247 protein-coding genes, 1 tRNA gene, 1 pseudogene, 4 riboswitches and 1 other annotated feature (1 of these 254 cut by a window edge) are annotated in these 230686 nt (G+C 38.2%); of the genes and pseudogenes, 208 read left to right on the top strand and 41 right to left on the bottom strand.

What is annotated here, in order from left to right:
• Both HCJ55_RS03905 and lieB read left to right on the top strand, forming a co-directional pair.
• Positions 1 to 57: the final stretch of an ABC transporter ATP-binding protein gene (locus HCJ55_RS03905; RefSeq protein WP_008947361.1), read on the top strand. It extends 708 nt beyond the left edge of the window; only the last 57 of its 765 coding nucleotides appear in the window; its start codon lies off the left edge, out of view; its stop codon occupies positions 55 to 57.
• Complete coding sequence (lieB, locus tag HCJ55_RS03900; RefSeq protein WP_185506273.1) at positions 54 to 806, top strand: multidrug efflux ABC transporter permease LieB; 753 nt, start codon at positions 54 to 56, stop codon at positions 804 to 806. Before HCJ55_RS03905 ends, lieB begins: the two co-directional genes overlap by 4 nt.
• A 33-nt stretch (positions 807 to 839) precedes the next feature.
• Here lieB and HCJ55_RS03895 read toward each other — a convergent pair whose 3' ends face one another.
• The gene (locus HCJ55_RS03895; RefSeq protein WP_185517112.1) at positions 840 to 2315 is read right to left on the bottom strand and encodes an LM6179_1298 family efflux MFS transporter; all 1476 of its coding nucleotides are present in this window, start codon (positions 2313 to 2315) and stop codon (positions 840 to 842) included.
• Positions 2316 to 2454: 139 nt separating this feature from the next.
• On the opposite strand from HCJ55_RS03895, the gene HCJ55_RS03890 reads away from it, so the two are divergent.
• The 12 genes from HCJ55_RS03890 (at position 2455) to HCJ55_RS03835 (ending at position 13663) form a co-directional block, all read left to right on the top strand.
• Complete coding sequence (locus tag HCJ55_RS03890; protein ID WP_185503757.1) at positions 2455 to 3507, top strand: M42 family metallopeptidase; 1053 nt, start codon at positions 2455 to 2457, stop codon at positions 3505 to 3507.
• Between the two features lie 12 nt (positions 3508 to 3519).
• Complete coding sequence (locus tag HCJ55_RS03885) at positions 3520 to 3996, top strand: glutathione peroxidase (RefSeq protein WP_185506275.1); 477 nt, start codon at positions 3520 to 3522, stop codon at positions 3994 to 3996.
• Positions 3997 to 4134: 138 nt separating this feature from the next.
• Positions 4135 to 4590 carry a LytTR family DNA-binding domain-containing protein gene (locus HCJ55_RS03880; protein WP_185517111.1) on the top strand — a complete coding sequence of 152 codons (456 nt, stop codon included), beginning with the start codon at positions 4135 to 4137 and terminating at the stop codon, positions 4588 to 4590.
• Positions 4587 to 5015: a DUF3021 family protein gene (locus HCJ55_RS03875; RefSeq protein ID WP_185517109.1), complete on the top strand. Its 429-nt coding sequence runs from the start codon at positions 4587 to 4589 to the stop codon at positions 5013 to 5015. Before HCJ55_RS03880 ends, HCJ55_RS03875 begins: the two co-directional genes overlap by 4 nt.
• Positions 5012 to 5923, top strand: a complete 912-nt coding sequence (locus HCJ55_RS03870) for an ABC transporter ATP-binding protein (protein ID WP_008947368.1) — start codon at positions 5012 to 5014, stop codon at positions 5921 to 5923. The genes HCJ55_RS03875 and HCJ55_RS03870 overlap by 4 nt, the downstream gene beginning before the upstream one ends.
• Positions 5916 to 6770: an ABC transporter permease gene (locus tag HCJ55_RS03865; RefSeq protein ID WP_185502529.1), complete on the top strand. Its 855-nt coding sequence runs from the start codon at positions 5916 to 5918 to the stop codon at positions 6768 to 6770. The genes HCJ55_RS03870 and HCJ55_RS03865 overlap by 8 nt, the downstream gene beginning before the upstream one ends.
• Before the next feature lie 81 nt (positions 6771 to 6851).
• A complete protein-coding gene (locus tag HCJ55_RS03860; RefSeq protein WP_185503751.1) occupies positions 6852 to 8420 on the top strand; it encodes a peptide chain release factor 3 in 1569 nt (522 codons plus the stop codon).
• Between the two features lie 106 nt (positions 8421 to 8526).
• Entirely contained in the window at positions 8527 to 8952 is a 426-nt protein-coding gene (locus tag HCJ55_RS03855; RefSeq protein ID WP_003732440.1) for a MarR family winged helix-turn-helix transcriptional regulator, read from the top strand.
• 52 nt (positions 8953 to 9004) lie between these two features.
• Entirely contained in the window at positions 9005 to 10366 is a 1362-nt protein-coding gene (locus HCJ55_RS03850; RefSeq protein ID WP_185503750.1) for an MATE family efflux transporter, read from the top strand.
• 79 nt (positions 10367 to 10445) lie between these two features.
• Positions 10446 to 10550, top strand: a riboswitch (yybP-ykoY riboswitch).
• A gap of 97 nt (positions 10551 to 10647) precedes the next feature.
• Positions 10648 to 11415 (top strand): MeeY/MeeF family manganese export membrane protein, encoded by a 768-nt coding sequence (locus tag HCJ55_RS03845; RefSeq protein WP_008947373.1) that lies wholly within the window; start codon positions 10648 to 10650, stop codon positions 11413 to 11415.
• A gap of 102 nt (positions 11416 to 11517) precedes the next feature.
• Positions 11518 to 12285 (top strand): MeeY/MeeF family manganese export membrane protein, encoded by a 768-nt coding sequence (locus HCJ55_RS03840; RefSeq protein ID WP_185403236.1) that lies wholly within the window; start codon positions 11518 to 11520, stop codon positions 12283 to 12285.
• Between the two features lie 43 nt (positions 12286 to 12328).
• Positions 12329 to 13663 carry a TrkH family potassium uptake protein gene (locus tag HCJ55_RS03835; RefSeq protein ID WP_185502663.1) on the top strand — a complete coding sequence of 445 codons (1335 nt, stop codon included), beginning with the start codon at positions 12329 to 12331 and terminating at the stop codon, positions 13661 to 13663.
• Positions 13664 to 13748: 85 nt separating this feature from the next.
• Here HCJ55_RS03835 and HCJ55_RS03830 read toward each other — a convergent pair whose 3' ends face one another.
• Both HCJ55_RS03830 and HCJ55_RS03825 read right to left on the bottom strand, forming a co-directional pair.
• Positions 13749 to 14117 carry a DUF4064 domain-containing protein gene (locus tag HCJ55_RS03830; RefSeq protein ID WP_008947376.1) on the bottom strand — a complete coding sequence of 123 codons (369 nt, stop codon included), beginning with the start codon at positions 14115 to 14117 and terminating at the stop codon, positions 13749 to 13751.
• Between the two features lie 29 nt (positions 14118 to 14146).
• Positions 14147 to 15178 carry an acyltransferase family protein gene (locus HCJ55_RS03825; RefSeq protein WP_185503749.1) on the bottom strand — a complete coding sequence of 344 codons (1032 nt, stop codon included), beginning with the start codon at positions 15176 to 15178 and terminating at the stop codon, positions 14147 to 14149.
• A 186-nt stretch (positions 15179 to 15364) separates the two neighbouring features.
• Here HCJ55_RS03825 and HCJ55_RS03820 point away from each other — a divergent pair, with 186 nt between their 5' ends.
• Complete coding sequence (locus tag HCJ55_RS03820; RefSeq protein ID WP_008947378.1) at positions 15365 to 15844, top strand: methylated-DNA--[protein]-cysteine S-methyltransferase; 480 nt, start codon at positions 15365 to 15367, stop codon at positions 15842 to 15844.
• Positions 15845 to 15860: 16 nt separating this feature from the next.
• Here HCJ55_RS03820 and HCJ55_RS03815 read toward each other — a convergent pair whose 3' ends face one another.
• Both HCJ55_RS03815 and HCJ55_RS03810 read right to left on the bottom strand, forming a co-directional pair.
• On the bottom strand, positions 15861 to 18038 hold the full coding sequence (locus HCJ55_RS03815) for an ATP-dependent Clp protease ATP-binding subunit (protein ID WP_185517362.1): 2178 nt from the start codon (positions 18036 to 18038) through the stop codon (positions 15861 to 15863).
• A gap of 164 nt (positions 18039 to 18202) precedes the next feature.
• Positions 18203 to 18814, bottom strand: coding sequence for a CPBP family intramembrane glutamic endopeptidase (locus HCJ55_RS03810; RefSeq protein WP_185502535.1), 612 nt, complete (start codon positions 18812 to 18814; stop codon positions 18203 to 18205).
• Positions 18815 to 18959: 145 nt separating this feature from the next.
• Here HCJ55_RS03810 and HCJ55_RS03805 point away from each other — a divergent pair, with 145 nt between their 5' ends.
• Entirely contained in the window at positions 18960 to 19739 is a 780-nt protein-coding gene (locus HCJ55_RS03805) for a DUF422 domain-containing protein (RefSeq protein ID WP_185480169.1), read from the top strand.
• On the opposite strand, the gene HCJ55_RS03800 is transcribed toward HCJ55_RS03805, so the two are convergent.
• Complete coding sequence (locus HCJ55_RS03800; RefSeq protein ID WP_185502536.1) at positions 19740 to 21257, bottom strand: phytoene desaturase family protein; 1518 nt, start codon at positions 21255 to 21257, stop codon at positions 19740 to 19742.
• Between the two features lie 58 nt (positions 21258 to 21315).
• The gene (locus HCJ55_RS03795; RefSeq protein ID WP_185391054.1) at positions 21316 to 21585 is read right to left on the bottom strand and encodes a YkvS family protein; all 270 of its coding nucleotides are present in this window, start codon (positions 21583 to 21585) and stop codon (positions 21316 to 21318) included.
• 308 nt (positions 21586 to 21893) lie between these two features.
• Between HCJ55_RS03795 and HCJ55_RS03790 the strand changes: the two genes are divergently transcribed.
• From HCJ55_RS03790 to HCJ55_RS03775, 4 genes are all read left to right on the top strand, one after another.
• Positions 21894 to 22160: a phosphocarrier protein HPr gene (locus HCJ55_RS03790; protein WP_003719221.1), complete on the top strand. Its 267-nt coding sequence runs from the start codon at positions 21894 to 21896 to the stop codon at positions 22158 to 22160.
• Positions 22160 to 23878, top strand: coding sequence for a phosphoenolpyruvate--protein phosphotransferase (gene ptsP, locus HCJ55_RS03785; RefSeq protein ID WP_185502537.1), 1719 nt, complete (start codon positions 22160 to 22162; stop codon positions 23876 to 23878). Before HCJ55_RS03790 ends, ptsP begins: the two co-directional genes overlap by 1 nt.
• Positions 23879 to 23989: 111 nt before the next feature.
• Positions 23990 to 25024, top strand: a complete 1035-nt coding sequence (locus HCJ55_RS03780) for a YdcF family protein (protein WP_185502538.1) — start codon at positions 23990 to 23992, stop codon at positions 25022 to 25024.
• A 12-nt stretch (positions 25025 to 25036) separates the two neighbouring features.
• Positions 25037 to 25897, top strand: coding sequence for an NAD(P)-dependent oxidoreductase (locus tag HCJ55_RS03775; protein WP_185517360.1), 861 nt, complete (start codon positions 25037 to 25039; stop codon positions 25895 to 25897).
• 32 nt (positions 25898 to 25929) lie between these two features.
• Here the strand turns inward: HCJ55_RS03775 and HCJ55_RS03770 are convergent, their stop codons facing one another.
• Positions 25930 to 27075 carry an aminotransferase class I/II-fold pyridoxal phosphate-dependent enzyme gene (locus tag HCJ55_RS03770; RefSeq protein WP_008947387.1) on the bottom strand — a complete coding sequence of 382 codons (1146 nt, stop codon included), beginning with the start codon at positions 27073 to 27075 and terminating at the stop codon, positions 25930 to 25932.
• A gap of 218 nt (positions 27076 to 27293) precedes the next feature.
• Here HCJ55_RS03770 and HCJ55_RS03765 point away from each other — a divergent pair, with 218 nt between their 5' ends.
• The 6 genes from HCJ55_RS03765 to HCJ55_RS03740 all read left to right on the top strand — a co-directional run bounded on the left by HCJ55_RS03765 (position 27294) and on the right by HCJ55_RS03740 (position 31519).
• Positions 27294 to 27515, top strand: coding sequence for a hypothetical protein (locus tag HCJ55_RS03765; RefSeq protein WP_008947388.1), 222 nt, complete (start codon positions 27294 to 27296; stop codon positions 27513 to 27515).
• Between the two features lie 304 nt (positions 27516 to 27819).
• Positions 27820 to 28053 carry a YkuJ family protein gene (locus HCJ55_RS03760; RefSeq protein ID WP_003719227.1) on the top strand — a complete coding sequence of 78 codons (234 nt, stop codon included), beginning with the start codon at positions 27820 to 27822 and terminating at the stop codon, positions 28051 to 28053.
• A gap of 200 nt (positions 28054 to 28253) precedes the next feature.
• Positions 28254 to 28706 (top strand): cyclic-di-AMP-binding protein CbpB, encoded by a 453-nt coding sequence (cbpB, locus tag HCJ55_RS03755; RefSeq protein ID WP_008947391.1) that lies wholly within the window; start codon positions 28254 to 28256, stop codon positions 28704 to 28706.
• Positions 28703 to 29581, top strand: a complete 879-nt coding sequence (ccpC, locus tag HCJ55_RS03750; protein WP_061387923.1) for a transcriptional regulator CcpC — start codon at positions 28703 to 28705, stop codon at positions 29579 to 29581. The genes cbpB and ccpC overlap by 4 nt, the downstream gene beginning before the upstream one ends.
• A gap of 47 nt (positions 29582 to 29628) precedes the next feature.
• Entirely contained in the window at positions 29629 to 30339 is a 711-nt protein-coding gene (dapD, locus tag HCJ55_RS03745; protein WP_008947393.1) for a 2,3,4,5-tetrahydropyridine-2,6-dicarboxylate N-acetyltransferase, read from the top strand.
• 64 nt (positions 30340 to 30403) lie between these two features.
• Positions 30404 to 31519: an N-acetyldiaminopimelate deacetylase gene (locus HCJ55_RS03740; protein ID WP_185502540.1), complete on the top strand. Its 1116-nt coding sequence runs from the start codon at positions 30404 to 30406 to the stop codon at positions 31517 to 31519.
• Positions 31520 to 31563: 44 nt separating this feature from the next.
• On the opposite strand, the gene HCJ55_RS03735 is transcribed toward HCJ55_RS03740, so the two are convergent.
• Positions 31564 to 32409 (bottom strand): mechanosensitive ion channel family protein, encoded by an 846-nt coding sequence (locus HCJ55_RS03735; protein ID WP_185502666.1) that lies wholly within the window; start codon positions 32407 to 32409, stop codon positions 31564 to 31566.
• 371 nt (positions 32410 to 32780) lie between these two features.
• On the opposite strand from HCJ55_RS03735, the gene HCJ55_RS03730 reads away from it, so the two are divergent.
• The 12 genes from HCJ55_RS03730 (at position 32781) to HCJ55_RS03675 (ending at position 43238) form a co-directional block, all read left to right on the top strand.
• The gene (locus HCJ55_RS03730) at positions 32781 to 33974 is read left to right on the top strand and encodes a quaternary amine ABC transporter ATP-binding protein (RefSeq protein WP_003722878.1); all 1194 of its coding nucleotides are present in this window, start codon (positions 32781 to 32783) and stop codon (positions 33972 to 33974) included.
• Positions 33967 to 34815: an ABC transporter permease gene (locus HCJ55_RS03725; RefSeq protein ID WP_008947397.1), complete on the top strand. Its 849-nt coding sequence runs from the start codon at positions 33967 to 33969 to the stop codon at positions 34813 to 34815. Before HCJ55_RS03730 ends, HCJ55_RS03725 begins: the two co-directional genes overlap by 8 nt.
• Positions 34816 to 34828: 13 nt before the next feature.
• Positions 34829 to 35731: a glycine betaine ABC transporter substrate-binding protein gene (locus HCJ55_RS03720; protein ID WP_185502541.1), complete on the top strand. Its 903-nt coding sequence runs from the start codon at positions 34829 to 34831 to the stop codon at positions 35729 to 35731.
• A gap of 114 nt (positions 35732 to 35845) precedes the next feature.
• The gene (locus HCJ55_RS03715; RefSeq protein WP_185502542.1) at positions 35846 to 36337 is read left to right on the top strand and encodes a PTS sugar transporter subunit IIA; all 492 of its coding nucleotides are present in this window, start codon (positions 35846 to 35848) and stop codon (positions 36335 to 36337) included.
• A 114-nt stretch (positions 36338 to 36451) separates the two neighbouring features.
• Complete coding sequence (locus HCJ55_RS03710) at positions 36452 to 37147, top strand: copper homeostasis protein CutC (RefSeq protein WP_185517107.1); 696 nt, start codon at positions 36452 to 36454, stop codon at positions 37145 to 37147.
• Positions 37148 to 37227: 80 nt separating this feature from the next.
• Entirely contained in the window at positions 37228 to 38100 is an 873-nt protein-coding gene (locus HCJ55_RS03705; protein ID WP_185517105.1) for a CvfB family protein, read from the top strand.
• 135 nt (positions 38101 to 38235) lie between these two features.
• Positions 38236 to 38949: a cell wall-active antibiotics response protein LiaF gene (liaF, locus tag HCJ55_RS03700; RefSeq protein WP_003734006.1), complete on the top strand. Its 714-nt coding sequence runs from the start codon at positions 38236 to 38238 to the stop codon at positions 38947 to 38949.
• Positions 38946 to 40004 carry a sensor histidine kinase gene (locus tag HCJ55_RS03695; protein WP_185391063.1) on the top strand — a complete coding sequence of 353 codons (1059 nt, stop codon included), beginning with the start codon at positions 38946 to 38948 and terminating at the stop codon, positions 40002 to 40004. The genes liaF and HCJ55_RS03695 overlap by 4 nt, the downstream gene beginning before the upstream one ends.
• Positions 40001 to 40639: a response regulator gene (locus tag HCJ55_RS03690; RefSeq protein ID WP_003722886.1), complete on the top strand. Its 639-nt coding sequence runs from the start codon at positions 40001 to 40003 to the stop codon at positions 40637 to 40639. The genes HCJ55_RS03695 and HCJ55_RS03690 overlap by 4 nt, the downstream gene beginning before the upstream one ends.
• Before the next feature lie 18 nt (positions 40640 to 40657).
• Positions 40658 to 41317, top strand: coding sequence for a potassium channel family protein (locus HCJ55_RS03685; RefSeq protein ID WP_003719245.1), 660 nt, complete (start codon positions 40658 to 40660; stop codon positions 41315 to 41317).
• 152 nt (positions 41318 to 41469) lie between these two features.
• Positions 41470 to 42390 (top strand): hypothetical protein, encoded by a 921-nt coding sequence (locus HCJ55_RS03680; protein WP_185517103.1) that lies wholly within the window; start codon positions 41470 to 41472, stop codon positions 42388 to 42390.
• On the top strand, positions 42387 to 43238 hold the full coding sequence (locus HCJ55_RS03675) for an FUSC family protein (RefSeq protein ID WP_185502546.1): 852 nt from the start codon (positions 42387 to 42389) through the stop codon (positions 43236 to 43238). The genes HCJ55_RS03680 and HCJ55_RS03675 overlap by 4 nt, the downstream gene beginning before the upstream one ends.
• Before the next feature lie 42 nt (positions 43239 to 43280).
• Here the strand turns inward: HCJ55_RS03675 and HCJ55_RS03670 are convergent, their stop codons facing one another.
• The 3 genes from HCJ55_RS03670 to HCJ55_RS03660 form a co-directional block, all read right to left on the bottom strand.
• Complete coding sequence (locus HCJ55_RS03670; protein WP_185502547.1) at positions 43281 to 44246, bottom strand: LCP family glycopolymer transferase; 966 nt, start codon at positions 44244 to 44246, stop codon at positions 43281 to 43283.
• A gap of 107 nt (positions 44247 to 44353) precedes the next feature.
• Complete coding sequence (gene rnjA / locus HCJ55_RS03665; RefSeq protein ID WP_003722651.1) at positions 44354 to 46021, bottom strand: ribonuclease J1; 1668 nt, start codon at positions 46019 to 46021, stop codon at positions 44354 to 44356.
• A gap of 6 nt (positions 46022 to 46027) precedes the next feature.
• Positions 46028 to 46237, bottom strand: coding sequence for a DNA-dependent RNA polymerase subunit epsilon (locus HCJ55_RS03660; protein WP_008947407.1), 210 nt, complete (start codon positions 46235 to 46237; stop codon positions 46028 to 46030).
• A 483-nt stretch (positions 46238 to 46720) separates the two neighbouring features.
• On the opposite strand from HCJ55_RS03660, the gene HCJ55_RS03655 reads away from it, so the two are divergent.
• Positions 46721 to 47491 carry a Cof-type HAD-IIB family hydrolase gene (locus HCJ55_RS03655; protein WP_008947408.1) on the top strand — a complete coding sequence of 257 codons (771 nt, stop codon included), beginning with the start codon at positions 46721 to 46723 and terminating at the stop codon, positions 47489 to 47491.
• Positions 47492 to 47508: 17 nt separating this feature from the next.
• Here the strand turns inward: HCJ55_RS03655 and HCJ55_RS03650 are convergent, their stop codons facing one another.
• From HCJ55_RS03650 to HCJ55_RS03635, 4 genes are all read right to left on the bottom strand, one after another.
• Positions 47509 to 48312, bottom strand: coding sequence for a DUF817 domain-containing protein (locus HCJ55_RS03650; RefSeq protein WP_185506384.1), 804 nt, complete (start codon positions 48310 to 48312; stop codon positions 47509 to 47511).
• A gap of 67 nt (positions 48313 to 48379) precedes the next feature.
• Positions 48380 to 48961 carry a molybdenum cofactor guanylyltransferase gene (locus HCJ55_RS03645; protein ID WP_185517101.1) on the bottom strand — a complete coding sequence of 194 codons (582 nt, stop codon included), beginning with the start codon at positions 48959 to 48961 and terminating at the stop codon, positions 48380 to 48382.
• Positions 48942 to 49604 carry an ATP-binding cassette domain-containing protein gene (locus HCJ55_RS03640; RefSeq protein WP_008947411.1) on the bottom strand — a complete coding sequence of 221 codons (663 nt, stop codon included), beginning with the start codon at positions 49602 to 49604 and terminating at the stop codon, positions 48942 to 48944. Before HCJ55_RS03640 ends, HCJ55_RS03645 begins: the two co-directional genes overlap by 20 nt.
• A 2-nt stretch (positions 49605 to 49606) precedes the next feature.
• Entirely contained in the window at positions 49607 to 50278 is a 672-nt protein-coding gene (locus HCJ55_RS03635; RefSeq protein ID WP_008947412.1) for a molybdate ABC transporter permease subunit, read from the bottom strand.
• Between the two features lie 107 nt (positions 50279 to 50385).
• On the opposite strand from HCJ55_RS03635, the gene modA reads away from it, so the two are divergent.
• From modA to moaA, 7 genes are all read left to right on the top strand, one after another.
• Entirely contained in the window at positions 50386 to 51156 is a 771-nt protein-coding gene (modA, locus tag HCJ55_RS03630; protein WP_185502551.1) for a molybdate ABC transporter substrate-binding protein, read from the top strand.
• 94 nt (positions 51157 to 51250) lie between these two features.
• Entirely contained in the window at positions 51251 to 52474 is a 1224-nt protein-coding gene (locus HCJ55_RS03625; protein ID WP_185502552.1) for a molybdopterin molybdotransferase MoeA, read from the top strand.
• Complete coding sequence (mobB, locus tag HCJ55_RS03620) at positions 52453 to 52938, top strand: molybdopterin-guanine dinucleotide biosynthesis protein B (protein ID WP_185502553.1); 486 nt, start codon at positions 52453 to 52455, stop codon at positions 52936 to 52938. The genes HCJ55_RS03625 and mobB overlap by 22 nt, the downstream gene beginning before the upstream one ends.
• The gene (locus HCJ55_RS03615; protein ID WP_185502554.1) at positions 52935 to 53357 is read left to right on the top strand and encodes a molybdenum cofactor biosynthesis protein MoaE; all 423 of its coding nucleotides are present in this window, start codon (positions 52935 to 52937) and stop codon (positions 53355 to 53357) included. Before mobB ends, HCJ55_RS03615 begins: the two co-directional genes overlap by 4 nt.
• The gene (moaD, locus tag HCJ55_RS03610; RefSeq protein WP_185502555.1) at positions 53341 to 53589 is read left to right on the top strand and encodes a molybdopterin converting factor subunit 1; all 249 of its coding nucleotides are present in this window, start codon (positions 53341 to 53343) and stop codon (positions 53587 to 53589) included. Before HCJ55_RS03615 ends, moaD begins: the two co-directional genes overlap by 17 nt.
• A gap of 12 nt (positions 53590 to 53601) precedes the next feature.
• A complete protein-coding gene (gene moaC, locus HCJ55_RS03605) occupies positions 53602 to 54084 on the top strand; it encodes a cyclic pyranopterin monophosphate synthase MoaC (RefSeq protein WP_008947419.1) in 483 nt (160 codons plus the stop codon).
• Positions 54085 to 54112: 28 nt separating this feature from the next.
• On the top strand, positions 54113 to 55114 hold the full coding sequence (gene moaA, locus HCJ55_RS03600) for a GTP 3',8-cyclase MoaA (RefSeq protein WP_185503733.1): 1002 nt from the start codon (positions 54113 to 54115) through the stop codon (positions 55112 to 55114).
• A 35-nt stretch (positions 55115 to 55149) separates the two neighbouring features.
• On the opposite strand, the gene HCJ55_RS03595 is transcribed toward moaA, so the two are convergent.
• A complete protein-coding gene (locus tag HCJ55_RS03595; RefSeq protein ID WP_008947421.1) occupies positions 55150 to 55638 on the bottom strand; it encodes a MogA/MoaB family molybdenum cofactor biosynthesis protein in 489 nt (162 codons plus the stop codon).
• Positions 55639 to 55648: 10 nt separating this feature from the next.
• Positions 55649 to 56647, bottom strand: coding sequence for a ThiF family adenylyltransferase (locus tag HCJ55_RS03590; protein WP_185517098.1), 999 nt, complete (start codon positions 56645 to 56647; stop codon positions 55649 to 55651).
• A 130-nt stretch (positions 56648 to 56777) separates the two neighbouring features.
• Between HCJ55_RS03590 and HCJ55_RS03585 the strand changes: the two genes are divergently transcribed.
• Positions 56778 to 57332: a flavin reductase family protein gene (locus HCJ55_RS03585; RefSeq protein WP_185502558.1), complete on the top strand. Its 555-nt coding sequence runs from the start codon at positions 56778 to 56780 to the stop codon at positions 57330 to 57332.
• Positions 57333 to 57380: 48 nt separating this feature from the next.
• Here HCJ55_RS03585 and def read toward each other — a convergent pair whose 3' ends face one another.
• Positions 57381 to 57932, bottom strand: coding sequence for a peptide deformylase (gene def, locus HCJ55_RS03580; protein ID WP_008947424.1), 552 nt, complete (start codon positions 57930 to 57932; stop codon positions 57381 to 57383).
• Positions 57933 to 58766: 834 nt separating this feature from the next.
• Here def and pdhA point away from each other — a divergent pair.
• The 8 genes from pdhA to HCJ55_RS03540 all read left to right on the top strand — a co-directional run bounded on the left by pdhA (position 58767) and on the right by HCJ55_RS03540 (position 66422).
• Positions 58767 to 59882 (top strand): pyruvate dehydrogenase (acetyl-transferring) E1 component subunit alpha, encoded by a 1116-nt coding sequence (gene pdhA, locus HCJ55_RS03575; protein WP_185502559.1) that lies wholly within the window; start codon positions 58767 to 58769, stop codon positions 59880 to 59882.
• A 2-nt stretch (positions 59883 to 59884) separates the two neighbouring features.
• Positions 59885 to 60862, top strand: a complete 978-nt coding sequence (locus tag HCJ55_RS03570; protein ID WP_185517096.1) for an alpha-ketoacid dehydrogenase subunit beta — start codon at positions 59885 to 59887, stop codon at positions 60860 to 60862.
• A gap of 110 nt (positions 60863 to 60972) precedes the next feature.
• Positions 60973 to 62607 carry a dihydrolipoyllysine-residue acetyltransferase gene (locus tag HCJ55_RS03565; protein ID WP_185517094.1) on the top strand — a complete coding sequence of 545 codons (1635 nt, stop codon included), beginning with the start codon at positions 60973 to 60975 and terminating at the stop codon, positions 62605 to 62607.
• Positions 62608 to 62611: 4 nt separating this feature from the next.
• A complete protein-coding gene (gene lpdA / locus HCJ55_RS03560; protein WP_003722682.1) occupies positions 62612 to 64015 on the top strand; it encodes a dihydrolipoyl dehydrogenase in 1404 nt (467 codons plus the stop codon).
• A 187-nt stretch (positions 64016 to 64202) separates the two neighbouring features.
• Positions 64203 to 64514 carry a hypothetical protein gene (locus HCJ55_RS03555; RefSeq protein ID WP_185502560.1) on the top strand — a complete coding sequence of 104 codons (312 nt, stop codon included), beginning with the start codon at positions 64203 to 64205 and terminating at the stop codon, positions 64512 to 64514.
• A gap of 129 nt (positions 64515 to 64643) precedes the next feature.
• The gene (locus HCJ55_RS03550; protein ID WP_185502561.1) at positions 64644 to 65597 is read left to right on the top strand and encodes a Rossmann-fold NAD(P)-binding domain-containing protein; all 954 of its coding nucleotides are present in this window, start codon (positions 64644 to 64646) and stop codon (positions 65595 to 65597) included.
• Positions 65597 to 65869, top strand: coding sequence for a UPF0223 family protein (locus HCJ55_RS03545; protein ID WP_008947435.1), 273 nt, complete (start codon positions 65597 to 65599; stop codon positions 65867 to 65869). The genes HCJ55_RS03550 and HCJ55_RS03545 overlap by 1 nt, the downstream gene beginning before the upstream one ends.
• A 22-nt stretch (positions 65870 to 65891) precedes the next feature.
• The gene (locus tag HCJ55_RS03540; RefSeq protein ID WP_185517092.1) at positions 65892 to 66422 is read left to right on the top strand and encodes a DsbA family protein; all 531 of its coding nucleotides are present in this window, start codon (positions 65892 to 65894) and stop codon (positions 66420 to 66422) included.
• 57 nt (positions 66423 to 66479) lie between these two features.
• Here HCJ55_RS03540 and HCJ55_RS03535 read toward each other — a convergent pair whose 3' ends face one another.
• Both HCJ55_RS03535 and HCJ55_RS03530 read right to left on the bottom strand, forming a co-directional pair.
• Positions 66480 to 67424 carry a magnesium transporter CorA family protein gene (locus HCJ55_RS03535; protein ID WP_185391087.1) on the bottom strand — a complete coding sequence of 315 codons (945 nt, stop codon included), beginning with the start codon at positions 67422 to 67424 and terminating at the stop codon, positions 66480 to 66482.
• A 200-nt stretch (positions 67425 to 67624) separates the two neighbouring features.
• Positions 67625 to 68239 carry a YktB family protein gene (locus tag HCJ55_RS03530; protein ID WP_185517091.1) on the bottom strand — a complete coding sequence of 205 codons (615 nt, stop codon included), beginning with the start codon at positions 68237 to 68239 and terminating at the stop codon, positions 67625 to 67627.
• Positions 68240 to 68369: 130 nt separating this feature from the next.
• Between HCJ55_RS03530 and HCJ55_RS03525 the strand changes: the two genes are divergently transcribed.
• The 3 genes from HCJ55_RS03525 to HCJ55_RS03515 all read left to right on the top strand — a co-directional run bounded on the left by HCJ55_RS03525 (position 68370) and on the right by HCJ55_RS03515 (position 72194).
• A complete protein-coding gene (locus HCJ55_RS03525; RefSeq protein ID WP_185517089.1) occupies positions 68370 to 69143 on the top strand; it encodes an inositol monophosphatase family protein in 774 nt (257 codons plus the stop codon).
• 191 nt (positions 69144 to 69334) lie between these two features.
• Positions 69335 to 71173 carry a translational GTPase TypA gene (gene typA, locus HCJ55_RS03520; protein ID WP_185502565.1) on the top strand — a complete coding sequence of 613 codons (1839 nt, stop codon included), beginning with the start codon at positions 69335 to 69337 and terminating at the stop codon, positions 71171 to 71173.
• A gap of 178 nt (positions 71174 to 71351) precedes the next feature.
• The gene (locus tag HCJ55_RS03515; RefSeq protein WP_228463553.1) at positions 71352 to 72194 is read left to right on the top strand and encodes a DUF5068 domain-containing protein; all 843 of its coding nucleotides are present in this window, start codon (positions 71352 to 71354) and stop codon (positions 72192 to 72194) included.
• A gap of 31 nt (positions 72195 to 72225) precedes the next feature.
• Here HCJ55_RS03515 and HCJ55_RS03510 read toward each other — a convergent pair whose 3' ends face one another.
• Positions 72226 to 72456 (bottom strand): YlaI family protein, encoded by a 231-nt coding sequence (locus HCJ55_RS03510; RefSeq protein ID WP_185391092.1) that lies wholly within the window; start codon positions 72454 to 72456, stop codon positions 72226 to 72228.
• A 204-nt stretch (positions 72457 to 72660) separates the two neighbouring features.
• On the opposite strand from HCJ55_RS03510, the gene HCJ55_RS03505 reads away from it, so the two are divergent.
• From HCJ55_RS03505 to HCJ55_RS03475, 7 genes are all read left to right on the top strand, one after another.
• Positions 72661 to 72942: an Fpa/YlaN family protein gene (locus HCJ55_RS03505; RefSeq protein WP_008947443.1), complete on the top strand. Its 282-nt coding sequence runs from the start codon at positions 72661 to 72663 to the stop codon at positions 72940 to 72942.
• Positions 72943 to 73123: 181 nt separating this feature from the next.
• On the top strand, positions 73124 to 74326 hold the full coding sequence (locus HCJ55_RS03500) for an FtsW/RodA/SpoVE family cell cycle protein (protein WP_185503726.1): 1203 nt from the start codon (positions 73124 to 73126) through the stop codon (positions 74324 to 74326).
• Between the two features lie 277 nt (positions 74327 to 74603).
• Complete coding sequence (locus HCJ55_RS03495) at positions 74604 to 78044, top strand: pyruvate carboxylase (RefSeq protein WP_185503725.1); 3441 nt, start codon at positions 74604 to 74606, stop codon at positions 78042 to 78044.
• 154 nt (positions 78045 to 78198) lie between these two features.
• Positions 78199 to 79092 carry an ABC transporter substrate-binding protein gene (locus tag HCJ55_RS03490; protein WP_185517087.1) on the top strand — a complete coding sequence of 298 codons (894 nt, stop codon included), beginning with the start codon at positions 78199 to 78201 and terminating at the stop codon, positions 79090 to 79092.
• 282 nt (positions 79093 to 79374) lie between these two features.
• Positions 79375 to 80178 carry an ABC transporter permease gene (locus tag HCJ55_RS03485; RefSeq protein WP_008947448.1) on the top strand — a complete coding sequence of 268 codons (804 nt, stop codon included), beginning with the start codon at positions 79375 to 79377 and terminating at the stop codon, positions 80176 to 80178.
• Between the two features lie 12 nt (positions 80179 to 80190).
• Positions 80191 to 81198, top strand: coding sequence for an ABC transporter ATP-binding protein (locus tag HCJ55_RS03480; RefSeq protein WP_185480138.1), 1008 nt, complete (start codon positions 80191 to 80193; stop codon positions 81196 to 81198).
• A gap of 229 nt (positions 81199 to 81427) precedes the next feature.
• Positions 81428 to 83509, top strand: coding sequence for a GW domain-containing glycosaminoglycan-binding protein (locus tag HCJ55_RS03475; protein ID WP_185517085.1), 2082 nt, complete (start codon positions 81428 to 81430; stop codon positions 83507 to 83509).
• 77 nt (positions 83510 to 83586) lie between these two features.
• Here HCJ55_RS03475 and HCJ55_RS03470 read toward each other — a convergent pair whose 3' ends face one another.
• Positions 83587 to 85593, bottom strand: coding sequence for a DUF6270 domain-containing protein (locus HCJ55_RS03470; protein WP_185517083.1), 2007 nt, complete (start codon positions 85591 to 85593; stop codon positions 83587 to 83589).
• A gap of 364 nt (positions 85594 to 85957) precedes the next feature.
• Between HCJ55_RS03470 and HCJ55_RS03465 the strand changes: the two genes are divergently transcribed.
• The 4 genes from HCJ55_RS03465 to HCJ55_RS03450 are packed head-to-tail and all read left to right on the top strand — an operon-like array spanning position 85958 to position 92417.
• Positions 85958 to 86941, top strand: coding sequence for a glycosyltransferase family 2 protein (locus tag HCJ55_RS03465; RefSeq protein WP_185502572.1), 984 nt, complete (start codon positions 85958 to 85960; stop codon positions 86939 to 86941).
• An 11-nt stretch (positions 86942 to 86952) separates the two neighbouring features.
• Positions 86953 to 89055, top strand: a complete 2103-nt coding sequence (locus tag HCJ55_RS03460; protein WP_185517081.1) for a glycosyltransferase-like membrane protein — start codon at positions 86953 to 86955, stop codon at positions 89053 to 89055.
• Between the two features lie 30 nt (positions 89056 to 89085).
• Positions 89086 to 91410 (top strand): bifunctional glycosyltransferase/CDP-glycerol:glycerophosphate glycerophosphotransferase, encoded by a 2325-nt coding sequence (locus tag HCJ55_RS03455; protein ID WP_185517079.1) that lies wholly within the window; start codon positions 89086 to 89088, stop codon positions 91408 to 91410.
• A complete protein-coding gene (locus HCJ55_RS03450) occupies positions 91407 to 92417 on the top strand; it encodes a hypothetical protein (protein WP_185517077.1) in 1011 nt (336 codons plus the stop codon). The genes HCJ55_RS03455 and HCJ55_RS03450 overlap by 4 nt, the downstream gene beginning before the upstream one ends.
• A gap of 44 nt (positions 92418 to 92461) precedes the next feature.
• Here HCJ55_RS03450 and galU read toward each other — a convergent pair whose 3' ends face one another.
• Positions 92462 to 93346 carry a UTP--glucose-1-phosphate uridylyltransferase GalU gene (galU, locus tag HCJ55_RS03445; RefSeq protein ID WP_008947457.1) on the bottom strand — a complete coding sequence of 295 codons (885 nt, stop codon included), beginning with the start codon at positions 93344 to 93346 and terminating at the stop codon, positions 92462 to 92464.
• Positions 93347 to 93571: 225 nt separating this feature from the next.
• Here galU and HCJ55_RS03440 point away from each other — a divergent pair, with 225 nt between their 5' ends.
• The 29 genes and pseudogenes from HCJ55_RS03440 to HCJ55_RS03305 all read left to right on the top strand — a co-directional run bounded on the left by HCJ55_RS03440 (position 93572) and on the right by HCJ55_RS03305 (position 116348).
• Complete coding sequence (locus HCJ55_RS03440) at positions 93572 to 94285, top strand: IspD/TarI family cytidylyltransferase (RefSeq protein WP_185502576.1); 714 nt, start codon at positions 93572 to 93574, stop codon at positions 94283 to 94285.
• Positions 94278 to 95303 carry a ribitol-5-phosphate dehydrogenase gene (locus tag HCJ55_RS03435; RefSeq protein WP_008947459.1) on the top strand — a complete coding sequence of 342 codons (1026 nt, stop codon included), beginning with the start codon at positions 94278 to 94280 and terminating at the stop codon, positions 95301 to 95303. Before HCJ55_RS03440 ends, HCJ55_RS03435 begins: the two co-directional genes overlap by 8 nt.
• Positions 95304 to 95446: 143 nt before the next feature.
• Positions 95447 to 96826, top strand: coding sequence for a glycosyltransferase family 2 protein (locus HCJ55_RS03430; protein WP_185517075.1), 1380 nt, complete (start codon positions 95447 to 95449; stop codon positions 96824 to 96826).
• Positions 96826 to 97980: a CDP-glycerol glycerophosphotransferase family protein gene (locus HCJ55_RS03425; RefSeq protein ID WP_185517073.1), complete on the top strand. Its 1155-nt coding sequence runs from the start codon at positions 96826 to 96828 to the stop codon at positions 97978 to 97980. The genes HCJ55_RS03430 and HCJ55_RS03425 overlap by 1 nt, the downstream gene beginning before the upstream one ends.
• Positions 97981 to 97992: 12 nt before the next feature.
• On the top strand, positions 97993 to 99144 hold the full coding sequence (locus HCJ55_RS03420; protein ID WP_185517071.1) for a CDP-glycerol glycerophosphotransferase family protein: 1152 nt from the start codon (positions 97993 to 97995) through the stop codon (positions 99142 to 99144).
• A gap of 65 nt (positions 99145 to 99209) precedes the next feature.
• On the top strand, positions 99210 to 99593 hold the full coding sequence (gene tagD / locus HCJ55_RS03415) for a glycerol-3-phosphate cytidylyltransferase (protein ID WP_008947464.1): 384 nt from the start codon (positions 99210 to 99212) through the stop codon (positions 99591 to 99593).
• Positions 99594 to 99710: 117 nt separating this feature from the next.
• Positions 99711 to 101201, top strand: coding sequence for a nicotinate phosphoribosyltransferase (locus tag HCJ55_RS03410; protein WP_185506303.1), 1491 nt, complete (start codon positions 99711 to 99713; stop codon positions 101199 to 101201).
• A gap of 11 nt (positions 101202 to 101212) precedes the next feature.
• Complete coding sequence (gene nadE, locus HCJ55_RS03405) at positions 101213 to 102037, top strand: NAD(+) synthase (RefSeq protein ID WP_185502581.1); 825 nt, start codon at positions 101213 to 101215, stop codon at positions 102035 to 102037.
• Between the two features lie 12 nt (positions 102038 to 102049).
• Complete coding sequence (locus HCJ55_RS03400; protein WP_185502582.1) at positions 102050 to 102358, top strand: putative quinol monooxygenase; 309 nt, start codon at positions 102050 to 102052, stop codon at positions 102356 to 102358.
• Between the two features lie 59 nt (positions 102359 to 102417).
• Complete coding sequence (locus HCJ55_RS03395; protein ID WP_185517069.1) at positions 102418 to 102822, top strand: PTS sugar transporter subunit IIB; 405 nt, start codon at positions 102418 to 102420, stop codon at positions 102820 to 102822.
• A 128-nt stretch (positions 102823 to 102950) separates the two neighbouring features.
• Positions 102951 to 104507 carry a glutamine-hydrolyzing GMP synthase gene (gene guaA / locus HCJ55_RS03390; RefSeq protein WP_185517067.1) on the top strand — a complete coding sequence of 519 codons (1557 nt, stop codon included), beginning with the start codon at positions 102951 to 102953 and terminating at the stop codon, positions 104505 to 104507.
• A 135-nt stretch (positions 104508 to 104642) separates the two neighbouring features.
• Positions 104643 to 105806, top strand: coding sequence for a hypothetical protein (locus HCJ55_RS03385; protein WP_185517065.1), 1164 nt, complete (start codon positions 104643 to 104645; stop codon positions 105804 to 105806).
• Positions 105807 to 106528: 722 nt separating this feature from the next.
• The gene (locus HCJ55_RS14015; protein ID WP_215491547.1) at positions 106529 to 106630 is read left to right on the top strand and encodes a hypothetical protein; all 102 of its coding nucleotides are present in this window, start codon (positions 106529 to 106531) and stop codon (positions 106628 to 106630) included.
• Positions 106627 to 107094 carry a hypothetical protein gene (locus HCJ55_RS13875; RefSeq protein ID WP_221644108.1) on the top strand — a complete coding sequence of 156 codons (468 nt, stop codon included), beginning with the start codon at positions 106627 to 106629 and terminating at the stop codon, positions 107092 to 107094. The genes HCJ55_RS14015 and HCJ55_RS13875 overlap by 4 nt, the downstream gene beginning before the upstream one ends.
• A 219-nt stretch (positions 107095 to 107313) precedes the next feature.
• Positions 107314 to 108228, top strand: coding sequence for a hypothetical protein (locus HCJ55_RS03375; RefSeq protein WP_185517063.1), 915 nt, complete (start codon positions 107314 to 107316; stop codon positions 108226 to 108228).
• The gene (locus tag HCJ55_RS03370) at positions 108221 to 108967 is read left to right on the top strand and encodes a hypothetical protein (RefSeq protein ID WP_185517061.1); all 747 of its coding nucleotides are present in this window, start codon (positions 108221 to 108223) and stop codon (positions 108965 to 108967) included. Before HCJ55_RS03375 ends, HCJ55_RS03370 begins: the two co-directional genes overlap by 8 nt.
• Positions 108968 to 109462: 495 nt before the next feature.
• Entirely contained in the window at positions 109463 to 110128 is a 666-nt protein-coding gene (locus HCJ55_RS03365; protein ID WP_185517059.1) for a helix-turn-helix domain-containing protein, read from the top strand.
• Complete coding sequence (locus HCJ55_RS03360) at positions 110113 to 110826, top strand: helix-turn-helix domain-containing protein (RefSeq protein WP_185517057.1); 714 nt, start codon at positions 110113 to 110115, stop codon at positions 110824 to 110826. Before HCJ55_RS03365 ends, HCJ55_RS03360 begins: the two co-directional genes overlap by 16 nt.
• Positions 110827 to 110878: 52 nt before the next feature.
• Complete coding sequence (locus tag HCJ55_RS03355; RefSeq protein WP_185517055.1) at positions 110879 to 111298, top strand: hypothetical protein; 420 nt, start codon at positions 110879 to 110881, stop codon at positions 111296 to 111298.
• Between the two features lie 87 nt (positions 111299 to 111385).
• On the top strand, positions 111386 to 111859 hold the full coding sequence (locus HCJ55_RS03350; protein ID WP_185517053.1) for a hypothetical protein: 474 nt from the start codon (positions 111386 to 111388) through the stop codon (positions 111857 to 111859).
• Positions 111849 to 112286 (top strand): hypothetical protein, encoded by a 438-nt coding sequence (locus HCJ55_RS03345; protein ID WP_185517051.1) that lies wholly within the window; start codon positions 111849 to 111851, stop codon positions 112284 to 112286. The genes HCJ55_RS03350 and HCJ55_RS03345 overlap by 11 nt, the downstream gene beginning before the upstream one ends.
• A gap of 42 nt (positions 112287 to 112328) precedes the next feature.
• Positions 112329 to 112697, top strand: a complete 369-nt coding sequence (locus HCJ55_RS03340; protein WP_185503709.1) for a hypothetical protein — start codon at positions 112329 to 112331, stop codon at positions 112695 to 112697.
• 36 nt (positions 112698 to 112733) lie between these two features.
• The gene (locus HCJ55_RS03335; RefSeq protein WP_185503708.1) at positions 112734 to 113153 is read left to right on the top strand and encodes a hypothetical protein; all 420 of its coding nucleotides are present in this window, start codon (positions 112734 to 112736) and stop codon (positions 113151 to 113153) included.
• Between the two features lie 84 nt (positions 113154 to 113237).
• Entirely contained in the window at positions 113238 to 113741 is a 504-nt protein-coding gene (locus HCJ55_RS03330) for a DUF4274 domain-containing protein (protein WP_185517050.1), read from the top strand.
• A gap of 114 nt (positions 113742 to 113855) precedes the next feature.
• On the top strand, positions 113856 to 114161 hold the full coding sequence (locus HCJ55_RS03325; RefSeq protein WP_185506317.1) for a hypothetical protein: 306 nt from the start codon (positions 113856 to 113858) through the stop codon (positions 114159 to 114161).
• Positions 114162 to 114220: 59 nt separating this feature from the next.
• Positions 114221 to 114694, top strand: a complete 474-nt coding sequence (locus HCJ55_RS03320) for an NTF2 fold immunity protein (protein WP_185517048.1) — start codon at positions 114221 to 114223, stop codon at positions 114692 to 114694.
• Positions 114695 to 114722: 28 nt separating this feature from the next.
• On the top strand, positions 114723 to 115235 hold the full coding sequence (locus HCJ55_RS03315) for a DUF4274 domain-containing protein (protein ID WP_185517046.1): 513 nt from the start codon (positions 114723 to 114725) through the stop codon (positions 115233 to 115235).
• 123 nt (positions 115236 to 115358) lie between these two features.
• Positions 115359 to 115891 (top strand): annotated as a pseudogene (locus tag HCJ55_RS03310) (hypothetical protein).
• 22 nt (positions 115892 to 115913) lie between these two features.
• Positions 115914 to 116348, top strand: a complete 435-nt coding sequence (locus tag HCJ55_RS03305) for a GNAT family N-acetyltransferase (RefSeq protein ID WP_185517044.1) — start codon at positions 115914 to 115916, stop codon at positions 116346 to 116348.
• Positions 116349 to 116390: 42 nt separating this feature from the next.
• Here HCJ55_RS03305 and HCJ55_RS03300 read toward each other — a convergent pair whose 3' ends face one another.
• Genes HCJ55_RS03300 through HCJ55_RS03290 form a run of 3 tightly spaced genes read right to left on the bottom strand, consistent with a single transcriptional unit; the run spans position 116391 to position 118698 of the window.
• On the bottom strand, positions 116391 to 117389 hold the full coding sequence (locus tag HCJ55_RS03300) for an alpha/beta hydrolase family protein (RefSeq protein ID WP_185517042.1): 999 nt from the start codon (positions 117387 to 117389) through the stop codon (positions 116391 to 116393).
• Positions 117386 to 117982: a GNAT family N-acetyltransferase gene (locus HCJ55_RS03295; RefSeq protein WP_185517040.1), complete on the bottom strand. Its 597-nt coding sequence runs from the start codon at positions 117980 to 117982 to the stop codon at positions 117386 to 117388. Before HCJ55_RS03295 ends, HCJ55_RS03300 begins: the two co-directional genes overlap by 4 nt.
• On the bottom strand, positions 117979 to 118698 hold the full coding sequence (locus tag HCJ55_RS03290) for a MerR family transcriptional regulator (RefSeq protein WP_185517038.1): 720 nt from the start codon (positions 118696 to 118698) through the stop codon (positions 117979 to 117981). The genes HCJ55_RS03295 and HCJ55_RS03290 overlap by 4 nt, the downstream gene beginning before the upstream one ends.
• Before the next feature lie 742 nt (positions 118699 to 119440).
• Between HCJ55_RS03290 and HCJ55_RS03285 the strand changes: the two genes are divergently transcribed.
• Both HCJ55_RS03285 and HCJ55_RS03280 read left to right on the top strand, forming a co-directional pair.
• The gene (locus HCJ55_RS03285) at positions 119441 to 121156 is read left to right on the top strand and encodes an ABC transporter ATP-binding protein/permease (RefSeq protein WP_185517036.1); all 1716 of its coding nucleotides are present in this window, start codon (positions 119441 to 119443) and stop codon (positions 121154 to 121156) included.
• Position 121157: 1 nt separating this feature from the next.
• Entirely contained in the window at positions 121158 to 122804 is a 1647-nt protein-coding gene (locus tag HCJ55_RS03280) for an amino acid ABC transporter ATP-binding/permease protein (RefSeq protein ID WP_185517034.1), read from the top strand.
• Between the two features lie 37 nt (positions 122805 to 122841).
• Here the strand turns inward: HCJ55_RS03280 and HCJ55_RS03275 are convergent, their stop codons facing one another.
• On the bottom strand, positions 122842 to 123150 hold the full coding sequence (locus tag HCJ55_RS03275) for a putative quinol monooxygenase (protein WP_008947497.1): 309 nt from the start codon (positions 123148 to 123150) through the stop codon (positions 122842 to 122844).
• 67 nt (positions 123151 to 123217) lie between these two features.
• Between HCJ55_RS03275 and HCJ55_RS03270 the strand changes: the two genes are divergently transcribed.
• Both HCJ55_RS03270 and HCJ55_RS03265 read left to right on the top strand, forming a co-directional pair.
• Positions 123218 to 123565, top strand: coding sequence for a MerR family transcriptional regulator (locus HCJ55_RS03270; RefSeq protein ID WP_008947498.1), 348 nt, complete (start codon positions 123218 to 123220; stop codon positions 123563 to 123565).
• 29 nt (positions 123566 to 123594) lie between these two features.
• Complete coding sequence (locus tag HCJ55_RS03265; protein WP_185517032.1) at positions 123595 to 124734, top strand: immunity 26/phosphotriesterase HocA family protein; 1140 nt, start codon at positions 123595 to 123597, stop codon at positions 124732 to 124734.
• 56 nt (positions 124735 to 124790) lie between these two features.
• On the opposite strand, the gene HCJ55_RS03260 is transcribed toward HCJ55_RS03265, so the two are convergent.
• Positions 124791 to 125147, bottom strand: a complete 357-nt coding sequence (locus HCJ55_RS03260) for a hypothetical protein (protein WP_008947500.1) — start codon at positions 125145 to 125147, stop codon at positions 124791 to 124793.
• A gap of 51 nt (positions 125148 to 125198) precedes the next feature.
• A complete protein-coding gene (locus HCJ55_RS03255; RefSeq protein WP_185502668.1) occupies positions 125199 to 125783 on the bottom strand; it encodes a hypothetical protein in 585 nt (194 codons plus the stop codon).
• A 112-nt stretch (positions 125784 to 125895) separates the two neighbouring features.
• Between HCJ55_RS03255 and HCJ55_RS03250 the strand changes: the two genes are divergently transcribed.
• From HCJ55_RS03250 to HCJ55_RS03240, 3 genes are all read left to right on the top strand, one after another.
• The gene (locus HCJ55_RS03250) at positions 125896 to 126372 is read left to right on the top strand and encodes a GNAT family N-acetyltransferase (protein WP_185502599.1); all 477 of its coding nucleotides are present in this window, start codon (positions 125896 to 125898) and stop codon (positions 126370 to 126372) included.
• Positions 126365 to 126655: a CPCC family cysteine-rich protein gene (locus HCJ55_RS03245; protein ID WP_185506327.1), complete on the top strand. Its 291-nt coding sequence runs from the start codon at positions 126365 to 126367 to the stop codon at positions 126653 to 126655. Before HCJ55_RS03250 ends, HCJ55_RS03245 begins: the two co-directional genes overlap by 8 nt.
• Before the next feature lie 279 nt (positions 126656 to 126934).
• The gene (locus HCJ55_RS03240) at positions 126935 to 128368 is read left to right on the top strand and encodes a leucine-rich repeat domain-containing protein (protein WP_185517030.1); all 1434 of its coding nucleotides are present in this window, start codon (positions 126935 to 126937) and stop codon (positions 128366 to 128368) included.
• A gap of 40 nt (positions 128369 to 128408) precedes the next feature.
• Here the strand turns inward: HCJ55_RS03240 and HCJ55_RS03235 are convergent, their stop codons facing one another.
• The 3 genes from HCJ55_RS03235 to HCJ55_RS03225 all read right to left on the bottom strand — a co-directional run bounded on the left by HCJ55_RS03235 (position 128409) and on the right by HCJ55_RS03225 (position 129931).
• Positions 128409 to 128756, bottom strand: coding sequence for a nuclear transport factor 2 family protein (locus HCJ55_RS03235; protein ID WP_185502602.1), 348 nt, complete (start codon positions 128754 to 128756; stop codon positions 128409 to 128411).
• 66 nt (positions 128757 to 128822) lie between these two features.
• Complete coding sequence (locus HCJ55_RS03230; protein WP_185517027.1) at positions 128823 to 129395, bottom strand: ATP-dependent Clp protease proteolytic subunit; 573 nt, start codon at positions 129393 to 129395, stop codon at positions 128823 to 128825.
• Between the two features lie 128 nt (positions 129396 to 129523).
• Entirely contained in the window at positions 129524 to 129931 is a 408-nt protein-coding gene (locus HCJ55_RS03225; RefSeq protein WP_185502603.1) for a VOC family protein, read from the bottom strand.
• A 91-nt stretch (positions 129932 to 130022) separates the two neighbouring features.
• Between HCJ55_RS03225 and HCJ55_RS03220 the strand changes: the two genes are divergently transcribed.
• The 9 genes from HCJ55_RS03220 to cobC all read left to right on the top strand — a co-directional run bounded on the left by HCJ55_RS03220 (position 130023) and on the right by cobC (position 136123).
• Positions 130023 to 130502 (top strand): precorrin-2 dehydrogenase/sirohydrochlorin ferrochelatase family protein, encoded by a 480-nt coding sequence (locus HCJ55_RS03220; RefSeq protein ID WP_185517025.1) that lies wholly within the window; start codon positions 130023 to 130025, stop codon positions 130500 to 130502.
• 118 nt (positions 130503 to 130620) lie between these two features.
• Entirely contained in the window at positions 130621 to 131985 is a 1365-nt protein-coding gene (locus tag HCJ55_RS03215; protein WP_185502605.1) for a 4Fe-4S dicluster domain-containing protein, read from the top strand.
• The gene (locus HCJ55_RS03210) at positions 131982 to 132536 is read left to right on the top strand and encodes a BMC domain-containing protein (protein WP_003736310.1); all 555 of its coding nucleotides are present in this window, start codon (positions 131982 to 131984) and stop codon (positions 132534 to 132536) included. The genes HCJ55_RS03215 and HCJ55_RS03210 overlap by 4 nt, the downstream gene beginning before the upstream one ends.
• A 147-nt stretch (positions 132537 to 132683) precedes the next feature.
• A complete protein-coding gene (gene eutS, locus HCJ55_RS03205; protein ID WP_185517023.1) occupies positions 132684 to 133034 on the top strand; it encodes an ethanolamine utilization microcompartment protein EutS in 351 nt (116 codons plus the stop codon).
• A 5-nt stretch (positions 133035 to 133039) separates the two neighbouring features.
• Positions 133040 to 133471 (top strand): EutP/PduV family microcompartment system protein, encoded by a 432-nt coding sequence (locus HCJ55_RS03200; RefSeq protein ID WP_008947512.1) that lies wholly within the window; start codon positions 133040 to 133042, stop codon positions 133469 to 133471.
• Positions 133472 to 133495: 24 nt separating this feature from the next.
• On the top strand, positions 133496 to 134245 hold the full coding sequence (gene cblS / locus HCJ55_RS03195; RefSeq protein ID WP_185517021.1) for an alpha-ribazole kinase: 750 nt from the start codon (positions 133496 to 133498) through the stop codon (positions 134243 to 134245).
• Positions 134242 to 134799 (top strand): bifunctional adenosylcobinamide kinase/adenosylcobinamide-phosphate guanylyltransferase, encoded by a 558-nt coding sequence (cobU, locus tag HCJ55_RS03190; RefSeq protein ID WP_185517019.1) that lies wholly within the window; start codon positions 134242 to 134244, stop codon positions 134797 to 134799. The genes cblS and cobU overlap by 4 nt, the downstream gene beginning before the upstream one ends.
• A 1-nt stretch (position 134800) precedes the next feature.
• The gene (gene cobS / locus HCJ55_RS03185; protein ID WP_185517017.1) at positions 134801 to 135547 is read left to right on the top strand and encodes an adenosylcobinamide-GDP ribazoletransferase; all 747 of its coding nucleotides are present in this window, start codon (positions 134801 to 134803) and stop codon (positions 135545 to 135547) included.
• On the top strand, positions 135548 to 136123 hold the full coding sequence (gene cobC, locus HCJ55_RS03180) for an alpha-ribazole phosphatase (protein WP_185517015.1): 576 nt from the start codon (positions 135548 to 135550) through the stop codon (positions 136121 to 136123).
• A 64-nt stretch (positions 136124 to 136187) separates the two neighbouring features.
• Positions 136188 to 136378: riboswitch (cobalamin riboswitch) on the top strand.
• A 153-nt stretch (positions 136379 to 136531) separates the two neighbouring features.
• On the opposite strand, the gene HCJ55_RS03175 is transcribed toward cobC, so the two are convergent.
• Positions 136532 to 137416: a PocR ligand-binding domain-containing protein gene (locus HCJ55_RS03175; RefSeq protein ID WP_008947517.1), complete on the bottom strand. Its 885-nt coding sequence runs from the start codon at positions 137414 to 137416 to the stop codon at positions 136532 to 136534.
• A 302-nt stretch (positions 137417 to 137718) separates the two neighbouring features.
• Here HCJ55_RS03175 and pduA (HCJ55_RS03170) point away from each other — a divergent pair, with 302 nt between their 5' ends.
• The 37 genes from pduA (HCJ55_RS03170) to HCJ55_RS02990 all read left to right on the top strand — a co-directional run bounded on the left by pduA (HCJ55_RS03170) (position 137719) and on the right by HCJ55_RS02990 (position 169825).
• Positions 137719 to 138006: a propanediol utilization microcompartment protein PduA gene (gene pduA / locus HCJ55_RS03170; protein WP_003719356.1), complete on the top strand. Its 288-nt coding sequence runs from the start codon at positions 137719 to 137721 to the stop codon at positions 138004 to 138006.
• A complete protein-coding gene (pduB, locus tag HCJ55_RS03165; protein WP_185391144.1) occupies positions 137999 to 138802 on the top strand; it encodes a propanediol utilization microcompartment protein PduB in 804 nt (267 codons plus the stop codon). Before pduA (HCJ55_RS03170) ends, pduB begins: the two co-directional genes overlap by 8 nt.
• Positions 138803 to 138820: 18 nt before the next feature.
• Positions 138821 to 140485, top strand: a complete 1665-nt coding sequence (locus HCJ55_RS03160) for a propanediol/glycerol family dehydratase large subunit (protein ID WP_185517013.1) — start codon at positions 138821 to 138823, stop codon at positions 140483 to 140485.
• 37 nt (positions 140486 to 140522) lie between these two features.
• A complete protein-coding gene (locus HCJ55_RS03155) occupies positions 140523 to 141182 on the top strand; it encodes a propanediol/glycerol family dehydratase medium subunit (protein WP_003721553.1) in 660 nt (219 codons plus the stop codon).
• Between the two features lie 16 nt (positions 141183 to 141198).
• Positions 141199 to 141711: a diol dehydratase small subunit gene (locus HCJ55_RS03150; RefSeq protein WP_185517358.1), complete on the top strand. Its 513-nt coding sequence runs from the start codon at positions 141199 to 141201 to the stop codon at positions 141709 to 141711.
• 44 nt (positions 141712 to 141755) lie between these two features.
• A complete protein-coding gene (locus HCJ55_RS03145) occupies positions 141756 to 143576 on the top strand; it encodes a diol dehydratase reactivase subunit alpha (RefSeq protein WP_185517012.1) in 1821 nt (606 codons plus the stop codon).
• Complete coding sequence (locus HCJ55_RS03140) at positions 143573 to 143920, top strand: glycerol dehydratase reactivase beta/small subunit family protein (protein WP_008947524.1); 348 nt, start codon at positions 143573 to 143575, stop codon at positions 143918 to 143920. Before HCJ55_RS03145 ends, HCJ55_RS03140 begins: the two co-directional genes overlap by 4 nt.
• 12 nt (positions 143921 to 143932) lie before the next feature.
• Complete coding sequence (locus HCJ55_RS03135; RefSeq protein WP_185517010.1) at positions 143933 to 144379, top strand: BMC domain-containing protein; 447 nt, start codon at positions 143933 to 143935, stop codon at positions 144377 to 144379.
• Positions 144380 to 144404: 25 nt separating this feature from the next.
• A complete protein-coding gene (gene pduA / locus HCJ55_RS03130) occupies positions 144405 to 144680 on the top strand; it encodes a propanediol utilization microcompartment protein PduA (protein ID WP_003719364.1) in 276 nt (91 codons plus the stop codon).
• Between the two features lie 3 nt (positions 144681 to 144683).
• The gene (locus HCJ55_RS03125; protein ID WP_185517008.1) at positions 144684 to 145319 is read left to right on the top strand and encodes a phosphate propanoyltransferase; all 636 of its coding nucleotides are present in this window, start codon (positions 144684 to 144686) and stop codon (positions 145317 to 145319) included.
• A gap of 20 nt (positions 145320 to 145339) precedes the next feature.
• Entirely contained in the window at positions 145340 to 146179 is an 840-nt protein-coding gene (eutJ, locus tag HCJ55_RS03120; RefSeq protein WP_185517006.1) for an ethanolamine utilization protein EutJ, read from the top strand.
• Positions 146176 to 146655, top strand: a complete 480-nt coding sequence (gene pduM, locus HCJ55_RS03115) for a PduM family microcompartment protein (protein WP_185517004.1) — start codon at positions 146176 to 146178, stop codon at positions 146653 to 146655. The genes eutJ and pduM overlap by 4 nt, the downstream gene beginning before the upstream one ends.
• 4 nt (positions 146656 to 146659) lie before the next feature.
• The gene (locus tag HCJ55_RS03110) at positions 146660 to 146923 is read left to right on the top strand and encodes a EutN/CcmL family microcompartment protein (protein ID WP_003736331.1); all 264 of its coding nucleotides are present in this window, start codon (positions 146660 to 146662) and stop codon (positions 146921 to 146923) included.
• A 14-nt stretch (positions 146924 to 146937) separates the two neighbouring features.
• Positions 146938 to 147933 carry a cob(I)yrinic acid a,c-diamide adenosyltransferase gene (locus HCJ55_RS03105; RefSeq protein WP_185517002.1) on the top strand — a complete coding sequence of 332 codons (996 nt, stop codon included), beginning with the start codon at positions 146938 to 146940 and terminating at the stop codon, positions 147931 to 147933.
• A gap of 6 nt (positions 147934 to 147939) precedes the next feature.
• Positions 147940 to 149349, top strand: a complete 1410-nt coding sequence (locus HCJ55_RS03100; protein ID WP_185517001.1) for an aldehyde dehydrogenase family protein — start codon at positions 147940 to 147942, stop codon at positions 149347 to 149349.
• A gap of 15 nt (positions 149350 to 149364) precedes the next feature.
• Positions 149365 to 150483 carry a 1-propanol dehydrogenase PduQ gene (locus tag HCJ55_RS03095; protein ID WP_008947534.1) on the top strand — a complete coding sequence of 373 codons (1119 nt, stop codon included), beginning with the start codon at positions 149365 to 149367 and terminating at the stop codon, positions 150481 to 150483.
• Positions 150484 to 150510: 27 nt separating this feature from the next.
• The gene (locus HCJ55_RS03090; protein ID WP_008947535.1) at positions 150511 to 151215 is read left to right on the top strand and encodes an MIP/aquaporin family protein; all 705 of its coding nucleotides are present in this window, start codon (positions 150511 to 150513) and stop codon (positions 151213 to 151215) included.
• 67 nt (positions 151216 to 151282) lie between these two features.
• On the top strand, positions 151283 to 152476 hold the full coding sequence (locus HCJ55_RS03085) for an acetate/propionate family kinase (protein WP_185516999.1): 1194 nt from the start codon (positions 151283 to 151285) through the stop codon (positions 152474 to 152476).
• 13 nt (positions 152477 to 152489) lie between these two features.
• Complete coding sequence (gene cobD, locus HCJ55_RS03080; protein ID WP_185516997.1) at positions 152490 to 153575, top strand: threonine-phosphate decarboxylase CobD; 1086 nt, start codon at positions 152490 to 152492, stop codon at positions 153573 to 153575.
• A complete protein-coding gene (locus tag HCJ55_RS03075; RefSeq protein ID WP_185516995.1) occupies positions 153565 to 154440 on the top strand; it encodes a GHMP family kinase ATP-binding protein in 876 nt (291 codons plus the stop codon). The genes cobD and HCJ55_RS03075 overlap by 11 nt, the downstream gene beginning before the upstream one ends.
• A 55-nt stretch (positions 154441 to 154495) precedes the next feature.
• Positions 154496 to 154645: riboswitch (adenosylcobalamin (AdoCbl) riboswitch) on the top strand.
• 386 nt (positions 154646 to 155031) lie between these two features.
• Positions 155032 to 156171, top strand: coding sequence for a 1-propanol dehydrogenase PduQ (locus HCJ55_RS03070; RefSeq protein ID WP_008947539.1), 1140 nt, complete (start codon positions 155032 to 155034; stop codon positions 156169 to 156171).
• A gap of 274 nt (positions 156172 to 156445) precedes the next feature.
• A complete protein-coding gene (locus HCJ55_RS03065; RefSeq protein WP_185391590.1) occupies positions 156446 to 157027 on the top strand; it encodes an ANTAR domain-containing response regulator in 582 nt (193 codons plus the stop codon).
• The gene (locus tag HCJ55_RS03060) at positions 157020 to 158477 is read left to right on the top strand and encodes a GAF domain-containing sensor histidine kinase (protein WP_185503679.1); all 1458 of its coding nucleotides are present in this window, start codon (positions 157020 to 157022) and stop codon (positions 158475 to 158477) included. Before HCJ55_RS03065 ends, HCJ55_RS03060 begins: the two co-directional genes overlap by 8 nt.
• An 89-nt stretch (positions 158478 to 158566) precedes the next feature.
• Complete coding sequence (gene eutA / locus HCJ55_RS03055; RefSeq protein ID WP_185503678.1) at positions 158567 to 159988, top strand: ethanolamine ammonia-lyase reactivating factor EutA; 1422 nt, start codon at positions 158567 to 158569, stop codon at positions 159986 to 159988.
• 41 nt (positions 159989 to 160029) lie between these two features.
• Complete coding sequence (locus HCJ55_RS03050) at positions 160030 to 161394, top strand: ethanolamine ammonia-lyase subunit EutB (RefSeq protein ID WP_185516993.1); 1365 nt, start codon at positions 160030 to 160032, stop codon at positions 161392 to 161394.
• Between the two features lie 19 nt (positions 161395 to 161413).
• Entirely contained in the window at positions 161414 to 162295 is an 882-nt protein-coding gene (gene eutC, locus HCJ55_RS03045) for an ethanolamine ammonia-lyase subunit EutC (RefSeq protein WP_185516991.1), read from the top strand.
• 22 nt (positions 162296 to 162317) lie between these two features.
• Positions 162318 to 162971 (top strand): ethanolamine utilization microcompartment protein EutL, encoded by a 654-nt coding sequence (gene eutL, locus HCJ55_RS03040; RefSeq protein WP_003721576.1) that lies wholly within the window; start codon positions 162318 to 162320, stop codon positions 162969 to 162971.
• 14 nt (positions 162972 to 162985) lie between these two features.
• Complete coding sequence (locus tag HCJ55_RS03035; RefSeq protein ID WP_185516989.1) at positions 162986 to 163507, top strand: BMC domain-containing protein; 522 nt, start codon at positions 162986 to 162988, stop codon at positions 163505 to 163507.
• The gene (locus HCJ55_RS03030) at positions 163507 to 164967 is read left to right on the top strand and encodes an acetaldehyde dehydrogenase (acetylating) (RefSeq protein WP_008947545.1); all 1461 of its coding nucleotides are present in this window, start codon (positions 163507 to 163509) and stop codon (positions 164965 to 164967) included. The genes HCJ55_RS03035 and HCJ55_RS03030 overlap by 1 nt, the downstream gene beginning before the upstream one ends.
• 31 nt (positions 164968 to 164998) lie before the next feature.
• Complete coding sequence (locus HCJ55_RS03025) at positions 164999 to 165283, top strand: BMC domain-containing protein (protein WP_003719393.1); 285 nt, start codon at positions 164999 to 165001, stop codon at positions 165281 to 165283.
• 165 nt (positions 165284 to 165448) lie between these two features.
• Positions 165449 to 166204: a cobalamin adenosyltransferase family protein gene (locus HCJ55_RS03020; RefSeq protein WP_008947547.1), complete on the top strand. Its 756-nt coding sequence runs from the start codon at positions 165449 to 165451 to the stop codon at positions 166202 to 166204.
• Positions 166205 to 166216: 12 nt separating this feature from the next.
• A complete protein-coding gene (gene eutD, locus HCJ55_RS03015; protein WP_008947548.1) occupies positions 166217 to 166858 on the top strand; it encodes an ethanolamine utilization phosphate acetyltransferase EutD in 642 nt (213 codons plus the stop codon).
• Positions 166855 to 167427: a TIGR02536 family ethanolamine utilization protein gene (locus tag HCJ55_RS03010; RefSeq protein WP_185502625.1), complete on the top strand. Its 573-nt coding sequence runs from the start codon at positions 166855 to 166857 to the stop codon at positions 167425 to 167427. The genes eutD and HCJ55_RS03010 overlap by 4 nt, the downstream gene beginning before the upstream one ends.
• A 14-nt stretch (positions 167428 to 167441) precedes the next feature.
• Positions 167442 to 167711: a EutN/CcmL family microcompartment protein gene (locus HCJ55_RS03005; protein ID WP_003721582.1), complete on the top strand. Its 270-nt coding sequence runs from the start codon at positions 167442 to 167444 to the stop codon at positions 167709 to 167711.
• Positions 167704 to 168249 carry an ethanolamine utilization microcompartment shell protein gene (locus HCJ55_RS03000; protein ID WP_003721583.1) on the top strand — a complete coding sequence of 182 codons (546 nt, stop codon included), beginning with the start codon at positions 167704 to 167706 and terminating at the stop codon, positions 168247 to 168249. Before HCJ55_RS03005 ends, HCJ55_RS03000 begins: the two co-directional genes overlap by 8 nt.
• A 15-nt stretch (positions 168250 to 168264) precedes the next feature.
• Positions 168265 to 169386 carry an ethanolamine utilization protein EutH gene (gene eutH / locus HCJ55_RS02995; protein WP_003736358.1) on the top strand — a complete coding sequence of 374 codons (1122 nt, stop codon included), beginning with the start codon at positions 168265 to 168267 and terminating at the stop codon, positions 169384 to 169386.
• Entirely contained in the window at positions 169379 to 169825 is a 447-nt protein-coding gene (locus tag HCJ55_RS02990) for a EutQ-related cupin domain-containing protein (RefSeq protein ID WP_008947550.1), read from the top strand. The genes eutH and HCJ55_RS02990 overlap by 8 nt, the downstream gene beginning before the upstream one ends.
• 41 nt (positions 169826 to 169866) lie before the next feature.
• Here HCJ55_RS02990 and HCJ55_RS02985 read toward each other — a convergent pair whose 3' ends face one another.
• Positions 169867 to 170418 carry a helix-turn-helix transcriptional regulator gene (locus HCJ55_RS02985; protein WP_008947551.1) on the bottom strand — a complete coding sequence of 184 codons (552 nt, stop codon included), beginning with the start codon at positions 170416 to 170418 and terminating at the stop codon, positions 169867 to 169869.
• 314 nt (positions 170419 to 170732) lie between these two features.
• Here HCJ55_RS02985 and cblT point away from each other — a divergent pair, with 314 nt between their 5' ends.
• From cblT to HCJ55_RS02885, 20 genes are all read left to right on the top strand, one after another.
• Positions 170733 to 171227 carry an alpha-ribazole transporter gene (gene cblT / locus HCJ55_RS02980; protein ID WP_008947552.1) on the top strand — a complete coding sequence of 165 codons (495 nt, stop codon included), beginning with the start codon at positions 170733 to 170735 and terminating at the stop codon, positions 171225 to 171227.
• A riboswitch (cobalamin riboswitch) is annotated at positions 171209 to 171398 on the top strand. It overlaps the preceding gene by 19 nt.
• Positions 171399 to 171559: 161 nt before the next feature.
• Entirely contained in the window at positions 171560 to 172918 is a 1359-nt protein-coding gene (locus tag HCJ55_RS02975) for a cobyrinic acid a,c-diamide synthase CobB (protein ID WP_185516987.1), read from the top strand.
• A complete protein-coding gene (gene cbiB / locus HCJ55_RS02970; RefSeq protein ID WP_185516985.1) occupies positions 172915 to 173862 on the top strand; it encodes an adenosylcobinamide-phosphate synthase CbiB in 948 nt (315 codons plus the stop codon). The genes HCJ55_RS02975 and cbiB overlap by 4 nt, the downstream gene beginning before the upstream one ends.
• A 12-nt stretch (positions 173863 to 173874) precedes the next feature.
• Positions 173875 to 174507 carry a cobalt-precorrin-8 methylmutase gene (locus tag HCJ55_RS02965; RefSeq protein WP_185516983.1) on the top strand — a complete coding sequence of 211 codons (633 nt, stop codon included), beginning with the start codon at positions 173875 to 173877 and terminating at the stop codon, positions 174505 to 174507.
• 15 nt (positions 174508 to 174522) lie between these two features.
• On the top strand, positions 174523 to 175644 hold the full coding sequence (gene cbiD / locus HCJ55_RS02960; protein WP_185502628.1) for a cobalt-precorrin-5B (C(1))-methyltransferase CbiD: 1122 nt from the start codon (positions 174523 to 174525) through the stop codon (positions 175642 to 175644).
• Complete coding sequence (locus HCJ55_RS02955; protein ID WP_185502629.1) at positions 175641 to 176237, top strand: cobalt-precorrin-7 (C(5))-methyltransferase; 597 nt, start codon at positions 175641 to 175643, stop codon at positions 176235 to 176237. Before cbiD ends, HCJ55_RS02955 begins: the two co-directional genes overlap by 4 nt.
• Positions 176227 to 176796 carry a decarboxylating cobalt-precorrin-6B (C(15))-methyltransferase gene (locus HCJ55_RS02950; protein WP_185502630.1) on the top strand — a complete coding sequence of 190 codons (570 nt, stop codon included), beginning with the start codon at positions 176227 to 176229 and terminating at the stop codon, positions 176794 to 176796. Before HCJ55_RS02955 ends, HCJ55_RS02950 begins: the two co-directional genes overlap by 11 nt.
• Positions 176797 to 176801: 5 nt before the next feature.
• Positions 176802 to 177551, top strand: a complete 750-nt coding sequence (locus tag HCJ55_RS02945) for a cobalt-precorrin-4 methyltransferase (RefSeq protein ID WP_008947559.1) — start codon at positions 176802 to 176804, stop codon at positions 177549 to 177551.
• Positions 177538 to 178569: a cobalt-precorrin 5A hydrolase gene (gene cbiG / locus HCJ55_RS02940; protein WP_185516981.1), complete on the top strand. Its 1032-nt coding sequence runs from the start codon at positions 177538 to 177540 to the stop codon at positions 178567 to 178569. The genes HCJ55_RS02945 and cbiG overlap by 14 nt, the downstream gene beginning before the upstream one ends.
• Positions 178566 to 179291: a precorrin-3B C(17)-methyltransferase gene (gene cobJ, locus HCJ55_RS02935; protein WP_185516979.1), complete on the top strand. Its 726-nt coding sequence runs from the start codon at positions 178566 to 178568 to the stop codon at positions 179289 to 179291. Before cbiG ends, cobJ begins: the two co-directional genes overlap by 4 nt.
• Positions 179288 to 180040, top strand: a complete 753-nt coding sequence (gene cobK / locus HCJ55_RS02930) for a precorrin-6A reductase (RefSeq protein ID WP_185516977.1) — start codon at positions 179288 to 179290, stop codon at positions 180038 to 180040. The genes cobJ and cobK overlap by 4 nt, the downstream gene beginning before the upstream one ends.
• Positions 180040 to 181521 carry a uroporphyrinogen-III C-methyltransferase gene (cobA, locus tag HCJ55_RS02925; protein ID WP_185516975.1) on the top strand — a complete coding sequence of 494 codons (1482 nt, stop codon included), beginning with the start codon at positions 180040 to 180042 and terminating at the stop codon, positions 181519 to 181521. The genes cobK and cobA overlap by 1 nt, the downstream gene beginning before the upstream one ends.
• Positions 181518 to 182303, top strand: a complete 786-nt coding sequence (locus HCJ55_RS02920; protein WP_185516973.1) for a sirohydrochlorin cobaltochelatase — start codon at positions 181518 to 181520, stop codon at positions 182301 to 182303. The genes cobA and HCJ55_RS02920 overlap by 4 nt, the downstream gene beginning before the upstream one ends.
• Complete coding sequence (locus HCJ55_RS02915; protein WP_185516971.1) at positions 182296 to 183006, top strand: cobalt-factor II C(20)-methyltransferase; 711 nt, start codon at positions 182296 to 182298, stop codon at positions 183004 to 183006. Before HCJ55_RS02920 ends, HCJ55_RS02915 begins: the two co-directional genes overlap by 8 nt.
• 80 nt (positions 183007 to 183086) lie before the next feature.
• The gene (locus HCJ55_RS02910) at positions 183087 to 183737 is read left to right on the top strand and encodes an energy-coupling factor ABC transporter permease (RefSeq protein WP_185517356.1); all 651 of its coding nucleotides are present in this window, start codon (positions 183087 to 183089) and stop codon (positions 183735 to 183737) included.
• Positions 183734 to 184030, top strand: a complete 297-nt coding sequence (locus HCJ55_RS02905; RefSeq protein WP_008947568.1) for an energy-coupling factor ABC transporter substrate-binding protein — start codon at positions 183734 to 183736, stop codon at positions 184028 to 184030. The genes HCJ55_RS02910 and HCJ55_RS02905 overlap by 4 nt, the downstream gene beginning before the upstream one ends.
• The gene (locus HCJ55_RS02900; protein WP_185506354.1) at positions 184017 to 184694 is read left to right on the top strand and encodes an energy-coupling factor ABC transporter transmembrane protein; all 678 of its coding nucleotides are present in this window, start codon (positions 184017 to 184019) and stop codon (positions 184692 to 184694) included. Before HCJ55_RS02905 ends, HCJ55_RS02900 begins: the two co-directional genes overlap by 14 nt.
• Before the next feature lie 12 nt (positions 184695 to 184706).
• Positions 184707 to 185513, top strand: coding sequence for an energy-coupling factor ABC transporter ATP-binding protein, CbiO family (locus tag HCJ55_RS02895; RefSeq protein WP_185502637.1), 807 nt, complete (start codon positions 184707 to 184709; stop codon positions 185511 to 185513).
• Entirely contained in the window at positions 185513 to 187048 is a 1536-nt protein-coding gene (locus tag HCJ55_RS02890) for a cobyric acid synthase (protein WP_185516968.1), read from the top strand. Before HCJ55_RS02895 ends, HCJ55_RS02890 begins: the two co-directional genes overlap by 1 nt.
• Positions 187012 to 187578: a cob(I)yrinic acid a,c-diamide adenosyltransferase gene (locus HCJ55_RS02885; RefSeq protein ID WP_185516967.1), complete on the top strand. Its 567-nt coding sequence runs from the start codon at positions 187012 to 187014 to the stop codon at positions 187576 to 187578. The genes HCJ55_RS02890 and HCJ55_RS02885 overlap by 37 nt, the downstream gene beginning before the upstream one ends.
• 42 nt (positions 187579 to 187620) lie before the next feature.
• Here the strand turns inward: HCJ55_RS02885 and HCJ55_RS02880 are convergent, their stop codons facing one another.
• Entirely contained in the window at positions 187621 to 188088 is a 468-nt protein-coding gene (locus HCJ55_RS02880) for a DMT family transporter (protein WP_003721608.1), read from the bottom strand.
• A 14-nt stretch (positions 188089 to 188102) separates the two neighbouring features.
• Entirely contained in the window at positions 188103 to 188552 is a 450-nt protein-coding gene (locus HCJ55_RS02875) for a DMT family transporter (protein WP_003761842.1), read from the bottom strand.
• Between the two features lie 88 nt (positions 188553 to 188640).
• Here HCJ55_RS02875 and HCJ55_RS02870 point away from each other — a divergent pair, with 88 nt between their 5' ends.
• The 5 genes from HCJ55_RS02870 (at position 188641) to HCJ55_RS02850 (ending at position 193591) form a co-directional block, all read left to right on the top strand.
• Positions 188641 to 189174 (top strand): AAA family ATPase, encoded by a 534-nt coding sequence (locus HCJ55_RS02870; protein ID WP_185506357.1) that lies wholly within the window; start codon positions 188641 to 188643, stop codon positions 189172 to 189174.
• 293 nt (positions 189175 to 189467) lie between these two features.
• Positions 189468 to 190334 (top strand): glucosaminidase domain-containing protein, encoded by an 867-nt coding sequence (locus HCJ55_RS02865; protein WP_185503883.1) that lies wholly within the window; start codon positions 189468 to 189470, stop codon positions 190332 to 190334.
• Positions 190335 to 190603: 269 nt separating this feature from the next.
• Positions 190604 to 191617: a glucosaminidase domain-containing protein gene (locus HCJ55_RS02860; protein WP_221644107.1), complete on the top strand. Its 1014-nt coding sequence runs from the start codon at positions 190604 to 190606 to the stop codon at positions 191615 to 191617.
• A gap of 110 nt (positions 191618 to 191727) precedes the next feature.
• The gene (locus HCJ55_RS02855) at positions 191728 to 192807 is read left to right on the top strand and encodes a M42 family metallopeptidase (protein WP_185502640.1); all 1080 of its coding nucleotides are present in this window, start codon (positions 191728 to 191730) and stop codon (positions 192805 to 192807) included.
• Positions 192808 to 192832: 25 nt separating this feature from the next.
• Complete coding sequence (locus tag HCJ55_RS02850) at positions 192833 to 193591, top strand: TrmH family RNA methyltransferase (RefSeq protein ID WP_008947577.1); 759 nt, start codon at positions 192833 to 192835, stop codon at positions 193589 to 193591.
• 44 nt (positions 193592 to 193635) lie between these two features.
• On the opposite strand, the gene HCJ55_RS02845 is transcribed toward HCJ55_RS02850, so the two are convergent.
• Positions 193636 to 193995 (bottom strand): DUF6054 family protein, encoded by a 360-nt coding sequence (locus HCJ55_RS02845; RefSeq protein WP_185502641.1) that lies wholly within the window; start codon positions 193993 to 193995, stop codon positions 193636 to 193638.
• A 157-nt stretch (positions 193996 to 194152) separates the two neighbouring features.
• Here HCJ55_RS02845 and HCJ55_RS02840 point away from each other — a divergent pair, with 157 nt between their 5' ends.
• From HCJ55_RS02840 to HCJ55_RS02805, 8 genes are all read left to right on the top strand, one after another.
• The gene (locus tag HCJ55_RS02840) at positions 194153 to 194476 is read left to right on the top strand and encodes a winged helix-turn-helix transcriptional regulator (protein WP_003721618.1); all 324 of its coding nucleotides are present in this window, start codon (positions 194153 to 194155) and stop codon (positions 194474 to 194476) included.
• 92 nt (positions 194477 to 194568) lie between these two features.
• Positions 194569 to 194798: a binding site (T-box leader), on the top strand.
• Between the two features lie 45 nt (positions 194799 to 194843).
• Positions 194844 to 195896, top strand: coding sequence for a phenylalanine--tRNA ligase subunit alpha (gene pheS, locus HCJ55_RS02835; RefSeq protein ID WP_185516964.1), 1053 nt, complete (start codon positions 194844 to 194846; stop codon positions 195894 to 195896).
• Complete coding sequence (gene pheT, locus HCJ55_RS02830) at positions 195896 to 198304, top strand: phenylalanine--tRNA ligase subunit beta (RefSeq protein ID WP_185516963.1); 2409 nt, start codon at positions 195896 to 195898, stop codon at positions 198302 to 198304. The genes pheS and pheT overlap by 1 nt, the downstream gene beginning before the upstream one ends.
• Positions 198305 to 198430: 126 nt before the next feature.
• The gene (locus HCJ55_RS02825; protein WP_008947580.1) at positions 198431 to 199132 is read left to right on the top strand and encodes an ABC transporter ATP-binding protein; all 702 of its coding nucleotides are present in this window, start codon (positions 198431 to 198433) and stop codon (positions 199130 to 199132) included.
• Positions 199133 to 199145: 13 nt separating this feature from the next.
• A complete protein-coding gene (locus HCJ55_RS02820) occupies positions 199146 to 202556 on the top strand; it encodes an FtsX-like permease family protein (protein WP_185516961.1) in 3411 nt (1136 codons plus the stop codon).
• Between the two features lie 96 nt (positions 202557 to 202652).
• Complete coding sequence (locus HCJ55_RS02815; RefSeq protein WP_008947582.1) at positions 202653 to 203105, top strand: MarR family winged helix-turn-helix transcriptional regulator; 453 nt, start codon at positions 202653 to 202655, stop codon at positions 203103 to 203105.
• Between the two features lie 15 nt (positions 203106 to 203120).
• Complete coding sequence (locus HCJ55_RS02810) at positions 203121 to 206321, top strand: MMPL family transporter (protein WP_185516959.1); 3201 nt, start codon at positions 203121 to 203123, stop codon at positions 206319 to 206321.
• A gap of 92 nt (positions 206322 to 206413) precedes the next feature.
• Positions 206414 to 207088: a uracil-DNA glycosylase gene (locus HCJ55_RS02805; RefSeq protein WP_185516957.1), complete on the top strand. Its 675-nt coding sequence runs from the start codon at positions 206414 to 206416 to the stop codon at positions 207086 to 207088.
• 37 nt (positions 207089 to 207125) lie between these two features.
• Here HCJ55_RS02805 and rnhC read toward each other — a convergent pair whose 3' ends face one another.
• Positions 207126 to 208052, bottom strand: a complete 927-nt coding sequence (gene rnhC / locus HCJ55_RS02800) for a ribonuclease HIII (protein WP_185517352.1) — start codon at positions 208050 to 208052, stop codon at positions 207126 to 207128.
• Positions 208053 to 208205: 153 nt separating this feature from the next.
• On the opposite strand from rnhC, the gene zapA reads away from it, so the two are divergent.
• The 7 genes from zapA (at position 208206) to HCJ55_RS02765 (ending at position 216879) form a co-directional block, all read left to right on the top strand.
• Positions 208206 to 208472 (top strand): cell division protein ZapA, encoded by a 267-nt coding sequence (gene zapA / locus HCJ55_RS02795; protein WP_008947586.1) that lies wholly within the window; start codon positions 208206 to 208208, stop codon positions 208470 to 208472.
• Entirely contained in the window at positions 208469 to 209011 is a 543-nt protein-coding gene (locus tag HCJ55_RS02790; RefSeq protein ID WP_008947587.1) for a CvpA family protein, read from the top strand. Before zapA ends, HCJ55_RS02790 begins: the two co-directional genes overlap by 4 nt.
• 91 nt (positions 209012 to 209102) lie before the next feature.
• Positions 209103 to 210815, top strand: a complete 1713-nt coding sequence (gene polX, locus HCJ55_RS02785) for a DNA polymerase/3'-5' exonuclease PolX (protein ID WP_185516955.1) — start codon at positions 209103 to 209105, stop codon at positions 210813 to 210815.
• A 22-nt stretch (positions 210816 to 210837) separates the two neighbouring features.
• Complete coding sequence (locus tag HCJ55_RS02780) at positions 210838 to 213195, top strand: endonuclease MutS2 (protein WP_185516953.1); 2358 nt, start codon at positions 210838 to 210840, stop codon at positions 213193 to 213195.
• A gap of 80 nt (positions 213196 to 213275) precedes the next feature.
• A complete protein-coding gene (gene trxA, locus HCJ55_RS02775; protein ID WP_008947590.1) occupies positions 213276 to 213587 on the top strand; it encodes a thioredoxin in 312 nt (103 codons plus the stop codon).
• Positions 213588 to 213662: 75 nt separating this feature from the next.
• Positions 213663 to 215474, top strand: a complete 1812-nt coding sequence (uvrC, locus tag HCJ55_RS02770; RefSeq protein ID WP_185480045.1) for an excinuclease ABC subunit UvrC — start codon at positions 213663 to 213665, stop codon at positions 215472 to 215474.
• A 190-nt stretch (positions 215475 to 215664) separates the two neighbouring features.
• A complete protein-coding gene (locus HCJ55_RS02765) occupies positions 215665 to 216879 on the top strand; it encodes an aspartate kinase (protein WP_185516951.1) in 1215 nt (404 codons plus the stop codon).
• A gap of 57 nt (positions 216880 to 216936) precedes the next feature.
• On the opposite strand, the gene HCJ55_RS02760 is transcribed toward HCJ55_RS02765, so the two are convergent.
• The gene (locus tag HCJ55_RS02760) at positions 216937 to 217431 is read right to left on the bottom strand and encodes a YslB family protein (RefSeq protein ID WP_185502650.1); all 495 of its coding nucleotides are present in this window, start codon (positions 217429 to 217431) and stop codon (positions 216937 to 216939) included.
• Positions 217432 to 217579: 148 nt separating this feature from the next.
• Between HCJ55_RS02760 and racE the strand changes: the two genes are divergently transcribed.
• From racE to HCJ55_RS02735, 5 genes are all read left to right on the top strand, one after another.
• Positions 217580 to 218380 (top strand): glutamate racemase, encoded by an 801-nt coding sequence (racE, locus tag HCJ55_RS02755; protein WP_008947595.1) that lies wholly within the window; start codon positions 217580 to 217582, stop codon positions 218378 to 218380.
• A gap of 12 nt (positions 218381 to 218392) precedes the next feature.
• A complete protein-coding gene (gene rph, locus HCJ55_RS02750) occupies positions 218393 to 219139 on the top strand; it encodes a ribonuclease PH (protein ID WP_008947596.1) in 747 nt (248 codons plus the stop codon).
• A gap of 3 nt (positions 219140 to 219142) precedes the next feature.
• Entirely contained in the window at positions 219143 to 219754 is a 612-nt protein-coding gene (locus HCJ55_RS02745; protein WP_185391201.1) for an XTP/dITP diphosphatase, read from the top strand.
• A 36-nt stretch (positions 219755 to 219790) separates the two neighbouring features.
• Positions 219791 to 220315, top strand: a complete 525-nt coding sequence (locus HCJ55_RS02740) for a metallophosphoesterase (RefSeq protein WP_008947599.1) — start codon at positions 219791 to 219793, stop codon at positions 220313 to 220315.
• A gap of 110 nt (positions 220316 to 220425) precedes the next feature.
• Positions 220426 to 220499 (top strand) — tRNA-Arg (locus tag HCJ55_RS02735).
• A gap of 396 nt (positions 220500 to 220895) precedes the next feature.
• On the opposite strand, the gene HCJ55_RS02730 is transcribed toward HCJ55_RS02735, so the two are convergent.
• Complete coding sequence (locus HCJ55_RS02730; RefSeq protein WP_185503648.1) at positions 220896 to 221336, bottom strand: ankyrin repeat domain-containing protein; 441 nt, start codon at positions 221334 to 221336, stop codon at positions 220896 to 220898.
• A 444-nt stretch (positions 221337 to 221780) separates the two neighbouring features.
• On the opposite strand from HCJ55_RS02730, the gene HCJ55_RS02725 reads away from it, so the two are divergent.
• The 12 genes from HCJ55_RS02725 to HCJ55_RS02670 all read left to right on the top strand — a co-directional run.
• A complete protein-coding gene (locus tag HCJ55_RS02725; RefSeq protein ID WP_185516949.1) occupies positions 221781 to 223928 on the top strand; it encodes an MSCRAMM family protein in 2148 nt (715 codons plus the stop codon).
• 365 nt (positions 223929 to 224293) lie between these two features.
• Positions 224294 to 224713 carry an RNA polymerase sigma factor gene (locus HCJ55_RS02720; RefSeq protein WP_185503646.1) on the top strand — a complete coding sequence of 140 codons (420 nt, stop codon included), beginning with the start codon at positions 224294 to 224296 and terminating at the stop codon, positions 224711 to 224713.
• Between the two features lie 2 nt (positions 224714 to 224715).
• A complete protein-coding gene (locus HCJ55_RS02715) occupies positions 224716 to 224958 on the top strand; it encodes a helix-turn-helix domain-containing protein (protein WP_185516947.1) in 243 nt (80 codons plus the stop codon).
• A 323-nt stretch (positions 224959 to 225281) separates the two neighbouring features.
• Complete coding sequence (locus HCJ55_RS02710) at positions 225282 to 225650, top strand: hypothetical protein (RefSeq protein WP_185503645.1); 369 nt, start codon at positions 225282 to 225284, stop codon at positions 225648 to 225650.
• A gap of 206 nt (positions 225651 to 225856) precedes the next feature.
• A complete protein-coding gene (locus HCJ55_RS02705; RefSeq protein WP_185516945.1) occupies positions 225857 to 226312 on the top strand; it encodes an SUKH-3 domain-containing protein in 456 nt (151 codons plus the stop codon).
• A 431-nt stretch (positions 226313 to 226743) separates the two neighbouring features.
• Positions 226744 to 227115, top strand: a complete 372-nt coding sequence (locus HCJ55_RS02700; RefSeq protein WP_185516942.1) for a DUF4176 domain-containing protein — start codon at positions 226744 to 226746, stop codon at positions 227113 to 227115.
• Complete coding sequence (locus HCJ55_RS02695; RefSeq protein WP_185398710.1) at positions 227105 to 227536, top strand: hypothetical protein; 432 nt, start codon at positions 227105 to 227107, stop codon at positions 227534 to 227536. The genes HCJ55_RS02700 and HCJ55_RS02695 overlap by 11 nt, the downstream gene beginning before the upstream one ends.
• 29 nt (positions 227537 to 227565) lie before the next feature.
• Complete coding sequence (locus tag HCJ55_RS02690) at positions 227566 to 227868, top strand: hypothetical protein (RefSeq protein WP_185516940.1); 303 nt, start codon at positions 227566 to 227568, stop codon at positions 227866 to 227868.
• A complete protein-coding gene (locus HCJ55_RS02685; protein ID WP_185516938.1) occupies positions 227869 to 228288 on the top strand; it encodes a hypothetical protein in 420 nt (139 codons plus the stop codon). It abuts the gene before it with no gap.
• Between the two features lie 5 nt (positions 228289 to 228293).
• Positions 228294 to 229280 (top strand): hypothetical protein, encoded by a 987-nt coding sequence (locus HCJ55_RS02680; RefSeq protein WP_185516936.1) that lies wholly within the window; start codon positions 228294 to 228296, stop codon positions 229278 to 229280.
• Positions 229281 to 229331: 51 nt separating this feature from the next.
• The gene (locus tag HCJ55_RS02675; RefSeq protein WP_185516934.1) at positions 229332 to 229694 is read left to right on the top strand and encodes an Imm51 family immunity protein; all 363 of its coding nucleotides are present in this window, start codon (positions 229332 to 229334) and stop codon (positions 229692 to 229694) included.
• 360 nt (positions 229695 to 230054) lie between these two features.
• Positions 230055 to 230686 (top strand): leucine-rich repeat domain-containing protein (locus HCJ55_RS02670; protein WP_323680852.1); only part of this gene is annotated, 632 nt, incomplete at its 3' end.

Below are 230686 nucleotides of genomic sequence, written 5' to 3'. Positions count from 1 at the left end.
CCATCTTTGGAAGAAATTTTCCTAGCAATTATTAATGGGAAGGAGGAAGTAAAATGAAGGCAATTCGTGATACAAGTATATTATTTGGCCGGTCCATGCGTCATATTTTGCGGAGTCCTGATACAATTATTACCGTGGCAATTATTCCAATTATGATTATGTTAATGTTTGTGTATGTGCTAGGTGGTGCAATCCAAACGGGGACGGATAATTATGTGGATTATTTGTTACCGGGTATTATTTTAATGGCGATAGCAAGTGGGATAGCTTATACGGCAGTACGATTATTTACGGATGTGCAAAAAGGGTTATTCCAACGGTTTCATTCGATGCCGATTAGCCGCTCTTCCGTTTTATGGGGACATGTGTTGACATCGCTCGTTTCTAATGCGATTTCGATTGTACTCATTATTCTTGTTGCGCTTCTTATTGGTTTTCGTTCATCAGCAGGGATATTGGAATGGCTTGCTGTAGCGGGAATATTGTTGCTATTTACTTTAGCGCTAACATGGATCGCTGTTATTCCTGGTCTAACTGCCAAATCGGTTGACGGAGCGAGTGCCTTTTCTTACCCGCTAATATTTTTACCTTTTATTAGTTCGGCTTTTGTCCCAACGGATACAATGCCAACTGCAGTGCGCGTTTTTGCCGAAAATCAGCCGGTGACGTCAATTGTTAATACGATTCGCGCATTACTTTACTCTGAACCGATTGGAAATGAGATTTGGATTGCTCTTGCTTGGTGTGTGGGAATTACGGTTGTTGCGTATGTTTTTGCGGTAACAATTTATAAAAAAATGGTATAAACAAAAAAAGTTGGCTCTAAGGAGCCAACTTTTTTAATTTTCACCGGAAATATGTTTTTTCGGTAAGATAAAATGGATTAAATAACTAACGATACAGCAAGCGAACATTACCCAGAAAACCATATGAAGTCCGCTATATAAAATATCTCGAAGCGGTTCAACAAGGTCTGCGCTCACATTGCCAGAAGTTTGCGGGCTAATTAGCTGGTTTAAGTTACTACGATTTACTTCGCTGCCAGCAGCTGCACGGAACTCACTAGTAAGAATTGAGTTGAAAATAGTTCCAAATACAGCGACACCAATTGTTTGACCAACTGTTCTGAAAAGCGTGTTAGATGCAGTAGCAATACCAGTTTGGAATCGCGGCACAGCATCTTGAACGGTTACAGTAGTAGTAGTAAAAATAATTCCGAAGCCAAATCCCATAAATGCACTATTTAAATAGAAGAAGATGTCATTTGTGGAAGCGGGGAATAAAGCTAAAATTAGTCCACTTGCGGCTGTAATCAACACACCGATACCAACTGTATGGCGATTTCCAAGTGTCATTAATAATTTTCCGCCGATAAATGAACCAACAATCCACGTAACGGAAAGCGGTGCAAGCATAAAGCCAGCAATTGTAGCCCCGTGGCCAAGCATACCTTGCGCCCACATTGGAATATAAACGTTGATGCCAATTAAAAAGGCACTAATCAAGAAGCCAATTAAGTTCCCAATTAAAACAACGGGATTTTTAAATAATACAAATGGCATAATCGGATCTTTTGCACGTTTTTCGACAAAATAAAAAGCAACAAATAATACAATCGAAACGGCAAAAAGAATAACGACGAGCGGTTCTGTCCAATTGAGCGATTCACCAGCTCGCTGTAATGCGAATAATAAACCAAGCAGTGCCACCGTGAAGAGTGAGGCACCTAAATAGTCAATCGGTAATTTCACATGTTCCACTTTTTCGCGTAAATAAAGCAAAATAAGTAAGATTGTCAAAATGCCAATCGGTACATTGATAAAGAAAATCCAATGCCATGAAAGTTGGTCTACTAGGAATCCACCAACAAGTGGTCCAAATACACCGGCGATACCCCATGCAGAACCCATAAAGCCAAGTACTTTAGCACGTTTTTCAAATGGGTACACGTCTGCGATAATTGTCATAGTAGATGGTAAAATCCCACCTGCTCCAATACCTTGAATCGCGCGAAAAATAATTAATTGTTCCATATTTTGTGCGAATCCACAAAGCGATGAACCAATGATAAAAATAATTGTCGCAATTACAAAGATATTTTTTCGTCCATACAAATCAGACAGTTTCCCGTAAATCGGAACTGTTACTGCTGATGTTAGTAAATAAACAGAAAAAATCCAGTTCATTAACTCTATACCGTCCAACTGACTTACAATCGTTGGCATCGCAGTACTCACGATGGTACCCTCAATAGCTGCCATAAATGTTGCGACAAATACGGCGATGGTAACGGCCTTTACTTTTGTTTGTTCCAAAAAATTCCCTCCCTTTTCGTCTACCGAATTATAGCATATAAAATGACTAATTTGGGAAAAAATTAATCCTAAGAAATGCGCTCCTTCAAGATAAGCGCTATAATATAATAGAAGAAAGCGAACTAAAGGAGGAATTTTTTTGTCATACGAACCAAATACAAAGCAAACGATGCAAAAAATTAAAGAATTAACATCTATCCCAAGCCCAACAGGCAATACAGGGAAAATTATTGAAAAACTGGCAAAAGATTTGGATGCTTCAAAAATCCCTTATACTTTAAATAATAAAGGCGGATTGATTGTAACGCTTCCTGGGAAAGATGACTCAAAACACCGCATGTTGACTGCTCACGTGGATACGCTTGGTGCAATGGTCAAAGAAATTAAAGCAGATGGCCGCTTACTTTTAACATTAATTGGTGGATATCGTTTTAACGCAATTGAAGGCGAATATTGCACGATCGAAACAAGTGATGGAGATTTATATAGCGGAACTATTTTGATGCACCAAACTTCCGTCCATGTGTATAAAGATGCTGGAACTGCTGAACGTAATGATAAAAATATGGAAGTTCGTTTAGATGTAAAAGCTTTAGATGCAGACAAAGTTCGCGCACTTGGAATTGAAGTAGGCGATTTCGTTTCATTTGATCCGCGCGTGCAAATTATTAATGATGAATATATCAAATCACGCCATTTGGATGATAAAGCAAGTGTCGCGATTTTATTAGAATTAATCAATTATATTCATGAAAATAAACTCGAGTTACCGCATACTACTCATTTCTTAATTTCTAATAATGAAGAAATTGGCTATGGTGGGAATTCGAATATTCCAGCTGAAACAGTCGAGTATTTAGCCGTAGACATGGGTGCACTTGGTGATGGTCAAACATCGGATGAATATACTGTTTCTATTTGCGCGAAAGACGGTAGTGGCCCTTATCATCTTGGTTTACGTAAACATTTAGTGGAGCTTGCTAAGAAGAATAATATCGATTATAAAGTGGATATTTATCCGTTTTATGCTTCCGATGCGAGTGCTGCGATTAATGCTGGTAACGACATTATCCATGGCTTAATTGGCCCAGGGATTGATGCGAGCCATGCATACGAGCGCACACATCGCGACTCACTTTACCATACAGAAAAATTAGTTTATGCATATTTATTTTCGAATATATTGAAATAGGAGGAATTCCGTATGAATGTCCATGATTTTTCTGAAAAAGCAATGAATGGCAAAGAAATAGCGCTAAGTGATTATAAAGGTAAAGTTTTACTCATCGTGAATACTGCGAGCAAATGTGGCTTAACACCTCAATTAGAAGGTCTTGAAGCGATGTATAAAAAATTGGGTGGCGATAACTTCGAAATTCTCGGGTTCCCGTGCAACCAGTTTTTACGCCAAGATCCCGGTAGTGATGAAGAAATCCTAGAATTTTGCCAAATGAATTACGGCGTGACGTTCCAAATGTTTTCTAAAATCAAAGTAAAAGGCAAAGACGCAAGCCCGCTATACAAATACCTGACCGAACAAACTGGCGGCAAAAAAGTAGAGTGGAACTTTGCGAAATTCCTAATTGATGAAAATGGAGAAGTTGTCGAACGTTTCCCATCAAAAATGAAACCAGAAGATTTTGAGGATAAAGTAGAAGCTCTTGTTGCAAAAGTAAACTAAGTAAGACAGACTCGGTAGTGCATGAATCGCGCTACCGAGTTTTTTTGCATCTTAGTTAGCTTAAAAAGCAGGTTACTAAAATCGGCTTGTAGTTTTTAATGGAGTGTTTATAATAAAAAGAAAAAGGGAGGCAACTAGATGAAATTCCATGTAAAGCAAGATGAAAATTTAGTGGTTGGTGAAGTGGATATATATTGTCACCCCGATAATCTAGCAGAAGTATCCAGCATGGTCGCGGGACTAGAAGAGCCAACTGAAAAAATCTCCGTTAAAAAAGATGGCGCCACCTATTTGCTAGAGCCAAATACGATTTTATATTTTGAAGCAGTGGAGAGTAAAATCTTTGTCTATACGGAAGAAGACGTCTATGAAATTCATTGGAAACTATATGAGTTAGAAGAAAAATTCAAAGATAGTTCATTTTTCAGATGCTCGAAATCGATGATATTAAATATCGAAGCGATTGAAAAAATTGCCCCTAGTTTTAATGGGAAATTTGAAGCGAACCTTTTTAATAATGAAAAAGTGATTATTTCCAGACAATACGCTAAAGTCTTAAAGCAGAAGTTAAACATGGGAGGGAAGCGCAAATGACTAAAAAACTAATTCAATTTATTCAATCTATGTGTATTATTTTCACGGCCTCGATGATAACGATGATTTGTTCTTATGTCGCGACAGGGCAAACGGAATCAATGGCCATTCGAGACGTTTTTATCATGTTAGGATTTAGTATTGTAACGACTTTTATTCAGCAATTACTTTTTAATCATTCGATAAAGACGAAACGAACTTTTTACATCCGATTGATTGTGTTTTTCCTTTTTATAGGCGCGACGATTTTAGGGCTAGGGTGGTTGTTTGATTGGTATGATACAATTGCTGGATTTATGATTATCTTTGGGTTAATTTGTGTGACTTTTCTTGTGATGCATGCTTTTTTCAGTTACCGCGATGCGAAATTTAGTAATGAAATTAATCAAAAACTAGCAGAAATGCGAGAAAGGGAGACAAAATGATAAAACTGACGAATGTAGTTAAAACATTTGGTAAAGTCGAAGCAGTCAAGGGCATTAATTTAGAAGTGGAGAAAGGATCATTGTTTGCTTTTCTCGGTGAAAATGGCGCGGGAAAATCGACCACGCTGAGTATGATTTGCACAGAAAGCGAACCAACTTCGGGAGAAATTTTTATTGATGATGAAAAGTTGACCTTTAAAAATCGTAAAGCTTTTAGGCAGAAATTAGGGGTTGTTTTTCAGGATAATGTGTTGGATGATTTGCTGACGGTGCGTGAGAATTTATATAACCGCGCGAGTTTATATGGGAAAACAAAAGCAGAGATTGCGGAACGGCTGGAGCTTGTTTCTTCGATTATGGGGATTGAGGACATTTTAAATCGGCGTTTTGAAAAATTATCTGGCGGGCAAAAGCGCCGGGCGGAAATTGCTAGAGCGATTATGCATGATCCGGAAATTTTACTACTAGATGAGCCGACAACGGGGCTGGATCCGAAAACAAGGGTAAGTGTCTGGAAAATTATTGATTATTTGCGAGAAGAATTGGGCATGACGGTGTTTTTGACAACGCATTATTTGGAAGAAGCGAAAGATGCGGACCAATTAGCGGTTATTCATAAAGGGAAAATCATTGCAGAAGGCACACCAGCTAGCATTAGAAGTCGCTTTTCTGTGGATAAAATTTTCTTTTATGAACCGAAGCTAGCGGAACTTCAGGTGATTATCGAGGAACTGAATTTACCATATAAAGTGACCAAGGGAACGATGCGTGTGGATGTAATAAAAGAAGATGTCGGAATTTTGGCTATTTTAAACCAGGCAGCGGGACTTTATCGTTCGTTCGAAGTAATTAAAGGAAATCTTGATGATGCATTTATCTCGTTGATTAAGGAGGACGCTAATGATTAGTCGTAATTTAAAAATCTATTTTCGCGATAGAACCGCTGTATTTATGTCGTTGCTAACAGTTTTAATTATTATTGGCTTGTATGCGATTTTTCTAGGAAGCAATATGGAAGAGATGTTCAAACAGGCTTCTGGGAAAGTGACGGGGATACAAGAATTAGTGAATACTTGGGTGATTGCCGGGATTTTGGCGATAACGCCGGTCACTGTTTCATTAGCGGTTTTTTCTTTAAAAGTGCATGATGAAGAGGAGAGCATTGCCAGAAGTTTTGCGATAACACCGGCTTCCAGATGGCGGATTGTTACCAGTTATATCGTTAGTGGGCTGGTAGCTTCATTTCTGCTTTCTGTGATAACTCTTTTTGTTGGTGAAATGTATATTTGGTTGACTGGTGGAGAATTTTTACCGCTAGAAAGTTGGGCTCGTTTAATCGGAATCATTTTAATTAATGTTCTATGTTGTAGTAGTATTATGTTTTTTATCGCAAGTTTGGTGAAAAAAGCTAGTGCCTTTAGTTCGGTTTCGACGATTGTTGGGACAGTGATTGGCTTTATTGCTGGAATTTATTTGCCAATGGGTTCTCTTCCAACGGCAGTGCAAACAGTGATGAAATGTTTTCCTTTTACTTACGGCGCATCGGTTATTCGAGAAATTATGACAAAAGAACCGTTGCAACAAGTTTTTGCTGGGAATACGCAAGCAATGGATGCGACGAAAGAAATGATTGGAATTACGATTTATTGGGGCGATAAAACTGTGACAACAGGACTAAGTTTACTTATTTTAATCGCCTTTGCAGTCGTATTTGGTGCGTTATCTGTCGTCCTAATGAAACGGCAAACAAAATAATTTTTGAATAAAAAAACAGCCGAAATTCTCCTAGTTATGCTATACTAATGGAATGTGAATGAATCTAGGAGGAAAATAACAATGAGTCAAAATTTGCAAAAAGAAGTTGCTTCACGCAAAACGTTTGCGATTATTTCTCACCCCGATGCTGGGAAAACGACGATTACTGAGCAATTATTATTATTCGGTGGCGTTATCCGTTCAGCTGGGACTGTAAAGGGAAAGAAATCTGGCAAGTTTGCGACAAGTGACTGGATGGAAATTGAAAAACAACGTGGTATCTCGGTAACGAGTTCTGTGATGCAGTTTGATTATAATGGTTCAAGAATTAATATTTTGGATACACCGGGTCACTCGGATTTCAGTGAAGATACGTACCGGACGCTAATGGCGGTCGATAGTGCAGTCATGGTTATCGATGCTGCGAAAGGGATTGAAGCCCAAACGTTAAAACTATTCAAAGTTTGTCGAATGCGCGGAATTCCTATTTTTACTTTTATTAATAAAATGGACCGTCAAGGGAAAATGCCACTTGAGCTACTTGCTGAATTAGAAGAAGTGCTTGGTATTGAATCGTATCCAATGAACTGGCCGATTGGAATGGGGAAAGAGCTTGCCGGGCTTTATGACCGTTATCATCGTGTAATTGAGCAATATCGTTCAGAAGAAGATGAGCGTTTCTTACCACTTGGTGAAGATGGTGATTTGAAGGAAGCACATGCTATTCAAAAATCACTTTATTACGATCAAGCTTTGGAAGAAATTATGCTACTTGATGAGGCTGGTAATGACTTTAGCCGTGAACGTATTATTGCGGGTGAGCAAACACCGGTATTTTTCGGGAGTGCTTTAACGAACTTCGGCGTAGAAACTTTCTTACGCACATTTGTTGATTTTGCGCCTGCTCCTTCAAGCCATGAATCAAATGAAGGCGTTATTGAAGCGGATAATCCGAAGTTTTCTGGCTTTATCTTCAAAATTCAAGCAAATATGAACCCTGCCCACCGTGATCGGATCGCCTTTATTCGAATTTGTTCAGGTGAATTCGAACGTGGCATGAACGTTACGTTAACGCGAACAGGAAAAAGTATGAAGCTTGCGAACTCGACGCAGTTTATGGCGGATGACCGGGAAACTGTTAATCGTGCGGTAGCTGGTGATATTATCGGTTTGTATGACACAGGTAATTACCAAATTGGCGATACGATTACTAATGGAAGCAAAAAACTCGAATTTGAAAAACTTCCGCAGTTTACGCCAGAATTGTTTATGCGTGTTTATGCGAAAAATGTTATGAAACAAAAGCATTTCCATAAAGGTGTAGAGCAACTCGTGCAAGAAGGTGCAATTCAATTATTTAAAACGTGGCGCACGGAAGAATACATCATTGGAGCTGTTGGTCAGTTGCAATTTGAAGTATTCGAACACAGAATGCGCGGCGAATACAATTCCGAAATCCGTATGGAACCAATCGGTAAAAAAATCGCTCGTTGGGTCAAAGAAGAAGACGCGGACGAAAAACTTTCTACAGCGAGAAGCATGCTAGTGAAAGACCGTTTCGATCAACCGTTATTCTTATTCGAAAATGAATTCGCGATTAATTGGTTTAACGATAAAAACCCGGATATCGAATTAACTTCATTATTATAAAAGACGCAACCTATTTGTATTTTCGCAAATAGGTTGTTTTTTTCTTGACAATTTTTCGAAACGCGCTATAATTAGTTAGAATTCTAATTAATAAGGAGGAATACTCGTGAGAAGAGAGAAGACGATGGATACGCTAATTCGTTCGATTATGATTAAATCCAAACGGAAAATGGACGCCAAAGTAGCTCAATTTGGGTTGACAACACAACAAGCTAGAGTTCTTGGGTTTTTAAATGATAATGCGGCAAATGAAATTATCCAGAAAGATCTTCAGCGAATTTTCCAAACACGCGGTGCCAGTATTACTAGCTTGATTCAAGGACTCGAGAAAAAGAACTTAATTTCGCGCAAGCCAAGCCTTCGAGACGGCAGAGAAAAAGTGGTTACTTTAACTGAGGAAGGCAAGCAGATTGTGGACGAATTTAATGCTTCTTTTCCGCGTGAAGACGATAAAGCGAAGAAAATTCTTTCCGCTGATGAGTATAAAACCTTTATTGATTTACTTAGCAAGATTGATGATAATACCGAATAAAAAAATTTAACTATATAGTTAGAATTCTAACTAATTTCGAGGGGGAAATAAAATGAAACACTCAGATAATTATTATTTAACTAAAGCGAGCATTCCTAAGGCGATAGCGCACTTATCGATTCCAATGATGCTCGGAATGTCGGTTGGGGTGATTTATAATATCGTCAATGCGTTCTTTATTGGTTTACTGCATGATACGTCGATGTTGACTGCTGTAACACTCGGTTTACCAATGTTTACGATTTTAATGGCGATTGGGAATATGTTTGGTGTTGGCGGTGGGACGTATATTTCTCGCTTGCTTGGGAAAGAGGAGGGAACAAAGGCAAAGCAAGTATCGGCCTTTGTGTTATACGGAAGTTTAGTGTTAGGAATTATCTGCGCGATTTTGCTTGGCTTTTTGATCAATCCAGTTACTCATTTTCTAGGGGCCGATGCAACGAGCTTTTTACACACGAAAAATTATACGCTGGCGCTTTTGATTTGTAGTCCGTTTATTATTGCGAATTTTGCTTTAGAGCAAGTGGTTCGGGCTGAGGGAGCTTCGCGGGTTTCTATGAATGGGATGCTGATTGGTACGCTTGTCAATTTAGTATTTGATCCATTGCTTATTTTGTATTTTGATTTTAATGTAGTAGGGGCAGCAGTTTCGGTCGGTTTGGCAAGTTTGTTTTCGCTGATTTACTACGCTTGGTATTTAGAGAAGAAAAGTGATTATTTATCGATTCGTTTTAAATGGTTTAAAGCGACAAAAGAAATCGTTCAAAATGTGTTTAAAATTGGTGTTTCAGAGTTGCTCTTATCGTTATTCCTCATTGTGACAACACTCGTTTTAAATCATTATTCAATGATTTACGGGGAAGGAGTAGTTGCGGGTTTTGGCGTGGCGCTTCGGGTGGTGCAGCTCCCTGAATTTATTTGTATGGGACTTTACATGGGGATTATTCCGCTGTTAGCTTATAATTACGGTTCGGGTAATATTGCGCGGTTTGAAAAAGCAATACGGGCTACTGCCATTAGTATCGGGCTTATTGTGCTCTTACTTTCGAGTCTGGTATTCATCTTCCGTTTCCAAGTGATGCATTTATTTAGTGACAATCAAAGTGTGATAACGCTTGGTGTGCATATTATGGTCGCTATGCTGATATCTTCCCTTTTCAGCGGATTTACTGGGCTGTTTACGAGTACGTTTCAAGCGATTGGGAAAGCTATTCCAGCGACGATTATGTCTGTTTCACAAGGGATTATTTTTATCCCGGTGATTATTTTAGGACAACATTATTTCGGCTTGATGGGCGTGATTTGGTCGTTAACAACAACGGAAGTGCTTACATGTATAATCGGTGTGACACTATTCACAATCCACAATATTAAAATAGCTAGTAGCGCAAAAACGAAAGACTTAGCCGTTTAAAAAGTTTGTGAGAAAAATTAGTTGACGAGAAGTTCTATATTATGGTATTATTCTCTAGGTAATCATATATCGTTCTTTGACAAATGTCAGAGGGGAGTAGCGCTGGTTAGTTTTTTAATCAGGATAAAGTCGTCATTACATGATAGAGATATCATCGGTTTTATCACATTTAACTTTAAATGTTAGCGAGACCTTTGCCTTTACGGGCAGGTCTCGCTTTTTTGTTTCTTCAAAATAGGAGATCTTTGACATTTTAATAGAACAAAGGAGGAAAAGAATTAGTGGATACAGCAATGATTTTAGAGTACGGTTGGGTGTTACTTGTCCTAATCGGTCTTGAAGGGATTTTGGCAGCAGATAATGCAGTCGTTATGGCCGTTATGGTCAAGCATCTCCCTGATAAACAACAGAAAAAAGCGTTATTTTACGGATTAATGGGTGCCTTTGTTTTCCGTTTTGGCGCATTATTCTTAATTTCCTTTTTGGCAAACGTTTGGCAAGTTCAAGCGCTTGGTGCCGCATATTTACTTTATATTGCTATTAGTCATATTTGGAAACATGCAAAAGGAAAAGACGGAGAAAAAGAGAAAAAGGAAAAAGCTGGCTCTGGTTTTTGGATGACCGTTCTAAAAGTAGAGATTGCAGATATAGCATTTGCGATTGATTCCATGCTTGCGGCCGTTGCACTTGCGATCACACTTCCAGAAACTGGTTGGGGTCACATTGGCGGTATTGATACAGGGCAATTCACGATTATGTTCTTAGGTGGACTTGTTGGCCTAATTATTATCCGTTTTGCAGCAACTCAATTTGTTAAATTACTAAAAAGCTATCCAAGTCTCGAAACAGCCGCATTTTTAATTGTTGGTTGGGTAGGCGTGAAGCTCGTAATTTATACATTAGCACATCCAAGTCTTGGGGTAATTCCACATAGCTTCCCTGAGTCAACGCTTTGGAAATTAATTTTCTGGGGTGTGATGATTCTTATTATTCTATGGGGATGGTTCGTTTCCTATCGTAGTAAGAAAAAAGCTGAAATAACTAAATAAGTTTTAACTAGCCAGAAGTGCATTATTGTACTTCTGGTTTTACATACAACCAGATGCTGAAATCACAATTTTATGATAGAGTAGAAGGATGGTGAATGAGGAATGGATGTTTCTATTTGGGGCGAATATGCGTTAGTTTTTCTTGTTTTAGTAGTATTAGAAGGAATTCTTTCCGCAGACAACGCCGTAGTTATGGCAGTAATTGTTAAAGGTTTACCGCACGATAAACAACGAAAAGCCTTATTTTATGGCTTAGTTGGCGCGTTTGTTTTCCGTTTTGTTGCACTATTTTTAATTTCATTTTTAGTAAAAATATGGGAAATACAAGCCATTGGCGCGGTTTACTTATTGTATTTAGCCATCAAGCACATGTGGCGCCTTAAAAAAGGTAAGCAAGAAGAAGTCAAAGAAACATCCGAAACGAAAGCTACGTCCTTTTGGGGTGTAGTTGCGCGTGTTGAATTGACGGATATCGCTTTTGCGCTGGATTCGATGTTAGCAGCAGCAGCACTTGTGGTTACTTTGCCAGATTTAGGGAATTTTGATATTGGGGGAATGAACGGTGGGCAATTTATCGTTATGTTCCTTGGTGGAATCGCAGGACTTGTCGTTATTCGTTTTGCGGCCACACAAGTAGTTAAATTATTAGAGCGTTACCCTACACTTGAAACAGCAGCGTTTTTAATTGTTGGTTGGGTAGGTGTGAAAATGGCGGTTCTAACGCTAGCACATCCATCTGTAGCAATTATTCCAGAAGATTTTCCGGATTCAGCCGTTTGGAAGCTGACTTTCTGGTCAGTTATGATAATAATAGGTTTGGGTGGTTATATCATTGCGAGAAAAAAAGAGAAGAAAACCAAAAGAGTTTGAATATGATCAGGAAGTAAAATTACGCAGAAGATTAAAGCTTGTTTTGGCACGTATGACGCCAGTTCAAGTCATTATTGCGTATTATTTTCTGGCGGTTACGATTTCGACCATCGTTCTAAGTTTGCCGTTTACTTTACAAAAAGGGGTAAAGGTATCGTTTATTGATACACTTTTTACGGCAGCGAGTTCGGTGAGTGTGACAGGATTAACCACAGTTGATGTTAGTCAGACCTATAGTACGGCCGGAATTTGGGTATTAATGGCGATTTTCCAAATTGGCGGACTTGGTGTCATGATGATTAGTACCTTTTTCTACTTAATTTTGAAAAGACGGATTGGCTTAAAGCAGCGCCAATTAATTATGACGGATACGAATCAGTTTACTATGAGTGGTATGGTGCGGATGCTCCGTGAGATTCTCGTTTTAATTTTCGGTATTGAGTTAATTGGGGCGTTGATTTTAGGGATTTACTTTATTCCGCTATATCCAAATTTTTGGGACGCGATGTTCCAAGGGCTATATAACTCAGTGTCGCTGGTTACGAATGCGGGTGTTGATATTACCGGCAAGTCATTAATGCCATTTGCGAATGATTATTTCGTTCAATTTATTTCAATTTTGTTAATCATTGCTGGGGCGATTGGCTTCCCGGTACTGCTTGAGACACGTCGATTTTTATTTGAGAAAAATACATTGATTCCGTTTCGTTTTTCTTTGTTTGTCAAAGTGACGACGCTGACCTACTTTGTTCTTTTAATTGGCGGTGGGCTGCTGATTTGGTTGTTTGAATATCAGCATTTCTTTAGTGGACAAAGTTGGGACTTCGGTTTCTTTAATTCGATGTTCTTATCGGCAACATCACGAAGCGCGGGACTGCAAACGATTGATAGTGGCGCATTATCGGTATCGACGTTGTTACTTGTTTCTTTCCTCATGTTTATCGGGGCTTCACCAAGTTCTGTTGGGGGCGGGATACGAACGACGACATTTGCGATTACGATTTTGTTTATCTATTCGGTTGTTCGTGGTCGAAAACATGTCTATATTTTTGGGCGGGAACTGCATCAGGAAGATGTGCGGAAATCGCTTGCTGTCACATTAGTAGCAGGATTCGTAAGTATTTCTTCCATTGTTATTTTAATGCAAACGGAGACCGCCTCGCTCATTGCTGTTATTTTTGAAGTGTTCTCGGCATTTGGTACGACGGGGCTTTCGGTAGGTTTGACACCAGACTTATCCACACCAGGTAAATTAATTATTATTATATTAATGTTTATCGGTCGGGTAGGAATTATGTATTCCATGCTTAGCCTGCGAAATAAAAACCAACCTAAAAACGCGATTCGTTTACCAAAAGAGAAAATTATTACCGGTTAAATACAAAAAGTCATTCTGCTAACGGCGGAATGGCTTTTTTAGTGCATTAAAAACCCCTTGATCAAAGCGACCAAGAGGTTACTAATTAATAATTTGATTTTGGAACTGGTCTTCTGAAAATCCCCATTAAACCAGTTAAAGTGATTAAGATACCTGATACAATCCAAGCAGTTCCGATAACGAAGAAAAGTACGATACCGATAATAACTAAGATAACACCCCAACCACGTGGCGCTGATTTGATTAAAAGGGAAGCAATTAAAGCAACAACGGATGCTATTAATGTAATCCATCCAAGGTTTTCTAATTCATTTCCCAGTTCACCTGGTAAATAAGTAAACGTCTGTATATAATCTGTGACGGAATCTCCATAGTTAATAATCCAAAAGCCAACTAAAATCCCAATGATAGAGCCAATTAATCCGATGATAATTTCTGGTTTTCTTGAACCCATAGTAAAACCTCCTTTTTCTAGCTATACGTTTAATAACTTTCCCGTTTTACTAAGCGGCTAAACACATCCCGCAGCATCGATACCCTAAGTTCAATGACCGGCTGCACGACCGTTTTCACCAGTCGACTGGATAACAACGCCGTTAAAGCAAAGGTAATGAGAAATAGTAGTAAAAATGTAGACGGATTATATTGAAAGTCAGTCTGGCCACCTTCACGAAAGAATTTAATAAAGAAGCCATGTAACAAATAAACATATAACGTATTTTTACCCCATTTAGTGAAAAATAACCTCTTTCTAGGAATAAAACTGAAAAAAGCAGCAATCGAACCAAAACTGATCAAATATACAAGTGCGCGAATAAATAGACCGAGCGACTTCACTTCAACAAAGTTTGCATAAGGTTTGGACCCTAAAAACCATTTATCATTTAAATTAGGGTGTAATGTGATGAATGTCAGAAGTAAAACAATGAAAATCCCTCCAAGAATAGAGGCGAAATGTGTTTTTAGGAAATAAAAATGTTCTTTCTTTAAAAAATAGCCCACTAAGAAAAATGGGAAAAAGACGAGCGTCCGCGATAAACTCAAATAACCACCAATAATATCAAAATACCCAGCGACTAATCCAATAAAAAGCGCAAGACTCACAGATTTCCACGGCTTGATTTTTGAAAACACAAATAACATCACATTCCAGAAAAATAAGCTCAGTAAAAACCAAAGCGACCATTCTGGATCTAAAAGTTTGATGGAAAGATTATCCTTACTTAAAAGAAAATAATAAAAAACACTATAAATTAGTTGGAAAAATACATAAGGTAAAATGAGTTTTTTCATCATCTTTTTTAAATAATCACGTTTACCAAAACTTTTGGCGAAAAAGCCAGATATGAGTACGAAAGCGGGCATATGAAATGTGTAAATATAGATATAAAGAACACGGATACCGGCATAATCCGCGATAAATGTTTGGAGAAAATGGCCAAATACGACTAAGAAAATCAAAATGAATTTGGCGTTATCGAAATAGCTTTCCCGCTTTACGGCGGTTTGTTCCATAAAAAAACAGTCCTTTCTATTCTATGTTGAAATAGCTTCTATATAGTTTACCCTAGATTCTGTAACGGTTACCCAACAGTTGCGTAACAAAAAGTATCAAATATTAATAGGCGATGACACAGGTTTGCGAATTTTCAGGGGACGTGCTATCTTTAGAACAATAAATAAACGGGGGGCAACGAAGGTATGCTAAAACAAATAAATGCATCACCAGTTGGGGAACTATTTATAACGATTGAAGATAAATGGATTACGAGTATTTCGTATGATAAGCCGGATAATTGGGAAGAGCTGATTGGAACGGCGACTGAACAAGAACTTTTTCAGCAATTAATCATGCAACTGGCCACTTATTTTGAGGGAACAAGAGAAGTTTTTGAATTACCGGTGTTACTAAAAGGGACCGATTTTCAAAAACGAGTCTGGCAAGCTTTGAGTGAGATTCCGTATGGCGTGGTCGTCAGTTACAAGGATATTGCGATTGCGGCGGGAAGCCCTAAAGCAGTTCAAGCAGTGGGGCAAGCCAATCGCGCTAATCCAATTCCACTACTTATTCCTTGTCACAGGTGCGTGAAAAGTAACGGGGAACTGGGCGGATATAACGGAGCAGATGTAGATAAAAAGCAATATTTACTTGCATTAGAAAAAGGCTTGAGTTTAAATTAACTCAAGCCTTTTTTATTTACGCTGTTACTTGTTCTGTGATGATGATTTCTTTGTCATCATTTAGTGTTGCTGTTAGGTTTTTCGCTTCTGGTTGATCAATTAAACTGTCGGCAATAGCATCTTCTAAATGCTCTTGGATAGTCCGGCGCAGTGGTCTTGCTCCGAATTTAGGATCATAACCAAGTTCAATCAACTGTTCTTTTACTTCTTTGGAAACATCGATTGTTACGCCTTCTTGGGCAAGCATAGCATTTAAGTCAACGAGCATTAAATCGATAATTTGTACTAAGTCGTCTTTTTCAAGTGATTTAAATTCAATCACGCTATCAAGACGGTTCAAGAATTCAGGTTTGAAGTATGCCCCTAATTTGGCAAGGATATCTGAACCTTTTTCCAGTTTTGTGTCAGTAGCTGTGTTAAAGCCAACGGAAGCTTCTGTTTCTGTTGCGCCAGCATTACTTGTCATAATAATAACTGTGTCTTTAAAGCTTACTGTGCGTCCTTGTGAGTCCGTTAAACGACCATCTTCTAAAATTTGTAGGAACATATGCTGAACATCTGGGTGTGCTTTTTCGATTTCGTCTAAAAGGATGATGCTATACGGGTTGCGACGTACTTTTTCTGTTAATTGCCCTGCTTCCTCGTGACCAACATAGCCTGGAGGAGAACCGATTAATTTAGAGACGCTGTGTTTTTCCATGAATTCACTCATATCTAAACGAATCATCGCATCACTAGTACCGAACAATTCACGTGCAAGTGTGCGCCCAAGTTCTGTTTTACCGACACCAGTTGGTCCAACAAATAGGAAGGAACCAATTGGCCGATTTTTGGATTTGAGGCCGACACGGCTACGACGAATCGCTTTCGCTACTTTTTTCACGGCGTCTTCTTGACCAATAACTTTACCTGTTAAATTGCTTTCTAGGTTTTTCATTTTGGATTGTTCGTCTTCTTGTAAACGTCCTACTGGAATACCTGTTTTTTCTTCAATAATCGCTTGGATGTCTGATGCTTGAATGACAGGGCGTTCTGAGAAGGAATTGCTTGTTTTATTTTCTTCTAGGCGTGTAATTTCGTCACGAACTTTCGCTGCTTTTTCGTAGTCTTCCATTTGAAGAGCTTGATTTTTTTCGTCTTCTAAACGAGCAACACGTTCACTTACAGTATTTTCATCCAATTTTTCAATAGCTAGATTGTATTTGGAACCAACTTCATCCATTAAATCAATTGCTTTATCTGGCAAATGACGGTCTTGGATATAGCGGGAGCTTAATTCAACTGCTGCTGTCAAAGCTTCAGGTGAGTAAACAACTTCATGGAAATCCTCATATTTTGGTTTTAAGCCATTTAAAATAGTTAGCGTTTCTTTCGTAGATGGTTCATTCACTGTTACTGGTTGGAAACGACGCTCAAGTGCAGCATCTTTTTCGATCGTGCGGTATTCTTTTAGCGTTGTTGCACCAATCATTTGTAAGTCGCCACGAGCTAGCGCTGGTTTTAAAATGTTGCCGGCATCCATTGAACCTTCTGCGGAACCAGCACCAACGATAGTATGCACTTCATCAATAAAGAGAATGGTATTTTTACGTTCTTGAAGCTCTTTAATTAGTTGTTTCATGCGTTCTTCAAATTGACCACGGATACCTGTGCCAGAAACGAGGGAAGCGACATCAAGTAAAATAACTTCTTTGTTCATAAGTTTGCTTGGAACATTTCCTGCGACAATTGCATTTGCGAGTCCTTCGACAACGGCTGTTTTACCAACACCTGGCTCACCGATAAGAACAGGGTTATTTTTGCTCCGGCGATTCAAAATTTCAATTACGCGTTTAATTTCTTTGTCCCGACCAATGACAGGATCTAATTGATCATTTTTCGCCATATCGGTTAAGTTTGTCCCAAATTCGTCGAGTAAACCATTTCCGCCACCATTCGTTTGTGTTTGTACTTGTGGGTTTGCTTGGCTTCTTTGTTCACGGTTTGATTGGTTTGCAGCAGCGCCACTTAGTTGACGGAAAATATCGTCGAACGGGGAACCGCCAGCACCTGGAAACTCATTTGCTCCAAAATTTGCTTGGTTTCTAACTTCTGCATAACAAGAGGCACAAAGCGGCATTTCTACACGCTTGCCATTAATATTCATATATAGTTGGATTGTTGCTTGATTTTGATTACATTTTTCACAGTTCATCATTAATTTCCTCCTTTTAAAAATGAGAAATGAAAGGTCTTGACTTTGACTATATTTGACCTTATGAATATATTATATACTGACCTATTTTGACTTTCAAGTATTTTGCTTTAAATTTTTTGCGAAAAAAACACCCCTATAAAAGGAGTGTTTCTGTGTTGTTTTTAGTAAATTGGTAGTGCCGCGAGTAGTAAAAAGGCAAAGGTTAAATGCGACATATACAACATAAGGAGGCTTGGACGATACGAATACATAATGTTCCACGCGAGCGAAGCGACAAAAATACCTATAATAGCCGCGAAATTACCACTTGGAAGCATCATCACCATACAAAGTAACGCACCAAATATGTTCGAAAACCACGGATTAAAATAATGGTTTAATCGTTTTAATACAAAGCCACGCCAGAAAATTTCTTCACCAGGGATAATAGCGACAACTAGCAGCAACCAAATTACCCAAGAATGCGTCGAATACTTATTAAAAGCAGCTTCTACAGAATTATCTAGACCGCCCGGCATTACTTTAAGAATAAAGGCGCCTATGTAAAAAATAATATAAAGGACAATTCCGGAAAATATCCCTGGTAAAATGCCTTTAACGAACGAAAATTCCTTTTTTAAATCATCATTAAAAATCACAAAACTAAGTAAAAATAACATTCCAGCCCCATATAGATACCAAAAAACACGAGGGAACTGATAGGTTAATATAACAAGTAGGGCGCATAAAATGAGTCCCAGTACAAGTTTATAATCGATCTTGATGCTCTTCAAAATACTTTACACCTCTTCTTAACAATTACTTCTCATACTACTTTAAAACAAATGAAATCGTTTGGCAACAATTAAACAAAAGATAAGATAAAAGTTGTGCAATTTAATAAATCCTATATAATTAAAAAATAGGAGTGGTTCATAGATGTTAGAAAAAAACTACAAATTTTTACTTTGGATTTATATATTCTGGTTTTTAGGCAGTGTATTGCTTGTTTCCTTGCATGTTATTCCACCAGAGCTGACGGCAGTTCAATCGTTATTTTTAGTATTTACTGGTGTTTTTGCGGCTGTTTTCTTTATTATGCAATATGGTAAATGGCTTGGATCGGCAATTACTTTGCTCATTTTTGTTGTGAGTACTTGTATCGAATGGATGCAATTAAGTTATACGGATGAATATATTGGATCTGCGCTGGGCGGAAGCGTCTACGGGATTCCGGTAACAATGGGCTTTATCTGGGTCGGAATGGTTGCTGGTACGCATATTATCGCTCGTGAAATTACGCTGAAAATAAATATTGACTGGATTCGTGGTGGGATTTATTCCTTTATCGCTGCAACGATGGTGATGATATTTGAAGTGTTAATCGAGCCAATCACGATGCAATCCAAACAACTTTACATTACCCAAAATGGATTCACGATATTACAGCTATCTGATTTTGTTAATTGGTGGTTATTAGGTCTTATTTTACATTTAATGATTTACTTTATTTTGAGTTTGACGGACAGTTGGGGACGCCTCAAATATCCAGATTTAAAATCAGAAATTGTTATTGTTTATTGGATTATCATCGCCTTTTTCGTATTTTTGTCGTTTTATCTTGATTTATGGACATCGATTGCGATTATCATTGTTTCCAATATTATTTTCACGGCTTGTTATTTTTTCAGCCTGGAAAAAGAAAAGAAATCCGAATGATTACTCGGATTTCTTTTCTTTTTGTAAAAATTTCTGTGTAGCGATTTGGGCATTCTCGATAATAAAAGGAAGGGAGCTACCCGACATTGCGCCAGCACCAATCACAAATAAGTTTTTGAAATTAGGCGATTTTTTGGAAGGATGCAAGAAGCCATGTTGGCGCCATAGATGTTGCAAACCAAAGATAGCACCGTATTTAACATGGTATTTCTTTTCCCAGTCTGTAGGTGTAATAATATATTCTTCTTCAATATAGTCTTCTAAATCTGGCACATCTAAACGCTCTTTTACAGTATCTAAAATTAATTTTCGAAAAGCAGGTGTTTCTTTTTGCCAATCGATATTACTCGTATTATTCGGTACAGGTACCATAAGTCGAATGCTAGAATGGTTGATTGGTGCCATCGTATTGTCCGTCGCAGAGGGATTTGTCAAATGAATCGATAAATCTTGCGACAAAATTTTCTTATGCATCGTATTATTCGCAAATTCACGATAATTGGTTGGGAAAATAATCGATTGATGTGAAAAAGGCAAGATTGTCTTTAAACCAAGATAAATAATAAAAGCCGAAGAGGAATATTCTTTCGTTTCCAATTTGCTTGGCTGTTCATTTGTTAAGGAATATATAAAATCTAAATTGGTGAAATAATAGTCTGCTTCAATTGTTTTACCATTGGCAAGCGCTGCACTGGTAATATCTTTGCCGTTTGATTCGAACTCAGTTACTTCGGAATTAAAGAAGAACTTTCCTTTGTTTTCCGTCACTACTTGCTGCATCGCTTCGACAATTTTATTTTGCCCGCCGATTGGATGGAAGGTGCCGTAGTAGTATTCTGAAAAAGGGATAATGCTATAAGCAGCTGGGATATCCCACGGTGACATGCCTAAGTAGCGCATTTGTAATGAAAAAGCGAGACGAAGGTTTCTACTATTAAAATATCGCGCTAAATCATCCATTAAAGACCTGCCAAGCGTCAAACTAGGAATAGCACGCAAAGTCGTTGGGCGGAAAAAATCAAACAACGAACTATAATTAAATTGGTTAAGCGGGGAAACATAGAGCATTTTTTTCGTATTTTCTTTCATAAAACGTTCAAAACCATCTTCTTCTCCAGGGAAATAGGTTTTAATCACGGCTTTTGTTTCAGCATGATCACTATAAAGCGGAAAAGTAATATCTTTAAAATAAAGCGTATGTATTGGATTAATTGGTAAAAGGGAAACATAGTCCAAAATATTTCGATTACAGTCCATAAATAGAGAAGTCAGAATATGCGTCATCGTGAGCGCGGAAGGACCGACATCAAATGAGTATTTGCCCATTTTGTGTAGCGCAGTTCTGCCACCAATGCGATCATTTTTTTCATAGATGTTTACTTGATACCCGAGCTGACTTAGTAGCATCCCAGCAGCCAAGCCACCTGGCCCAGCTCCAATAATGGCGATTTTCTTTTTACTCTCCAAATTAAAACGCTCCTTTTCCCGTTTTTCTACATATAAAAAACGCAAAAACATAAAGCATTATCACTCGGAAATGCTTTATTTTTGCGCACTTAAAAAACTATTTTGTTTGTTATTCTTCGGTTTCTTCTTCGTCTTCTTCCACAGAATGAATAATTTGGTAATTTTTGTGGTTTACAACGGTTTTTTCTTCAATACCTAAATCTTTAAAATTTTCCATATAAGTTAAGTCGACGATAACGGAATTTTCATTGAGCTTCTCAACGATTCCTGTTAAGCCATCCTTAAATTCAATAATGTCTCCAACATGTGCTTTTGCCATTGTTATCACTCCTTCAATTTTCGGTGTTGCCACTATCTTGCTGAAAAAGAATGTATGCATTTTTGAACCTTCCTTAAATTTTGCACTAAAAACCCATTAAAATCAACTATAAGCCATTAAAAAGTGTATTTTAAATAAAAAAGGAATCATTTTAGTAATAAATTTATAGAAAACGCTCCCTTTTCTCTAGCTTACAAAGTAGGAAACAGGGCAGACTGCAAAAAAATATTCTAAAAAATTTTTAATCAAATAGTTGTAACAATAGGTAAAACATGGTACTCTTTTTAATTGAGGGATAGTCTTTTTTGTCGAAATTTTTTCGGCTTAAAAGGTTACAACAAATTTCTTTACAAAGGAGAATGTAAATTATGGAACAAGCAAGTTTTGTAGTAATCGATGAAACAGGAATTCACGCACGCCCAGCAACTCTATTGGTGCAGGCTGCAAGTAAATACAGCTCTGACGTTCAAATTGAATACACTGGTAAAAAAGTAAACCTTAAATCAATCATGGGCGTTATGTCTTTAGGTATTGGTAAAGGCGCTGACATCACTATCTACACTGAAGGTAGCGATGAAAAAGAAGCAATCGAAGGACTTACTGAAGTTCTTAAGAAAGAAGGATTGGCTGAATAATGGCTAAAGAGTTGAAAGGTATCGCAGCATCTGATGGGATTGCCATTGCGAAAGCTTATCTGCTCGTTGAACCTGATCTTTCCTATGAAAAAACAGAAGTTACGGATGTTGAAAGTGAAGTAAAACGTTTTGAAAGCGCGTTAGAAGTTTCTAGAAAAGAACTTTCAATGATCCGTGAGAAAGCTGCTAAAGACTTAGGCGAAGATAAGGCTCAAATTTTTGATGCGCATCTTCTAGTTTTAAATGATCCTGAATTAACAGGACCAATCGAAGAAAGCATTAAAAACGCTAAAACGAATGCAGAAACAGCTTTACAAGAAACGACAGACATGTTTATTGGTATGTTTGAATCTATGGACAACGAATACATGCGTGAACGTGCAGCGGATATTAAAGATGTACGTAAACGTGTTCTTTCTCACTTACTAGGTGTGACTATTCCTAATCCAGCTTTAATTGATGAGGAAGTAGTTGTTGTTGCAGCTGATTTAACGCCTTCTGATACCGCACAACTTAACCGTAACTTTGTTAAAGGTTTCGTAACGGATATTGGTGGACGTACTTCTCACTCCGCTATTATGGCGCGCTCTCTTGAAATTCCAGCAGTAGTTGGAACAAAAGAAGTTACTGCTAGCGTAGCGAAAAATGATATTGTTATTATTGATGGTTTGGAAGGTAATGTTATCATCCACCCAACAGAAGAACAAATCGCTCACTATGAAAAAATTAAATCTGATTTTGCTTTACAACAAGCAGAATGGGATAAACTTAAAAACGAAAAAACCGTTTCTAAAGACGGCGTTCACGTGGAGCTTGCAGCAAACATCGGAACTCCGAATGATTTAGAAGGTGTTATTTCTAACGGCGGGGAAGCAGTTGGACTTTATCGTACAGAATTCTTGTACATGGGTCGCGACAATTTCCCAACAGAAGAAGAGCAATTTGAAGCGTATAAAGCAGTAGTATCCGGAATGGACGGAAAATCTGTGGTTGTTCGTACATTAGATATCGGTGGCGATAAAACGTTACCATACCTAGAACTTCCTGAAGAAATGAACCCATTCTTAGGATTCCGTGCAATTCGTCTTTGCTTTGCGAATGAAGAATTATTCCGTACACAACTTCGCGCGTTACTTCGTGCAAGTGTATATGGTAACTTAAAAATTATGTTCCCGATGATTGCAACAGTAAATGAATTCCGTCAAGCACGTGATATTTTACTAGACGAAAAAGCGAAACTAAAAGCTGCTGGAACAGAAGTATCTGATTCCATCGAACTTGGAATTATGATCGAAATTCCTGCTGCTGCAGTTTTAGCTGATCAATTTGCAAAAGAAGTTGATTTCTTCTCTATCGGAACAAATGACTTAATTCAGTATACAATGGCTGCTGACCGTATGAACGAACGCGTTTCTTACCTTTACCAACCATACAATCCATCCATTTTACGTTTAGTTAAAATGGTAATTGACGCTTCTCATAAAGAGGGCAAATGGACTGGTATGTGCGGGGAAATGGCTGGAGATCAAACGGCTGTACCACTTCTTTTAGGCTTAGGCTTAGATGAATTTTCAATGAGTGCTTCAAGCATTCTTAAATCTCGTTCGCTAATCAAACGTTTAGATAAATCTGAAATGGTGAAATTAGCGGAAGAAGCTTTAAACAAATCTACAGCAGAAGAAGTTGTAGAATTAGTTGAAAAATATACTGCAGAGTAATCTCTGATTGAAGACCTAGACATTTTTCGTGTCTAGGTCTTTTTATGTTGTGAAATAGTAAGAGCCCAAGTATAATTGGGAGGACAGTTAGTTTTAAAGGGGGCAACAAGGTTGGTTATCTACATATTAGCAGGCTTTTTTCTGCTACTTTTCATTGTTTTGTCGATTATAGATAGACGGCGAATTAGCAATGGGATTGTTTTGACAATGGCGCTATTTTTTTCAGTGCTTTCGGTCGTTTACGCTACTTTTTCAAAAGGGAATGAACTACTTGTTTCGATTATGGGGACGGTATTACTTTTATTAGTATTGCTTATTCCGTTTTTTGTTATTGGGATAGCAACGATGCTCATTGTCAATGGGCGATTAATGTTAAAACGAGAAGGGCGCAAGTTAGCAAATATGCTGCCTTTAATTATTGGTTTAGGAATTTTAGCGTTTATTATTACGTGGTTTGTTAGTATTTTAAAAACAGGTAGTCCGATTCTTGGGATTGCGGTTGTCTTTATCGTGGCATTAGTTGGTTACTTTTCGTTCTTATTTTTATCATTTCTTTTGTCTACGTTTCTCTACCAATTTAACTTTCCGAGGTATAATCAAGATTTCTTAATTGTGCTTGGAAGTGGCTTGATAGGAGGCGACAGAGTACCACCGCTGCTTGCTAGTCGACTGAATCGCGCAATCAAATTCTACAACAAGCAATATGCTAAAAAAGGCAAACGGGCGACTTTTATCGTTTCTGGTGGCCAAGGTGCTAATGAGACTATTTCTGAAGCTGAAGCGATGCGAGGGTATTTGATTGAACAAGGTATCGATGAAAATTTTATTATTATGGAAGATAAATCGGTGAATACGCTGCAAAATATGAAATTTTCAAAAGCGAAAATGGATGCGATTATGCCCAGTTATAATAGCTTATTTTCAACGAATAATTTTCATTTGTTTCGGGCGGGTATTTATGCAAGAAAAGCCGGTTTGAAGAGCCAGGGTATTGGTGCAAAAACGGCTTTATACTATATGCCTAATGCGTTAATTCGAGAATTTATTGCGATTACTGTGATGTATAAGAAAGTGCATTTGATTTTACTTGGTTTATTACTATTGTTTTTTGCATTGTTAGCGATTATTGGTGTTACTTTTAGTTAGGAGGCTGAAATGATGGAGAAAATTGGATTTGTTGGTACAGGTGTGATGGGTGCAAGCATGGCGGGGCATTTGTTAGATGCTGGTTATGACGTATTTGTTTATACGCGCACGAAAGCGAAAGCGGAAGGCTTATTAAGTAAAGGAGCACATTGGGAAGAAACGCCGGGTGCGCTTGCAAGTAAAGTGGACGTGTTAATTTCGATGGTCGGTTATCCACAAGATGTAGAAGCTTTATATTTAGGCGAAAATGGCTTTTTAGACAATCTAGCTGCTGGATCTGTCGCGGTGGATATGACGACTTCTTCCCCAGCACTAGCGAAAAAAATGGCAGAAGTTGCTCTCGAAAAAGAAATCGGTATGCTTGATGCTCCGGTTTCTGGAGGAGATATTGGCGCGAAAAATGGCACATTAGCTATTATGGTTGGTGGAGCAGAAGAGACATTTCTTAAAGTGAAACCAATCTTTGAAATCCTTGGAAGCAGTGTAGTATTACAAGGAGCAGCTGGAGCAGGGCAGCACACTAAAATGGTCAACCAAATTGCTATTGCCTCCAATATGATTGGCGTAACTGAAGCCATCATTTATGCGGAAACGGCAGGACTTAATCCGTCGCGCGTCCTTGAGTCAATTTCTGGAGGAGCAGCGGGAAGTTGGTCGCTTTCTAATTTGATTCCACGTGTTTTAAAAGATGATTTTTCACCAGGATTTTTTATTAAACACTTTATTAAAGATATGGGCATCGCGATTACCGAAGCGAAACAAATGGGACTTGATTTGCCAGGACTTCTTTTAGCAGAAAAAATGTACCAAACTTTAGCAGAACGAGGTTTAAGCGGAGAAGGAACCCAAGCTTTAATTAAATATTACCGTTAAAAAAATAGCCCAACCAAGTGGTTGGGCTATTTTTATTTTTCTAGAAAAGCAGCCATTCGGTCTAATGCCTCTGCTAAATTATTAAAAGAAGTAGCATAAGAGAGGCGGAAATAACGGTCGCCTTTTTCTGAAAAAGCATTGCCGGGAACGACAGCTACTTTGGCTTCTTCTGCTAGTTTAATGGCCCAGTCAAAGGAATTTTCTTGGATTGTATCTGGCAACTTAACAAAGAAGTAAAACGCACCGTCCGGCGGAATAACAGTAAATCCCATTTTTTCTAAACGGTCTTGTGTGAAATTGGCTCTTGTTTTATATTCAGTACGCATTTGGAACGCATCATCTTTTCCATTTGTAAGTGCTTCTAATGCAGCTTTTTGGGAAATCGAGCTAGCGCAGGTAACGGAATATTGATGGATTTTTAACATTTCAGTTGTGAGACTTTCTGGAGCAAGCAAGAAGCCTATCCGCCAGCCGATCATCGCATGAGACTTAGATAAGCCATTGATAACAATTGTTTGTTCTTTCAACATTGGCGCGATGCTCACGTGCTCTTCGTGATAGGTTAGTTCACTATAAATTTCATCAGCAATCACGAAAATTCCCGTATCTTTTAAAACTTCTGCCAAGGCTGCGAGTTCGTCTTTAGTTAAAGTTACACCTGTTGGATTGGAAGGATACGGTATAATCAAAGCTTTCGTTTTAGGCGTAATATGCGCACGTAATTGTTCCGGCGTTAATTTGAAATTTGTTTCGGTCGTATCGACTTTGATTGGCTGTGCTTTATTCAAAGTGATAAGTGGTTCATAGCCAGGATAGATTGGGTCAGGTAAAATAACTTCGTCGCCTGGTTCTAAAATTGTTTGTAGGGCAACTGAAATAGCTTCCGTAGCGCCTACTGTGACGATTATTTCTTTATTTGTGTAACTTAGGTCATATTTTTCATGAAAGTAGGTAGAGGCGGCTTCTAGCAATTCTGGCATACCTGCGTTTGGTGTGTAGTTGGTAAAATTTTCTTCAATCGCTTTAATGGCTGCTTGTTTGACATGTTCAGGTGTTGGAAAGTCAGGTTCGCCAAGTGTTAAGCGAATCATATCGGGAATGCCCGTTACCCGTGTATTAAAAGTTCTGATACCACTTACTTGAATGTCGCGTAATTCCGGTCGAATTGATTTTGTCATTTTCGTCACCTTTCTTTATAAGAAAATCCCGTGAAAATCAGGTGGGAGTAAGCTTCGTAATTTCATTCCATTATAGCTCAAAAAGGAAGAAAAGCAAAATGTCTGAAAATATTACTAAAAACCCTTGCACTTTTATTTGGAATGCTATAAGATAGTTTTAATAATGATAATCATTTTCATTTAGAAATGATTTGTAAATGTGGAAGGGGCCGCCGGATATGACTAAACCAGGTAAATATGAAGCTCTCTTTTTTCCAACAAAAGATGGCTTGCTAAAAATACATGCTTATGGCTTTAATCCTTGTGGTTCATGGGGAGAAGTGTTTGCAACAATTGGTGATCAAACGATTTGTGTCAAAGGATTCAACCGCCATAAAACCATTGTGCGAGCTACGAAAATGATTATAAGCTCTACTGCTAATCGAAAAAATGAATTTTAATTATCAAAAGACTGTAAAAAAGATTATTTCCTTTTTACAGTCTTTTTTTGGATAAAACACACGTAAAATCCGCTAAATCGTGTCTTTCTGGTTAATTTAAAATAATTTCTTTTTCTGAATATTTCCAGAACCCTTGCGTTATACGTGCGGTTTGCGATAAAATTTGGTAGTATAGTGAAAGAAATAAGATATGGCGAAGAAACCAACTATGAGGAAATATGTAAAAAAGCATTGCCACGCGTGTACCACAGCAAGGTATGCCAATATTTGCACGTCAGATGGTGGATTTGAGAGGAGAGGTAAGATGTCTCAGTTATTGGGAATTATTCAACGTTTACATGCAATGCAAGAAGATGAGTCTGCTGAAACACAAGCAAGACGTTTTGAAAAAAATGGTACGCCTGTGTGCGAAGTGAAGTTTTTCCAAGCTTCTAACTCATTTGAAGTAGAAATCTATGGCGACAATAGTAAATATCAGTTTGATGATATTGACATGACGGCTATCGAAATTTTTGAAACATTACAAGAAAACGAATAAGAAGGTAAAAATCGGATAACCCGGTTATTTACTTAGAGGCTGTGAATATTTATTCACAGCTTTTTTTATTTTCAAGCACTAAATGAAAGAAATCAGACTAAATAGTATGGTAGAATAGGAGATGGAAAAGTTTCGCTTTATTTTAAAAGTTGAAAGAAACTTCGTAGAGCTTGAAAATACAAGGAAGAGGAAGATTCTAAATGATCTCAAATAGATTTGGACAATTTATCGATAATGAACTAGCTGATTCTATGATTTCCGCTGAAAAGGTTGCCCACGTGCAGCTTGGTAATAACTTAGAACATGCACTACTTGTTTTAACTAAATGCGGTTATTCAGTTATTCCTGTACTAGACTTTGAATTTAAACTCCATGGATTAATAAGTGCAGCAATGATTACAGATGCAATTCTTGGACTCGAACGTATCGAGTTTGAACGATTGGAAGATTTAAAAGTAGAAGATGTCATGCAAACGGATTTCCCGGTAATTAAAGATTTTAGTAATAACGAACGAATTGTTCACTTACTCGTGGATCATCCTTTTGTTTGTGTTGTAGATGCTGACCACCATTTTGAAGGAATCGTAACTAGACGCGTTGTGTTAAAACAAGTCAATCGTTATATTCATTTGCAGGTGGAGGAAAATAGATGATTGTCACAGAATATGAATTACTTGTTTGTTTAGCGGAAGAACTCAATATGCGGAAAAGTGCGGAAAAGCTCTTTTTAAGTCAGCCAGCTTTGTCACAACGCTTACAAACAATTGAAAGCAGATGGAACACCAAAATCTTTATTCGTACACAAAAAGGACTATTGCTAACCCCGGAAGGAGAAGCGATTGTTCGCCATGCATCTAGCGTGATTGAGCGTGAGCATACTATCCAAGAGAAACTCGAAGCGATGGAAGGTGTCGTGCGGGGAACACTGCGAATTGCCTGTGCGAGTGTAGTTGCACAAATGTGGCTACCGCGCGTCCTAAAAGCTTTCTCAAGAGCCTATCCAAACGTGCAAATTTCGCTTGTAACGGGTTGGAGCAGCGAAGTGACGCAACAATTAGCTGCCGGCAATGTTCATATCGGGATTGTTCGTGGAAATTCCACTTGGAAAAGCGTTCAAAAACCATTATTTAATGACAAATTAATTTTAGTCGATACAGAAATTACAAAAATAGAAGAAGTTTTCCAAACGAATCGACCATTTATTCAGTTTCGTAGCGATTCTAATTATTACCAAGTTATTCAAGACTACTGGCAACGAAATTTCGGAAAAATGCCACGTCAAGCAATGCTTATGGATCAAATGGAAACTTCAAGACAAATGGCCTTAAATGGTATTGGTTTTGCGATTTTACCGGAAGTAACGATGTTAGGCTATACGGACAAAATCAACAAAATCCCACTAACAGAAAAAGACGGCTCGATTCTAAGCCGAGAAACGAATTTACTCACTTATGAACAGTCACTCAGTTTACCACAAGTGAAGGCGTTTTTAGAAATAACAGATAAATTCCTTGAACAAGTTAAATAGCTATGGCAAAATAGAAAGCAGAACGTATCGGAAGGGGACAAAAATTCATGGAACAAATGGATGCACACCAAATTATTTCTTTTATTCAAAATAGCAAGAAAGCAACACCAGTCAAAGTTTACCTTAAAGGGAACTTAGAAAAAATCGATTTCCCAAGTGATGTAAAAACTTTCATTACTGGAAATGCGGGAACAATTTTTGGAGAATGGGCAGTTGTTGAGCCATTATTAGAAGCAAATAAAGCGAATATTGAAGATTATGTGATTGAAAATGATCGTCGTAACTCCGCTATTCCTTTGTTAGATATGAAAAATATTAACGCACGTATTGAGCCTGGCGCAGTCATTCGCGACCAAGTAACAATCGGCGACAATGCGGTAATTATGATGGGAGCAAGCATCAATATCGGTTCTGTTATCGGTGACGGTACAATGATTGATATGAATGTTGTTCTTGGCGGCCGCGCAACTGTTGGTAAAAATTGCCATATCGGTGCGGGTTCTGTCCTAGCCGGCGTAGTGGAACCACCGTCCGCACAACCAGTTATCGTCGAAGATAATGTAGTTGTTGGCGCGAACGTTGTTGTTTTAGAAGGCGTACGTATTGGAGAAGGCGCAGTTGTAGCAGCGGGCGCAATCGTTACAAAAGATGTAGCTCCTGGAACAGTAGTGGCTGGAATTCCTGCACGTGAACTTAAAAAATTAGATGCAAAAACAGCTTCTAAAACAGAAATCATGCAAGAACTTCGCCAACTTTAAAAAATCAAAGGGAACTGTTTCGTCTGTTGGCGGAGCAGTCCTTTTTTAGAAGGAGAGAGTCGCCATGTTAAATGAATTTATTGCCATTCGACGTGATTTACACCAAATTCCTGAAACAGGTTACAAAGAGCTAAAAACACAAGCTTATTTATTAGATTATATTAGCAAATTACCGAACGAACATTTAGAAGTAAAAAAATGGCGTACCGGGATTTTAGTGTTAGTAAAAGGGACTAATCCCGAGAAAACTATTGGTTACCGTACCGATATTGATGCATTGCCAATTACAGAAGAGACTGGTCTAGCATTCGCATCAAAACATCCCGGTAATATGCACGCTTGTGGACATGATTTACATATGAGTATCGCGCTTGGTGTGTTGACTCATTTTGCAAGTAAACCTGCCAAAGATAATCTACTATTCGTGTTCCAACCAGCAGAAGAAGGACCGGGCGGCGCCAAACCAATTATGGAAAGCGCGGAATTTGCCGAGTGGCGTCCAGATAGTATTTACGGACTTCATATCGCACCAGAATACAAAGTCGGCGAAATTGCGATTAAGCCAGGCTTACTGTTCGCCAACACATCAGAACTCTTTATTTCATTTAAAGGTAAGGGTGGCCACGCAGCGTATCCACATTTGGCGAATGATATGGTTGTTGCTGCAAGTGCGTTTGTTGGGCAAATGCAGACGATTATAAGCCGGAATATTGATCCAATGGATAGCGCAGTTATTACGATTGGTCGGATTCACGGCGGCGAAATTCAAAATGTCATTGCGGAAACGGCCTATTTAGATGGGACAATTCGGACGCTTTCACCAGAAACCATGGAAATTGTTTGGACTCGTTTGAAACAACTGGCAAAAGGTTGGGAAGAGGCTTACCAATGTGAAGTAGAATTCCATCCGGGTTCGGATTATTATCAAGTAGACAATGATCCAGCTGAAACCGAAGAATTTATCCAGTTTTTAGAAGAACGTTACCCTGAAAGTTATGTGCCAGCTCGTTCGGCAATGACCGGCGAAGACTTTGGTTACTTTTTATCCGAAATTAAAGGATTTATGTTTTGGCTAGGTGTAGATTCGGAGTACAGTTTGCATCACGCGAAACTTAATCCAAAAGAAGAAGCGATTCCATTTGCGATTGATGTATTAGTTCAATTTTTGGAAAGTAAATAAAAAAGACGTAAATTCGTTCTCAAAATGAGCGAATTTACGTCTTTTTAATTATTATTTGGTCCGAAAGTGCTAACAAAATTCAGTGGTAATTCGATTTCATTTTCTGCGAGTGCTTCGCGGATATCTTTGAGTAAATCACGTTGAACAGAGTATTGTTCACCATTCACGGCTTTACCTACCACTCGAATCATCATATTAGTCGCATCGATGTTTTGCACACCTAATACAACAGGGGGCTCTACGATATTTTTGTTTTCTTTTGCAGCAACTTCACAAACTTCACTAATAATTTTAATTGCTTTTTCCGGATCTTCATGCGGACTAATTTGAATGTCCACCATCACACGCATATTGCCGCGCGAATGATTACTAACGACCATAATTTGTCGGTTAGGAATGAAATGAAGCGTGCCATCAAAATCACGTACCTGCGTTGTTCTAAGTCCCAGTGCCTCAACAGTTCCATTGACGAGCCCAATTGTAATCGTATCACCAACATCAAGTTGTCGTTCAAGCAGAATAAAAAATCCAGTTACCACGTCACTGACAAGCCCTTGCGCACCAAACGCGATTGCCAAACTCGCAACCCCAGCGCTCGCAATAATCGCCGTAACATCCATAAAGTTCTGTAATAATAAAATCGCAAAAGTGAAGAATAAAACATAACCGTAAAAATTAGAAATTAAACTCTCTAATGTATCCGCCCGACCAACAGAAACGGCTTGTTGTTGCCGATACTTGCGGAAGAAACTACGAATAATCTTATTACCAACCACGCGAAAAATAAAATAAAGAACAATTAATATAGCAATTTTTATCCCGACAGAAATAATATGATTCCAAAATTGTTCCCAATCAATTGAATTGAACCACTTTTTGAGTAAATTCATCTTTTGGTCCACATCCTTTGAAAGATCTCCATCCATTTCATCTCCCCCTTTCTAATGAAATGTCCTTTTCTATTCTAACAAATATTTTACAAAAATGCTGTTATAAAAAATAAATTTTCACTAGAAAACGCTCATTTTTCTGGAAAAATCGCACTTTTTTTCAAAAAAAATTAAAAAACTGTTAGCCACTCTTGTAGTAAGATGGAGGCGCTTTCTAAAATGTGCAAAATGGCGCAAACCAAACTGTATGATGTGAAACTAAGCCGAAACTTGTGTACAATGATAAATGTTATTGCTTTTTTTAAAAGTGATATGGGCCGAATTTTTGCCTAGTAAATAATTCAATCTAAAAAAAGAAAGGGGATTTTATTTTGAGTAAGATTAAAGTAGAAGAGCTAACGAAGATTTTCGGAAAAAAGGCTTCCAAAGCATCTTCTTTACTTTCTCAGGGAAAATCGAAAACAGATATTTTGAAAGAAACAGGCGCGACAATTGGTGTTAATAAAGCATCTTTTAGCGTAGAAGAAGGCGAAATTTTCGTTATAATGGGGCTTTCTGGTAGTGGGAAGTCGACTTTGGTACGACTTTTGAACCGTCTAATTGAGCCTACGAGCGGAAAAATTTGGCTTGACGGAAAAGAACTATCTAGTCTAAATAAAAAAGAACTTTTGGAAGTTAGAAGAAAAAGCATGAGTATGGTCTTCCAAAACTTTGGTTTATTTCCGAATAGAACAATTAACCGCAATGTGGAATACGGCCTTGAAATTCAAGGAATGGACAAAGAAGAACGCGAGAAAAATGCAGCAGAATCATTGGCATTAGTTGGTTTAGCTGGTTACGGTGATCAATATCCTTCGCAACTTTCTGGTGGGATGCAGCAACGTGTAGGTCTTGCGAGAGCACTTGCGAACAATCCGGACATTTTACTGATGGATGAAGCTTTCTCCGCACTTGACCCGCTGAACCGAAAAGATATGCAAGATCAATTGCTCGATTTACAAGATAAAATGAAAAAAACGATTATCTTTATTACCCATGATTTGGATGAGGCGCTTCGTATTGGCGACCACATTATGATTATGCGTGATGGTTCCGTTGTTCAAACTGGTTCTCCGGAAGAAATTCTGGCACATCCGGCAAATGAATATGTTGAAAAATTCATTGAAGATGTAGACCGTTCCAAAGTCTATACAGCGAGCAACGTAATGATTCGTCCAGAAATCGTTAATTTTGAAAAAGATGGTCCTCGTGTTGCGCTTAAACGGATGCGTGAAGCTGGAACTTCCAGTGTATTTGTCGTAAAACGTAATCGTGAGTTAGTCGGAATCGTCCATGCAGCTGAAGTATCTAAACTTGTAAAAGAAAATATTACTTCACTAGAAACTGCTTTGCATCGTGATGTGCCAACAACTGGCCTAGATACTCCACTGGCAGAAATCATGGATACTATCTCGACAACAACGATTCCAATAGCTGTAACAGAAGATGGAAAATTAAAAGGAATTATCATTCGCGGATCCGTTCTGGCCGCACTTTCTGGAAACGAGGTGAACGTTAATGCCTAATATTCCAACGATTCCATTAGCTAGTTGGATTGACAAATTAGTGGATGGCTTAACGCAATTTGAAGGATTTTTTAATGTAATTACCAATATCATTGGCGGGATTGTTGACGCATTCCAATGGGTGTTTGACTTAGTTCCACCGTGGTTATTTATTATTTTACTCGTACTTGGAACATTCTGGGTAAACCGTAAAGGCAAAAAATGGGGTTTAATTACTTTTGAAGTTGTCGGTTTACTTTTAATTTGGAACTTAGACTTCTGGCGCGATATGACGCAAACATTGACGCTCGTACTGACAAGTAGTTTAATCGCTCTTGTTATTGGGGTTCCCCTTGGTATTTGGATGGCGAAAAGCAATATCGTCGAAAGTATCTTTAAACCGGTACTCGACTTTATGCAAACTATGCCAGCTTTTGTTTACTTAATTCCAGCTGTAGCATTTTTCGGGATTGGGATGGTTCCGGGGGTTGTTGCTTCTGTAATTTTCGCAATGCCTCCAACTGTTCGGATGACTAACCTAGGTATTCGCCAAGTTTCGACAGAGCTAGTTGAAGCAGCAGATTCGTTTGGTTCAACACCTTGGCAAAAACTTTGGAAAGTACAGCTGCCGATGGCGAAATCGACTATGATGGCTGGGATTAACCAAAGTATCATGTTAGCACTTTCCATGGTCGTAATTGCTTCGATGATCGGTGCGATGGGACTTGGAACACGCGTTTACTTTGCAGTAGGACGTAATGACGCTGGTGGCGGATTTGTGGCTGGGATTGCGATTGTTATCGTAGCAATCATCCTAGACCGTCTAACACAAGCATTCAACAAAAAAGCGAAATCGGAATAAGGAGGAGAGTAGATTGCTAAAAAAATTAATCACCACCGCAGTTTTGGCTATGCTTATTTTCACTTTAGCAGCCTGCGGGACAACACTTGCTCCTTATGATGCGAAAAAAGATTTAGGCGAACAAATCAATTATACAATCACTGGAATTGATGCAGGGGCAGGAATCATGCTTGCAACACAAAATGCGATTAAAGATTACCATTTAGATGACGATAATTGGCAGTTACAAACAAGTTCCACTGCTGCAATGACTAGTACACTTCAAAAAGCGATGAAAGATAAGCGCCCGATTGTTGTTACTGGTTGGACACCGCACTGGATGTTTACAAAATTTGATTTGAAATTTTTAGATGATCCGAAAAATGTCTTTGGTAACGCAGAAAATATCCACACAATTGTACGTAAAGGCTTAAAAGAAGATAAACCTTCCGCGTACCAAGTGTTAGATAATTTCTTCTGGACTGCTGAGGATATGTCGGAAGTAATGCTCGAAGTTAATGACGGCGTTGACCCAGAAGAAGCAGCCAAAAAATGGATTAAAAACAATCCTGAAAAAGTTGCCAAATGGACAGATGGCGTTGAAAAAGTAGATGGCGATGAAATCAAGTTAACTTATGTAGCTTGGGATTCTGAAATTGCCTCCACAAACGTTGTCGCAGAAGCATTAAAACAAGTTGGCTACAAACCAACGATTCAAGCAATGGAAATTCAACCAATGTGGGCTTCTGTAGCAACGGACGCAGCAGATGGAATGGTCGCAGCATGGCTTCCAAACACTTCCGGAATTTACTACAAAGATTACAAAGGGAAGTTTGAAGATTTAGGACCGAACTTAAAAGGTGCAAAAATTGGCCTCGCGGTACCAAAATACATGACAAACATTAATTCCATTGAAGATTTGAAAACAAGCAAATAAACTTTTGAAAAGACACGAAGAAGTTCAAGTCTTACTTGATACTTTCTCCGTGCCTTTTTTTCTCTATAAGGGTAAAATAATAGTTGATCTATGAAATTGCTAGGAGGAAGATGAATGTTTAAAAAATTTCTAAAAAAGACAAAACAAGAAGTAGTATTCGCGCATGTAACTGGACAAGTTATTGCGTTAGAGGATGTTCCAGATCCAGTTTTTAATCAAAAAATGATGGGGGAAGGCATTGCAATTAAGCCGGAAACAGGCACAATTGTTGCTCCCGTAGATGGAAAAATTATTCAACTCGCAGAAACAAAACATGCTTTTGGAATTCGTACTGATATGGGGCAAGAAATTCTTGTACATATTGGCTTAGAAACTGTATCTCTAAACGGTGAAGGCTTCAACGTTTTAGTAAGTGTCGGTGATAAAGTAAAAGTAGGCGACCCGATTGTGGAAGCAGACTTTGATTTCATCGAAAAAAATGCCGCAAGTACGGTCGTACCAATGGTTATAACAAATAGTTCAGAAGGTAAATACGATTTTGATTTCCATGACGTAACAAAAGCAGAAGCCGGGAAAACCGAAGTATTGACAACTAATTTAAAATAATCGAACGAAAAAATCCGTGAAAGGGTAATTTCCTTTTCATGGATTTTTTAGTATTCATTTACGTGTTAAAAGGGTAGAATGAAGGTAATTAGTAATTAAAAGGAGCGGAATAATATGTTAGAAGTGATAGTTCAAAATCCAAGAGATGCTTACTTAGCTGAAAAATATGGTGCAAATAGAATGGAAGTAGTTTCGGCAATAAGTGAAGGTGGCCTAACTCCGAGTTATGGAGCGATTAAGGAAATCGTTGGAGCTTCCAATTTACCAGCAATGATGATGATTCGCCCGCATAGTTTTTCTTTTGTCTATGATGAGCCAGCGAGAATAGTAATGGAACGCGATATTGAGCTTGCAAAAGAAGTTGGCGTAAAGGGAATTGTTTACGGCGGCATCACAGCAGACGGCGATATCGATCAAGCCCTTCTTGAAAAAGTAATTGAATGGAAAGGCGATTTAGACCTTACTTTTCACCGGGCACTGGAAGCAACCAAAGATATCGAAGCTAGTTACCAAGTTTTGCGTACATATGGAAAAGACATTAACCAATTACTCACTTCTGGCGGCACAGCTAGCGCACTGGATTCGCTGCCGCGCCTAAAACGCTGGATCGAGGATAGCCAAAAAAAACCAGATTCCTTCCAAATTCTAGTTGGAAGTGGCGTCAAACCAGAAAACATCGCGACCTTCCAATCAACACTGAACCATACTGACTACCACGTTGGAAGTGCTGCAAGAGAAGCCAGTGATTTTTCGAAAGAGATTTTAAAAGAAAAAATCGCTACATTACAACAACAAATAAACAAGCAATGATTCTACGTAGCAGGTAGCCTTACAAGCTTAGATACGCTATAATGAAACAAGACTATTCTTAATGAAAAGGTGGAAAAAAAGTGAATAACTATATTGGCAAAAGCCAAGTAATGACAGTAAAAGAAATCCGAGAAACAGGTTGGCTTCTTGAAAAAGACGAAGTAACTGTTTTTTTATCTAAATCAAATACACATGAAACGGAACTTGCTGTTGGTGCGGAAGTAACCGTATTTATTTTTGTGGACTATGACCGCGAAATCGCAGCAACAACGATTATTCCAAAAATTCAAGTAGGACATTATGGCTGGGGAACAGTAACAGAAGTCCGTAAACATCTAGGCGTTTTTGTCGATATCGGCATTGAAAAAGACGTCGTTGTATCATTAGACGACCTACCAGCACTACTGCATTTATGGCCTAAAAAAGAAGACCGTGTGATGATTGCACTGCGCGTGGATGAAGAAAATCGCGTTTGGGGAGTTCTCGCAGAAGAAGAACAATTCCGCGCAATTGCCGTTCGAGCAGAACAAGATTTATTTAACCAAAATGTCGAAGGTACCATCTATCGTTTATTAAAAATAGGTTCATTTGTATTTACAGATGATTTCCATATTGGTTTTATTCATGAAAGCGAACGAACTTCTGAACCGCGAATGGGTGAGCGCGTGAAGGCACGTGTTATCGCTGTAAAACCAGACGGCTCATTAAACTTATCTCTTCGTGGCAGATCGCATGAAGTATTGAATGATGACGCGGAAATGATTTTAACGTATTTACGAAGCGTTGGCGGAGAAATGCCATTTGGTGATAAATCCGATCCAGATGCTATTCGTGCAAAATTTGGTATAAGTAAAGCACAATTCAAGCGTGCAATTGGCACACTTTTAAAAGCAAGACGCATCACACAAGAAGATGGCGTGACGACGAAAATCACCGAAGAAACATCCGACTAAAGTAGTAGGGCATGTTCCAACTAGCGCGGTTTGTTTCCATAAGCAAATCATCGCTATAATAAACACAGCATGTACAAAGTAGCAAAAATCGAGAAATAACTTTGTCAAAAGATGAACGCAAGGAGGTGTGTCAGCTTGAAAAAAATGGAAAGCTCGGTTGTTTTTGTATTTTTAATTGCGATTATTGTTGGTGTAGGACTAGAAATGTTATTCCAGTGGGAGCTACTTATTTTGTTTGCACTCGGGATATTTTTCATCTTTACATCAAGAAAGGCAAGCGCAACGAAGAAAAGTGCGAGAAACTCATTGTTTATTGGTATCGTATTTATCATTATCGCCGTGTTACTTACAACCACTTTTAAAGTAGGACTTGTTGTTGCGGGGATTTATGCGATCATTCACTATATTAGTCGAAAGCGGGCACCTCAATTATTAATGCTTAAAACTAGAGAACCAGACAGCAAGATTGACCGCACAGATAAATTTATTCGCAATCAATGGTTCGGTAACCAGCGTATACTTGATGTAGTGTACGAATGGGATGATATCAATATCCAAACAGGAATTGGTGACACGATTCTCGATTTAGGAAATACAGTTCTTCCAACCGGCGAAAGTGTCATTATGATTCGTAGTGTGTCAGGGAAAATTCGGATTCTCGTTCCATTTGATATTGGCATTTGCATCGAACATTCCGCAATTTTTGGAAACATTCAATATGATAAAGAAAGCACTTCTATTCAAAATAATAGCATCAAGGTTTACTCGGATAATTACGAAAGTTCGGCACGAAAAGTGAAAATCATGACTTCTGTAATCTTCGGAGATTTAGAGGTGATTAGGCTATGAGCTTTTCGAAACTAATGATGGTTGTTTGCTCCGGTTTATTACTTGTTGCAACAGCTATCGGCACAGTCGGTTACTATTTTTTTAGTGAAGGCTCTTGGTATAAAATTTTAATTGAACAAAAAATCTTTTACATTCCGTTTGTCGTCTTTGTTCCGCTGACAGCCATTTCGGTTGGTTTAATCATCGGTGGCTTACTTGGCTATTTCGTGAAGCAAAAGTTTGAATCAATTGACTTCTCGATTCGGTTGCTCGGACAAGGCGATTTGGAGAAAAAGATTACGAGTGAAGAAGATGAAAACTTTTTAGAAGTACAGCAAGTATACAAGCAAATCGACCGCTTACGTGATAAAATGAAAGCACAAACGATTTTGACACAAAAACTTGCAAGCGACCGCGCGGAATCAACGGGCCAAACAAAAGAAGCCATTTTGTCAGAAGAGCGGCACCGGATTGCTCGGGAATTACATGATTCGGTGAGCCAGCAACTTTTTGCAGCGATGATGCTTTTATCAGCTTTGAATGAACAAAGTGAAAAAAGCGCCACACCAGCCATGCAAAAACAATTGAAAATGGTAGAATCAATCGTCAATGAATCCCAATCTGAGATGCGCGCGTTATTACTACATCTACGTCCAACACAACTTGAAGGTAAGTCGCTTAAAACTGGTATTGAACAATTATTAAAAGAATTAACAACCAAATTGCCTATCGAAGTCGAATGGCAAATTGAAGATATTAATTTGCAAAAAGGCATTGAAGATCATTTATTCCGTATCGTTCAAGAGCTACTATCCAATACTTTGCGCCATTCCAAAGCAAAATTATTAGAAGTACGCTTAGTAACAATGGACAATTTAGCTGTCATGAAAGTAGTTGATGATGGCGTTGGCTTTGATATGGATAATGTTCGTCAAGGTTCATATGGCTTACAAAATATGCGTGAAAGAGTTGCCGAATTTGGCGGCACCATCAAAATAATTAGTTTCCCAGGAAGAGGAACTAGCGTAGAAATAAAAATCCCACTTGTTGCGAAAAAGGACGTGGAAAGCGAATGATAAAAGTATTACTTGTAGATGATCATGAAATGGTACGTATAGGTGTTTCAGCTTATCTTTCTGTGCAAGATGACATGGAAGTTGTTGGCGAGGCAGAAAACGGACGTGAAGGCGCTGATATGGCTTTAGAATTACGCCCAGATATCATTTTAATGGATTTAGTTATGGATGAAATGGACGGCATCGAAGCCACAAAAGAAATTATGCAAAACTGGAAAGAAGCAAAAATCATTATCGTCACAAGCTTTATTGATGATGAAAAAGTATATCCAGCGCTAGAAGCCGGGGCAAGCAGCTATATGCTAAAAACATCCACAGCAAGCGAAATTGCTGATGCGATTCGTGCTACATACGGCGGTGACTCTGTACTTGAGCCAGAAGTAACTGGTAAAATGATGCAAAGATTAACTGCTAAACCAGAAAAAAACTTACACGATGATTTAACGAATCGTGAAAATGAAATCTTGCTTTTAATCGCGGAAGGTAAATCTAACCAAGAAATTGCCGATGAACTTTTCATTACATTAAAAACGGTTAAAACACATGTAAGTAACATTTTATCAAAATTAGATGTACAAGATCGCACGCAAGCAGCCATCTATGCATTTAAACACGACTTAGTAGAAAAAAAGTAGCCAGGAGGTAACGTACACATGAAAGAAGGATTTGCAGTCATCGGTCTTGGGCGATTTGGTGGAAGTATTTGTCGTTCATTAGTCGAGCAAGGAATGGAAGTACTTGCGATTGATTCAGATGAAGAACGAGTAAATGAATATATGTCGATTGCGACCCATGCAGTTATCGCCAATTCCACAGATGAAAATGCGCTTCGTCAATTAGGTATTCGGAACTTTGAACACGTTATCGTTGCCATTGGTGAAGATATTCAGTCGAGTATTTTAACAACGCTAATTTTAAAAGAAATGGGCGTAAAATACGTAACGGCAAAAGCAACGAACGATAAGCATGCCAAATTACTCGATAAAATTGGAGCTGACCGCGTTGTCCATCCTGAGCGGGATATGGGACGTCGGATTGCCCATTATATCGTATCGAAAAATATGCTTGATTATCTGGAACTTTCTGATGAATATAGTCTTGTCGAGATTTCAGTATCTGATCCGCGCTTCCTAGGAAAAAGTTTGGTTGATCTAGATTTCCGTAATTCTTTCGGCGTGAATATTGTCGGCATTAAAAAAGATAAGCAAATGATTATTACTCCTGAAGCAAATGATGTTCTCCACGAAGGAGATATCCTCATTGTTATCGGTTCAGATGATGATATTGAACGACTACAAGAAAAAATTCAATAAAAATAAAGCCTACGCAATATAAAAAGATATGTAGCCATGTCGATTATATGCTTAGGTTTTTTACTTGTTTACGCATTACTGCTTGCTATCTAGCCAGTTATTTTCTATGATAGTTACATAGCTTCACTTAAAGGGACAGGGGGAGAGAATAGATGAAGAAATTTTTGCTTGATAAAATCGGCGCTCGCGGACTTATTCAAATGTTACAAGCATTTATTTATGCGAGTATTTGTGTGGTTGTCCATACAGTTATTTTCCCCGATTTGGCCGGAGTATTGCCTATAGTCGTACTAATAGGGATTATTTCCATGCAACCTACATACGGAATTACAAGAAAAGTCATTCCCCAAATTGCACTAGCATTCACATTAGCGTGTTTGTTTGTAATTATAAGTACTTATTTTTTCCCAATTAATGTGTATATTTATTATATTGTGATGATCGTTGTTATTTTAGCAGTGAATTTTATGATGCCGCAAAAATACATGGTGATGACACTTGCAATTGGGACCGCGCTTTATTTCCTTGGAACGGACGATTTGCCAATGCCACTTTATGTAATGGTAATTGTGGCGTTAATTGATGTGTTCGTGTTCTTTTTACTCGTTCAACTTGTCGTCAAATATGTCCATTTGCCACTAGAAAAGACCGTTCAAACCATCATGAAACAATTGGTAGGCCTTTTTGATAAGGAAATTGAAAGTGTATTTAAAAACAATGGTAAATTTATAACAAAACCGTTGTATAGCATTTTTGTTCAATCGCAAATGTTTATTAAAGAATATAGCGCCAGTAAAAAAGCGAATCCGCGTCATGTGGAACTGTATCAATCGTTACTACCAAATTATTTGCAACTCTTCTTCCATATGCAAACGATGGAAGACATTGGCAGAGCAGGTTTATCAGAAGAAGCAAAACAGGCGCTTGCCAAGATTAATGTAGAAGTTTCTGCTGAAATAAGTGCAAAAGAAGTCGATCCAGTAGCCTCATTTCATGTGAAAAAATTTGTCGAGAACTTTTTAGCTGTTAAAGTTGGAATGGCAGAATTAGCTGAAGGGGGCGAGAAGAAATGAAGAAGATTTCTATGAGAGAACGTTTCGCTCTTGATCCTCGGGTTGCTAAAGTATTAATTAGTATTACGATTGCGGTGATACTTTTCCCGATTATGGGTGATTGGATTGTCTACCCAACATACGTATTTAATGCTATTTATATTACGGCTCAAATGAGTAAGGGCGAGACGTATAAATCAAGTATCGAGCGGATTATCGGAACTATTGTAGGGGGATTACTTGCGGCATTTGTCTATTTACTCGTGCCGAATCACCACTATATTATGATTCCGATTGGCGCAGCACTCGCGGTCATGTTAAGTTACCTATTTACGAAGAAATTCACGATGGTTATTGTCGTTATTACGGTGATGGTTCTTGTCGGAAAAGGGGACGGGGAACCTATTGTGTTTTTACGAGATAGACTTTTTGATACGATGATTGGTTTAGCTATCGGGTTCCTTGTTTACGCGTTGTATCCACGCAAGAAAAACAAAAAATTGAATCAAGTATTTATTTCTCAAGAAAAAGAAGTGCTTGAGCGAATAAAAGCAATCGATATCAATACAGAAGATGCCAAAGAGCTAGCTCCGAAAATAAAAGCGCTATGGAAACAATTGATAGATTTAAGAAAAACACGCGAACAAATTGTAACAGATAGCAGTTTTGTCCCGAGTTTAACAACCGACGAGCCGATGCTCCATTTTACAAGATTAGTTGAGCAGGCGATTAATAATATTGAAATTTTATATCATGTAACGCTAGAAAAAGAGACGGAACCTGATTATGAAGTAGTGTTTTCCTACCATCAACAGGCTTGTGCAAAAGTAATTACCGAGATGGATGCACTAATTACCAAACATAAATAAAAAGATGACTGAGGCTTTCATTAGCTTCAGTCATCTTTATTTTTATTCAGTAATATCTAAGCTCTTTTTAAACATGGAAATCACGCGTTCTAAATCAGTTTGTTCAGGTGCAAAGTAATACAAGTTAAACCCGTAAGACTCGCTATAAATCATTTCCCCTTCACCTTTAAGCTCTTGGGAATCTACATTTTTTAGTACGGAAGAATAATTTGTTGCCATTGTTGTAATGTCGGTTAGTGTCATATTCGTTTGGAAATTATCACCAACAGCTTTCATAATGCTTTCAAAATTAGAAACACCAGAGGAGCTTACGACTTTATTCGCAATACCGATAATAACATCACGTTGTCTATCTTGGCGACCAAAATCACCGCGCGGATCTTCATGACGAATACGAACATATTGCAAAGCATCCGTGCCATTTAAGGTAATATCACCTTTGACAAATTTGCTGTTTACGACCGTTAAATCGATATCATTAGTAACAGTAATACCGCCAACTGCGTCTACAAGGTCCTTAAAGCCCTCCATATTGATTGAAATGAAATAATCTACAGGAACTCCTGGCATAAGTTTTTCAACGGCTGAGACGGTTCCTGAGGGGCCACCTTTGGAATAGGAAGCATTAATTTTACCAATATCGCCATTTCCATAGTCTACTTTTGTATCACGGGGGATACTGACCATCTCTACGGAATTTTGTTGTTTATTTGCAGTGGCAAGAATAATTGTATCGGCACGACCATTTGTTTCACCAGGCCGAGCATCTGAGCCCATTAACAATACAGAAAATGGTTTTTTCTTTTCTAAGTCACTTGCTGTTTTATTACTTGATTCTAATGGTACATTTATTTTTGAAAAGGTATTTTGAACGGTGATGTAGTACTTCGCTGCTAATCCTGTTATTGAGAAAAAGATAATTCCTAAAAGGGTTACACTAGCAATTTTCATAACTTTAGTAAAAGTGGACGTTGTTTTTTGCTTCTTTTCAGTCCTAGTTTCTGTCATAAAATTTTCCTCGTCTTTCTATTTTGTTTGTTTAAACATACCATCGTCTTTGCAAGAAATCAACAAAAAACGATAAATGATGTTGAAACCATTTACCGCTTTTGAAACTATACTTCCATGATTATTGGTAAAATCATTGGGCGTCGTTTTGTTTTTTCATACAAGAAAGGTTGCAACGTATCTGTAATTTCGTTCTTAATTTCAGACCATTGCGTTGTTTTTTGTTCCATTACTTTGTTTAGGTGGCGTGTTAGGAGGCCTTGAGCTTCTCCGATTAGATTACCGGATTCACGCATATAGATGAACCCACGTGAAATAATATCAGGTCCCGCCATCACACGAGAGTTTTTCATATCAATAGATACAACGACGATTACGAGGCCTTCTTCGGAAAGAATGCGACGATCGCGAAGGACAATATTACCGATATCACCAATGCCGCTACCGTCAATATAGACGCTTGCCGCATGGATTTTACCTGCAACATGGGCTGTTTCACTCGTTAAAGCAAGCACATCACCATTCGCCATAATGAAGCTATTTTCTTCTGGAACACCACATTCTTCAGCAGATTCAGCATGGATTTTCTGCATTCTGAATTCACCGTGAATTGGCATAAAGAATTTAGGTTTCATCAAACGTAGCATTAGTTTTTGCTCTTGTTGACCACCGTGACCAGAAGTATGGATGTTGTTCACTTTACCGTGAATAACTTCTGCGCCAGCTTGATAAAGTAAATTGATTGTGCGGTTAACACTCGTTGTATTACCAGGAATTGGAGAAGACGAGAAGACTACCGTATCGCCTGGTTGAATTTGGATTTGACGGTGAGTACCGTTAGCAATTCTAGAAAGAGCCGCCATTGGTTCACCTTGACTCCCTGTACAAAGGATAGTCACATTTCCAGCGGGTGTTTTGTTAAGCTGATGCACATCAATAAAGGTATCTTTTGGTGCTTGAATATAACCTAATTGTTTACCAATTTCCATAGCAGATTCCATACTACGACCGAAAACAGCGATTTTACGGCCAGTTTCGATAGAGGATTCAACTACTTGTTGTAAACGATAGATGTTGGATGCAAAAGTGGCGAAGATGATTCGGCCTTCTACATCACGGAAAATATTTTTAATACTTTCGCCAACAACGCGCTCACTCATAGTGAAATTCGGTACTTCAGCGTTTGTACTATCAGATAGTAAACAAAGAACGCCTTCTTTACCAATCTCAGCCATTTTTGTAAGGTTTGCTGGTTCGCCAACTGGTGTGAAATCAAACTTGAAGTCACCTGTATGAACGATGTTACCAGATGGAGTTTTGACAACAATACCATACGTATCAGGAATACTATGTGTTGTACGGAAGAAAGAGATACTTGTTTTTCTGAATTTAAAAACGTCATCTTCTTCATATTCATAAATTTTGGTTTGACGAAGCAAGCCATGTTCTTCTAATTTGTTGCGGATAAGTGCACTTGCAAGTTTCCCAGCGTAAATCGGGATATTAAGATCGCGAAGTAGGTAAGGAACGCCACCGATGTGATCTTCATGACCATGGGTGATAAAAAGTCCTTTAATCTTATCTTTGTTTTTAACTAGGTAACTGTAGTCAGGAATAACATAATCAATTCCTAGAAGTTCGTCTTCTGGGAACTTGATTCCTGCATCAATTAGAATAATTTCGTCTTGAAATTGTACGCCATATGTGTTTTTACCGATTTCGCCTAGTCCACCAAGGGCGAAAACAGCTGTCTCATTATTTTTAACAAATTTCATATAGGCTTATTTTTCCCAGAGCGCGAAGTCTGGGTTTTCCTTTTCATAAGCTAAGTGAGCGTCACTAATTTCTTCAACAAATTCGATGTGGAAAGGCTCATCTTTTAAAAGTTGGCGTACTTTTACTTGGCTTTCCGCTTCTACGTATAGAGATTGTGTTTTTTCGCGTACTGGTGTTTCTGTCAGTGTTTCTTGATAAAATACTTTAAAAATCATGTTTTTCTCTCCTTAAAATTTAAGTTTAGTTTTTAAAAATAGATTTTCTGGTCGAAAATCTTATAATTATTCAATAATCATTGGCCTGCTTTCAGTTGTGGACTTAGTAGCAAGCGGATATGGGTGCACGAGATACTAACAATTAGGCATAAAAAAGACAAAGAAAAATTACCACAGACTAATGTATAAAAATAGCTGTGCACGTATGTTAAATTTCTTATCCGTTATAATTGCATACCTTTATTTTGGGAATTTGAAACAAATTTCCGAGTAAAAGATGTAATTATAAACTTTTTTTCACGTTCCATTGTCGTTCTACAAATGTTCATCCGATCTATATCCTTCATTCTAATATACCATAAATCGAGATAATTGCTACTAGAAAGTATAATTAATTTTGTCAACCCTTTTATCATCTGGATTTTCTGCTATAATTTAAAGTAAGTGATTTAAAAATGGATAGAGGATTGAGGCGTTTAATCGATGAGTAAAATTGTGTTTTTTGATGTAGATGGCACGCTTGTAGGTGAAACAAAAGAAATTCCCGCATCAGCAAAACAAGCGATTGCTAAATTGAAAGAAAATGGCGTTTATGTAGCGATTGCAACAGGTCGTGGCCCATTTATGCTTGATGAAATTAGAAAAGAGCTAGATATTAATTCTTACATTTGCTATAACGGCCAATATGTTATTTTTGAAGGCAAAGAAATTTATGCCAAACCATTACCAACTGAATCTTTAGAGCGACTAATTACGGTTGCTTCAGAACATGAACATCCGATTGTTTTTTCTGGAAAAGATTCGATGCGTGCAAACTTGCCTGACCATGACCGCGTTACAATAGGAATGAACTCTATTAAAAGAGACTATCCTAAAGTCGATGCGAATTATTATAAAGGTCGCGATATTTTCCAATGTTTACTTTTCTGCGAGGAGTCCTATGATGCTTATTACCGCGAAGAATTTAAACAATATGGTTTCCTGCGCTGGCATGATGTTTCGGTAGACGTTTGTCCAGCAGATGGTTCAAAAGCAGAGGGCATTAAACAAATGATTAAAAAACTTGGCTTTTCGATGGGAGATACGTATGCATTCGGTGATGGGCTGAACGATATCGCGATGCTTCAAGCTGTTGGAACAGGTGTTGCAATGGGAAATGGTCGTGATGAAGTGAAAGCAGTTGCTGATTACGTGACGGACCATGTCGATGAAGATGGAGTGTATAAAGCGTTAGAACATCTAAAATTAATTTAAAACAAAAACGAGGCCACTTATTTTAAAGGGGCCTCGTTTTTTGCTGTTACAACGGTCTGTTCCAATTTTTGCTTAATGAATTTGAGTTGCGCGACGATAATAATACTAATAATTACAAGCAAGTACCAACTCGTGATTTTCGAAACATGTACTGGGCGCCAAGCAACAAGCTGGTCAGGATAAGCCCAAGCACCGTAAAAACTAGCGATATTCTCAGCAAGATAAATAAAGAATGCGATACATAAAAAGGAAAACGATAATGGCATTTTGAGCTGAGTCGCGTTAACTTTAAAATAAACATAGGTTTTTCGGAACAAAATGAGAACTAAAATAATTAAAATCCAGCGAAAATCGGGAATAAAATGATGCGTGAAAAAATTAGCATAAATGGCGATACAAAGGCTGCTTACCAACCAAATGTTTGGCCAGTTTGTCATACGAAGATCAAACCTTTTCCAGGCCTGACAAATATAACTCGCCACGCTTGAATACATGAATCCACTATAAAGTGGTACGCCGAAAATTTTCATTAAACCAGGCTCCGGATAACTCCACGAACCCATATGTACTTTATAAATTTCAAGCCCCAGCCCAATAACATGAAACACCATAATTACTTTTAACTCATCCCACGTTTCCAGTCCAAACTTTATCAGCAAAATCTGTGCTACAAGACAAATGATTAACAGCAAGTCATAGCGTGCAATAAAGGGAATATCAATCAGTTTTGTCAGTGCAAGTGAAATAAAAATAATACCAGGGAAAATACAACAAAGTGCCTGCTTCCAAGTAAATACCCAAAGTAAGCGGAAAAAGTGCATAAAAAAACCTCTTCTCATGATTTTCTCTAGTTTACCAAATAATACTAAAGAAAAGGGTAAGAAAAGGTTAAAAAAGTTCATTTTGATGATTTATATTTTTAAATACGGCTTCATTTTCAAATTCTAATGGTTTGGCATGCAACTTTTCAAGTAAAGCCCGCACCCGATGTTGCTCGTTTTGTAGTAATTCATGTAAAATTTCGCGTGAAAAAGGGATGTTCGCAACCAAATAGTGATCTGCTTGCGGAGTTTTGGCAAAGTGGTTGAGATGAACTGCGAGCCGTCCAATTTCTTTTGAAGTCAAAAATGGCATATCAACAGGAAGTATCAAAAAATTAGCTTCCTGATAAACCTGTGCGCGATCCATCACCGCATAAATACCACCAAGCGGCCCAAACTCACGGAACGCTGCTAGGTCGGGAACGATTTGAATAGCCGATTGTTTCGTGAAAATTTCAACCAGCTTTGGATAATTTGCTTGATTCGCTGATACAAATACCGTATCACAGAGTGGCGCCAATTTGTTCACCGTAAGTTCTACCCACGTTTTCCCAGTTGCCTCATCCCGGAAAAAGGCTTTTGGCTCTCCAAATCGGCTAGAACGACCACCAGCTAGGACGATGCCAACATTAACTTTTTCGTTTTTCAAGCCGTCCATCTCGCATCACTAAAATTTCTTCAGTCATCATTTCTGCTTCCGAGGCATAATGTGTCACAAAAATGACTGGAATATGGAAATCTTTGGCCATTTGACCAACTAATTTCATACAAATTAAACGCGTTTCTTCATCTAAACCGTTGAATGGTTCATCTAGTAGAAGTAATTTTGGCTCAGTAATCATTGCTCGCGCCATTGCAACACGTTGTTTTTCGCCACCGGATAGTTTTTGAACAGAAGAATAGAGTAGGTGAGAAATTTGCAGATAGTCACTCATTTTCCGGACTTGTTGCTGGATTTCTGCTTGTTCTTTTTTCTTCCGCTTCTTCACTTTTAAGCCGAAAGCGATATTTTCATAAACGTTCATATTTGGAAACAAAGCGAGGTTTTGGAATAAATAGCCTACTTTTCGCTCGGTTACTGGAAGATGTAGTGAGATACTGGAATCATCCCACGGTGTTCCGTCAAATTCAATAATTCCGCCGTCAATGCTCTTCAAACCACTGACACATTGGAATAACGTGGATTTTCCGGAACCGCTCGCGCCCATCATCGCGGTCACGGGCTTTTCAAAAGTATAATCGATATTTAAATCATGAAAAGGAAGTTTTTTATGGAATTGTAATTTAAGCATCGTTACATCCCCCTCGTTAAATTGCTTTGGCGTACGGTCAATACATGAATCACAAGTAAGGCAAATACGCCAATAATGACGTTAATTAGCCCGAGATAAATTGCTGTGCGCATGTCTCCTTGTTGCACCATAAAGTAAATACTGGAAGCAATCGTATCGGTTTTTCCTTCAATATAACCCGCTACCATCAAACTAGCTCCAAATTCACCCATCGCCCGGCAAAAACTAAGCAAAACGCCAGCTAAAATTGGTTGCCAACAATTCGGTAAAATAATTTGAGTAAAAATCTGTTTTTTATTCGCTGAAAGAGTCTCTGCTGCCCATACAAGTTCGTGATCAATGGATAAAAATGCGGATTTTAGTCCTTGATACATAATCGGTAAAATAATAATCGTTGTCGCAACAATAGCGCCACTAAGGGAAAAAATAAAACTGAAATCAAAAGTATCCCAAAGTACACCACCAATAAAGTCATTGCGGCCGAGGACGTTCAGTAAGACCAAACCAACCACAGTTGGCGGTAAAACAAGCGGAAGTAAAATTAAAATCTCCACTAATAACTGAAAACGTGATTTTCGGCCTGTAAAATAATAACTAAGTGGCAACATCGTCATAAATGCGAGAAACGTAGAAATAGTGGCAACAAGTAATGTATGCCAAACAGATGTAAACATAAATCTCCTCCTGAACAACCCTTTAGTACTTCTATTATTATCGTTCTCTCTGGTATAAAATGTCAAACTTAAGTACAATGTAACTAAATAAAAAAGGGGGATGAACAATGAAAAAAATAGCTTTAGTCATAACTTGTGGATTATTACTACTTTTAACGGCCTGCGGGGATACATCCGAGAAAGAAAAAACCACAACAATACATATTTCAGCAGCGGCAAGTTTGAAAGATACGATGGATGACATAAAACCACTTTTTGAAAAAGCGAACCCGACCATTAAATTATCTTTTGATTTTGGTGGCTCTGGGCAAATTCGCGAACGTGTCGAAAGTGGCGCACCAATTGATGGTGTTCTTTTAGCCAGTAAAAAAGATGCGGATACATTAAGTAAACAAAATTTAGCAGAAGATACGAAAGAATTTGCGGGGAATGAACTGGTTTTAATTGAACCAAAAAACGCTGAGCAGACGAAAGATGCGAATTTAGAACAAATACTAAATGACGCGAGCAAAATTGCTATCGGAGATCCAGAATCAGTTCCAGCCGGCGCTTATGCCAAACAAACACTCGAAAACTTAAATCTTTATAATACCGAAAAAGCCAAACTCGTTCTTGCAACGGATGTTCGCCAAGTTTTATCCTATGTGGAAGCGGGGAATGCAGACGCTGGTTTTGTGTACCAAACAGACGCTTTATTAAGTAAAAAAGTCCAAGTGAAAGCGAAAATTGACGAGAAGCTTCATGAGCCAATTGCTTATTACAGCGCGCAAGTAAGCGATTCAGAGAAAAAAGAAGCTACAGCAACTTTCCTTGAATTTATGAATAAAGCAGAAGCGCAAAAAACACTTGAAAAATACGGATTCAAAGCCGCTAATTAAGGGGAAGTCGCTTTACTTTTTAAAACGAGAAAACTCCTGTATATTGGTACTAAAGAAAACGCATACATGATTTATAGAAGGGAAGTGCGCCCAGATGATTGAAAAACGAAACACCATTAGAATGGAGCAGGCGAGAGAAGTATTATGTAACCAAATAACGCATCTTCCAGTTGAACGAAAAAACGTGACAAAGGCTCTGAATCAGGTTTTACAAGAACCAATTTTTGCGCCATTTCCTGCTCCGTATTTTCGCCGTTCTGGTTATGATGGCTTTGCAATTACAGAGGCGGATGACGGGAATTATCCAATTACTTTACGCGTTGTGGCTGAGGTTCCTTGCGGTGAAACATATGACAAACCGCTGCAGTCGGGCGAAACGGTCCGAATCATGACTGGAGCCAAAGTGCCGGACAATGCTTCGAAAATTATTATGTTGGAACAATCAAGAGAAGCGGATAACGAGCATGAAATCGTACTTATAAATACGCAAAAATCGAGCAATATTACAGAAATCGGCGCCGAATTTGCGGAAGGGGATTTGTTGCTAGATCGGGGGCACACTTTAAATGCGGGTTCCATCAGTTTGTTATCATCATTTGGCATTCACGAAGTACAAGTAATTCGAAAGCCAAAAGTAGCGATTTTATCTACAGGTAGTGAACTTGTTCCAGCTGGAAATCCACTCCCAGATGGTAAAATCTATAATAGCAATCAGCCGTTACTCGAAAATCTACTAACCGTGCATCATGCGGAAATTTGTGCCGCCGAGCAACTGCCGGACAATTACGAAGACACAAAAAAACGATTGCTTGAACTGACCGAAATAGCGGATTTAATCGTTACCACTGGCGGCGTTTCCGTGGGCGATTTTGACTTTATGGCGGATATCGCTACACAAGAAGCAGAGTTACTTTTTAATAAAATTCAAATGAGGCCAGGTAGTCCGACAACTGGAATGTGGCTGAATAAGACGCTTATCGTCGCGCTTTCCGGCAACCCCGGCGCATGTTTTACCGGTTTCTATTTGTTAGTAGAGCCAGTTTTAGCAACGTTAATGGGAAAAGATACGACCGCGACGACCCAAGTACGCGCAAAAATGGCGAGCCACTACACTAAAAATAATGGCTATGATCGTTTCTTACGAGGAACTTATCGTTTATCTGATGAAGGAGAATATTTAGTCGAACTGGTCGGAAGCGATATGTCTAGTGCACTCGGAAATCTCCATTTAACCACCTGCTTATTTAAAATCCCACGCGGGCAAGTCGGAAAATTAAAAGGAGAAGAGGTTGAAGCATGGCTACTATCCTCCAAATAATCGGTTTTAAAAATAGCGGAAAAACAACCTTGCTTAATGCATTAATTCGCGCCTGCCGCAAAGAAAACTACACAGTTTCAGCGATTAAACACGATGCGCATGACTTTTCCATCGATCATGCAGGAACGGATTCCTACTCGTTTCAAGAAAGTGGTGCGGAAGCGGTTGTAATTGCGAATTCCAGACAATATGCCATCATGGAACAAGCGGGCATCGATTTAAAAATGGCCATCCAAAAACTACCCAATTCAGATATTATTTTAGTGGAAGGCTACAAAGAAGGGCCGTTTCCAAAAATTATTTTAATTCGTGAAAAAGCAGAAATAGAGCTTTTGAAGAATAGCAAAGCCGTCCATAAAATCGCCACCCATAACCCGGCGTTAAAAGAGGATGCCATTTTTATTGGAGAGGAAAATGCTTTAAACACATTTGCAGAAAAGCTAATCAAGGAGTTTTTACAATGAAATATGTAGCGTTACAACACGAAAAAATCGAAATCGGCCTACTTTCTGAGAAGTTAATCAATAAAAATCATGGTGGTATTAACCTGTTTGTTGGTACGATTCGCGAATGGACTGGCGACATTCAAACCGAAGAAATCCGCTATACGTCCTACGAAAAAATGGCGCTCAAAGAATTAAACAAGTTAGCCACAGAAGTAGAAGCGAAATGGGACGCAGATGTCGTTATCGTCCATCGTTTAGGGCTGTTGCAAATCACCGATATCGCGGTGTTCATCGGCGTTTCCACACCACACCGGGCGGCTTGCTACGAGGGTTCGAGATATATTATTGAACGCTTAAAAGAACGGGTACCTATATGGAAAGAAGAGAAAGATGTCGATAAAACAAGATGGGGTGGCGTAAATGTTGACAACGGTTAAATTTTTCGCTTTTTTAGCCGAGAAAACACATCAAACAGAAGTAAAATTGAATTTACAGCAATGCCAAACAGTTGGTGAAGTTCGCGAAGTTATTAGTAGTGAATTTCCCGAAATAGCCGTGGATTTGGCGACATGCATGCTGGCAGTCAATATGGAATTTCAGCATGACACGGACCTTTTGCCAGAAGAAATAACCGAAATCGCAGTCATTCCGCCAGTTAGCGGTGGATGAGGAGGGGAACAAATGGAAAAAGACGATTTAACCCATTTCAATGATGAAAAACGTGCGAAAATGGTCGATGTCACAAGTAAATCAGAAACGAAACGCCGCGCAATTGCTAGAGCTACTATACATATGAACGAAGAAACCTTAGCGCGCATCCATGCTGGTAAAATGGCTAAAGGAGATGTTCTGGCTGTTGCACAAGTGGCTGGCATCATGGCAGCGAAAAAAACAAGTGAACTCATCCCGATGTGTCACCCGATTATGACAACCAAAGCAGATATTTCTTTTGAAGATGACGGGGAAACGGCGCTAACTATCACATCGGAAGTCGTAACTGTTGGAAAAACGGGTGTAGAAATGGAAGCTCTTACCGCAGTCACGATAGCGGCATTAACGATTTACGATATGTGCAAAGCAATGGATAAAGGCATGCGAATAGAAAAGACTTATTTAGTCGAAAAAACTGGCGGAAAAAGCGGGACATTTAAAGCAGAAGCGTAACTATTTTGTAGGATAGGAGTTTTGTTTTATGCAATTATTAAAGGATAAATTTGGGCGGGTACACGATTATATTCGCATTTCAGTAACAGATCGGTGCAATTTAAGGTGTGTGTATTGTATGCCCGAAGAAGGCCTGACATTTTTGCCCCATGAAAAAGTACTATCCAAAGATGAAATTGTCAGCTTTATGGAATTAATGGTGAAATTCGGCATCAAAAAAGTGCGTATTACTGGCGGAGAGCCATTACTTAGGACCGATATCGTGGAAATTGTTCGCGGACTTGGAGCGATTCCTGAAATAGAAGATATTTCGATTACAACGAATGCAATGTATTTAGCGAAAAAAGCCGAAGCGTTGAAAGAAGCTGGGCTGACACGGGTTAACATTAGTTTGGATTCCTTACATGCAGATCGTTTTCAAGCGATTACCCGAGGCGGCCGTTTGCAAAAAGTGCTCGATGGCATTCAAAAAGCGGAAGAAGTGGGACTATTTCCAATCAAATTAAATGTTGTCCTGATTAAAGGACAAAATGATGACGAAATAACCGATTTTCTCCGATTTACAAAAGATAAGGATATTAATATTCGTTTTATTGAGTACATGCCAATTGGTCACGCTGGCACGAGTTGGAAAGAAAAGTATTTGCCGCTTGATACGATTTTTGAAGCCTGTGATGAAGCTGGCTATGAATATGAACCAGTTGATTCTATCCGCGGCAATGGTCCTTCCGAAAATTTCCGCATAAAAGGGGCGAAAGGGACATTCGGTGTCATTCACCCAGTTAGTGCTCATTTTTGCGATAGCTGCAACCGACTCAGACTTACCGCTGACGGCTATATTAAAGCGTGTTTATACTGGGATGAAGAAATGAATATCCGCCCATTTATCCAAAATCCCGTGAAATTAATGCAACTTGTGCAAAAGGCGATTGATAATAAGCCTGAAAATCATGAAATGGCATTAAAATTACAAGATGAAGTACAGTCTAATAAACCAACTTGGCGTCGTATGAGCCAAATTGGGGGATAAATAAAAGATCCGGCCGCGAATTGTGGCCGGATCTTTTATTTTTGTCGTTCAGCAATTAAATGAGGTAATTCTGGGATAATCAATTTTTGAACCGCGAGTTGACAGGCATTACTTGATCCAGGCAACGCAAAAAGCAGTAAGCCGCTTTCTGAAAAGCCAGCGAATGCACGAGACACCATGGCACGGCTACCAACTTCTTCGTAACTGAGCATCCGGAAAATTTCACCAAACCCAGGAATTTCTTGCTGAATCGTTGCGAATAATGCTTCATAAGTAACGTCGCGTTTAGCAATGCCGGTACCACCATTTGTGATAAGACAAAAAGCCCCATTAGCTGCTAACTCGTTTATTTTTTGCTTAATGAGTGTAACATCATCAGGAACGACGACCCGCGAAACCACCTCATGCCCAGCAGTTTCTAAAGCAGATTGAATCAGTTGACCACTAGTATCCGTATCCAAATTTCTTGTATCACTAATCGTTAAAATACTACAAGTTACCTTGATAAACGTTTTTTGTTCCATAACGGCCTCCTTAGTTAAAAAATAAGTGGTATATTTTCTTTGCTTCTGTTATATTTTCTGTCCCATGAAGCAATACACGCCCATTTTTAAAAATAACAAATTGAAACTTTTCATAATGGAAACTGAGTAAAGCGGGATTTTCATTGTACATAATTTTCCGTTCTGTTAGCAGTTGTTTGATTTCGCGGTAATTGCTTTTATTTGGCAATCGAAATTGTACCGTATCTCGTCCACAAAGGGCAATCGTTTGCTCGGAAAAAGGGACTTCTGAAATTGCTTTTCCAGTTGTGCAACTAGGACAGTCGGGGTGTTTTTTGATTTCAAGCGACCGGAAAGTAAATTGCCAATTATCTAGTTGGTAGTACGTATTTGCGTGGAAATCAGGACTTATAATCATTTGCGTAAGTAAGGAAACTTGCATGCCAGCAACGATTGGAATCAGTGCGCCATCGACACCAATAACATCGCAACTTGCTGCATTCGTTTGGGGAATATCACCAAGTAAACAGTGCAAACAAGCAGAATCCGGCGGAATAATCGGCATAAGATTAGCATAATTACCGGCACAAGAAGTGAAAATCCACGGAATTTGATGAATAAAACAAAACTGGTTCAAAAATTCGCGTGTCATAAAATTATCGGTACAATCTAGTATGTAATCGATGTTCCCGACATAAGGAGTTAAACTTGTCACGTTCGCATCATCAACGATATATTCGATTTCAATATCGCTATTAATCATTCGTAATGCTTTAGATGCCGCATACGCTTTTGCTTGCTTGTTTAACGCATCTTGTTCCGTGAAAAGTGATTGGCGTTGCAAGTTACTTAGTTCCACATAGTCACGATCAATTAAAATTAACTTTCCAAAACCCATTCGCGCACAAATTTCTGCGGCATATGACCCAATCGCCCCAACACCAACAATCAAAATCGTTTTTGCGAGCAATTTTTCTTGACCAGCTTTTCCGATATTTTTAACGCGCATCTGTCTATCATAACGTTCCAAGTTTTTCACCTTCTTTCCAGTTTATTTTACCAGAAAAACACATAAAGCGCTTACTTGTAGGGTTTTAATTTATTCTTGAAATCTTGGTACAGCATCTTTATAATGAAAGAAAAAACTAGAGGTGCTAACTATGAAACAGCGCGTAGAAACAGAAAAATTTTATCCTGCTTATCCAGTTTTTGTATTGACGTATTTGAATGAGGTTGGAGAACCGCAAATGTCAACGGGGTCATCATCGTACACATTAGGAGATACTATCGTTATCGGGGTATCTGCAGAAAGTAATGCTAGCAAACATATATACGCTGGTCAAAAACTTGCAGTGAATTTTCCAAACACAGAGCAGTTAGGATTAATTGAACAAGGCGGATTCTCGTCAGGAAAACGCAACGATAAAATAAAAGTTCATCAAATCGAATTAACCAAAAGTGATAATGGGGGAGTAGCTTACATTGATGCGTGTCCGATTGTTCTTGAGTGCACCGTAACTCAAACAGTTTCAGACGCGGACTACCATACAATTTTTGCAAAAATCGATACGCGACTATTTGAAAAAAATTTGCTAGATTCAGATGGTCATTTTATTCACGAAGAACTTGATTTAGTGCTATTCTCAGGCGATGCAAATGAACGTAAATTTAGACAGTTGGCTACAAAAATAGAAACAGTTGGTGGTCACTCATAAAGACAAAAATCCCCGCAGGATATTGCTTCCTGCGGGGATTTATTCATTTTAACCAAATACGTCCACATCTGGTGGCAAGTAAGATGGATTTTCTTTATTAATATGATCATAAAACATAATTCCGTTCAAATGATCGATTTCGTGTTGAATAACAATCGCTGGATAATCTTTAAAACGTAATTTAAGTGGTGTACCATTTTCGTCAAAAGCATCGATTGTCACACGTTCACTACGCACGACGTAACCCGGAACTTCGCGGTCAACGGAAAGGCAACCTTCACCACCAGAAAGACAAGCTTGTTGCACAGAGTGGCTACGAATTTTTGGATTATAAAGCACATAACTATAAAGACGATCTTTTTCATCATGTACATGAATAGCTAGGAAACGTTTAGTTACAGCGAGTTGTGGAGCTGCAATTCCAACGCCACCACGTAAACCATATTTTTCCGCCAACTCTTCATCTTGACTGTTAATTAGGAATTCAAGCATATCTCGACCTAATTTTTTTTCTTCATCTGAAAGCGGGAAAGTCACTTCTGTCGCAACTTCTCGAAGCGCTGGATGACCTTCTCGTACAATATCGTCCATTGTAAGCATGATTTGATTCTCTCCTGTTCTTTTAATAACTTACCTTTATTTTAACAAAAGAACGAAAAAAATGGAATGAAAGATTACTGTTCAAGAAAAAATGGTAGTTTCGTAGGCCTAAAGACATATTTGTTAAAAAAGAGAAAGTTTTAAAAGCGAACGATAATTCCGTTTTCATTAATAATGTTCGTTTAAAACAAATGATGAAAAATTTTATATGTTTGTGAATTCACAAACTAGATAGAATTGCTAGATAAAAACTTGAAATAGGTGTGATAATGCGAGAGTTGGAATATTATATAACAGTTTGTATCTGTTTCATCTTTTTTTAATACAGAAGTGGAAAGCGAATGATTTAAGTAATAATGCCATTGTAAGCGATAAAATAAATAGAGATTAACTTATTGACTTCATAATCTGGGTAGTGTAAATTAAGAGAGAAGATTAGTGTATTAATAAAATTCTTGTTTTCGAGTAAAACAGAAATCACATTATAAAAAAAGGAAAGTTCCTGTTTTTTTATGAAACATTGTGAAAGAATGAATGTTTTTTCACAAGCCCTTCTAAATCACATGTTTTCAATGAGGATTTTGTGGTAATAACTGGAGAGGCTGCGTAATTAGTTAATAGGAATTTAGAAAAAAGCTTCCGGAATCTGCTTCTTTCTATAGAATAAACTTTTCTTTTTACTACGCTATTACAATTAATACACAATCAGGATGGCAGTTTTAAAAGAAACCATTTAGTCAGGTAGATGACCGGACGAGCGTTACATGAAACGCATACCTAACTAATGATGAATTTGAAACTGTACAATGTGAATGACGAAAGGGTGGATACGAAATGGCTTCTAAAACAAAGAAGGCTATTATCGACGTAAAGAAACAATTTGAGGCTGTTCATAAACAATTTGAATTAGTTCAAATTTTGAATGAAAAAGGAGAAATCGTTAATCCAGATTTAATGCCGGATTTAACAGATGATCAATTAGTAGAATTAATGACTCGTATGGTTTGGACTCGCGTACTTGACCAACGTTCTATCTCACTTAACCGTCAAGGACGTCTAGGTTTCTACGCTCCAACTGCTGGACAAGAAGCTTCTCAACTTGCAAGTCACTATGCACTTGAAAAACATGACTATATTCTTCCAGGATACCGTGATGTGCCTCAACTTATCTGGCACGGACTTCCACTTACAAAAGCGTTCTTGTTCTCTCGTGGACACTTTGTAGGTAACCAATTCCCTGAGGATTTAAATGTATTATCACCACAAATCATCATCGGTGCACAAATCGTGCAAGCTGCCGGTGTTGCTCTTGGTCTAAAAAAACGTAAAAAAGATGCTGTTGTAATCACTTATACAGGTGATGGCGGTTCTTCCCAAGGTGACTTCTATGAAGGAATGAACTTTGCAGGTGCTTACCATGCTCCAGCGATTTTCGTAGTACAAAACAACAAATTCGCGATTTCTACACCTCGTGAAAAACAATCAGCTGCTGAAACATTAGCTCAAAAAGCAGTTGCAGCCGGAATCCCAGGCGTACAAGTAGACGGAATGGATCCACTTGCAGTATATGCTGTAACTAAATTCGCTCGTGAACGTGCAGTTGCTGGTGAAGGCCCAACTTTAATCGAAACAATGACTTACCGTTATGGTCCACATACACTTTCTGGTGATGATCCAACTCGTTACCGTACAAAAGAACTTGATGGTGAATGGGAACTTAAAGATCCAATCGTTCGCTTCCGTACTTTCTTAGAAGCTAAAGGACTTTGGAACGAAGAAAAAGAAAATGCTGTTATCGATCAAGCAAAAGAAGAAATCAAAGTAGCAATTAAAGAAGCAGACGCTACACCAAAACAAACAGTGACTGATCTTCTTAAAAATATGTACGAAACACCAACTGCTCCTATCAAAGAGCAACTGGCAATCTATGAAGCGAAGGAGTCGAAATAATCATGGCGCAAAAAACAATGATTCAAGCGATTACAGATGCGCTTGCAGTAGAACTTGAAAAAGACGAAAACGTATTAGTTTTTGGGGAAGATGTTGGTAAAAACGGCGGCGTATTCCGTGCAACAGAAGGATTACAAGAAAAATTTGGCGAAGATCGTGTATTCGATACTCCTTTAGCAGAATCCGGTATTGGCGGTCTTGCTATCGGTCTTGCACTTGAAGGTTTCCGTCCAGTTCCTGAAATTCAATTCTTCGGTTTCGTATTTGAAGTAATGGATTCCGTTGCTGGTCAAATGGCTCGTATGCGTTACCGTACAGGCGGAACTCGTAATGCTCCAATCACAATTCGCGCACCATTTGGTGGTGGCGTTCATACACCAGAAATGCACGCGGATAACTTAGAAGGCTTAATGGCTCAATCTCCTGGTTTAAAAGTGGTAATTCCTTCCACTCCATACGATGCAAAAGGTCTTTTAATCTCAGCTATTCGTGATAACGACCCAGTTATCTTCCTAGAACATATGAAATTATACCGTTCTTTCCGTGAAGAAGTTCCAGAAGGCGAATACACAGTAGAAATTGGTAAAGCAGCTGTTCGTCGTGAAGGTACAGATGTTTCTATCATCACTTACGGTGCAATGGTACAAGAATCAATGAAAGCAGCAGAAGCTCTTGAAAAAGAAGGCATATCTGTTGAAGTTATCGATTTACGTACAATTAGCCCAATTGATGTAGATACAATCATTGCTTCCGTTAAGAAAACAAACCGTGCTGTAGTTGTTCAAGAAGCACAAAAACAAGCAGGTATTGCAGCTAATATCGTTGCAGAAATTAACGATCATGCAATCCTTTCTCTAGAAGCTCCAGTTATGCGTGTTGCTGCTCCAGATAGCGTATTCCCGTTCTCTCAAGCAGAAACAGTTTGGTTACCAAATCACAACGATATCATCGAACGTGTAAAAGAAGTTATTGCATTTTAATTTATAATAACCGTTTTAAAACTTATGGGGAGTTTTAGAAGGTGAACGAAATATTTTTATACTAAGGTTCAGTTTATCTGGACCTTAGAAATTACAGGAGGCTTAATAAAATGGCATATTCATTTAAATTACCGGATATCGGTGAAGGTATCCATGAAGGTGAAATCGTTAAATGGTTTGTACAACCAGGCGATAAGATTGAAGAAGATGAGTCCCTATTTGAAGTGCAAAACGACAAATCAGTGGAAGAAATCACTTCTCCAGTTTCAGGAACAATTAAAGAAATCAAAGTTGCAGAAGGTACAGTTGCTACAGTTGGGCAAGTACTAGTAACATTTGATGGCGTAGAAGGTCACGAAGACGACGCTGAAGAAGAAAGCGCAGCACCAAAAGCAGAATCCACAGAATCAACTCCGGCACCGGCTCAAGCTAGCGGAAAAGGAATCTTTGAATTCAAATTACCAGATATCGGTGAAGGAATTCATGAAGGTGAAATTGTTAAATGGTTTATTCAACCGGGCGATAAAGTAGAAGAAGATCAGTCCATTTTTGAAGTGCAAAACGACAAATCTGTCGAAGAAATCACTTCACCAGTAGATGGAACTGTTAAAGATATTTTAGTTAGCGAAGGAACAGTAGCAACTGTTGGTCAAGTATTAGTAACATTCGAAGGTGATTTTGAAGGAGAAGCAAGCCATGAATCTACTCCAGAATCTCCAGCAGAAGACGCTGCACTTGCTAACAACGATGCAACTTCCGCACCAGCAACAGGTGGAAACGGAACTCCATCATCTAAAAAAGATCCAAATGGCCTTGTAATTGCAATGCCTTCTGTACGTAAATATGCTCGTGAAAAAGGCGTTAATATCGCTGAAGTAGCAGGCTCTGGTAAAAACAACCGTGTAATTAAAGCAGACATTGATGCTTTCCTAAACGGCGAACAACCAGCTGCAGCAACAACTTCTGCTCAAACAGAAGAAAAAGCATCTGCACCAAAAGCAGAAAAAGCTGCTGCAAAACAACCAGTTGCAAGCTCCGATGCTTACCCAGAAACACGCGAAAAATTAACACCAACTCGTCGTGCGATTGCAAAAGCAATGGTAAACTCGAAACATACAGCTCCACACGTTACTTTAATGGACGAAATCGAAGTAACTGCACTTATGGCTCACCGCAAACGTTTCAAAGAAGTGGCTGCCGAAAAAGGTATCAAACTTACTTTCTTACCTTATATGGTAAAAGCTCTTGTTGCAACGCTTCGTGACTTCCCAGTGCTTAACACAACTTTAGATGATAAAGCGGAAGAACTTGTTTACAAACATTACTTCAACGTTGGTATCGCAGCAGATACAGACCACGGTTTATACGTGCCAGTAATTAAAAATGCTGACAAAAAATCCGTATTCCAAATTTCTGATGAAATCAACGAACTAGCTGGAAAAGCACGTGATGGTAAATTAACAGCTGACGAAATGCGCCACGGTTCCGCAACTATTTCTAATATCGGTTCTGCCGGCGGACAATGGTTCACTCCAGTAATTAATTACCCAGAAGTTGCTATCCTAGGTGTTGGTCGTATTGCACAAAAACCTATCGTAAAAGATGGCGAAATTGTTGCAGCACCAGTACTAGCTCTTTCCTTAAGCTTTGACCACCGTGTAATTGACGGCGCAACAGCTCAAAAAGCAATGAACAATATTAAACGTTTATTAAACGATCCAGAATTATTACTAATGGAGGTGTAACAAAATGGTAGTAGGCGATTTTCCAGAAGAAAGAGACACCATAGTCATCGGTGCAGGCCCAGGTGGGTATGTAGCCGCAATCCGAGCTGCACAACTCGGACAAAAAGTTACCATTATTGAAAAAGAATATTACGGCGGCGTGTGCTTAAACGTTGGATGTATTCCTTCTAAAGCACTTATCACAATTGGTCACCGTTTTAAAGAAGCTGGACACTCTGATAACATGGGTATTACAGCGGATAACGTGAACCTAGATTTCACAAAAGCACAAGAATGGAAAGGCGGCGTAGTTAACAAGCTTACATCAGGTGTTAAAGGCCTTCTTAAGAAAAATAAAGTAGAAATGTTAGAAGGAGAAGCGTTCTTCGTGGATGATCATTCCTTGCGTGTGATTCACCCTGATTCCGCTCAAACTTATACATTCAACAACGTTATCATTGCAACAGGATCTCGTCCAATCGAAATCCCAGGTTTCAAATATGGTAAACGTGTATTAAGCTCAACTGGTGCACTTGCACTAACAGAAGTTCCGAAAAAATTAGTCGTAATTGGCGGCGGATATATCGGAACAGAACTAGGTGGAGCATTCGCTAACCTTGGTACAGAACTAACTATCCTTGAAGGTGGTCCAGAAATCTTACCAACTTACGAAAAAGATATGGTTTCCCTTGTTAAACGTAATCTGAAAAGCAAAAACGTTGAAATGGTTACTAAAGCACTTGCAAAATCTGCTGAAGAAACTGAAAACGGCGTTAAAGTAACGTATGAAGCTAACGGTGAAACAAAAACTATCGAAGCTGATTATGTTTTAGTAACAGTAGGTCGTCGTCCAAATACAGACGAAATCGGTTTAGAACAAGCTGGCGTTAAAGTAACAGAACGCGGTTTAGTAGAAGTTGACAAACAAGGTCGCTCAAACGTTTCTAACATTTTCGCAATTGGTGACATCGTTCCTGGTGTTCCTCTAGCTCACAAAGCTAGCTATGAAGCAAAAATTGCTGCTGAAGCAATTGCTGGCGAAAAATCCGAAAACGATTATACAGCACTTCCAGCTGTCGTTTTCAGTGATCCAGAACTTGCTACAGTTGGTTTAACAGAAAAAGAAGCAAAAGAAAAAGGCTTTGATGTAAAAGCTGCTAAATTCCCATTCGGCGGTAACGGTCGTGCGCTTTCCTTAGATGCACCTGAAGGATTTGTTCGTCTAGTTACTCGTAAAGAAGATGGCCTAGTTATCGGCGCACAAGTTGCCGGAATGAACGCTTCTGATATTATTTCAGAAATCGGCTTAGCAATCGAATCAGGCATTACAGCAGAAGACATCGCGCTTACTATCCACGCTCATCCATCTCTTGGAGAGCTTACAATGGAAGCAGCTGAACTTGCTTTAGGTCGCCCAATTCACATGTAATCAACAATAAGCGAAAATATCCATTACGGGTATTTTCGCTTTTTATTTCTCGTTAAAAGTGTACATTTTCACAAAAATAATTTTTAGTTCATTTTTTGAAATATTTAAAGTACCCGTTTTAGAAAAAAAGGAGTATAATGTAACAAGTGAACGTAACAAGTCAAATCTAATTGAATCAGGTGAAAAAATGGAGAAACAAACAGCAACTTGGAAGAAAGCTCTATTTTGGTTTGCGTATGTAGTAGCAGGAATTTGTTTTTTATTGACGATTATAGCCTTTGGAGTAGGGTTCTTTCATCATATGCATGATACAGGTGGATGGCGCTCGGTTATTCAAATTCTCGAAACTCCAATCACAGGCTTTATAAAAATGACTGGTGGCTATATCGGTAAAGGAATTTTAGAAGTAATTATTCTTATTATCGTCAGTTATGTACTACCGATCTTCTTCTGTTTTGCAACGCATTATTTAAAAGTGAAACGACGTGAAATGGCTTAAAATAACATTATTTTGTAAAAAGCAAAGCGAATGAGCGATGCTTTTTATTTATGTGGTCAAGTTATTTTATTTTTGCCTCCGAAGCATGCTAAAATAACAGTAGAAGACTTGATGAGGAGGAGATGTACAATGCCATCTAAGAAGAAAAAAGTTGTCGTTATCGGCAGAAGCAATTTACAAAATCTCTATATTCATACAGTCCTTTTAAAAAAGCTACCAGCCGAGATATACTTAATAGATGATCAAGCGAAAACGAGTGTGCAAGATTTTGACTATGCGAGCTATTATCACGCAACAGCCACAATCCATACAGGAACTTTCAATGATTGTCGCAACGCTGATATTGTTGTCTTTTTCCAAGAAGAAATGTCAAATACTTCATTTTCAAGTGAAGATAATGTCGCGCTAATCAAAGAAAAAGTGAAGAAAATGATGGCGACAGGTTTCCAAGGAATTGTTTTAGTCGCAACGGCGGAAAGTAATGTAGTGGCCTCATTAATTAAACGTTTTTCCGGTTTGCCAGCAAATCAAATTATCACACTTGGCACCATGCTTGCCACTTCTTATTTTCAAGTAGAAATTGCTAAATTATTTAAAATTAGCCCGAAAAATGTTCACGGGTATATCATTGGCGACAATGCGCACGATGTCATTCCTGTTTGGAGCAGAGCCTTTCTTGGGGGCAAGCCGATTTTAAGCTATTTAGCCGAAGAACAAAAACGAATCACATCCGAGGATTTACAAAATTTAACGAAAATGATGACAAAAATTCCTGATTTCCCATTTGAAAATAAAGATGGCTGTACTTTCCGTTTCAGTACCGTAACTGTTCTTGCCGAATTAACCGAAGTCATTTTGCGAGATGAAGCGAGGGTTCTAACAGTTGGCGTTGAAGTGAAAGAAGCATACGGCCTGGAACAACCAGTCTTTATTAGCGTTCCGGCTGTGATTGGGGCAGAAGGGGTCAGGGAATTACTTGAGTTAAATTTATCTGATGATGAACAAAAAGAATTAAAGCAAATCGCCACAAAAACCACCGAGAAATTGGACGTATTGCAACTTAACAAAGGAGGGATTAGTTAATGGAATACAGTTATCCACTAAATCCAGACTGGACAACCGAAGAAATGACGATTGTTGTACAATTTTTAGAAGCTATCGAACGAGCATATGAAAAAGGCATTGATACGCAAGAACTCAAAGAAAAATACCGCGCGTTTAAACAAGTAGTACCTGCCAAAGGGGAAGAAAAACGTCTCGGAATGGACTTTGAAAAAGCAAGCGGATATTCAGCTTACAGAGTCATGCAACTCGTAAAAAACGCGACAACAAGCAAAATAAAAATGCAGCCATAATTTAAGAGGAGGAATTTTTTTCATGGATATTAGTCAAATTAAAGCAGAAGTAGTAACACCAGAAGTAGGAATACACGTAGGGGAAGCGTCCGCGCCAGTGAAAGTGATGTCATTCGTTAACTTACGTTGCCCATTCTGTAGAGAGTGGAACGAAAAATCCCAAGACGTGCTAACAGAATATATTCAAGCTGGAAAAATCGAATTAATCATTAAACCATTTGATAAAGAAAAAGAATCATTACAACGCGGCAACGTGACGCACCGTTACTTAGATTATTCAAGACCTGTAGAAACGCGCGAAACAATCAATAAAATCTATAGCACGCAAGATGAATGGGGTAGCCTGTCACTTTCAGAAGTAGCTACTTATATGGAAACAAAATTAGGATTAACAGAACAAGACAACAAAGCAGCATCGGAAAAAATTGTCGCTGAAGCAAACGCGGCAAATGTTGTATTTGTACCAACTGTTATTGTTGGTGAACATATTTTTGATGAGCATATCAGCTCAGAAGAATTACGTGCGTTACTTGACGGCGAATTAGCGAAATAAAAAAAGCGAATGTATTGTCCTAAAATATTAGGCAATACATTCGCTTTTTGATTAGATCTAAAAGAATTTCCGACGCCAGAAGACAATCGCAAGTGCTCCGGCAATTCCGAAAGCAAAACCGAGCGTAAGCATCCAAGCCATCGGTGTATCCATGAATGGTAATTTTACGTTCATGCCGTAAAAACTAAACACCATTGTCGGGATGGTTAAGATGATGGTGAAAGAAGTAAGGAATTTCATCACGATATTCATATTGTTCGAGATAATTGAAGCATAAGCATCCATCATCCCACTCAAAATATTCGAGTGAACTTCCGCCATTTCTATACCTTGGCGATTTTCAATAATAACATCTTCTAATAAATCTTGATCTTCCTCGTACATTTTAACGATATTTTGACGCATCATTTTATCTAGTACGACTTTGTTTGATTTAAGGGCTGTAACAAAGTAAACCAAACTTTTTTCAATCCCCATCAAATCGTATAGTTGTTTATTTTTCATAGATTCATGTAATTCTTTTTCGATTTCATCTGTTTGGCGATTCAAGCGTTTTAAGTGACGCAAGAACGTAGTCGAAATCATGTATAAAATTTGTAAAGCGAACCGTGTTTTCATATGTGTATAAAAACCTTTAATTCGGTTCCGAATAAATGACTGTACAATAGAAGAATCAATCGTACAAATCGTAATAAAATAGTCTTTTGTAATAATTATCCCCATCGGAATGGTTTCAAATGAAGCGTAATGAATGTCGTCTTCATCAACTACCGGAAAGTCACAGACAATTAAAACGGAATCAGAATCGTCATCGCGTTCAATCCGGGCGCTTTCATCTTTATCGAGTGGATCTTCTAAGAACTCCAAAGGGATTTCGTAGTTATCGGCAATTTTGTTAATTTCTTCAGAAGTTGGCGCAACGATGTTAATCCAGCAATTGCGTGTTACTTCTTCTAATTCAATTAGTTTGCCGTTTTCATCTGATTTGAAAATTTGATGCATGCTTTTTACCTCCTTTTTTAACAGGTAAATTTCACGCGGTTAGAGTTTCGTTCCCGTGAAAAATCACCTGTATGAATACTTCGATGTGGACCAGGGTCACTTGCTGTTTGCTGCTCCTTTTTCACGTTCCTCAACTCCTTCAAACCATAGTAATTCACAACTCTACCATTATACCTAGATTATAGTCATTTGTACATCTTTTATTGAAGGGCAGCTTTATAGAGCGGAATGAGCTCATCTAGCACCATTTCTGCCTCATTAATAAAGTCTTTACCAGGGGACAAATGATTATCGTCAGGTAGATAAATTTTCCCAACTAAAAATTCGCCTTTTTTCACATCACGGAACCGATTGAGTGTTGCCTCTAGTTGTCCGTCGTGCACAGGATACGTTTTTTCTTCCGTATGGTCTGGTGAAATGGCAAAGTTGTCCGGTAAATCAGCCAGTAATTTCTTTTCTTTCAAAAAGCGATTGGCAATTTTGGCACTTTCTTCATTTTCGTAAATAAAAGCGAGCCAAATGAATAAATAATTATCAAATAGTCCAACTTGAAAATGAGGGTGTTTTTTATAACCACGTTTATCATGGCAGATCACTAGCCACGTACTTTCTGGCGGATTCACTGAACGTCTTTGGTGACGAGCAATATGTAAAAACATTTCATCACCAAGTTTGGCACTTAAATAAGTAGTCAATTCTTCCCCAACAGCTCTAAATTTTGGTTGAATATCATTTTGAATTCCGGCCATACGCGCATCAAGCCCAGGAATTTGCATTGTTTTAAAATCTTTCTTACTAAACCCTGTAAAAGTCATCTGTTTTCCTCCTAATTTTGCATATAGTTTCATTATACGGAAGTTAAGTTCTAAGTGAAAGAATCTTGTTCTATTCAGATAATTCATTTTTGTGATAAAATAAACAAAAAGAGTGCGAAGAGGTGTGTGTATGGACAGCGAAAAAATAGATTATTTAGCAAGGTTATGGATTATGGAAGCCGCAGCAAAAATTAAACAATCTTTTAAAGAAACATTAGATATTGATGTAAAATCCGGCCGAAACGATTTAGTAACCAATATGGACAAAGAAACAGAAGCTTTTTTTGTCAAACAAATTAAAGAACATTTTCCGAGTCATCGTTTATTTGGTGAAGAAGGTATGGCGGCAGATGTAACGGATTTAAATGGCGTTGTTTGGATTCTTGATCCGATTGACGGAACGCTTAATTTTGTCGAACAGCAGCGAGATTTTGCGATTTCTCTTGCCGTTTATGAAGACGGAGTAGGACGACTTGCTTATATTTATGATGTATCGCGTGACGAACTATACTTCGGGGAAAAAGGAAAGGGAGCCACAGTAAATGGCAGAACAATTCCTAAACTAGATCCAACTGTTGATCTCGAAGATGCACTTTTAATCGCTAATATGAGTGTAACCCGAAAATTTCCAACGATGTGGGAGGCGGTAAAAGCTTCTCGGGGCTTGCGTCTACACGGGGCGGCGTCGCTAGAATATATGGATGTTGCGACAGGACGAGCGGGCGCATATCTTTCGGCTAATTTAGCTCCGTGGGACATTGCGGCTGGAAAAATTATCGTCGAAGAATTAGGCGGAACAGTGACGAGACTTAATGGCGAAAAAATCAATATGTTAGAAAAAGGAAGTTCGATTGTAGCTGCACCAAAAATTCACCAAACCTTATTAAATAACTACCTGCCTTAAAGAAAGCGCTCAACATAAAAAAAGTTATTTTCAGAAAATAAAAATCGTGCCAAATCCGCCTAGCTATGCTATAATAGGTAAGTTGATTTAAACGAGACGATAGCGACGGAGGAAAATAAATCTATTTTCCTCTTTCTTTTGGCTAATCTTCACGATAAATGTTTGGATTTTTAATTTAGGAGGAAACAAGATTGAATTTAAGAAATGATATTCGTAATGTAGCAATTATTGCCCACGTTGACCATGGTAAAACAACACTAGTAGACCAATTATTACGCCAGTCAGGCACATTCCGCGACAATGAAACAGTTGCAGAACGCGCAATGGACAACAATGATTTAGAAAGAGAACGCGGTATTACAATTTTAGCGAAAAATACAGCGATTAAGTATGAAGATACACGTGTAAACATCATGGATACACCTGGACACGCCGATTTCGGTGGAGAAGTAGAACGTATCATGAAAATGGTTGATGGTGTTCTTTTAGTAGTGGACGCGTATGAAGGTACTATGCCTCAAACACGTTTTGTACTAAAAAAAGCACTAGAACAAAACCTAACACCAATCGTTGTAGTAAACAAAATTGACCGTGACTTTGCTCGCCCAGAAGAAGTTGTTGATGAAGTATTAGAATTATTCATCGAACTAGGTGCGAATGACGATCAATTAGAATTCCCCGTTGTTTATGCTTCTGCAATCAACGGAACTTCTAGCTATGATTCCGATCCAGCAGAACAAAAAGAAACAATGAAACCACTTTTAGATACTATTATCGAACATATTCCAGCTCCAGTTGATAATAGCGACGAACCATTACAATTCCAAGTTTCATTACTTGATTATAATGACTATGTAGGTCGTATCGGTATTGGCCGTGTATTCCGCGGAACAATGCACGTAGGACAAACAGTTGCCTTAATTAAACTAGACGGTACAGTAAAACAATTCCGTGTAACAAAAATGTTCGGTTTCTTCGGACTAAAACGTGAAGAAATCAAAGAAGCAAAAGCTGGTGATTTAGTTGCACTAGCAGGTATGGAAGACATCTTCGTTGGTGAAACAGTAACACCATTTGACCACCAAGAAGCGCTTCCACTTTTACGTATCGATGAGCCAACACTACAAATGACTTTTGTAACAAATAACAGTCCTTTTGCTGGTCGTGAAGGTAAACACGTAACAAGCCGTAAAATTGAAGAACGCTTACTAGCAGAACTTCAAACAGACGTATCCTTACGCGTAGAACCAACAGCTTCCCCAGATGCATGGGTAGTTTCAGGTCGTGGTGAGCTTCATTTATCTATCCTGATTGAAACAATGCGTCGCGAAGGTTATGAATTACAAGTTTCTAAACCAGAAGTAATCATCCGTGAAATTGATGGCGTGAAATGTGAACCAGTAGAAGACGTTCAAATTGATACTCCAGAAGAATTCATGGGTTCAGTTATTGAATCTATCAGCCAACGTAAAGGCGAAATGAAAAACATGATTAACGACGGCAACGGCCAAGTTCGTTTACAATTCATGGTTCCAGCTCGTGGCTTAATCGGTTATACAACTGATTTCCTTTCAATGACTCGTGGTTATGGTATTATCAACCATACATTCGATAGCTACCAACCAATCCAAAAAGGACGCGTTGGTGGACGTAGCCGTGGTGTTCTTGTATCCATGGAAACTGGTAAATCTACTACTTACGGAACAATGCAAGTAGAAGACCGTGGTACTATTTTCATCGAACCTGGTACTGATATTTACGAAGGTATGATCGTTGGGGAAAACAATCGTGAAGGCGATATCGCTGTAAACATTGTTAAAGCAAAACAAATGACTAACATTCGTTCTGCTAACAAAGACCAAACAAACGTAATCAAAAAACCTCGTCACTTATCACTAGAAGAATCATTAGAATTCCTAAACGAAGATGAGTACTGTGAAGTAACTCCAGAATCCATCCGTTTACGTAAAAAAATTCTAAACAAAAACGAACGTGAAAAAGCAGCAAAACGTTCAAAAACTGCTGAATAAGTAATTTACAAATAAGGCCAAATAGTTTTTAAGCGATTTAAGTATCCTTTAAAAACTATTTGGCCTTTTTATGCTTTGTTTTGCTAGAAAAGGGAATAAAATAATGTGTTTGTAACACTATTGTAATATGAACAGCTATTTGGTATATTAGAAGTAAGTAGAAAAGGTGGTTAGTATGATGAAAAAACGTATAATTATTCTCGCAGTATTAGTGGTACTTCTTATCGGAGGCGTTGTAGTCGGTGTTTATGCAAATGGAAACTCTGCAAAAGACAACGAACCGAAAACAACAGCTAAAAAAACCACATCTACACCAAAGAAAACAACTGACACGAAGAAAACCGAACCAACAAAAGATTCCGTAACAGATGATAAAGGCGTAGTCACAAAAGGAAGCTCAGATGTAGAAAAAAATGCACCAGCAAAAAGTAATGGTAGTTCGACAGATACATCGACACCAGCCTTTTCGTTATCTGCCACAGGATTCAAAACATCCAATGTATCTTCTGTTCTAGGTGGTACAGTCACAACGACTTATTTATCAAGTTCTCCTTCATTTGAAAAAATCTTTGAGTATTTAACCATTGAAGTCAATCAATACAAAGTAGAACATGTTGTTGGAGCTAATAAATCAGTTAGTGCCAGTAATCCAGAAAGTTATTTAGCAAACAAAAATGGCTATGTTATCACATTAGACCTCTCCATTAAAAATACGTCTTCTAAAGATAAAATGTACAAAGCGGACCAAATTACACTAGTTGGCGCCAATGAATTCGTTGGAGGAAGCCTAGATAATTTTGTTCCTTCTAATTTCCATCTTATTGGAAGTAAAGCTGATCCAAACATTTTCACCGCTGGAAAAACAGCTCGTGGATTACTTACTTTCACGATGACAGAAGATGTATACAACGATTTAGCAGCTGACTCAAAAATCGGCGTTCCAAACCCTGATAAATTTGATGCAAGCGTTTCTGCAGCTAATGCAGGCGATGACGTTGTTGTTAGCTTCCCAGTAAAATAGAAAAAATCCGCCCATTCAACGGGCGGATTTTTTATTTTGCATTACCTTCTATTAAATTCTTTAACTCGCTATTCGACATTACTACTGGTTTATGAAAATTGAAATGGCCAGAATTAACGCGACTGATAGTATTAATAGCTACTCGATGTTCACATTCAGGACATAAATACATTCTAATAGGTTTATTGCGTAATTGCTTCGTTTTAAATTCGCGATTGTCTAGTTCATCTACACTTTCGCATAAGATACATTTTGCATTCAATTTATCTTCACCTCACACAAGTATTATAGCATGATTATCAAAAAAGGCGAGTAAAAGTGAATTTTTCAAAAATTTTAGTCCAATCGTGCTTGCGTGGCTTACAAATTATGCTATACTATTATTATCTAGTATTAACTTTTACTTGAGGTTTTTCTCAAGATGAAAATAAAGCGCTATTCTTGGCGTATGATAGGGGGTTCTGTGATGGCAAACAAAAAGATAGATCACAGAGAAGAGGCAGTGGAGCTTTTAAAACAAGACGCAAAACGCATCTTACAGTTGATTAAAGTCCAAATGGATAATCTAACATTACCGCAATGTCCAGCATATGAGGAAGTTCTTGATACACAAATGTATGGTTTATCACGTGAAATCAACTTTGCAACCCGCCTAGGATTAATCGAACCAGAAGAAGGCAAGAAATTAATGTCTACACTGGAAAAAGAATTATCCGCTTTACATGAACTGTCCATGAGTAAAAAATAATGAATCAATTGAAAAGATGTCTGATTTTTTCTGACATCTTTTTTTGTTTGGTAGGAAAAAGGCTAAAAATGAGTCAAAAGAAGGAGGCGATTCTTCTTTTCATTTGAAGGTCTTTTCCTTTATAATAGAAAGAATAGAAAACAAGATGGGATAATAACTTCTCAGGGATTGGAAGATGCCGATGTTTAAACGAATTTTAAAATCTTATGATTATGCATTTATTGCGTTATTTATCGTGCTATGTTTATTTGGCTTGATTATGATTTATAGTGCCAGCTGGTCTTTAGCAATTGGTAAAGGTTTACCAGCAGATTATTTTTATGCACGTCAAGTGAAGAACTTTATAATTAGTTTTATTTTCTTTATTCTTTTCGCCCTTTTACCTTTTAAAGTTTATCAAAATAATAAAGTGTTAATGTTAATTGTATTTGGTTCGATTGGCGTGTTATTACTTATTTTCTTAGTAGGTAAAACCGTAAATAATGCAAATAGTTGGCTTGTTTTAGGGCCTCGTTCGTTGCAACCAGGGGAATTTGCCAAATTAGCAGTCATTATTTATATGTCGGCTATTTATGCGAAAAAACAAAGTTATATAGATGATTTTAACCGTGGTGTTTTGCCGCCGATATTCTTTTTAGCTTTTGTATGTTTCTTAATTGCGATTCAACCGGATACAGGGACGGCGTTTATTATTTTCTTAGTTGGTTGTTGTATTATTATTGCTTCTGGAATGCGACTCCGAACGATTATGAAATTGATTGGGATAGGGCTAGGCATTATTGTCGGTCTCAGCCTCATTTTGTTTGCATTACCTGACAACATCAGAAATGAAATTGTTTCTCCAACAAAAGTAGCGCGGATTACGACATTTATGAATCCGTTTGAATACGCCGATAAAGAAGGACATCAATTGATTAATTCGTTTTACGCGATTGGTTCGGGTGGCGTTTCTGGACAAGGCCTTGGGGAAAGTGTGCAAAAACTAGGTTACTTACCTGAAGCGCATACCGATTTTATCATCGCTGTAGTGGCAGAAGAATTAGGCGTGTTCGGTGTGATGTTTATTATTTTAGCGCTGTTCTTCATTATCTTTAAAACAATCACGACCGGGCTCAGGGCGAAGGATCCATTTGCCTCCTTAATGTGTTACGGTATTGCGAGTTTAATTGCGATTCAAGCGTTTATTAATTTAGGTGGTGCGAGTGGACTTATCCCGCTGACTGGGGTAACGCTTCCGTTTATTAGTTACGGTGGTTCGTCCTTGATGGTACTATCGATGATGCTTGGTATTGTGGCAAATATTTCGATGTTTACTAAATATCAACGTGTCTATAAATCAGATGGCTCCAAACAAGAGCAACCTAAACGACAAAGAAGACGATAAATTACGAAAGAAAAAGCTATTTAAGTAGCTTTTTCTTTTTTTGCTTAACCGCATGTTTTTGGCGTGTTACCGCCAGTTTATTCGTGTTTTCGATATTGTTTTAAATATTTAGAAAGAAAATAATTTACATCTGATGGTATTTAATACTATAATTGAATTTATATACCGTTTTACAGCCTAAAAAAAGGGGATTGCTTTTAAAGTCTACATAATCGTTTCATCCGTTTAGGCAACGTATCAAGTATAGAACAGATCAGTGTTGGTTAGGAGGAAAAAAATGAATCGAATTAAAAAAGTATTAGTAGCAAACCGCGGCGAGATTGCTATCCGTGTTATGCGTGCGTGTACTGAACTCAAAATCAAAACAGTGGCTATTTATTCACAAGAAGATACTGGAAGTTTTCACCGGTATAAATCAGATGAAGCTTATCTGGTTGGAGCAGGGAAAAAGCCTATTGATGCGTATCTAGATATCGAAAACATAATTGAAATTGCTAAAGAATCTGGTGCAGACGCGATTCATCCGGGATATGGTTTCTTGTCCGAAAACATTGAATTTGCTCGTCGTTGTGAGCAAGAAGGCATTATTTTCGTTGGTCCTAAATCAAAACACCTAGATATGTTTGGTGACAAAATCAAAGCAAAAGAACAAGCTCTATTAGCTGATATTCCAGTAATTCCGGGAAGTAATGGACCGGTTGCTGGCATTAAAGAAGTAGAAGAGTTCGGCGAGAAAAACGGTTACCCATTAATGATTAAAGCTTCCCTTGGAGGCGGCGGTCGTGGTATGCGTGTCGTCGAATCAAAAGAACATGTTAAAGAAAGCTTTGAACGTGCATCCTCAGAAGCAAAAGCTGCATTCGGAAACGATGAAGTATACGTAGAAAAATGTGTCATGAACCCGAAACATATCGAAGTACAAATTCTTGGTGACACGCATGGTAACATCGTTCATTTATTCGAACGTGATTGTTCCATTCAACGTCGTCATCAAAAAGTAGTAGAAGTAGCTCCGTGTAATGCGATTACTTCTGAACTACGTAACCGTATTTGCGATGCTGCAGTAAAACTAATGAAAAACGTTGATTACATTAATGCTGGAACAGTAGAATTTTTAGTTGAAGGCGATGACTTTTACTTTATCGAAGTAAATCCTCGCGTTCAGGTTGAGCATACAATTACTGAAATGATTACAGGGATTGATATCGTTCAATCACAATTATTCATTGCAGATGGCTATGCGCTTCATGATCAACTAGTTGCTATTCCTAAGCAAGAAGATATCCATATTCACGGTTCTGCTATTCAAAGCCGTATTACAACCGAAGATCCGCTTAATAACTTTATGCCAGATACTGGTCGAGTAGATACGTATCGTTCCACAGGTGGATTTGGTGTTCGTTTGGATGCTGGTAACGGTTTCCAAGGAACAGTAGTTACACCATTCTATGATTCTTTGCTTGTAAAATTATGTACTTGGGGAATGACCTTTGAGCAAGCAACGCGCAAAATGCGTCGAAACCTAATTGAATTCCGTATCCGTGGCGTTAAAACGAATATTCCTTTCTTATTGAATGTAGTTCGTCACCCGGATTTCGCAAGTGGTAATTATAATACAAGCTTTATCGATACAACGCCAGAACTATTCAAATTCCCACATATCCGTGACCGTGGTACGAAAACGCTACGTTATATTGGGAATGTAACAGTCAATGGCTTCCCGGGAATTAAGCACCGTGATAAACCTGTTTATGCAGAACCACGTTTGCCGAAAATTCCGTACGGTTCGCAAATCGCTCCGGGAACAAAACAAATTTTGGATGCGAAAGGTCCAGAAGGCGTTGTTGACTGGGTGAAAAAACAAGAAGAAGTGCTCTTGACAGATACAACGCTTCGGGATGCACATCAATCGCTACTTGCGACTCGTGTTCGTTCGAAAGATATTTTCCAAGTGGCAGATTCGATGGCTCATTTATTACCAAATATGTTCTCCTTTGAAATGTGGGGCGGCGCGACTTTTGACGTGGCTTATCGTTTCCTAAATGAAGATCCTTGGGTGCGCCTAGAAACACTTAGAAAACAAATTCCAAACGTTATGTTCCAAATGTTACTTCGTGGCGCTAATGCAGTCGGATATAAAAACTATCCAGACAACGTTATCCGCGAATTCGTTAAGCAATCAGCACAATCCGGTGTCGATGTATTCCGCGTGTTTGACAGCTTAAACTGGATCAAAGGTATGGAAGTGTCCATTGATGCTGTTCGTGAAGCAGGCAAGGTCGTAGAGGCTGCTATCTGCTATACCGGAGATATCGATGATGACACAAGAATGAAATACACGATTGATTACTATAAAGATATGGCGAAAGAGCTCGTTGCTCAAGGTACGCATATCCTTGGAATTAAAGATATGGCTGGGCTTTTAAAACCACAAGCGGCATACCGTTTAATTGGTGAATTAAAAGATACAGTAGATGTGCCAATCCACCTTCATACACATGATACAAGCGGTAACGGTATTTATACTTATGCTGCAGCAGTCAGTGCGGGCGTTGACATTGTTGACGTTGCATCAAGTGCGATGAGTGGCGCAACAAGCCAACCAAGCATGACTGGTCTTTATTACGGATTAGTTAATGGTAACCGTCAAACGAATTTAGACGCGCAAAATTCTCAAATCATCAATCATTACTGGGAAGATGTTCGTCACTATTATAAAGACTTTGACAATGCACTTAACTCTCCACAAACCGAAGTATACATTCATGAAATGCCAGGCGGTCAATATACGAACCTTCAACAACAAGCAATTGCGGTTGGACTTGGTGATCGTTGGGACGAAGTGAAAGAAATGTATACTGTTGTAAACAAAATGTTTGGTGATATCGTAAAAGTAACACCTTCTTCTAAAGTTGTTGGGGACCTTGCACTATTTATGGTTCAAAATGAATTATCCGAAGAAGATGTATATGAAAAAGGCGATACCATCGATTTCCCAGATTCCGTTATCGAATTCTTTATGGGGGAAATTGGTCAACCATACGGCGGCTTCCCAGAAAAACTTCAAAAACTAGTACTCAAAGGACGCACACCACTTACAGATCGTCCAGGCGCTTTAATGGAGCCAGTTGATTTTGCTGATGTCAAAGCAGAATTAAAAGAAAAAATGGGTTATGAACCAACAGAAAAAGATGTCATTTCCTATATTTTATATCCAAAAGTGTTCCTAGATTATCAAGATATGATTAACAAATATGGTGATGTAACAGTCCTTGATACACCGACATTTTATAAAGGTATGCGCTTAGGTGAAACGATTGAAGTAGAACTTGAAAAAGGAAAAATTCTTTTAATCAAGCTAAACTCAATCGGCGAACCAATTGCGGATGGAACACGTGTTATCTATTTTGAATTAAATGGCCAACCACGTGAAATTAACATCCAAGATATGAACGTTCAATCTACTGTAATTGCACGCCGTAAAATCGACACAACGAACCCTGAACACGTTGGAGCAACAATGACAGGTTCAGTCATTCAAGTAGTCGTGAAAAAAGGCGACTCTGTGAAAAAAGGTGATCCACTATTAATCACAGAAGCAATGAAAATGGAAACAACGATTCAAGCGCCGTTCGATGGTGAAGTCAGCAGCATTTACGTGTCTGATGGCGATACAATCGAATCAGGTGATCTATTAATTGAAGTAAACAGAATTTAAAAAAACATAAATAATTAACGGGTGGGAATATGACGCTAATTTAAAGTAGCAAACTTTAAAAATCGAAAGTTTAAACGTAGCAAAATGACGTTTCTTTTCGAATTACTTAGCACTATATTGACACCCGTTTTTTCTAAAAAAGGAGAACTTACATATGAAATGGTTTAAAGGAATTGCCGTAGTTTTATTACTTGCTATCTTAACTGCTTGCGGGAATACTGAAACAAAGGCACCAGAAGAGAAAACAGAGAAAATTGAAGTAAAAGATGCAACTGGAGCTACAATCACATTAAAGGAAGCACCAATAAAAATCGTTTCATTAATGCCAAGTAATACAGAGATTTTATTTGCTCTAGGTTTAGGTGATAAAGTAAAAGGCGTTACTGCTTACGATGATTATCCAAAAGAAGCACAAAAAGTAGAAAAAGTAACTTCTACAGGCGTTGATACAGAAAAAATCATTGCGATTAAACCGGACTTAGTTCTAGGTCACGAATCTATGCTTGCAACAGAAAAAGACGCATATCAATTATTAAAAGATGCTGGAATCAACGTATTTATCGTTCCAGATGCAACTGATTTAAAAGCTGCAGAAAAATCGATTGCAACAGTTGGTGAGTTGACTGGGAAAGAAAAAGAAGCGAAAGAAGTAACAGATTCAATGGAAGAGCAAAAAGCAGCCATTGAAAAGAAAGCAAAAGAACTAAAAACATCTCCAAAAGTTTGGATTGAAATTAGTCCTGATTTATACACAGCAGGTAAAGGCACATTTATGAACGAAATGTTAGAACTTGCTGGCGGTACGAATATCGTTACAGAAACAGGTTTTATTCCTTACAATGAAGAAAAAGTAGTAGAGCTAAAACCAGATATTATTTTATCTGTATATCCTGACGCAAAAGCAACTATCCAAAAACGTGCGGCATGGAAAGATATCCCAGCTGTTAAAAACGATAAAATCTACGAAATGGATGCGAATAAATTAAGCCGTCCAGGACCAAGATTGCTTGAAGGTGCAGCCGATATTCAAGCCGTTCTTGGAAACTAATTCCTCAAAAATTGTAGATGAAGCTTTACAAAAAATGACTTTTAAGGTAATTTAACATAGGGTAGATTTTTTTACTAAATGGTATTAGTAAAGCAATTTACCAAATAAGCAGAGCTATTTACACTTAGAAGATCATACACAAACAGCAAGAATACGGCAACTTAGACGACAAATAATACAAACAAGGTGTACGTGGTTTTAAGTGGAGGAGTTGCCTATAAAAGAATAGTGAGCTGAATCTGGTTTTTAAAACCATATTATTTTTCGGGAAGAAGTGTTTTTGTGAAACAGGTTATGGAAGTTATTAAAGAGCAAATTAAAAATTTACCAATGATATTTCGCATTGCGCGCTATGAAGATAAGGCTACATATCAAAGCCATTATTTAGGGCTAGCATGGCAGATTTTAAATCCATTAATTCAAATCGCTATTTACTATTTTGTATTTGGATTTGGGATGAATGCAAAATCTGGCTCGGATGCAAGTTATATTGAATGGATGCTAGCTGGGATTATTCCTTGGTTCTTTATTAGTGCTGTTATTTTACAAGGTGCGAATAGTATTTATAATAAAATAGGCATGGTTTCAAAAATGAATTTTCCAATGAGTATCTTACCTAATATCACGATTGTTTCTAATTTAACAAGTTATTTTACGATGATGGTAATTTTACTCGGTTTGCTTGCGATTAATGGAACTCCGGTTACTATTTATTGGGGCCAATACTTGTATTATTTTGTAGCGATGATTGCGTTTCTATTTAGTGTTACCTTGTTTAACGCAACGATCAGTGTGTTAGTAAGAGACTATTATATTATGTTGCAGTCTGTGATGCGCGTGCTTTTCTACGTAACAGGTATTGTTTGGAATTTAGAAACGATGTTACCACAGTGGCTAGTAGATTTACTTAAATTAAACCCAATTTACTATGTTGTTAATGGTTTTAGAGAAACATTCTTAATGAACAGAGGCTTCTGGGAATCGCCATCATACACGATGTATTTCTGGTTAATCACACTGACATTACTATTTGTTGGTGCGACACTACACATGAAGTTCCGCGAACGTTTCGTGGATTATTTATAGGAGGTTAGACAGATGGGTAAAAATATCAAAGTATCATTTAAACATGTGTCGAAGGAATATGACCTCTATCAAAATAAATCCGATAAGATTAAAGGCTTGTTTATGCCAAAAAGTCAAAAAATGCAATCCTTTTGGGCTTTACGAGACGTATCTTTTGATATTCATGATGGTGAAACAGTAGGACTTATTGGAATCAATGGTTCAGGTAAGTCAACGATATCGAGTATTATGTCAGGCGTTATTCCTCCCACACAAGGGGAAGTCATTATTAATGGGGAAACTTCTTTAATCGCCATTGCAGTAGGTCTAAAAGGGCCGCTTACAGGATATGAAAATATTCGTTTGAAATTACTTATGCATGGAATGAAAAGTTCTCAAATTAACAAATTGATGCCAAGCATTATCGAATTTGCTGATATTGGTGATTTTATTAATCAACCAATTAAAAACTATTCAAGCGGGATGCGTTCTCGTTTAGGTTTTGCGATTTCGGTACACACAAATCCAGACATTTTAGTCATTGATGAGGCATTATCTGTAGGTGACCAGACTTTTTATGAAAAATGTGTAGCTAAAATTAATGAATTTAAAGCTCGCGGGAAAACCATTGTCTTCGTCAGTCACTCGCTTGGCCAAGTAAAAAGCTTGTGTGACCGAATTATTTGGATGCACCACGGTGAAATAAGAGAAATGGGTACAGCTCAAGAAGTTGCCCAAAAATACGACGAGTTTGTCAAATGGTTTAATAAACAACCAAATGATTACAAGAAAAAATATCAAAAAGAACATAAAGAATATCAAAAAGCGCCACAGAAAAAGGTTTATCCAAATCCAAATGCCAACAAATACCGACTAACAATGTTTGATAAAATATTTTTAACGGTACTAATTGCATTGACTGTGCTGTTTGGGACGTTGGTAGCAACAGGGAAATCCTTTAAAGGCTTAATCAGCGAAGGATCCACGAACCAAATCGAACAAGTAGCTCACGTGGCTCATAAAGATTTAAAACTGAAGTAACGCAACAAAAACTTTCAAAGGCTAGCTAGCTTTTGAAAGTTTTTTTGTGAGAAATTTTAAGAAGTAAAGCATTTTTGCGTAAAATGATGTAGAAAATTTGTCTAAATAATTAACAAATGCTTGATTAAAACCTTTTTCCTTTGTTTTGTAATGAATCTGTAACTTACGATGGCATAAAGTTTGGTAAAATATAGGACAGTAAAGCAATTTAAGGAGTGGTTGGAGAAAAATGATAAATAAAAAGTGGATGAAAATTGTAATGATACCAATGTTAGTTGTCCCAATGTACGGTTTGACAACGGCTGGCGGACAATTACAAGATTCATTAACTGGAAAAAATTCCTTCGTAAAAGACGCTGAAGCTGCTACGACAGCATCACAACAAGCGTTCATCGACAAAATAGCCCCTGCTGCACAGGCATCTCAAGAAAAATATCATCTTTTGTCTAGTATAACTTTAGCTCAAGCAATTTTAGAATCTGGTTGGGGGAAAAGTGGACTTGCTACAAAAGGATACAATTTATTTGGTATCAAAGGGAAATACAACGGACAATCGGTTATCATGACAACATCTGAATATGTGAACGGTGAGTGGATTAGAATTGATGCTGAATTCCGTAAATATCCTAGTTGGAATGAATCTGTAACAGACCATACACTTTTATTAGTGAATGGAACTTCTTGGAACAAAAACTTATATAAAAAAGTAGTCGATGCAACGGACTATAAAGTAGCTGCAATGGAACTTCAAAAAGCAGGATATGCAACTTCTCCAACATATGGTGCTAGTTTAATTCAAGTAATTGAAAATTATGATCTAGCCAAATATGATGTTTTATACGATAAAATTCTTACTCAAAAATCCACTTCTGGAAAAGCGACTGTCACAAGTCCAACAGGAAATGGCGTTTGGACGTTACCATATAAAGTTAAAGGGGTAGAATCTGTAAGCCCAGCTAGCACATACGCTGATAAGGATATCGATTTAGTGTCTGTTGCGACAACAAAAAGAGGTACGTACTATCAATTTAAATACAATGGTAGAGTAATTGGTTGGGTAGATGCAAAAGCACTAACTATTTACGATAGCGTTAATTATGATAATGTAAACGTTGGCCGTGCTAAAATTACATCGCCTGTAAGCAATGGTATTTGGTCTAAACCATACAATGTTTATGGAAGAGAATTTGTTACAAATGCGACAACGTATGCACAACAAGAAATTAAACTTTTACGTGAAGCACAAACTGCAAAAGGAACATATTACCAATTTAGCATTAACAATAAAACAATCGGTTGGATTGATAAGAGAGCACTTACTATCTATCCATATGATTCAATCGTTTCAAGTAAAAATGTAAATCTTGACGGACAAATTACTGATCCAGTAGGAAATGGTATTTGGACAAAAGCATATAAATTGGAAGGTACAACTTCTGTAGCACAAGCAACTAAATATGCAAATAAAGATGTGAAAATTAGCCAACAAGTAGAAACACAACATGGCACATACTACAATATCAGCATTGATGGAACAGCAATCGGTTGGTTAGATAAAAATGCGATTACTCTTTATGACCAAGCTGAGTATAATAAAGCAGTTTCATTAGATGCAGCAGTAAGAAATGTGAGTGGTAATGCCGTATGGACAGAACCTTATCGCACAGCTGGAACAAAATTAATCGGACCAGCAGAAACTTACTTGAATAAAGAAGTAGAAATTGTACGCGAAGCAAAAACGCCAAAAGGTACGTACTACCAATTTAAATCTGGTGGTAAAGTAATCGGTTGGTTAGATCAAAAAGCTTTCGAAGTATATGACAATGTAATCTACAATAAAGCAGTTAATATAGATGCTGTCGTTGAAAATGTTACTGGTAATGCAGTTTGGACGACTCCTTATAAGAGTAAAGGTGTTAAGCTAGTTACTGCAGCAGCGACATACGAAGGCGAAACAGCTAAAATAACTCGTGAAGCGCAAACAAGTAGAGGAACATACTATGAGTTTAGCGTTGATGGTAAAGTCATTGGCTGGCTAGATAAAAAAGCTTTTGACGTTTATGATTCAGTTGAATATAACAAGGCTATTAATATGACTGGACTACTAAGCAATGCGCCAGGTAATGGTATCTGGACAGAGCCGTATAGAGTTATTGGTACAAAAAACATTGGACAGGCAACTGCTTATGCGAATAAGACTGTACAGTTAGTGCGTGAAGCTAAAACTCCCCGTTCTACTTACTATCAAGTGAGTCTAAATGGAAAAGTTATTGGCTGGATTGATAAACGTGCTTTTACTAATGTTAAATAATTAAAATAAACCGCCTCCATAATTGGAGACGGTTTTTTGATAGAAAAAATAGAGCGGAAAATCCGCTCTATTAAAATTTATGATTTTGTAATGTATATAAGTTCTTTCAAGAAATCTTTGTAGTATGGAGATTCAAAATGAGAGAATGAATGACCAAATGGATAGTTGAAATCGCCGATATATGGTTTCTTAGAAAAATCAATAACTTGAGCTTCAGGGAGTTTCGTTAAGAAATAGTTATTTAATCGATCCCAAAAGTAATTATTTCTTTCAATTGCCATTTTATTTTTGTACTCAACAACTGCTCGGTTTTTTGCATAGTAGGAAGTTGTAAAGCCACCTTTGTTTAAGATGATACGATCTGCTGGAATAATTTCTGTCAGCTTTTCGATAAATAAATCAGCATAGCCTTTCCATTCTTCAAAGAAAGCTTCGTTATCAATATGATCTGAAATTTTTTCGCAAGGTAGATCGTTTAGTAACTGACTTTGTTCTACTACATAAGACATTGTGACTGCAGTTTCATTATCGATCCACATAACCGGTCGGATTACATCAGGATATAAATCGATTAAGAAATAGTCGGAATTAGATTTTCTTAAGTTAGTGAAAAAATCTTTTTTCCAATCTTCTGCTACTGTAGTTCGTTCATTTTCCGACATATCATCGTATTTCTTTAAATTAATTCCAGCATATGGTTTCGTCATCACACTAATGATAGAAGAGTGGAATTGTGTAAAGCTACATTCGAAAAATGCTTTATAATCTGGATTGAAGAAAGGGGATGAATTAAAAGCATTACGACTGAAACAAGTTCCCATAACAGCAATTCTAGTCACATCTGGTTTAATTTTAGGAGCAACAATTGTATAACAAGATAAATTGTTTAAACCATTACGAGTCATTTTAGCTTTAAATTGTTTGTTTGCAATATCAAAGTAATCGCATGAACTAAAATCAATGGTATCATTTGCTAAAACAGGTAAATCAGGCGTATTAGGGCCGCGAAGATAGAAATCCCAAGTAGTATCCGCATTATTTACAGGACCAGCTAAGAAATCTTTTTTATCAATACGAACGGAGTACTTCGATAAACCTTTTTTTAGTGGCCAAACTTGTTCAATATTATATTCAAACGTATTCGCTTTTTTGTCGCGGCGTTTAGCAACAAGTTGACTCTCGGCAAAATGTCTTTCTAATTTAAATTGTAGTGTTATGGAATTATTACTTTCGCTAAGTTGGTGTAAGCTAACTAACCCTTGCAAGTTCTTTTTAAAATAAAATGACAATCTATTAGATCCTGTTACATACGATCTTAAAGAAGCAAAAAGAGGCGCAGCTATTTCTATTTCTTTTGGAATAGCGGATTTCATGTCAGGGTTAATGGATAAGAATGTAGGGATACTTTTTTTCATGTCAGTGGACGAGATGTCAATTAGAACATCAAGTACATTATTAGCATCCACTAGAAAACTTGGTGACAACTCTTTAACAGGGATAGAGAAATCCACTGTATTATCATTTATTATACCTAAATCGAATTCTTGTTTTTGTTCATGAAATAAATAAAAACTAGCATTAGGTCGGCGTTTAAAAACTAATTTTGCTTGAAAAAGACCATTTGTAAGGGAAGGATCAATTTTTAGACTTCCGGCCATTGTATCTTCACTCAATGAAAAATTCTCTAATGAAGAGGAAAGATCCATTGGTTTACTAATTAGCGTTAGCACACCTTCTGGGAATTCAAACTGATATTGATAAAGAGAATTAGTTGGCTGGAACGGTTTATTTACAATTGGACCATCTGTAGTCAAGTGAGTGTAAGGGTAATTACCATTAACTTTGAACTTCCAGGCAGTTTCTCGGTCTGCAAGAGATAGCTTAGCAAGTTCAGTAATAGAAATAACGGCAGTAAATGAATTTCCGTTTTGCTCAAAAGGAATGCTTAACTTTTGCTCAGGATGTTTATATTCGCGTAGTTCATTGTAATAAGCTTGGATACTATTTATTTTTCCTTCAGCGTAACCAGATATTTCCCATGTTTCAGATTCAGTTAACTGAATTTCCTTTATAAAATATTTCATCTTTATCTCCTTAAAGTTTAATTATCATCATCATGTTTATTTTAGCATATAATAATAAATTTCCCTACAAAAATTAACAAAAGATTAATGTCTCTTCTATACTTATAAAAATTAGTTAGTGGCTTTATTTCTAGCTATAAAACAAATGGCTATTTTAGTATCAAAAAATAGATTTTGCTTGGATTAGAAATAGCTGTATTAATCATTTTTGTCTCAAAAAGTAGTACAAGGATTTTTATTGTTCATTTTTTCATATTTATAAGGCTAATTTTTTGCATAGATAGTTGATAAACTGTTGTAAATAAGATATGCTGTAGATACTGAATTTTATAGAATAGCATATCAGTAAGGGGTTGTAGTGAGAGTGGAAAAACCATTTTTAACAGTTGTGGTGCCTTGTTATAATGAAGAGGAAGTTCTAAGTGAGAGCGTGACACAACTAACAAATATTATACAAAAATTAGTGATGAGTGAATCAATCAGCGACAAAAGTCAGATTATGTTCGTAGATGATGGCAGTAAAGATAAAACTTGGGAACTTATACAACAATACTCAGAATCAAATGAACATGTTTCTGGATTAAAATTAAGTCGCAATTACGGACATCAAGGAGCTTTGCTTGCAGGACTAACGGAAGCACACGCATATTCCGATTGTGTGGTATCTATTGATGCGGATTTACAAGATGATGTGAATGCAATTATTGAGTTCATAGAAAAATACCATGAAGGCTTTGATGTCGTTTATGGTGTACGCGACAAACGTGACACAGACACTTACTTTAAACGAAATTCAGCGTTAGCTTTCTATAGAATTATGAGTAAACTAGGGGTTAATATGGTTCCGAATCATGCGGACTATCGATTACTTAGTAAACGAGCATTGACCGAATTTTTACGTTATAAAGAAGAAAATATGTTTATCCGTGGTATTGTGCCGTTGTTAGGATTTAAATCAACGAAAGTCTTCTATAATAGAAATGAACGATTTGCTGGTGAATCCAAATATCCATTAAAGAAAATGGTGTTATTTGCTGTGGATGGGATTACTTCTTTCAGTGTTGCACCTATTCGATTATTGCTAGTTCTTGGATCTGTTATTTTTATGATAGGTGTAGTTATGGGGATTTATGCAATCGTCCAAAAAATTGTTGGTGCAGTCGTGCCTGGTTGGACTTCTTTAATTGTTTCGCTATGGTTAATTGGCGGTATTCAATTAATTGGTATTGGTGTACTAGGTGAGTACATTGGAAAAATCTTCAAACAAGTCAAAGAACGTCCTCGCTTTACGATTGAGGAGAATGTTTTTGAAATGAAATGCAAGGAAAATAAAATCAACGAGAGATAGGTGTAAAGAAAGTGAAGAATAGGTTAGCTTATATTTTTAATGCGTTTTTTATACTTATTTTTGGTTACTTACTTTGCATAAGCATTTTTAAACCGCAAGATATTAGTTTTAATCATCCGAGTATATTTATCATTTTTAGTGCTGCGGCGCTATTAATTCTTATTGGGCTTTATCAGTTATCTACGAGATTGAATACAAAAGGAGATGGTGTAATAACCATCTTTTTGGTGATTATGATTATATTAACCCAAATATATTTGCTATTCTCCTTACAAATGGATTCTTTTGCGGATGCATTTGTCATCAAAGGTGAGGCCCTGAATATGCTTGCTAATGGTGGGCATGCAACGGAGCAAAATTATTTTTTGATGTATCCTAATAATGTATTTATAACGATTATTCGCTACTGGTTATACTCGTTCGGAGGAACACTTGGTATTACTAATACGTATTTAATAGAAAGTGTTTTCTTATTTATTTGTATGAACATAACGATATTCGTATTGTTTTGGATTGTTCGTAAAGAGAATGGTAACAAGTTTGGAAATATTTATTTATTGATTGTACTATTTTGCGTACCGTTACTTGGTTACATTTGGTATTTTTATACGGATACACTTGTATTACCTTTTACTGCACTTATTGCGCTATTTTATTACTTATATACGAAAAATAATAAGTGGTGGTACTTTATTATTATCGGGTTGTTGTTTGCGATAGGGTATCAGATTAAGCCTAATATAATTATTCTGCTTCCGGCAATGCTTATTCATCTTTGTTTTATACGAAATTGGCGAAAAATTATTTTGAATACTGTCGTTTTATTTATTTGCTTTTTCAGCTTGAGCACAGCTTTCACGCCAATTGCAGAGAGTTATGGCTTTGAGAAAGATTCAACGATAGAATTTCCGCAAACGCATTGGCTTATGATGGGGCTTGGCGATCCAGCTGGGCGTTATAATCGAGAAGATGTCATTTATACTACTGAGTTTAAAACAATAGAAGAAAAGAAAGAAGCTAATATTGAAAAGATTAAAGAGCGAATTGAGGAGCACGGACCACTTGGTTTAGTGAAACTTTTTGATAATAAAATGCTAAATACATGGACGGATGGAACACGTGCTTATAAAATTTATATTAATTCAGCGTTAAACTATTCGACGCCATACGATTATTTCTTTGGAGATAAGCAAATTGTGACAGAATTGCCTGCTCAAATGTTCCATATCATCAATTTATTATTAATTTGTTTAGGTGCATTACGCTTTTATAAGAAAAAGGAATTTGATATGTCCTTTTTCGTCAATATTGCACTCGTTGGTGTTTGGCTGTTCCATTTATTCTGGGAAGCAAATCAACGCTATATCATGTTTATCACGCCGCTGATGATTTTATCCTCTATCTATGGATTTAAATTTATAGTAGAATCGTTATATACGAAGAAGTTCGATTTGAAAAAAGGTTTGAGAAAAGGCTTTTTAATTGTTACTTTCTGTGTATTTTTACTGAGTACGGTCATTTTTGCCTATATCGGAAATACTGTCGCAGGGCAAACGCAGGATGTAAGTAAATATCTTGTTAAACAGAGCTATGCCCATGTAGAGCTTGCAGTCAATAGTAAGCAAATTGTTAAGCAAACTTTTGAAGCAAATGAATCATTTAATACGGTTCAATTAGCTATTCTAAAAGCACCTTACGTGGATAGTAAATATCGAATAAAGATAATTAATAAAAAGAATAAAAAAGAAGTTTACAATGAAGTAATAGATGGCTCGGAATTTGTAGAGGCTGAAAATTATACTGTCAATGTAAACGAAAAGCCAAAAGGTAAAACAGAATATGTTATTGAAGTTTATCAAGTAGAAAATAAAAATCCTAAAGAACCATTAATTTTAGGTACTTATCTATCGAAAACAGTGGATCTTTATCCATATGGATCACTTTATATTAAAGGTAAGGCAAGAGAGAAACAAGATATTGGATTTAGTGTTTCGAACGTTACTTCTGAGCCGATAATACCGAAATATGTATCTATTATTTTTGATATAGGTGTTATAATTATTTTTGCAGGAACATATTATGTATTTAGAAGAAAAGCAGAAGACAATGGATGACATATATTTTGAATTGGGGAGAGTCTATAAATGAACATTGATTCAAATAATAACATCGATAAGAATCGAGAAGCCGGAATTAGTATTATTATTCCACTCTATAATGTGGAAGAAGTAATTCTGGAAACACTCGAAAGCATTCATGAGCAAACATTTGACATGTACGAAGTTTTATTAATTGACGATGGTTCAACTGATAAAACAATAGAGATGGTAACGGAATATATTTCGGATAAGCCAAAATTTAAGTTGTATACACAACCGAATGGTGGACCAGCTTCGGCTAGAAATCATGGCTTACGTCTAGCAAATAGAATGTATATTTGTTTTGTAGATAGCGACGATATTATTCCAAACTACGCATTGCAACTTATGTATGATGGGGCAATTTCCACTGGTTCAAAATTAATTACTGGTGCAACGAAGCGATTTAATTCCGAGGATGAATGGTTTATTCCGATGCATATTCAATACAATATTGCGAAACCGGGACTAAAAACATTGCTGAAAAATCCGGAATTGTTTTATTCGATTGGTCCTTGTGCCAAGTTATACCATCATTCCTTAATAGATGGTGTGTTTTTCCCTGAGAATATTCGTTATGGTGAAGATCAACCATTTGTTTTACATGCTTTATTGCAAGCTGAAGAAATTTATACTGTGGAGAAAGTGGTTTATTACTACCGTTTACGTGACGGCGAATCGCAATCTTTAACGCAGTCTGTCAATAAAGACCCAATTCGCATTTTAAAATCTGTTTTTCAAATTTTTGACTACGGGGAAGCAGAGTTACTGAAAAATAATACCGAATATGAAGTAGCGTTAAAATACTATCAACGTGTATCCAGTATTGAACTATGGGGCGCTTTGAGAGCAGCGATTGAAAGCAAGAAAAGTGAAAACCAACAAATTGCGTTTACGATGACGTTAGATTGGTTGAAAACAAAATCAGATGATTTCCTAAACATTATCCCTTCGTTTAGATATTTCTTATTGTTTAGTAGTATTGAGCGCGTTCGCTACATTACGAAAGATAATAAAGAAAACTATCGCCAACTGATTTCCTATTTGTGGGGAAGACAAGGCGAAGAGGCTAAAATCGCATTTAGAAAAACGTATCCTGTCCATATGAAAGCTGCTTTACAAATTATCGAAAATAATAACTGGAGTGATGCACGTAAAATCTCTTTTAAATTTATTATTCGTCGTCAATTTAAAGCACCTATTTTGATTCGTAAAATAAGCAGAGGGATTATCTTTAGAATTGCTACGTGGCTGCCGCGTAAAAAGGATCAAGTGATTTTGGCTACAGAACGTAGTACAAGTTTAGAAGGTAATTTGTTAGCTATTTATGATTACATGTTTTATCACAACATGCCGCAAAAAGTATATGTGTTTTTAAAGAAAAATCGTAATTGGTTTGAAATGTTCCAATTGTATTATGCGCTTGGGCGAACTAAAACGATTGTGCTTGATGATTATTACAATAAAATTTATGGTTTGAAGTTTAATAAAAAAACACATGTTATCCAATCATGGCATGCGACCGGTGCTTTCAAGAAGTTTGGCTTTAGTGCGATGGAAGGTACCGACGCCAATACCGAAGAATTTGAAACACGTGCGCATTCGCCGTATACAGATGTACTTGTTAGTTCAGAAGGCATTATTCCAGAGTATATGGAAGCCTTTAGAAAACAAGCTAATCAAATTAAACCAATTGGTGTACCAAGAACAGATGTATTTTTCGATCAAGAATATGTAGAGTATACGAAAGAAAAATATATGAAAATGTATCCGCAACTACGTGATAAAAAAGTGTTGCTTTACGCGCCAACTTTCCGCGGTGGTCCGAATGAACGTTTTAATTATAGCGTTGTGCTCGATATTGCTGCTTTGAAAAAAGAGCTTGGTGATACGCATATTCTTATTTTGAAATTCCATCCTGTTATTAAAAACGTATCATTCAATGTGGATGAAGATGATCCATTTATTTTAGATTTAACTTTGAATAATGATATTAATGATCTGATGTTATTCAGTGATGCGCTTATTACGGACTATTCTTCGGTAATTTTCGAGTTTAGTTTGATGAATAAACCAATTTATTTCTTTGCTTATGATATTGATGATTATTTGGATGAACGTGGCTTTTATTTCGATTATAAAGCAACTATTCCGGGTGAAGTATTTAAAGATACGCCATCGCTAATTAGTTCCATTAAAACTGGAAAATATAATTATGATGAGCTGGAAGTCTTTAAGAAGAAATTTGTTGGAAGCTTAGACGGCAATTCAACGAAACGTTTTGTAGAGACGTATATTGGAAAAGCGGATGAGGAAGTGAAAGATTTATGAGCATAGTAGTAGAACAACTCGTTATAAAAGATACTGGTGAAAGATGGGGAAGTCCTTATCTTTTGGAGCAAATAAAAAGTAATGTTGCTACTACAAAAGCTGATTTTGTGATGGTCTGTTCAGAAAGCGAACAAAATATTCTTTCGCAAATCCAAGACTATATTGCTCGTTTTTCCGACAATATGACCGGAGCAGATATTCACTTATTTAACCAAAATCCTGTTTTTGTCCAACATCTACGCAAATTACCGAATGAAGATAGTTATGAAATGACAGACACGCTTCAATTTTTAGACGAGTCTATTCCGACTCCAACGAGCACTTATTTGGAACGTGATCCTCATGTGTTGTTAGAAGAAGTAGGGCAATACATTTTGTATAATGTTTCTTTTTTGAAAGCCTACTTTGAAAAAGCTGAATCAAATCAGTACTTAATCGATGTCTTTCATCAAGCTAATATGGTTTGGAAACATAGCGTTTTGGAAGAAACGCCGAAAAATGAAGCAAAGATAAAAATTCCGGATGATTATTTAATAAGCGATATGGTCGATTGTTGGTCATATTACAGAAACTTAGAAAATAATTACACAACGTTAAGTTTAGAATTGCTTGATTTTGATAAGAACTTATTTAATTATTTGATTCGCACAAAATTAGGGCCGATTTTCCAAAAGAAATTATTGGCGGGAGATTTAGCGAAAGCGACAGATGCACTAGAGGCATTGACTGCTTTTCTAGAAGCAAACAATAAACGACTTGTGAGTGAACTGGTTTCGCTAGGCTACTTTTATATACAAGTTCCGGTAAAAGAATATCCGATTTGGGGCAGCAACAAACCATTCGGAACAGCTTATTTAAAATTCTTAAAAGTTCTTTTTGAGAAAATGCATTATCAAACGAAACAATATAATTTAGCTTTTTATAGACGAACTACCAATGCGGTGTATAAGGCAGTTGGTTTGAATTCGTTAAATCCAATTGCTAAATGTCATAAACTGTATTTTTAAATGAGTTCAAAAAAAGAAACGACAACATGTTGTCGTTTCTTTTTTTATTTATCGTTTTCGTGAATTTGTTTGTGCAAATCATCAATTAGCGTTTTTACATCATCTTTGATTTCAGGATGTTTTAAAGCGAATTGCATGGTTGTTTGAATGAAGCCGAATTTATCACCAACATCAAAGCGTTGGCCTTCGAAGTCATAGGCAAAAACGCGTTGTACTTCATTTAAACTATTGATAGCATCCGTTAATTGAATTTCGCCACCAGCGCCTGGTTCTTGCGTTTCTAAGAAGTCGAAAATTTGTGGAGTTAATAAGTAACGCCCAAGAATAGCTAGGTCGGATGGAGCTTTGTCTGGATCTGGTTTTTCAACAAATCCTTTTACATTGTACAAGTTTTTGTCGTACTCGTTAATTGGATCAATGATGCCGTAGCGATATGTTTCCGCATGAGGGACTGTTTGTACGCCGATTACAGAGCTATGTGTTTTTTCGTATTGATTCATTAATTGTTTCGAACAAGGTGTTTTGGATTCTACAATGTCATCACCTAACATAACAATAAATGGCTCATTTCCGACGAAACCTTTTGCTTGAAGGATGGCATCACCAAGTCCTTTTGGTTTTGCTTGACGAATAAAGTGCAAATTAATGTTCGTTGTTTGTTCTACTAAATGTAACAATTCAAGTTTATTTTTTTCCCGTAGATTGTTTTCAAGCTCAGGCACGGAATCAAAGTGGTCTTCGATAGCGCGTTTTCCTTTACCTGTTACGATTAAGATGTCTTCTATACCTGATGCCACTGCTTCTTCCACTATGTATTGAATAGTTGGCTTATCCACGATTGGTAAGATTTCTTTAGGCATTGCTTTTGTAGCTGGTAAAAAACGTGTTCCTAAACCAGCTGCTGGAATTACAGCTTTTTTTACTCTCATTTTTAATAATCTCCTTCTAATCTAAAATATATATAGACCCATTTAATTATACGCTATCTGGCTTTGGGTTTACAAGTTTTTAACGGTAATGTGCATAAAATAGCAAGTTTTTACAAAGGAGCTAATTAAAATACATAAAGGCGCAGATCGAAGCTAGTTTGTTATGCAAGTTTTATGTTATAATGTAACAGGTCAATATAAAAAACAGTTAAAGGAGATTAGAGGATGATATACGCTCAAATTTTAGCTGGAGGAAAAGGTACGCGAATGGGTAACGTTAGCATGCCAAAACAATTTCTACCTCTAAATGGTAAACCAATTATTGTTCATACCGTTGAAAAATTTATTCTAAATACTCGATTTGATAAAATTCTTATTTCCTCACCGAAAGAATGGATGAACCACGCTGAGGATAATATTAAAAAGTATATTTCTGATGATCGTATTGTTGTTATCGAAGGCGGAGAAGACCGCAATGAAACAATTATGAATGGTATTCGTTTCGTGGAAAAAACATATGGCTTAACAGATGAAGATATTATCGTAACGCATGATGCTGTTCGCCCATTTTTAACACATCGAATTATTGAAGAAAATATAGATGCTGCACTTGAAACTGGAGCTGTAGATACTGTTATTGAAGCGCTTGATACAATCGTTGAATCAAGCAATCATCAAGTTATTACAGATATTCCTGTGAGAGACCACATGTACCAAGGTCAAACACCACAAAGCTTCAACATGAAGAAAGTATACAATCATTACCAAAATCTAACAACCGAGAAAAAACAAATTCTAACAGATGCATGTAAAATTTGTTTGCTTGCTGGCGACGATGTGAAATTGGTTAAAGGTGAAATTTTCAACATTAAAATTACGACACCTTACGATTTAAAAGTAGCCAATGCGATTATTCAGGAGCGGATAGCCAATGATTAATCAAGTATATAGACTTGTGTCAGAGAGACAGTTTGAAGTTGCCAATGTGGACGAATCACTAACTAGTGATGTGGTTGTTGTTAGACCCACTCATTTATCTATTTGTGCGGCAGATCAACGTTACTATACAGGTTCTAGAGGGAAAGAAATGCTATCTAAAAAACTTCCAATGGCACTTATTCATGAAGGTGTTGGCGAAGTTGTTTATGATGCAACGAAAGAATTCAAACCGGGAACAAAAGTAGTGATGATTCCGAATACGCCTTTTGAAGAAGATCCGGTCGTAGCGGAAAACTATTTACGTTCAAGTAAATTCCGTTCGAGTGGTTATGACGGTTTAATGCAAGATTATGTTTTCATGCGTAGAGACCGTGTTGTTGCATTGCCGGATGATATCAACATGAAAGTAGCGGCATTCTCAGAACTAATTTCTGTTGCTGTCCACGCTATTTTACGTTTTGAAGGAAAAAGTAATGCTAATCGGGAATCGTTTGGTGTATGGGGCGATGGGAACTTAGGTTTTATCACATCCTTACTATTAAAAAATTGGTACCCAGATAGCAAAGTTTATATTTTTGGGAAAACACCTTATAAATTAGACTTCTTTTCTTTTGTTGACGGTGCGTATGCGATTGATGATGTTCCGGCTGATTTAGTTATTGATCAAGCTTTTGAATGTGCTGGAGGAATGGGTAGTCAGTATGCGGTAAGTCAAATTATCGATGTCATTAAGCCAGAAGGAACGATTTCCTTACTAGGTGTTTCTGAGTATCCAATTGAATTTAATTCACGTATGGTACTAGAAAAAGGACTTACTGTTTACGGAAGTAGCCGTAGCGGTCGCGTTGATTTTGAGAAAACGGTCGAGTTTTTATCAACGAATAAACGTGGTGTCGAATATTTACAAAATCTTGTTGGGGAAGTTCATACAGTTCATTCCATTCAAGATGTAATCGAAGCATTTGAAGCTGATTTACGCAGTCCATGGGGCAAAAGCGTTATGGAGTGGAAGATATAATAAAACATTGGGGAGTTTAGGCTATAAGCTAATGAATTTGTTTGCTAAAGTAGATTTAGGAAGCAAGGAATCGAAGTACAGTATTCGGTTGTCATTTGCAGATATCCTTAACTTCCCAGCTTTTATATGGAGAGGGAAAAAGAATGAAATTTGCGATTATAATGCCTTTTTACAATGCGGAGAAAAGGTTAGCATTATCCATAGATAGTATAATTAAGCAGTCTTACAGCTTTTTGAAGCATGTTGAAGTTCTGCTTATTAATGATGGAAGTACGGATGGAAGTGGCGCTATCGCAAATCGTTACGCTGCAAAATATCCTGCTAATATTCGCGTTTTGAGTGTTCCAAATGGTGGGCCAGCAAAAGCGCGCAATATCGGAATACATAATGTAAGCGAGGATACGGATTTTGTTGGCTTTTTAGATGCAGATGATATCATGTCTGGCAATACGCTAGCAAGTATTGTTGCATTTCTAAATGAGTCTGATGTTCCTATGCTTGTGCCAGCTTTTTATTACTTAGATGACTTTGGGAAAAAACAAAAAATTTCACCACATAAATTAAATTACCGTTTTGCAAATGGGAATCGAGTTGCTGATATCGAAAAAGAACCACAAGCAATTCATTTTTATATTGGCGGTACTTTTTTGCGTTATGATTGTTTGAAAGAATTTGCTTTTGATGAGTCGCTTTATTTTGCGGAGGATCAGCTGTTAATTACTCAGTTTTTACTGAAAAATCGGCGTTATGGCTTAATTGCGGATGCGGGTTATTATTACCATCGAGATTTGCAGCAAAAAGGCTCGTTAGTAAGTTCGTCGTGGAAAAAGCCAGAACGATACACGCCATTTTTGCAAAGAGTGTACCAAACCTATTTAACTGACTCGAAAGAAACATTTGGTAGTGTGATTCCGTATGTGCAGTATTTGATTGCCTATCATGCGAAATTATTTTTCTATAAAGAGAATCATTTTTTTCGGGAAGTGTTGAGTGAAGCAGAGCAAGAGACTTTTGTGCGGGAATTGCAAAAGGTATTGCAAGAAGTTGGGGCTAGTACGATTATGGAACTAGACACGCCGCTTGTAGTCAAAGAAATGATGTGCTCGATTTTACGAAATGGTTGGCCGCTTCGTTTTGAAACGATAGATCAGCAGAGAATTCCACTTGTTACCGTAAAAGAAAATTATCGTATCGGAAAAGCCGCCGCGATAGAATTATTGGTGGAGGAAGCTTCCCCACACGATGGCAAATGGATTGCGCGCACTGCGTTCAACGATGTCCCAGCTCGAATAGTAAAACGGAAAGCAGACCAAACGATTTGGGATATCGTGGTTAGGGAACAGGGTACGATAGAAAAAGTGGTATTTAAATTAAAACCTTACCAAACGAAAGCGCGCCTTTTTTATCAAGCTGCTGAAAAGGAAACGCTGCTTGCTGAGGTCAATGTCGTAAGTAGTATCTTAGGAAAATTAAAACGCAATCGAGCGTTAAAGCGAAAGTTTAAACAGGGGGGAGTATCCTGATGAAGTTAGTGCAAAAAGTGTATTATTTGTTATTTAGAATAGTAGGATGGTTACCTCGGAAAAAGGCTTTAGTTATGTTTGAAAGTTTTTCAGGTAAGCAATATAGTTGTAATCCGCGGGCTATTTTTGAATATATGGAGGAGCATAATCCGGAGTATGAACTCTTGTGGAGTGTTAATCCTAAGTATGTCGATTTATTTGAGGCACACGGGGTTCCTTATGTGAAGCGTTTTTCCGTTAGTTGGTTGTTTAAAATGGGGTTGGCGAAGTACTGGATTTCTAATAGTCGACTTCCGCTAGAGTTACCGAAGCCGAAAAACACGATTTATGTTCAAACGTGGCACGGTACGCCGCTCAAAAAATTAGGTGTGGATATTGATGAAGTGCATATGCCGGGGCAAACGACAGAACAATACAAAGCTGATTTTGTGAAAGAGGCGCAGAAATGGGATTATTTAGTTTCGCCTAATGCTTATTCCAGCGCTATTTTCAGACGGGCGTTTGGCTTTACGGGTGAGATGATTGAGTCGGGCTATCCGCGGAATGATATTTTGTTTAGTGAAGATAAGGAATTGAAAATCGCAAACATCAAAAAAGAATTAGCGCTTCCTGAAGAAAAGAAAGTTATTTTATATGCGCCAACATGGAGGGATAATGACTTTTATGAAGCTGGAAAATACAAATTTGACTTAAAAATCGATATCGCTAAAATGCAAGAAAAGTTTGGTGATGAGATTGTGTTACTTGTGCGGATGCATTATTTAGTTGCGGAACATTTTGATTTCACGCAATACGGTGACTTTGTGCGTGATGCTTCGAACCATGAAGATATACGAGATTTGTATTTAGTTAGCGATTTGTTAATTACTGATTATTCTTCTGTGTTTTTTGATTATGCGAATTTACAGCGTCCAATGTTGTTTTACACATATGACTTGGCGGAATATCGTGATACGTTACGAGGCTTTTACTTTGATTTTGAAAAGAATGCTCCTGGTCCGCTTGTGGAAACGAATGAAGAATTAATGAGCGAACTTGAGAAAATGCTTGAAAATCCGCCTAAAATAGAAGACAGCTTTTTGGAGCAGTTTTGTACTTGGGAAGATGGCCATGCAGCAGAGAAAACAGTGAAAATCGTTTTTGCTGAAAAATAGGTGGTGGGAATATTGAAAAAGATAGCGATTTATATTTATATGCTTGCTGTTAAGGTAACCGGCTGTTTAGCGAGGATTTTTCCAGTTAAGCCAAAAGTTGTTTTTTTAGTAAGTTTTTCGGAAAATCCCACTGCTATTTTGAAACAAATGAACGCGATGCAAGTGACGCCAAAAACAGTTGTTTTCTATGATCCACGGGTAGATGTGACGGATTGGTCTTTTGATTTTATACAGTTGAAATCGAAAAATATCGGGCATTTTATCTCGTTGATGTTTCATATTAACACGGCGAAAGTAGTCATTACGGATAACTATTTTGTGGAATTAGCTGGGCTAAAAGAGCGGGAAAATGTGACTTGTGTCCAAATTTGGCATGCGAATGGGGCGTTGAAAAAATTTGGCTGGGAAGATAAAGCCGCGCAAAAAAGAAGCGCTGCTGATAAAAAAAGATTCCAAGCTGTCTACCAACGTTTTTCGAAAGTGCTTGTTGGATCTGATGAAATGGCCACGATTTTCCAAAAGTCCTTTTTGCTTGATGATTCGCACATGTTGAAATTAGGCGTTCCAAGGACGGATAATTTTTTCAATCAACAACAATTGAAGGTGAATTCGGACTGGACACATGAAAAATTAAAGCTTTCTGATAAAAAGAAATTATTATATGCGCCGACTTTTCGAGACGGGGAGCTACATAGCACGCGCTTGCATTTAGATACTGCCAAAATGAAGCAAGCACTCGGAAAGGACTATCAGCTAATCTTAAAATTACATCCATCTATGAGCAATGATTTAGATAAAGTGGACGATGATTTTGTCGTCTATGCGGATAAAGAGACGCCGATTGAGACGATTTTGCCGGTGGTAGATATTTTAATTACCGATTATTCGTCGATACCGTTTGAATTCGCGCTACTGGAAAAACCGATTATCTTTTTCACGTATGATTTGGAAGAATATGATCAAGCTAGAGGGCTGTCAGATGGCTTTTTAAAGGCGATTCCAGGCCCTTGTGTTGCTACGACAGATGAACTAATCCAACTAATTCAGCAAGACGCTTTTGATTTAGAAACCGTTCGGACTTTCGCAGCAAAATGGAATAAATATTCAGACGGACATTCCAGTGAGCGCTTCGTTTCCTTTTTAAAAGAACAGCTGGAAAAGTAGGACTCTAAACAAGTAGAGAAATTTTTGTTTTCTTGATATACTACTAAAGAAAGTAGGTGGGCTTGATGAAGAAAGTAATTACATATGGCACATTTGATTTAATTCACTGGGGGCATATTCGTTTATTAGAACGAGCAAAAGCTTTGGGTGATTACCTTATTGTAGCCATTTCAACAGATGAATTTAATCGAATTAAACACAAAGAAGCATACCATAACTTTGAACATCGTAAATTAATTTTAGAGGCGATTAAATATGTCGACGAAGTGATTCCAGAAAGTAACTGGGAACAAAAACTAGAAGATGTGAAAAATCGTGATATTGATATTTTTGTGATGGGTGATGATTGGGAAGGTGAGTTTGACTTCTTAAAACCGTATTGTGAAGTTGTTTATTTACCACGCACGGATGGTATTTCTACTTCCAAGATTAAAGACGATTTAAAATAGTAGTAGCACAAAACAGGCGCGCCGATAATGTTCAATCATTAGGTGGTAGACTTGTTTTGTGCTATTATTATGTATAAATGATAACGAAAAGAACTAGTTATGTTAGGAGCAGAAGAAATGACAAATTTATTTCAAGATGATAGTCTAACGCTGCACACAGACTTATACCAACTAAATATGATGAAAGCGTATTTTGACGATGGACTTCATGAGCGTAGATCGGTATTTGAAGTATTTTTCCGAGATATGCCATTTGATTCAGGTTTTGTTGTGTTTGCTGGGCTGGAACGAATTATTAATTATATGCAAAATTTGCGTTTTACAGAAACAGACATTACTTATTTACATGACGAACTTGGCTTTGATGGGCCTTTTCTAGAATATTTACGTAACTTTAAATTTAAAGGAAATATTCTTGCGGCAAAAGAGGGGGAATTCGTTTTTAAAACGGAGCCAATCCTTCAAGTGGAAGCGAGTCTGGCCGAAGCTCAATTAATCGAAACAGCTCTACTTAATATTGTGAATTTCCAAACGCTAATCGCGACAAAAGCGGCGCGAATTCGTTCGGTGATTGACGACGAAACGTTTGCGGAATTTGGTACAAGACGTGCACAAGAAATGGACGCGGCTATTTGGGGCACACGAGCGGCTTACATTGGCGGGTGTGATTCCACAAGTAACGTTCGCGCTGGGAAAATTTTCGGTATTCCGGTGTCTGGTACGATGGCACATGCGATGGTTCAAGCTTACCGCGACGAACTCGAAGCATTCAGAAGCTACGCAAAAACACATTTTGATTCCATTTTCTTAGTAGATACATATGATACGCTAAAATCTGGTGTGCCAAATGCGATTAAAGTTGCCAAAGAAATGGGCGATAAGATTAACTTTATCGGCATCCGTTTAGATAGCGGGGATATGGCTTTCTTGTCCAAAAAAGCGCGCCAAATGTTAGATGAGGCTGGCTTTCCAGAAGCGAAAATCTTTGCTTCAAGCGACCTAGATGAACATACCATTTTATCGTTAAAAGCCCAAAAAGCCAAAATCGATTCATGGGGCGTTGGCACAAAACTAATCACCGCTTACGACCAACCAGCACTTGGGGCCGTTTATAAAATGGCTGCCATAGCTGATGAAAATGATATTTTACAAGATTCGATTAAACTTTCAAGTAATACCGAAAAAGTTTCGACTCCGGGTAAAAAGAAAGTTTACCGAATTATTACGAATGAAGATGGCTTGAAAGCAGAAGGCGATTATATTGCTTTAGCGGACGAATCACTCGAAAATGTAGATAAATTAACGATGTTCCACCCAGTTCATACGTATATTATGAAAACAGTTGAGAATTTCACTGCGCGTGAGCTACTTGTGCCAATTTTCCAAGATGGGGAACTTGTGTATGACATGCCGACTTTAGATGAAATTAAGGCTTATAAAGAAGAAAACTTGGCGCTGCTTTGGGATGAGTACAAACGAACTGTTCGCCCAGAGCAATACCCAGTTGATTTAAGTGTAAAATGTTGGAAAAACAAGATGCGCAATATCGAAAAAGTACGTAAAAGTGTCCAACTTCATTCACCAGTTGAACTAGATATGCCGTTTTAGGAGGAATTATAATGGAAATCAGAGAAAGAATTTTAGCAGATATGCAAGTGGCAGAAACGATTGATGCACACGAAGAAATCCGAAAAAGTGTCGAGTTTTTAAAAGCATATTTAAAAAAGAATACGTTCTTAAAAAGCTTTGTTCTTGGAATTTCTGGTGGGCAAGATTCGACTTTAACAGGGAAACTAGCGCAGATGGCGATAAGTGAAATGCGCGCGGAAACGGGCGACGATGAGTATCAGTTTTTCGCTGTGAGCTTGCCATACGGAACACAACTAGATGAATCGGACCGTCAAGATGCACTGAACTTTATGGAACCAGATAATCGTTTAACCGTGAACATTAAAGCTTCGGTTGACGCGAGTGTTGCGGCGCTTGCGGAAGCGGGAATCGAACTATCTGATTTTGCCAAAGGAAATGAAAAAGCGCGCGAACGGATGAAAGTCCAATACGCGATTGCGGCAATGCGTAAAGGTGTCGTTGTTGGGACAGACCACTCGGCAGAAGCTATTACCGGCTTTTATACGAAATACGGTGACGGTGGAACGGACATTAACCCACTGTTCCGTTTGAATAAAAGACAAGGTAAGGCGCTTCTCAAAGAACTTGGCTGCCCAGAGCATCTCTATTTGAAAAAACCGACTGCAGATTTAGAAGATAATAAGCCAGCTTTACCGGACGAGGTCGCGCTTGGTGTGACGTATGACCAAATTGACGATTATTTGGAAGGAAAAGAAGTTCCAGCAGATGCAGCGGCAAAAATCGAGAACTGGTTTATGAAAACCGAGCATAAACGCCATATGGCAATTACTATATTTGATGATTTCTGGAAATAGGAGGTTGTTTAAATGAAAGTTGGTTACGGGTTATTAACTGCATTTCATACACATCCAGGAGAGCGAGATCATTTAGTGAAGATTTTGCTTGAAGCAGCAGAAAGTTTAGACGAATATAATACGTGCATCCAGTATATCGTCAGCGAATCCGAAAACGAAGCTGACACAGTATTTGTTTCTGAAATTTGGGTCGACAAAGGGCACCACGAAGCCTCTCTTGATAACCCTGCAGTAAAAGAGACGATTGAACGTGCCAAACCATTAATAAAAGAAGTAAAACGAATACAAGAATTAGACATACTCGGCGGAAAAGGCGTATAAGCTTAACAACAAGAATGATTCTGGGACTTTCCTGGAATCATTTTTTGGAGGGATGACAAATGCAAACATTGATGATTGTTTGTGCTGGCGGCGCGACTTCCAGCTTAATGGCACAAAACGTAGTGAAAAGTGCTACGTCAGAAGGGCTGGACGCGGTTTTACTATTTCCTGATGATGTGAAATATAAAGATAGTTTTCGTGAAAAATATAGCGCGCGGGATTTAGTTGTCGTCATGGGACCGGTCGGCGCGATTACGGCCGGAAAGTTTCGCGATTATAAAGAACAAGTCGATGCAGTTTTAGTAGCGCCTCAAGTGAAATATATGTATAAAACAGTAGAAGAAGTGCTAGGCGAACTGAATATTCCTTGCGCCAATATTAATTCACTCGATTTCGGTCGGATGCGCGGCGACAAGATTCTCACGCAAGGTCTAGCCTTGATGAACGCGAAAAATTCCAAATAAGGTGTTGCAACTTTAGAGGGGAAACGTTAAAATGAAAGAAGATGAAAAGGACAAGTGTTTTGTCCTTTTCTTATATTATTGTGAAGTAACCGCAGTTTTGCGGTTTCATTTTATAGATAAGGGTGGTTTTGTTTAAAATTATGAAAGACTTTACCGAGCAAGAGAAAATTATCGTTCTAGATTTTGGTAGTCAGTACAATCAACTAATTACGCGCCGCATTCGTGAATTCGGTGTGTATAGTGAATTACATCCGCATACTATTACAGTTGAAGAAATGAAAGCACTAAATCCAACGGGGATTATTTTTTCAGGAGGACCTAACAGTGTGTATGACGAAGATGCCTTCCGCGCTGACGAAAGAATCTTTGACATGGGAATTCCAATTTTAGGAATTTGTTACGGCATGCAATTAATGACAACGCACTTTGGTGGCAAAGTGGAACGTGCGAAAGACCGCGAATACGGGAAAGCGGACATTCACGTCGAAAAACCAAGTCGTTTATTTGCTGGACTACCAACCAATCAAGTTGTTTGGATGAGTCATGGCGATTTAGTCGTTGAGGAGCCTGCTGGTTTTGAAGTAACAGCTACTAGTAAGTCTTGCCCAATTGCAGGTATTGCGGACGAAGAGCGTTCCCTTTACGGCGTGCAATTCCACCCAGAAGTACGTCACTCCGTTTACGGCAACGAATTACTAAAGAATTTTGCATTAAATGTTTGTGGCTGTAAAGGCGACTGGACAATGGAAAACTTTAGTGAAGTAGAAATCGCGAAAATCCAAGAAATCGTAGGCGACAAAAAAGTATTGCTTGCCCTTTCTGGCGGCGTAGATTCCTCTGTCGTTGGTGTGTTAATTCATAAAGCAATTGGCGACCAGTTAACATGTATCTTCGTAGACCACGGCCTTCTTCGTAAAGGGGAAGCTGACCAAGTAATGGAGACATTACAAGGCGAGTTCAACATGAACATCATCAAAGTAGATGCGAAAAAACGCTTCATGGACAAACTTGCTGGTGTTTCTGACCCAGAACAAAAACGTAAAATCATCGGTAACGAATTTATTTATGTATTCGACGATGAAGCCAACAAATTAGACGGTGTAGAATTCCTTGCACAAGGAACACTCTACACAGACATCATCGAAAGTGGTACAGCAACTGCCCAAACAATCAAGTCCCACCACAACGTCGGCGGCTTACCAGAAGGTATGCAATTTAAACTAATCGAACCATTAAATACACTTTTCAAAGATGAAGTTCGCGCACTAGGAACTGAACTTGGCATGCCTGACGCAATCGTTTGGCGCCAACCATTCCCAGGCCCAGGCTTAGGAATCCGCGTTCTTGGCGAAATTACGGAAGAAAAATTAGAGATTGTTCGCGATTCTGATTACATTTTGCGCGAAGAAATTAAAAACGCAGGATTAGAACGCGAAATTTGGCAATATTTCACAGCACTTCCAAATATCCGTAGCGTTGGTGTTATGGGTGATGGTAGAACGTATGACCATACTGTGGTTGTTCGTGCGGTGACGAGTATTGATGGTATGACAGCGGATTGGGCACGTATTCCGTGGGATGTACTGGAGAAAATTTCGGTACGGATTGTGAATGAAGTGGATCATGTGAATCGTGTTGTTTATGATATTACGAGTAAACCACCAGCTACGGTTGAGTGGGAATAAATAACAAAACCGTGAAACTTTTTATATCAGCGGGTTTCACGGTTATTTTTTGTTTTATGCAACCAATAGTTCAAAAATTGACCAGTTGTTTAAGCCTATTGAATGATTATAATAATTAAGTAGGAGGTAATCTATGTGAAAAAAAAATTAATTGAACAGATTTTAATATCACCTTCACCATTTTCTATTTTCGAAGAAAACTATAGTGAATTGAGAGATACTAGATTTTTATTATTTGATAACAACTCAAATAATTTTGGAAAAAATTTTAAAAAAATGGACTTTAATAACTTTACAATTTCTCCATTAGCAGAGTATCACAATACAATGGTTCTTGATCAATATACTGTAAAAGAATCAAGGGAATTAGAAGTAGTTCATTGTGTGGATTTTGATTCAAACATTATCAGTAACTTAAGAAAACTTTTTTTCCATACCAATTACAGTAACGAATACTTAATAAAATTACTTTTATATGTGAAAAAAGAACGTATACAGCCTAATTGTTCGCCCTATTTAATAGAATGTGCCGCAAATAATTTTAATTTGGATAAAAAAGATATTTATGAAAGTTTATTATCCTTCTCACTATTGGAAAATACGAATATTGAACAATTGATAACTAACCATCTAAATAAAGAACCTTCATCAACAGATTATTTAGACACAGATGAAAGATGGCGATCTTTAATTGGACTAAAAAAATATGCAACTAAAGAATATATCCCAAGATACTATTATATCTATTGTTTATTATTGAAGATGTATTTTCTTAAGTTCTCTTCTAAAAAATCTGCCAAAAACAAACTCATTCAATTATTAGATAGTATTAATACAGAACTATTTAGTTATTGGGAAAATGAACTTGTAATTTGCTACTTATCATTAAAAGAAGACTCTAAAACTGATTCATTTTTTGGTTCTGTAAAGCCCAATACAAAAGATATGTTAATAAAAATTCAAGGAATGGCTTGGGATTTATTTCATTTGCGATGTGCTCATGAACATATGGCAGAGCGTAATAGTTATTCAAAACGTATTTTTTTACATTCATTTAGCTCAGAGGATAAAGGCTTAAACTCAATTATTAGATTAAATCCAATAAAAAGAATTGCATTCGATGGTAAGGATGTTTATACTCACCATAGATATACCATATTTAATATGTGTCCTGAAGTAGATGTATATACCATTCTAAATGAATACACACATCATAGAAACAAAATGTGCAAAGAAACAAATTACCAAGCACTATCCAAAAAATTAGAGTTTGAACTCCTACATCTATCATCACTATAGTTCGCATAGAAGGTAAATCTATCTTCTATGAAATTTAATTTTCTATTAATTAATCTACTTTGAAATCGATACTTTCTCCTCATTTTAAGCTTTTCAATTTTTTCTCTAACATACTTACATCTCTAAAATAACTTTCATAAAAGGTATTAAAAATTTTTGAATGAGCGTAAAACTCTTTTATTATTTTTTTCTTATCTTTTAAGAGAGTTATCAAATCATCATCTAAGTTAATAGTCCGAATACTTGCTCTTGTTTTAGGTTCAGTGCAGTAAAATTCTTGTGCATTTTTATAGAACATTGATTTCCGTATAAGTTGTTTTTCCTACTTGAATTATTTTTTGTTGAAATTTCACATTACATAAGTCCACCGCAAACTTTCGCCAGCGATGAAATGTAGATAGGCTGTTTATACCATCAACTTTAGTAATTAGTTCTTATGAATTCATCGTAGTTCACCTCCTTTCTCACAATCTCCCATCGCGATTAAAGATGATAAAAATACATTTAACTTTTAAAAATCATTTTTAATGGTGATTTCGTTATACGATGAAACTTGATTATCATAAGTGAAAATTATATAATAATAAAAAATGCTTTCAGGAGTTTTTTTGATCGAGAATTTCGGAGCAAATATTGCTCGCTTAAGAAAAGAAAAAATATGACGTAAAAAGATCTAGCAGATAAATTAGGGATAAACAAACAAATAAACAAATAAACAAACTATATCTAACATAGAGAAAGGTGAAGGATATCCTACTTTTAGAAATTTGGAAAAACTTAGCCAGATTTTAAATGCTAATGCTATTCAATTATTTGAACAATGAAAGAAATTGATGTGTCAGATACACCCCAAATTTTAGATCGCATTGATGAATATGACAGAAAAATTCAAAACATTCTCAAAGTAGAACAATTTTTAAATAATGTTTCTCCAGAAGAAATTGATGGAACATTTTATAAATTGAATTACATAAAAGAAAATCTAAGCCCTCAAATTTTAACTTATGATGACGGAGAACCAATTCTTGATGAGAACGGAGGTTACAAAACAAGACCAAGTTTCTTCTACACTATACCTTTCGAATCTCTCGAAAAAGTTAATACGGAAATTCAAAATATACAAACTTTTACTTCTCCAAAAATCATTTTTGATAGCTCTGGCGACCCTATTTTCGAACCAGATGGGCAGGTTTTGTATGGTTTAAGTACTTTTGACAAATTACCATTTGATAAAATTGAAAAAACTGCAAAAGACTTGTCATTTATTGATAAACATAGAAGTTTTTAAAAGAGAAAAATAATCCATATATACGTGTATTTAACTATTTTATTTTAGTATACACCAACCTAAAAGTGAATTTGCATACAAATATCAATTAGCATTACATTTAAAAGACAAATCTACTAAACTAATATATGAAGCAGGATGCAATTAATCTAAAACTATATATCTGAGGCTAACTATCATGATGAAGGGAGAAATATTACATTTATGGATATTTTTAAGATGAAAGTAATTATTGATAATACACAAATAGAATTAGAAGGAGACAGCTCTACTGTTTACAAAATTTTCCAAGAACTGAAGGAATGCGGTCTAGGTGAATTGTCGCCACTCGTAAAAAAAGATATGAATGATATAACTACAGAAGATGTACAAACCACAAGCATCGTTCAGGATGTAGACTTAGTAAAAGAAAAAACAATTTACGAAGAAAAAAGTATAAATGAATCACTTGAACTTCCTACACTTCAAACTGTTGTCTTACAAGGGAAACCTAGTACCGAACAAGAATGGATACTTGTCTATGCTGTATATTGTTCTCAGTTAGGTACGACTCTGTTTACAGCAGAAGATTTGAGATTGAAATATCAAGAAACAAATAGATTCAGTTTATCTAAAAACAAGAATCTCCAAACAAATATAAAAAAGTTAGTTAGTAGTGGTTTTATTTCAGCAATTGATAATACTAAATTTAAACTTGAAAACTTAGGTTTAGAAAAGGCCAAAACGATTATTTTAAATGAGAAAATAAAGAAAAATAACTCTTCTTTGAAAAATAAAAAAAATACTACAAGTTATCAAATACTAGAATTAAACTTATCTGAAAAAAACAGAAATGATCTAAGAGATTTTTGGAATTCTCATAAACATTCAACAAGCATGGATAAAGCAGTATTGGTCGCTTATTGGCTAAAAAAAGAGAAAGCTATTGAAAAATATACAGCGGATCATCTTTTCACTATATTACGTACTATTAGCGAAAACGCTAGCTTTGATATTCTTAGTGCGCTAAAAAATTCTCAACACAAAAAAAATCATTTTATTTATGATAGAGATAGTAATTCATTCAAATTACACCATATTGGCGAAGATTATGTGAAAAATTTAGAAAACAAGGACATAAATAATAATGAGTAATCTAAATAGCTTCACTTTAAATATTCCTAAATTTAACGATCGAACTTCTAGTGAACTCATTCCTATTTTTGCCTACTATTTACAAGAAATCAAACAAACTAAGCCTTTTTCAGCTATTGATATCAATTATTGTTTTAATGAGTTGTCCCTAAAACCATATTCTAATATCTCTGCATTTCTCACTAAAAAAAGTAAAGGTAAGGACATAATATTTCTCAAACAAAAAACAGGCTATACTTTAACTAGGCATTCAGCAGAAAAACTTGCTAAAGAACTTTCTATGCCCATAGATATGCCAGTATCCACTGCTTTAATTGATTTAACCATATTCAAAATAACACCTTACTATTTACAAAAAAATGCTAAACAAATGGCTCAATGTTACGAATGTGGTTTTTATGATGCTACACTAGTTTTAATGCGCAAATTATTAGAAACATTAATAATAGAAAGTTTTGAAAGACATGGTATCGACCATGAAATCAAAGATAATGAAGGAATGTTTTTTTATTTAAGTGGACTTATTCCCTTATACTTAAAATCTAAAAAATGGAATTGTAGCAGGAATTTACAAAATAATATAATTAAAATAAAGAAGTATGGTGACTTGAGTGCTCATAATCGACGATTTCTGGCAAAAAAAACAGATATAGACGATTTTAAATTTGAATTAAGACAAGTTTTAGAAGAGATTATTCTATCCATTGATTACTATAATTGGGATAGAACCTCCAATTAGGCAAAATTTAAGAACTTTATCTTATTTGATCATTAATTCTTGGAACCAACCTGACAATAATAAGGCAAACTCAAAAAGTCGAAAGGTCACTAAATCCGTTCATAACAGTCTTTCTCTATCCAACCAATCTCTATCATTACAGAGTAGGAATAGAAAACAAAACCCTAAAGCCTCAGTAATGTTGAGGTTTTAGGGCTTTTTCTATGTTGAGTGATAGCAGTTTTTGTCATATTAAATTTTGTGAAGAATGAAACCTTTCAGATGGAATACAGATGATTTTAGCAATGTATAAAGTAACTTGTGAAAACAAGAGCTAAAGATTTTTATGATTTTTCTAAAAATAAATTCAAAAATTTTTTATGGGAATTTGTACTTGTTTTATTATTTATTGACTTTAAATGAGAACTTAAAAAGAAGAAAAAAACTGTATATAGTTACTTTAACAATTAGAAATATTTTGATAAGATTCAAGTATATAAAGAAGGAGGTTATTTTGTGGAATTTCATAAACAACTTGAAGTTGAGCGTAAGAAAGCGGGATTAACTTTGAAAAAACTTGCTCAAATAATAACAGAAAATACTGGTAATATTATAACTAGTGATAGATTACGAAATTGGGAACTTGGCATATCAGATATAGATATTTCTTCTCTAAGTTATTTATGCAAACTTTATAATATTAGTGCTGATAATTTCTTGGATTGTGAGGTTGAGCCGGACTTAGATTTGAAACAACAGTATTATCAATTTGGAAAACAAATCAATGATTGTTGTCAGGTGGACAATATTTTTGAGTTTTTGAAAGTATATGATATAGCAGAGTTTAAAGATTGGTTCTTTGTTCCCAAATATGATATTATTGCGCGAACATATGAGGATAATTTGAAAGAAGATATAGAATTATATCGATGTAAAGCAGCGCTAGATAATCTGACATTTTGGATGATTGATAATTTATTAGATAAAGAAGGTACACCAGAAGATGTTAATGAAATTCTATATATAGATAGATCAGGAAAATTGAGTGTTACGGATACTAGAGATCCAGTAAATATACAACAAGTAATGGTGGAAATAGAAAGCCTAAATACTGATCTTATGTCTATGTTACAGGATTCAGTTTTTGAGGAGAAGGGGGTAGACTCTTGGCAATACATATGAAGCTGAAAGAAGAACGTAAAAGAAAGCAATGGACACAAAATGTATTAGCTGAAAAGATAGGTGTCTCAAGAGAAGTAGTTGGTAGGTGGGAACGTTTAGAATCAATACCAACATTAAAAAATTGTAAGAGTATATGTAGAGTTTTCGACATAACAATGGACTACTTAATAAAAGATGAGATAGATACAAAAGATAACCAATTAAAATATATGAAACTTGGTAAAGATATTTTAGACTTAGCTAATGAGAGATATCCAATAGATTTTATTAGAAAGTATCATATTATATCCAAAGAAGAGATATTTGCAATACCTCGTAAAAAAGGCTTGGATTTTTTGAGTAAAGTTAGGACAAATCTTGAAAAAGGGGATATAGGTGAAGATAGAAGAGAGTTAAGAAATTATATGAGGAAATTTATCTTTAGCTGGTATAAGTTTGACAAAGCAAGATTTCAATTGGCCAAAAGTCAGAAACTGAAAAGCTTGGAAATGAATGCTGTTTTATTTTCACAAGATGAGATAGAAAGTAAGATAATGGAAGACTATCCGGGAAGGCCAGTTATGTTATTAAGAGACCTAATGGTTAAACGTTTAGAGAAATATTTATGTGAAGAATATAGCATTGATGTTAATTCCATATCAAAAGATTATGAGTTTGAAAATGAGGTTAGTGAGCAAACCTATAAATTAGTAAAATGAAAAATTTCAAATGATTAAGATTTGAATGATTAAAAAATAGGAGTGTGATCAATTGGATTTTTATAAAGAAGTTGAAAAAATATTCAAAGGATATGAGCAAAATTATCAATTGAAGCTTGCTAAAATAGATAATAATGAAGTTGCTTTCATCGGAGAAAATTATGCTTTAGGTATAGGATGGAGCACGGACGGGATTGATTTGCATTATTTCAAACTAGATAATTCGACGCTCTGTAAATCTAGTTTGGATAATTTATTAAACGCAAAACTAACTCACAGAGAACGAGACGGATTAATTCCTAGTACGACAATTTACGAGAAAATAATAAATGAATTAATAATCTGCGAAAGAGGATTCAAAAATCATTTTCAAGAATTGCTAACGGGTGAAACATTAAGTGGTTATGGTAATAAAGAATTTGTTTCGAATTTGGAGAAGAGTATTATTGAACGTGAACTTTTGTCTCATTAATACTGATTAATTGGAGAACCACATTATTTCTATGAGTTCGATTGCATAATATCTTAAATACAAAAATTAACAAAGTTGGTGGATTTAATGGAGTTTAAGCACGAAGTAGAAAATAACTTTGCGGATATAATTCAAGAATATCAATTTAACTTAATTAAAGTAAATGAAGACGAAATAATGTTGTTACACCCTAATTATGCTCTAACTATTTGGAAAAGCAGAGAAGGTATTGATATTTATTATCTTTTTCTTCACAGCTTAGAAAAAGTGAAAATAACCAATTTCTTATTTTCAAATTATGAAAAAGAATTGTTAGCCAATATAACTCCTGCAAATAATTTGACCGACCAAATTTCTAACAGCTTACTTATTCATGCGAGAGGTTTAAGTAAATATTTCCCTGAATTGTTATCTGGTCAAAATGACTGGGTAAAGGAGTTTAAAGAGAATAAGTTTTATAATGAGCCGAGAGCTATTAACAAAGACGAGTATTCAGCCTATCAAACTATTATAAAAAATATCAATGGCAAAAAAATTGAAGGATTTCAAAATGAGATATGAAGCAGATTTTATAAATAGATTCCAACCATTAATAGAAGAATATAAGTTGAATTATAAAGTTATATCTGAAGAGGAGCTAGCACTTTTTGGTTCTAATTTTGCGCTTGTTTTTTTGATTCATTTTGATGAAGTTTCTTTGAATTATGTATCTCGTGATAAAGATAATTCGCTTGTTAGTTATGATGTATGGTCTTATTTTTTACATGTCTTTGATGATAAAGATAGGGAGAATTTGCCAAAATATGATTCTGTGCGTGAACGAGTTGATGTTTCATTTTTAATACTTGCAAGAGGTCTTCCGCGTCATTGGAGGAGTGTACTTAATGGAGGTGACAAGTGGTTGGAAGATTATAAGCAGTATGAATTAGCCGGTGTTCCTAGAAAAGTAATTGGGGGCTTGAAGGATAGTTTGAGTTTATATATTTAACCAAGAAGTGTTGAGGATGTATCCGCAAAGAGGAGTTTAAACATGAAAATAGACGGCAACTCAAAAGAAATAATTCTTAAAAAGAGTGAATTTTTACTCCATAATGATTTTAAATTAATAGAAATAACGGATGCTACAATTACATTTTCAAACAAGAAAATTGCTTTTGTTATCGGTTATGAAAGACATGATAACGTAAGTAATGTTTATATAAAATTTTTGCAAGAAAATGAAATGTTTAACCTTGGCTGGATTGCTTTTGTAAGAAGAAATCAGACGCCGCTTCTTCAGAATAAATCAGATAATATATTGGAGTTACTTGATTACGCTGAAAAAAACTATGCTAAAATTACCAACTTACAATTTTGCCAAGAAAGTAGAGAAATGGTAGAAGACTTCTTGAAAGAATAATGACTGGGATTATAGAAAAAAAAGGGCTGTGATCAATTGGATTTTTATAAAGAAGTTGAAAAAATATTCAAAGGGTATGAGCGAAATTATCAATGGAAGCTTGCTAAAATAGATAATAATGAAGTTGCTTTCATCGGGGAAAATTATGCTTTAGGTATAGGTTGGAGCATGGACGGGATTGAATTGCATTATTTCAAACTAGATAATTCGATGCTCTGTAAATTTAGTTTGGATAATTTATTGAACGCAAAGCTAACTCAAATCGAACGAGAAGGGCTACCTCCCAGTGAAACAATTTACGAGAAAATAATTAATGAATTAATAATCTGTGAAAGAGGATTCAAAAATCATTTTCAAGAATTGCTAACGGGCGAAACATTAAGTGGCTATGGTAATAAAGAATTTGTTTCGAACTTGGAGAAGAGTATTATTGAAAGTGAACTGTTGACTCATTAATATTGCTTAATAAAAGAACGGTATTATTTCCATGAATTTTATTGTATAATATCTTAAATGACAGCACTAAAAGGAAATCATCAAATGAGTATTACAGAAGAAGAATTTGAAGAACAAGTTTCGGAGCTATTTATTCATTATCTAGAAAAATGTACACCGGAAGAAATTCATCAAGTGGTGGTAGAATGGAATTTTGATAATCCTAAGAAACCGATTTATTGGATTGCGAATTCGCCAAAAACGGATAAAGGAACGGCGTTAATGTTATTTTGGTTAATGGAGCCGGACTTTGCTTATCAGTTTGAAACAAGAGAAGAGATGGTTGAAAAAAGCAGTTGGTATGAGGAAGATTTTGATATTGTAACTGTTCTGGAGAAAAATTACTTAGATGGGTTCTATCAAAATCAAGCATATGGGTATACACCACCAGCCGAGTTTCAAGATGAAGAAATGAAAAGACCGATTGCGCGTGAAATGTTTGTTGCTTTGAACGGGATGGGAATTTCTGAGTCGGCGGATTGGGCAGATGGTTTTCCTCCTGAATTGCAGGAACGGTATAATGAACTAGCTGAGTCAGTGGAAGAGTAATCTTGATTCGATATTATTAAAAAAGGAATTCAAAGTCGAAAATCTTTTAGATAGGTTTTCGACTTTTTTATTATTGGTGCTTTGAAGATATTAAAGAAGAGCAGGAGGGATTGAATGAAATCACAGCAGACATTTATGGTGGAGATTACCTTTTATTCTCGGGCAAGAAAAACAGTTCCGGAAGCGGGGTATCGGCCGCATTTTGTGATGGAGTTGGATGAGGAAAAGGAATATTTAGGCGTTGAAATTTACGATATAGAAGTGGATGCGCTGGATTCGGCGGGATACGCCATGTGTACTTTTTTATATGAGCAAGAGGGCGTTGGTTATAGTAAGATTCAACCAAATAAGTCTTTTATGGTTGTGGAGGGTGCGAATGTTGTTGGGAGAGGGAAAGTAATTAATTTTCCGATTGTTTAATAATTCTCAACTCAGTTATAATGGATAGGCAAACAAAAATTACTTTCAGGAGTGTTGATATGACGGAGCAAGAACAGAAAGATTATTTACTCGAAAAAGTAGTAGCTTATTGTCAGAAGTGGAATACTTTTGAAGCGGATATTTTTGATCAGCACAGTATGGAAGAGGCGGAATTGAGAAAAGAATTTCCTGGTGTGGATTTTCATTATGCGAAAAGAACGGATTGGTTTAAGAAGTTTGCAAGCTTAATAAGGCCACTTTTTGATGAATATTGTACGGATAAACATCGCGCGTATGTGGATGTGAAGCAACATAGTTTTGGTTTTCCGGTGAAATTTAATGGAGTCGAGGATTCGGTCGAAGCGAACGTGGAGTTGAAAAACAAAAATCGGGCGGAGGTTTATATTAAAAGTCAAACCAATTTTGATGATGAATACTTGTTTGTGCTTTTGCGTAAAGCCGATGAGTGGAAAATAGATAGTTATAAAAATAGAAGATATCGCAGTGAAAAATGGCAAAATAAATTGCTTTAAATATAGTTATTATTTTGGAGGTATTGTAATGGACAACGAGAAGATAGCGACACAAGAAAAAGCGATTTGGGAAGAGTTTCTTTCTGGGGCAAGTGCAGAAGATTTATTTCGGTCAGTGGTAACGGCGAGTTATGGTGATATTCGTTTGGATTCTCCGCTTACAAAGAAAATAGTGAATGATGCAAGTGTGGATAAAGCGGTGGCGCTGGCTTTTTACTGGAGATTAGCTCCGCGTTATAAAAAGCAGTATGCGACTATTCAGGATGTTCCAGAGTGGTTAGAAGAAGAATTTCAGTTGATTACGATTTTGGAAGAGAAATTTGTGAATGGTTTTTATCAAAAGGAAGAAATTTATTATGATCCTAAATCGGATTTTGAAACGGATTGGACGATGGATTATTTAGAATGCGATCCAGAAAAAACGTTGCCGAGTGTGATGGAGCAGGCGATTAATGGAGATGCTTTCGTTGATGAGCCTTATGATGTTTTTGAAGATGGGCTGCCTTTTGCGTTAGCAGAGCGGGTTTCTGAGTTGTATTAATCACGTATTCTAATAAGTATAGGTGGTAGTTGAATCGGTGGAAAGTAGTAAATGTATACTTGATAAAGCCATTAAACGAAAAATTAGCTTATAACCAGCATACACAATGACTGAGGAGGAAAAATTTTGATTCCATCTTATTTGAAAAACACTGCTAAAGAGGTAAGTATCAATGATTTTCTTAATGTAGAAATTGGAACAACAAGTAACGAGGAAACTTTTGACATTTTATATTGTGGAACGCTTAAAGAAATAGAAGGTGATCAGTTAATTACTGGGGAAGCATACGAAATCCCATTAAAAATTATAGCGAAAAGCACTTTATCTGGGAAAAAATTTTGCTTTATGATGGCGCATATTATGGGTATGACAGTATGTTTTGTGATGAGTTTGAAGCAGAGGCTACGCAAAATAGAGAATTACAAAAATATCCTATAAATAATTTGTCTAACATTCGTTTATCTATAGGAATTGGCATTGATTATGAATCAGAGAAAGAAATTTATGAATTTGACGAAAATGGCAATGTAGTCCTAATTGATGATAGACGTATCCCATGGGAACAAGTGAAAACGGACGGTTTTGATTTTCTTGAAATAACAGCAACAGATGAAAATGGGGAGTCTTTATTAATTTTGACAGAAGAACTTGCTTAAATAAAAAATAGGAAGTTGAAAAATGATACTTATAAATAAACGAGCGAAAAAACAAGATTACCAAACGATTTTAACGATTTGGGAAAAGTCAGTTATTGCAACACATGATTTTTTAACTACGGAAGATAGGCAGTTTTATAAAGAGCAGATTCCGGGGTTTTTAGATCATGTGGAGTTGCTTTTGTGGTTTTCTGGTGAGGAAGTCATTGGTTTTAGTGGGACGAGCGAGCGGGAACTAGATATGCTTTTTATTGATCCGGCGTTTACGGGTCAAGGTTTTGGAAGTCAGATTCTTGCTTGGTTAACCGAAGAGAAGCAGATAAACCAAGTGGATGTGAATGAACAGAACGAAAATGCCAAGCGGTTTTATTTGAAGCATGGGTTTGTGGTTGCTTCTAGGAGTGAAGTTGATGGATTTGGAAAGGCGTATCCTATACTTCATTTGGAAAAAGCGTAAGTGGATATATCCAATAAAAAAGAGCAGATGAATGCTCTTTTTTCATTGCTCTGAAACAACCTTCTCACAGTAATCAAGATAAGCATCATCCACTAAAAAATATTTCGGAACCATTAATCCAACCACATTAATGAGTAGCTCTGAATTAGCAATTACTGGATTAATCATTTGATGCTTAACATTAGAAATCATTTGGACTTCTAAGCTTGCTTGTTTTACAACCTGCGTGTAAACATCTTTCGTTTCCGATGAATCAACATTTTCATCCTTTTCAGCTAAAACGAGATAGAGTTTTGCTTGTACTTTTGCCAGGTCTTCGGTGGCATCTGCGGTCATATTTTTACGTACAAAATCGTAGCGTTCTGAGGACATTTCTTCTTTACCACCGTTTTGTTTGTAGCGTTCATAGGTTTCATTTTTAGAGATAAGTTTGCTGTCTGTGAGGAAATTTTGTTTTGCTTGGATGATTTCTTTATTTGTGGCACCAGCGTTTTTGGCTTGTGCGCCGGTATTGTATTCTCCTTGACGCATCCAGTTGATAGCAGGGGCTGCGAGTATGGAAAAATCAATATCTTTATTTGCATTGATTACTTTTGGAATTACCCAACCGGCTTGGCTAGCTCCCCATAAACCAATCTTAGTGGTGCTATCTGGATATTTCACTTTCATCCATTCGATAACTTGATTGACTTCATTTGCACGGTCATCCATGGATTGATCTAGCCAATTACCGGATGACTTGCCAACGCCTAGTTTATCCCAAGAAACAGAGATATAGCCTTGTTTAGCGAATCGTTCCATCAGCGGTTTATAGCCACCATTTTGCGTTGCTTCTTGTGCTCCGTCGCCATGCACGAATACGATGATGCCTTTTGGTTTGTCGTGTTTTGGGGTAGTGACGACAGCGGATAGATCTCCACCAGTTGTTGGAATGGTAACTCTTTTTTTGGTCATTTCGTAATCATTTCCGATGAAAAGTAGCACTACTAAAATAACGACAATTCCACTTATCATGATAGTTATTTTCTTCCAAAGTTTCATTGTATCCACTCCATTTTATGCCATTCTTTGATACCAGTTAACACACCCATGAATGTGCTATCTTCTTTTTCAATCACTTGGAAGCCTAAATGTTGGTAAAGCTGATAGGCGCCAGTATTGGTTTTTGCAACGTATAACGTAATATGTTCGTCTTGAAAAGTTTCTATACAATGAGTTAGGAGTTTTTTTCCGATACCTTGGCCACGAAAATCTGGTGAAACGGTTATAAAATCAATGTATCGTTCTCTGGAAGTTGGTTTGTGTGATAGTAGGCTGAGTAAGAGCATTAATTTAAGACGTTGTGAAAATGACAGAAATTTACTTATTGAATGATAAAATTGGCGGTGAGAATCGCCCTTACTTGTTAAAAATACGCAACCGCAAACTTTCTCATCATGTGTTGCAATTAGCAAATTTTCGCCTTTTTCGGTATAAATGTAGTGGCAAAGGGCATAAATAATGACCTGTACTTCAGCTTCCGAAAATAGTGCTTTTGTGAACTTTGATTTAAACCCTGCGCAAACTAAAAATACAACTTCCTCCAATATACTTTCTTTCTCAAATGTGGTGATGTTTTTTATCGAAATAGTCATATTTGCACTTCCATCGTATAAACCATTGCATTGGGATAGGCGAGTGAAGGGTAGATATTTTCATAGATGAGCATGTTTTTGACAGGATATTTTAGTTCTTCTGAAAACTGTTCAATTTGTGTTTCAATCATTGCTTCATTTTCTGCAATAAAATGTTTGCAGGCATATTTACCGGCGGGGAACGTATAATCACTCGTTTCTTTGGTGCTTTTAAGGCAGACGATGCTAGTGTTTTGCCAAGTAAAAATGTAAAAGGGCTCTTCTAAATTAGGTAGATTTTGCTTTGCGGCTTGGGAATAGTCAATAGAGTTATTAGCGATTATTTGGTCGGGAACTTTTTTGAAATAACGAGCTTCTCTATCTATAAACGCCATTTCATCTAAAGTGATTTCTTTTTGCAAATGGATGATTTTTTGCACTGTTTTCTGGATTTCTAATAATTCATCGATTTTTTGTTGCAAATCTTGTTCGGCTTGTTCTAACATTGGAGTCACCTTTTCGCCAAGCAAACTTTCTTTGATTTCTTGAATGGAAAAACCAATTTTTCTAAAAAGAATAATTTGATATAAACGGTAGATATCGGCTTCTTCGAAAAAATAGTAGCCGTTTTCTGGATTTCTGTTAGGTTGTAAAATCCCTTCATCAACATAATGCCGTATTTTATATTTAGATATTTGGAAAAGTGCAGCGATTTCGCTAGTGGAAAGAGCTCTCATGTGATACCTCCTTATGATTTAGGTTTATTATAAACTATGTGGTTACCACGCGGTCAATAAAGATATAAAAATAACGCTGAAAACAAGTTTTAACATGTTTTCAGCGTTGAATTTAAAATAAACTTATTGATAATAAAAATCGTATAAAAAACCATAAAGATAATACGAAAAATACTAGGTTTATCACTTTTACTTCTTTGGAATGTATTTTTGCGTGTTCGAAAATCTTGATGAGATTAAGCAAAACAATCCATACTGCAATGATAACGATTAAAATATTGAGTAAAGAATTACCAAAAAAATTTTCTAAGCTATATAAAATAGTCATTTAGCCACCTCTAACTGTTATTTACATAATCTAACCATACTTCTTTAACCAAAAGAAGGTTAGTATTATAGATAAGACCGAAGATATTTCTAGTACATGTAAAATTTTTATTTGCTTGCAATTTCTTTTAATTATTTTATAGTCCAAAAAGATTATAACATTTTCCATTTTTGTTTAAAAGTTATAAAAATGATGAAAGTAACTAGGTAATGAGTTTTAATAAAACGACTTTTGATAATGAGAATCATTATCAAAAGTCGTTTTTTGTGATATAATAAACAAAGATTTATTAACGGAGGTTAGCAATCAAATGGGAAAAGTAATGAACAACACGGCTCATACAGCCAAAAAAATCAAAGAAACTACTAAAGGATTCCGAACTAGTGGATCTTTATGTAACTCGGGGGAAGTACAATGATTGATAAGCGTTTGTTTCAACTGGTTGAGAAGAAATCTTTAAGACTATTAATTCTGTTTCGGGTACTTAGTTTGGGGCTGATGATTGGTCTGTGGCTCGTTTTTGCTCAACAATTAACTAGTTATTTAAACGGTGAAAGCATTGATTGGCTTATGTTAGTTGGAACGGTTTTAGTCGTTTTGATTGGCAAGGCGATACTTACCAAATTAGCTGAGAAACAAATTTATCATGCCTCGGCGGAACTACGATTGTCGATGCGCCGCGCTGTAATGGAAAAAGCTTTTCGGCTAGGCAACAACGAAGGCCAGCTACCAGCATCGACATTAACGCAACTGGCGGTAGATGGAATTGAACAGTTAGAAATTTATTACTCACGTTTTTTACCGCAATTATTTTATTGTTTAATCGCGTCTTTGATGATTTTTGGCAGTTTGGTTGGTTTTGCTTGGCAGCCGGCAATTGTGCTATTAATTTGTATGCCGCTGATTCCAGTTGTGATTATGATGGTGATGAAAATTGCCAAGCGGATTTTGAGTGGTTATTGGTCGGATTATACGAATTTAGGAAGCAAATTTCATGAGAATTTAAGTGGTTTAAGTATTTTAAAAGCGTATGATCAAGATAAATATAAACAAGAAGAAATTGTTTCTGATGCGGAACGTTTTCGTAAAGCGACGATGAGTTTGCTGTCGATGCAGCTAAATTCGATCACGATTATGGATATTATTTCATATAGCGGGGCGGCGCTTGGGATTGGAATGTCTTTAATTATGTTCACTAATGGAACTATTAGTATGACAGGTATGCTAATGTTCCTACTACTAAGCGCAGAGTTTTTTATTCCGATGCGTCAACTGGGGTCTTTATTCCATGTGGCGATGAATGGGATTAGTGCTTGTAGTAAATTGTTCGCTTATTTAGAGCTACCTGAGCAAGTGTATGGCGCGAAAAAACTAGAAAAACCTTTAGAAAAAATTGAAGTTCGAGACTTAACTTTTACATATGAAAAGGGCGAAAGCGAAGCGCTTCATGAAGTGTCTGCAAGTTTTAATAAAGGTAGTTTTTCGGCGATTGTTGGTAAGTCGGGTTCTGGAAAAAGTACTTTTGTGCGCGTGTTACTCAATCAATTACCTGGCTATCAGGGGGGAATTATTTGGAATGATGTATCGCTTTCTGATTTAAGTGGCGAGGCGATTCGTAAGCAAGCCGTATTAGTGGATAATCATGGTTATTTATATGCGGAAAGTATTCAGGGAAATTTATTAATTGGTAATCCGCAAGCAAGTGAAACTGAGTTATGGAACGTTTTAGAACAAGTGAGTTTGGCTGATTTTGTGCGGAAGTTGCCGGGGCAATTAAACGAACTTTTAGATGAGAATGGGAGTAATTTATCTGGTGGGCAAAGGCAGCGCTTATTGCTTGCGAGAGCGCTACTTCGAGAAGCGGAACTATATGTTTTTGATGAAATTACTTCTGGGGTAGATTTGGAAAGTGAGAAAATTATTCTTGCGGTTTTACAAAAATTAGCTCAGGAAAAAATCGTGCTCTTTATTTCGCATCGCTTATATAATGTGTTAGCCGCGGATCAGGTTCTAGTTTTTGAAGCGGGGAAATTGGTTGAGGTGGCGAATCCTGAACAGTTACAACAGGAATCTAGTTACTTTAAAAACTACTTTTCAGAAGAAGAAGCGTTGTTGAAAGGGGGAGCATAATATGTCAGAATGGACGATTATTCGTTGGTTGTTGAAATTTGTTAAACCGTTAAGAGGAAAGATGATTCTTGCAATTATACTTGGAATTATAAGTAATTTATCGGTTATTATGATTTCTTTGATTGGAGCATATGGAATTATCGCGGTTATTTTGCAGCAGCCGCTAAATCCGTATAAATGGCTTCTTGTGATGGTTGGGTGCGGTGTTGTACGGGGGCTGGCGCGCTATGCGGAACAGTATTTAAATCATGATATCGCCTTTCGTTTACTTGCGATTATTCGCGAACGTATTTTTGCGACTTTGCGAAAATTGGGTCCGGCTCGTTTATCTGGGAAAAAAAGTGGCGATTTAATTACGGCGATTACAACGGATGTTGAAGCATTGGAAGTGTTTTTCGCGCATACGATTTCACCAGTTTTTATTGCAGTGGGCACGACAATTGCAACGGTTGGGTTTTTAGCAACATATGATGTTGGCTTGGCGTTAATCCTTTTATTAGGCCAAATTTTAGTTGGTGTGGTTTTGCCAATGATCAGCTACAACCGAAATAAAAAAATCGGCACAGCGTATCAAACAGAATTTGTTGGACTCAATCAAGCGGTAATGGAAAATATTGCCAGTTTACAAGATATTTTCCAGTTTAAATTGGGGGAAGCGCGTTTGGCGAAATTAACTGATCGTGGGGAAAAACTAAATAAACAGTATCAAAAACGGTTACGCCAAGGAAGCGAGCTGCAAATTTTGGGGGAATGGGTGCTAATTGGCACAACGGCAATCATTTTAGTGTTAGGTAGTTTTTGGCAATTACCGCTTGAAACGGTATTGATTGGAACCGTACTTAGTCTGAGTTCGTTTGGTTCTGTATTGGCATTAAATGCTTTAGGAACGGCTTTGTTGACTACTTTTGCGAGCGGTAAACGGCTGTATGCTTTAACAGAAGAAAAACCAGTTGTCACTTTTAATGGTCAACTAGAATTGACTGATTTTGAAAGCGCAGAGCTGGAGCAAGTTCATTTTAGTCATGATGGGAAACTGCCAATTTTGAACGGACTTTCTTTTGAATTGCCAAAGGGAAAATGGCTAGGCATCGGCGGGGAAAGTGGCAGCGGGAAAAGTACGTTGGTGAAACTGCTGATGCGTTACTGGGATCCGGATGGTGAAGTGAAATTAAATCATCATGCGCTTCCTGAAATTACGGAGTCGTCGCTTCACCAGTTGGAAGGCGTGATGGAGCAAAGTACCTTTTTATTCGAGGATACACTCGGAAATAATATTCGCTTAGGGAAAAAAGAGGCGACTTTGGAAGAAGTGAAAGAAGCGGCGCGAAAAGCTGCACTGGATAAATGGATTGAAACTTTGCCAGAAGGATATGATACAATCATTGGCGGACAATCGAGAAATTTATCGGATGGTGAACGTCAACGAATTGGCTTAGCAAGACTATTTCTTCACGATGCGCCGTTATTATTATTAGACGAACCAACTAGTAATTTGGATTATATTAACGAACAAGCGATTCTCAACACGCTACGTTCAGAGATTCAGGATAAAACGATGCTCGTAATTTCCCACCGAAGAACGACGCTAGCTTTGGCAGAAGAGCAGTGGTTTTTGGAAAATGGTGTATTGCAACGGATAGTAGAATAAACAAAAACAGCTTGTATTTGCTACAAGCTGTTTTTGTTTATAAATCTACTTTCTCCGAGCTTTCGAAAAATTCAATGGTATCTAATTCTGCGGCAAAGAAATTTTTCGTGTAGTCCTGTTCATGATGGTAATAAAAAGCTGCTTGATTTTGCCAAATTTCCCATAAAGCGAATCTGCCGAGTGCTCTTTCTAAAGGGACAATTTCGAATAGAACACAGCCTTCCTCTGTCACTGTTTTAGCGCGTAACCTTTCCAAATGTTCAACCAGCTGTTCATAAGAAACTTTTCCAGTAGTTTGAATAACTGCCGTACAATATAAATAATTGGCGTTTTCTTTTAAATACATTTCTTCTCCTCCTTTGAATATGTTAAGCTTAAGGTATGGAGTACACCCGATAGCAAGGAGGAACTAGATGTATATTAAAGATTTTGCCACTAAAACGGGACTTTCGATTGATACGCTTCGATATTATGAGGAAGAACAGTTATTAATTCCTGCTAGAAATGAAAAAAATTATCGTGTTTATACGGAAGAAGATTATTGTTGGGTGCAGCTGTTGCTTAAAATAAAGCAAACCGGCATGTCGATAACGAACATTAAAACTTTTGCGGGGTTACAAAAGCAAGGGGATGACTCACTTCCAGAACGAATTGCAATTTTAAATAATCATATGGAAAATTTGTATGAACAACAGAAAAATTTAGCGGAAACGATTTCTTTTGTTGGTAAAAAAGTGGCTGGATACCGGGAGAAACTTTAAAAATAAAACAGCAAGAAAGGTGAGCATCAATGATTAATAATGAAATAAGAGAAGTTGTAGGGTTACATCAAATCCTTGAAAATGACCAAAAATTGACTGTGGACAATGCAATAGTAATCATCAGAGAAAATGTACTGATAAAATTGATACTAGATCAAGCAGATTTTTATAAAGAAATTGATTTTGATATCAAACTTACTGATAGCAATGAACTAATTGGACGAAAAAATGCAAAACCGAAAGCATTGACACTTAAAGCAATATTAAAAGCGAAAACAAAAGAATTGAGGCTAAAAATAAATAAAGTCAGTCACCGAATAGAGCTTAAACTAGGTGTTCGGCATTTTGAAAATCTCTACTTTGAGAAAGATATGCTTTTCACTAAAGAAAATGTTCAAGAAAAAATTACTGCAGTTCTTGGAAGCGATTGGTTGAGCACATTAGCCAAAGCAAAGCTCGCAGTGAAAACAAGACAAACGATTAAGCAAGGCTGCGTTTTTTCTTATCCGATAGGAAATGAATACGGTTTTGCACTTGTGATTGGCTGTTTTCAGACGTTTAGGAAACAAAAGATAATGCCTCAAGATAGCTCACATTACCTCAATTTAATGATGGGGGTTCCGCTTGTGATTCGTACCTTTAATTATACAAGCAAACAAAATAAAGTGGACGTCCAACTTTTGAAACAGCAGGAGCTTTTAAATCCGGAATTTATCATGGATGACTTAGTGTTGCGTGGTGATTTTCCAATTATTGGGGAGTCTGTTCTGGAGGAATCCGATATTCTTTTTCCAATGAGTTTTTCTTTTAATGGAGTGTCTACAACTTATGCAGGTTACCAAGTTACAGATGCATCCGATAGAGAGATTATTAAAAGCCACATCAAAGAAATTACTGTGAGATTTGATTGGGGATTTGGAAGTAAAACGATGCCGGCGAAGCAATACTTGAAGAGAAGCACTGGAAAAGAGCTATTTCTCCCTTATTCTGGATTAGGAATGACGCCCGTTGCCGGATACTCGAAAAAGCTAGTTTCCCCTAAATCCATATTTTCAGAAGAGGAACTAAAGCAAATATATGCAGTTTTAGATATAAACGGGGAAATGTCGTTTGATGATTTTAATGAAAAATATAATGGGATTACCGCTCAACATATTTTGTCAATTTGATGGGAAATAATGAAAACAGCCTGAAGTTAGAATAAGCTAACCTCAGGCTGTTTTCATTATTTTTCAAGGTAAGATAACTGTACGGGCGAATAAACAACGGTATCGCCATCTTCATCACGTTTTAAAATGATACAAAAAGTTGCTTCACTTGTGCTGTCTCCTTTTGGAATAGGGAAAATCATTGGCGGACAACGTAATCGGTCATAACCAGAAAACATTTCCTTGAAGTCATTTTTTGCATATAGTAGCATTTCATCAATGAGTGAAAAAATAGTTTCTAATTCGTTGGATACATATCGTTTAGGATTATATTTTTGTTCAAGTTTTTCTTTGTATTCATCAATGGTAAGAAAGCAAAATTCCCAATCTAAGGGGAAAAGTCCATGACCAAGATGATAAACATATAAGTTCATAATAATACTCCTTTAAATTGGCTGACTTTGGCGAACCATACATTGCGATTGCTATTCAAAAATTTTCCCAATTTGCTCAAATAAAAATTCTCGCCCAAACAAAAGAAGGGGAAGAAAGCAGAGAATGACAACACCGAAAATAAACACCCCATATACTAGATCAAGGGGATAGCGATGATCATGTTCAATGATGTCTTCGCTTAATGAGGCTAATTTGGCATCAAATTGGTTAATTAACTCAACGAAATTACTTCGGCCGATAAAGGCACAGTCGAGTTTTTCCATTTTGTTTTCTGTTTGAAAGAATAGTTCCATCGTTTCTGGAATCTGATACCTTATGCCCCTACGAATAGGCTGGAAGTAATAGCTTATTCTTTTTACATTTGCAAGATGGATCGTTTTTGTTTCGCTGCGTGTGTGAAGAATAAAAGCTGTCTTTGTGACTTGGACCCATTCTTTTGGAGGGAGTAGAAGTTTAATAAGTAAACGTCCTATAAAAAATATCGTAATAAGGCCACAATAAAATGATTCTGGTTTTCCCATGGACAATAGAGTTAATAAGCCAAACATAAAAATAAAAGATAAAGAAGTTAAAGCCGTTCCGATTGTTTTGAGTTTGTCTTTGTAATATATCATGATGAGCACCTGCTTGGTTGAATTTATGTTGAATTTAATGATATCATTATAAAATACAATCATCAAGTTCATTAGTGAACTTTTAACTACCTAATAATCAAGGAGGAATTTCATGAATATCACACTACAAAAACCTACTACAGCTGATTTTCCTTTCATTGAATGGTTGTGGGGAGATTTGGCAACAACGGAAGTACTTGGTGGACCATTTTCTTTTCCAGAAGAAACCCGAATGGACTGGCTAAAGTCAAAATCACAGGCAAGCAATGCTTATTTTATTATTAAAAAAGATGCGGAATCAGTTGGAGAAGTGAGCTTTCGTGATTTTGAAAAAGGAACTGCTCATTTAAATATTAAAGTGGCTGCATGTTTTCGAGGTCAGCGGATCGCTCAAAAAGCTTTGCAATTATTCTTGGATTTTTTTCAAAATGATTGCGGCGGAATAGTTATGTTAGATGAGGTAAGACGGAAAAATGAAGCGGGAATTGCTTTTCTTGTAAAAACTGGGTTCGAAATAATAGAAGAAAAAGAATTGACGGTGGTGCTCAAGTGGGGTACTTCGGCGCGAAAAGAGGACTTGGATGAGTAAACATAGATGTGCTTGTTGTAACTGTTTAACGATTGATGTTAGAGGTGAGTTTGAGATTTGTCCTATATGCTTTTGGGAGGATGATGGTTATTTTGTCTTTACTGAGGGGGAGATTTACTCACACCATCAAAAAATTTCCTCGGTAGAAGATTTACTAAATATCCCTTCTGGCGCTAACCATGGTTTAACTTTATTAGAAGCTCGGCAAAATTTTAAAGAGTTTGGTGCTTGTGAACTTGCGATGAAGGAGTATGTAAGGGACGCAACTGCAGATGAATTATAAAAAATTAACAGGTAAGTTAGGTTTTTAAATCTAACTTACCTTTTTTAGTAGTTAAAAAAGCGGATTTCTTCCATCAGTTCATTTTTTAGACACAATTCAAGGGAGGATAAATGGCTAGGATAAGTCTAGTGAAGGCAATAGTGGTAAGAACGTGAGGGAAAAGGTTGGGGAATAAAAGGAAGAAAATCATTTTCTAAAACCGGAAAAATCGCCTCCTTGTTCCGTTGATTTGAGTGAATAAGCGGAGTATTATGTTGGTTGACAATCAAGGAGGATATTATGAAAAAAACTATCAAGATTACAACCAGTTTACTTTTAAGCTTTGCCTGTGTATTTAGTATGGGGGATTTTGCTAAGCCACATATAGTCAAAGCTGAAACAGTCTACTCGCTGACAAATCCAACGCCAATTAATGAGATTTTTGCTGATCCAAATCTTGCGCAAGTAGTTGCAGATTGGTTAAAGCTACCATCAGCAACTAGCACGGTTACGCAAAGCCAATTGAATACAGTTAAATCGTTGCACTTCAGCTCAAAAGGTGTTCAAAGTCTTGAAGGGGTAGAGTATTTAAAAAATCTCACGCAAGTATTTGGCAATGGCAACCAAGTGAGTGATTTAGGACCATTAAGTAATTTAACGCAGCTAGAAGTCATACAGATGCCCAAAAATCAAATAAGTGATTTAACACCAATTGCGAATTTGACGACATTAATGGCGCTCGACTTTGAGTTTAATAACTTGCAAACGATTGAACCGTTAAAAAATTTAACGAATATGCTAGAACTTAATGTTAGTGCCAATCCAGTTTCGGATATTAGTGCTGTTAAAAATATGACACAGCTGGAATTTTTGACTATAAGGGATTGTGAGATAAGTGATTTGTCACCAGTTGAAAATCTGTCTAATATGCTGATGTTTTGGGCGGGGGGAAATAATATTAGTGATATTACGCCGCTTAAAAATATGTCGGATTTGCTTGGTTTAAGTTTGTTTGGGAATCAAATCAAGGATGTGAGTGTGGTTAAACATCTTACAAGTCTTGAAGATTTCGATGTCAAAGCGAATCAGGTGAGCGATATTAGTGGTTTGGCTACAGTCACTACTTTAGAGACAGTAACACTCAGTTTCAACCGAATAATTGATATTTCTCCACTGAAAAATTTAACCAATTTAACAAGGTTGGAGTTGGAGAATCAAACACGTGTATTAGATGCTGTCGAGGTAGATGATCCAATGATTTTACCTGCACCAGTAATAGATGAAAATGGTAGTAGAGTAGCGCCGACAAAAGTGAATCATGCGGGTGTTTATGCGGATGGGGAGATTACGTGGGAAGGGTTGCAAAGTAATTATATTCTTAATTACGAATATGATTTGCCGGTAACAATTGGTTCGTTAACAACGACCTATTCTGGTAAAATTACGCAGTCTTTGCTAGAGAAGCTGATTGAGCCGGTTAACCCAGTAGACCCAGTAGACCCAGCAAATCCAGTAGACCCTACGAAACCAGTCGAGCCAAACGTTCCAGATTCTCCTGGAAATCAAACACCCCCGTTAAATCAGGCTATTTCTGTTAATGAAGAAGTAGCAATTCAACCAATTAAAGGTACTGTGAAGTTGCCGAAAACAGGGGACAGTGGAATGACATCTAGTCTATTTGGCGGTTTAACGCTGGCTGCTATTGGTGTGATTTTATTAAGAAAAATAAAATAATAAAAAAGGAATTTGGTCATTAGCCAAATTCCTTTTTTAGTTAAACAATTTTTGTTCCTTGATGAAAAGTAAGTTTCCATAAACCATTTTCGATAATCCAAATATTACTTCGCATCGTATAGCTATTTTCGCTTAAATTTTTAAGTTTGTAATACGATAGAACTTTCGTTTCGTCTAAAATTTTTATGTCATATTCCATGATTTTTAAACTGCTATCGCCAAGTGTTGTTAGCGATTTGTAATAAGCATAATCTTTAACAACACCGCTTTGCGTAATTTCCATGTAAGATTCACTTAAAATATCGATAATTTCAGACATGGAGTGACGGTTTTCGAGTGATAAATGAATTTGATCAAGTTTTTGGAAATTTTCTTTCGTTAATTCCATTGTAAGTCCTCCATCTTATAGGGAATAAAAAAGGTTCACTTCATTTTGTAAGTGAACCTTTTCGTATTATTTTAAGCCATCGCGGTTTTCGATGATTTCATTAACAATGCCGTAATCTTTCGCTTCATTAACTGAAAGCCAGAAGTTACGATCTGTATCTTTAGAAATTTGCTCGTATGATTGACCGGTTGCTTTGGCGATGAGGCGGTTAATTCTTTCGCGCATCCGGATGATTTCCTTTGCTTCGATTTCGATTTCAGTACTTTGACCTTGTACGCCGCCAGCTGGTTGGTGAATCATGTAGCGCGTATTTGGAAGGCTAAAGCGATTTTCTTTTTCAGTAGCTAAGTAAATGGTAATACCGGCGCTTGCAACCCAGCCAGTACCAACGACTTTAACAGTTGGTTTAATAAATTTAATCATATCATGAATCGTATCGCCAGCTTCGACGTGTCCGCCTTGGCTATTAATAAAAATCGTAATTGGATCATTGCTAATAGATTCCAAAAGCAAAAGCTGCTTAGAAACGTCTTCGGCTAGCTCTTGATTGATTTCCCCGTAAATTAAAACCGTGCGTGTATCAATCAATTTTTGGGTAAGGATATTTGCGATGTTTTCATTATTTTTATTCTCTGTCATGAAAAAATTCCTCCTTAAAAAGCCTTAGTTTGTTCGTATTACAGGTATCTTATCACAATGGTCGAAAATGGTCAAACAATTTGAATGCAAAAAAGAAAACGCTTTAGGACGGCGTTTTCTTCTCGATTTTATACAAAGGCTAATTGCCAAGTGATGCCATATTTATCCGTGACCCAAGCCACTTTTCGAAGGGCTTCTACTGCTTCTGGGCCCATCATAACCGTACCTTCTTTAGCCAGTTTTTCAAAAAGGGTGTCGAATTCGCTTTCAGTATCTGCAAAATAAAGGGTCGTTGTTGCCCAACTAAATTCAGGGGAGGCGTTATTTGTCATGTCCATAATCATGAATGAGGCCCCCTTCATTTCAAAAGTAGCGTTAAGGACTTTGCCAATGTCGCCACCTTGTTCTGGTTTTGTGAAGTAGGTTAGGCCAATTTTTTTCGCATCAGGAAAAGTATCTAAATAAAAATTAAAAGCTTCCTCGCCATTCCCATTAAAAGTGAAAAATGTGGAGATTCGTTTCGCTTGATTAAACATTTATTTTACCTCCTTTTGAATTATTTTAACTATACCCGAAAAATGTTTCAATTATGTGTTAAAATGAAGAAAAATGAGCGGAGGTTGGCTGATGAAATATCCGATAATGCTTGAGATTACCGGGAAGAAGGTTGTCATAATTGGTGGCGGAAAAGTGGCGCTTCGGAAAATTGCGGGTTTGCTGGATGCGGGTGCGGATATTTTAGTTGTTGGGCTAAATGTTTTGCCAGAGATTAAGTCGCTTGATGTGCAGGTAGTGGAAGAAGCATATCGCTCGGAACATCTGGAATCGGCTTTTATGATATTTATTTGCACAGATAACCCGGAAGTAAATCAGCTCGTTTTGCGCGACCGGGCGCCTTGGCAACTCGTGAATGATACAACCGACCAAGCAAATTCTGATTTTTTCAATATGGCGACGGTGACGAAAAATGAGCTGACGATTGGAATTTCAACGGGCGGAGGCAATCCAGGTTACGCGAAGAAAGTGAAGCGTGAAGTAAGCCAGTTAGTAGCCAATTTAGAAACAGAAGAAATCGCGAATCGTAATAAAAAAGATAAAACCTGCTAATTTTAGTAGGTTTTTTATTCTATTATATTGCTCTCTTTTAGGTTGCAAAATTTTACTATAGATTTTGGAATGTAAACGCTCTATCATTGAAGTATAATGAAAAACTATTAAGAGGGTGTTGAGCCAAATGTCCATTTTAGAAAAGATTAAAGATGCTGGCGTTGTTGGTTGTGGTGGAGCGGGCTTTCCGACCCATGCCAAATTTAGCGGCGAAGTGGAATATTTAATTATTAACGCAGCGGAATGTGAACCGCTACTAAAAACCGATCATTTTGTTATGAGAAACCATGCAGTAGAAACGATTAAAGCAATTGAAATGGTTAAAAGCCAAGTAGGTGCAGAATTTGCCGTTATTGCAACAAAACGGTATTACACAGCGGAAATTGCGGCATTACGCGCGGCAATTTCGGAACTAGATGCAAGCGTAACAATTCATGAGATGGATAATGTATATCCGACCGGTGACGAGCAAGTTATGGTATTTGAAGTAACTGGGCGCGTTGTACCACCAAGCGGAATTCCTCTAATGGTTGGCTGTATTGTATCGAATGTTTCAACAATGTGGAATGTCTTTCACGCGATTCAAGATGATGCGCCAGTTGTACGTAAACAGCTGACGGTTACTGGTGCAGTTGGCGAACCAAAACTATTAGATGTACCTGTTGGAACGCCATTCGAAGTCTGTTTAGCAGCAGCGGGTGGAACCAATTTAGCGGAGTATTTATTTTTAGATGGTGGACCGATGATGGGGAAATTAAATGATCAATCCACTATTTCGGAAAAAGTTGTAACGAAAACAACGTCTGGTTTGATTGTCGCAGAAGATACGGGCTACTTGCACAAACTGCATTACCAAACAGTCGAACAAATTTTTAATGAAACAAAATCAGCTTGTATTCAGTGTTCGCTTTGTTCGGATTTATGCCCGAGACAGCAATTAGGGCATGACATTCATCCGCATAAAGTTATGCGTCATTTTGCGGTTGCGGAAGATATTTCGGATATCAAACCGGACCCAATTTGGGAAGAAGCGATGATTTGTTGTGAATGTGGGATTTGTGAAGTAATCGCTTGTCCGATGGGGCTTTCTCCGCGCCAAGTAAACATTCACGTGAAAAAAGAACTTTTAAAACAAGGCGTACGTTATCAAACGGATAAAAAAGAATTCACACCAGATCCGATGCGCGAATATAAATCAATTGCACCTAAAAACATTTTAATTAAAATGGGCTTGCAGCAATATGCGGACGTTCATTTAGAAAAAATGCATTATTTAGAAGTGGATGAAGTATTTATTCCGACAAAAATGCATATCGGCGCACCGTCCATTCCAGTTGTAAGTGAAGGGGATATCGTGAAAAAAGGGGACTTAATTGCGAAGATTCCTGATACGGCTCTTGGGGCAAATATCCATGCGAGCATTGACGGTCAAATTATCCGTATAACCGAAGAACAAGTTCATATTAAGAAGGTGATGTCATGAAAATGGATACATTAGGATTTCTCGAATTAAATAGTATTTCGAAAGGCATCGAAGCGGTCGACACAATGCTAAAAGCGGCCAATTCAGAATTGATTTATGCAAAAGCAAGCTGTCCAGGAAAGTATTATATTTTAATTGCTGGAACAGTGGATTCAGTGGCGCAATCAATTGAAGCAGGTACGAAGATTGGTGCGGCCAATATCGTTGGTAACTTAGTGATTCCACGTGTGTCTGACCAAGTGATTAAAGCGATTAATAAAACCGAAGTACCGGATGAAATGAACGCGGTTGGAGTTATGGAATATTATTCTTGCTCTGGCTCAATTATTGCTGCAGATGCCGCAGTAAAAGCAGCCGATGTGCAGTTACTGGATATTCGTTTGGCGACTGGGATTGCTGGTAAATCGTTCGTTGTGTTAACGGGTGATACAGCAGCATGTGAGGCGGCAGTAGAAGCTGGACTTGCGGCGGCTAAAGAAGAAGCACTTTTAATTAATAAAGTAGTTATTCCAAGACCGCGAAAAGAAGTTTTTGAGAGTTTAATCTACTAAAAAGATAACAATATATTGTCATAGAGTTTTTGAAGAAGGCGCGCACTAACTGGAGTTGCGTGCCTTTTATACAATCTGACAAAATAGTGGCGCCTAAATATGATAGGATTATTTTGAGATAGTTTGTCTAGATGAGGAGTGAATAAAATGGGTTTTGATGATAATAAAGAACGTGTAATACAAGAATATGTACCAGGTAAACAGGTGACGCTTGCGCATTTAATCGCCAATCCGAACCGTGATATTTATACAAAATTAGGATTAGAAGATGGCGCGACTGCGATTGGGATTTTAACCATCACACCAAGTGAAGCTTCGATTATTGCAAGTGATATTGCGACAAAATCAGGCGATGTCCAAATTGGTTTTATTGATCGTTTCAGTGGTTCAGTTGTACTTACTGGCGATGTTTCTTCGGTTGAATCCGCTTTACAACAAGTAGTTTTTTCATTAAACGAAATTTTGGACTTCTCGATTCCAAAAATTACTAGGAGCTGAGTCGTTTGAAGAAAATGATGGTAATGGGCTCGGTCGGTTGTGGTAAAACAACGCTGTGCCAAAAATTGCATGGTTACGATATTCTATATAAGAAAACACAAGCTGTGGAGTACTTTCAAGAGATGATTGATACTCCCGGCGAATTTGTACAACATAGACAACTTTACAGTGCGCTCACAGTGACGGCAGCAGATGCGTCGGTGATTGCGATTTTACAAAGTGTTTCGGAGAAGAAGCAGACATTTTCACCAATGTTTGCCAGTATTTTTGCTAAACCGGTTATTGGGATTGTCACAAAAGTGGATTTAGCGGAATCGGATAAAGACATTGAGCGAGCTGAGCGGGAACTACGCATGGCTGGCGCGAAGCATATTTTTTATATTTCTTCGGTGGATGAAACAGGAATTGAAGAACTTCGGGCATATTTGGAAGATTAAATTTTATTAAGTGGAGGTTTTTTTATGCCTCAAGTGAGGGATTTATCTGTAATTGATGTGCCAAGTGGTTGTATTTTGACGAGCTGTGATATTAGTGCTGGATTCGGCGAGAAAGCGCATGATGGCTTGATGGTCGCGCCTGAAGTGACAGCTCGTTTGACTTTGCGGGTTGCTCTAATTGAAATGCTTGCTTCCGGTGCGGAGGTAGTATCGGTCAGTGATGTTGTCGGAGCCGAAATGGAACCTACTGGTAGACGTGTCATCGCAGGGCTGAAGGACGAACTAGCTAAAGCGAATTTAAGTCATATCGAATTAAATGGTAGTACAGAAGAAAATATGAAAGTAACTCAAACCAGCGTAGGGGTTCTCGTAACTGGTTTTGCGACTAAAGCTGCACTAAAGCTAGTAAATGTGCATGAAGCTGCGGTCTTATTTGCGTTTGGCACACCGATTGTCGGCGCGGAAGTTTTGCAAAAAATGGCGGAATTACCAGATTATCAATTGGTGAAAAAGTTAATTGCAGATAGCGCGGTGCTTGAAGTAGTACCTGTTGGTTCAAAAGGAATGGCTTACGAGGCAAATCTTTTAGCGCGATTAAATGATGGTGTTTTTGTTCCGAGTGATACTTTTAGTGAAGCGGTCATGAATAAAACTGCGGGGCCAGCGTCTGTTATTTTAGCAGCGGTTAAAGTGGATGATGTAACCGCATTTGAGCGGGAATTTTTAGGGGCTAAACGTATCGGATTGTTACGTGGAAATGAGGAATGGACATGAGTGAAATGATGCTTGTAACTGGTGGAGCGAGAAGTGGCAAGAGTAGCTTTGCTGAGCGAGAAGCGGCCAAATATGATCGTGTTTTATATGTGGCAACTGGTATTGCATTCGAAAACGATACAGAGTTCCAAGCCAGAATCAAAAAACATCAAGCAACTCGTCCAGCAAATTGGGATACATTCGAAGCTTTTCAAGGGATTGCTAGTTATTTGGAGCAACATTCGAACAACTATGATGTGATAATGCTTGATTGTGTGACGATGCTAGTAACTAATTTGTTTTTTACTTTGCTTGGTGAGCGTGAGTTGACCAATGAGATTGCGGATGAAGTCGAGGCGGAAATTCAGTCAGAAGTTCGGGCGATTTTAACAGCTGGTAAGAATTCTTCTGCTAAACTTATTTTTGTGACAAATGAGATAGGGCTTGGTGTCGTTCCTGAAAATAAGCTTACTCGTGTTTTTAGGGATATTATCGGCCGGATAAATCAGCAAATCGCGACGCAAGTAGAAGAAGTTTATTTTGTCGTAAGCGGCATTCCGAAAAGGTGGAAGTAATATGAAAACATTGATTTTACTAATTCAATTCTTTACGCGAATTCCGCTACCTATCCAAATTAATATGGATGAAATCAACTTAAAAAAAGGGAGCGCTTTGCTTCCGTTTGTCGGAGTGATTATTGGCGCTTGGAATTGGCTCGTTTTTACTTTGGTGGCGTTTGTTATGCCTTTACCAGTGGCGATTATTGCGGGGCTTTTTGCAGAAATCATCATTACTGGTGGATTCCATGTCGATGCACTGGCGGATACGGCGGATGGGCTGTTTTCTTCACGAAAAAGAGAGCGGATGTTGGAAATTATGAAAGATAGTCGCGTTGGTGCGAATGGCGTGATTGCGATTTGTTTTTATTTTCTTTTTTATGGTGCCTTATTCCTGTCTGTTCCTGATGTACAGCAAATTGGTTGGTTATTTTTCGTATTGCCGATTGTTGCTAAAGGTGTGACGATGCTGCTTTTTGCAAGAATGACATATGCGGGATCAAAAGAAGGTCTAGGTTCGATTTTTCTAGGAGTTCCATGGTGGCCGATTGTGATTGCGCAAGTGATTGTGTTAGCTACATTGGGACTGTTTTTCTCCTATATTGGTGTCATTGCTTATGTTGGCGTAGTTTTGTTTACGATTATTTACCGGACGTTTGTATATAAGCGAATTGGTGGAATGAACGGGGATACGCTTGGTGCGGGTGGACAAATGGGGCAACTTGTCTGTTTATTTTGCCTAGTACTGCTTTGGGGGTTGATTTAAGTGCAACTTATTTTTGTGCGACACGGGGAAACGGACTGGAATGTGGCGAAAAAATATTGTGGTCAGCTAGATGTTGCTTTGAATGAACATGGAGTTCAGCAAATGGAGCAACTCCGCGAAAAGCTCGAGGATTACTCAGTTGATTTAGTTGTTACGAGTGATCTTACGCGAGTGAAGCAGTCGGCAAATATTTTAAGCAATGCTAAGGCGCTTCGTTTTTCGGCGTTGAATGAAATGGACTTCGGTGATTTTGAAGGTTATACATACCAGGAAATTAGCGCTAAGTTCCCCGAGGCTTGGGATGAATACTGTAATAATTGGCAAACCGCATTATTTCCAAACGGGGAGAGTTTTCCGATTTTTTATGAGAGAGTGATTGCTACCTTTGAAGCAGAAATGGAAAAATGGCAGCAATTTGATACGGTATTGCTCGTAGGTCATCTTGGTGTTTTACGAGTTATTGCGCTTTTTTTACAAAAACAAACTATAGCACAATATTGGGATGCCGATTTTAAGCAAGGGTGTTATTCGCTCTGGGACAGTGAGTCTCAATGCTTTCTTATTTCTAATCAATAGTAGAATTTTGTCGTTTCAGCTGAAAGTGGCTTTTTTGTAAGCGCTTTGTGGTAAGATGTAAGTAGTTAAATAGGTCTTATGTTGGTGGAATGTGTTTGCATTTCTGAAAGAGGAATTCGGTGCGATGCCGAAACTGCCCCCGCAACTGTAAGGTGGACAAGAATTGAGGTAGCCACTGTACGTTTTTAGCGTATGGGAAGGTTCAATTATTGGAGGAAGCCAAGTCAGGATACTCGCCAAATAAGCCGGAAGCAACTCTTTTTCGGGGTCCTAAAAAGCGTATGCGGGTAGTGTAGCTTTTTTGCTATGCATAAACTCTCATTCGATAATGGATGAAAGTTTTTTTGTTTTTCAGGCAGCAAAAAAGTCATATTCTATAGTTACTAGAACATGACTTTTGGAAAATACTTATTTTAAGGTTTCTCGGTAGCCTTTTGGAGTTACATCAAATTCTTTACGAAAGACTTTACAGAAATAGCTCGTCTGCGTGAAGCCAAGGTTACGAGCGATATTATCAATCGACCAACGTGGATTTTTCAGCATCTCTTTCGCAAGGGACATTTTCTTTTGATTCACATAATTGATAAAGTTGACATTCATTTCTTTTTTGAAAAGCTTGCTGAAATAGTAGGAACTAAGGTAAACATGACTTGCTACTTCATCGAGGGTGATTGGACGGTTGAGGTTTTTCTCGATATACTTGAGGGCCTTCCGGATTTCTTTGTTATCTTCATGGTGCGTTACTTTTGTATGGTGGAAAGCGATTTTTTGCTTTTGTTCTTCCCGGCTTTTTTCCATTTCGGATTTCAAGTAATACTGGGAAATAATCGTAAGCATTTCGGCAGAAGAGTTGATTTTTTTGGAGCTGAAAACAGGGACAGAGCGAAACGCGGAAATAAGTTCTTTGTCGTTTTTCCAATCGGTTTCTTCTGTTTGGATATTGCCAACTTCGCTACTTTCTTCACAAATAACCTGGCCACTAAGCAAAAATCCACTAAGTTGATTCTCGACGACGATGGGTACTGAAAAATCAGTTAATCCGGCGTGGCATCGATAAATTAACGGCTTCCCGGTTTTGGAGGCTTCAAGACCACCAAACATATCACATTTTTGGCAAAGGGAGCGATATTTGGGGTTGGAGCGAATGAGTTGGCAAAAAGGAGTAAAGTTACATAATCTAGAAACTTCGGTACCGTGTATATCTACAACAACTGAGGCTAAACTGGTTGCGGCTGAGAACTCATCCATCACTTTTTCAATGAGCATTTCGTTGCTTTTGGACTGTAGTAACATAGCTATTCCCCTTTCGGCGATACTTGGCGTGTTTCTGTCGTTCTTAGTATAGCATATTTATAATGCGCTTACATTTTCTTGCCATGAAGATAACAATATATTGCTAAGACTAATTTCATAAAGGAAAGCCCAAACCATGCATTACTGGATGGCTTTTTATCGTTATTTTTTTTGAAGGCGCAAAATTGTGTTAAAACACGATTGGCGTCTTCTTTTTTTCTGCTTGGAAGCGGCAACTATTTATACGGCAGATTGCCTATACTGAGAGAGTAAAATACTTATTTTGAGAAGGAGGTACACCCATGCAAGAAGCACTAGGCTTAGTTGAAACTAAAGGGCTAGTCGGCGCCATTGAAGCCGCTGACGCCATGGTTAAATCAGCTAACGTAACATTAACAGGGTATGAAAAAATCGGATCTGGACTTGTTACTGTGATGGTTCGAGGGGATGTTGGTGCGGTTAAAGCAGCAACAGAAGCTGGGGCTGCAGCAGCAAGAAATGTAGGTACCGTGATGAGTACGCATGTTATTCCTCGTCCGCATACTGATGTGGAAGAAATTTTACCAGTGAGGGTGAAGTCAGATGAGTGAGCAAAATAAACTGATTGACGAAATTCTAAAACAGGTAATGGAAACGGTCAATGATGCCCCGGAAAAACTAGTAGAGGATGGAGGATCACGTCAAATGAGTGAAAAAGCAATTCAATTAACAGAGTTTGTAGGAACAGCAATTGGAGATACTATCGGCCTAGTGATTGCGAATGTAGACGGACAACTTTTAGAAGCAATGAAGCTTGAGAAGTCTTACCGTTCTATAGGTATTTTAGGAGCCCGTACTGGTGCAGGCCCACATATTATGGCTGCAGATGAAGCGGTAAAAGCAACTAATACAGAAGTAGTAAAAATCGAATTACCACGTGATACAAAAGGCGGTGCAGGTCACGGTTCTTTAATTATCTTTGGTGGTGACGATGTTTCAGACGTTAAACGCGCAGTAGAAGTGGCGCTAAATGAATTAGATAAAACTTTTGGAGATGTGTATGGCAATGAAGCCGGGCACATTGAACTTCAATATACTGCTCGCGCAAGTCACGCACTTAATACAGCATTTGGCGCACCAGTAGGGAAAGCATTCGGACTTATGGTTGGTGCTCCAGCTGGGATTGGTGTTGTAATGGCTGATACTGCAGTGAAATCAGCTAACGTAGATGTTGTTGCATATTCTTCACCAGCAGATGGAACAAGTTTCTCCAATGAAGTAATCCTTTGTATTTCCGGAGATTCTGGAGCAGTCCGTCAAGCAGTTATTTCTGCACGTGAAATTGGTAAAAAATTACTTGGAGCTTTAGGGGATGAACCGAAAAATGATCGTCCATCCTACATTTAGAACGGAGGGTAACGACTGATGAAATCAAAACGCTTTGAAGAGTTAGCAAAACGCCCGGTCAATCAAGATGGTTTTGTAAAGGAATGGATTGAAGAAGGCTTAATCGCAATGGAAAGCCCAAATGATCCAAAGCCAAGCATTAAAATAGAAAATGGCAAAGTAGTCGAAATGGATAGTAAAAAACTAGCTGATTTTGACTTAATTGATCATTTTATCGCTAAATATGGCGTCGATTTATCTCGTGCGGAAGAAGTTATGCAAATGGATTCTGTGAAGCTAGCGAATATGCTTTGCGACCCAAATGTACCACGTGAAAAAATCGTTTTACTTACAACCGCTATGACACCGGCAAAAATAGTAGAAGTAGTTTCGCAAATGAACGTTGTCGAAATGATGATGTCGATGCAAAAAATGCGCTCACGTAGAACGCCAACAACCCAAGCTCACGTAACAAACTTGCGTGATAATCCGGTTCAAATTGCAGCCGATGCAGCAGAAGCAGCGATTCGTGGCTTTGATGAACAAGAAACAACCGTTGCGGTAGTTCGTTATGCACCTTTTAACGCGCTGAGCTTATTGGTAGGTTCGCAAACTGGCCGCGGAGGCGTATTAACGCAATGTTCATTAGAAGAAGCAACGGAATTAGAACTCGGTATGCGTGGCTTAACTTGTTACGCTGAAACGATTTCTGTTTATGGAACGGAGCCTGTATTTACAGACGGAGATGATACGCCTTGGTCGAAAGGTATTTTGGCAAGTGCTTATGCGTCTCGCGGGCTGAAAATGCGTTTCACATCTGGAACTGGTTCCGAAGTTCAAATGGGTTATGCAGAAGGAAAATCAATGCTTTATCTTGAATCACGCTGTATTTTCATTACGAAAGCAGCTGGCGTTCAAGGGTTACAGAATGGTTCGATTAGTTGTATCGGAATTCCGGGAGCCGTGCCAAGTGGTATTAGAGCCGTGCTTGCAGAGAATTTAATTGCCGTTATGCTTGATCTAGAAGTAGCGTCTGGTAATGACCAAACATTCTCTCACTCGGATATTCGCCGTACAGCTCGTTTGCTGATGCAATTTTTACCAGGAACAGATTATATTTCCTCTGGTTATAGCGCAACACCGAACTATGACAATATGTTTGCTGGTTCGAACTTTGATGCAGATGATTTTGATGATTACAATATTTTGCAACGCGATTTAAAAGTAGATGGTGGTTTAACGCCGGTTACCGAAGAAGAAGTTGTTGCAGTTAGAAATAAAGCGGCACGAGTAATTCAAGCTGTCTTTGATAAATTAGGTCTTCCAGAAGTAACCGATGCGGAAGTAGAAGCAGCAACGTATGCCCGTGGAAGTAAAGATATGCCAGAACGTAACATGGTAGAAGATATTAAAGTAGCAGCTGAAATGATGGACCGCGGTGTGACAGGTCTGGATGTTGTTAAAGCGTTATCTGCTGGTGGATTCGACGATGTTGCCGAAAGCGTACTTAATATGCTGAAACAACGTGTATCTGGAGACTTCCTTCATACCTCTGCCATCATTGACAAAGACTGGAATGTTATTAGTTCCGTCAACGATTTAAATGATTACGCAGGTCCTGGAACTGGTTATCGCTTAGAGGGCGAACGCTGGGAAAAATTAAAAGATATCGCTGTTGCAGTCGATGCAAACGAATTAGACTAAGCTACTTCCCATTTTTTATAAAGGAGGATTACGAGACATGGTTGAAATTAACGAAAAAGTGCTTCGCGGAATTATCTCCGAAGTGCTAGATGAATTACAGCTAAAAGAAGATAAAGTTTCTTTCCAAAAAGAACAGCCCAGTGTTGCCGTTTCAGACGAAAGCTTTTTAACAGAAGTTGGTGACGCAAAGCCGGGTAGACAAAAAGATGAAGTTGTTATTGCGGTCGCACCAGCTTTTGGTAAATATCAAACAAAAAACATTGTCGGCGTTCCGCATAAACAAATTTTACGAGAAGTGATTGCAGGTATTGAAGAAGAAGGGTTAAAAGCGCGCGTTGTCCGTGTATTCCGTTCTTCTGACGTAGCTTTCGTCGCGGTAGAAGGCGATAAATTAAGTGGTTCTGGTATTTGTATCGGCATTCAGTCGCGTGGTACAGCATTAATCCACCAGAAAGATTTACAACCACTTTCTAACTTAGAGTTATTCCCGCAAGCACCACTAATTACCTTAGAAACATACCGAGCAATTGGTAAAAATGCGGCGAAATATGCTAAAGGTGAATCACCAAATCCAGTGCCAATGGTAAACGATCAAATGGCACGTCCGAAATTCCAAGCCAAAGCAGCTTTACTTCATATCAAAGAAACAAAACATGTTGTTCAAGGGAAAAATGCAGTCGAATTACAAGTAAACTAATAGTGAGGTGAAAATGATGAATCAAGAAGCACTAGAAAATATGGTTAGAAATATTTTACAAGAAGTAAATAGTGGCGCCGTTTCAACAACGACTTCTCCAAAAGCAAGCGGAGATACACTGACGGTGCGCGATTATCCACTTGGTACGAAACGTCCAGAACTTGTAAAAACATCGACATCAAAATCATTAGACGATATTACGTTGAAAAGTGTTCTAGATGGCACGATTAAACCAGAAGATGTTCGTGTAACAGCGGAAACACTGAAAATGCAAGCGCAAGTCGCAAGAGACGCAGGACGCGCAACCTTAGCAAATAACTTTGAACGTGCGGCGGAATTAACAATTGTTCCAGATGAACGCATTTTAGAAATTTATAATGCAATGCGTCCTTATCGTTCCTCGAAAGAAGAGTTACTTGCGATTGCGGATGAATTGGAAAATGTGTATCATGCAACGATTTGTTCTAATTATGTTCGTGAAGCGGCACAGCTTTATCAAGAGCGTAAGAAATTAAAAGGCGATAATTAAAATTCACCTTTGCTCGCGATTATGTAGGAAAAGCGGTGAAATGAATGCAGTATATTGCAGGTATTGATATCGGAAACTCGACAACCGAAGTGGCGCTTGCAATGATAAACACACAAGGTAAAGCCGAGTTTGTCGCAAGTGCCATTACAGATACAACTGGTATCAAAGGAACGAAACAAAATCTTCACGGGATTTTTAAAGCGTTGCGGCTTGCTTTAGAAAAAGTAAATGCAACAACCGCGGACTTGAGTGAAATCCGAATTAATGAAGCGACTCCCGTGATTGGTGATGTGGCAATGGAAACAATTACGGAAACGATTATTACGGAGTCCACCATGATTGGACATAATCCTAAAACGCCTGGCGGACTTGGAATGGGATCAGGTATGACGGTGCTTTTGGATGAGGTGGCAACTAAATCAAAAGACACTGATTACATTGTGATCATTCCCAAAACAGTCGACTTTGAAGATGCAGCAAAGCAGATTAATGAGTATACCGAACAAGGCTACCAAATAACTGCGGCAATTCTTCAAGCTGATGACGGCGTTCTCGTACATAATCGATTAAATCACAAAATACCGATTGTTGATGAAGTTGGTTTTATTGATAAAGTTCCGGTTGATATGTTAGCAGCTGTTGAAGTTGCGGCTCCCGGAAAAGTCATTGAAACCATTTCGAATCCATATGGTATTGCGACGGTCTTTCATTTGAGCTCGGATGAAACGAAAAATATTATTCCTGTTGCACGTGCTTTAATTGGGAACCGTTCGGCAGTTGTGATTAAAACGCCAGAGGGTGACGTGAAAGCGAGAACCATCCCAGCGGGGCATATCGAACTTGAGTCGGGCTCGCGAACCTTGCGTGTCAATGTAGCAGAAGGATCCGAGAAGATTATGCAGGCAATTACGTCACTGCCAAAACTCGACAATGCAAGCGGAGAACCGGGAACGAATATCGGTGGCATGCTGGAAAAAGTGCGGCAAACCATGGCTGGGCTAACAGATAAATTACCGGCAGATATTTTTATTCAAGATTTGCTGGCTGTTGATACTTTTGTTCCAGTCGACGTTCAAGGTGGTCTTGCTGGCGAGTTTTCAATGGAACAAGCAGTTGGAATTGCCTCGATGGTAAAAAGTGATCATTTACAAATGGCGGCAATCGCCTCAGAAATCGAACAAGAGCTAAATGTATCGGTCAAAATTGGCGGGGCGGAAGCAGAGGCAGCAATACTTGGCGCACTTACTACGCCCGGAACCAATACGCCGCTTGCAATTTTAGACTTAGGTGCGGGTTCCACAGATGCCTCGATTATTAACGGAAAAGGAGAAATTATTGCGACTCATTTAGCCGGAGCAGGCGACATGGTTACGATGATTATCCAGTCAGAAATTGGTCTTGAGGATCGTTATTTAGCAGAAGATATTAAAAAATATCCGCTTGCTAAAGTCGAAAGCATTTTCCATATCCGACATGAAGATGGCACGGTCCAATTTTTCGATACACCGCTTTCTCCAAGCGTTTTTGCGAAAGTGGTGATTGTAAAACCAGATGGATTTGTACCAATTCCTGGTGATGTATCGATTGAAAAAATTAAGTTAATTCGTCGTTCAGCAAAAGAGCGTGTTTTTGTAACGAATACCGTCCGCGCATTAAAATATGTTAGCCCAACTGGGAATATTCGAGATATTCCATTTGTCGTTATTGTTGGAGGATCAGCCCTTGATTTTGAGATTCCACAATTAATTACTGATGCACTTTCTCATTATTCACTCGTTGCTGGCCGTGGGAATATTCGTGGCAAAGAAGGTCCGAGAAATGCCGTTGCGACAGGTTTAATCCTTTCTGGAGGTGCAGAGGCATGATTCCGGTTGTAAGTAAGCCAGCTATTTATTTTCATGCAGATAAAGATGCCGACCCTGAATGTATTAAACAAGTTTTATTTGGAATAGAAGAGGAAGGCATTCCGTGCGAGTTAGAAATTATCTCTTTAAAAGAAGAAGTGCAAGCCGCATTTCGAGCATCTGCGAGTTCTCCACTTCTAGTTGGCATTACGCTGAAAAATGATCATTTAGTAATTCATTATCGTAATTTGCCACCAGATAAGCCGCTATTTTCGGAATACCGTTTTGGAGCAGCAACACTCGAAAAACAGCGCAATATGGGAATGAATGCGGCGCGACTCGTTAAGGGTGTACCTTTTAAATAAGGAGGTGAAGGAATGCATCAAGCAATTGGAGTAATTGAAATTAAAGGACTTGCCTCAGCGATTACAGTAGCAGATACAATGGCTAAAGTAGCAAATATTCAACTAGTTGACACAGAAAAAGCAAAAGGTTTTGGCTGGATTACCGTGAAAGTAGAAGGAGATGTTGCAGCAGTAAATGCCGCGCTCGAAGCTGGAGAACAAACCGCAATAGCCTCAGACAGCTTTATTGCGAAAAAAGTCATTCCTCGACCAGGGGAAGAGATTTTTACAGTGTTTTGGCCACAAGAAGACGAAGCGCCAGAACAACCGGTGGAAGCAGAATTAATCGTAGAGCCGGAAGTAGTCGCTGAACCCGAAGTAGCGGCAGAACCAACATGTAATCTATGTCACGATCCACTATGCCCACGGGTAAAAGGCGATCCAAGACAAGATTGTATCCATTTTGAAGAAGAGAAGTAAACCTAATTTTGAGGAGGAAATAATAATGAATAATGCACTTGGAATGATTGAAACTAAAGGACTTGTCGGCGCAATTGAAGCAGCTGACGCAATGGTAAAAGCAGCAAATGTATCACTTGTAGGTTATGAAAAAATTGGTTCAGGACTTGTAACGGTAATGGTTCGCGGCGATGTTGGCGCAGTAAAAGCAGCAACAGATGCAGGCGCAGCAGCAGCACGTAATGTTGGAGAAGTACAATCTATCCACGTAATTCCACGTCCACACAATGATGTAGAAACGTTGCTACCAAAAGGTCTATAAGCCGTGGAAAGAGAAGAATTAAAAGCAATAATTAAACAAATAGTTACAGATAAATTTGGTGGTGTGGCAACAGAGATTCCAATCGGAGTCTCTAACCGCCACATTCATCTAACAGAAAATGACTACAACCAACTTTTCCCGAATGAACCTATTCAAGTGAAAAAATGGCTTAAACAACCAGGCGAATTCGCCGCCGAGCAAACACTTACTGTAGTCTCAGAAAAAGGGGAGCTACAACGTGTCCGCATTTTAGGGCCACTTCGGAAATTTTCGCAAGTAGAGCTTTCTAAAACAGATGCAAGAATGCTTGGAATGAACATCCCGATTCGTGTTTCCGGAGATATCGAAGGAACACCCGGAATCAAACTCGTTTCCAAACATAGCGAAATCTATTTACCAAAAGGAGCAATCATTGCCAAGCGACACATCCATTTACCAGAAAGTGTGGCGAATGAATATGGCGTGAAACAAGGTGATGAAGTTTCTGTATTAGTAGGTTCGGAAATGCGCAGTCTCGTTTTAAACCATTGTACGATTCGGGTAAATAATCAATTTATTCCAGAAATGCATATTGATACAGATGAAGCAAATGCGGCAGATATTGCTGGCACGAGCTTTGCAAAAATAATCAAGTCGTGATCTGGTAAGGAGGTGGAAAAATGGATATTTTACAAACAGCCAATGAACGAATGGAACAGCTTGCTGCGCTAATGAATAAAGATATCGAACAAAAAATTCCAGCTGGGGAAAAAGTGAAAGTTGGCATCGATTTAGGTACTTCCTCGATTGTGTTTGTTGTGTTAGATGAGAATAATGTACCACTTTTTGGTGCATTTGAATTTGCAGATGCTGTTCGCGACGGCCTCGTTGTCAATTACCGCGAGTCTGTCGAGGTTGTGACACGACTGAAAAACCGAGCAGAAAAATGCTTAGGAATAAGTTTGACACATGCTTCGGGAGCCATCCCACCAGGTACAGTTGGAAACAATAAAAAAGTCGTCGCGAACGTAATCGAAAGTGCTGGAATGGAAGCACTTTACACAATTGATGAGCCTACAGCCGCAGCCGCAGTACTTGATTTGCAAAATGGTGCAGTTGTCGATGTCGGCGGTGGAACAACTGGAATTAGTGTGTTTGAGAATGGTGAAGTAATTTATACCGCAGATGAACCAACAGGAGGAACGCATATGACGCTTGTTCTCGCTGGATATTACGGTGTCCCAGTAGAAGAAGCTGAAAAGAATAAACGCGCGCAAAAAGATTCGAGCGAGCATTTTTCAGTCATGCGGCCTGTGGTAGAAAAAATGGCAGAAATTACCCGTGTTCATCTCGAGAAATCTCCCTCAGAACCACTTTATATTGTTGGTGGTGCTTCTGCTTATAGTCAGTTCAAAGATACGTTTGAAAGCTATTTGAAGATGCCTGTTTTTCAGCCTAATTATCCGCAGTATGTCACGCCTCTTGGTATTGCCATGAGTTCAGGGAGCGGAAATTTATGATAGAAAAATTAGTGGAAATCATTGTCCAGCGCTTGAAACTTCGGGCTGCAACTAAAACTTCGATAGCAGTTAGCAAAATCCCACGCGATCCAGTTACCATTTTTATGGAAAGTGGGACGGTTCGGTTAACGCAAGTAAATAAGCATTTTCTTGAGCGGATACTTGGTGGTAACCGGGCAGAATCACTCAATACTTGGCTGGAAACAGCAGTAGATTATGGGGTTAGCATTGAGCTGGAACTGTATGATAACGGCGAACCTTGGCTGGATTATGCAATGCTTGCTCAGCTAAACTATCCCGTTTTTACAAGGTCAGGTGAGCAACTTTTTCATTTAAGTGGTCAAGTGATTTGCTACGGTGATAGCGCAATAATCCCAAGCGGAAGTACACTTTGCAAATATAAAAAGCAGCTTATTACACCGCTTGCAAATGAATATTTAACGAAAAATAATATTGCAGTGCGGGAAAGGCAGTGACGTTATGTTTATGGCAAAAATTACTGGTAGCGTAGTCTCAACGAAAAAAGAAGACTCGCTTACTGGTAAAAAATTAATGATTGTACAACCAGTTGATGCAAACGGGGAACATGTTCGCTCAGAAGAAGTGGCTTGTGACTCTGTCGGCGCGGGAATTGGCGAATATGTGCTTGTTGCTCGTGGAAATGCCGCTAGAAGTGTTTTTGCGGAACCAAATAGTGCGATTGACTCGGCAATTATTGCAATTGTCGATAGTTTTGATAAGTAAGGAGTGAATAACTCATGAGTATTTATACAAAAACCGGCGATAAGGGTACGACTGCACTATTTGATGGGAATCGTGTGAAAAAATATGATGACCGTGTCGAAACATATGGCTCGTTCGATGAGCTTAATGCGGAAATTAGTGTGGCAGAAAAATTCGTTACTTCTGCGGAGAATAAGGCTCTGCTGAGAGACGTCGAGCGCCAATTGTTTTACGTTTGCGCAGAACTTGCAACAGAACACGAATCAGCCCTCGCCAGCAAAATTATCATTACAGAAGACGACATTCAAGCGCTTGAAAAAGTGATTGATGCCTATACAGCTAAATTGCCAAAAGTCGATAGTTTTGTGCTGCCAGGATCAAGTACGGCTGGAGCATTTCTTCATAGCGCACGGACGGTTGCTAGACGTGGCGAGCGATTATTAGTTCGTTTGTCAGAGCAAACGGCTGTCCGAAAAGAGCTATTAAAATTCGTCAATCGTTTATCTGATTTCCTGTACATCCTTGCTAGAGAAGAGGACTTTAGACAAATGCTCGACAAAGCAACCAAGCTCATTGTTGCTAAATACTTAGAGCAAACGGGGCAAGAAAAGCCAATTTCAAGCGACTTGTCATTTTCCTTTTGCGAAAAATTAATGCATCAGGTTTGTATCGTTTCTGAAGAAATAGGCGTTCCAGTCACACTTGCAATTGTTGATGCGCACGGCAACCCAAGATTTAATTATCGGATGGAGCATGCCCTTTTAGTCAGTGCAGAACTGGCGACGAAAAAAGCATACTCTGCTGTGGCGATGAAAACAAGTACAGAAAAATTAGCAGAAGCAGTTCAGCCGGGAGCACCACTTTACCAATTAGAAACGCTCACAAATGGTGACATTGTTACTTTTGGCGGAGGCGTTCCGATTTACGGAAAAGATGGAGCAATTGTTGGTGGAATGGGAATTAGTGGCGGCTCAGTGGAAGAAGATATCCACATTGCAAAAAAAGCATTATCAATGATAGAGAAGGGGTAATTCTGTATGGAATCATTAGAACTCGAACAACTGGTGAAAAAAGTTCTTTTAGAAAAATTAGCAGAACAAAAAGAAGCACCAGCAAAACCAATAACACAAGGTGCGAAAAGTGGTATTTTTGATACCGTCGATGAAGCCGTTCAAGCAGCAGTGATAGCGCAAAATTGTTATAAAGAAAAATCACTAGAAGACCGCCGCACCGTCGTGAAAGCAATTCGCGAAACACTTTATCCAGAGATTGAAACGATTGCTACAAAAGCGGTTGCAGAAACCGGAATGGGTAATGTAGCAGATAAAATTTTGAAAAACACTTTAGCGATTGAAAAAACTCCAGGGGTAGAAGATTTATATACAGAAGTAGCTACTGGCGATAATGGTATGACACTTTATGAACTATCTCCGTATGGCGTTATTGGTGCAGTGGCGCCGAGCACGAATCCGACTGAAACATTGATTTGTAATACGATCGGCATGCTCGCTGCGGGAAATGCAGTATTTTACAGTCCGCATCCAGGGGCAAAAAATATTTCTCTATGGTTGATTGAAAAACTAAATACGATTGTTCGCGAAAGTTGCGGGATTGATAATTTGGTCGTTACAGTCGAAAAACCATCTATTCAAGCTGCACAAGAAATGATGAATCATCCAAAAGTACCTTTACTTGTGATTACAGGTGGCCCAGGCGTAGTTCTGCAAGCGATGCAATCCGGTAAGAAAGTGATTGGTGCTGGAGCCGGAAATCCACCGTCAATCGTAGACGAAACAGCTAATATTGAAAAAGCTGCTGCTGATATCGTGGACGGCGCATCTTTTGACCATAATATTTTATGTATCGCGGAAAAAAGTATTGTGGCAGTAGAGAGCATTGCTGATTTCTTATTATTCCAAATGGAAAAAAATGGTGCACTGTATGTGACCAATCCAAGTGATATTCAAAAATTAGAAAAAGTGGCAGTAACAGATAAAGGCGTAACAAATAAAAAATTAGTCGGAAAAAGTGCCGCAGAAATTTTAAAAGAAGCTGGCATAACTTGTGACTTTACCCCGCGTTTAATCATTGTAGAAACGACAAAAACGCATCCATTTGCAACAGTGGAACTATTAATGCCAATCGTTCCGCTTGTAAGAGTGCCTGATTTTGACGAAGCACTTGAAGTAGCAATTGAGTTAGAGCAAGGATTACATCATACTGCAACGATGCATTCACAAAATATTTCCAGATTAAACAAAGCGGCAAGAGACATGCAAACATCCATCTTTGTAAAAAATGGGCCTTCATTTGCAGGATTAGGTTTCAGAGGTGAAGGTAGCACTACGTTTACCATTGCAACGCCTACCGGAGAAGGAACCACTACAGCACGTCATTTTGCTAGACGCCGCCGTTGTGTTTTAACTGATGGTTTTTCGATTCGTTAAGAGGAGGCAAAGTGAATGAATAGCTTTCAAATTAAGACAAAAGTAGCTTTTGGTACGAATAGTTTACAAGTGTTAAAAGAAATCAAAAATAAAAATGTCTGGGTTATTTGTGATCGTTTTTTAGCTGATGGAGAAGGACTTCAAGGCTTGATTGGGCAGTTAGATGCGTCCAATAATGTGCATATTTTCACCGATGTTGTCCCGGATCCACCAATTTCTAAAGTAGCTAGTGGCGTTAGTGAAGCTGGGAAAATTCAGCCACAAGTGATGATTGCTTTTGGTGGAGGATCAGCAATTGACACAGCGAAAGGGATTTACTACTTCGCTAAACGTTTAGAAAAGATCAATATTAGTACGTTTATTGCGATTCCGACAACAAGTGGAACTGGATCCGAAGTAACAGCGGCAACCGTTATCACTGATCCAACGACAAAAATTAAGTATCCACTTTTTCTAGACGAACTTATACCAGATATGGCTATTTTAGATGCGCAACTGGTTGTCACTGTGCCGCCCGCGATTACAGCAAACACCGGGATGGACGTATTAACACACGCCATTGAAGCGTATGTTTCTAAAGCCGCGAGCGATTATACCGATGCCCTAGGTGAAAAAAGTGTCCAGTTAACGCTGCGTTTCTTAACGAGTTGTTACGACGATGGCCGCAATTTAGCCAACCGTGAAAAAATGCATAATGCTTCTACAATGGCGGGAATGGCATTTAACTGCGCCAACCTTGGCTTAAATCATAGCATTGCGCATCAACTTGGTGCTCAGTTCCACGTGCCACATGGCCTAGCAAACGCGATTTTATTAGATGCAGTTATTCGTTTTAACGCCTTTAAAAACCGCGAAACAGAGCAAAAATATGCAGAAATGGCGCGAATTTGTGGAATTGCATCCAGATCTGATTCGAACGAAACCGCTGTCCGCTTACTGCGCGAACGTATCGTAGCGATGATGGAACATATGCAAATGCCGCGCACGTTAACAGACGCTGGCGTAGCAAAAGAAAAAGTCTATGCAAAAATGGACGAAATTGCAACAAATGCACTGAAAGACGCTTGCTTGCCAACAAGTCCAACGACACCGTCACATCAAGAACTAAAAGAAATTTTAGAACAAATTATTTAGATTTTACGTTAAAAAGGAGGATAAAATATGTCAGCATATTTGGCGGAATTTATTGGTACGATGGTTTTGATTATGTTTGGGAACGGCCTTTTAGCAGGATTAACTTTAAACAAATCATTATCACAGGGTGCAAACTGGGTAGTTGTCACTTTTGGTTGGGGTTTTGCTGTAATGATTGGGATTTATGTGGCCGGAGCATATAGTGGGGCGCATTTAAACCCAGCTGTAACAATCGCTCTCGCTGTTGGAGGATCATTCCCTTGGGCAGATGTAGTTCCATACATTATCGCCCAAATCGCCGGAGCATTTGTCGGAGCATCAATCGTTATTTTACATTACTATCCACATTTTAAAGCGACACCACAAGAAATTGATACACATGGTATTTTTTCCACAGGACCAGCAATTCGAAATACACCTTTCAACTTAATCAGTGAAATTATCGCAACATTTGCCTTTATTTTTGGCTTACTGATGATTGGAGCGAACAGTTTTACAGATGGTTTAAACCCATTAATTCTAGGTTTCCTCGTAGTCGCAATCGGAATGAGTTTTGGGCCAACGACTGGTTATGCAATTAACCCAGCACGTGACTTAGGACCAAGACTTGCTTACTTTTTACTACCTGTTCCAAATAAAAGTGGATCAGACTGGCGCTACGCTTGGATTCCAATCGTCGGGCCAATCATCGGCGGTCTACTAGCCATTGGACTTTTTAACATTCTTTTATAAAAAACAACATGGAGTAAACAAGCGATTTGTTGTTTACTCCTTTAAAAATGAGAAAGGACGGAGCTATATGCAAAAAATTATGGCGATAAACGCAGGGAGTTCTTCACTGAAATTCCAAATCTTTACGATGCCAGGAGAAGAAGTCTTAGTTAAGGGCTTAATTGAAAGAATTGGATTACCAGATGCCATATTCAACATGTCCTTTCAAAATGAAAAAATCAAAGAGACTCGCGCAATTAATAATCACGGGGAAGCTGTCGAGATTTTATTGGAGCAACTAAAAGCACATCAAGTAATTAATGATCTAAATGAAATTACGGGAGTGGGCCATCGTGTAGCTCACGGCGGGGAAGCTTTTGTTGCGTCGTGTATTGTAACGGATGAGGTTGTGAAAGGAATTGAAGACGTGACAAGCCTTGCGCCGCTACATAATCCAGCGAATATCATTGGCATTAAAATATTCCGCGAATTGCTGCCAAATGCAGTTTCGGTAGCTGTGTTTGATACAGCTTTCCACCAAACGATTCCAGAAGAAAACTTTTTATATGCGCTTCCTTACGAACTTTACGAAAAACATCATATTCGAAAATACGGTTTTCATGGGACAAGTCACAAATATGTTGCGCAAAAAGCGGCAGAAGTTCTGGAAAAACCTTTAGAAAAATTAAAAATTATTTCTTGTCATTTAGGTAATGGAGCGAGTGTTTGTGCGATTGAAGCTGGGAAATCAGTGAATACTTCGATGGGCTTTACGCCAAATGCTGGCTTGATGATGGGAACACGTTCTGGTACAATTGACGCGACAATCATCCCGTATTTAGTTGATGAATTAGGCTATAGCTTGGATGAGGTGATGCATATGATGTCTAGTGAGTCTGGTGTTCTTGGCGTTTCAGGAATTTCAAGTGACTTTAGAGACATTGAAATCGCGGCAGAACAAGGTGATTCGCGCGCATTATTAACTCTTCGCATGTTTACCGGCCAAATCTGTAATTATATCGGTGCATACGCTTCAGCAATGAACGGTTGCGATGCTTTATTATTCACAGCAGGAGTGGGCGAAAATTCCCCGCTGATTCGCAAAATGGTTACAGAACAGCTTAGTTACCTTGGCGTAACGTGCAATGTGACAAAAAATAATGCGGGTGATATGATAATTAGCGATGATAACGAAGCAGTCAAAGTGTGCATCATTCCAACCAACGAAGAACTAATGATTGCTCGGGATGTAGAAAAGTACGCAAAACAAACGATAAGTTAAGGAGCGATTTGATGTGAAAATAACGACGGCTTCTCACGGTGGCAACTACAACGAACTAGCAAAAAAACATGGTCTTACAAAAGAAATGGTGCTCGATTTTAGTGCGAATATTAATCCACTTGGAGTCCCAGCTAGTTTAAAACAAACGATAACAGCAAATTTGGATCAACTGGTAGAATACCCAGAACCAGATTACTTAGCGCTCCGTGCGCGAATTGCCTCGTTTCATCAACTCGACCTAGCGAATGTTATCCCTGGAAACGGGGCGACAGAGCTGATTTTCGGAATAGCAAAAGTAACTAAGGCGCAAAAAGTTCTCTTACTTGCGCCTACTTTTGCGGAATATGAACGTGCTTTTTTTGATGCAGAAATTGTTTATGCAGAATTAACGAACGAAAACCATTTTTCAGCAGCAGAAATCGTACTAGCAACACTCGAACGAGAAACGGATATTGATGCCGTTTGTTTGTGCAATCCGAACAATCCAACCGGACAACTAATTTCGCAACAAGAAATGGTGCAAATTGCTGCTTTATGTGAAAAACGAAACATTTATTTAATTATCGATGAAGCCTTTATGGACTTTTTAGAAGACAATGAAACGATTTCGATGATTCCTTATTTGCAACAGTTCCCACATTTAGCAATTATTCGCGCTTTTACCAAGTTTTTCGCGATACCAGGACTACGACTGGGTTACTTATTAACGAAAAATGATTTACTAGCTGAAGCGCTACTTCAAATGCGCGAACCTTGGTCTATCAATACATTTGCTGATTTAGCTGGGCAGATTTTATTTGATGATACCGACTATATTAACGAAACATACAGCTGGCTTTCCGAAGAACGCGAATTTCTATACGAAGGCTTAACCGGGTTTCCAGAACTTACAGTGTATCGACCAAGCGTAAACTATATATTTTTCCACCTTGAAAAACCGCTCGACTTACGAAAAAAATTACTGTTAAAAGGGATTTTCATTCGCAGTTGCGCAAATTACCGTGGGCTATCCGAAAATTATTACCGAGTTGCGGTGAAAAGTAGGGATGATAATCGCCAACTTTTGTCTGCGCTTGAGGTGATTTTCAGTGGAAATTAAAGCAACTTGCCCGGCTTCATGTGGTGAACTTTTGCAAGGCTGGATTGCGGGCGGCGAAAAACTGATTTCGTACCCAATCAACTGGTATTCCGAAGTAACTTTGTCCGATAAACTGGGAATAAATAGCTCTGGACACACAAAAGCATGGCTTGCATTCGATTTAACGTGCGAGTATTTTGGTGTGACAAAAAGAGAGCGCCCACCAGTATCGTTACAAGTAAAATCAACTATCCCGGTCGCAAAAGGGATGGCAAGCTCTACCGCGGATATCGCCGCAACAATCGGTGCGACCGCAAAATGGCTCGAGCAATCAATCACAGAATCCGAAATCGCCAAGCTTTGTCTACAACTAGAACCAACCGATAGCACCATTTTCAAATCACTGACCTTATTCGATCACTTAAAAGGGGACGTAATCCAAAGCTCCAACTGGATGCCAAAACTCGGTGTCGTCGTATTAGAACCACTTACCATCTTAGAAACAGCGACATACCGCCAAAAAGACCACCAAGAACAATTACTCAAAAACGAACTACAACTAGCAAAAGGACTACAACTTTTCAATCAAGCTATCGCAAAAAAGTCCATCCACTTACTTGGTGAAGCGGCATCCATCAGCGCAGCATGCAACCAAGCTATTCTACCCAAACCATTTTGGAATGAGTTAGTGGAAGTAACGGAGAAACTCGATCTGGTGGGGCTGAATGTCTCGCATAGCGGAACAGTTGTCGGTTTGCTTTATAATCTTGAAAAAACTGATCCACTAGAAATTTTATTTGAATTAGAACGGCGCTACGTCACCACTTTTTATAGCAGATATTATTTCCGAGAGTTAGTAAATGGTGGGGTGCGTATTATTTCGTAGAGCAAATTCTTCTTGCAAGCGGTCTATTTTATGCTATAATAACTTTGATAAACGAATTCGTTCATACAAACAGTTAGATACTGGAAGTCTGGTGAAAATCCAGCACGGTCCCGCCACTGTAAGGAGTTAGACACTCTAAGTCAGGTCTTTTATCTAATTGTTTTAACTGGTTATACTGCTTCGAGGCAAAGCACGTATAATTCTTGGTTCCAGTGTAGTTGTCTCACTGGGGCTTTTTTATTTGTTTTTAAAAGCAAATAAGCCCACTGTAAATGGTTTGGTGCCGAGAAGCTGGACGAAGCTACGTTTTATCAAGCACCATACGCACAAAGATGTGCACCGCTTAGTTTTATGGTGGGCAATGATCTTTTCAACGAAGAAAAGAGTGATACAAGGAACGTATCTTCATTGCCTATTTACAAAAAAAGATTTGACATTTCCACGTGTTTGGTTTTTAATAAAGTGGACAAATAAAATATTTTACGGTACAAAGGCGTACTGTTTACTTAGCAAAGAAGCTTTGAGTTGGAAGAGGAAATTTCTCTACTCAAAGCTTCTTTTTTTAGTTTTAAAAAATTAGGAGGTAATCTCATGCAAAAAGTTAGTTTTAAAACAGACCTTTACATTGGCCAAGGAGCAACAGATCGTTTACTCGATTTTAAAGACAAACAAATCTTTATCGTAACAGATCCATTTATGGTTAGTTCCGGAATGATTAATGCGATTACAGAAAAAATTGATCCATCGAATACATATACGATTTTCAGCGAAATTATTCCAGATCCGCCGATTGAAAACGTCGTAGCAGGAATCGAAGTTCTAAATGAATGTGATGCAAACTTGATGATTGCTATCGGTGGTGGTTCTGCGATTGATGCGGCGAAAGCAATGAAATTCTTCGGTCAAAAACTTGGTACGGTTCGCGCGATGCCTTTCATCGTTATCCCGACAACAAGTGGAACTGGCTCTGAAGTAACTAGTTTCTCCGTTATTACAAATAAAGAAAAAGCGATTAAATATCCACTTATTACAGATGCCATTTTGCCTGATGAAGCGATTTTAGATGCGGACTTAGTAAAATCTGTACCACCAGCAATTACAGCGGACACTGGTATGGACGTGTTAACGCATGCGCTTGAAGCATATGTATCCACAAAAGCCAACGATTACTCAGATGCAATGGCGGAAAAAGTTATCCAATTAGTATTCACTTACTTAGAACGCGCTTATAAAGACGGTAATGACCTGGAAGCTCGTGAAAAAATGCATAATGCGTCTTGTCTAGCAGGAATGGCGTTTAACATTACATCACTTGGCTTAAATCATGGTATCGCTCATACAGCTGGAGCTAAATTTAAAATTCCGCACGGCCGTATGAATACATTACTTTTACCACACGTAATTAGCTATAACGCTGGAATTACAAGTGATTTCGGTAACAATCCAGATAACCGTGCAGCAGAACGTTACACAGCAATTGCGAAATTACTAAAAATGCCAGCATCCAACACAAGACTTGGTGTTCGCAGCTTAATCAATGCCATTAAACAACTTCAAAAGAAACTCAATATGCCAACAACACTATCAGAATGTGGTGTTAGCCGCACAGATTTAAATGAAAATATCGCTCAAATCGCTGAAGGCGCACTAAACGACGGATGTACTGCAACAAATCCTAGAACACCGACAGAAACGGATGTTAGTGCTATTCTCGAAAAAATGCTGGCATAAAAGTTATTTATTTCACAACTGGAATCAAATAACCTATTGACATCGTTTTCATGCTACTTTATAATAGAACCGAGCACAAAGACGTGTGGAATTATAAATATAGCAGAGCAACGGGGCTCCCTCAAAAATATTGCACAATATTTTTAAGGGGCTCTTTCTATTTTCTTGGAGGATTTTTTCTCTAGCTCTTTAACTCTTTCGCTCAAGTAAATGCTTCTATAGAATGATTTTGTCCTTTATTGTGACGAATCAATCAATAGCAGAAGAAGAGGACGTGACAGAAATGAATGGAAGAATTGTAATAGCCGATGATGAACCTATTACAAGAATGGATATCCGAGACATCTTGGAAGAAGCGAACTACAATGTTGTAGGGGAAGCGACAGATGGTTTTGAAGCAATTGAGCTTTGTAAAACACATCAACCAGATCTTGTTATTATGGACATTCAAATGCCACTCTTAGACGGCTTAAAAGCAGGGAAACGAATTATTTCAGATGGCCTTGCTGGCGGAATTATTTTACTTACTGCATTTAGTGATCAAAAAAACACCGAGAAAGCAAAAGGATTCGGAGCGCTAGGTTATTTAGTCAAGCCACTTGATGAAAAAAGTTTGATCCCAACGGTTGAAATGAGTATTGCCAAAGGGCGAGAAACAAGGAAATTAGAACAGCAATTAGAAAAGCTCACCAAAAAATTAGAAGAACGTAAAGTGATTGAAAAAGCAAAAGGTGTGCTTATGATTGAGAACAACATCACAGAAGAAGAAGCCTACAACATGATTCGTAATCTGAGTATGGACAAGCGTTGTCCGATGATGGAAATCGCAGAAACGATCGTGATGAGCGATGACTAAAACGATTCGAGAAATGTGTTTACGCTATACCGACTTGTCTGAAAATGATATCGATGAATTAATTCATACAGCCAAATCATTAAGCGTGTCTTCCATGTATCAAGATGTAGATGTGTTTATCGATGTGTATAACAAACTTACAAGCGAAGCACTTGTTATTCACCATACACCACCAAAAACAACCAATTCACTATACAAAAACAAAGTAGTCGGAGAAACAGCCCTTCGTACAAACGAACCAGGTGTACTTAGAACACTTGAAACGGGCATGAATTCCAATGACTTACTTGCTAAAACACAAGAAAACGTATTAATTCGCCAAAAAGTCTATCCAATTCGCAACAAGCAGCGAGTTATTGCCGTGCTTATTCTAGAAAACGATATCAGTGCCGAAATTAAAGCACATTTTGAAATCGACAATGAAGAAACGGCATATCGAGAAGTCTCCACTACGCTTTCCGCGATGAGCAAACTAAGCGATTCTATTACTGACCAGCTAGATGACGCGATTTTAATTTTTGACCGTAAAGGTATTTTACAACAAAAAAATTGTGCGGCAGACCAGTATTACGAACGTCTTGGTTACATGGAAGATATCCAAGGCATGCATTATGATAATTTATCACTCGACCAGATAATGTTTGACGCAATTATGTATCAAATCGAAACTGGGAAACAACCAATTCAACTAAAAAAAGAAGTGGTTATTGCCGGGAATTACTTTATTATGAAGCAGATTTTCGTGAAAGAAGAAGACGAGCAAGAATGCCGTTTTATTCTTATCTTGCATGACATTACAGATATTAAGGTGAAAGAAGCAGAAATCGTTTCTAAATCAGTAGCGATTCGCGAAATTCACCACCGTGTCAAAAATAATTTGCAGTCTGTCGTTTCTTTGTTACGAATTCAAGGCCGACGTTCGACAAGTGTTGAAGCACAGAAAATTCTCAATGAAAGTGTCAGCCGAATCCTTGCTATTGCCGCTACACATGAGCTTTTATCGAAGCAAATGGAAGATGGCATTAATCTTTACATGGTCATCGAAACAGTTGCCTACAATATTGAAAGATGTTGTACTGACTGTCCAAAAGTAGCTGTTAGAATGGATATCGATAAACGAATTTATCTGGATAGTGACCGTACTGTGGCGCTGGCGCTCGTTATGAATGAGCTACTGCAAAACTCGTATGATCACGCATTCCATCCAAATGAATCGGGCGAAATTTTACTACAAATAAAAGAAGACAAGAATTTAATCCACGCAGAAGTAACCGATAATGGCCATGGCTTCAACGTTCGCAAAGTGTCCGAAAAAAGCCTAGGACTTTCCATCGTCAAAAGTTACATTAAAGATAAACTGCGAGGCAAAGTAACAATTGAATCGAATGAACATGGAACAAAAACAATGTTTGATTTTAAATACAATTCTATCCATGCTACAAAGAAGTAGCTATGAAAAAGCGATGAAGCTTAAAGCCAAGTAACGATACTGTTATTTGTCTTTAAGCTTTTTCTTTTTGCTAGAAAGGAGTGAGGGTTTTGGCGGAAACAATTTTAAGTGTAGGGATTGACCTTGGAACGTCGACAACACAACTCATTTTATCCGAGTTAGAAATTCAAAATATGGCATCGAGCTTCACCGTACCGCGCATTGTTATTTCAGACAAGCGGATTATTTTCAGAAGTGAGATTCTATTTACACCGATTCTTGCTGATAATTTGATTGACGTGGAGGCGATTCGTGATTTTGTAACGAGAGAATATGCCAACGCAGGGATTAAAAAAGAAGAAATTGGCATGGGGGCCGTTATTATCACGGGTGAAACAGCTCGTAAAGATAATGCGAGCAACGTGCTAGAAGCCATGAGTGGTTTTGCAGGAGACTTCGTTGTTGCAACTGCTGGTCCGGATTTAGAAAGTATCATTGCCGGAAAAGGAGCAGGTGCGCACACGTATTCCAAAGATAATAATACTTCGGTTGTGAATTTGGATATCGGCGGTGGAACAACGAATTTATCGCTATTTGATCGCGGTGAACTCATTGATACAGCTTGCTTAGATATTGGTGGTCGGTTAATTAAAGTAGACCGTGAAACAAGAAAAATCACCTATATTGCTCCAAAAATTCAAGCTTTAATCGAAAAACGTGGTTATCCGATCACGCTTGGTGGAACAACTTCACCAGAAAATTTACAGCCAGTTTTAGGCGAAATGGTCGAACTACTAAAAAACAGTGTTGCTCTCGGGGCGCCAAATGATTTTTATGAAACAATCATTACGAATAAAGGCTTGAAATTTTTAACAGAAATTGATTGTATCTCATTTTCCGGAGGCGTTGCAGATTGTATTTCAACAGGTGCGCTAAGTGATCCATTTAGATATGGCGATATTGGTTTACTGCTAGGAAAGGCAATAGCTGAATCTAGCTTGATGACCGAAAAAAAGTATATCGAATCTGTCGAAACCATACGGGCGACCGTGGTGGGAGCCGGTTCACACACAGCTGAAATTAGCGGTAGCACCATTACTTACACCGAGAAAATTTTCCCAGTAAAAAACATTCCGATTTTGAAACTTGCCAAACAAGAAGAAGATGAAAACATGGCAGAAGTCATCAAGGAAAAACTTAGCTGGTTCAAAATAGATAATGAAATGGAACGTATTGCACTTGCAATTGAAGGCGAAAATAGCCCAAGTTTCCAGCAAGTAACAGAGTATGCGAAAGCCATTTGCGAAGGAATGAAAGAACCTATTGCACTTGGTCATCCGCTAATTATCATTACTTGGCACGACATGGCAAAAGCCCTCGGACAAAGCATTTTCGGGCATTTACCAGCAGGCTATCCACTAATTTGTTTGGATAGTGTCAAAGTCGATAATGGTGATTACATTGATATAGGAAAACCAGTTGCTGACGGGAAAGTACTACCAGTAGTAGTAAAAACCTTAGTCTTTAACTGATCCACATAAATAGCTTTAATTTTGAGAGGAGGATTTATCGAATGATTTTAAAAACGAATTTATTCGGCCATACATACCAGTTCAAATCCATCACTGATGTGTTGGCAAAAGCAAACGAAGAAAAATCAGGCGATCGCTTAGCCGGAGTTGCTGCTGAATCTGCAGAAGAACGTGTAGCTGCTAAAGTGGTGCTTTCTAAAATGACGCTTGGAGATTTACGTAATAATCCGGTTGTCCCATATGAAACAGATGAGGTAACACGTATTATTCAAGACCAAGTAAACGACCGTATCCATGATTCCATCAAAAACTGGACAGTGGAAGAATTACGGGAATGGATTTTAGACCATAAAACAACAGATGCTGACATTAAACGTGTTGCACGCGGCTTAACATCAGAAATTATTGCTGCTGTTACAAAACTAATGTCCAACTTAGATTTAATTTATGGAGCTAAAAAAATCCGTGTTATCGCACATGCGAACACAACAATCGGTCTTCCAGGAACTTTCTCCGCTAGACTACAACCAAACCATCCAACTGATGATCCTGATGGTATCCTTGCTTCACTAATGGAAGGATTAACTTACGGGATTGGGGATGCGGTAATCGGACTTAACCCAGTAGATGATTCTACTGATAGCGTTGTTCGTTTACTTAATAAATTTGAAGAATTCCGCAGCAAATGGGATGTGCCAACACAAACTTGTGTACTTGCACACGTGAAGACTCAAATGGAAGCAATGCGTCGCGGCGCTCCAACTGGTCTTGTATTCCAATCTATCGCAGGTTCTGAAAAAGGTAATACAGCTTTTGGTTTTGACGGAGCAACTATTGAAGAAGCTAGACAATTAGCCCTTCAAAATGGTGCTGCAACTGGACCAAACGTAATGTACTTTGAAACAGGACAAGGTTCTGAACTTTCTTCTGACGCACATTTCGGCGTAGACCAAGTAACAATGGAAGCTCGTTGTTATGGATTCGCGAAGAAATTTGATCCATTCCTAGTAAATACAGTAGTTGGATTTATCGGACCTGAGTATTTATATGATTCCAAACAAGTAATCCGCGCCGGCCTTGAAGATCACTTCATGGGTAAATTAACTGGTATTTCCATGGGTTGTGACGTATGTTACACAAACCACATGAAAGCCGACCAAAACGACGTAGAAAACTTATCAGTACTTCTAACTGCAGCAGGATGTAACTTTATCATGGGTATTCCTCATGGTGATGACGTTATGCTTAACTACCAAACAACTGGTTACCACGAAACAGCCACTTTACGTGAATTATTTGGCCTAAAACCAATTAAAGAATTTGATCAGTGGATGGAAAAAATGGGATTCAGCGAAAATGGTAAATTAACTAGCCGTGCTGGAGATGCATCTATTTTCCTAAAATAAGGAAGGGAGGAACTAAGCGATGAACGAACAAGAATTAAAACAAATGATTGAAGGTATTTTAACAGAAATGTCTGGTGGTAAAACAACTGATACAGTAGCAGCTGCACCAACTAAATCTGTAGTTGAAACAGTTGTAACAGAAGGTAGTATCCCAGATATTACTGAAGTAGATATCAAAAAACAATTACTAGTACCAGAACCAGCTGATCGTGAAGGTTATTTGAAAATGAAACAAATGACACCTGCTCGACTTGGTTTATGGCGTGCTGGTCCACGTTACAAAACAGAAACAACTCTTCGTTTCCGTGCGGACCATGCAGTAGCACAAGATTCCGTTTTCTCTTACGTTTCTGAGGATTTAGTAAAAGAAATGAACTTCATCTCAGTAAACACTAAATGTCATGATAAAGATGAGTACTTAACTCGCCCAGATTTAGGTCGTGAATTTGACAATGAAATGGTAGAAGTTATTCGTGCTAATACTACGAAAAACGCAAAACTACAAATCGTTGTAGGTGACGGACTTAGCTCAGCGGCAATTGAAGCTAACATCAAAGACATCTTACCATCCATTAAACAAGGTTTGAAAATGTATAACTTAGATTTTGATAACATTATTTTCGTTAAACATTGTCGTGTACCTTCTATGGATCAAATCGGCGAAATCACTGGTGCTGACGTAGTTTGCTTACTTGTAGGTGAACGTCCAGGTCTAGTAACAGCTGAATCCATGAGTGCATACATTGCTTACAAACCAACAGTTGGTATGCCAGAAGCTCGTCGTACAGTTATTTCTAACATTCATAGCGGCGGAACTCCACCGGTTGAAGCAGGCGCATATATTGCTGAATTAATTCACAATATGCTTGAGAAAAAATGTTCTGGTATCGATTTAAAATAAGCTAGTTAGAGGAGGAACCTTCATGAAAAATGATAAATTACCTGCATCCGTTTTAAGTGTCAAAGTTGTATCTAACGTAGACAACGGTCTATTTAAACAACTAGACTTAAAACCGCATCAAAGAAGCCTTGGTATTATTACATCTGATTGTGATGATGTAACTTACACAGCGCTTGACGAAGCAACAAAAGCAGCAGAAGTAGACGTTGTTTATGCGAAAAGTATGTATGCTGGTGCTGGAAATGCATCCACTAAGTTCGCTGGTGAAGTTATCGGTATTATTGCCGGACCAAGCCCTGCAGAAGTAAAAAGTGGTCTTGCTGTAGCAGTAGATTTCATCGAAAATGGCGCTAGCTTTGTTAGTGCAAACGAAGATGATAGCGTACCTTACTTCGCACACTGTGTTTCAAGAACTGGTACATTCCTTTCTAAAGAAGCAAATGTTGCAGAAGGTGAAGCGATTGCTTACTTAATCGCCCCTCCACTTGAAGCGATGTATGCTTTAGACGCAGCGCTTAAAGCAGCAGACGTAACAATCGGAGCTTTCTATGGCCCACCGTCCGAAACAAACTTTGGCGGAGCACTTTTAACAGGTAGCCAATCTGCATGTAAAGCAGCTTGTGACGCCTTCAAAATGGCAGTAGAAAATGTGGCTGAAAATCCACTTCAATATTAAGGTGGTGCTAAAAGATGCCAAATGAAGCACTAGGTTTAATTGAAGTTACTGGTTTTCTTGGTGCCGTTGTTGCTGCTGATACATGTTTAAAAGCAGCTAATGTCGAGCTAATTCAATGCGAAGTCATTAGCGGCGGATTAACAACAGTTGAATTAACTGGTGATGTAGGTGCAGTAAATGCAGCTATTGAAGCAGGGAAAGCAGCAACAGAAGACTTAGGTTGTTTAGTATCAAGCCATGTTATTGCACGAATGAGCGAAGATACAAAAGCACTTTTTGTTCCTCAAGAAGAAGTTAAACCACAACCAAAAGAAGTCAAACAAGAAGAACCAAAAGAAGTAATTCAAAAAGTCGTAGAAGTGAAAACAAACACCAAGAGTGCAGAAAAAGAACTTCGCGCAATGAAAGTTATTGATCTAAGGAAACTTGCTTACACATTAGATAATGTGCCTATTCCAAAGAGCAAGATTAAATATGCGAACAAGGATAAACTTGTTCACGCACTAAAAGACATTTATGGAAGGAGTGAAAACTAGTGGCACTAGAAGATAAAGATTTACGCTCAATCCAAGAAGTTCGAAACCTTATTGCAACAGCAGACGAAGCACAAAAAGAACTTGCTGCAATGAGCCAACAACAAATTGATACAATTGTAAAAGCAATAGCGGATGCTGGTTATGATGCTCGCGAAAAACTCGCAAAAATGGCACATGAAGAAACTGGCTTTGGAATCTGGCAAGACAAAGTAATTAAAAACGTCTTTGCCTCGAAACACGTCTACAATTACATCAAAGATATGAAAACCATTGGTATGTTAAAAGAAGATAACGAAAATCAAGTAATGGAGGTTGCTGTTCCACTAGGCGTAGTTGCAGGATTAATCCCGTCAACAAACCCTACATCCACAGTGATTTACAAAACACTTATTTCCATCAAAGCCGGAAATAGTATCGTATTTTCTCCACATCCAAATGCACTAAAAGCAATTCTTGAAACAGTAAGAATTATTAGTGAAGCTGCAGAAAAAGCTGGTTGTCCGAAAGGCGCTATCAGCTGTATGACTGTTCCAACAATTCAAGGAACAGATCAACTAATGAAGCATAAAGATACAGCAGTTATCCTTGCAACAGGTGGTTCTGCAATGGTAAAAGCCGCTTATTCATCTGGTACTCCAGCAATTGGAGTAGGTCCAGGTAATGGCCCAGCATTTATCGAACGCAGTGCTAACATTCCTCGCGCAGTAAAACATATTCTTGATTCTAAAACATTCGATAACGGAACAATTTGCGCATCTGAGCAATCTGTCGTTGTTGAACGTGTGAATAAAGAAGCAGTTATTGCTGAATTTAGAAAACAAGGAGCTCACTTCTTGTCCGATGCAGAAGCTGTTCAACTTGGTAAATTCATCTTACGTCCAAATGGTTCGATGAATCCAGCAATCGTAGGTAAAAGCGTGCAACATATCGCTAACCTTGCTGGCCTAACAGTTCCAGCTGACGCAAGAGTACTTATCGCTGAAGAAACAAAAGTTGGCGCTAAAATCCCTTATTCAAGAGAAAAATTAGCTCCAATCTTGGCTTTCTACACAGCAGAAACTTGGCAAGATGCTTGCGAACTTAGCATGGATATCCTTTATCATGAAGGAGCTGGACATACACTTATTATCCACTCTGAAGATAAAGCGATTATCCGCGAATTCGCACTGAAAAAACCAGTTTCCCGTCTCTTAGTTAATACACCAGGAGCACTTGGCGGAATTGGCGCAACAACAAATCTTGTACCTGCTTTAACACTTGGTTGTGGGGCAGTTGGAGGAAGTTCATCATCTGATAATATCGGACCTGAAAATCTTTTCAACATTCGCCGCATCGCTACAGGCGTTTTAGAGTTAGAAGATATTCGTAAAGAAGAAAACCAAGCAACATCTGAACTTCCGGTTGATGCAGACGCACTGATCCAAAGTTTAGTAGAAAAAGTTTTAGCAGAATTAAAATAAAAAATAAAACACTAATTGGAGGAATTTTAAAATGGCAAACGCAAACGCATTAGGTATGATCGAAACAAAAGGTTTAGTAGGAGCAGTAGAAGCAGCAGACGCAATGGTGAAAGCAGCTAACGTAACACTTATGGGTAAAGAACAAGTTGGTGGCGGTCTAGTAACAGTTATGGTTCGCGGCGATGTTGGCGCAGTTAAAGCAGCAACAGATGCAGGCGCAGCAGCAGCAGAACGCGTTGGTGAATTACTATCTGTACACGTAATCCCACGTCCACACAGCGAAGTAGACGCAATTCTACCAAAAAGCGCTGAATAAGATAAAGTTTTAACATAAATCAGGAAAAAGCGTGAGCGTAAGGCAAAAGGGTTCCATCAGACTCGGAAATTGCCCGAAACTTTCGCTTTTTACCAGATTTAAGCAAGATAAAGCTTCCCAACATTACTAACACCAATTGTAAATGGGACAAAAGGATGTGGTTCTTTGGCTATTTTGACAGAAGATGAGTTACGAAAAGCCTATTTACACACCGATTTAAAAACAACGAAAAAACTTGATATAAAAAAAGGCACGATTATCACACCTTCAGCTAAGAGTTTCTTGTCTGAAAAGAAAATCGACCTTCATTATATTGAAGAAATTGCAGAAACAAAAGTAGTAGTGGAACCAGTGAAAAAAGAAACTACTCGAGCAAAATTCCAAACGATTTATGGTGGAGCATTAGATGAGAAGCCAGAACATATGACGCATTTGCGTGGTAATCTGCTTGTGTTTAAAGACCATCCACAAATTGCTTTCCGCGGGAAATTAGATACACTGGAAGCTGAAATTCTGGAAACCCAATGTTCCGTTGCAGCTGAGTTTAAAGATCTTGCGGAAGATTTACAAGAAATCCTCACCTTTGTAAGAAATATTGTACGAGCGGAAGTTTTAAACGAGCAAATCGAATCAGTGAATTTGCTTGGAATGGATGAAAAAGAACTGCGGGAACGTAGTCATAATCCGAAAAAATATTACCAAATGACACACTTTATGCCTGATTATACGATGGGTAATGCTGTCATTCGTTTAAACAAAATAAGAACGATGGTCCGTGAAACAGAATTAGCTGCCTTCTTAGCTTTTAAGGAAGCAGATTATTCCATTAAACGACCAGACATTATTCAAGCGCTTAACCGATTATCAAGTTTATTCTGGATACTGATGTTCCGCGTAAGAACTAATGAATATAAAAAGTAAGGAGGCTTATTCATGAATAATGAGTTAATAACAAGCCTTATTGAAGAAGTCACTCGCCGCGCTTTACTTGAAACTGGCGTAGAAGTAGAAGCATCTGGCCGTCACGTCCATTTAGATCGTGAAACAGTCGATGCACTATTTGGTCCTGGGTATGAACTTACTCATTTCCGTGACCTATCTCAACCGGGTCAATATGTTTGTAAAGAAAGAATCAGTATTGTTGGACCAAAAAGCGTTATTCATAACGTAGTAATCCTTGGACCAATCCGTAAGAAAACACAAGTAGAAATCAGTTCCACAGATGGTACGGCGCTTGGAATTAAAGCACCAGTTCGCGAAAGTGGAGACATAGCTGGAACACCAGGAATTTTACTTTTATCCGCAAAAAACAGCGTTCAATTATCTGAAGGACTTATTGTTGCAAAACGCCATATCCATATGACGCCTGCTGATGCAGAAAAACAACAAGTTACTCAAAGTGAAATTGTACAAGTGAAAATTAATGGTGACAGACCGCTAATTTTTGACGATGTTGTTGTTCGGATTAGCCCTGATTTCGCTACATATATGCACATTGATTATGACGAAGCCAACGCATGTGGTTTTAAAAAGGGAATTCGAGGTCAAATAATCAAGAAAACAAAGGCTAAATGAGTATGGAATTAGACGCACTCATAAAAGCCGTCACTGAGGAAGTCATGAGACGATTGCAACTTCCAGAGAAAAAAATGATTATCATGGGTCAAGATTCAGAACACACTCTCAGACAGTGTTATCTAAAAGAATATCAAGTTTCGCTTTATGATCGTTCTGAACGCGCTTGTGACGTTTTATTACTGGAAGAATTGGACATCGCTGAATTAGCTCGAATCAGTTTGTTTGCACCGATGAACAAAAAAGAACAATTTATTACGGATCATCTTTTAGCAGGACGGCCTACTTGGATTATGAAGAGTGGCATAAAAGCACAGGCTTACAAACGTTCCGCTAAATATGGTATCAGACAACTTTTTCAAGAGTATGAGGAGAAACTGAGCCGATTTGGTGTCGAATTTATCGATAGTCCGGTAAAAGACACGAAAAAAAGCAAAGTTATCACCGAACAGGATGTTGAAAAACTGACTAAGAACAAGAGCGAATTCATTTTGCCTAAAGGAAGTTTCTTAACACCACTTGCAAAAGATTATCTACAGGAAAACCGAATAAGCATTAAAGAAAGTTAGGAAGGAAGAGCGTCATGCAAATTGGAAAAGTTACCGGGAGTTTATGGGCAACAAGAAAAGACGAAAAACTGAATGGTTTAAAACTACTATTAGTAGAGATTTGTACCGATGAAACGGAAGATGTAAGACATTCCATAGTGGCAGCTGATAATGCCGGAGCAGGAAACGGCGATCTTGTGCTCGTTACAACTGGTAGCGCAGCACGAGCATCTACTGGGGACAATACGATACCAGTAGACGCTTGTATCGTCGGCATTATCGACTCGGTAGAACGTTATGGCTGAACAGTCCTTAGGTATTCTTGAACTCAGGAGTATAAGTAAAGGTTACGAAATGGCCGATGTTTTCTTGAAAGCAGGCAATGTAACTTTATTTACTTTTCGTCCTACATGTCCTGGTAAATTTTTGATTATTTTGCAAGGTGCTTCCGGTGAACTTACTAGTGCGATGCAGGATGCAAAAGAAGAAGCTGGAAAATTTCATGTTTCTTCTTATATTTTGCATATGGCGCACGAAGAATTACTTGCTTTTCTAAACAATAAACACCCTAAAGTGGAAGTTGATGCAGTAGGGATTATCGAAATCAGTCAGCTTGGTGCTGGGCTAAACGCGGTCAATGAAGCGCTGAAAAAATCAGCTATTCATTTAAAACGAATGACGCTTGGTGCTTCGATTGGTGGGAAATTTGTCGCTGTTTTTACAGGGGAAGTTAGTGCTATTCAAGAAGGGATGCGGATTCTAATCGAAACCGCCGAACCAAAAAAGGTGATACATCATACGGTTATTCCTTCTCCTGATGAACTTTTAAAACGCTATCTATAGAATGGAGGAACACTTTTGAGCATTAATGAAATTATTATTTATTTAATGGTTATCTTTATGATTTTAGGAGCTATTGACAAAATTATCGGTAACAAATTTGGCTTAGGTGCACAATTTGAAGAAGGTATTATGGCAATGGGTTCACTAACACTAGCAATGGTCGGGATTATTACGTTAGCACCAGTTTTAGCGAAAATTTTAAGCCCGATTGTTGTACCAATTTATACGGCGCTTGGGGCTGACCCGGCAATGTTTGCAACAACGTTACTTGCGAATGACATGGGTGGTTTTGCGCTAGCTCAAGAACTTGCGCTAACTCCTGATGCTGGTCTTTTTGCGGGAGCAATTTTAGGTTCGATGATGGGACCAACAATTGTTTTCACAATTCCAGTAGCACTAGGAATTATTAAAAAAGAAGATCACAAATATTTAGCGACTGGTGTATTATCCGGTATTATTACTATTCCAATCGGTTGTTTAATCGGTGGGCTTGTAGCTGGATTCTCTCCAATCATGATTTTCAAAAACTTAGTACCAATTATTCTTGTAGCTGCTCTAATTATGTTAGGTCTTTGGTTCAAACCAGAAGGCATGATTAAAGGCTTCACTATTTTCGGTAAAGGCGTAGTAATTGTTGCAACTATCGGACTTGTTGCTGGAGCTGTTCAACAATTAACTGGTTTAACTATTATTCCAGGAATTGCACCAATCGGCGAAGGTATTGAAATCGTTGGTGGTATTGCACTAGTTCTTGCAGGAGCTTTCTGTTTAGTATTCGTTATTACGAAACTTTTCAACAAGCCTCTTATGAAAATGGGTAAATTACTTGGTATGAATGAAGTTGCGGCAGCTGGTATGGTTGCTACACTTGCAAACAGTATCCCAATGTTACAAATGCTAAAAGATATGGATGAGCGCGGTAAAATTATTAACGTTGCTTTCGCAGTATCTGCGGCCTTTGTTTTAGGTGATCATCTAGGCTTTACAGCTGGTGTTGCTAAAGATATGATCTTCCCAATGATCGTCGGGAAATTAGTCGGAGGGGTAACTGCTGTTGGTGTTGGTATCTACATGGCTAACCGAATGATGAAAAAAAATAAAACAAAAGAACAAACGGCGGTGAAAGATAATGGCTGATATTAGTAAAGAGTTAATCGAACAACTAGTAAAACAAGTTATCATTGAAAAAATGGGCCAAAGTTCCAAACACGTTGATCCAAGTGGTATTTTATCGATCAAACTTCCTGTAGTGAAAGTTTCAGAAGAAGATCGTTTAGATACAGGTAACCCGAGCGATGTTGTTTATACAAAAGACTTAGTAACACTAGAAGAAAGTAAACGTCTAGGTTTCGGTCTAATGGAAATGAAAGATACAACATTCGATTGGTTCTTGGATTATGATGAAGTAGATTACGTTATCGAAGGCAGACTAGATGTTGTCATTGATGGCAGAACTGTTTCAGCAGGACCAGGAGAAATTATTTTCATTCCTAAAGGTAGCCAAATCAAGTTTTCCGTTACTGGTGAAGCAAGATTTGTTTATGTTACTTATCCGGCTGATTGGCAGTCACAATAAAATAAAAAACGATTTCGGCTTAACGGCTGAAATCGTTTTTTTTATTTTAAGGAATCGCGGTATTCTTTCGGCGTCATATCGAATTCTTTTTTAAAGACTTTGCAAAAGTAGCTGGCTCTTGAGAAACCTAAGTTCTTGGCAATCGTATGAACCGCCCAGTCGCTTTTTTCTAGTTGCTCTTTCGCATAGAGCATTTTTTGTTCGTTGACGTAATTGATAAAATTGATATTTAATTCGTTTTTAAATAATTTACTTAAATAAAAGGGGCTTAAATAGACATAATTCGCCACTTCTTCTAAAGTAATCGAGCGATGAATGTTCTTTTTAATGTAGCGAATCGCTTGTTTGATTTCTTTATGCTCGCCGCCAGATTTACTAGCAGTAGCTGTTTCTTTTTTCGGTTGTTTTTGTTTTTCGTGCGCAGAGTAGTAATCGCTTAACACATCCAGCACTTCGACCGTTTCAAGCGAATGGAGTAGGGCGGAATGATCTGGATTTTTCTTGTTAAAGTCTTCATGAATTTGTTGCGTAAATTGATTTTCAACTTGATTAGTCATGAGTGGTTGAATATTGACAACTTTTTCTTTCTCCAAATGCAATTCCTCCTCCTTTTAAGCTCGCACTAATTATACCATAAAATCGCTTTAAATAACGTTTAATCCTGCATTTTAAATAGAACAATAAATTCTTTTTTATAACAAAATATTGTCATTTTCTTATCGCAGAAAATAGAAATTGAGAAAAAGTTCACACTGTAGGCTATTTTTGCTTGGTAAAACAGAAAAAAATCAGATTTAAAAAGCTTGCACTATTTTGCTTTCGGTGCTCTGAGTGACCTTGTACCAGTGGTTTAACAGGGATATAATGAAATGGAAATAACGCTTTCATGAGAGGGTGATCTTTTCAATTGAAGATTCAGAAATTAGTCTTATGTGCGATGTTGATTGCAATGTGTGTAATTGGCGCGAACATAAAATTAATGGGTTCTGTTGCATTTGACGCAGCTCCAGCTTTTATTGGAACTTTGCTGCTTGGTCCGATGTACGGCGCAGTGCTTGGGATTTTCGGTCATTTAACATCAGCATTACTGGCGGGTTTTCCGCTCACACTACCGATTCATTTGATTGTCGCTGGAATGATGGGCGTAACGATGATCGCTTACGGATTTACACGCCAAAAACTGGCAGAAAAAAATCCATTAGTAGCTATTAGTGTATCGAGTGTTGTCGCTTTTGTGTTTAATTGTCCATTATCATTACTTGCACTTTATCCATTAATGCATCAAGCGGTGTTTGTTTTATTCCCAGTTCTTGCAGTGGGAACGATTTGCAACATTTTAGTCGCAGAAATCGTTTACCAAGTATTGCCAGAACGCTGGAAAAGACGAATTGCCGGGTACTAAACAACTAAATAGGTGAATATATTAATCCGGGAAAGAGGTGAAAATCCTCTACAGGCCCTAGCTACTGTAATACGGACGAAAGCCAAACATATGTCACTGGAAGCAATTCCGGGAAGACTGGTGAGTAGGATGATGTTAAGTCAGGAGACCGCTTTTATATTCGATATCCAAAAACAACTTCTAAGGGAGCGAGTTGTCTTGATTAAGTAGATTTTCACGATGGGGAAGTTTCTTTGTGCTACAAGGAAATAGCTTATTTGCGTAAATCTCAAAAAGACACCAAAGTTCTGTTTGGTGTCTTTTTTTATGGCTAAATTTGAAAGGTGAAAAAGATGAACAAAATCTTAATTGCGGCTGCATCAAGTGGAGCTGGCAAAACAACTGTCACACTTGGAATTATGCATGCACTGAAAAAAAGAGGCTTGCGGGTTCAACCATTTAAAGTAGGACCAGATTATATTGATACCAATTATCACCAAGCGATAACAGGCGTTGCATCGATTAATTTAGATAGTTTTCTGATTGATGACGATGCTATGCTCGCTGCTCTTTTTCAAAAGCACGGGGAAACGGCTGATATTTCGGTGATTGAAGGTGTAATGGGATTATTTGATGGGCTTGGGATTGATCGTGATAATGCGAGTACTTCATTTATCGCCAAATGTACGAAAACGCCGGTGATTTTAGTCGTGGATGGGAAAGCGATTTCGACTTCTGCGGCAGCAATTGTGGATGGGTTTAATCGTTTTGATCCGGAGCTAGAAATTGCTGGCGTGATAATTAATCGAGTTGCTTCAGAAAACCATTTTTCATTGATTAAAGGGGCGATTGAGCGTTATACGGATGTGCCGGTTCTAGGATATTTGCCGAAAAATGCGGCGGTGGCACTTCCGGAACGGCATCTTGGTTTAGTACCGCAAGAAGAAATGACGGAATTAGAAGCAAAATGGGAGTTACTTGGCGATTTGATTGCCGAACATGTTGATTTGGAACGGTTGTTGGAAATAAGCAAGTCTAGTGAAGATTTGGTGGGAGAGTCACTTGATATCGCGATGCCGGACTTTAGTGGACTTCGGGTTGCTTATGCGCTCGATGCAGCATTCCATTTTTATTATCAAGATAATTTAGAACTGATTCGTTCGACTGGGGCAACGCTGATTCCGTTCAGTCCACTGGAAGATATGGAAGTTCCAGAAGCAGATTTTATTTATATTGGTGGTGGTTTTCCGGAGGTGTTTGCGGAGCGGCTTGCGAAGAATAGCACGATGCGCGAATCGATTTTGGCGGCACATGAAAAAGGCATTCCAATTTATGCGGAGTGTGGCGGGCTGATGTATCTTGGTTCAGAACTAGAAATGGACGATACACAATATGAAATGGTCGGCGTTTTTTCTGGGATTAGTAAGATGACGACGCGACTTCGGAAGTTTGGTTATTGTACCGCGACACCTAGCACAGACACGCTGATTGGCAAAAAAGGTTCCGCAATTCGAGGTCATGAATTCCATCATTCCGTTTTTGAAACGACCGAAACGCCTTGTCTAGAGCTTTCGAAAAAACGCGACGGCGAAATAGTGAAAGAATGGCATGGCGGCTATCAAAAGGGCAATACGTTTGCGAGTTATTTACATATTCATTTCTATCAAAATCCAGCCATTTTAATTCATATGTTTGGAGCTGTGCGCCGATGACATTACTATTTTATACAGCAGCTTTTATTTTAGATTGCTTGCTAGGTGACCCTTACAGCTGGCCGCATCCTATCAAAGCTATTGGAAATTGGATTCACTTTTTAACAACTGCTTTGCGGAAAATTTTTCATGGTAATGGATTGTATTTTGCGGGCGGATTATTATTTGTTCTCACGGTTGGTTTGACCGGAGTTGTATCGTGTTTGCTCCTATACTTCAGTGCGAAAATTGCTTTCTGGCTTTATGCAGCTATTTTCATCTACTTAGGCTATACGACACTTGCGATGACTTGCCTTGCGAAAGAGGCGCGGAAAATAGAGCGGACACTGGCGGACGGGGATTTGGCAGCTGCTAGGGTACAAGTTGGAATGATTGTTGGACGTGATACCGATAATTTATCAGCCGAACAAATTAGCAAAGCGACGATTGAAACAGTGGCCGAAAATACGGCAGACGGGGTAATTGCACCACTTTTTTACTTGTTCATTGGTGGACCAGTGCTTGCTTTAATGTATAAGGCAGTCAATACACTAGATTCGATGGTCGGTTATAAAAATGAAAAATATCGCGCGATTGGTTTTGTTTCCGCGAAAATGGATGATATTGCCAATTTTATTCCAGCGAGACTGTCTTGGTTATTCCTCGTTATTGCGAGTTTTATTTTAAGGTATGAATGGCGCGCAGCTTGGGTGATAGGGCTGCGGGACCGGAAGAATCATACGAGTCCCAACTGTGCTTATCCGGAAGGCGCGGTAGCCGGAGCGCTTGGAATTACGCTTGGTGGCACGCACGAATACTTTGGCGAAACGGTAGTCAAGCCAACAATCGGCAGCGGCACTAAACCAGTGACACAAACAGAAATTAGCAAAACTATTCATTTGTTATATGCGGCGTCCACAATCGCTTTTATCATTTTTACAAGTATATACCTAATACTATTTTAAAGGAGTGGCACAATGAACTATATTAAAAACCCAGCCAAAATTGAAGAGAAAAGCTTTGAAATTATTCAACAAATTATTGATGATATTCGTCCAGACTACACGTTTCAAAACAAGCTAGAGGAAGCGATTATCAAGCGTGCGATACATACGACTGCGGATTTTGATTACTTGGATAGCCTTGTATTTCAGCAAGATGTTATCGCAAAAATTATTCATGTTCTGCAAAATAAAGGAACCATTTTCACCGACACTAATATGGCTTTAAGCGGTATTAATAAGCGGCTTTTAGATGAGCTTGGTTGTAAATATCATTGTTATGTGAGCGATCTGGAAACGATGGAGATTGCTAAACAGCACGGGATTACGCGCTCGATGGCGGGCATTAAACTCGCTTCACTCAAAGATGGACCGAAAATCTTTGTTTTAGGAAATGCGCCAACTGCGGTGTATAAAATTATCGAAATGACGGAAAGTGGCCAGTTACAAGCGGATGCGGTCGTGGCAGTTCCTGTTGGTTTTGTTGGGGCAGCTGAATGTAAGGAAGAAATTTTGGAAACAGATATTCCCGCAATTGTGGCGCGCGGTAGAAAAGGTGGTAGTAACCTTGCTGCAGCCATCATTAATGCAATCTTGATTACGATGTAAAGAAGGCGACGAGCGATGGAAGATTTTATTTATTATAACGGCAAAAAATATCGCAAAGGCTACACGACTGGAACATGTGCGGCAGCCGCGGCTAAAGCTTGTGTCGAAATGATTTTAACGCAAGAAGAAGTGAGCGCGGTACAAGTTACGACAACTGGTGGAACGATTCTTGAAATCCCGGTGGCGCATCAACAATTTTCCAAAAATAAAGCTACTGCCGCGGTTCAAAAAGATGGCGGGGACGATATTGATGCGACACACGGAATGTGGATTTTTGTGGATGTGGAATTAACGGATAGCTCAGAAGTTGTGCTGGATGGTGGTGTTGGAATCGGTCGCGCCACGCAAAAAGGGATTTCTGTTGCAGTTGGCGAAGCAGCCATTAATCCAGCACCACGGAAAAACATTTTAGCAACGGTGCGCGAATCACTTGGCGAAAATCGTGGGGCAAACATTTTAGTATATGCTCCAGAAGGCGAAGAGCGCGCGAAACGAACGATGAACAGCAACTTAGGCATCATCGGCGGGATTTCTATTCTAGGCACGACCGGAATTGTTACCCCGATGTCGGATGAAGGCTGGAAAAAATCGCTATCGATGGAGCTCGAAATGAAACGCAATCAAGGTCTTGACCAAATTATTCTCGTTCCCGGTAATTACGGCGATGATTTTGTCCAAAACACACTTGGTTTTTCAAGCAATAATATCGTTTCAATGAGTAATTTTGTTGGTTATATGCTAAAAGAAACACAGCGTCTCGCTTTTAAAAAAGTACTGATGGTCGGTCATTTCGGTAAATTAGTGAAGGTTTCGGCGGGAATTTTTACGACATATAGTAAAGATGCCGATGCTCGGGCGGAAATCTTGGTTGCCAATCTGGCTTTGCTCGGCGCGCCGTTATCACTTTTACAAGAAGTAGAGAAGTGCAACACGACAGAAGCTGCGGGAGAATTAATTGAAATAGCTGGTTACACGCAAGTTTATGACGTTATTGCGCAAAAAATCAAAGCGAGATCTGAGCGCTTTTTGAAATTCACGAAACCAAGTGTAGAAATTGATGTTGTCACTTTTTCGACCGAGCGCGGTTTACTTGCTGCAACGAAAGACATCAACGTACTACGGGAGGAATGGCGATGATTACGGTAGTCGGAATTGGTCCAGGCGATACAAAACTATTAATCAATGAAGCAAAAGTAGCGATAAGCAAGGCGAATACGGTATATGGCTCAACCAGACAATTACAAGAAATTGCCGAATTAACGACTGCAACCCCCATGCTTTTACCAAAAAAACTAGCTGATTTAAAAAGTATCCCCCATCAAAATCAAAACGTAGTGATTTTAGCATCGGGTGATCCGCTCCTTTACGGCATTGGCAACTGGGCGATGGCGAATTTTGCGGAAGATGTTCGAATTATCCCTGGAATTAGTGCCATCCAAATGATGTTTCACCGAATCAAATTACCAATGAATGATTGTTTTATTACGAGCAGCCATGGAAAAACGCCAAACTTCGACTTCTTATTACAACACGAGAAAATCGCGATGGTGACAGATACAATTATTGGGCCGTATGAAATTGCTGCGGAAATTTTAAAACGAGACTTAAACAAAATCATTTTTATAGGGGAAAATTTAAGCTCCAAAGAGGAACGGATTCACAAATTAAAGCCCGAAGATGTGGCAAAAAAATATGATATGAATGTAGTGGTGATTATGGATGAAGGATGAAGTATTTATTCGCGGCAAAGTACCAATGACGAAAGCGGAAGTACGAGCGGCGAGCATTGATTTGCTTGGACTAGATAATACTAGTAAAAAATTGCTCGATGTCGGAGCTGGAACGGGGAGTGTAGGCCTTCAAGTAGCTTGTAATTTCCCGGAAATCAACGTTACTGCAATTGAGCGAAACCCAGATGCAGTAGATTTAATTAAACAAAATCAAGCCAAGTTTGGTTTAAAGAATGTGGCGGTTCTCGAGGCTTATGCGCCAATTGAATTACCTGAAAACGATACATTCGATGCCATTTTTATTGGTGGAAGTGGTGGAAATTTAACCGATATTATTGATTGGTCACTGGCACAAATGAACCCGGACGGCCGTTTAGTACTTAATTTTATTTTGTTAGAAAATGCTTTAACCGCAATGAACCATTTAGAAAAATTAGCCGTGAGTGAATTAACGATGAAACAAATTCAAGTTTCGAGTTGGCATAAACTTGGCGCGGGGCATTACTTTGAACCACAAAATCCAACTATCATTATTGGCTGTAAAAAATTAGAGGAGTGAAGAAAATGGCAGAAGTACATTTCGTCGGAGCAGGACCTGGAGATAAAGAATTAATCACACTAAAAGGATATCAACTATTAAAAGATGCGGATGTCGTTATTTATGCTGGATCACTCGTGAATCCAGAATTGCTGGAATACTGTAAAGCTGACTGCGAAATCCATAATAGTGCGAGCATGAACTTAATTGAAATTATTGACTGCATGGAAGCGGGCGTAACTGCTGGTAAAGAGGTTGTTCGTTTGCAAACAGGCGACTTCTCTATTTATGGCTCAATTCGCGAACAAGTCGAGGAGATGAAAAAACGTTCGATTCCGTTTACTTGTACGCCAGGCGTAAGTTCATTTCTTGGTGCCGCTAGTAGTTTTGGCGTCGAATATACCGTGCCAGAAGTCAGCCAAAGTGTGATTATTACGCGAATGGCTGGCAGAACTCCAGTACCATCACGCGAATCGCTTAGATCGTACGCAGCGCACCAAACTTCGATGGTTATTTTCTTATCTGTTCAAGGTATTAGAAAAGTTGTTTCAGAATTAATCAAAGGTGGCTATAAACCAGAAACTCCGGCGGCTGTTATTTATAAAGCGACTTGGGCGGAAGAAAAGAAAGTAACGGGAACTTTAGAAGATATCGCGGAAAAAGTGACAGAAGCAGGAATTACGAAAACAGCACTTATTATGGTCGGCGATTTCCTTGGAGAAGAATTTTATTATTCCAAGCTATATGACAAGGATTTCAAACATGAGTACAGATAAAATCGCCATTATTGCCGTCACCGAACGTGGGCGTGATTTAGCAATAACGTTAGCAGAAACAGTAGCTGGAACGATTTTCGTTCCAGAAAAACATCACAATGAACACACACACATCTTAACGCCAAATTTTGGAACAGGTTTGCGGACGATTTTCACGGAATATCAAGCGTTAATTTGCATTATGGCGACAGGAATTGTGGTTCGGACGCTGGCGCCAGTCATTGAAGATAAACTTTCAGATCCAGCAGTAATCGTCATGGATGAATATGGTCAATTTATCATCAGTTTACTTTCCGGTCATGTTGGTGGAGCGAATGCGTTAACGGAGCAAATTGCTGAACTAACAGGTGGCGCGGCAGTTATTACAACCGCAACCGATCGGGCCAATGTGGCGGCGATTGATAATATCGCTAAACAATTAGACGGTTACTTGTCCAATTTTAAAGCAACAACGAAGCGTATCAATGGTTTACTAGCAGCAGGAAAAGAAGTCGGTTTGCACGTAGATGAACCGTTTGAAGTTGATACGCGAGGTTTTACTAACAAAGAAGTGAGTCCGCAAATTTTCATTTCAACTAAAAATAATTTACCGCCCGCAAAAATAGAACGAATCCAGCTAGTACCAAGACAATTTATTCTTGGAGTCGGTTGCAGAAAAGGCATTTCGGTAGAAACAATTGATCTAGCTTTTAGACATTTTTGTGAACAAGAAAACATACATCCACGAGCATTTCGTGCGATTCATAGTATTACACTCAAAGCCGAAGAACCAGCAATTTTACATTTAGCAGAAAAATGGGGCATCGAGTTCATCGTTCATTCGGCTGAGGAATTGCAAACTGTAGCTGAAAAATACCCAACATCCGCATTCGTTCAAAAAACCGTACAAGTAGGAAATGTCGCCTTATCATCAGCTGATATTGGTAGTAATGGAAACGTGATTACAAGCCGGTTTGCCGAAAATGGCGTGACATTTGCAGCTGGAAAATTAACTAAAAATAGTGAGGTGGCAAAATGATTTATGTAATCGGAATTGGCCCAGGAGACAAACGTTTAATGACTGGCGAAGCACTGCAAGCAATAGAAGACGCAGAGGTAATCGTTGGCTACGTAACATATATCAAACTAATTAAAGAGCTAATTAAGGATAAAGAAGTAGTGAAAACAGGCATGCGCCGCGAAATAGATCGTTGCCAAGAAGCCGTAAATATCGCATTAACAGGAAAAAAAGTGGCGGTTGTTTCAAGTGGAGACGCTGGGATTTATGGCATGGCTGGCTTAGTTTTAGAACTAGCCGAAAAAAGCGATCCCAATTTAGAAGTTAAAGTCATCCCAGGAATTACCGCAAGTATTGGAGCGGCTGCAGTTCTTGGTGCACCAATCATGCACGATTTTTGCCATATTAGTTTAAGTGATTTAATGACACCGTGGGAAGTAATCGAAAAACGTTTAACTCATGCTGCAATGGCCGATTTTGTTGTTTGTTTTTACAATCCAAGAAGTAAAGGCCGCGCCAACCATTTAGCGAACGCTTTTCAAAAGATGTTGGAGCATAAATCAGGAGATACGGTTGTTGGTATCGTCAAAGATGTCGGTCGAAAAGAAGAGCGGAAAATCATCACTACGATGCAAGATATCGACTATGAGTTAGTGGATATGACAACGATGGTCATTGTAGGAAACAAAGAAACATACGTAAAAAATGGCAAAATGATTACACCACGAGGCTACTCACTATGATTTTCGTGCTCGGAGGAACTTCGGATAGCTTGTTAATTAGCGACTGGCTAACTGAAACAAAACTTGCCTTTATTCTTTCAGTCGCAACAGATTACGGGGAAACATTGGCCAAGCAGCACGCCGAAACTGTATTTTGTGGCAGATTATCGAAAGAAGAAATGCTTGATAAATGGCATGCTGAAAATGTTGACCTCGTTATTGATGCAACCCATCCATTTGCGACAATCGTTTCTGAAACGGCGATGGAGGCTTGCAAGGAAGCGAACACTCCTTATGTTCGCTTCGAACGCACGAGCGAACAAACAGACAATACGTATTTGGTAGCGGATATCAATGAAGCATGTACAGTAGCAGCTAAACTTGGTCAGCGGATTTTTCTGACAACCGGCAGCAAAAATTTACCAGAATTTGTGGCTGGCTTAAAGGAGAAACATATTATTGCGCGCATTTTGCCAGTGTCGGATGTCATTCGTTCAGCAGAAGAACTCGGACTCGTTGCCGACCAAATCATCGGCATGAAAGGACCATTCACGAAAGAAGCGAACCGAACACAGCTAGAAATGACTGGGGCGGATGTTTTAATAACTAAAGAAAGCGGCAAACAAGGCGGCTTTCAAGAAAAACTTACAGCAGCTGCAGAACTAAATATTCCTGTCATTGTCATTCGCCGCAAAAAATTAAATTATCCAATCGAAATAAATCATATAACTGAACTACCAGAAATTTTGACACAATTGGAGGTCTACTAATGGGAAAAGTCATGTTAATTGGCGCAGGTCCAGGAGATGCACAATTACTAACTGTAAAAGGATTAGCCGCACTTCAAAAGGCGGATGTTATTGTATACGACCGTCTCGTTGAACCAGCGATGCTCCAAGAACGAAAAGCTAGCTGTAAACTAATTTATGTAGGAAAAGAGCCTTTACATCATCCAATTCCTCAAGATGAAATCGAGCAAATTCTTGTAAGAGAAGCCGCAACTAATGAACTGGTTGTACGTTTAAAAGCAGGCGATCCTTATGTGTTTGGGCGCGGCGGGGAAGAAGGAGAAACACTTTATAAAGCAGGAATTCCTTTTGAAGTTATTCCAGGAATCACATCTGCAATTGGCGGACTTGCTTATGCGGGAATTCCAGTGACACATCGCGATTTTGCTTCAAGTTTTCACGTGATTACTGGTCATTTGAAAAAAGGACGCGACCCGCTAGATTGGGAAGCACTTGCGCGACTTGAAGGAACGCTCGTTTTCCTGATGGGAATGACAAATTTGCCTAATATTTGCGCGAATCTACTTGAAAATGGTCGCAAAGCAGAAACGGGTGTTGCGATTGTACAATGGGCATCGCGCGGCAAACAATTAACGGTTACGGGAAATTTGCAAACAATCGAGCAAAAAGTAGCAGAATCCGGTATTTCCTCCCCAGCGCTTATCGTTGTTGGCGATGTGGTGAGCTTACGACCGCAACTGAACTTTTTTGAAGAAATGCCCCTTTTCCATACAAAAGTATTACTTCCAAGAGCACGTGCTGGAAAAAGTATGCTCGCGGAACAAATTCGCGATTTAGGCGGAGAAGTAACGATGTATCCAAATATTCAAGTTTTGGATGTTGCGCCAACGAAAACAAAAGCAGAACTTGGTGAAGTAAGCGAACTTCTTTTTACATCCAAAGAAGCTGTAGAACGATTTTTCGACTATTTAGCCACGCTTGATTTAGATATTCGGTCTTTAAAAAATACCCATCTTACAGCAATCGGCAAGCAAACAAAAGAAGCATTTAGCGAAAAAGGCATTATCCCAGATAGCTTCATTAAAAGACGGAGCACGGAATTGATTTTAGAGCATCTAGTGCGATTCCAAAACAATGCGAGCAACTTGATTATCGGGAGCGTGGTTGATACAGCTGAAGTTAGCACGATTTTATCCGAAGTGGAAGCACTCGAAATGATGCCGCTATACGATATGCGCCCAGTGACCGAGCGCCCATTTGACCTCGAAAGCTTTGAACAAGTGTGTTTCTCTAGCTCGCGTTCCGTCCAAAATCTCCTCGATGTTTTAACAACCGAGGAAAAAGCAATTTTACAAACGAAAACGATACTTTCGATTGGAAGATTCACAAGCGCAACCCTGCAATCATTCGGCATTAACGATTTTATAGAAGCTGAAACTGCCACACCTGAGAGCTTAATCGAACTAATCCAAAAAACAAAAGTAGAAGGAGTACCGCAATGAAAAAAGCCATTTTAGTTGTTAGTTTTGGTACTAGTTATCCAGAAACAAGAGAAAAAACCATTGATGCATGCGAAAAAAGAGTGGCCCAAGAATTTCCAGATTACAACGTGTTTCGCGCGTTTACATCGAATAAAATTATCAAAAAACTAAAAACCCGCGACAATATGCACATCAACACGCCAAGTCAAGCACTGAACCAACTAAAAGAATTAGGCTACAAAGAAGTCATTATTCAGTCGCTACATATTATTAGCGGTGGCGAATTTGAAAAAATCACTGCTCAAGTGGAAAAATTCAAGCCCGATTTTGATTCCATTATCGTCAGCCAACCGCTACTTGATTCCAAAGATGATTACGAAAAAGCAATCGAAGCAATTCGCCATCAAATGCCTCCTTTGAAAGAACAAGAAGCTTTAATTCTTATGGGCCACGGCTCGAAACATCATGCTTTCAGCGCCTATGCTTGCCTTGATCATATGCTTTTAAACGAACCAATCTATCTTTGTGCCGTAGAAAGCTACCCCGGTTTGGATCAAGTAATTGAACGATTGCAACAAGCAGAAATCAAAAAAGCACATTTAATGCCATTTATGCTAGTAGCAGGGGATCACGCGACGAACGATATGGCTTCCGATGACGAAGATTCTTGGAAAAGTACACTAGAACAATCTGGTATCCAAACCGAATGTCATTTGCAAGGATTAGGCGAGAACGAACGAATCCAAGCCCAATTTATCGACCACATCCACACGGCAATAGAAAGGGTGAAAGCACGTGGCTAAATTTTACGGCATTGGCACAGGCCCGGGTGACAGCAAACTAGTCACAATGGAAGCCGCAGAACGACTAGGGAAATTAGCCATTCTCTACACTCCCCAACCGAAAAAAGGCGGCGAAAGCTTAGCTAAGAAAATCGTCAGCCCGTATTTAAAAGACACGCTTATCGTTAAAGAACGTCATTTTCCAATGAGTTATAACAAAGAGGAAAAAATGCTGGCGTGGAAGGCGATTGCAGAAGAAGTCAAAACAGATGTTCAAAATGGGCACGATGTTGGTTTCATCACACTAGGCGACCCAATGGTTTATAGCACATATAGCTATTTACTAGAACAGTTAAAAGGCGAAATTGAAACAGTTACGCTAGCGGGTATTTCTTCCTTTTCGAATATCGCTTCCAAAATTGAATTACCACTTGTGATGGACGAGGAAAGTTTTGCCGTTATCCCGGTCACAGCAGGCGCTGAAAAAATCGAACAAGCGCTCAAATTATTTGATACCGTAGTTTTCATGAAAGCAGCAAGCAATTTACCCCTTCTTACGACATTACTAAAAAAACTGAATTTGCTTGATGCAGCGGTTGTAGTAAGCGATGTTGCCATGGCGACAGAAAAAATCACTTACGGCATGCAAGACATAAATCCAGAAGATAAAATGTCATATTTTACCACGATTATCGTGAAAAAAAGAAGGGAGCAATATAAATGAAAAAATTATGGAAGTTTCTACCATTTGTTTTAATCGGCGTTATTTATTTTACTTTAACAAACCCAGAATCCGCACACGCAATGCATATTATGGAGGGGTTTTTACCAGTTAAATGGGCCATATTTTGGCTGATTGTCTTTATCCCTTTCCTTGTACTTGGTTTAATGCGCATTCGTAAATTAATTGCCATAGATAAAAATAATAAATTACTACTAGCATTATGCGCGGCCTTTATCTTTGTTCTTTCGGCACTAAAAATCCCATCGGTTACAGGATCTTGTTCTCATCCGACTGGTGTTGGCCTGGCAACCGTCATGTTCGGTCCACTCGTTGTCAGCGTTCTAGGCGTGATTGTCTTACTTTTCCAAGCGTTACTACTTGCACACGGCGGGATTACAACCCTTGGCGCGAACGCAATGTCAATGGCTGTAATTGGCCCAATGGTCGGTTTTGTCGTGTACAAACTAGCTCGTAAATTAAACTGCAATAAAAGTGTTTCGATTTTCTTATGTGCGATGACAGCTGACTTAGCGACCTACCTCACCACCAGCGTTCAGCTCGGAGTCGTTTTCCCAGATCCAGCATCCGGCATGATGGCTTCGATTCTAAAATTCATGGCGATTTTCTGTGTGACTCAAGTTCCAATCGCGATTGCAGAAGGCCTGCTGACAGTAGTTATGTACAATCTTATTAGCAAAAATTTACCAGAAAAGGTGGCACAATTACGATGAAAAAAATAAATATCAATGTCATTTTAATTCTATTAGTTGTTTTGTTAATGGTGAGTCCGTTTTTCTTCAATAAAACAGGTGAGTACGGCGGTTCAGACGGAGAAGCAGAGGCAGAAATCACTAAAATTGACCCAAGCTATGAACCATGGTTTGAACCACTTTATGAACCAAAAAGTGGCGAAATTGAAAGTTTATTATTTACACTGCAAGGCTGTATCGGAACAGGAATTATCGCTTATGTCATTGGTGTGAGTCGTGGCAAGCGGAAAGCTGAGACCGATGTTAACCATTGATAAATATGCGTATCAAAACCGGTGGATTGCGTTTTCACCATCAGCAAAAGCTTTATTTTATGTCGCAATTCTCATAGTCGCGTTAACCGGCCCCGTGCTCGTCCAAGCCATCCTATTCTTGTGCATGGTGCCACTGACGCTCTATGTTGTAAAAATTCACTTTAAACAATATTTGAAATGGCTCCTTTTACCATTTTCATTCCTACTTTTTAGCTTACTATCGATTCTTATTTCGATTTCCAAAGATCCAAGCAGTTTTCTCGCTTCGATTTCGATTGGTAGTTTTTATCTCGGGATTTCTGATGTGACGATTACGACGGCGACCCAAGTTTTTTTTCGAAGTATCGCTTGCTTAGCGGCAACCTACTTTTTCGTCTTAACCGTTCCCGTGGTACAATTAACGAAAGTGATGAAGCAAATTTTTATCCCAAAAGTGCTCATTGAACTAACGATTTTAATTTACCGCTTCATCTTTATTTTCTTAGAAGAAGCGGCGGCGATTCGAAAAGCACAGAGCCTTCGTTTCGGGTATCACGGCCTGAAAAATAGTTATCGGTCATTCGGAATGCTCGTCAATACTTTATTCAATCGTGTCATGAAAAGATATAATGAAATGGTTGTAACACTTGATGTGAAGCTATATCAAGGAGAATTTCATATCTAGGAGGAAGCCAATTTGCTTAAAACAGAACATATTTCATTCCAATACGAAGATGGCAAACAAGCCTTAACGGATGTTTCAATTGATTTAGAAAAAGGCAATATAATCGGCCTTATTGGTGCGAATGGCTCCGGAAAATCGACACTTTTTATGCAGCTATTAGGCATTAACAAGCCAACTTCTGGCACAGTTTATTTTGACGGAAAACCACTTGCTTACAATAAAAAAGCACTGTTTGCTTTACGAAAAAAGGTGAGCATCGTTTTCCAAGATCCGGATCAACAAATCTTTTATTCGAATGTTCGTGATGACGTGGCTTTCGCACTTCGAAATTTAGGTGTAAGCGAAAGTGAAGTAGAATCGCGCGTGACGAATGTGCTTGAGATTGTTGGTGCAACGGAATTTCAACATAAACCAGTCCAATATTTAAGTTATGGCCAAAAAAAACGTGTCGCTATTGCCGGCGCCCTTGTTCTCGACACAGATTGGTTGTTGCTAGATGAACCAACCGCGGGACTCGATCCCATCGGCAAAAAAATAATGATGGAAATTATCGAACGTTTGGCAAATCAAGGGAAAAAGATTCTTATTTCGAGTCATGATATCGATTTGATTTATGAAATTTGCGACTATGTCTATATGTTAAAAGACGGAGCAGTTCTTACAGACGGGGAAACGAGCAGTGTTTTCTTAGAGAAAAGTAATATCGAACAAGCGGGATTAGTACAGCCTTGGCTTATCAAATTGCACCAACAAGCAGGCTATCCACTGTTCAAAAAAGAAGCCGATTTTTTCGCGCATACAGGGAAGGTGACTAATTAATGGTACAGCAAATAATGATACAAGGCACGGCCTCCGATGCGGGAAAAAGCGTGCTAGTCGCGGGCTTATGCCGTCTATTTAAAAATAAAGGCAAGCGGGTCGTCCCGTTTAAATCGCAAAATATGTCGCTTAATTCTTTTATTACAGCTACAGGGGATGAAATGGGCCGCGCGCAAGTGTTCCAAGCAGAAGCAGCCGGCGTTTTTCCAGATGTCCGGATGAATCCCGTATTACTTAAACCAACCAATGATCGCCAGTCGCAAGTCATTTTTATGGGCTCGATTTTAGATAATATGGATGCCGTGACGTACCATGATTTCAAACAAACACTTATTCCGAAAATCCAAGCAGTTTACCAGAGTTTAGCGGATGAAAATGATATCATTGTACTAGAAGGCGCCGGAAGTCCAGCCGAAATCAATTTAAACGACCGTGATATCGTAAATATGGGCATGGCGAAAATGGTCGATGCTCCCGTCGTGTTAGTTGCTGATATCGACAAAGGTGGCGTGTTCGCTTCGATTTATGGCACAATCATGCTCTTAAAAGAAGAAGAACGTGCTCGGCTCAAAGGAGTTATCATCAATAAATTCCGCGGAGATGTGGCACTTTTGCAACCGGGGATTGATATGATTGAAGAACTGACGAGTGTCCCAGTTATTGGTGTGATTCCGTATGCCAATCTCCAACTAGAAGAAGAGGATAGTGTGTCACTTAGCGGAAAAAATTACGTACCAGATAGCTCCGCGCTACTTGATATTGCGATTATCTGTTTACCACGGATATCTAATTTCACAGACTTTCATATTCTAGAAATTCAACCCGACATAAGTGTACGTTACATACGAAATATAGCTGATTTTGGAAACCCAGATTTAGTCATTATTCCAGGAAGTAAAAATACACTAGAAGATATGGCTTTTCTTGAAGAATCCGGCCTTAAAAATGCCATTCAAAACTATGCTGAAAATGCGGGAAAAGTCATTGGGATTTGCGGAGGCTACCAAATGCTCGGCCAAAAAATGCTCGATCCAAATCAAGTGGAAAGTAAACAACTGGAAATTGCTGGACTTGGTTTGCTAGACACCGAAACCATTTTTCTCGACCAAAAACGTACCACCCAAATTACCGGCATGACGCTTTCCGACGAACCAGTCGAAGGTTATGAAATTCATATGGGGCAGACAACGCGCGGCGAGAATACCAACCCATTTTGTGAAATTAAAGCAGTGAACGGCAATCAAGAAACCCACCAAGATGGCGCCATTTCCGCAAATAACCACATTATTGGCACATACATCCACGGTATTTTTGACAACGATATTTTCCTAGGAAATCTGTTCAATGAGCTGCTGAAAAACAAACACCAACTCGTTTATCCACATGAAATTATTAACCTGAAAGAACATAAAGAACAAGAATACGACAAATTAGCGGCCCTTTTAGAAGCAAATATTCAAATGGACCAACTAGAAAAAATCATGAAAGGAGAAAAAATATGCGTATCTACACAAAAACCGGCGATAAAGGAATGACAAGAATTATTGGGGGGAGCAAAGTAAGCAAAGATAATATCCGTATCGATGCTTACGGTACTTTGGATGAACTTAATTCACTCGTTGGCTACACGATTACAACCCTTGGAACTGAACCAGAAATTCAAGCCGAACTGGAGCAAATTCAACAACAATTATTTGATGCAGGAGGAGATCTTGCAACCGAAGAAGGAAAGCGCGCGTATAAACTAACGAGCGAACCGGTTGCTTGGCTAGAAGACAGAATTGATATCTACGCTGATGAACCACCAGAAATCGAAAAATTCATCTTACCAGGCGGAACACAAGCTGCCTCGTTACTACACATGGCCAGAACCGTAACAAGAAGAGCCGAACGTGAAATCGTTGGCATGCTAAAAATCGCTTCCAGCAACGAAGAAGTGTTAAAATATGTCAATCGCTTATCCGATTACTTTTTCGCTGTTGCCAGAGTAGTCAATTACCGCGCTGGCGAAACAGATATTTTTTACAAAAATTCGGAGCTCGTTTTCCGCAATAAAAAGAAATAACAAAAAACCTCTCCAGACCTAAATCCGGAGAGGTTTTCCTTTTTAAAAGCGTTGAATTAAAAATACGCCAACGAGCATTAACAACACACCAATCATTCGGTAACGGTTAATCGGATGAGGAATAACCCCGAAAAAGCCAAAATGATCAATAATAAGTGCAATAATCATTTGTCCACAAAGTGCTAAAACAACTGTCATTGCCGAGCCAAGTAATGGTAAAAGTAAAATGTTCGAAGTTACAAATAATACTCCAAGCGCACCGCCAGTGAAAACCCACCAAGGAATTCGGCCAACACCTTTTAGCTGAAAAGTCAAACGACGCTCCACGATTAAACAAACCAGTGTGAGCAAAGTCGTCCCAACTAAAAAGGAAATAAATGATGCCACAAAAGGAGAACCAACAGTTAGCCTAAGTTGGCTATTAATCGACGTTTGAATCGGGGAAAGTAGTCCAGAAACAAGTCCCATTGCCATAAACAGTAATAATGATTTGGATGATCTTTTTGTCATGTTTTCTCCTCCTTTTAAAATCGTTGCATCAAGTAAATGCCACCGAACATTAATATAACGCCAAGTAAACGTTCGATATTAATTTCATGCATTGGCACTTGAAATAAACCAAAGTTATCAATTACAATAGCCATAATCATTTGTCCACAAACCGTAATCATAACGAGCAGAGCAGAACCAAGTCGCGGCAAAAGTAAAATATTAGCTGTTAAGAAAATAACGCCTAGTGTTCCACCGCCAACCCAGATATACCAAGGATTCGAGGCAATCATTTCTGATGATATTGGCCATGATTTTTGTGTAAATAAGCAAACAATAAGTAAAACAGTCGTCCCTACCATAAAAGAAACCCACGAAGCTAAAAACGGGGATTTCGTATATGTACTAAGTCGTGTATTGATGGCCGTTTGAACTGGTAATACCATCCCAGCTAACAAACCTGATACAATAAATAATATAATCAAAAATTTCCCTCCCTTTTATCACAATGAGATAATTATAAAATAAAAGCGGGGCAAAAAGATAGTATTTAATTCAAAGCGAGGTTTTTTTATGAAAATTCGTATTATCGGATCAGTCGGAAGCGGCAAAACGACATTAGCTAAAAAACTTTCCGAATGGCAGCAAATCGACTATTTTGAAACGGACCGCATCGTCTGGAAACGAGAAGAAACCGAAGTAAGACGAACAGATTCCGAAAAAGCAGCCCTATTAACCACCATCCTGCAAAATGAAAATTGGATTATCGAAGGCGTCCACCTCGAAGATTGGGCGACCGAAAGCATTACCCAAGCAGATGCGATTATTTTCCTTGATTTACCTAAAAAGCAAATCCGCTCCCAACTCATCAAACGTCAAATCAAACAATTACTACGACTAGAAGCCGCACACTATCCCATCCGTTTAACCATGCTCAAGAAAATGTTTTACTGGGATGAACTATTTGAAAAACGAACAAAACCATTAATTACCGAACAAATCGCGCAAAACCCCGAAAAATGGCTAATCATCAAAGAAAACACCAATATCCAAGTTATTCAAAAAAGGTTATTGCAAATGAAAGCAACACAAAATAATTCTTTTTGACAGAATTCACTACTATATATAGAAGAAAAACGGTTTTTTAATCTTACAAAAGCTATTTTCAGAAAACTACACCAATTTTATATGACTAAATGATGGCAAATGTTACAAATTGAAGAAACCTACATATCATTTGAGCGAGTAATAGCTATTTACCAATAATTTAACCAAATCATATAAATAGTAAAGATTTCTTAAATTCAGCAAAATAGACCTCCAGATGGATTGCAATTGTCGTAAAAGTAACGTATTCTAGTACCATCAAAGGATTCGTAGACAGAAAGGCGTGACGACAGCTGAAATATAGAAAATTATCCAAAAAGAAGAAGAAAAGACTAATTGGAATAGCAGGAATTTTACTTCTAGTTATTTTAGTAGGAGTCATTGCATCCGTTGTCAGGCAGCAATATTTAATTATGACTGCACCAGAACCGGACCCAGCATATCATTCCAAACAGCAAAATTTCCTAAATGAACTTTCGCCCCGTGCGCAAGAAATTCAAGCCAAACATGGAATTTTAACAAGTATCACACTTGCCCAAGCAATTTTAGAATCCGACTGGGGCCAAAGCGGTTTAGCCCAAAAAGGCAACAATTTATTTGGTGTCAAAGGGAAAGCCCCGCAACCAATGGTCACGATGACGACGAAAGAATTTGTAGACGGAAACTGGATTGAAATCAATGCTAATTTCCGCAAATATAAAGACTGGAACGAGTCACTCGATTCCCATGCAGAACTTTTTCTGAAAGGTACTTCTTGGAATAAAGATAAGTACAATGGAGTCGTTGCAGCAGACGATTATAAAAAAGCCGCACAAGAATTACAATCAGCTGGCTACGCAACAGACCCAGATTATGCGGAGAAATTAATCAATATTATTGAAAGATACGACCTAGCATTGTACGATCGAATTGAAGACAAGATTTACTACGATACCAAATCAACCGGCTATGGTAACGTGAAAAAAGATGTATCTGGCGCGGTTTGGACCAAGCCATATGGACTAGCTGGAGCGTTAAAAGTAGAGGAAATTAACTACTATAAACGAGAAGATTTGAAACTTTTACGCGAAGCTAAGACCGATAGCGGCGTTTGGTACCAAATTTCCGTAGATACCGAGCCACTTGGATGGGTAAAACAAGAATTAATCGAAAAAAAATAGAAAATGACCGAAAAAGAGCAAAATGACTTGTCTTATTTATAGGCAAAAAGTCCTTTACAAGCTCTTTTTCTTTTTTATTTTCATACGCTTCATCTTTCTAGAATTGCTCTATCAAAGCGCTAAGCCCAGATTGTAACATAAGTAATGTAAAAGTAATGTGTATTACAAGGCTGGTTTGATAGAATGAAATAGTTGTTTTAAAGAACACCTGTTTCCAGTTTTTCAAAAGCTGGAACGATAATTCAAAGAAGGATGTGCAATAAATCATTATGTTACAACTCGCAAAGAAGCATTTGGTGACAATTGGTCTAGGAATTACAATTACATTATGCGCCTTACCAATCCACTCCCAAGCTGCTGGTCTAGAGGACGGCCTGACTTCCAAGCAAGAGAAGTTTATTAATGAGATTGCGCCGCATGCTCAAAAAGTGCAAAGAGAACATGGTATTTTAGCAAGTATTACTATTTCGCAAGCAATTTTAGAATCTAATTGGGGCGAGAGTAAACTAGCAAAAGACGGTAACAATTTATTCGGAATTAAAGGCTCTTATAATGGAGCATCGATTAAATTACCAACTAGAGAACACAATGGTGTTGTTTGGGTTGGAACGGACGCTGTTTTCCGTGCGTACCCAGGCTGGTATGAATCCATGAATGACCACGCACTTTTATTTGTCAAAGGACCATCTTGGAATCCGAAATTATACGGTGGGCTAATCAAAGAGTACAATTTTGAAAAAGCCGCTGTTGCACTTGGCAAAACTGGCTATTCGTCTGATCCAGAGTATGCAGCAAAACTAATTGACCTCATCAAAAAAGCAAATTTAAATAAATACGATACCGTTTATAGTGAACGTGTATCTGATAAAGCAATCAAAGCAGCTGGAGAAATAGCTATCAAAGATAATTGCTTTGTTTGGTCCGCTCCCGGTGGTACAAAAGGGGCGAAACCAGTAGCAAGTACGTCCAAATATTTTAGTCGCCAAGTTTCGATTAATCAAGAAGTAAAAGTAACCGACTCTAATATTACTTGGTACCAAATCCATCAAAACGGAGAATCAATCGGTTGGATTGAAAGTACGTCAGTTAAAAACTTCTATCAATTAGAAGATTATTCGCCAACTGTCGATGCCTTACTAAAAACCGATGATAATAATCGTTTAGTCATCAACATGGATATCGATACATCCGAACTACACAAAACCAAATTAGCGAAGGCTGACACAAAAGAAAAAACAGCCTTTAATTTACCTTTACTTAACGTCCAATCCATTGTATGGTAAGTAACGCGCAAAAAAGCTGAATAGATTACTCGGCTTTTTTTGCGTTTTCAAAGGATTTTTAGAAAGAAACTGTTATAATGTAAAAGGAGTTTATAAGGAGGGTTATTAATATGGATGAACAATTAAAAATGTTAAAAGCACTAACCGATGCAAAAGGTATTCCCGGTAACGAGCGCGCAGTAAGAAACGTGTTCCGCGAATATATCGAACCACTAGCGGATAGTTTTGAAACAGACGGCTTAGGAAGTGCTGTGGCGAAAAAAGTGGGCAACGAAGATGGACCTAAAATTATGATTGCTGGCCATTTAGATGAAGTAGGCTTTATGGTAACGCAAATTGATGATAAAGGCTTTATTAAATTTCAAACAGTGGGCGGCTGGGTTTCCCAAGTAATGCTCGCACAAAAAGTAACCATCGTGACGCGTTCCGGCGAAGAAATCACCGGAGTTATCGGTTCTAAACCACCACATGTGATGTCAGCAGCTGAACGCCAAAAATCATTTGATATTAAAGATATGTTTATCGATGTTGGCGCAGTAGATAAAGCAGAAGTGGAAAGCTACGGCATCCGTCCTGGCGACATGATCGTTCCCGCTTTTGATTTTACTGTAATGAAAAACGAGAAATTCTTGCTGGCGAAAGCATGGGATAACCGTATTGGCCTTGCAATTGCCATTGAAGTACTTAAAAACTTACAAAAAGAACAACATCCAAATATCGTTTACGGTGTTGGGACGGTTCAAGAAGAAGTCGGTTTACGTGGCGCGAAAACAGCCGCACATTTCGTACAACCCGATATCGGTTTTGCCGTTGATGTCGGCATCGCGGGAGATACTCCGGGCGTAACAGACAAAGAAGCGATGAGCAAAATGGGCGAAGGTCCACAAATCGTTATTTATGACGCATCAATGGTAGCACACGCTGGTCTTCGTGATTTTGTCACAGACGTAGCGGACGAATTATCCATTCCTTACCAATTTGAAGCAATTCCAATGGGCGGAACAGATTCTGGTTCGATTCATTTAACAGGAAACGGAATCCCGTCACTATCAATTACCATTGCAACACGCTACATTCATTCTCATTCCTCGATGCTACACCGTGATGATTTTGAAAATGCAGTGAAACTAATTACCGAAGTAGTAAAACGTTTAGATAAAGAAAAAGTAACAGAAATTCGCTTAGGTTGAGTTTCGAGAAAAGAGGACAACTTTAATGGAACAGATTCAATCAGTAAAAAACGACCGTGTCAAAACATGGAAAAAATTGCAAACGAGAAAAGGCCGCGATAAAACTGGAACTTATTTGGTGGAAGGCTTTCATTTAGTCGAAGAAGCATTACGTCAAGATGGTTTAGTACTGGAGCTGCTTGTTTCAAGTGGTGTTTCTGTTCCAGAAGAGTGGTTAAAAGGCGATTATGATGTGTTTGAAATTAGCGCAGAAATCAGCCACTTAATTAGCGAAACGATGACAGAGCAAGGCGTCTTTGCGGTCGTTGCGACATCTGAACCTGATATGATGCTTTTATATGGTAAGAAATTATTACTTGTAGACGCAGTACAAGACCCAGGGAATGTTGGGACGTTAATTCGTACGGCTGATGCTGCTGGTTATGATTGTGTCGTGCTCGGTCGAGGTAGTGCAGACTTATATAATCCAAAAGTAATTCGTAGCACACAAGGTAGCCATTTTCATATTCCCGTTATTCAAGCAGATTTATTTGATTGGATTGCGAATTTAGAAGAAGAGGGCGTGCCGGTAATCGGCGCAGTTTTAGATGACCAAGCGAAGTCATTAAACGACATGCCAAAACGCGAAACATTAGCTTTAATGGTCGGAAATGAAGGAAACGGTATTTCGCCTGAATTGCAAGATCGTCTTTCCGAAAAAGTATACATTCCTATTTACGGCGACAGCGAGTCTTTAAATGTAGCTGTTGCAGCAGGAATTTTACTGTACGGTTTAAGAAAATAATAAAAAGTGGTGACTAAGGTTATTCAGGCCTAGTCACCACTTTTTTAAATTTCTTCCTGTTTTTCCATTTCTACTTCACGAATCGCCACACGTTTTAAATCAGCTACAACGCTATGCATGTAATCAAACGCTGCACCCCAGTCAATGCCAGTAAAGAAGCCGCTCGAACTACCTGTCGAGATAATCGTTACTTCTGTTTCGCCATGGAAATTATTAATGTTGACGAATAACGCCGCCCGGTTAGAGGAGCGCAAATAAAATTTTTCGCAAGCAAGAGTCGCAAGTTCGCCGAAATCAAACGTTCTAATCTCAGAAAAAACGATATTCGATCCTACTTGCCCGGCTTTGATTATTTCGAAGGTTTCAGAAACATCTGTTTTAACAATGTATCGAATGGATGGCATGATAGCCGCCTCCTTCATAAATCTATCTTAGTTATAGTGTAAGCCCAGAAGGATACTTTGGTCAATTGATATATCGCTTACTTAATATAAGCAACATAACATTTATTAGTTACTTTCTGATGATAGATATGGTACAATAACGTTAGAGGTGAGAATTATGACTGATGCACATACAGTATGTCCGAAGTTTGAATCGGCGTTCCAATTACTAGGTAAACGCTGGACTGGACTTATCATCAATGTCTTACTGACTGGTCCAAAAAGGTTTAAACAAGTTGCCGCTGAGATCCCACAAATGAGTGATCGGGTGCTTGCAGAACGTTTGAAGGAACTTGAGGAAATGGATATTTGCTTGAGACAAGTTTATCCAGAAACTCCTGTACGCATTGAATATGAACTAACCGAAAAAGGCAAAGCACTCCAAGAAGTAATGCTCGAAGTCCAGTGTTGGGCGGATAAATGGGTGGAAGTACCTAATTAAAAAGAAATAATCTCTCCTGTTAAATTTGGGGAGATTATTTTTTAGCTTGAATCTTTCGTAGAACCATACTATAATAGAAACTATCTAAATAAGTAAAGACAATGAAAGAGCCAAGTAGCAACCTGAGTCTGTGTAGGGAGAAGTGGTCAAAGACTGAAAGCCACTTTACAAACGAATTTGTGAACATTTCACCTCTGGAGTCGCCGCCGGGAAGCACAATTAGTGTGAAGGTGGTCCGGTTACTAAGCCGTTATCGAATTTTGAGTGGGAACAAATTTTTTGTTCTTATTAGGGTGGTACCGCGAGAAGTCTCGTCCCTTTGTGGATAGAGCTTTTTTATTTTGTCTAAAAAGAAGGAGTGAACGGTATGTTAGAACAGTTACAGACGCTGAAAAGTGAAGCAGAAACACAAATCAACGAAGCAGCAGACTTAAAAACTTTAAACGACTTACGGGTAAAATACCTTGGTAAAAAAGGCCCGATGACCGAAATCATGAAACAAATGGGGAAACTTTCTGCAGAAGAAAGACCAAAAATGGGTTCGCTTGCTAATGAAGTACGTACAGCTTTAACAGAAGCTATTTCCAGCAAGCAACAAATTCTCGAAACAGCCGCAATCAATGAAAAACTAAAAGCAGAAACTATTGACGTTACGTTACCAGGAACTGCGCCGAGCATCGGAACCAAACATTTGCTAACACAAGTTATTGAAGAAATGGAAGATATGTTCATTGGTATGGGCTATGAAATCGCAGAAGGTCCAGAAGTAGAACTAGATTACTACAACTTCGAGGCGCTAAATTTACCAAAAGATCATCCAGCGCGCGATATGCAAGATAGCTTCTATATTACAGAAAATACTTTACTACGTACCCAAACTTCTCCAGTACAAGCAAGAACAATGGAGAAACATGACTTCTCTAAAGGGCCAATCAAAGTTATTTGCCCAGGGAAAGTGTACCGCCGCGATAATGATGACGCGACTCACTCGCACCAATTCACACAAATCGAAGGGCTTGTAGTTGGCGAAAATATCACTTTTGCTGATTTAAAAGGAACGCTAACAGTCCTTGCAAAAACAATGTTTGGTGAAGAACGTGAAATTCGTCTTCGTCCATCATTCTTCCCGTTCACAGAACCATCCGTTGAAATGGATATCTCTTGTTTCAAATGTGGCGGTAAAGGTTGCCGCGTTTGTAAAGGAACTGGTTGGATTGAAATTTTAGGAAGCGGAATGGTACATCCAAACGTCCTTGAAATGTCTGGGATTGATTCCACGCGTTACAGCGGCTTTGCTTTCGGCTTAGGACCTGAACGTGTTGCAATGTTGAAATATGCGGTGGATGATATTCGCCACCTTTACACAAATGATTTACGCTTTACGAAGCAATTCCAAAGTACAGAAACGGGGGAAATCTAATGTTAGTTTCATATAATTGGGTCAAAGAATTTTTCCAAGACTTCCCGTTAACGGCGGAAGAGCTAGGAGAAGCGATTACAAGAACAGGTATTGAAATCGAAGGCGTAGAAGAATTAAGCGCTAGTTTGAAAAATGTTGTGGTTGGCGAAGTATTATCATGCGAACGCCACCCCGATGCAGAAAAATTAAATAAATGTCTCGTTCAAACAGATGAAGCAGAACCAGTTCAAATTATCTGCGGAGCTCCAAATGTTGCCGCTGGTCAAAAAGTCATCGTTGCCAAAGTTGGTGCAAGACTTCCAGGCGGACTTAAAATTAAACGTGCTAAATTACGCGGCGAAGTATCAGAAGGCATGATTTGTTCACTTGCAGAACTTGGCTTTGAAAGTAAAGTCGTGCCAAAAGCATACGCAGATGGCATTTACGTATTACCAGAACATGTTGAAGTGGGTGTAAGTGCAATCACGTTACTTGGCTTAGATGATGCTATCCTTGATATGGCAATCACTCCAAACCGTGCCGACGCATTAAGCATGAACGGCGTAGCTCACGAGGTTGGCGCGATTATCCATCAAAAACCAGCCCAACCAACTCAGCCCGACGTATCCGAAAAAGGGAAAGCTGATGCATTTATTTCTGTAGAAGTAGAAAATCCAGCTGACACACCTTACTATGCGATTAAAATGATCGAAAACATCGAAATCAAAGAATCCCCACTATGGCTACAAACAAAACTAATGAAAGCGGGTATCCGTCCACATAATAACGTTGTAGATGTAACCAACTACATCAACTTATTATACGGCCAACCTTTGCACTCATTTGACTATGATAAAATCGGCAGCAAAAAAATTGTCGTACGTTCTGCAAAAGAGCAAGAAGAAATTACGACACTTGATGGCGAGAAAAGAGCATTACAAGCGGGCCATACAGTTATTACGAACGGAACAGAACCAATTGCTATTGCTGGTGTTATGGGCGGCGAATTTTCCGAAGTAACCGAGAGCACAACAACTGTAGCGCTAGAAGGAGCAATCTTCAGTAGTTCCTCTATCGGTAAAGCATCACGCGAATTATACCTACGTACCGAAGCAAGTATTCGTTACGATAAAGGCTCTGATGCATGGAAAGTAGAAAAAGCACTTGCGCACGGCGGAGCACTTATCGCTGAACTTAGTGGTGGAACGCTTGTTGGCGGTGTAGTAGAAGTAGATAACCGTGAAAAAGCAGTAAATAAAATCGAAACAAGCTTAACACGCATTAACCGTATTTTAGGAACAGCAATTACACTTGCAGAAATCGAAACTATTTTTGCTCGTTTAGGATTTGTGTTAGAAGTAAAAGACGACACATTAATTATCGAAGTACCTACAAGACGTTGGGATATTACGATTGAAGCGGATATTTTAGAAGAAGTAGCACGTATTTACGGTTACGATGAAATTCCAGTAACTCTTCCAGCAACAAGCACAACAGGTGGCTTATCAGACAGCCAAAAAGCCCGTCGTGTGATGCGCGCTTATTTAGAAGGAGCTGGACTTAACCAAGCGTTAACGTATTCCTTAACTTCCAAAAAAGATGCGACTCGTTTAGCATTATCTGATGAAAAAACAGTGGCGCTATCAATGCCGATGAGCGAAGAACATAGCCATTTAAGAACAAGTATCGTCCCACAATTAATTCGTAGCGCAAGTTATAATATCGCTCGTAAAAATATGGACGTAGCACTTTACGAAATGGGAACCGTGTTTTACGCAACAGAAGGCGACAATTTACCAATCGAACAAGAGCATTTAGCTGGCCTAATCACTGGGAACTGGCATGTTGCAGATTGGCAAAAAACACCAAAACCAGTAGACTTCTTCGTTTTAAAAGGAATTGTCGAAGGTTTAGTGAACAAATTAGGAATTAAAGCTGAACTGCACTGGCAGCAAACAGAAAAAGAAGAATTACACCCAGGAAGAACAGCAAGCATCGTTTTAGAAGGACAAGAAATCGGTTATCTTGGCGCGCTTCATCCAGCAGTAGAAGCAAACTATGATTTAAAAGAAACCTATGTATTTGAAATCAATGTAGCGGCTTTACTTGATGCAACAAAAGAAAAAGTTGTTTATCATCCAATTCCACGCTACCCAGAAATGACGCGCGACTTAGCTTTACTTGTCGACAAAGATACTGACCACGCTGCGATTTCTCAAGTAATCAAAGAGCACGGCGGAAACTTACTAGTCAACATCGAGCTATTTGATATTTTCGAAGGAGAAAGCCTTGGCGAAAATAAAAAATCACTCGCATATACATTAACATTCCTAGACGCCGAAAGAACATTAGTCGAAGAAGACGTCCAAAAGGCAACAAACAAAGTAGTGGAAGCATTACAAACAAAACTAAATGCAGTTATCCGCTAAATGGAAAAACTAACTGGAGCCGTTCCAGTTAGTTTTTTTATGCTACTTTCCTCTTTTAGTACTTCACCAACTTAAATAACACATGGTATACTAATGTCATATGACAGAGAAAAAAGGACGAGAAAAATGACCTACGTAGAAATGAAAGATGTCTCTAAATTTTATCAAATGGGAGAAAATGTTGTTACAGCTAATGACAAAATCAATTTTGGGATAAATAAAGGTGAATTTGTTGTTATCGTTGGACCTTCTGGAGCTGGTAAATCCACCGTATTAAACATATTAGGCGGGATGGATAGTTCGAGTGAAGGGAAAATCATGGTAGACGGGCAAGATATTGCTCAATATAATGCAAAACAATTAACGAAATATCGTCGCACAGATGTCGGCTTTGTTTTCCAATTTTACAATTTAGTCCCTAATTTAACCGCGAAAGAAAATGTCGAGTTAGCTGCACAAATCGCTCCTAACGCACTAGACGCGGAAACCGTTTTAACACAAGTTGGATTAAGTCATCGATTAGATAATTTTCCAGCCCAGTTATCAGGAGGGGAACAACAACGCGTTGCCATCGCCCGCGCATTAGCGAAAGCACCGAAGTTACTCTTATGCGATGAACCAACAGGAGCACTTGATTATGATACAGGGAAATCAGTCTTAAAGTTATTACAAGAAACCTGTGAAAAAACCGGAACGACCGTAATCGTCATTACACATAATACAGCAATCACACCAATTGCTGATCGGGTAATTGAAATTAACAATGCAAAAGTGCGCAGTATCAAAGAAAATCCACAGCCAATGTCCATTGATAATTTAGAATGGTAGAAAGGAGCAACCAGTGAAACGTTCAGCATTATGGAAAGATATCTACCGTGAAATATGGCGTTCGAAAAGCCGATTTATTTCGATTTTCATGCTTATTATGCTTGGGGTTGCTTTTTTCTCTGGACTAAAAGCAACTGGCCCAGATATGCTTTTAACCGCCAATAATTATTTCAATAAGTATGATCTAGCCAATTTCAACGTACAATCAACCTATGGAATCGATCAAACCGACAAACAGGCGCTTGAAAAAGTTGACGGCGTGAAGCGCGTGGAACTCGGGTATACAGCAGACGCCTTGATGCAAGACAAAAATATCGTTACTAAATTATATTCTATGAAGGCGGATAATCAGCTCAATAAATATAAAGTAGTGACAGGTCGTTTGCCCGAAAAGTCTGGAGAAATTGCCCTGGATAACAATAAACTTATCCACGAAAATGTCCAACTAGGCGATAGAGTAACTTTTGTTAAAAATGATGGAAATAAGCTGACGGGCACGTTAAAAGAATCCACCTTTAAAGTAGTTGGTTTCGTCCAGTCACCAGCCTATATCCAAAAATCAGAACGCGGCGCAAGCACAGTCGGCAAAGGTAAAACCGAAGCATTCGGGGTCATCCCAGAACAAGACTTTGCGTTACCAGAATATACTATCGCCAATTTAACGTTCACCAATTTAGCATCTGAGAAAGCTTTTAGTGACGCGTATATATCTAATGAAGAAAAAGATAAAGGCAGCATCGAAACAGCCTTGAAAAATCAACCAGAAAAACGTTTAGAAAAAATAAAAGCAACTGAACAACAGAAATTAAACGATGCAACGAAAGAAATTAATCAAGGAAAAGCAGAACTAAAAACGAACGAAGCCAAACTAGCTGACGCGAAAGCACAGTTAGATGCCGGCTTTTCCGAGTATCAAGCTGCGAAAAAAAGCTATGATGCCAAAATTAGCCAAGGCGAGGCAGAAATCCGCAACGGAGAAGCCGAACTAGCTAGCGCGAAAAAACAATTAGACGCCGCCCAACCACAAATTACTCAGGGCGAAGCAGCGATTAAACAAGCAGAAAAAGAATTGAAACAAGGACAAGCAGCATGGACTGACGCGAATAACTTTTTGAATAGAACCAATAGCTATTTGAAAAATACGAGAAGTGTCATAGAAAGATCTCAAGAACATCGTTTACCAGCTGATGAGATGGATAGGGATATCTTGCTTTACCCATTCGATTCCATTGCAAAAGGTTTGAAACTTACTGAGAAAGAACGAAATGGTTTTGATACGGTACTGAGTCTATTTATATATGATTATGAAGCTGGATACGGTCATCTCAATAATGAATGGCGCGCTGAAATGGAATTTATGCTTAGTTGTATGCCTACTTTTGAAAATAAATACCAAGAAGCGCGAGTAGCTTTAGATGGAGAAAAGCAAAAGTTAGAACAAGCTCAACAAGCATTAGCCGCGAAAAAACAAGCATTTCAAGGACCAAAAGCGACTTACGAAGCAGGCTTAGCAAAATACCAAGCCGGAACAAAAAAACTCGCTACAGCAAAAGCGCAACTCGCTGCCGGTAAAGAAACAGGCGGAGTGGAACTACAAAATGCACTTGCCAAATTAAACGCTGGAAAAGCAGCATACGAAAAAAATCTAGCGTTATTCACAACTGAAAAACAAAAAGCAGAACCAAAACTAGCCAGTGCCGAAAAAGAGGTTAAAATCGGTCAAGAAAAATTAGATACGCTAGAACTTCCGAAATATTATGTGTTAGATCGCAATGATAACCCGGGATATAGCGAATATAAAGAAAATGCCGACAGACTAACTTCTTTATCGACCGCATTCCCAATCTTCTTTTTCCTAATTGCTGCGCTCGTTTGTTTAACGACGATGACGCGTATGGTAGAAGAACAAAGAACGCAGATTGGAACGTTAAAAGCATTTGGTTATTCTAATGGAAGCATTATTTTAAAATACCTCGTTTATGGCTCAATCGCGAGTGTAATTGGGAGCGTACTTGGAATACTAATTGGCTTCCAGTTCTTCCCGAATATCATTTTTAACGCCTATAAATCGATGTATGAAATGCCGCCAGTTGATATTGGCTTCTATTGGAGCTACAGTTTGCTATCTTTATTTGTCGCTTTATTCTGTACGACATTTACAGCTTATGTAGCTTGTCGCGCAGAACTTCGGGCCAATGCAGCCACATTAATGCGCCCTAAAGCACCAAAAATCGGAAAACGCATTTTCTTAGAACGGATACAATTTATTTGGAAACGAATGAATTTTACAAGTAAAGTAACCGCTAGAAACCTATTCCGCTACAAACAACGGATGCTAATGACTGTTCTTGGCGTAGCAGGATGTACCGCGTTAATCCTTACTGGCTTTGGCCTCCGGAATTCCATTAGTGATATCGCTAAAATGCAATATGGCCAAATAATGAAATACGATGCCGCTGTTTACCAAGATATGAGCGCGCCACCGACAGCCAAAGAAACATTTGATGAACTTATGGATGATTCCAATATTAAAAGTAAACTGGCTATGTCACAAACAAATATCGATACCGTAAAAGCGGGACAGTCCGCGCAAGCAACGTCGATTATTGTTCCTAAAAATTTAAACGAACTGCCTAATTATATCGTTTTACGCGACCGTGCCAGCCATACAACAGAAAAATTAACAGACGATGGCGCAATTATCACCGAAAAACTGGCTAAACTTTTTGACGTAAAACCAGGCGACACCATTACAGTCAAAAACGCCGATAACGATAAGTTCCAAATAAAAGTGAGTGCCATTACAGAAAATTACGCACTACACTATATTTACATGACACCAACGTATTATCAGCAAATTTTCAAAGAAAAACCAGTCTATAATTTAGATTTATTAATGTTAAAAGATACTTCTGAAAAAGTGGAAAGCGATTTTGCTGAAAAATTAACAGATAGTAAATCCGTTCTCAATGTTACTTTTTCCAATAACGTTAGTTCGATGCTAACAGACACGCTTGATAGCTTGAATATCGTTATCGTCGTACTCATCACATCGGCCGCACTGCTCGCATTTGTCGTTCTATACAACCTAACCAATATCAACGTATCTGAACGGATTCGCGAACTTTCTACCATCAAAGTGCTCGGCTTTTATCCAAAAGAAGTGACGATGTACGTTTACCGCGAAAATATTATTTTAACATTAATGGGGATTGTGGCTGGATTCGTGCTCGGTTTCTTCTTGCACCGCTTTATTATTACCACTGCAGAAGTCGATCAAATGATGTTTAGCCCAGCGATTAGTTGGACAAGCTATCTATTTTCCGGTATTCTCACACTTGTTTTTGCAACCGTGGTGATGGTCGTGATGCACATTAAACTCAAACGAATTGACATGATTGAAGCATTAAAATCAGTAGAATAATGATGAAAAGAACTTGCTTTAACGGCAAGTTCTTTTTGTTTGACTTCAAAATAAATAAAGCTTAAACTGAAAAATAGTTAAGGGGGTGAACTTTATTTGGAAAGACAAAAAGTCAAACAACTGATAAAGAGTTACCAACAAACCTACATATTCGCTATGTCACATATACATCAAGCTATTTCCGAAATATCCACCAACACAGTCGACTTGTCGATTGAACAATTTTTTGTGTTGCGTGAAATTGCTGCTTACGATGGAATTAGCGCCACCGAACTAGCAGCCACTTTGTCCGTCAATAAAAGTGCAATCACGCCAAAACTAAAAAAACTTGTAGACAAAGGATATATTCAGCGAAAACGAAATCAACAAGATAAACGTGCCGTGGTTTTAACTATCTCAGAAAAAGGGAATAACGTTTACGAAGAGTGCGAAAAACAATTAGAGTTACTCGTGAACGAATGGCTCGAAATTCTAGGGGAAAAAGACAGCGAACACTTCTTTGAACTATTTCAGAAAATTACCAAATCAGTTGTCGAACCTAAAAAATAAAAGGAGAGATTTGGCATGAAATGGATTATGAAACTCCGCTGGGCCATTTTAGCATTTTGGCTTGCAGCAGCAGTCGTACTAATGTTTATTGCACCACCCATGGCAGATCTTGTACGCGAAAAAGGCGAATTAAAGCTGCCCGATGGCTACCCGTCATCACTAGCAACAGAAATGCAAAAGAAACATAATCCAGACGACAAAGGTTCTGCTTACATCGCTGTTTACACTTCTGAGAATAAGTTAACTGGAACAGAATTAAACGATATCGAAAAATCGCTAGACTCTATCGAGAAAGATAAAAAAGATCTCCATGTAACCAATGTGGTATCAAGCTTCAACCAACCAGAATTAAAAGATAAATTTTTATCAAAAGATGGTAAAACGCTAGTAGCAAGTTTAACTGTAGATGATACAGACGCCTCTGTTAAAAGCATTCGTAACGCCTTAGATAAAAAAATGGATGTGAAGGGCATTGACACATACTTAACTGGAAACAAACTAATTCAAGAAGATGTTGTCCAAGGTTCCGAAGACGGTTTACATAAAACAGAGGGCATCACTGTAGTCTTTATTTTAGTTGTATTATTCCTTGTATTCCGCTCTGCCGTTGCACCATTTATTCCACTTTTAACTGTAGGAATTAGTTATCTCGTAGCACAAAGCACGGTGGCATTCTTAATTGACCTCTTTAATTTCCCCGTCTCCACCTACACGCAGATATTTATGGTCTGTATCATGTTCGGGATTGGGACCGACTATTGTATTCTCTTAATGAGTCGATTTAAAGAAGAAATGGGAGCTGGACTAGATCCACGCGAAGCAGTCCATGCCACTTACCGGACAGCTGGAAAAACAGTCATTTATAGTGGTGTAGCTGTTCTTGTTGCTTTTACGTCACTTTATTTCGTTCAATTCGATTTATATCGTTCCGCAGTAGCAGTTGGCGTCGGCATTGTCGTGTTACTTGCCGCACTTTACACGCTTGTGCCATTCTTTATGAGCACACTCGGAACACATTTATTCTGGCCATTAAATAAAAATATTAGCCATAAAGAAAATAAAATTTGGGGTGCTGCTGGTAAATTCACTTTTGCAAGACCGTGGATTGCGCTACTAATCGTCGCAGCTATTACGCTACCACCAATTTTACTCCACACAGGGACTGAATCATTCAACTCACTGGATGAAATTAGCGACAAATATCCTTCGAAAAAAGGTTTTGAAATCGTCTCTGATAGTTTCGGAGCAGGTCAAGTCGCGCCAACGCAAATCTTTATCGAAAATGATGATAATATGCGAACAACGGATTATATCGCACAAATCGAAAAAATTTCCGATGATTTATCTCATTTAAAAGGTATCGATATGGTCATGAGCGCCTCACGTCCAGCAGGGAAACGTGTCGATGATATTTACATCAAAAACCAAGCCGGGCAAGTTAGCGACGGTGTTGGCCAAGCAACAGATGGTGTCGGACAAGTGAAAAAAGGTTTAGATTCTGCTAGTTCTGAACTGGAAAAATCTGGGCCCGCCCTAAATAAAGCCGTTGCTGGCGTTGGAGATTTACAAAAAGGTACTGTTGCAACCGAAGAAGGTATCAACCAACTGCAATCCGCACTCGCACAAATCCAAACAGGTATTGAAAGCGGCGCAACTGGCGCAGGAGATTTAAAACAAGGCGTAGCACAAGCGAAATCTCAACTAGCTACCCTCCAAAATGGCGAAGCACAAATCCAAGCAGGTTACGCTGAAATTCAAAAAAACTTGCAAAATGTAGCCGATCAATTAAAAGGCTTTGAAAACTCGAACTCACAAGCAATTGATACTTCCAAACTAGAAGCACAATTTAAACAAATCGGCGCGTCATTCCAAGCTTTTGCAGCCGCACATCCAGAAGTACGAAATGATCCTAAATTCCAAAAGCTAGCCGCAGACATCCAAGGCTTAGAAACAGCTGGGAATGACTTGCAAACAGCTGCCGGAAAACAAATGGCAGCACTTCAAGCAAAAATGAAAGAACTTAATCAAGGTATTCAACAACTTGCAACTGCGATGAACCAATTAAATCAGCAGTCCAAACAAATTTCCGACGGTCTTAGCGCATTTGGTACAGGGCTTGGTCAAATCGAATCAGGATTAGCGCAATTAGAAAATGGGCTAAACCAAGCTGCAGACGGTCAAGGTCAAGTCATTTCCAAAATGCCTGAAATTTCCAATGCACTTAGTCAAATCGCAGCTGGCCAAGGTGCTTTAAAAGAAGGCTTTGCTGGCATTAGCGGTCAAATGGGGCAACTTACAGATGGTTTAACTTCCGGTGCAGATGGCCTCGGCAAAGTTCAAAGCGGCCTCAACACCGCCAACGGACTCATTGATGATTGGTCAAAAGTGCCATACGCAAGTTCCGGAATTTACGTTCCAGACGCTTTACTGAAAAACGCTGATTTCCAAAAAGTATTAGATCAATACATCTCTTCTGATGGCAAACTAGCAACGATTAATGTTGTCCTAACTAAAAATCCATACTCGAATGCAGCTATGGATTCCATTGACGACATTAACGATCAACTTGCAGCAAGTATGAAAGGCACTAAACTCGAAAATGCCAAAATTGGTATTGGCGGAATGACAAGTGTTAACTATGATACAAGAGATATGTCAACAGCCGATTATCATTTAGTGCTTGTCATTGTCCTAGCGAGTGTATTCGTCACACTTGTCATCGTCTTACGTTCGCTTGTAATGCCGATTTACCTCATTGCATCACTTGTCTTAACTTACTTTACTGCACTTGGTTTTGCAGAAATTATCTTCATGCGAATCCTCGGATACAGTGGTCTAACATGGGCAACCCCATTCTTTGGATTCGTTGTACTCGTCGCACTCGGGATCGATTATTCAATCTTCCTTATGTCCCGCTTTAATGAATATAACGGACTTTCCGTACGCGACAGAATGATAAAAGCGATGAAAAATATGGGTGGCGTTATCTTCTCGGCAGTTATCATCCTTGGAGGAACATTCGCTGCAATGATGCCAGCTGGCGTGCTATCCTTACTAGAAATCGCCACAGTGGTTCTGATTGGTTTAGTACTCTATGCCGTCGTTATCCTACCACTATTCGTTCCGGTTATGGTTAAATTATTCGGACGAGGCAACTGGTGGCCATTTATCACAAGAAAAGGCGATCATCAAGAAAACGTACCACCGAAAAAATAGCCGAACAAACCGCATTCCTTTTTAAAAGGAGTGCGGTTTTTAGTTTAATTTGCTAAGATGTAGGGAGAGACGAATGAAGGAGGCAGATACAGATGATAAAACTCGAAAATGACTGGGATGAGTTATTAAAAGATGAGTTTAACCAACCTTATTATTTAAAACTTCGCCAGTTCCTAAAAAATGAATACCAAACAAAAAAAGTATTTCCGGATATGTATGACATTTTTAACGCATTAAAGCACACCGCTTATAAAGACGTAAAAGTAGTGATACTCGGCCAAGACCCATACCACGGACCAGGCCAAGCACACGGACTCTCTTTTTCCGTCCAAAAAGGTGTACAAATCCCGCCATCATTACAAAATATTTATTTGGAACTACATAATGACTTGAATTGTGAAATCCCAAACAATGGCTATCTGATACCGTGGGCAGACCAAGGTGTATTGCTATTAAACACCGTACTAACTGTTCGCGCAGGCCAAGCTAATTCTCACCGCGGGCAAGGCTGGGAAATGCTAACGAACCGCATTATCGAAATGATTAACGAGAAAGAGGAGCCAGTTGTCTTTTTACTTTGGGGCAATAATGCAAAAGAAAAGTTGCAACTATTAACTAACCCGAACCACATTGCTTTCACATCCGTTCATCCTAGCCCACTTTCCGCATCACGTGGATTCATGGGCTGCCAACATTTTTCCAAAGCGAACCAATTTTTAGAACAAAACGGCGCAACCCCGATTGATTGGCAAATTCCTTCTATATAAATAAAAACGCCTCGTCAACAAAAGACGAGGCGTTTTCTCATTTTTTAGCAATTTTCAAAGCTTTTTCTGTATTAGCAAAATGTTGTTTTGTATATTTAGCTAATGTTTCCATTCCAAATCGTTCGATGATTTCTGCCGCCACAGTATCAACATGAGGTCCGGCACCTTTAGGAAGGGGAATACCAACTTCCTTCGACATCGCATCAAACGCTTGAACAAATTTATAACGAGCAATAATCGAAGCCGCCGCCACCGAAAGATGCAACCCTTCCGCTTTGGTTGCAAAAAAGACATCCTCACGAACAATGCTAGGCTCTTTTGCCAAATAACGATAGTACGTATTTTTTTCAGCAAATTGGTCAATTAAAATCGCTTCTGGTTTTACTGGTGCTAGTTTTTTCAAGACATTTTCAATTGCTCGATTATGTAATAAAGCTTTCATTTGACCTTGATTCATGCCTCTTTGTTGTAATTCGTTATATTTCGGATTCGGACAAAGTAGCACACTATGCGGCACAATTGGCATGATTTTTTCAGCGATTCGGCAAATTTCTGGATCTTTCATGGCTTTGGAATCCTTGACCCCCAACTCTTTTAAAAGTGGCATCATTTCCGCGTCCACATAAGCTGCGCAAACAGTAATGGGACCAAAAAAGTCACCCGTGCCGACTTCATCGGAACCAACAACATTTTTTGATGCGAAGTTTGCTGGAAGAACGCCTTTAGAAACACTTGGCGCTTTCGTTTTAGCTTCTGGAAGGGCCGCAACCCATTTTTTCGCTTCGGCTTCTCCGTTTACTCCTTGGAACATCACTTTGCGCGATTTATAACCAGTAATAGAGACACCAGGTTTTTTAGCTGCGAAAACGGCTCCTGGTGGGAGTTTTGGATTGGAAAAAGGGAGATATGTTTGTTTCATTTTTTCAAGTGTTGGTTGATTGACAACGATAACTGTATTTGCGATAAGGCATCATCCTTTCAAAGTTCTATTGTAACATACTACGACGAAAGACTGAATATCGGTCAAACAGGTGGTTGACTCTTTTCTTTCGGGCTTTTTCGTGATAAGATTATGACAAGTAGCGGCCTAAATGAATTTGGGCGAGGAGGAATTTACGTGGCAAATGAGAGAAATAGAGTAGTGACCACAATTTATGGTAGAGAATATACAATTGTTGGCATAGAAACAACAGACCACTTACGAAAAGTAGCTCGCGAAGTCGATGAAAAAATGCACGAAATCGGCTCTCAAAATCATGCGCTTGATAGCGGAAGGCTCGCTGTACTGACAGCTGTGAATGCAACTCACGATTATTTAAAACTAGAACAAAAATATCTAGAGTTGGAACAAGAACTGGCTCGTATCAAAGGAAGAGATCAATGATTTTAAATGCGATTATTTTAATTTTGCTTGTTTGTGGCTTTTTTGCAGGTTTCAGAACAGGCTTAATCAAACAACTTATATTGTTACTAGGTTATATTTTGGCATTTTTTATCTCGTATACATATTACGAAGATTTAGCGCCCCATTTAACCTTTATACCTTATCCAGGTAGTGATACTTCAGATGGATTATCTATTATTTTACAGGAATTACGAACAGAAACAGCTTATTATAATGTCTTAGGATTTGCGATTATTTTTATTGTGGCAATCATTGTCGTTCACATGCTTGCATCTCTTGTTGGTGGCTTAACAAAAATACCTGTTTTGCGCCAAATTAATGGATTAGTAGCAGCTGTTTTTGGCGTTATTAAGTCTTATTTACTTATTTTTATTGTATTGTTTATCATGGCAATTTATCCGGCGAATTGGTCAGAAAATCTGATTGACAGCTCTACAGTTGCTCAGTGGATGCTCGAGAACACGCCAATTTTGTCCGAACAATTTTATGACTGGATGACAGACATTCTGCCAAAATAAAAGAAACATTCGATACCAGATGTACACTCTTAGCCAATTTTGGATAGGACTACGCTGGTATTTTTTTAATGACCGAACGGGAGGAATAACGATGGCTACTAATAAAAAAGAAATTATTCGTTTACTGGAAGAAATTGCCATTTATATGGAATTAAAAGGAGAAAATAGCTTTAAAATATCGGCTTTCCGGAAAGCAGCTCAAGCAATTGAATTAGATAGTAGAAGTCTATCCGAAATTGAGGATTTCACGAAAATTAGCGGTATTGGTAAAACAACCGGCGAAATTATTCAACGTTATTTAGATAGCGGCGAATGTCCAGAACTCGTCGAGCTAAAAAAAGAAGTACCCGCTGGCCTTGTTCCACTTTTAGACGTGCCGGGGCTTGGTGGTAAGAAATTATCACGACTTTATCATGAGCTAGGTGTGGTGGATAAAGATTCGTTACTTCAAGAAGCGGAAAATGGCAACATCGAAGCGTTAAAAGGGTTTGGTAAAAAGTCTGCTGAGAAAATGGCAGAAGCTGTGCGCGAAATGGGTGAACGACCTGATCGCTATCCGCTCAACGACGTTTTACCAATCATTGATAAAGTAGAAGCTTATTTAGCTAAAATTGCTGCAATCGAAACGTTTGCGCAAGCCGGGAGTTTACGGAGATTGCGGGAAACGGTGAAAGATCTTGATTATGTCATCGCGACCGAAAAGCCAGAAGAAGTGCAAAAAGCATTGCTGGATTTTCCGCTAATTACAGATGTCATTGGGGCCGGTGAAACAAAAGTATCGGCAGTTTTAGAAGACAATATTACTATCTCGGTGGATTTTCGCCTAGTAGAAAAGAAAGCTTTCGCAACGACACTACACCATTTTACCGGGTCCAAAGATCACAATATCAAAATGCGCCAGTTAGCTAAACAATCGAATGAAAAAATAAGTGAATACGGGGTGGAGCAGGAAGACGGAAGCATGCGCCATTTCGACTCAGAAAAAGCCTTTTTTGCACATTTTGACATTCCATTTTTACCACCAGAAGTTCGCCGTGATGGTACAGAAATTGAGCGTGTAACGAAGGAAACGAAATTCCTTGAATTAAGTGATATTCGCGGTGATTTACACATGCATACAACTTGGTCAGACGGCGCTTACGCGATTCCAGAAATGATTGAAGCATGTATCGCAAAAGGATATGAGTACATGGTAATTACTGATCATGGGAAATTTTTACGTGTAGCAAATGGATTGGATGAGAAAAGACTGCTGGAACAACAAGCCGAAATCAAAAAAATAGCTGCAAACTACCCAGAAATCGACGTCTATTCAGGCGTTGAAATGGATATTTTAGCAGATGGTTCGCTTGATTTTGATGACGAAACGCTGAAACAGTTGGATTTTGTTATTGCATCGATTCATTCCAGTTTCCAACAATCTGAAGAAGAAATCATGAAACGACTAAAAACAGCGTGCGAAAATCCTTACGTTCGCTTGATTGCTCATCCAACAGGTAGAATTGTCGTGAAAAGAAAGCCATATCATGTTAATATGAAAGAACTAATCAAACTAGCGAAAAATACCGGAACTGCACTAGAACTAAACGCCAATCCACAGCGCCTTGATTTAAACCGAGCGCATCTAGAAATGGCTCATGCAGCAGGTGTTCCAATTGCAATCAATACAGATGCGCACGACACGAAACATCTTGATTTCATGTCTATCGGAGTTCGCGCAGCAACGAAAGCTTGGCTAGACAAGTCCGCGATTCTAAATACGAAAACAGCGGCTGAATTTAAACAATTTTTACAGAATAAATAACTTTTAAAAAGAAGGATGACCAATGGAAAAAAAAGTAGAAGCCATTTTAGAATTTGATAAAATAAAAAAACAACTCACAGAATTTGCTTCTTCTTCACTAGGGGAGCAAGCGATTTTGGAACTCGCTCCAGCGACAGATTTTCAAGTCGTGCAAAAAGCGCAACTCGAAACAGAAGAAGGAGCCAAAATTATTCGTTTACGGGGAAGTGCGCCGATTACTGGTTTGACAGATGTTTTTGCACATTTGAAACGCCTAGAGATTGGTGGCGATTTAAACGGGCTTGAAATCTACCAAATCGGTAGCAACTTGCGCGTAAGCCGTCAAATGAAAAACTTTATGAACGATTTACTCGAAATTGGTGTCGAAATACCACTTCTCGGCGCGCTTTCGGATGAACTTTTAGTATTAAAAGAAGTCGAGGAGGATATTGCGATTTCCGTTGATGAAAGCGGGAAAGTATTAGATACTGCGAGTGAAGCACTTAGTACAATTCGACGTACACTCCGCCGCACGGAAGACCGCGTACGGGAAAAATTAGAATCTTATTTGCGCGATCGCAATGCTTCGAAAATGTTAAGCGATGCCGTTATTACGATTCGAAATGATCGCTACGTTATCCCTGTTAAACAAGAATATAAAGGGCATTATGGTGGTATCGTTCATGACCAATCCGCATCTGGTCAAACACTTTTCATTGAGCCACAAAGCGTAGTAGATTTAAATAACGAACGAAAAGCGCTTCAAGCTAAAGAAAAACAAGAAATCGAACGTATTCTTGCGGAAATTTCGGCATCACTTGCTGGTTGGATTAATGAAATTCATCATAATACCTTTATTCTTGGCCGCTTTGATTTTATTTTCGCCAAAGCGCGTTTCGGGAAAGCGATGAAAGCCGTAACGCCGCATCTTAGTGATACAGGAGTAGTGCATTTAATTGCCGCGAGACATCCGCTTTTAGATGCAACTAAAGTCGTTGCTAATGATATTTATTTAGGTGAAGATTTTACGACGATTGTAATTACTGGTCCAAATACAGGTGGTAAAACAATTACGCTGAAAACATTGGGATTACTAACTTTAATGGCACAATCAGGCTTACAAATTCCAGCACAGGAAGATTCCACGATTGCTGTTTTTGAACATGTATTTGCCGATATTGGTGACGAACAATCTATTGAACAAAGCTTGAGTACCTTCTCGTCCCATATGACGAATATCGTGTCCATTTTAGAAAGAGTAAACCATAAATCTCTAATTTTATACGATGAACTTGGGGCTGGGACAGATCCGCAAGAAGGTGCGGCACTAGCGATTGCAATACTTGATGCCAGCCATGCAAAAGGTGCAAGTGTTGTCGCAACGACCCATTACCCCGAACTAAAAGCATATGGATACAACCGCGTTCACGCAACGAATGCATCGGTTGAATTCAATGTTGAAACGCTTAGCCCGACTTATAAACTACTAATCGGCGTTCCCGGACGAAGTAACGCTTTCGATATTTCGCGCCGTCTAGGATTAAACGAAAGTATCATCACCGAAGCAAGAAGCCTTGTCGATACCGAAAGCGCCGATTTAAATGATATGATTTCCAGCCTAGAAGAAAAACGTAACTTAGCGGAAACAGAATATGAAGAAGCACATGAACTAGCTCGCGGTGCCGAGGCTCTTTTAAAAGATTTACAAAAAGAAATTACCAATTACTACCAACAAAAAGATAAATTAATCGAACAAGCGAGTGAAAAAGCAGCTACCATCGTGGAAAAAGCCGAAGCAGAAGCCGAAGAAATCATCCACGAATTGCGCACAATGCAATTAAACGGAGCAGCCGGCATCAAAGAACACGAACTGATTGACGCCAAAACAAGACTTGGGAAAGCCAAACCAAAAACAATCAACAAAACCATTCCTCAAGCGCCAAAACAAAAACCACACGTTTTCAAAAATGGCGACAATGTTCGCGTCTTATCACTCGGCCAAAAAGGGACACTTTTAAGCAAAATTAACGATAAAGAATGGAACGTCCAAATCGGCATCATCAAAATGAAAATCAAAACCACCGATCTCGAATATATCCAACCAGAAAAACCGAAGAAACAACGCATTATTACATCGGTTCATAGCAGCGGCTCACCGGCTAAAAGCGAACTTGATTTGCGCGGCGAACGCTACGAAGATGCACTGCAAAAAGTCGACAAATACCTCGATGAAGCATTGCTCGCAGGCTATCCACAAGTAGCCATTATTCACGGTAAAGGAACCGGCGCACTTAGAACCGGTGTTACAGAATATCTGAAAAATCATCGCATGGTCAAATCAATCCGTTTTGGTGCAGCAGCAGAAGGCGGGAACGGTGTAACAATCGTCGAATTTAAGTAAACAACTGAGCAAAAATATGGCTCGGAATAGGCGTAAATGCTATACTGTGTGTACAAAAGTCATAAGGAGTGAATTAAATCATGGTAAAAGAAATTACAGATGCAACATTTGAACAAGAAACTAGCGAAGGCTTAGTATTAACAGATTTCTGGGCAACATGGTGTGGTCCTTGCCGCATGGTGGCTCCAGTTTTAGAAGAAATACAAGAAGAACGCGGCGAAGCACTTAAAATCGTCAAAATGGACGTAGATGAAAACCCAGAAACACCAGGAAGCTTTGGCGTTATGAGTATTCCAACACTTCTTATCAAAAAAGACGGCGAAGTAGTAGATACAATTATCGGCTACCGTCCAAAAGAAGAACTGGATGAAGTCATCAACAAATACGTTTAAAATTATGCTAAAATGAAAGAAGCTTAGAATGTTTGTTCTAGGCTTCTTTTTAAATGTGTAACTGGAGTTGATAAAATGTCTTCTGAACATATCCAAAATAAACTAGCGCTTCTGCCGGACCAACCCGGTTGTTACTTGATGAAAGACCGACAAGGAACCATTATTTATGTTGGGAAAGCAAAAATTTTAAAAAATCGTGTACGTTCGTATTTTTCAGGAACGCACGATAGTAAAACGCAACGCTTAGTCCAAGAAATTGTGGATTTTGAATATATCGTCACATCATCCAACGTAGAAGCTTTACTACTAGAAATCAATTTAATTAAAAAGCACGATCCACGTTTTAATATTCGCCTAAAGGACGATAAAACCTATCCGTTTATTAAAATTACGAACGAACGACATCCGCGCCTAATTATTACCCGCCAAGTAAAAAAAGACAAAGGGAAATATTTCGGACCGTATCCAAATGTCTACGCTGCCAACGAAGTAAAACGGATTTTAGATCGCCTATACCCGTTACGAAAATGCAGCACGTTACCAAATAAAGTCTGTTTATACTATCACCTCGGACAATGCCTTGCCCCGTGCGTATTTGACGTGGAAGCAAGTAAGTATAAAGAAATGCAAGATGAGATAGTCGCATTCCTAAACGGCGGCTATAAAACCGTTAAAAATGATTTAATGAAAAAAATGCAAGATGCTGCAGAAAATATGGAATTCGAAAAAGCCGGAGAATTCCGCGACCAAATCAACGCCATCGAAACTACCATGGAAAAACAAAAAATGACGATGAACGATTTTGTTGACCGCGATGTCTTTGGTTACGCCATTGATAAAGGCTGGATGTGCGTCCAAGTATTCTTCATTCGCCAAGGTAAACTGATTGAGCGCGACGTTTCCCAGTTTCCATTTTATAACGATGCCGACGAAGATTTCCTTACTTTCATTGGTCAATTTTACCAAAAAGCCAACCATATTCCGCCGCAAGAAATTTATTTACCGAATGATGTTGATAGCGAGGCGGTGCAAGCAGTCGTTCCCGATACAAAAATCATCGTTCCACAACGCGGGAATAAGAAAGATCTCGTAAAACTTGCTTATAAAAATGCCAAAATTGCTCTAAACGAAAAATTCATGCTACTTGAACGCAATGAAGAGCGCACAGTCGGCGCAGTAGAACGACTTGGAGAAGCAATGGGAATCCCAACTCCATCACGCGTGGAAGCCTTCGATAACTCCAATATTCACGGTACAGACCCAGTTTCCGCGATGGTCACATTCCTTGACGGCAAACCAAGTAAAAACGATTACCGCAAATACAAAATTAAAACCGTAGAAGGCCCAGACGACTACGCAACAATGCGCGAAGTCATTCGCCGTCGCTACTGGCGCGTCCTCAAAGAAGGACTACCAATGCCCGACTTAATATTAATTGATGGCGGTAAAGGACAAATCGACAGCGCCAAAGACGTCTTAACGAATGAACTTGGCTTAGATATCCCAGTAGCCGGACTAGCAAAAGATGACAAACACCGAACTAGCCAATTGTTATTCGGCGATCCATTAGAAATCATCCCGCTCGAAAGAAACAGCCAAGAATTCTATTTACTACAACGAATGCAAGATGAAGTCCACCGTTTCGCGATCACATTCCACCGCCAACTACGCAGCAAAACCGGCTTCCAGTCCATACTTGACGGCATCCCAGGCGTAGGACCCGGTCGCAAGAAAAAGTTACTTAAACACTTCGGCTCGATGAAAAAATTAAAAGAAGCATCTATAGAAGAAATTAAAGAAGCAGGCGTCCCTTTGAATGTTGCTGAGGAAGTGCATAAACACATTACAGCATTCAATGAAAAGGCGAAGAATACGGAGCAAAAATGATTTTCCACAAGATTATAAACGCCAATGACTTTGATGTTATTGGCGTTTTATTACGTAAAAATTGTTACATATATGAACTAACACGTCAGATAAAATAGCTTTTGTATATAATAAACTTCCCTTCAACACATAAATGCGCTAAAATAAAACCATTGATAAAAAAAGAACTAAAAGGCAGGGGGGAACGAGATTGGGACTAGTCGTATTAAAATTTGGCGGAACTTCTGTGAGTACCGTGGATAAAATCGGAAAAACAGCAGATCAAGCCATTTATGAAAAAAAACAAGGGAATAAAGTCATCGTCGTCGTTTCCGCAATGGGGAAATCAACCGACAAATTAGTCGCAATGGCTGAGGAAATTAGCGAGGCACCGGACAAACGCGAAATGGATATGCTACTTTCTACTGGCGAACAAATCACGATTGCGCTACTTGCGATGACATTAAAAGAAAAAGGGCACGATGCAATTTCTTATACAGGATGGCAAGCGGGAATTGAAACAGAAGCTGTACATAGCAATGCGAGAATTGCCGATATTGATAGCGCGCGTATTGAAGCGGCACTTGATGCGGGACAAATCGTGGTTGTTGCTGGTTTCCAAGGTTTAACTACAGACGGTGAGATTACTACACTCGGTCGGGGTGGTTCAGACACAACCGCAGTCGCCATCGCATCCGCTCTTAAAGCAGACAAGTGCGCGATTTGCACGGACGTTGTTGGGGTATTCACAACCGACCCACGCTACGTCAAAAAAGCCCAAAAACTAGAACAAATCACTTATGATGAAATGCTAGAATTAGCCAATCTTGGCGCTGGTGTTTTACATCCGCGCTCCGTTGAATATGCCAAAAATTTCCGGATCCCGCTTGAAGTACGAGCGAGTCACGAACAAGAACCAGGAACAATGATCGAGGAGGATTTAACAATGGAAAATACCAAAGTAGTCCGTGGAATCGCTTTTGAAGACCAAATCACCCGTGTAACTATCCACTGGAAACAAAAAGAAGCGATGCGTGTGTCCAAAGTCTTTACAAAATTAGCGGAAAATAATATTGATGTAGATATTATCATCCAAGGAATTACTGGCCTAGGTCACGGCAACCTATCCTTCACTATCAAAACAAGCGCACTTTTATCAACACTGGCTGTTTTAGAAGAAAGTAAAGAACTGCTGCAAATCGAAAAACTAGAATCCGAGCAAGAACTGGCGAAAGTTTCGATTGTTGGCTCTGGAATGGTAAGTAATCCCGGGGTAGCCGCGCAAATGTTTGAAGCATTAACAGAAAATAATATTCCAATTAAAATGATTAGTACATCTGAAATCAAAGTTTCCACCGTTGTACCTGCACGTAAAATGGTCGAAGCCGCACAAGTTTTACATGATCAATTTGAATTAGATAAATAAAAAATAAGCTTGCAGTCACAAAGTAAATTCTTCCTTTGTCGCCGCAAGCTTATCCTTTTAGTAGCGTTCTTCGTTATCAATCGTTTCTTTACGATCCCATTTAACAATTATCGTTACTTGTTTTTTTCGTTTGTCAATTTCGTCGTAACTTTCTGTGTACAGTTTTTTCTGTGATTGCAATTGTTCGGCAATAAAACCAGCTTCTAGTCTGAAAGTAGGTTCTTCTTGCGCGTTAAAACGAGCGGCAACCATTTCGCCTTCTAAAAGTAAGCGTAGTTCATCTTTCTTTTCCTTTAAAATACTGAATCCACCCCAAGATGCTTCTTCAAAGAATTCGGCAATCTCTTCTAGGGAACCAAGTGGAAATTTGCGTGCTAAATCTTTTCCTGCCCAGTACATAATGTGAGGCGCTTCATCTCCAAGTATTTCAGGAATTAAATAATCTCGTAGTAAATCTAAACCAAAGCTTGGAACGAGTGCTTTTTCCTCGTATTGATTCTGTTCTTTTTCTGTCATTTCGGATACCCCACTTTCATACACCATTATAACCAAAATCACCCTAAAATGGAAAGCACAATAAATAAATTTCCATAAAAAACCTTTTTTCTCAAAAAAGACTTGCGAAAAAACCGAAAAAATAAGAAAATGGAAGGTATAGATAAAAAAATTTGGAAATTAATAAAGAAATTGAGGCGAGACTGTGAAACAAGCTATTGGCTTTATTGATTCGGGAGTAGGCGGTTTGACAGTAGTGCGAGAAGTGCTAAAACAGCTACCCCATGAACAAGTATATTATTTAGGTGATACCGCACGTTGCCCCTATGGACCACGCGACAAAGAAGAAGTAGCTAGATTTACTTGGGAAATGACCAATTTTCTAGTAGATCGTGGCATCAAAATGCTCGTTATTGCATGTAATACGGCAACAGCAGCAGCTTTGTATGACATTCGCGAAAAACTGGATATCCCTGTTATAGGCGTTATCCAACCAGGTTCAAGAGCAGCCCTAAAAGCAACAAGAAACAATAAAATTGGCGTACTAGGAACACTTGGTACCGTCGAAAGTATGGCATACCCAACAGCACTGAAAGGACTAAATCGCCGAGTTGAAGTAGATTCACTCGCATGTCCAAAATTTGTATCTGTCGTAGAATCAGGCGAATATAAGAGTGCAATTGCAAAAAAAGTAGTAGCCGAATCACTTTTACCACTGAAAAGTACTAATATTGATACGGTGATTTTGGGTTGTACACATTATCCACTTTTAAAACCAATTATCGAGAACTTCATGGGAGACGGTGTTGCCGTTATTAACTCCGGAGAAGAAACTGCAAGTGAAGTCAGCGCCTTACTGGATTATCATAATTTATTAGATGCTACAGATGAAGAAATCGAGCACCGTTTTTTCACTACGGGTTCGACACAAATTTTTAAAGATATTGCAAAAGACTGGTTAAATATGCCAGATATGACTGTAGAACATATTAAATTAGGAAAATAAGAGGTGCCCATAATGAGATTTGATGGAAGAGAAAGCAACGCATTAAGAAATATCGAAGTAACACCAGATTATTTAATGCATCCAGAAGGTTCTGTTTTAATTGCATCAGGAAACACAAAAGTTATTTGTTCAGCAAGCGTGGAAACAAAAGTACCACCATTTATGCGAGGAGAAGGCCGCGGCTGGATTTCTGCTGAATATTCGATGTTACCACGTGCAACAAACACACGTAACATCCGCGAATCATCTAAAGGCAAAGTAACCGGCAGAACAATGGAAATTCAACGTTTAATCGGGCGTGCGCTCCGTGCAGTTGTTGATTTGGACGCACTTGGCGAAAGAACTATTTGGCTTGATTGTGACGTTATCCAAGCAGATGGCGGCACACGTACAGCGTCTATCACTGGCGCATTTATCGCAATGGTTATGGCGATTGCCAAACTAGACGAAGAAACGCCATTTACTAAATTTCCGGTTAAAGATTTCCTAGCAGCAACAAGCGTGGGCGTTTTAGAAGAGGGCGGCACCGTGCTTGACCTGAACTACGTAGAAGATAGCGCAGCGCAAGTAGATATGAATATAATTATGACTGGTAGCGGCGCTTTCGTGGAACTTCAAGGAACAGGCGAAGAAGCTACTTTTTCCGAAGCCGAACTTGCTGAACTGATTGCACTAGGTAAAAAAGGAATTAGCGAACTAATCGAAATCCAAAAAGAAACACTCGGAGAAAAAGTCACAGCGCGGATTAAAGGAGAATAAAAAATGAGTAAAATTATTATTGCCACCGCAAATAAAGGAAAAGCAAAAGAATTCGAAAAAATCTTCGCTAAATTCAATATCGAAGTTGCAACTCTAGCAGATTTTCCAGAAATTGGCGAAATCGAAGAAACTGGCACAACATTCGCTGAAAATGCTGCTCTTAAAGCTGAAACGGTCGCTAGCTTGTTAAACCAAACAGTTATTGCTGATGATTCTGGTTTGATCGTAGACGCGCTTGACGGAGCTCCTGGCGTCTATTCCGCACGCTATGCAGGTGTTGCCCATGATGATGCTAAAAATAACGAAAAACTACTTAAAAATTTAGAAGGCGTTGAACCAGCCAAAAGAACCGCTCGTTTCCACTGTACACTTGCTGTAGCCACACCTTCTGAGAAAACATCTTTTTACACAGGTGAAGTAGAAGGTGTTATCGCAGAACAACTTTGTGGAACAAATGGCTTCGGTTACGACCCACTATTTTTCTTACCAGATTTTGGTCTTACAATGGCAGAAATTCCAGCAGAGAAAAAGAACGAAATCAGCCACCGTGCAAATGCTATTAAACAACTAGAAAAAGATTTAACAGAAGTAGTAGAAAAAGTAACCAAAAAGTGAGAAAATAAGTAACAGTATCACGGGGGAGGAAACAAAATGAAATTATTAGTAGTTAGCGACAGCCACTCAGAACGTGACTGTTTAATACATCTTAAAGAAAAATACGAAAATACAGTCGATGCGATGATTCATTGTGGGGATTCTGAATTAGAAGCTGACGATCCTGCGATTCAGGGATTTCATACTGTTCGAGGCAACTGTGATTTTGGTGGCGGCTTCCCAAATGATTGGGTAGGAGAAGTAGACGGCTACCGCATTTTAACCACACACGGACATCTGTATAACATCAAGATGACACTCATGAATTTACGATATCGTGCACGTGAACTAAACGCAGATTTCGCCTTTTTCGGTCATTCCCATGAACTAGGCGCAGAGATGCTGGACGACACCATCATTTTAAACCCAGGAAGCATCTCCTTACCAAGAGGCCGCATCCGTATTAAAACCTATGCACTCATCGATTCCACACCAGAAGGCATTCAAGTACGCTTCATGGACCGGGACGACAACGAACTAACAGACCTAACCCAAACATTCCCGTTAATCAAGCATAACTAGGTCAAAAGGCACCCGAAAAAGAAAAAATGCAATAACTTAAAGAAAACCATTGACAAACAAGCGATTTAAACATAAAATGGTATTTGGCTGTTGAAAAGACAGTGCCATTTGTCCTGATAGCTCAGCTGGATAGAGCAACGGCCTTCTAAGCCGTCGGTCGGGGGTTCGAATCCCTCTCAGGACGTTAAAATAAGTAAATCAAATAAATCTCTGAAACGTTGGAAATCCTTGATATTAAAGGGTGGATGAACGGTTTGGAGATTTTTTTGTTTAATGATTTTCCCCTTATTTTTGGAAGGAAATTAGAGATTCTATCTTCATTCAAGTTTCTAGTTTTTACTAACATACGTATAATTTCATAGTTGTACTAGGATCAGCATGACATACATGTGCAGAAGCATATATAATACGCCCATATTTATTGTGATAGTTATCATAACCAAAATCGAATTCAACAAAAATTAGGCTACAAATCACCGATAGAATATCGGCAATCCATAGCCTAATCAATTGCTTTTTTTACTGTCTCGTTTTAAGGATTCAGTTCCCATATAGATATTAACTTTTTTCATTTAGCTTCCTATTCATCAGACAATAAGTCTTCAGGAGATATTTGGTACTTATTTTGCTTTGTTACATCAGCCCCGTGTTCCAATAAAACAGCTATGGATTTAGCTTCTTTAGGTAACTGCATTGCCGCACGCCATAATGCTGTATTCCCATTATTGTCTTCTGCATCAACAATCGCTCCCTTTGAAATCAAGTACTCAACTATTTCAGTATAGTCATGCATTGCAGCTAGATGCAATGCAGTCATTCCGTTTTTATCCTGTAAATTCAAATTACTACCTTTTTCAATTAAATATTCGATAATGCTCATTTTTCTTTCTACGACTGCTGACATTAACAAAGAACGATTGTCCCTGTCCACACTATCTATGCCATATTTAGTTAGAAAATCGTCAACTTTAGAAAAGTTATTGCTTAGTAACACTGGATATAACTCATTTTCATTAAACATATGTTGCACCTCTTTGGATTATTTTTTTCTCTGTTGTTGGTTCCCTTGTATGAGTTTTCATAACCAATTTATACATATCAAATCTCTCGAATATTACTCATTATCTTATACTATACCAATTATTTTGCAATTTTAGTAGGCTTTCTATTTTTTCAATAAATGTATAGATATCTTGATTCTTTTTTCCATTAACATAACAAAATGAAACTCATTTAAAAAGCGTACTTAATAGTATGCTTTTTTTATTTTTATGACCCAAAAGAAAATTCTAATTGTAGTAGTTATGCAGGCTATAAAAAAGTTTGCATTCGTTCTTTGACAACTAAATAAGAGCACGTCGAAATACAATGAAATTTTTAACCAGCAAGAAAAATGTAAGCACTTCTGCTACGGGTGAAATTAACAGAAGTAAATTGACTAAAAACAAAAGGGAGAAACAGACAAATGAACAGTCAAAAAAGGAAGGAAAAGAAAGTAAAAATAATCGCAATGGCGCTAGTAGTTATGATATTAGCAAATCTATTTCAACCGTTCAATGGGATAGCGGCTGCGCTTCGACTCGATGAAACAGGTTATTTTTACACAGGAATTAGCTTTACAAATGGGCAGAAATTAGAAAACAAAGATATTTGGAACATGAAGATGGATGGTAAAGATGTCTTTTGTATCGATTCTGCCGCGCCCGCAAATACAGAGGATGGCTATAGTGCGGAAACATATATGGGTAGTAAAAAAGACTTGTTATCTAAAGTTGCTTACTATGGTTTTACTCAATCTGAACAAAGTTATAAAGATTTTGCGACCACACAATTAGTTATTTGGGAAGTGCTCGGTGAACAATTAGAGTGGACATCATTACCTAACTACTGGACGGATAGAGATACAATTTTAGCGCAGGTAAGGAAGCACGACACACAGCCATCGTGGGACGCGCAGACAATTACATTGATTGAAGGCCAAGAGTTTGTGCAGGGCGATACGAGCAATGTTACAGACATGCTGAATATCACAAATAATGCGACGGGAATCCAGGTTACGAAAACTGGAAATACACTCAAATTAAAAGCAGATAAGAATTCTAAATCAGGAGAAATTATGTTTTCTAAAGTGCCAGATTCTGCTTTAGGAACATCGATTGTTTATAACAAAGCAGACCGCCAAAGTCTGGTAGATTTTCATTTACAAGATACTGGGAAAGCAAAACTAAAAGTGAACGTAAAAAAACTCGGCGGCGTGCGAGTGAAAAAAATAGATCCAAAAACAAATCAACCATTACCAAACACAACCATTAAATTTGAATACAGCGGCACATCTAAAACAGTCGTAACAAATGCAACTGGCATAGCTGAACTTGTTGGGATTCCAGAAGGGACGCAAGTAAAAGTTACCGAAATAGCAGCTCCAGCAGGCTACCATAATAGTGGAGAAGTTAAAACAACCACTATTAAGCCAAGTGAAACAATAGAACTTATTTTTAATAATAATAAGCAAATGGGAACTGTTAAATTAACGAAAACCGGTCAAGAATTTGGCGCAAGTATGCCTAATGATAATTACACTCTAAAAGAAGCTGTATACGGGATTTATAACAGCAGTGATGCACGAGTAGGAGAATTAACTACAGATGAAAAAGGCTACGCAGAATCTGGTTCACTTTCATTAGGACAATATTATCTGCTAGAGGAAAAAGCACCTGCTGGCTATCTTTTAAGTGATGAAAAGTTATCTTTTGAAATCAAATATGCAGGACAAAATGTTGCGATTACAAACACACAAGTACAAGCGGTGGATGTGGAGCAAAAAGGTTCTGCTAAACTAATTAAAGAAGATGCTGAAACAGGCGAAATAGCCCAAGGAAATGCCGTTTTAGATGGAGCTGTTTATGAATTATATCGTTCCTCAGATGATATGTTAATGGATACAGTCACGATTGAAGATGGTCAAGCGCAAACAGATAATTTATTATTAGATAGCTATTACTGGCTAGAAAAAGAAGCGCCGACTGGTTACTTGTTGGATAGTGAGAAGTATCCTTTTGATTTGACTTATAACCAAGAAGCGGAAGTGGCTGATGTAACTGTCACTGTAAAAGAACAAGTCATCAAAGAAAAAATCAAAGTAATCAAATGCGACGAGCTAACAAAAGAACCTATCAAGAATAATGCTGCTACTTTTAAATTAAAAGATTTACAGACAGGTGAGTTTATAGAACAAGATGGCAAATCAGAATTTATGACCGACCAGTCGGGAGAATTTGAAACAGCAGATTTACCATTTGGCGAGTATGAATTGACGGAGATTATTGCCCCGAATAATTATCAATTGATGAATGAACCGATAAAAATAACTATTGATGGGACACATGAGGGCATCGTTGAAGTAAAAATCATGAATACCGAAATACCTAAACCGCTGCCGAAGAAATCAACACGAGATAAGGTAGACCCAGAAATAAAAATGGCAGAAACTAGACCATTACCACTGCTAGGAGATAATGACGGTATTGCTTTATTATTTATTGGTCTAGGACTTGTAGTAACTGGACTAGCAATATATTGGAGCAAAAGAAATAACGACAAACGTAAAAAATAAAATGAGCAGCATGGAAAACAAACAATAAATCTAATAAGAAAAGAAGCCTGAGTTATTAGGCTTCTTTCTTTTTTTGCAAAAATTATATGGTATGCTACTCATTTCCAGTACTTGCTGCTAAATAGTTTCAGTGTTACTACAAAAATAAATATATTTTTAGCAATAAAGCAAAAAAATATTTTATAATTTTTATAGAGAGGAGAAGCAAAGATAGTAATTTTGGAATTTAAAATGCAGATTTTTACTTTTTTTAAACATTTTTTCAAGATTACTGTCCCAAAAATAGAATTTAGTTGTAATAGTGATGTAGGGGAAGGATACCCTTGCAATTTTTACATGGGGCGATAGAAACAGGAGGTGAGTAGATGCATCTACAAGCGCATAAAAAACATAAACAGCATGCCTTTGATAGCTATTGTAAAAAAATATTGAGGAATGAGACGAGAAATATCTACAAAGAGATTGAACGGTTAAAAAAATATGAAGTATCAATGGAGAGCTTGTCAGAAAAAGAATTAGGTAAACAGGTCATTTATGAAAGTAATATGACTAGGGAATTTCTATTCTTCGTCGAAAATGTAGGTATGGTAATAGTAACGGGAGAAATAATCGCAGAAGCTATTAAATTATTACCAAAAGAAAAGCAAGCTATCATATTACTTTCCTATATTCTCGGTATGTCTGATAGGAAAATTGCAGAAGAGCTGAACTTAGTCAGACGTACGGTATCACGCAGGAGAAACAGTACACTAGCGGAATTAAAAAAGATAATGGAGGAAGACTAGAAATGAATGAAACAACGCAGAGAAAAAATAGACTAGTACCTTACGAAACAATAGTTGCTGCATCAGAGGGAGATATAGAAGCAGTTGGAGCAGTTTTAGATCACTATGCGAGTTATATTACAACGTTATCTACAAGAGTATTATTTGATGAATATGGAAATCCACACGTTTGCGTTGATGAAGACTTACGGCGCAGAATCGAAGCAAAATTAGTTTCGAAATTGCTGCTGTTTAATGCTTCGTGATGCAAATCTATTATATATTAAAAATAAGGACGAGAATTATTTAAAGAAAATAAAAGAACTACTAGCGGGAACGAGATGTATTGCTAGTAGTTTTTTTACGTGGATTTTGATACCAGAAGAATCGACGTGCATTTAATTTCAACGTTCTTCAAAAGGAGTGAATCAGCCCAGAGTTGGCTTAACTTAATTGGTGGAAGTTAGCGGGTATAAATCATATTTAGGTATTAAAAAAACCTTTACAAACAATAAATTCCATTTGTTTACTAAAGATACAGTAACAAGTTTGTGAAAATATTGCTAGCTTTAACAAAGGATGAAAGTAAATGCAAAGAAAAATAGCAGAAATTAATCAGTTAGTTAGAAATGGCCGCTTATGGTTTGACCTTGATATTTCATCATTTAATGGTCATGAACTCGAAATTATTGGCGGGATTGATCTTAGTTATTTTTATGAAATAGAAATTAAATTTAGCAATGTTTGTTTTTTGTCAGGATATACTTCCTCACATATAGACACTTCAGAAGATTTTCTTTTTGTGCACGAAGATAGTTACGAAAGTTCGCGGATGAATCTTCCTAAATTCAGAGATAATTCATTTCTATTTGAATTTAAAACAGATGATTTAGATGGCTTACCTTTTTTAGTTATGGCCGAGAACATCGAATATAAGTATGAGCGAGTAAATCTATAAAACTTATTGTAGGAAACCTTAAACGTTTGAAAATTGTATTTTTGAAGACACGAAGTTTTCTAGAACAAATATATCCGGCAGTACATTTGTGAACACAAGACCTTCAGACGCTCAAATCGCCAAGTGTTCTTCTACTGATAACTTAAAATTTTTATAAGGCATAAGAGCTTAAATCACGAAAACCAATTCTTTGAGCGGATGAACAGATGAACTATACATTTAATGAACAGGTAACCAAAATATTACGAAAAAATGGCTGGTATCCCGATAGATTTATAAATATTAATAACTATCGCCGTATTCTAGAGGAGAAAAACTATTACTTGAATCAAGGTGCGGAGAAGTTTTTTAATAATCTAGGTGGGCTAATAATAACGCATGAAGCTTACTCTGATATTAATGATACGGATGTTTCGGAGTTTAATCCTATGAAACCTGCAGCATGGCTAGATCCAAAGTGGGTAAAAGAATGTTATGAGGATATCATTAAAGAAAAGTTATGCCCAGTTGGAGTTGGATTTTCAGAGCATATGGTCTTTTTCGTTTCTGAATCCGGTGGTTTTTATGGTGGCTATGATGACTATTTTTGCTTGATAGGTGACAGTGTGGAGAGTGGGTTGTTGAACTTATTTAATGATCATAATTTTATTAGTTTGAATTAGTGACGATGGATATTGGAGCTGTATACTGTAGTTGTTTTTAGGCGAGTTTATGTATAAGTGAACATTTGAAATTTAGTACTAAAAACTTTACGATTATACCCTATTAACAATTGCTGTTTTGAAGTGACTGTTTTTAGTGAAAAATAAATAATAAAAGCTTGTCTTTAATATGGTTCAAAACGAATCCTAAAGGCGAGCTTTTTATACATATACTATATTAAAAAACACAATAAAATAAATTGTAAGAGAATAGATAATTTAGGTTTTAAAATACTGTTTCCATTCTTTTTAGGGAGGAAATCATATTATTTATACACATAATCTTTTATTAAATATATTATTTGATAAATCCTTTGGCACTTGTGAAAATATTTGAAATATTATATATTAAATATATAGAAAAACAAAATTTATTACTGGAGGAAAACAACATGAATGAAGACAAAAGAAATGAGAAAAATTTAGCAATTGGAAGCGTTATCTATTTAAAAGACACGCTAAAAAAGGTAATGATTATTAGTAAAAAAATGGTTAGAGAATTCGACGGGGAACCAGTATATATTGATTATACAGGCTGTTTATATCCAGAAGGCTTAATTACAAATGATATTTTAGTATTTAATCAAGAGGATATTTCCGCTATTATTTTTAAAGGCTATGAAGATGAAGATGAAATAGAGTTAGCTAAAAGAATGGCTACATGGGAAAATAAAGCTAGTGTAAAAAAATTGTCGAAAGAAGAATTTCGATTAAAAATAAAAGAAGAAAGTCAAAAAAAAGCAGGTAAAAAGTATGAATTATGATCAAAGAATTGAGAAATTACAAAAGTTTTTTTCGCAAATAGGAAAGTCTCAAAATGAAATCATTGATCTGCATGATACATTTTCATCAGCAATTGATATGTGTAATGGGTGGACAGATAGCAAGGGAGAAGCTAGCTCAGATGAGTTAAGAAAACGGATTGTTTATATTTCTTCATTCTATAGAAATACGTATTTAGATTTGTATTATGAAATTCAAAAACGTATTAGTTATATAAAACAACTAAAGGCAGATGGGATATCTCGGTATTGCTACTTAGCTTATGCAACAACTAAAATTGAATATGATGAGGCGAGAATAACCATAGTCAATTTAGATATTGATGAATCTGTTCGAAATGAACTGATAAAGAAATTAAATTTATATTATGGAGCTTATGATCGATCGTTTGCTGGGTATTAATAGACAAATATATGTGAAGAGGTGAATAAATGGGAGTTATATTAAAAATAGACAGATGGTCATATAAAACAAATAGAGAGATGATAGAAGAACAGGTCAATCTAGTTCGAGATAAAAATGACGATGTTTTAAGACGATTGCAGGAAGTTGACAACCAATTAAGCGGTCAAGCAGCTGAAGCATTTACGAGTAGCGTATTGGCAATGGTGCTTAAAACAGAAAAACATCTGTTAAGCATTGAAGAGGGATTAAAAACGTTTGGAGAATACCTAGATGAGATTAGAGAGATAGAAACAACAGTTCAAAATAATATAGACGGGATAGGATTATAAATGGGTGAAATTAGTTTTTCTAAAGATAGTGAAAAAATCATTTCAGAAGCACTGCTTGCAAATATAACGGAGGTAGAAAAACTTGCTGAAGTAATTAGAACATCTATACTAGATTTACAAGAAGGTTTTGATTTTAATATCCATGGCGCGTTAGCAAGACGTTTTGACAATGAAGAAGAGGGACTAAAAGCGATAGCTGCAGATGTTATATCTGCTAATATGGATAAATTACAACTATTTGCAGATACATTTGAAGAGGTGGATATTCAGATGGCCAATCAAATTGACCAAGTTTTCTTATCTACTTCGGATACCGTTTTTTCTGCTGACAGTCAAACAAGATATGATGGTGCAGCAGGAACAAGAACAAATGGTTTTACTCAAACAGCAGGTAAATCATATCAAAGAAAAGAGGCATAAACCATATGTTGGGAGATAAATTAGAAATTAGATTTGAAGAAGTTACAAGCAGTTATCATAAGCTAAATCACCACGTGGGAATGCTTATGAATGAAATACAAGTTGTTCAAAATATTCTATTGGATTCAGATATTGCACAAGTTGATTGGTCCAATATGCCTTGTGATGATTTAGTTTCTATGGGAAATACTTCCCGCGAGAAATTGGGAAGATATAATGAAGGATTGCATCAGTATACTAATTTAAACTCAAGTCCTATTGCCTTGTTCTATATTTTAACGCAAGAGAACTACAAGAAAAAATTAACAAGTGCATATAATATGGAAACCGAAGAATATAAACAAAACCAATTACATTTGAATATTGAAGTAGGAAAACGTTTTGGATTTTCTTTTGATAACAATGGTAATTTAGTAGAAAGTCAAACTACATCTGGGGACTTCAATTGGGATGGACTGCAAGATAATTTAAATGAAACTTTAGAAACAGGGATTGATACAGGTATAACGAGGTATTTATTTAATTCATTCGAATTACATAGTAAAGACTATTCGACTGAAATGGAAGAGATTTATTCAGGATTCGAAAATATATATTCTGCTCTAGAAGCTGCAGGAGAACTTAGTAATATAGAATTAGGGGAATTAGGAACTGTTTTAACATCTTTAGTTGAAGCAGGTCAGTTTGGAATGGACGTTTACAATATTTATCAAGAAGATTACAATCAGACTAGGGCAATCTTTGGAATATTTACCATTAAATATAAAATACTAGTTAATATCGGATTTGATATTTATGCTATGGCTATCTATATAGCTAGTCGCGGTACGTCAGACTATTTTACTCTTTCTCTAGCAGCTGATGAAAATGCAGAGTTTGTAAACGGACTTATTGATTGGGGAGTTGCTCAAACTCCAAAAATCTTTGATACAATTTATGATTGGGGCGTTGATTTACGCAACTTATTTGGAGTATATGAAGAAGGCTGGTAAGTAATGCTCTAAAAATACACAACAAATCTACACTAAAGGAGCCAACACTTCATGGAAAAATACGTATCAATAGTAAAAATCGAAAACAATCTTTCCGTGTGCTTTTACAGTAGCACAGAGAAAGTAGTTACAATTGCGAAGAAAATGAATGAAATTAACGAAGATGCTTATATGCATGGTTATAATTGGGAAGCATTTTTGAACTATTATTTAGCTAAGCATGCACCAGATGTTTTAGAAGGAATGGGCTCTGATCCGGAAGCGGGGATGTATGTGGCATATTACACGCTATCGCCTGAAACAGAAGCTCGAGCAGAAAAACTTGTCCAAATAATTACGAATCTCATTGAAAACGAAGAACTACTTTATCAAACAGTTAAAAATGAAGGCAATCAGATTGATTGGGATAATTAATCGGAAACTTTAATATACAATATGGAGAACGCTATAACCGTTTCAATTACAATGGTTATAGCGTTTTTTATGAGGAATAATGCCGTATAGGATTTTTGGTTGTTTGTGAGAGAGTGATTTTTTAAAATACCAATAAGTCTAAAAATATCACCGATTTCGAAAAAAATGTGAATAATGTGTGAACCGGAATGCCGCAAAATGGAAAAAATCCCCATACTGTGTTCAAATGGAAGGCTTAGTGTTGCTATAATTAGTACTTATTGAGGCGAAATGAAACCAAACATCAAATAGTGAACGCAGCTAATTCTTTAAGATAATCACTATTACAATAAAATACCTCAACATCTAAGGAGATTAATCATGAAAAGAAAGATAAGTTCTATCATTGTAGTCGGGATATTGCTCTTTCAATCATTAAGTGCGTATCCATTTATCACTGAAGCCAAAGAAAATGAACAGAATATAGAAACAAATACACCTTCAAAAGAAGCGAAGGAATTAACTAATTCTTTAAAACAAACCAAGACAACACTTGAGACTGGTGACACCTATGCAAGTGTATTTCCTGATAGTGCTTTAGCTAAAGTTATTGCCAAAGCTGCAACGGGATCAGAGGACACAACGCAACTAGTAACACAAGAAGACTTGAATAAAATTACATCTCTCAGTGCAAATAGCAAAGGAATTAGCGAATTGACAGGAATAGATTTGCTGGGAAATGTCACAAGTATAAGCTTAAATAGCAATCAAATAACAGATATTTCTCCAATAAATCAATTACCTAATTTAGTAAGTCTGGCGTTAAAGAATAATCAAATTAACAACATTACCTTAAATGCACAAAGCCAGTTACCGAAAATAACGAGCATTGATCTTGAAACGAATCCCAATCTGGAAGTTATGGATATCCAAGACCAACCCAAATTAGTAGACGTAAAGACTTCTTCAAATACAGGATTACGTCAGTTAACAACGGTGATTGCTAAAAATAA

The organism is Listeria marthii, assembly GCF_014227425.1.
In the GTDB taxonomy this organism is placed as follows: domain Bacteria; phylum Bacillota; class Bacilli; order Lactobacillales; family Listeriaceae; genus Listeria; species Listeria marthii.
The sequence above is the reverse complement of the archived record's forward strand: the minus strand, read 5'-3'. Positions and strand labels throughout refer to the sequence as shown.

Coding starts and splice junctions, on each gene's coding strand:
- lieB (WP_185506273.1), top strand. CDS start 54: ATGAAGGCAATTCGTGATACAAGTATATTATTTGGCCGGTCCATGCGT.
- HCJ55_RS03885 (WP_185506275.1), top strand. CDS start 3,520: ATGAATGTCCATGATTTTTCTGAAAAAGCAATGAATGGCAAAGAAATA.
- HCJ55_RS03880 (WP_185517111.1), top strand. CDS start 4,135: ATGAAATTCCATGTAAAGCAAGATGAAAATTTAGTGGTTGGTGAAGTG.
- HCJ55_RS03875 (WP_185517109.1), top strand. CDS start 4,587: ATGACTAAAAAACTAATTCAATTTATTCAATCTATGTGTATTATTTTC.
- HCJ55_RS03870 (WP_008947368.1), top strand. CDS start 5,012: ATGATAAAACTGACGAATGTAGTTAAAACATTTGGTAAAGTCGAAGCA.
- HCJ55_RS03865 (WP_185502529.1), top strand. CDS start 5,916: ATGATTAGTCGTAATTTAAAAATCTATTTTCGCGATAGAACCGCTGTA.
- HCJ55_RS03860 (WP_185503751.1), top strand. CDS start 6,852: ATGAGTCAAAATTTGCAAAAAGAAGTTGCTTCACGCAAAACGTTTGCG.
- HCJ55_RS03850 (WP_185503750.1), top strand. CDS start 9,005: ATGAAACACTCAGATAATTATTATTTAACTAAAGCGAGCATTCCTAAG.
- HCJ55_RS03840 (WP_185403236.1), top strand. CDS start 11,518: ATGGATGTTTCTATTTGGGGCGAATATGCGTTAGTTTTTCTTGTTTTA.
- HCJ55_RS03830 (WP_008947376.1), bottom strand. CDS start 14,117: ATGGGTTCAAGAAAACCAGAAATTATCATCGGATTAATTGGCTCTATC.
- HCJ55_RS03825 (WP_185503749.1), bottom strand. CDS start 15,178: ATGGAACAAACCGCCGTAAAGCGGGAAAGCTATTTCGATAACGCCAAA.
- HCJ55_RS03820 (WP_008947378.1), top strand. CDS start 15,365: ATGCTAAAACAAATAAATGCATCACCAGTTGGGGAACTATTTATAACG.
- HCJ55_RS03815 (WP_185517362.1), bottom strand. CDS start 18,038: ATGAACTGTGAAAAATGTAATCAAAATCAAGCAACAATCCAACTATAT.
- HCJ55_RS03805 (WP_185480169.1), top strand. CDS start 18,960: ATGTTAGAAAAAAACTACAAATTTTTACTTTGGATTTATATATTCTGG.
- HCJ55_RS03800 (WP_185502536.1), bottom strand. CDS start 21,257: ATGTTTTTGCGTTTTTTATATGTAGAAAAACGGGAAAAGGAGCGTTTT.
- HCJ55_RS03795 (WP_185391054.1), bottom strand. CDS start 21,585: ATGCATACATTCTTTTTCAGCAAGATAGTGGCAACACCGAAAATTGAA.
- HCJ55_RS03790 (WP_003719221.1), top strand. CDS start 21,894: ATGGAACAAGCAAGTTTTGTAGTAATCGATGAAACAGGAATTCACGCA.
- ptsP (WP_185502537.1), top strand. CDS start 22,160: ATGGCTAAAGAGTTGAAAGGTATCGCAGCATCTGATGGGATTGCCATT.
- HCJ55_RS03775 (WP_185517360.1), top strand. CDS start 25,037: ATGGAGAAAATTGGATTTGTTGGTACAGGTGTGATGGGTGCAAGCATG.
- HCJ55_RS03770 (WP_008947387.1), bottom strand. CDS start 27,075: ATGACAAAATCAATTCGACCGGAATTACGCGACATTCAAGTAAGTGGT.
- HCJ55_RS03765 (WP_008947388.1), top strand. CDS start 27,294: ATGACTAAACCAGGTAAATATGAAGCTCTCTTTTTTCCAACAAAAGAT.
- HCJ55_RS03760 (WP_003719227.1), top strand. CDS start 27,820: ATGTCTCAGTTATTGGGAATTATTCAACGTTTACATGCAATGCAAGAA.
- cbpB (WP_008947391.1), top strand. CDS start 28,254: ATGATCTCAAATAGATTTGGACAATTTATCGATAATGAACTAGCTGAT.
- ccpC (WP_061387923.1), top strand. CDS start 28,703: ATGATTGTCACAGAATATGAATTACTTGTTTGTTTAGCGGAAGAACTC.
- dapD (WP_008947393.1), top strand. CDS start 29,629: ATGGAACAAATGGATGCACACCAAATTATTTCTTTTATTCAAAATAGC.
- HCJ55_RS03740 (WP_185502540.1), top strand. CDS start 30,404: ATGTTAAATGAATTTATTGCCATTCGACGTGATTTACACCAAATTCCT.
- HCJ55_RS03735 (WP_185502666.1), bottom strand. CDS start 32,409: ATGAATTTACTCAAAAAGTGGTTCAATTCAATTGATTGGGAACAATTT.
- HCJ55_RS03725 (WP_008947397.1), top strand. CDS start 33,967: ATGCCTAATATTCCAACGATTCCATTAGCTAGTTGGATTGACAAATTA.
- HCJ55_RS03715 (WP_185502542.1), top strand. CDS start 35,846: ATGTTTAAAAAATTTCTAAAAAAGACAAAACAAGAAGTAGTATTCGCG.
- HCJ55_RS03710 (WP_185517107.1), top strand. CDS start 36,452: ATGTTAGAAGTGATAGTTCAAAATCCAAGAGATGCTTACTTAGCTGAA.
- HCJ55_RS03695 (WP_185391063.1), top strand. CDS start 38,946: ATGAGCTTTTCGAAACTAATGATGGTTGTTTGCTCCGGTTTATTACTT.
- HCJ55_RS03690 (WP_003722886.1), top strand. CDS start 40,001: ATGATAAAAGTATTACTTGTAGATGATCATGAAATGGTACGTATAGGT.
- HCJ55_RS03685 (WP_003719245.1), top strand. CDS start 40,658: ATGAAAGAAGGATTTGCAGTCATCGGTCTTGGGCGATTTGGTGGAAGT.
- HCJ55_RS03680 (WP_185517103.1), top strand. CDS start 41,470: ATGAAGAAATTTTTGCTTGATAAAATCGGCGCTCGCGGACTTATTCAA.
- HCJ55_RS03675 (WP_185502546.1), top strand. CDS start 42,387: ATGAAGAAGATTTCTATGAGAGAACGTTTCGCTCTTGATCCTCGGGTT.
- HCJ55_RS03670 (WP_185502547.1), bottom strand. CDS start 44,246: ATGACAGAAACTAGGACTGAAAAGAAGCAAAAAACAACGTCCACTTTT.
- rnjA (WP_003722651.1), bottom strand. CDS start 46,021: ATGAAATTTGTTAAAAATAATGAGACAGCTGTTTTCGCCCTTGGTGGA.
- HCJ55_RS03660 (WP_008947407.1), bottom strand. CDS start 46,237: ATGATTTTTAAAGTATTTTATCAAGAAACACTGACAGAAACACCAGTA.
- HCJ55_RS03655 (WP_008947408.1), top strand. CDS start 46,721: ATGAGTAAAATTGTGTTTTTTGATGTAGATGGCACGCTTGTAGGTGAA.
- HCJ55_RS03650 (WP_185506384.1), bottom strand. CDS start 48,312: ATGCACTTTTTCCGCTTACTTTGGGTATTTACTTGGAAGCAGGCACTT.
- HCJ55_RS03640 (WP_008947411.1), bottom strand. CDS start 49,604: ATGCTTAAATTACAATTCCATAAAAAACTTCCTTTTCATGATTTAAAT.
- HCJ55_RS03635 (WP_008947412.1), bottom strand. CDS start 50,278: ATGTTTACATCTGTTTGGCATACATTACTTGTTGCCACTATTTCTACG.
- modA (WP_185502551.1), top strand. CDS start 50,386: ATGAAAAAAATAGCTTTAGTCATAACTTGTGGATTATTACTACTTTTA.
- HCJ55_RS03625 (WP_185502552.1), top strand. CDS start 51,251: ATGATTGAAAAACGAAACACCATTAGAATGGAGCAGGCGAGAGAAGTA.
- mobB (WP_185502553.1), top strand. CDS start 52,453: ATGGCTACTATCCTCCAAATAATCGGTTTTAAAAATAGCGGAAAAACA.
- HCJ55_RS03615 (WP_185502554.1), top strand. CDS start 52,935: ATGAAATATGTAGCGTTACAACACGAAAAAATCGAAATCGGCCTACTT.
- moaD (WP_185502555.1), top strand. CDS start 53,341: ATGTTGACAACGGTTAAATTTTTCGCTTTTTTAGCCGAGAAAACACAT.
- moaC (WP_008947419.1), top strand. CDS start 53,602: ATGGAAAAAGACGATTTAACCCATTTCAATGATGAAAAACGTGCGAAA.
- moaA (WP_185503733.1), top strand. CDS start 54,113: ATGCAATTATTAAAGGATAAATTTGGGCGGGTACACGATTATATTCGC.
- HCJ55_RS03595 (WP_008947421.1), bottom strand. CDS start 55,638: ATGGAACAAAAAACGTTTATCAAGGTAACTTGTAGTATTTTAACGATT.
- HCJ55_RS03585 (WP_185502558.1), top strand. CDS start 56,778: ATGAAACAGCGCGTAGAAACAGAAAAATTTTATCCTGCTTATCCAGTT.
- def (WP_008947424.1), bottom strand. CDS start 57,932: ATGCTTACAATGGACGATATTGTACGAGAAGGTCATCCAGCGCTTCGA.
- pdhA (WP_185502559.1), top strand. CDS start 58,767: ATGGCTTCTAAAACAAAGAAGGCTATTATCGACGTAAAGAAACAATTT.
- HCJ55_RS03570 (WP_185517096.1), top strand. CDS start 59,885: ATGGCGCAAAAAACAATGATTCAAGCGATTACAGATGCGCTTGCAGTA.
- HCJ55_RS03565 (WP_185517094.1), top strand. CDS start 60,973: ATGGCATATTCATTTAAATTACCGGATATCGGTGAAGGTATCCATGAA.
- lpdA (WP_003722682.1), top strand. CDS start 62,612: ATGGTAGTAGGCGATTTTCCAGAAGAAAGAGACACCATAGTCATCGGT.
- HCJ55_RS03555 (WP_185502560.1), top strand. CDS start 64,203: ATGGAGAAACAAACAGCAACTTGGAAGAAAGCTCTATTTTGGTTTGCG.
- HCJ55_RS03550 (WP_185502561.1), top strand. CDS start 64,644: ATGCCATCTAAGAAGAAAAAAGTTGTCGTTATCGGCAGAAGCAATTTA.
- HCJ55_RS03545 (WP_008947435.1), top strand. CDS start 65,597: ATGGAATACAGTTATCCACTAAATCCAGACTGGACAACCGAAGAAATG.
- HCJ55_RS03540 (WP_185517092.1), top strand. CDS start 65,892: ATGGATATTAGTCAAATTAAAGCAGAAGTAGTAACACCAGAAGTAGGA.
- HCJ55_RS03535 (WP_185391087.1), bottom strand. CDS start 67,424: ATGCATCAAATTTTCAAATCAGATGAAAACGGCAAACTAATTGAATTA.
- HCJ55_RS03530 (WP_185517091.1), bottom strand. CDS start 68,239: ATGACTTTTACAGGGTTTAGTAAGAAAGATTTTAAAACAATGCAAATT.
- HCJ55_RS03525 (WP_185517089.1), top strand. CDS start 68,370: ATGGACAGCGAAAAAATAGATTATTTAGCAAGGTTATGGATTATGGAA.
- HCJ55_RS03515 (WP_228463553.1), top strand. CDS start 71,352: ATGAAAAAACGTATAATTATTCTCGCAGTATTAGTGGTACTTCTTATC.
- HCJ55_RS03505 (WP_008947443.1), top strand. CDS start 72,661: ATGGCAAACAAAAAGATAGATCACAGAGAAGAGGCAGTGGAGCTTTTA.
- HCJ55_RS03500 (WP_185503726.1), top strand. CDS start 73,124: ATGTTTAAACGAATTTTAAAATCTTATGATTATGCATTTATTGCGTTA.
- HCJ55_RS03495 (WP_185503725.1), top strand. CDS start 74,604: ATGAATCGAATTAAAAAAGTATTAGTAGCAAACCGCGGCGAGATTGCT.
- HCJ55_RS03490 (WP_185517087.1), top strand. CDS start 78,199: ATGAAATGGTTTAAAGGAATTGCCGTAGTTTTATTACTTGCTATCTTA.
- HCJ55_RS03480 (WP_185480138.1), top strand. CDS start 80,191: ATGGGTAAAAATATCAAAGTATCATTTAAACATGTGTCGAAGGAATAT.
- HCJ55_RS03475 (WP_185517085.1), top strand. CDS start 81,428: ATGATAAATAAAAAGTGGATGAAAATTGTAATGATACCAATGTTAGTT.
- HCJ55_RS03470 (WP_185517083.1), bottom strand. CDS start 85,593: ATGAAATATTTTATAAAGGAAATTCAGTTAACTGAATCTGAAACATGG.
- HCJ55_RS03455 (WP_185517079.1), top strand. CDS start 89,086: ATGAACATTGATTCAAATAATAACATCGATAAGAATCGAGAAGCCGGA.
- HCJ55_RS03450 (WP_185517077.1), top strand. CDS start 91,407: ATGAGCATAGTAGTAGAACAACTCGTTATAAAAGATACTGGTGAAAGA.
- galU (WP_008947457.1), bottom strand. CDS start 93,346: ATGAGAGTAAAAAAAGCTGTAATTCCAGCAGCTGGTTTAGGAACACGT.
- HCJ55_RS03440 (WP_185502576.1), top strand. CDS start 93,572: ATGATATACGCTCAAATTTTAGCTGGAGGAAAAGGTACGCGAATGGGT.
- HCJ55_RS03435 (WP_008947459.1), top strand. CDS start 94,278: ATGATTAATCAAGTATATAGACTTGTGTCAGAGAGACAGTTTGAAGTT.
- HCJ55_RS03430 (WP_185517075.1), top strand. CDS start 95,447: ATGAAATTTGCGATTATAATGCCTTTTTACAATGCGGAGAAAAGGTTA.
- HCJ55_RS03425 (WP_185517073.1), top strand. CDS start 96,826: ATGAAGTTAGTGCAAAAAGTGTATTATTTGTTATTTAGAATAGTAGGA.
- tagD (WP_008947464.1), top strand. CDS start 99,210: ATGAAGAAAGTAATTACATATGGCACATTTGATTTAATTCACTGGGGG.
- HCJ55_RS03410 (WP_185506303.1), top strand. CDS start 99,711: ATGACAAATTTATTTCAAGATGATAGTCTAACGCTGCACACAGACTTA.
- nadE (WP_185502581.1), top strand. CDS start 101,213: ATGGAAATCAGAGAAAGAATTTTAGCAGATATGCAAGTGGCAGAAACG.
- HCJ55_RS03400 (WP_185502582.1), top strand. CDS start 102,050: ATGAAAGTTGGTTACGGGTTATTAACTGCATTTCATACACATCCAGGA.
- HCJ55_RS03395 (WP_185517069.1), top strand. CDS start 102,418: ATGCAAACATTGATGATTGTTTGTGCTGGCGGCGCGACTTCCAGCTTA.
- HCJ55_RS13875 (WP_221644108.1), top strand. CDS start 106,627: ATGAAAGAAATTGATGTGTCAGATACACCCCAAATTTTAGATCGCATT.
- HCJ55_RS03375 (WP_185517063.1), top strand. CDS start 107,314: ATGAAAGTAATTATTGATAATACACAAATAGAATTAGAAGGAGACAGC.
- HCJ55_RS03370 (WP_185517061.1), top strand. CDS start 108,221: ATGAGTAATCTAAATAGCTTCACTTTAAATATTCCTAAATTTAACGAT.
- HCJ55_RS03350 (WP_185517053.1), top strand. CDS start 111,386: ATGGAGTTTAAGCACGAAGTAGAAAATAACTTTGCGGATATAATTCAA.
- HCJ55_RS03345 (WP_185517051.1), top strand. CDS start 111,849: ATGAGATATGAAGCAGATTTTATAAATAGATTCCAACCATTAATAGAA.
- HCJ55_RS03340 (WP_185503709.1), top strand. CDS start 112,329: ATGAAAATAGACGGCAACTCAAAAGAAATAATTCTTAAAAAGAGTGAA.
- HCJ55_RS03330 (WP_185517050.1), top strand. CDS start 113,238: ATGAGTATTACAGAAGAAGAATTTGAAGAACAAGTTTCGGAGCTATTT.
- HCJ55_RS03325 (WP_185506317.1), top strand. CDS start 113,856: ATGAAATCACAGCAGACATTTATGGTGGAGATTACCTTTTATTCTCGG.
- HCJ55_RS03320 (WP_185517048.1), top strand. CDS start 114,221: ATGACGGAGCAAGAACAGAAAGATTATTTACTCGAAAAAGTAGTAGCT.
- HCJ55_RS03315 (WP_185517046.1), top strand. CDS start 114,723: ATGGACAACGAGAAGATAGCGACACAAGAAAAAGCGATTTGGGAAGAG.
- HCJ55_RS03305 (WP_185517044.1), top strand. CDS start 115,914: ATGATACTTATAAATAAACGAGCGAAAAAACAAGATTACCAAACGATT.
- HCJ55_RS03300 (WP_185517042.1), bottom strand. CDS start 117,389: ATGAAACTTTGGAAGAAAATAACTATCATGATAAGTGGAATTGTCGTT.
- HCJ55_RS03295 (WP_185517040.1), bottom strand. CDS start 117,982: ATGACTATTTCGATAAAAAACATCACCACATTTGAGAAAGAAAGTATA.
- HCJ55_RS03290 (WP_185517038.1), bottom strand. CDS start 118,698: ATGAGAGCTCTTTCCACTAGCGAAATCGCTGCACTTTTCCAAATATCT.
- HCJ55_RS03285 (WP_185517036.1), top strand. CDS start 119,441: ATGATTGATAAGCGTTTGTTTCAACTGGTTGAGAAGAAATCTTTAAGA.
- HCJ55_RS03280 (WP_185517034.1), top strand. CDS start 121,158: ATGTCAGAATGGACGATTATTCGTTGGTTGTTGAAATTTGTTAAACCG.
- HCJ55_RS03275 (WP_008947497.1), bottom strand. CDS start 123,150: ATGTATTTAAAAGAAAACGCCAATTATTTATATTGTACGGCAGTTATT.
- HCJ55_RS03270 (WP_008947498.1), top strand. CDS start 123,218: ATGTATATTAAAGATTTTGCCACTAAAACGGGACTTTCGATTGATACG.
- HCJ55_RS03265 (WP_185517032.1), top strand. CDS start 123,595: ATGATTAATAATGAAATAAGAGAAGTTGTAGGGTTACATCAAATCCTT.
- HCJ55_RS03260 (WP_008947500.1), bottom strand. CDS start 125,147: ATGAACTTATATGTTTATCATCTTGGTCATGGACTTTTCCCCTTAGAT.
- HCJ55_RS03255 (WP_185502668.1), bottom strand. CDS start 125,783: ATGATATATTACAAAGACAAACTCAAAACAATCGGAACGGCTTTAACT.
- HCJ55_RS03250 (WP_185502599.1), top strand. CDS start 125,896: ATGAATATCACACTACAAAAACCTACTACAGCTGATTTTCCTTTCATT.
- HCJ55_RS03245 (WP_185506327.1), top strand. CDS start 126,365: ATGAGTAAACATAGATGTGCTTGTTGTAACTGTTTAACGATTGATGTT.
- HCJ55_RS03240 (WP_185517030.1), top strand. CDS start 126,935: ATGAAAAAAACTATCAAGATTACAACCAGTTTACTTTTAAGCTTTGCC.
- HCJ55_RS03235 (WP_185502602.1), bottom strand. CDS start 128,756: ATGGAATTAACGAAAGAAAATTTCCAAAAACTTGATCAAATTCATTTA.
- HCJ55_RS03230 (WP_185517027.1), bottom strand. CDS start 129,395: ATGACAGAGAATAAAAATAATGAAAACATCGCAAATATCCTTACCCAA.
- HCJ55_RS03225 (WP_185502603.1), bottom strand. CDS start 129,931: ATGTTTAATCAAGCGAAACGAATCTCCACATTTTTCACTTTTAATGGG.
- HCJ55_RS03220 (WP_185517025.1), top strand. CDS start 130,023: ATGAAATATCCGATAATGCTTGAGATTACCGGGAAGAAGGTTGTCATA.
- HCJ55_RS03210 (WP_003736310.1), top strand. CDS start 131,982: ATGAAAATGGATACATTAGGATTTCTCGAATTAAATAGTATTTCGAAA.
- eutS (WP_185517023.1), top strand. CDS start 132,684: ATGGGTTTTGATGATAATAAAGAACGTGTAATACAAGAATATGTACCA.
- cblS (WP_185517021.1), top strand. CDS start 133,496: ATGCCTCAAGTGAGGGATTTATCTGTAATTGATGTGCCAAGTGGTTGT.
- cobU (WP_185517019.1), top strand. CDS start 134,242: ATGAGTGAAATGATGCTTGTAACTGGTGGAGCGAGAAGTGGCAAGAGT.
- cobS (WP_185517017.1), top strand. CDS start 134,801: ATGAAAACATTGATTTTACTAATTCAATTCTTTACGCGAATTCCGCTA.
- HCJ55_RS03175 (WP_008947517.1), bottom strand. CDS start 137,416: ATGTTACTACAGTCCAAAAGCAACGAAATGCTCATTGAAAAAGTGATG.
- pduA (WP_003719356.1), top strand. CDS start 137,719: ATGCAAGAAGCACTAGGCTTAGTTGAAACTAAAGGGCTAGTCGGCGCC.
- pduB (WP_185391144.1), top strand. CDS start 137,999: ATGAGTGAGCAAAATAAACTGATTGACGAAATTCTAAAACAGGTAATG.
- HCJ55_RS03160 (WP_185517013.1), top strand. CDS start 138,821: ATGAAATCAAAACGCTTTGAAGAGTTAGCAAAACGCCCGGTCAATCAA.
- HCJ55_RS03155 (WP_003721553.1), top strand. CDS start 140,523: ATGGTTGAAATTAACGAAAAAGTGCTTCGCGGAATTATCTCCGAAGTG.
- HCJ55_RS03150 (WP_185517358.1), top strand. CDS start 141,199: ATGAATCAAGAAGCACTAGAAAATATGGTTAGAAATATTTTACAAGAA.
- HCJ55_RS03145 (WP_185517012.1), top strand. CDS start 141,756: ATGCAGTATATTGCAGGTATTGATATCGGAAACTCGACAACCGAAGTG.
- HCJ55_RS03140 (WP_008947524.1), top strand. CDS start 143,573: ATGATTCCGGTTGTAAGTAAGCCAGCTATTTATTTTCATGCAGATAAA.
- HCJ55_RS03135 (WP_185517010.1), top strand. CDS start 143,933: ATGCATCAAGCAATTGGAGTAATTGAAATTAAAGGACTTGCCTCAGCG.
- pduA (WP_003719364.1), top strand. CDS start 144,405: ATGAATAATGCACTTGGAATGATTGAAACTAAAGGACTTGTCGGCGCA.
- eutJ (WP_185517006.1), top strand. CDS start 145,340: ATGGATATTTTACAAACAGCCAATGAACGAATGGAACAGCTTGCTGCG.
- pduM (WP_185517004.1), top strand. CDS start 146,176: ATGATAGAAAAATTAGTGGAAATCATTGTCCAGCGCTTGAAACTTCGG.
- HCJ55_RS03110 (WP_003736331.1), top strand. CDS start 146,660: ATGTTTATGGCAAAAATTACTGGTAGCGTAGTCTCAACGAAAAAAGAA.
- HCJ55_RS03105 (WP_185517002.1), top strand. CDS start 146,938: ATGAGTATTTATACAAAAACCGGCGATAAGGGTACGACTGCACTATTT.
- HCJ55_RS03100 (WP_185517001.1), top strand. CDS start 147,940: ATGGAATCATTAGAACTCGAACAACTGGTGAAAAAAGTTCTTTTAGAA.
- HCJ55_RS03095 (WP_008947534.1), top strand. CDS start 149,365: ATGAATAGCTTTCAAATTAAGACAAAAGTAGCTTTTGGTACGAATAGT.
- HCJ55_RS03090 (WP_008947535.1), top strand. CDS start 150,511: ATGTCAGCATATTTGGCGGAATTTATTGGTACGATGGTTTTGATTATG.
- HCJ55_RS03085 (WP_185516999.1), top strand. CDS start 151,283: ATGCAAAAAATTATGGCGATAAACGCAGGGAGTTCTTCACTGAAATTC.
- HCJ55_RS03070 (WP_008947539.1), top strand. CDS start 155,032: ATGCAAAAAGTTAGTTTTAAAACAGACCTTTACATTGGCCAAGGAGCA.
- HCJ55_RS03060 (WP_185503679.1), top strand. CDS start 157,020: ATGACTAAAACGATTCGAGAAATGTGTTTACGCTATACCGACTTGTCT.
- HCJ55_RS03050 (WP_185516993.1), top strand. CDS start 160,030: ATGATTTTAAAAACGAATTTATTCGGCCATACATACCAGTTCAAATCC.
- eutC (WP_185516991.1), top strand. CDS start 161,414: ATGAACGAACAAGAATTAAAACAAATGATTGAAGGTATTTTAACAGAA.
- eutL (WP_003721576.1), top strand. CDS start 162,318: ATGAAAAATGATAAATTACCTGCATCCGTTTTAAGTGTCAAAGTTGTA.
- HCJ55_RS03035 (WP_185516989.1), top strand. CDS start 162,986: ATGCCAAATGAAGCACTAGGTTTAATTGAAGTTACTGGTTTTCTTGGT.
- HCJ55_RS03025 (WP_003719393.1), top strand. CDS start 164,999: ATGGCAAACGCAAACGCATTAGGTATGATCGAAACAAAAGGTTTAGTA.
- eutD (WP_008947548.1), top strand. CDS start 166,217: ATGAATAATGAGTTAATAACAAGCCTTATTGAAGAAGTCACTCGCCGC.
- HCJ55_RS03010 (WP_185502625.1), top strand. CDS start 166,855: ATGAGTATGGAATTAGACGCACTCATAAAAGCCGTCACTGAGGAAGTC.
- HCJ55_RS03005 (WP_003721582.1), top strand. CDS start 167,442: ATGCAAATTGGAAAAGTTACCGGGAGTTTATGGGCAACAAGAAAAGAC.
- HCJ55_RS03000 (WP_003721583.1), top strand. CDS start 167,704: ATGGCTGAACAGTCCTTAGGTATTCTTGAACTCAGGAGTATAAGTAAA.
- HCJ55_RS02990 (WP_008947550.1), top strand. CDS start 169,379: ATGGCTGATATTAGTAAAGAGTTAATCGAACAACTAGTAAAACAAGTT.
- HCJ55_RS02975 (WP_185516987.1), top strand. CDS start 171,560: ATGAACAAAATCTTAATTGCGGCTGCATCAAGTGGAGCTGGCAAAACA.
- cbiB (WP_185516985.1), top strand. CDS start 172,915: ATGACATTACTATTTTATACAGCAGCTTTTATTTTAGATTGCTTGCTA.
- HCJ55_RS02965 (WP_185516983.1), top strand. CDS start 173,875: ATGAACTATATTAAAAACCCAGCCAAAATTGAAGAGAAAAGCTTTGAA.
- cbiD (WP_185502628.1), top strand. CDS start 174,523: ATGGAAGATTTTATTTATTATAACGGCAAAAAATATCGCAAAGGCTAC.
- HCJ55_RS02955 (WP_185502629.1), top strand. CDS start 175,641: ATGATTACGGTAGTCGGAATTGGTCCAGGCGATACAAAACTATTAATC.
- HCJ55_RS02950 (WP_185502630.1), top strand. CDS start 176,227: ATGAAGGATGAAGTATTTATTCGCGGCAAAGTACCAATGACGAAAGCG.
- HCJ55_RS02945 (WP_008947559.1), top strand. CDS start 176,802: ATGGCAGAAGTACATTTCGTCGGAGCAGGACCTGGAGATAAAGAATTA.
- cbiG (WP_185516981.1), top strand. CDS start 177,538: ATGAGTACAGATAAAATCGCCATTATTGCCGTCACCGAACGTGGGCGT.
- cobJ (WP_185516979.1), top strand. CDS start 178,566: ATGATTTATGTAATCGGAATTGGCCCAGGAGACAAACGTTTAATGACT.
- cobK (WP_185516977.1), top strand. CDS start 179,288: ATGATTTTCGTGCTCGGAGGAACTTCGGATAGCTTGTTAATTAGCGAC.
- cobA (WP_185516975.1), top strand. CDS start 180,040: ATGGGAAAAGTCATGTTAATTGGCGCAGGTCCAGGAGATGCACAATTA.
- HCJ55_RS02920 (WP_185516973.1), top strand. CDS start 181,518: ATGAAAAAAGCCATTTTAGTTGTTAGTTTTGGTACTAGTTATCCAGAA.
- HCJ55_RS02910 (WP_185517356.1), top strand. CDS start 183,087: ATGCATATTATGGAGGGGTTTTTACCAGTTAAATGGGCCATATTTTGG.
- HCJ55_RS02905 (WP_008947568.1), top strand. CDS start 183,734: ATGAAAAAAATAAATATCAATGTCATTTTAATTCTATTAGTTGTTTTG.
- HCJ55_RS02900 (WP_185506354.1), top strand. CDS start 184,017: ATGTTAACCATTGATAAATATGCGTATCAAAACCGGTGGATTGCGTTT.
- HCJ55_RS02890 (WP_185516968.1), top strand. CDS start 185,513: ATGGTACAGCAAATAATGATACAAGGCACGGCCTCCGATGCGGGAAAA.
- HCJ55_RS02885 (WP_185516967.1), top strand. CDS start 187,012: ATGCGTATCTACACAAAAACCGGCGATAAAGGAATGACAAGAATTATT.
- HCJ55_RS02880 (WP_003721608.1), bottom strand. CDS start 188,088: ATGACAAAAAGATCATCCAAATCATTATTACTGTTTATGGCAATGGGA.
- HCJ55_RS02870 (WP_185506357.1), top strand. CDS start 188,641: ATGAAAATTCGTATTATCGGATCAGTCGGAAGCGGCAAAACGACATTA.
- HCJ55_RS02860 (WP_221644107.1), top strand. CDS start 190,604: ATGTTACAACTCGCAAAGAAGCATTTGGTGACAATTGGTCTAGGAATT.
- HCJ55_RS02855 (WP_185502640.1), top strand. CDS start 191,728: ATGGATGAACAATTAAAAATGTTAAAAGCACTAACCGATGCAAAAGGT.
- HCJ55_RS02850 (WP_008947577.1), top strand. CDS start 192,833: ATGGAACAGATTCAATCAGTAAAAAACGACCGTGTCAAAACATGGAAA.
- HCJ55_RS02845 (WP_185502641.1), bottom strand. CDS start 193,995: ATGCCATCCATTCGATACATTGTTAAAACAGATGTTTCTGAAACCTTC.
- HCJ55_RS02840 (WP_003721618.1), top strand. CDS start 194,153: ATGACTGATGCACATACAGTATGTCCGAAGTTTGAATCGGCGTTCCAA.
- pheS (WP_185516964.1), top strand. CDS start 194,844: ATGTTAGAACAGTTACAGACGCTGAAAAGTGAAGCAGAAACACAAATC.
- pheT (WP_185516963.1), top strand. CDS start 195,896: ATGTTAGTTTCATATAATTGGGTCAAAGAATTTTTCCAAGACTTCCCG.
- HCJ55_RS02825 (WP_008947580.1), top strand. CDS start 198,431: ATGACCTACGTAGAAATGAAAGATGTCTCTAAATTTTATCAAATGGGA.
- HCJ55_RS02810 (WP_185516959.1), top strand. CDS start 203,121: ATGAAATGGATTATGAAACTCCGCTGGGCCATTTTAGCATTTTGGCTT.
- HCJ55_RS02805 (WP_185516957.1), top strand. CDS start 206,414: ATGATAAAACTCGAAAATGACTGGGATGAGTTATTAAAAGATGAGTTT.
- HCJ55_RS02790 (WP_008947587.1), top strand. CDS start 208,469: ATGATTTTAAATGCGATTATTTTAATTTTGCTTGTTTGTGGCTTTTTT.
- polX (WP_185516955.1), top strand. CDS start 209,103: ATGGCTACTAATAAAAAAGAAATTATTCGTTTACTGGAAGAAATTGCC.
- HCJ55_RS02780 (WP_185516953.1), top strand. CDS start 210,838: ATGGAAAAAAAAGTAGAAGCCATTTTAGAATTTGATAAAATAAAAAAA.
- trxA (WP_008947590.1), top strand. CDS start 213,276: ATGGTAAAAGAAATTACAGATGCAACATTTGAACAAGAAACTAGCGAA.
- uvrC (WP_185480045.1), top strand. CDS start 213,663: ATGTCTTCTGAACATATCCAAAATAAACTAGCGCTTCTGCCGGACCAA.
- rph (WP_008947596.1), top strand. CDS start 218,393: ATGAGATTTGATGGAAGAGAAAGCAACGCATTAAGAAATATCGAAGTA.
- HCJ55_RS02745 (WP_185391201.1), top strand. CDS start 219,143: ATGAGTAAAATTATTATTGCCACCGCAAATAAAGGAAAAGCAAAAGAA.
- HCJ55_RS02740 (WP_008947599.1), top strand. CDS start 219,791: ATGAAATTATTAGTAGTTAGCGACAGCCACTCAGAACGTGACTGTTTA.
- HCJ55_RS02730 (WP_185503648.1), bottom strand. CDS start 221,336: ATGTTTAATGAAAATGAGTTATATCCAGTGTTACTAAGCAATAACTTT.
- HCJ55_RS02725 (WP_185516949.1), top strand. CDS start 221,781: ATGAACAGTCAAAAAAGGAAGGAAAAGAAAGTAAAAATAATCGCAATG.
- HCJ55_RS02720 (WP_185503646.1), top strand. CDS start 224,294: ATGCATCTACAAGCGCATAAAAAACATAAACAGCATGCCTTTGATAGC.
- HCJ55_RS02715 (WP_185516947.1), top strand. CDS start 224,716: ATGAATGAAACAACGCAGAGAAAAAATAGACTAGTACCTTACGAAACA.
- HCJ55_RS02710 (WP_185503645.1), top strand. CDS start 225,282: ATGCAAAGAAAAATAGCAGAAATTAATCAGTTAGTTAGAAATGGCCGC.
- HCJ55_RS02705 (WP_185516945.1), top strand. CDS start 225,857: ATGAACTATACATTTAATGAACAGGTAACCAAAATATTACGAAAAAAT.
- HCJ55_RS02700 (WP_185516942.1), top strand. CDS start 226,744: ATGAATGAAGACAAAAGAAATGAGAAAAATTTAGCAATTGGAAGCGTT.
- HCJ55_RS02695 (WP_185398710.1), top strand. CDS start 227,105: ATGAATTATGATCAAAGAATTGAGAAATTACAAAAGTTTTTTTCGCAA.
- HCJ55_RS02690 (WP_185516940.1), top strand. CDS start 227,566: ATGGGAGTTATATTAAAAATAGACAGATGGTCATATAAAACAAATAGA.
- HCJ55_RS02685 (WP_185516938.1), top strand. CDS start 227,869: ATGGGTGAAATTAGTTTTTCTAAAGATAGTGAAAAAATCATTTCAGAA.
- HCJ55_RS02680 (WP_185516936.1), top strand. CDS start 228,294: ATGTTGGGAGATAAATTAGAAATTAGATTTGAAGAAGTTACAAGCAGT.
- HCJ55_RS02675 (WP_185516934.1), top strand. CDS start 229,332: ATGGAAAAATACGTATCAATAGTAAAAATCGAAAACAATCTTTCCGTG.